This window comes from Mucilaginibacter sp. SG538B (assembly GCF_013376065.1).
Lineage (GTDB): Bacteria > Bacteroidota > Bacteroidia > Sphingobacteriales > Sphingobacteriaceae > Mucilaginibacter > Mucilaginibacter rubeus.
Window position 1 is genome coordinate 1 of sequence record NZ_JABMJI010000003.1, and the last position, 230,686, is coordinate 230,686.

Below are 230,686 nucleotides of genomic sequence, written 5' to 3' on the forward strand. Positions count from 1 at the left end.
AGTGGTGAGTAATTCGGTGAGTACGAATTGAAAACCATTCAAGATATCAAATAAGCGCAGAAAATTAAGGTTAAAACAAATCCCTAACTCTCCGCCAAGTATCTAAGCCCTGAAATAGCTGATTTCGGGGCTTTTTCTTATACTAGAATAGCCACTCTTACCTGAACAAAATGGTTGATGTGACCAAAGTAAGTGCATCCGTTTGGGTTTGAAAAGACAGCCAATGCATTTGGAAAGCTTCCTGTTTACCGCACCGCTATAATCACACGTTGATAGCTGGTAAGAGACGGTGTGCCGTTATCCGTTGCCTGAAAAACAATGTGAATTGTTTGGCCAGAAACAGCGTCTTTAGGTACCCTGATTTGTGTTTGCCTGGCTTCGGGGTTTAATATCGACACTTTTCCCTGATAAGTTCCTTGTTGAAATTGCACCAGCTAACAGAAACCAGATTTCCGTCAGGATCAGAAACGGCTCCGTACAGTCTGATCGTTTCGCCGGCTGTTGCCCTGACATTTAATGGACCTTCTATTTTGGCAACTGGCTCGTGATTTGCCAGTGCATATATTGGCGTTACCGACCATTTAATCCGGGCAGCAAAATCCCGCTGAGCGGCAGGAAAAAAGTCAGGGTACGTATTATTTCGATCTTTCGGCACAGCGAGTGAAGCTGCCATAGCCTGGGATGACGTATCACTATTCTGGAAGAAGGCGTTTTTACCTTTAGGATCAATAAATCCGGTGCCGCCCCAGCCTCCATAAGTACCTTTTTCTTATGCACGTAATCCATTGTCAAGCATGTTCATAAACGTTGGGTCGTCGCCCTCCCCTAACCATGAACCTTTTTCCTGAACAGGCATCCATACAATATAACCCATTTTCTTCAACTCGTCGTTAGTATGTCCGCTGAGACCAAAATAGTCCATGATGTCGCCTTTTACCATTTATTTTCCATCGCCCCATACTCTGTACAGGGCTCCCAATGGCCCCCTGTCTGATATATTTTCCTTCATCCAGGATGCTGTCATATAAACGGAATCCTGTGAAGCCGCATTTAGCTGAGCGCCATATCCATAGTTCGGTCCGCCTTTAAACTCACGGTATTCAAAAACCCCTCGCTGTAACAACGCCATTTTGAACGGTGATCTTGGTTTCGGAGCCATAACCAAAAACTGAACCGTTATTAGCGGTATAAGTATATGAATTTTTACTTTCAGTCTTAAAGTTTTGCCATACTTTATAGCTTTTGTCATAAGCGGTATCATTGGCATCTTTTTTTCAGGCAGATAGCCCAATAATAACAAACAGGAAGATAAAGCACGTTTTCATGCGGTTTGGTTTTTAAACCTATTCGGCAAAAAATATAAAAACGCTACAGCTAATAACAAATATTCTTGTTTATTTTGGGCGATATCATAATACAATACCATGAAAACTGAAACTATAGCGATACATGCCGGCAACCATGTTGATGAAGCAACAAGGGCCGTTATACAACCCATTATTATGTCAACCACTTTTGAGCGCGGTGAGGATGGCGGTTTTCCGGCAGGTTATATTTACAGTCGCTCATCGAACCCCAATCGTCACGCACTGGAGCATGTGCTGGCAAAGTTAGAGGGAGGTGTTGAAGCAGCTTGCTTTTCATCAGGTAATGCGGCCGGGATGTCGGTATTTCAATCATTGGAGCCGGGCACCCATATAATTGCGCCGGATGATATGTATCATGGCTTACGTAATCAGCTTAAAACCCTTTTTGCCGGGATCCTTACCTTCGATTTTATTGATGTAAACGATACCGGGGTTTTACAACAGCACATCAAGCCCGAAACAGGTTTGATCTGGATTGAAACACCTTCAAACCCCCTGCTTAAAATAACCGATATTAAAAAGGTGGTTGCTATTGCCAAAGCAAAGGGCATTAAAGTTTTGTGCGATAATACATTTGCCACCCCTATGTGCCAGCGACCACTTGAGCTGGGCGCGGATATGGTTATGCACTCAGTCACCAAATATTTTGGCGGACATAGCGACCTGATGGGCGGCGTGTTGATCACGGCCGAAAAGAATGATTGGTGGACAAAAATCCGCCAGGTGCAGGAAATGGGTGGCGCAATCCCCTCGCCTATGGATTGTTATTACCTGGTACGCAGTATTAAAACTTTACCATACCGTGTAAAAGGCCACGTACAAAATGCACAGTTATTAGCCGAATACCTTGAACAGCATCCCAATGTTGAACAGGTAATGTACCCCGGTTTGCCCTCGCACCCGCAGCATGAGATAGCTAAAGATCAGATGCTGGCTTTTGGTGGCATGTTATCTTTTACTATTAAGGGCGATGAGAACGACACGCATAACATCATCAATAAACTGAAACTATTTATCAAAGCTACCAGCCTTGGTGGTGTTGAAAGCCTAATAGAACACCGCGCTACTGTTGAAGGCCCGGATACCAAAACACCACGTAACCTGCTAAGGGTTTCAGTTGGGCTGGAACATATTGACGATTTGATTGCCGATATGAAGCAGGCCCTTGCTTAGGCCTTTTAAGGTGAAAGGATAAAGGTCAAAGGCGAAAGGTATAAGCTGTCATGTGAATTTAAAAATTCCGTATTCACAAAACCTTTAACCTTTCGCCTTTTGCCTTTCACCTCAAAATAAACCTTTCACCTTAAAAAGAAATAAAATTTGGTATATTACCTCACAATCCCTTATATTCGCAACATTATTTGGTAGTGATACCAACGTCGATCAATCCTCCGCACATAGTTCGGGTTTTGATTTATAAAGAAGCGGCGAGAGATCAGGCTCAATGACCCGCTGGCAACCCTTCAATGTTGAAGAAGGTGCCAATTCCTGTCCCGGCAAATAACACCGGGGAATATAAATTTATAACCATGAAAAGTTTAATTAAATTTACGCAACGCAACACTTTTTACACCGCAAACGGTAACATACAACATATTAGCTCCCCTATTAGCTGTATTTGTATGTGTTGCTGCTGTTGATGCTTAGCACGCTCCTATTTTCATTTTCTGAAAAGCGTGTTGTTAAACCGGTTGTTTTTGAACCGGCTTTCCAAATTCATCTAAACATTCAAAATCTAAATTAAACACATTAAAAAATTACAACTATGTCTGCCTTAAAATTCGAAACCTTACAATTACATGCCGGCCAGGAAGTTGACCCAACAACAGGTTCACGTGCTGTGCCCATTTATCAAACTACTTCATACGTATTTAACAGCGCCGAACATGGCGCCAACCTGTTTGCGCTGAAAGAGTTTGGTAACATCTATACCCGCATCATGAACCCTACTACCGATGTGTTTGAAAAACGCATCGCGGCGTTAGAGGGCGGTGTGGTTGCGCTGGCAACAGCCTCTGGCCAGGCATCCCAATTCCTTGCCCTTAATAATATTTTACAGGTTGGCGATAACTTTGTTACTTCACCTTTCCTGTACGGCGGCACCTATAACCAGTTTAAAGTAGCTTTCAAACGCCTGGGTATCGAAGTACGCTTTGCCAAAGATGATACAGCAGCCAATATCGAAGCGCTCATTGATGGCAAAACAAAAGCCATCTTTTTGGAAACAATAGGTAACCCGGGCTTTACCATTGCCGATTTTGAAAAGCTGAGCGAAGTTGCCAAAAGGCATGACCTTCCGCTAATTGTTGATAATACTTTTGGTGCCGGTGGTTACCTCTTCCGTCCTATTGAACATGGCGCTAATGTGGTTGTGGAGTCAACAACCAAATGGATTGGCGGGCATGGTACCAGTATTGGCGGTGTTATTATCGATGCAGGCAATTACAATTGGGGTAACGGCAAATTCCCGCAATTTACCGAACCATCTGAAGGTTACCACGGGTTGATATTTAACGATGTATTTGGCATTGGGGGCCCGTTTGGCAATATCCAGTTTATTATCCGTGCCCGTGTGGAAGGTTTGAGGGATTTCGGCCCCTCTCAGGCACCATTTAATTCATGGTTGAATATCCAGGGGTTGGAAACGCTTTCTCTGCGTGTACAACGTCACGTTGATAATGCCCTGCAACTGGCTAAATGGTTGGAGCAGCACCCACAGGTGGCAAGCGTAAATTACCCGGGACTGGAATCATCGCCATATCATGACTTAGCTAAAAAGTATTTAAAAAACGGTTTTGGGGGCGTACTATCGTTCGAAATTAAAGGGAGCAAAGAACAGGCCAGCCGCTTGATCAATAACCTTAAATTGGTGAGCCATTTAGCCAATGTTGGCGACGCAAAAACACTCATCATCCAGCCATCGGCAACCACGCATCAGCAATTATCTGATGAAGAGCAATTAGCTGCCGGTGTTACACCTGCATCATTGCGCGTGGCTGTTGGTATTGAACATATTGATGATATTAAAGCCGATTTTGAACAGGCTTTTGCAAAAATTAAGCAAGGTGAGGGTGAGTTAGTATAACAATGTATAGTTTTTTTAAGTGATATAGTAAACGTTACGTGTAGTTAAGTCTTAAGTTCTAAGTATTTAGTCTTAAGCCGGAAAATTGAAACTTCGACTTGAGACTTTAAACTAAAGACTTTCGACTTAACACAGCGTGACAAATAACAGAATGAACGCAGAGATATTTAAATACACTGATACTTTTGAATTTGAATCGGGCCGTACAATTGAAGGTTTAGAAATAGGTTTTCACACTTATGGCCGGTTAAATAAGGAAAAAAATAATGTTGTTTGGGTTTGCCATGCGCTTACTGCCAACAGCGATGTATTTGACTGGTGGAAAGGGCTTATTGGCGAGGGTTATTTTTTTAACCCGGAAGAGCATTTTATAGTTTGCGCCAATATTTTGGGTTCTCCTTACGGCACTACAAGTCCGTTGAGCATTAACCCGGTTACCGGCCAGCCATATTATCTTTCATATCCCCAGTTTACTACAAGGGATATGGTTAAAGCACACCAGTTGCTTGCCGGGCATTTAAACATTAATAATATCAGCGTATTAATTGGTGGTTCATTAGGCGGCCAGCAGGCTATGGAATGGGCTATCATTGAGCCGGAGCGGATTAAAAATCTTATCCTGATAGCAACCAACGCCAAGCACTCGCCATGGGGCATTGCTTTTAACGAGTCGCAACGTTTGGCTATCACAGCCGATCGTACTTTTTACGCTAACACACCTGATGGCGGCCAAAAGGGTTTAAAAGCAGCCCGCAGTATTGCCCTGCTGAGTTATCGTACTTATAAAACCTACGGTATTACCCAACAGGAAGAAGCAGACGATGTGCAGGACAATTTCCGTTCTTCATCGTACCAAAACTACCAGGGGCAAAAGCTGGTGAACCGCTTTAACGCTTATAGTTATTGGTACCTGACCAAAGTGATGGACTCACACAATGTGGGCCGGGGCCGTCACGGTGTAGATAAAGCGTTGAGCCTCATCAAGGCAAAAACATTAGTTATCGGCATCTCATCGGATGTGTTGTTCCCTATTGAAGAACAGCAATACCTGTTCAGGCATATCCCAAAAGCTGCCTTTGCCGAACTGGATTCGTTTTATGGGCACGACGGATTTTTAATTGAAACAGAAGCATTAACAAACATATTTACATCGTTTTTTAAAACCGATGTGAAAGGAAAAATTATAGAACTGCAACGTACAGCGTAATGAGTAAAAAGTTAAATATCGGCCTCTTCGGATTTGGTGTTGTTGGCCAGGGATTATATGATATCATCAAAACAAAGCATTTAAATATCGAGATAGTAAAATTTGCTATTAAGGATCCTAATAAAAAACGTTCTTTACCGGCACATTTATTTACTACCGATAAAGAAGAGCTGCTTAACAATCCCGAGATCAATACCATTGTTGAATTGATCAATGATACTGAAGCTGCTTTTGAAATTGTTTCAAGAGCTTTAAAATCTGGCAAAAACGTAGTATCTGCCAGTAAAAAAATGATCGCCCTGCATTTGGATGAACTGATCGAAATTCAGCACCAGTATGGAACTTCATTATTATATGAAGGCGCGGTTTGCGGCAGTATCCCGATCATCCGTAATCTTGAGGAATATTACGACAACGAGTTACTGCACTCCATAAGCGGTATTTTCAACGGTTCATCAAACTATATACTGTCAAAAGGATTTATTGAAGGGTTGGATTACGACAGTGCATTAAAACAAGCTCAGGACCTCGGCTTTGCCGAAACCGACCCAACAAGCGATGTTGGTGGTTTTGATGCGAAATACAAACTGGTTATTGCTGCTGCACACGCATATGGCGTAGTTGTACAGCCCGATGAAGTATTTAACCTCGGCATTCAGAACCTTGCAGCCGCAGATTTGCAATATGCCCGCGAAAAGAACCTCAAAATTAAACTGGTACCTGTAGCTAAAGAGCTTGACGACCGTAACGTTGCCCTGTTTGTACTGCCTAAATTTGTAAACGACAAAGAGTTTTTATACAACGTTGAGTACGAATATAATGGCGTAACCGTACAGGCCGCCTTTGCCGATCAGCAATTCTTTTTTGGCAAAGGTGCAGGTGGGCATCCTACCGGTTCGGCTGTACTGTCGGATATTGCCGCGTTGCGCTATAACTACCAGTATGAATACAAAAAAGCTAAAGAAAAAACAGACCTTAATTTTACCAATAACATTGAATTAACCATTTACCTGCGTTATGATGACGAGGAACTGGTTGAAGCGCTGAACTTTGAGCACATCAATGAGCGCTACTATTCAGGTAGTTATAAATTTGTGATAGGAAAAATCAATTTGCAAAATCTGATCGCTAATCAACATCGTATATCTGAGAGTAAGGCTTTCGTAGCCTTTGCCGATCAGCTTACGGGGGTCAGCTTAGCATCGGTAACTAAACAAACAGCTGAAGTTTTTTAATAGATTCTCCGGTTGTTAATAAAAAAAGGCTTCTCAAATTGGGAAGCCTTTTTACATTTAATTAATTTTCTACAGCTTATTTAGCCGGTTCCGTAGCTTCTTTGGCCGAGTTCAGGAACACGAACTGGTTATCAAACATATCTATTTTAATAACGCTGTCTTTATCAACTGTACCCGCCAGGATCTGTTTACTCAACTCGTTCAGTATCTTTTTCTGGATAACGCGTTTTAACGGACGTGCACCAAATTGAGGATCATAACCTAACTGGGCCAACCAATCTAAGGCTTCATCGGATGCTTCGATAGTTACACCCATTTCAGCAAGCGTTTGCTGTACCTGTTTAAACTGCAGCTTAACGATATCATGAATTTCATCGCGATTAAGCGGAGTAAACATGATGATCTCATCTATCCTGTTTAAAAACTCCGGACGGATAGTTGCCCTTAACAAATTGAACAGCTCGTTTTTGGTTTTTGCCACCAGTTCATCGCGGTTTTCGTCCTCCAGGTTTTGGAAGTTTTCCTGGATGATGTTTGAACCAATGTTGGAGGTCATGATGATGATAGTATTCTTAAAATTCACCACACGGCCTTTATTATCCGTTAAGCGGCCATCATCCAGCACCTGCAGCAGGATGTTAAATACATCGGGATGGGCTTTTTCAATTTCATCCAGTAAAACCACACTATAAGGCTTGCGACGAACGGCCTCCGTTAACTGTCCGCCTTCATCATACCCAACATAGCCCGGAGGCGCTCCTATCAGCCTTGAAACAGCATGGCGTTCCTGGTATTCACTCATATCTATCCTCACAAGTGCACCTTCGTCATTAAACAGGTATTCGGCCAGGGCTTTTGCCAGTTCGGTTTTACCCACACCGGTTGTACCTAAAAATATGAACGAACCTATTGGCCTGCGCTTATCCTGCAAACCTGCACGGCTGCGGCGGATAGCATCACTTATTGCCTCAATAGCTTCTTCCTGCCCGGCTACACGTTTGTGCAGTTCATCTTCAAGATTAAGCAGTTTTTCACGTTCGCTTTGGATCATCTTGCTTACCGGGATGCCTGTCCAGCGGCTTACTACACCGGCAATATCATCGGCGGTAACCTCTTCCTTCAGCATGCGGCTGTCGCTTTGGTTTTCAAGCAGGGCGGCTTTCAACTTTTCAACTTCGGCCTGGGCTTCAACTATAGTACCGTAGCGTAATTCGGCTACCTTACCATAATCGCCCGCACGTTCGGCCTGTTCGGCTTCCAGTTTATAATTTTCAATCAGCTCAACCTTAGTATTGATGCCATCAACAAGGTCTTTTTCGCCTTTCCATTTGGCACGTAATGAATCACGCTGTTGCGACAGGTTGGCTATTTCCTCACTTAGTTCGGCAACCTTACGGTCGTCTTTTTCACGTTTAATAGCTTCGCGCTCAATTTCAAGCTGCATGATGCGGCGTTCCAGTTCGTCAACCACTTCCGGTACCGAATCCATTTCCAGGCGAAGTTTTGATGCAGCCTCGTCCATCAGGTCGATAGCTTTATCCGGTAAAAACCTGTCGGAAATATAGCGTTGTGACATTTCGACAGAGGCGATGATCGCTTCGTCTTTGATCCTCACTTTGTGGTGGGTTTCATAACGTTCTTTCAGTCCACGTAAAATAGAGATGGCATCAGCAGCATCAGGTTCTTCTACCATTACTTTCTGGAAACGGCGTTCCAAAGCTTTATCTTTTTCAAGGTACTTTTGGTATTCGTTAAGGGTTGTAGCACCAATTGAACGAAGCTCACCACGGGCCAGGGCCGGTTTCAGGATATTGGCCGCATCCATAGCGCCTTCTCCCCCGCCTGCACCTACCAGCGTATGGATCTCATCTATAAAAAGGATGATTTCCCCGTCGCTTTGGGTAACCTCCTTTACAACTGCTTTCAACCGTTCTTCAAACTCTCCCTTATATTTCGCGCCTGCAATGAGTGCACCCATATCCAACGAGTATACCACTTTGGTTTTCAGGCTCTCAGGTACATCACCTTTGATGATCCTGAAAGCTATTCCTTCGGCAATGGCAGTTTTACCAACGCCGGGCTCGCCAACCAAAATCGGGTTGTTTTTGGTACGGCGTGACAGAATCTGGATAACCCGGCGAATTTCATCGTCGCGGCCAATAACCGGATCCAGCTTGCCCGAACCTGCATATTCGTTCAAATTGCGGGCATACTTGTTAAGGGCGTTATAGGTAGCTTCAGCGTTTTGATCAGTTACTTTGCTATCGCCGCGGAGTTCAACAATGGCTTTTTTTAGGTCTTTTTCATTAACACCCGAATCTTTCAGGATGCTGCTTACCGCACCACCGGCGGCTAAAATGCCTAACAGCACATGCTCAACAGATACAAATTCGTCTTTAAATTCTTTTAAATATCCCGACGCTTTTTGCAAAGCAGAATTTGCTTCGGACGAAAGGTATACGTTGCTGCCGCTTACCTTGGGGAACGATGCAATCTGCGCATCTAACGTATCATTTAACCTGTTCAGGTTAACATTTAATTTCTTTAATAAGTAGGTAATTACATTTTCATCAACCAGCAATAAGCCTTTAAGCAGATGCGCGGTCTCAATTGCTTGCTGTTGGTTACCAACAGCAATTTCAGATGCCTTTTGTACGGCTTCCTGAGCTTTTATGGTAAAGTTGTTAAAATTCATAGTACTCATTGTTGATCAATTTATCGGCCATAGTATCCATAGTGAAAAATTGTCATTTAAAATTAAATCGCAATGACACTTTGCCATAATTATTAGCAATTTAGGCATTACTATTAACAATAGCACGAGGCAATTTGTCGTTTAATACGTTAAAACAATGATAAAAGTATGCGTCAATGGAGATGTTTAAGGACGCAAAATAGATCAGATTAGCTTAACAACACCTCACTAACAGACAGGCCTTGGCTTGCCTGTTAGTGAAATACTGTGTAACGGATAAAAACAATTGCGAGTATGCAATTCTTGTTGTCTGTAAATGGAGGGCTATAATGTGATAAGGGTTTAGTAAGCCAGCCGCGGTTTAATTATCCAATTTATCAACTTTAACTAAATTGCAGGTCCAGGCAAGTCCTTTTCCGCCATTTCTTCCATCAACTACGCCACTTGTCTTCATCGTTTTTCTATCGCTGCTTAACGTATAATAATTGGCATACTGCCTTCCTTTGAGATCGTATGTAGCGTTGGGTCTCGCGTCTGTAATCGTTAATACATAAATACTGTCGGATAAGACTTTAAAAGTACCGCTGTGCGTAACGATCTGCACATTATTTTCTTTTGCAATATTATAAAAGCTGCCGTCTGACCTGAATACGACTTGAGATCCCGGATTGGTTGTATCCTTCCAGATGCCTACAAACGGTTTAATTTCTTTCTGATTAGCCCTTTCTACAGTTCTACAGGAAAAAGTTGTTAATACAGTAATAAGAATTGCGATAGATTTAAGAGATTTCAGTAACATGTGATTTTGGTTTTATGTGTAAATTAGATTTATTCCTTTTAAAAAACAATGAAGGTTCAACAAAATAGGCTTATAAGTCCTTTGACCGAATATTTAGTAAAAAGGGTTAACCATATACTGTCACATTTCTGTTACAATTTTTATAAATATTTTCATAATTTTGTTTAATCCATAAAATATAATTGAATACCCATTTCTTTTTTAACAGTCTCCCGGTAAAATACCGGTCGCAATACCGTTTGCATTATACTTACCAAAACCTGGTAGCCATAAGGGGGGCCAGTATAGTATTTTTATTGCTTAATGTAATTATCCGGATCCTTTATCTTGTATTCCCCATTAGCTTAACTAAAGCTCAAAACTTTCCCGAGTTTAATTTCAGCAACTGGGTTTTCATTATTATAACTCCTGTTTTCCTGATAGCCAGTAACCTTTTTATCGTTAGTTTCAAAAGCCATAAAAAAGCTACAACAGGCATGTCATTGCTTGTATTTTTGTTTGCGCTTTATATTATTGTTTGCGGCATGTATTCCAGCTTTATAGCCACCTCTAATCCGAGTAATGCCCTCACCTTATATCTTGTTGCATTAAGCTTGATCAGCGTGATAATTGTTTTTGAATACTATGAAACCGTATTGCTGCTTATTGCTATTGAGCTTTTTTTTACTTCCCTGCTATTTTACAGTGAAACGCCGGCTACGGATATGTTGTATAACCAGTTGATTTCAGCTATCTTACTTTCCGGCTTTTATTTTATCTCAAGGTACTTTTTTTCCTACAAGGCCAACTATTATTTTCAGGTGATCGAGATCCGCGAAAAAAATTCGGAAATTGAAAAAGCAAGCGAGTTTAAAAACCAGGTGTTGGGTATGGTTGCCCATGACCTGCGTAACCCGATAGCTGCTGTTGAATCAATTGCCATGATGATGGAACTTGATGAGGTAGATGAGGAGACACAAGACAACATCAATATGATGAAGGCATCCTGCGTAAAAGCGCGGAGTATTATTGATGACTTACTGGAGGCAGCCCGAAACGAGAACATCGCGATTATTGAAACTCAAAACATCGAGCTTAACCAATGGCTTAACAACATAGTGGGCGAATGGAAATTACAGCTGGGCAATAAAGTTAATGTGCTGTTCAGCAGTTCGATAAGTGTTGCCCATGCGCTCATAAACCATGAAAAATTTCATCGGGTTATTGATAACCTGATCAGTAACGCGGTGAAATTTTCAAAAGATCAGGATAATGTGGATGTGCGCCTGCTTAAACTAAATGATACGGTAGTTATTGAAGTTCAGGATTACGGCATGGGCATCCCTGCCAATATGCTGCCGGAAATTTTTAACCAATTTTCAAAAGCAGGCCGAGCCGGTTTACGCGGCGAAAAGTCGACCGGGCTTGGGTTGAGCATTGTACGCCAGATCATTGAAAAGCATAAAGGCACTATCAGCGTTACCAGCACCGAGGGACAGGGTTCAACGTTCAGGATCACCTTGCCGGCAGTTAATTCGTTTTAGGATATTAAACAAGTCTTTGTTTATCCAGGTAATCTTCTCACATGACCACTTAAAATGGGGGTCATACTGAGCCCGTCGAAGTATGGCGGACAGGGCCTCTGCGCACGAGTCTTCGAAGGGCTCAGACTGACAGTCCCTCTTTGTCATCTAACCTTCATAGTCCATGGATTTTAATCACTACCCATGATAACTTAAAAAATGGGTGTCATACTGAGCCCGTCGAAGTATGGCGGGCTGGGCTCTGCACACGAGTCTTCGACAAGCTCAGACTGATAGTCCCTCTTTGTCATCTAACCTTCATAGTCCATGGATTTTAATCACTCAGCATGACGGCGTAGATGCGTCATTTCACCTTCAAGCATTTATAATTTGCTATATTAAACAACCTCAATGGTCACGGTACCTCCTGCCTTAAGGGCCTCAAAAATCTTTGTATTGAGTTTAGCTGTAGCCATTGTACTATGCAGAACAGCATCAACGCCTTTATCTTCACCGGGGAGAAGGCAGCCGTCGGTGTCCTTGGCAAAATTCCCAACATGAATCTCAATCCCGGCGAAACCGGGTACATTCTCTAATAATGGCAGGTTTTCGTTGTGTTTGGGGCTGAAAAATTTGACTACATTATAAGTTCCTGTAGGAATGGCTGTTTGCGTTTTAATTTTTATTGATGCAATTTGAGCAAGTGTCATTTTGCTATTCAGCCCTCTGTCAACGTCCTCCAGTATAAAACATTCGAAGGCGCCATTTATTGATAGTTCGCCAATGGTTGATTGTTTGGTTTTGATTTTTCTTTCGAGTTTTAAGTTTAGGTTCATGATACCGGTTTTTAATTGCTAATATTAGTAATTAAAAATCTAATTATCAATAGATTATATTGATAAAAGTAAATTTATCTTTGAAGGTTATTCTTCCTTTAATTTATAAAACCTGTTATCGAAATTAACCAAAAATAATTCGGTGGTAGCTCGGGTGAGCGCGGTATAAAACCATCGCAAAAAATCCATATTGATCATCTCATCGGTTACATACCCCTGATCAACAAAAACTGCATCCCATTGTCCACCCTGTGCTTTATGGCAGGTAATTGCATAGGCAAATTTTATTTGCAAGGCATTGTAATAAGGATTAAGCTTCAGCTCATTGTGCATGGCCCTTTTATTAGGTAAATGTTCATAATCCTTCATTACTTCCTGGTAAAACCGTTTCTGATCATCCTGGCTTAACGCGGGCGAATCGGCATAAAGCGTATCAAGCAAAACCTTACAATCAAGGGTTGGATCTTCGGCATAGTCAATAAATTCCAGCTGCACATCGGCAAAACGAAAACCATACATCTCTTCGGTGCGGCGTACTTTTACTATACGGGCAATATCGCCGTTGGCAATAAACGCGGTACTATTTTCATCTTTATCCTGCAGCCAAAAGTAATTATTCTTTACTATCATGATCTGATCGCCGCCGGTAAGCTCCTCCTCCCGGTATAAAATGCGGTTTCGAATTTGCCCGTTGTACAAATTGGCATTTTTGTTTGAGCGGCAAATGATAAGTGTACGATCATAGCCGTATTTGCGATAGGCATATTCCAAACCTTCAGGCAATCGCTCGCCGGTCATCCTGAAAACATCTTTAAACCCCTTGGTCACAATTTTAGGGATCTCTATGATCTCCTCACGGATCAGATCGCGGATATTGGTGGCATTATATAAGATACCCGAATTCTTTTGCTGGCGCAAAACCTCGGTAAGCTCATAACTGAATATCGACAGGCCAAATTTATCGCCCATAAGCTGCACGTCGAGCGCAGGGCTATCGTCGGCTCCTACAGGCGGTAACTGTGCGGTATCACCTACCAGTATCAGCTTGCAGTTTTTATCATTATAAACATATCTTAGTAAATCAAATAATAACGACACGTGATTGCTGCCCATGGCCTCATCCGAGATCATGGAGGCCTCATCAACAATAAAAAGCGTATCGCTGGCCAGGTTATCGGCAAGGGCAAAACCATCATCGATCGTCAAGGCCGATTTTTTACGGTAAATGCGCTTATGAATTGTAAAAGCTTTTCGCCCGGAGTAATTGGTAATGACCTTGGCGGCACGTCCGGTTGGGGCAAGCAGCACGGCTTTATAGTTATAATGCTTCAGTGCCTTTACCAGCGCGCCCACGATAGTTGTTTTCCCGGTGCCGGCATAGCCTTTCAGAATAAAGCATTCGTCGCCTTCGGTACTTTTTAAAAAGGCATGCAGCTTGCTAAAAAGTTCCGTTTGCTGGCCTGTTGGCTCATGCGGGAATGACTGGCGGATATGATCGGGACTTGACACCCTGCAAAAATGATGATAAGTAATTTAATTCAGTAAGATTAGTTTTACATTTGACCCATGGAATTTGACGAAAACAAAGAGGAAGAAAAATACAGCGAAGACGATTATGTAGATATTTACTCCAAAAGGGCGATATTTTGGTTTTCGTTTTTTAACCTGATATTTGGCGGTGTACTGCTGGTTATCAATTTATACAATGCAGGTTACAGAAAGGCGGTTCCGGCGGTGCTGGCCTTTGTATTATTTTTTTCCTATCTCTCCTACTTTGTTATCATGCATTCGGGCGTTGACCTGCAACAGGTTGTTGACGCCATGAACGTAACGGCCAAAGGCGGCCAGCCAACACCAGCGCAGGTTACAGCAATGCTTTCGGTAGCAGGCCTTAACATAGGTTTTGGGCTGATTGGTGCTTTGATTCTAAGCCAGTTTTTTTTCAGGAGATATTTTCCGGATAATGATTATTATCCTAAGCCTGTAGGGTTGCCAATTTTGATCTTTATCATCCTGATGATATTAACCCGCATTTTATAACAGCATACCAATTTGGGCTGCGGTAATTACTGTATCTGCCAAAAAATATTACTTTTGTTAAAACCGGTATGAACGAACACAATTATACTTACCACGATGATAACTTTAGTTTAGATAAAACTGAGGATTATACTTTATTAATACAGGTTGAAGACAAATCGTTTTCGTACGCCATAAGTAATAATGGCAAGCTAATAGCCTGGGCCGAAAATTACCCATTTGATGAGCTAAGCGATCCGCAGGAATTGCTTGACCTGCTGTCGGCCAAATACGGGCAAATGATTATCGGTTTACCTGCTCATAGCTTTACACTGGTGCCTGCAGAATTGTTTAGCGGTGAGCGCCTGCCAAACCTGGCCCGTTTCCTGGATGTGAAAGCCGACAGCAAAGTTATAGCCCAGGTATTAGATAAGGAAAACATCATTGTGTACAATACCAGCGAAGCCATTGTGAGTACCGCGGAAGAATTTGGCATCCGTAATACCGTTTTTACATCAAAAGGCTGGTTAACCGCCATTGCCCAAAACAATCCCGGCAACGACTGCCTTTATCTCAATATTGAAAAAGAAAAGGTGGAGATAGCTCATTTTGCATCCGGCAAACTGCGTTTCTATAACTCATTTGATTTTAATGGCGATGATGAACTGGTTTACTTTACTGTGCTGGTTGCCAATGAACTTAACCTCGAAGCTAAATATACCAGCTTGTATGTAAGCGGTAACATTGATGCCGACAGTAAAGGACTAAGTCGCCTGGCCGAATTTTTCAAAGCGGCCGAAGTCAATAATTTACAGGTGTTACAATTACCCGCGGAGGTTGTAGCTCACAGGGTGTTATCAATAGCGGCTCTTTCATTATGCGCATTATCGGAGGCAGTTTAAAAGGCTTAAGGCTTAATCCGCCAAAAAATCTTCCTGTTCGTCCTACAACCGATTTGGCAAAAGAAGCTTTATTTAATATCCTGCTTAACCAAATAGAATTTGAAGGCATTAAAGTGCTTGACCTGTTTAGCGGCACCGGCAACATCTCGCTTGAATTTGCTTCACGCGGAGCTTCAGAAGTTATATCTGTCGACAGGAGTATTCATTGCGTTAATTATCTTAAAGATACCTCACGGCAGCATAAGCTTACGCAAATAAAAACTTACCGCGAAGATGTATTCAAATACCTGAATATTGAAACGGAACAATACGACCTGATATTTGCCGACCCGCCGTATGACCTGAACAGGATCCCCGATTTGCCAAAAGTTATTTTTGAAAAGAACCTGCTTAAACCTGATGGCCTCTTAATTGTTGAACACCAGTCCCTGCAAAATTTGAGCAATCATCCCTCTTTTGTTGAACAAAGAAAATACGGGCATTCGTCATTTTCGTTTTTCAGACCGGTTTAGATATCTGCCTTTAAAATAACTATCCCGCTTTCTTTAAAGCCCTTTAACCGCTCAGGATCTGCATCGGTAATGATCGCGTTGATGATATCTAAGCCTGCAAAATTAAGGTATGTTTCCTTGCTTATTTTGCTGATATCACACAGAATATAGGTAAATGCGCTGCTTGCAGCGAAAGCTGTTGTAATGGATGCTTCATGTTCACTATTGGCGAACAATCCTGCTTCCGAAATACCGTCAACACCCAAAAAAGCTTTGGTTGCCCTATACTTTTGAATATGCTCAATAGCTGTAGTTCCATGTACAGCCTGTCGCTCTTTATCTAGCTCCCCTCCTATTATATTAACACTCACAGCGCTATCCTGAAGCTCATATACTACAGGCAATGAATTTGTTATAACCTTTATCTTCTTGTTTTTAATGAACTGGCATAACCTGAAAACAGTACTTCCGCAATCCATAAAAATAATATCCCCGTCGCTGATTTGTGATGCGGCCCTGCGGCAAATGGCATCTTTAACAGCTGCGTTTTGAGCGCTTTTATTCACAAAGCTATGTGGCTTTTCGTGAGGATTAACTTTTGTTGCTCCTCCACGAGTACGGTAAAGCAATCCATCGGCTGCTAACTGGTTCAGGTCGCGGCGCGCTGTAATTTCCGAAATGTTCAGTTCGGCAGCCAATTGCTTTATATCAACCTCTCCGGTTTGACTGAGCTGCTCAATTATTTTTTGTTTTCTTTTTGGAAAGTTCATTTTATTAATCCTATTTTCGTTCAAAAATAATCATTATTAATCATAAACGATCAAAAAGAAATGAATCAAATCAAAATACTTAATACCGATATTTTATCAGATAACTGGTACGTCCTTAAAAAAGTAACTTACGAGGTTACGGAAAAAGACGGTAATACCACTGTGCAAAGCCGCGAAGCTTATGACCGTGGCAACGGCGCAACCATTTTGCTTTATAATAAAGCACAGTCATCTGTAATATTAACCAGGCAATTCAGGCTGCCAACCTATATCAACGGCAACCCCGACGGAATGCTGATTGAATGTTGTGCCGGCTTGCTTGATAAGGATAATCCGGAAGATTGCATCCGTAAGGAAACTGAGGAAGAAACCGGTTATAAAATAACGGATGTTAAAAAGATTTTCGAAGCTTATATGTCGCCGGGTTCTGTTACCGAAATCGTTTACTTTTTTGTTGCCGAATATGCCAAAGAAATGAAAGTTAGCGATGGCGGTGGGCTCGCCCACGAAAATGAAAATATTGAAGTTTTAGAGCTGCCATTCAGCGAAGCCCTTCAAATGGTAAAAACCGGCGAAATAAAAGATGGCAAAACAATTATGCTTTTACAGTATGCTCAATTAGCTTCGATGGTTTAGGTTGTTTTAGTGATCAAATGAATGGTTCAACTTGTCAGATATAAAGCTGCTCATTAAATAATGCCGATAAAAGGCAAAAAACAACCGTTCATTTAAGCAACCCAATCAACTATTCATTAATTTTACTGCATGAAGATAGCCCTTTTTCCAGGTTCATTTGATCCGCTTACTAAAGCTCATGTTGATATTGTGAAACGATCTGTTGAGCTTTTTGATAAGCTTTACATAGGTATCGGCGTGAACAGCAGCAAAAAGGGCTTGCTGAGTGTTGAACAGCGCGAACAAATGATCAGGGCAGTTTTCGCGCACGACGAACGGATCCATGTGATAGCCTATGAAGGCCTTACTGTCGATTTTTGCAAAAGCATAGGCGCCGCTTACATGATCAGGGGGATCCGTACCGTATCAGACTTTGAGTATGAAAAAGCGATCGCCCAGATGAACCATTCGCTGGCACCCGACATCGAAAGCATATTTATCGTAAGCAAACCAGGCTATTCATCCATCAGTTCAACCATTGTGCGCGAAATCATCCGCTATAATGGCGATGTAAGCCAGTTTATTCCGAAAGAGGCATTACCTTATTTGTAACCAGCTTTTCCTTGTGCAACACATCCATAATAGATGGAAAGGTGTTTTCAATTATCGGTTCAATATGGTGATGTTCAAACCAGCGCACATCGGTAATACCCTCTTCTTTTTGAGGTTTCAGCTTTTCTTTACCCTTACTTGTCATGGCAAACCAATGCGTTTTCTTAAGCACTACCTCGCCGCGGTTCACATATACGTGGTATGTTTTACAAATTTTCTCTCCCAGTTCGCTTACTTTTATACCGCACTCCTCCTCTACTTCGCGCACCGCCGCTTCTTTTACCTTTTCGTCTTTTTCTATTTTGCCTTTGGGCAGGTCCCATTTATCATTACGATAAATGAATAAATATTGCCCCTTAGTGTTCATAACCAGGCCCCCTGCCGCTTCAATAAGTGTAATATTCTTTTTAACGGCTTTAAGATACACCTTAGCGTTGGCTGTTTTTATGTAGAACAGTTTGTTAGGATTAGCGAGGATCCAGGTATATATAATTTTAAGGTCAAAGGTCTCTGCATCAAGCCTTTCAAAATTATCTGCATGCTTTGGTTCAGATTCTGTGAGCAGGATAACCTTTTCGTTAATATAAATTCTGTATTTTTGAGCCATGTTTACTAATAATGAGATCGAACAACAAGTAGCCGAATTCCTGCTGCAAATTAAAGCAATTAAATTACAACCCAATAATCCTTTTACATGGGCATCGGGCTGGAAATCTCCAATTTACTGCGATAACCGCGTTACACTTTCTCATCCAACTATCCGCACTTACATCAGGCAGCAATTAGTGGCAGCCATACAGGATAAATTCGGGGCGGTTGGCTGCATTGCAGGTGTGGCAACCGCAGGTATACCGCAAGGTGCATTAGTAGCCCAGGAATTAGGCCTTCCATTTATCTATGTACGTTCAAAACCTAAGGAGCATGGTACAGGCAGCATGATTGAAGGCGATGCCGCTACTACATCAGGCAAGCGGGTTGTAGTTATTGAAGATTTGCTTTCCACCGGTAAAAGCAGCCTGCAGGCCGTTGAAGCGTTGCGTGCCGCAGGTTATGACGTTGCGGGCCTGGCGGCGATATTTACTTATGGCTTTGATATTGCCGACGAAAACTTTAAACAGGCCAACTGCCCATACGTAACCCTGTCAAACTATAACGCGCTTGTTAAATACGCGGAAGAACATCAGTTTATTAACGAAAAGGATGTAAACCTGCTCAAACAGTGGCGCGAAAACCCATCAACCTGGGGCGAAATGGCTGCAAGTTAAGACCGTTGATTTTTTTGATTTCGATGATTTTTAGATTGTTCGTCAGCGTAATTTGTCTCAAATCTCAAATCTCAAATCTAATATCTCAAATCTATCCATGAATACATTCACTAGTACGGTAAGTATTAACAAGCCTTTAACGGAGGTTTACGATTTCCTGGCCGATTTCAATAATCACCGTCAGCTGATGCCTGATAATATCCAGGAATGGACATCCACCCGGGATGAAGCCCGTTTCAGTATCCAGAATATGGCCAAGCTTGCTTTGAAAATTGAGGAGCGTGTGCCCGGTCAGCTGATAAGGATCATACCGGCCGAGAAACCACCATTTAACCTGGAACTAAAATGGTCGTTATCTTTCAATAACGACCATACTGATATTTTATTCACCATTGGCGCAGAGCTTAGCATGATGATGAAAATGCTGGCATCAGGTCCGCTTCAAAAATTGGCCGACCATGAAACACAAAGCTTATTTAATATTTTAAACTAAGCTTAGGGCGTTGCCCTAAATCTTATAATTAATATATTTTTAATATACTTTGCGCTTTTGTGTATTGTTGATGGCTATTACCACATTGATGATAATTAAACCTATAATTAATGCTCCCATGACCATTGTTAAATAATTTAAATAAATTTTTATACTGTATGTTAGTCAAAGGCTGTACCATTATATTATAACCGGTTAGATATAGCGATTAAACGTATTAAATATACTTTTAGTTTATACTCCATTATCATTTCTGTGTAATTGTGTACCCATGGATTTAATTTTATGGGGAAAAATTGCTGCTCAAAAAATCCCCATCCATAATATCAGCACCATATATCGTTAAAATGAAGATTTTACCGTACTTTTGCGCCAAATTAGAGGTGCAGCATGATCACGGTATCCAATCTTTCTTTACGTTATGGTAAGCGTACTTTGTTTGAAGACGTAAACCTGAAATTTACACAGGGCAACTGTTATGGTATTATTGGCGCCAATGGCGCGGGTAAGTCCACATTCCTGAAAATTCTTTCGGGCGATGTTGACCCAACCAGCGGCTCGGTGAGCTTTACTCCCGGCGAACGTATGGCTGTTTTGAGCCAGAACCATTATGCTTTTGACGAATTCACAGTTCTTGAAACCGTAATGATGGGCCATAAGGAAATGTACGCCGTAATGAAGGAGAAAGACGCTATTTATCTTAAAGAAGATTTTAGCGATGCCGATGGCGAACGCGCGGGTGAACTGGAAAACCTTTTTGCCGAAATGGACGGCTGGAATGCCGAAAGCAATGCCGCTACCCTGCTCAGCAACCTCGGCATTAAAGAAGAATTTCACTATCAACTGGTTAAAGACCTTGATAACACTCAAAAAGTACGTGTTTTATTAGCCCAGGCACTTTTTGGCAAACCGGATATCCTGTTACTGGACGAGCCTACCAACGATTTGGACATCCACACCATTAGCTGGCTGGAAGACTTCCTTGCGTCATATGAAGCTATTGTACTGGTAGTATCTCACGACAGGCACTTCCTGGATACTGTATGTACCCACGTAGTAGATATTGATTTCGGTAAAATGACCATTTATACCGGTAACTATACCTTCTGGTACGAATCGAGCCAATTGGCCCTTAAACAACGTGCCGAACAAAATAAGAAAGCCGAAGATAAAGTTAAAGAGCTTCAGGAGTTTATCCGCAGGTTTAGTGCCAACGCGTCCAAATCAAAACAGGCAACCAGCCGTAAAAAAGCATTGGATAAAATCAACCTGGATGAAATTCAGCCATCAAACCGCAAATATCCGGGTATCATATTCAACAACTTAGGCCGTGAAGCCGGCGATCAGATCCTGACCGTTGAAAACCTGGGCAAAACCCTTAATGGTGAGGTACTGTTCAGCAACATCACTTTCACTGTAAACAAAGGCGATAAAATTTCCATCCTGTCGCAAAACAGTTTGGCAACTACCGCTTTCTATAATATTTTAACTGGGCGCGATAAAGATTTTACAGGCACCTTTAAATGGGGTGTAACCATTAACGCGGCTGATATCCCTAACGACAGCAGCGAGTACTTCGACGGTAAAAACGATAACCTGATTGACTGGCTGCGCGAATACTCACCAGGCGAAAAAGACGATCAGTTCATCCGCGGCTTCTTAGGCCGGATGCTGTTCTCGGGCGAAGAAGTTATGAAAAAATGCAGTGTGCTATCTGGCGGCGAAAAAATGCGTTGCATGTTTAGCCGTATGATGCTGCAGCAAGCCAACCTGCTGATGTTTGATGAACCAACCAACCACCTCGACCTGGAATCGATCACCGCGCTTAACAATGGCATGAAGGACTTCCGGGGTACAATCCTGTTTACCTCACGAGATCATGAACTGGTTGAAACTGTTGCAAACCGGATCATTGAGTTAACACCAGGTGGTTACATTGATAAACTCATGACCTATGATGAATACATCAACAGTCCTGTAGTGCAAAAACAGCAGGAAGATTTATACGCCGCTGTATAATAACCGGTAAGGAATATATGAGGCCTGGTAGTATAATACTACCGGGCCTTTATATTTTATAACTATAATAAGTTAAACCCGGTGGCCTGCGTTTCGAGCTGATTAATAGTAGATTCGTCGCTAAACAAGTAAAAATGATCTTTAGTATACGAATATTGAACATTTAAGCCGTTTTGGGCAATGAAATCTTTAACAACGCTTTCATACAGCAGCTTGTTAATTTTGAGTAATTTTCTTTTTTTCATGAGAGATAGATATTAAGTTTTACAATTTAAGCAGCTTTTGTTAAAATTCCAACAAAAAAATTAACATTTTGTTATGAAGTTGCTATAATTAACTTTTTTTTGGCCGAGCCGGGAATAAAATGAACACCAGGAAGATGAAAGCGGGTTATTACTCCAACCTTTAATTTTACAATAAGCAGATTAAAATAATTAATAACCATGAGTAATTCCGCCTGCTGAAAAAGAAAATAATTTGCATATTTGCAACCCAGCAAAAGCTGGCACATATGACTCCGTAGCTCAGCTGGTAGAGCAAATGACTCTTAATCATTGGGTCGAGAGTTCGAATCTCTCCGGGGTCACCCTACTGGACAAGTCCGATAATTCGGCACTTGTCCAGTTTTTTCTCTCTCCTAACTTACTGTCAATAAGCAAAATACATCCTACAAATTCATTGAGGCGATTAGTTCGATGTTGTGCTCCGTCAAAACGCAAATTTTCAGGATGGATCGAACTAATGATACGTCTTTTCATAGCTATATCACCTTCTTTATATTTGAGTATCAAATCTTTGGCGTTCAATAAACCTCTTTTAAGGTGATTCTCGACCAATCTTGAATTCTGTGCAATATCGGGAAGCTTGCTTTCCAGCGATGTGATGTCCTTCTCACATTTTAATTTGATTGCCTGGAAATCGCTCCCTGTAAATTCTCCCGAAATGAGTAGCTCCCTCGCACGATCTATCTTCTCGTTCAATACCTTTATTTGACCAATAATGCTCCTTTGGCTATCATCGCCATTATTTACGCTCAACCGATAGGCTTTACTGATACATTCAAAATAAAAGTCTTGATAGCTTTCTTTAATAGAAATCTTTGCAATATCCTTCTCAAAAAAATCATTAGCCAAATCCGCTCGAAATCTACACTTACAACCTGCGGTACAATGATAGTAGTAAAAATATGATCGACTGCCCTTTGATGCGCTCCCGGTGAGTTTTCGGTTACATAAAGGACAATCTATAAATCCCCTTAGTGGAAGCATTTCTAAAGAAACAATTTTAGTTCCTTTCAATTTCTTCTTTCCATCAAGAAAATCCTGTGCCTCATAAAATGTTGCCTCACTGATCAACGGCTCGTGTAACCCATCCACAAGATGTTCATCTTCATCTTTGTATTTTGGAATAAGGACTTTTCCAAAATAAAATGGGTTTCGAATATGTCTCCAAAAGTTTTTATAAGAGCATTTAAGGCCTTTATCCTTCGCCATTTCATAAACCTGCATAATGGTATATCGGCCCTTAGCAAGTTCTTCAAAAGCTCTTTTTATGGCGGTAGCATTAGGTTCGTATGGTGCGATGTATTTCTTGCCGGCCTCGTTTATTTTATTGATGTAGCCGTATGGCGCTGTCGCCATCCAACGTCCTTCTTTTTTTGCCCTGCGCATACCATGAAAAACATTCAACGAACGCCTGTCATTCTCAACTTCCGGTACGGCCAGATAAAACGCAAGCATCATCTTATTTTCAGGAATTGTTAGATCTAATGGTTGCTCTATCGCCTGTGGCTCGACGCCGCTCCGATTAAGCTGATTTATCATAAAATAAGCATCTCCTGTGTTTCTACTGAAACGATCCCATTTGGTAAATAAGATAAGATTAGCCATTCCTTTGTCCTTGCGTAAATCTGATAATAGTTTTGTCCAAACAGGCCTGTTAAATGTTTTGGCTGAAAAATCTTCGTAATAAACACCGTTGACCTGAATTGATTTGATTTCACAATACCGGCGCAACACTTCCTCCTGATTGCGTTGGGAATATCCCTTCTCTGCTTGTTCATCAGTACTTACCCGAACGTATAATATTGCCTTGTTCATCTTGTAATCTATTGTTGCTCAATTTATCAATTTGTTTAACCCTAAATCAGCCTAAAAAAGCCTCATTGGGCATTTTTTAGAAATTTTTGTTCTAAAATAGCCCCTGTTGAACGGGGCTATTTAAAGCTTATGCTTGTATAAAACCTTGTGCTAATATGTTTTTTAGCCATCCCTCGGCAAACACTGTGTGATCATTTTGCATCTGTTCGTCGCAATGTTCTACAACTCCGCAGTAGAACGTTATACTTACCTGATAAATTCCAAGGTTTGCTTGCTCAAAGGAATATGGAATAATTTGTACATGCTCGTAACCTGAACTGTCGCCTGTTCTTCCATCAATGAAGACAAAACAAACCTCGGGGTCTTGCATCAGATCACCGTTTTGCTTGTAATAATGACAAAGGCTAAAAAGCAAAGCTTCGCCGTCATAGGCTTCGCCAATCTTTTCAATTACTAAAGGCATAAATGGCTCGTTCTCAATTTTGAGATGCTGCTTGCCGTTAAGTTTCTCAATCAGCAAGCAAAACATTTCGGTACTTTCTTTATTTAAGGTTCTCATAATTATCTTTTTAAGTGATGTTGTTTTGGCCTGTATTCATTTAATAGTTCGCTCCCGTACTTGGTGCGTATCTCGTCCAAAGATTTGCCGCTGCTTTGGCTGACCTTGTATTCCGCCGTCCTGAAATACCAGGCCTGTTTTTTAGATGCAAAAAAGAAACCCGCACCTTTTAAAGTCGCCCTTACCAGGAAGGTATTTCCGGTTACCCAAATCCAGTATCCTACTAATTCAATGCTGATGCCGTCGAGGCGTATAATTTGCTCGATGGCTTTGCGGTAGGCTTCAGACGAAAGGATTTCGTTTTCTGTTTCTTCAGCGGAAAGCTTTTCACCTTTGATGGCCTTCGCACTTGCAAATACATATTCTTTATTGATTTCCTGCATGGTGGCGGTATCGCCTCCTAAATCCGGATGAAATTGCTTGGCCAGTTTCTTGTATTGCGCCTTAACCTCGTCAAGGGTTGCACAGTCATTAAACCATTTCATAGGCATTTAAAAACTCGTTGTATTCAAAATGGAATAAAGCAGGATTCGCAGTTGCTAAATCCTGCGCATAGCCCGGCCAAAATATTTGGTTGGTCAATTCGATGAATAATTCTATCATTGTTGCAGCTATTAAAGTGATTCCATCTAAGCAAGATGCCCTATGTATTATGGTACATAGGGCATCGCCCATTTATAGATTTATGCAGGAATTATGATCTCGGCTTCGATCTCTGCCAGTTTTTCCACGCATAGGCTATTCACGTACTGGCTCACGTGGTCAATGATATAGGCGTTTTTGGTTACGAACTCATTGCCGTTGTCATCACGTATAATCAGTTCACAGCGGTAAAACTTATTATTGCCTGTTACATCGCCATCCTCATTAGCTTGAATAGTAAAAGTTTCGAGGTTGTCGATAGTGCCTTTAAGCCTGTCCCGTTGCGCTATCTTCTTGCTTAGGTCACCGACCAGCTTAACGGTTGCATCAAGGTTGAAAAAGGGCTTCAGGCTAAATAGTTCTTTGAGCTCCCTTTTGGTCGGCTCACCCTGCGGGTGGTTTTGGTCCTCCGGTTTTATTTGTCCGGCTTCGGTTGTTCCTGCAACGTTAGCGGGTTGGTTATCCACTGTAGCGGGATCACCCGCCTTAACTTCGGTATTACCTGTTTGCGGTGCAGGTTCATTTTCCGAACCGGCATTTTTACCTTCATCGTTGTTTGTTTCATTTTTGGCCTCCTTGCCTGTGATATTCGGGCGGTTGTTGTTTTTAGCTGATTTATTGTTTTTTGCGCTTTGGTTTTCTATTACTGTAGTTTTCATGATCTCTAATTTTTTTATTTACTGATAATAATTTTATGTGACAGGTCAGCGGTGCTTGTCTTTTGGGGTGGTGCTCTGCTTTTTAAGTTTTTCATTTCCGGGTGCTTTTTTTCCATTTTTTAGGAGATGCTCGCATGCGCTCGCTCTCGCTTTTTATTAAGCACCTCACCTGTAAAAGCCGGTCACTAAGGCAAGCCTTTTGGAAAAAAAATACGCTCTCCAACACCCGCCGCGATAGCGGCATCCGATAAAAAAAATGAGAGGAAGATTTTTTTTCCAAAACCGTAGGCTCGGGCTTGCTGTGTGGGCGGCTTATCAGAAATTTGTTTAATAAAAGGTCGAGGAAGCGCTTTTTATGCGCCTAAATAAGCGAAGCCGAAAAGAAAGTACGGGCGGAGCATGTACCGGACGCGGGAAGCGGCTGAATGGAGAAGCGGAATGAAGCGGCTGCACCGCTGGCTTGTATCACTTTAAAAAGCAATAAAAAAGCCACCCGAAGACAGGAGACCCGTCAAAAGTCTTGAATTAAAATTGATATGACGTTATTTTTCAAGTAGTTATTTTGATTTGTGAAGCAAATCTTGACCTTTAACAAAGTAGACGATAACACTTTTATTTAGTTATTTTGATGCTGACCTTAGTTATGGACTTATTAGCCATAGAGTCGAAATTTCAATGAATTTAAAAGGATAAAAAATTGATAATGGATGTACAGCCTAAAACGAAGAGTGAGATGATATAATCGAAAACTGGTAATACCCGAGAAATAATGCTGTATTTCTAATTAATCGGAGTATAAGACCGGCGATTAGGTAAATCGAAATAAATATTATGTTCGTGACAAATTACTTAATAAACAAATAAATGCCTGAAAATTCCGACTCTAAATTAAGTAGCCGATTAATTGCTTTGATACCGGTTATAAGCTTAATGGTGCTTTTGAACGGTGCCGCAAAGCAATTTATGTACTATTATAATTTCAATTTAGATATTTTTTCTTTTTTAGAGATTACAGAACTTCTTCCTCAGACTATATTCGATTTATTTACCGCTACATTTTATCTATTATTCGGTTGGGTTGTTGCGGTTTACTATGCAAATAAAATTGCACACCTTAATAACTTTAAATTTCCGGAGCGAACTCTCTACACGTTACCCATCAAGAGTGATGAATTAAAACTGAAGATAATCAGTCAAAAACGAAAATTTAGAAATGCTTCCACTGTTTTATTAGCAATGATTATAGGCATTACTATACTTTCAATTATCATATTACACAAATTGTATAATGATGTTGAAAATCCTAATTCAGAATCAGCGCTCACGAAATTTCTTTATTTAAACATGTTTCATCTCTATTTGATTAGTTACATAACGGTCATCGTGGCAACTACATTTTTATATTTCCGAATAAATAAAGAGCGTACACTTCAAATATTGGTAACCTTTTCAATTTTCTTAATAACTTCAGGATTGTTCAACGGTATTTTCAAATATAACGCTGTCGTGCAAACAAACTCACATAGAACTTATTCTATTAAAATTGGTAACAATATCATAGCATCAGATAATGAGTACTACTATATTGGGAAATGTAAGAGCTTCGTTTTCTTTTATTGCACTAAAGACAATTTGGTAACGGCTTATTCAATGGCAACAATCGTAGAAATGTCGGTCGGCTCTGATTAATTTTTGATAGATATTTGCTTCGAAAAAAAGGCCGCCCTTTTCCGGGCGACCTTGAACAGACGGAAAGATAAGATTTTTATTTACTTCGTTTCAGCTCAATAACCTCTTTTCGTACATCGGTAGCTAAAACCTTGATCTGCTGCAACCCGTTGCGCAGGCGCGTACCGGCTGCCTTATTGCCTTTCTCATAAAACTTTACGGCGTCCTGTTCAATAGTGCTTACTAATTCTTTCAATTCCTGGAATTTTTTCATGGTCTTAAATTTTATTGGTTGAATAATAAATTGATTAAAAGTTAGAAGGGTTATCCCCTTTAAATTTTTACAGAACGGCTTTCGTCCAGTTCTTTTTCCTTGTCTTTGGCCTGGCTTTTACTTTCGGATTGCGTTTTCTCCGGCTGTTTGTAGAGTTCACGTTTTTCCCTGGTTCCCTTTTCAGAATAGAAATCAAGCGTTTTGTACTGCGGCGCGGCTTCAGCCATCAGGCTCACTTCCTTTCCTTCACGGTTGGTAGCAGTGACCGCCACGCGGTCGCCGTTTTTCATAGCTGACATTATCCCTTCCTTTTGTGCTGGATCGGAAAGTTCTTTTATCTTGAAGCCTTTCAGCGTTTTCTCCAGATCGAAACCAAATGCCGGATCGTTCATTTGTTTCAGTTTGAAGTTTCCCCAGTCATCTTTCTTTTGCTCAAAATCCAGCTTGATCCAGGCTTTGTAACCCTCGCCATTCCTTGGATTGATCAGATCGTCACGATGAACTGTACGTCCCTGTACCATATTCGCTGCCTGGGTCGCCGAATAACCGGCACCTTCTTTCACATAAAAGGTCTGCTTGATAGCAGGACTGAAATAAGCGCCGCGAAAATCGTCATGCACGAAATTTACCTTCCCGTTTTCTTTGCTGGCCAGCAACAGCCTGCTTTCCGGGCTTTCGCCAATACTTAATTCACTTGTTCCTTTATGCTTCTTAAAAAATTCAATGGCCTCATTCGGACTATCGAACGATTTAACCAGGGGTTTTTCCTTGTTATCCTTGTTTTCGGATAGTACCATATAGGACTGGTTTGGAGCAGATGGCGGCACCTTCCCGGCGGTGGCCTCGAATTTCCCAAAGCTGTAGATGTCGGAAACACCCGATTTGTGAAAATGCAAAGTCAGGTCGACCTGACCCCTGTCGCCGGGCAAGTGATCCTTAACGGTAAAATGCTGTGGCAGTTGCCGCATATTCTTCTCCAGTTCCTCTGCTGTTTTAGGGCTGAAGCCCAAGGCGGCAACCTCTTTTTTGAGATCTTGCAGATTGTTTAAATTCATTGCTTTATTATTTGATTGGTTATCGTTTATGATGCCCTTGTCAATTGCCAGGCTTAAAGTTGCGGCTGGGTTAGCTGTTCTGATATCAGCGAGAAAGTTATCGATCCGCTGATAGTATAATGGATGTTCATCATTACCAAAGCCCGGAACATGTCCCAGATCTTCTTTTTCATCTAAATAATCCAGTGCATCATCCAGTGTCGTAAAAATCTTGATATCGTTAGCGTGTAACTGAGCATCCATTGGCCGTGTTTCCAGCACAATGTATTGAGCGCCATTTGCTTTTGCAGTCTCGACTTTGGCTATGATTGTTTCGGCATGGTCTGTTTCAAGTAAGCCCATATCAAATTTTGTTTATCCTGAGCAATACTTGTTGGCCCCCATGCAGCTTGACTTTAACCTTTTTGACCTTTTTGCTGATCAGTGTTTTGGCGGCGTTGATGCCGGCGCTGGCGGCCTGAACGCCAAGCGATTGATCCATCGGCAGAAGATCCATGCTTTGAACCGCGTTGGCTGTACCCATGCCACCTGCTTCGGCGAGTTCTGCTTCGGGAGTGTCGATGCCGGGTAGTCCGTCCAGCGAATACACGGAAAACGAAACTGGGATGATAGACGTTCCGAGCCGTATATTTTTGATGTCAAGCAATAAGCGCTGGTTGGTAATGTTACACGAGCCGAAAAGCAATTGCCCCTTTGGTATTATTACATTTTTGATGATGATGCTATCCACGACCCGTAACCGTACCACACCGCCCTGTGCTACTTTTTGATTGCCTTCAATTACGGCCGGTATTGCTGCAAAAGTGCTGTCGGCTTTGGTTTGCGTTGGAGCATTCGGCGCAACATCCGTTTTTGGCGGCGATTGTATGGCTGCTATTTTATCAAGCATCGCATTTAACTGCTTCAACTCCGGATCCTCAGCATCTTTGCTATTAATAGCGGCAAGCATTTTTTCCAGCTTTTCAGTTTCCGGTGTAGGTTGATTGTAGTTTACCGGCGGAGGTAACGGTTTAGTTTCAGGCACCGGAGCATTAATTACATGCCCGATTTCCGATAGCTTTTGATTTATCTTAGCAGCACTGGCATCGGCCGAGCCTCCAAACGCCGGATGTTTTTCGAAGCTGTTTCCGTTGAGGCTGAATAATGGGTTATTCGCATTGCTTTTTATTTTTACAGAATCTTTCGCTGCCTGATCGTATAAACTCAACTTATCTTGTGGCTGGTCTTTTCCGAATTTTGCATCCGGCAGGTGGGTATTGATCCCTTGATTAGTATTGGCCAGGTCGTTAGGTTTACCTTTACCGCCGCCCAGCACTGTAAATATCAGCGCCGCGCAAAAAACGATGATTAGCGGCAGCACTAATAAGAATTTGCGCAGCCTTGCTTTCTGTTCTTCAGTTTGTTGTTTCATCTATTTTAATGTTTTAATGATTAATACCATGCGCGCAGCAGGAGCAATAAACTCGCGCCGCCGAATAGCAGGCAAATCGCGGCCAGCATCAGTATTTTGGACGCCCGGTTCCAATGCTGTGTTCGCCGGTTAAGGTTATCCGAGATTTGGCACTGGATACGGACGAGTTGCTGTTCAAACCGTATTTTAAGCCGATTTTGCCTTGCGTATTTTGGTTTTGATTTACGTAGCCTCATATCATTTGCTTTGAGGGATATCGTTGTTTTCCAGAATTTCCCATGCCTGGATTAAAAAGCCGTGCGGGTTCCTATCCGTCTCGGTTTTCAGGTCACTGACCTTACCGGTAGTGACGAGCCTCCGCGTTACGGTACTGGTAGCACGGATCAGTTTTTCGGTTGCGAAGCACGTAAAAGCCCAGGGATAAGCGTTCATATCGAGGCGGATGCTGTCGACCGTGATTTGCTGATTGATGTTCCCGGAAATCAGGTTGTTGAAATAGTTCGCTTCTTTCAGGTTGTCATATACCCGCTTTGCTGAATTGTCGGACAGGTATAAAGCCTTCCTGATTGAAGTATCAATCTGCCCGTCATCCGGTGCCAGCGTAAAGAAATCTTCGTGGAAAGTTTTGATGTGATCGCGCAGTTCTACCGGCAGATTGGTCTTCCGGTCGGATGTGAAAGCTGCCAGCACTTTTCCGTTATACAGGATATGTACTTTATTTTGCGCTTTGTCTGCGAAGTCATAGCTTTTGTAAATGCCGAAGCATAATACAACAGCGGTGACCAGCATCAAAACAATGTTAAACAGCCTTTGAAGCCTTGCAACCGTATCGATGTTTTTGAGTTGTTTAAACATAAATTTTACTTCTTTAGGATAAGAATTGTATTGGATCAGTTAACTTTTCCCGGATAGCCGGTCTTTTTGGTGATCGCTGCCTCCTGAGCCTGCGCTGTGATAGCCCCGCCAATAGTTCATGGGTGCAGTCAATATATTATATGCCCCTCTTCCTGCTCTTGAAGCCGCCTGCGGAGCAATGCTGGCAGCAGCGCCTGCGGTCGATGCGGCAATTTGGCCCGAAGTTGCAGCTACGCTTGTGCCGACGCTTGTAACGGTGCTGATTCCGCCCGCTGCCAAAGAGTTTACTCTTTGCAGCATCCCATTTTGGCCGTGCGCATGGACAATGAAATTGGCGACGGTAGGTACGGAGAAATAACCAAGGATACCGATCAGCAAAAACACGAGGTATGCCGTGTCGGTGCTCGAAAAGAAAGTATCGCCCTGGTTTTGTATCTGCGATATGTCCAGCTTCAGCATATTTTCCTGCACCTTGCCGATGATCGCTCCAAAAATATTGGCAATCGGCAGCCAGAGAAAAATATTGATATACCGGGCTAACCATTGATGCAGGCTATGCTGAAAACCATCGAATACGGACAGGCCGAATACTAAAGGCCCAAGTATGGCCAGTACCACCAGGAAAAATGTTCGGACAGTGTTAATGCAAAGTGAGGCTGCGGAATAAACGACTTCCAATACCTCGGACAGCCATTGTTTGATACTGTTGCGGAACGCATACGATTGTTTTGCTGCCCAAAATTTTATGTCATTGCCGATACCGTCGAACACACCCTCGCTATCACCGTTGGGATCATCCGGATGAGTGTATTTATACCACTTGTCCTGGTCGCCGTTACCATCAACACCTTCGTACATTTGGTATGCATCAGAACTTTTGACAGCCAGTTCCTTTTGCCTGATCAGCTGTGCTATTGCCGTGTTGCTGCTTTGCACCATGCTTGCAGTCGCCGAGACGACCGGTTGTAATACGCCATTCATTAAAGCGATCACCGCCGGAAAAAGCAGGATGGCCATTCCCAGAGCGAAAGGCCGCAATAAGGGATAAAAGTCGATGGCTTCGGCAGCTGCGATCTGCCGCCATATTCTCAATGCGATAAACCACAAGGCAGCAAAACCGGCAATACCACGTGCTGTTCCGATAAGCTGGCTGCAAAGCGGCAGCATCTGGCTATACACGTTATCCAATACCGGCTGCATGCCTTTCAGGTCGTCCGCGATCCCGTCTGCTTTTGAAAGGTGCGGAACCCCGACCAGGAAAAGCAGGGCCATCAGGCTAAAAATGATTTTTGATTTCATGCTAATAAAGATTTTTGAAAGTTTGTATTTCATCCGTTGCCTTTTGCCGCTGTACCGAAAGGACAGCTACCTGGCTGTTGAAATGCCGCAGGAATACCAATTTCTGCTGTGTGTCTGTATAGATATGGTCGATAGCGCCTAAGCGATCCGCATCGCTCATCCGCAATGCACCAGCTGTGACAATGTTGGCCAGGTTGGTCAGGTTATCTATACTCCCGCTTAACAGGTGCTGAAAAACGTTACTGATGTAGGAAAGTTCCTGCGGATTGAAATGTCCACCCTTGCTCGCTTGCTTCCACGCAGCCTTATATTCGGAAACGATACTGGCCTGGTCTGCAATGATGTCAGCAACCCGGCCGTATTTTTTAACCTGCGGGCTTACTGCCATCAAACTGTTTAGGAATACCGAATGCAGATTGAAGTTGCCTTCCGAAATGTTTTTAACCGCACCGTACCCTTGTGTAAGGATCGTATAGCCGGTTTGCATATCGGATAGTATCGCCTTGAACTGCGTTAGTTTTTCTATATCCAATATCAATTGCTGCGTATCCTGCGCTGTTGATGTTTGTGCTTCTGAATACTTAAAAGACATCGTGCAAAGGCCAAAGCAAAGCAATATTGCTATCCCCGCCTTGCGCAGAGCTGTTGTTAGGACTTTAATTAATTTCATAATACCTCCTTAGCGTTTGCGTATTTGACTTGTCCCGGTTTCTTTGGGCTGAAAGCAACCTGACGCGGTTAGTGAATGAGCAGGCAAAAACATATTTGTCATTGATTGCAGCACTGATTTCGTTTATCCGTTTGATGCGTTCGTCATCTGACATCTGCAATCCACCGGTCGTAAGCACGGTTTGCAGATCGTTAAGGTCAAGATGGCACTGCTCGACGAGGTTTTCACGGACACGGCTGATATAAGTTTGTTCAGTTTCGGTCAAGCCAGCCAGGTGATCAACTGCGTTAAACTGGTTGACAATGCTTTGCAGCCGGGCTTGTACCGCCGAAAGGTTAACTTCATTCCTGATCACGGGATTAACCGCCGAAAGAGAATTGTAAAAATCCTGGTGCAGGTTAAATTCAGCTCCCTTGAAATTCGCGATGGTATTCCATTCGCTTTTCAGCATGTCATAGCCCTGCCTTAGCGAGATTTCTTCTGCTTTTAAAGCTGCGATTTGCTGTTCCAGGTATTTGATCTGCGTTTTCTTCTGATGGAACCATTCATCCCAGCTCTGCGCTTTGACGCTTTTCAAATCGCAAACACAAAGCACGAAGCAGATCAAGAATAGTCTTACGTTAATCGATCCCATAATACTTTTTCAAGGTTGCTACTTCGTTTTCATCTTTTGCCCGATGAAGGCTCAGGATGGCATTTTGGTTATTGAACTGTTGCAAGTCGTTGTAATTGGCGTCCATGTGATCGGCCGTCCTATTGATGAGCTCCAGGCGCGCCGCGTCAGGCATTTGAGTTTTGCCGGAATGAATAACATCCAATATCTGATCGAGGTCGTTTACACTGACTTCAAGAATTCCTGAATAGACTTTGGTCATGTACGCAAGCTCATCACTTGTAAAATGCGTGTCCTCTTTCAGCAGGTTCCAACTGTGCGTATAGGCGTTGACCAACGCTACCTGTTTTTGAGTGAGTTCCCCGATTTTTGAATAATACGCTATGGCTGATTTGATATCCCACAATTCCTGGTAGTACTGGCTGAACAGGTCTTTTTGTTTTGATGACCAGTCGGATATTTCCGTTAGTTTCAGTTTGGACAATTGGTTTTCAAGCGCTTTCTGTGCATTTTGGAGCCAGATCGTCTTGTTCTGCATGCTTTGAATCTTCAGGTCAATGGCGCGGATCACCCGGCCGACCGTTGATGAAATCACGGATCCGACCACGGTTTGCGCATCGGCCCCTTTTGGGATCGCGACAAAGACGGTAATGGCCGATATCGGCAGGATCACCATGTATTTTTTTAAGGCGTTCATATCGCTATCTTTTGAATTTTGCATAAAAGGCCCCCTTACCCCCGTAAGGGGGCACAGTTGATTAATAAATTGATTGATTATTTCCGGACTTTCCGGTTCGGATTCAGGGGTTAAAGCTTCCTGTATTCGCTGTTTCCGTTTAGCAGGGTGCCTTTTTCCGGGTTAAAAAACAGCACTTTACCGGTTTGGATGACCTGCATCGTTTGTTTTTGGTCATCCCATTCGCCTGTCCAGTGTTTTACCTGGTGCTGAAGGCCCTGAAGTTTGCCTTCAGTTATTCGCCTGTAACCGGTATTGCGGGTTATCGCGTAAATACTTTCGGTATTTTTCGCCGGTTCGATAATGAGGGTATCGTTGGCTACGCTGTATTCGCTTTGCGCTTCATTGACATATTTGCCCGGAATAAAATCTTTAACCCTGGTGGTTTCACTCTGGCAAGCAGCTAATCCCAGGACTGCAATCGCCAATGGATAAATGAACTTTTTCATTGCTTCGATTTAATTTTTGATTCAACTAATGCCGCGATCCCTTTTTCCATGCTCCCGTACTGTCCGGCAAACTCCAGTACCTGTGCTTTTTCTGATGATTCCGTGGTGTAGGCGTAATATTCCTCGGGCGAAACCTCCGTCCGGTACACTTTCGAACTTTGCCCGCCAAGACTGATAAATACTTCCTTGTATTTGTAAGCAGGGTCATTGGCCTTGTTCATTGACAGGATGAGCGCTTTTTCCTTTTCGGTCAAACCCAATAGTTCCTGTACATCGTCGAACTTATTCTGATACTTGCTTTGATCTAACAGGATCTTGCAGTCACTGTTATTCACGATGGCCTGCTTAATGACCGGGCTGCTTAAGATATCCTCAACCTCTTGTGTTACCACGATGGCCTCACCAAAAAATTTACGGACAGTTTTAAAAAGATATTTAATGTATTCCGCCATGCCGTCTTTGGCAATCGCCTTCCACGCTTCCTCTATCAAAATCAGCTTACGAACATTTTTAGGAAGCTTCCGCATTTTGGAAATAAATACCTCCATGATGATGATCGTAACTATCGGGAACAAAATCTCGTGCGACTTGATATTGTCCAGTTCGAACACAATAAAGCGTTCATTCAGCAGGTCGAGGTTTTCTGTAGCGTTCAGCAGGTAATCGAATTCGCCTCCTTTGTAGTAAGGATTCAGCACGTAAAGCAGGTTCCCGATGTCAAAATCCTTTTCCTTGACTTTTCCGTTTTCCAGAACCACTAAATATTCGTTCATTAAAAAATCGTAGAATGAGTTGAAGCAAGGAAAAACAGCAGGGTCTTTCGCGAGATGCTGGTAGTAAAGTGTGACGGCATTGGAAATAGCCACATATTCAGACCTGGCAAAATGCTCGTTTTCCTTCTTCCAGAGTGCCAGCAACAAAGTTTTCAGGCTTTCCTTTTTTTCAATGTCCAGCACTTCGCCTTTAGCGATGTAAAATGGATTGAACTTGATCGGATTGTTTTCTTCGTAGGTGAAATAGTAACCGCCGACCAGATCACAAAGGCCTTTATAACTATGGCCAACATCCACCAAAACAATATGCGCACCCTGTTCATAGTAACTGTTGACCATGTGATTGGTAAAAAAGGATTTACCTGAACCGGATGGGCCTAATATCATCTTGTTGCGGTTAGTGATGTAGCCTTTCTGCATAGGTTCGTCGGAGATATCCGCCCGTACAGGCCTGCCTGATAACCTGTCACCGAGCCGAATGCCTGCGCCATTCCGTGAACTGCGGTAATTGCTTTCGAGGTTTAAGAAGCAGGTGGCCTGCTCCAAAAAAGTATCGAAGGTGTCATTCATCGGAAAGTCCGCAGCGTTGCCCGGCAAACCGGCCCACCAGATCTGTGGTGCGCCGTCCGTTTCCTGCTTACCAGCTGCATCCATCTGCGCCATAGCCGACCCGACTTTGTTCCTGATCTCCTGGATACTATCAGCATGGTTAGTCCAGGTCATTACATTGAAGTGAGCTTTGACAGGTAACCGCTGTTCGGCTATTGCTTCGTCTAAAAAATCACTGGTGGCGTCACGGGCTATAGCATTTTCCCGGCTGTAAGCCGATAGCGATTGTAGGCGTAGCCTTTTTTTTTCCAACGATTTGATCGTTTTTTGAGCATCGCCAATAAAAATGAACTGGTTGCAAATATGGTTACAGTCCAGCAACAGGCCCAGCGGGGATGCAAAACCGACACTGAATTTTGTGCGGTCGGTGCTGTACTTATCATAATTGACACGACTGCCGCAAAGTGAAGGCAAGTCCTCTACGTCGGAGAGTGTAAACAGCTGACAATGTTCGCTGCCGATACGGATTTCATCTTTAAGGTGCACGTCTTTGATCAACGGCCTTTCGTTTTCGGCCTGCAAAAAGCAATACTGCTCAATGATGCCGGCTTTTGATTTAGTTCCGGCCAGTTCGTCATTGATAAGCCTTTTCAATGATATCAAACCACTGTCCGATAAAATCCGTTCGAAAGCCCCGGCTTTTTCCGTAAAATCGCGATAAAGGTTTTCATTAAGTGCCTGCGCTGGAACTGGGGATTTCCGCATCAGGCCTGAATAACCACTGCTTGCTGCCTTTCGGTTCCCTGGCTGTTTGGTCAACATGACATAGCAGGTATGCTTCAGGTAAGGACGGCCTTCAAAATAATGTTCGCTGGCCGCTGCTAAAAAGTTTTGCTGATCGCTTAGACTACCGTGATAACCGGCACGAACAAAAACATCCTGTTTGTGAACGATGCAATGTTGTGGTAGCACCTTGATGGCCTTTATCCATGCGTGGTGTAATGCTTCGTATTCCTGGCCCGACATGGTAAAAATGTCCGGCAATTCCAGCTTAAAGGCAATTGTAACGTCGCCCTGGCGGGAAAGAATAGAATCATTTTCCACCTTGTACACCGGCAATATATCTTCAATGTTTACCATCACTTTTTCGTGTTAATTGGATAAATAATTTTCTTGAGCGGAATTTCACATACACCGGCAGGCTTCTTTTAGCATTTCGTTTAGCTAAACCGTATTGACCATATTTGTGGCTTAACCTGAATACTCCCGTTACCAAACCGGTGCCCGTGCCGGCTATCAGGATCAGGCAAACCCACATATTGACACCGCAGATATAAAGGATCGCGTAAAGAAGCAATAATGCAACCAGCCCTCCGGCTAAGTAACCGATATACTGGGCTTTGACACCTTTAAATTCGATTGCCTTGTTAATGCCTTTGTTAACCTGATAAACACTGCTCATAACCCAAAGAATGATTTAATTACAGTTGCAACTACAACCAGAAAGATGCAGGAGCCGAACCAGGCAGCCGCAACTTTGTTGGTATCCGGCTCACCTTCGTTCCATTTGCGGAACACTTTAATTGCACCGACAATGCCTAATACCGCACCGATGGCATACATCAGGTTGCATCCGGCATCAAAGTAACCTTTGACCATTGTGGTTGCCTGGGTGATACCCGCCGCGCCATCCTGTCCAAAACAGAAGTTGACTGTCAGTATTCCCATTAAAAACATCAGCGTTTTGGTGAATGCTATCCGCTTTTGCCCTGCCGGTACTGCACGGTAATCGTTGATGCCGTTTTTGAAATATTTATAGATCGCTTTGAAAACTGATTTCATGGTTAAGTCAATTAGGGGATTAATACCAAAGGTTAGTTAACTCTTCATCCGAGATCGGAAAAAGGGCATTTTCGCGGATAAATTCGTTGATCGCGGAAACATTAGGAGAACCGGCGATATCGGGATACTTCGTTTTCACCAAATCGAAAAGGGAATAAAAATCTTCTTTTGTCCCGTTTTCGTTTTCCAGGATATTGAAGATCGTTTTCAATTCCTCTAACACGTCGGGTATGATGCCGATTTGCCTTTCACGCTCCGCATCGTCTGTTGCGTCCCAAACCTTTGGCGCAAAGCCGAGTGTATGTGCCTCAACTTCGCTGATGCCGTCCGGCGGCCTGTTTGAGCCGATCAAATCCTCATCATCCAATTCCTCTTCCCAATCTTTTTGAAGGCGTTCAACCTTTTTTTCCTTTTTAAAACCCTTAGCTGTTAAACTCAGCAATCCCGCATACCAGGCAACTGTGAAAATGACGGCGGCAATCAAAAATTGCTGCCATGTGAAAAAATGTAGTATCATAAAACTTGCTTTTGTCCTGCCGCTTCATTGCGACAGGATTACAAAAGCAAAGGTTGGGAGATGTGAAATCCGCCTTGGACAAGTTGCCTAAAATTGATTTTAACCAATTGAAATCAAACTATTTAGCAATCAGTTATCTTGTCGGTTTCTTCTGGATTGCTGTTTTTCCGGGTTATATTCCTCATCCTCCTCAATTTTCTTATTGACCGATTCGCGCAGGTTGTCCAAAAAACGGGTACGGCTTAGACGTTTTCGCCTCTTGATTTCCACAAAACGACGAGCAGGAATGCCGATTGACACTCCGAAATGTTCTTCCAGCCATTTAAAAATATCGTTTACACCAGCCTGCCCATTATTAAGTTGGCCGCTGTCGAGTAATCCGTAACCCAATTCAACAAGATTTATACTTTCGCCTGTCCAGTTTAGTGGTTTGGACAGATAACTTCCGTGTTGTTTTACCTGAGCCGCTAACGTGCCAAATCTGATTTGTTCGAGTATAAATTCCTGTAAATGTTCATAGGCTTCAAATTTTGAAAAGAGATAGTCTCCGCAGGTTGAAAATTCGGGATCAGCCTCACCAAATTCAGGAACAAAAAAAGACGGCACCTCTGCGCCCCGTATGAAATAAAGCTTGTCAAGTTCAGTCATCCCTGTTCGATAATACTGATACATGTAAGCATTATGTTTGAAACACCGGTTGATTATTTCGAGTTCGCTTTCATAAAAAGCCAATTGCTTGTCCCACGTGCCCACCGGCCTACTCTGCTCGATATTGTATTGCTCCATAGCAAATATTTTAGCCGACAGGAACTTTGGCTTTATTTCTTTAAAAAAGTAAATTTCGGAGTTTTGGTCGTCGAACCGTTTCTGCTGCACCTGTTCCCGCAACATTCTTGACAGGCTTCTAATGAGTTGGAGGGAACTTGATAAACGCTTTTCTGGAGTGAATTGTTGACCTGCAATATGAGCAAGTCCATCCGTAAGCTGCGTCAATAGCTTTCTGATAGAATTTGATAGCATAAAACAAAGATTTAATCCAACCTGCCTTTGCCCGGTTCACAATCGGCAACAACTTCCACCTTTGGCAGGATATAAGTAGAGTTTTTCCAAATAATTCTATTTAATAAAAAAGCCCATCTTTAACCATTAACAATGGCCAAAGATGGGCAATCAAAGGAAGCCTTATAAGTGTAGTTTTTATCCTTTAACCTGAAAAGTGGAAAACCACCTACTCAATTTTCGAAGAGTTTATTGATCAATGTGTGTCTTTTTCGGACGCCAGTTTTCTCGTAAATTCTTTGTATATAGTTATTTACCGTATTTTCCGATAGATATAACTTTTCCGCTATCTGTTTATAAGAAAGACCGTCTGCAAGGGACCTGGCAACATCCTTTTCCCGCGTTGTAAGCTTGTATAATTGGCAGTTCGCATCAAATATTACAGATCGATTGTGCCGTTTTCGTCGATGTTCGGCTTTTGCGCGGCGAGCAGATCGGACAAAGAATAAGATTGTAATAATTACAAATCCTAAGTTTGTAAATAAAACTTCCGTAACCTGATCCATCTGTAACCATACAAATGCTCCCATGGCTACCCAAGGAAAGACAGCGCAATACACAGTAATCTCTTCAGTATAAAAGTGATGATCGCGGTGCTGCTGATAGTGTTGGCGTATGGCACGAAGAATTGCCCAAAGCAAGACAACAGCATAAATGAATGGGATGACTATTCCTAACCGAACATCCATTATAAAGTCGTCATTGATGGCATAGATCACTACGAAGAATATAAAGTATGGAGCGAGAAGAAACAATGGTACACCAATTTTGGCATGCCATTTTAGCTGCTGAAGATCAAATTCTTTGTAAAAGTAAAACGGGAAATACGATGCAGTTATAAAACCAGCGCCGTATGATATCATGTGTTGATATCGGATCGGCAAGGACAATTGCGCATCTGGAAACAATCCTCGTGTGATGTCATAAATAATTAGTAATAGCAAAAGTATAGAATAACGGACTCGATGTTTATCTTCCAAACGAAGAAGATACCGGATTGTCTGACCTGCCAATAGCATCGTTTCCAAAAGGACAAAAACGGCAGTGACAATATGCATTTGTGTTCCAAAGACCTGCATAGTGATTTATTCCATCGCTCCTAACGACGTGAAGGTTAATAAGAATCGTTAAAATGAGTACTTTCCACATTTTAAACCGTGCTGTTAGCAACGCTTCGAGCGCCCAACGATAGCAGGTTCAAGTTTTTTCTAACTTTTGACGTCGGATGGGAAATGGTGCCCTTTGATTCCAACAAATGGGCAAGTGTCAAAAAGATATTTAAATAAACCGATATGCCAGCTGAATTGCTTGACATGTTGATGGTTCATAATGATGCAAAATCTTTTAAAAAAGAGATTTGATAAGAAACTTACAAGGCTTGCGGTATCGCATTTTGTTGCAATAATCATATTGACTCGTTATAAGGGTTGGTTAAAAAATATAAATTCCTGATATAAATAATTATTATTATAATTTTCTATGAGAAGCTTTGAGGCTTTTCAAATTATCAAGTATTTATTATTGATTAAAACGAGAAAAAGTGTGAAATAATTACAGCAAATGACGGTGATTTACTTTTCCATGACTGAAAGAATAATATTGTGAGATGTAAGAGGAAGTTTTATAGTAATTACCGCTCAGACATCGGCGAGAAATACATTTTTATAGTGTTATTTCCAAGTCTTTAAGTCAAGTTCAAGCCCGAATATATAAGAAGCGATTATTTACTTGACTATTATACCTTTTAAGTCTTCCATCTTTGGTAAGAGCAAGCAAAATGCCTGAAACTTCTGGTGCTTTAAAGTCGTTACCAGCATCATTGAGATGTTTTACTATTTCGGCAATATTTTTTTCTGTATCAAAGAAATCGGTCAGCATAACTTGATCTAACACACGTTTGACACCTGGCCTTTTAAAAGATTGCTTTGAATATTCTTCCTTAGAAACTATAGGGGCAAGTTGTTCGGCAGTATTTTTTATGGGCTTGGATTTTAGCTCTACGAATGGTAAAAGAAATTCTACTATTCTTATCTGAACAGCCTCGGAGTTAAAACGATTTACAATCTCCGATAAATCCTGAATTTGTTTTATTAATCGCTCGATAGATTTATCCATTGCCCTTTCTAAGCATTTCTACTTTTTCCCTTTCACTTTCCAACAACCGCTCAAGTAAAGCTACTTTCTCATCATACAATGAAACTATCTTTTCAATCGGATTAAAGTTAGGATTGTAATTTATATAGTGTCCCTGCAATGTGGACGAATTATCATTGTTTGTGTAAGTATTTGCAATAATATTTATAGCACCGTTTTCATCCAAATTTTTGATTGCATCAACTGGAACTTTCAAAATTGCAGCAACCTGATTTAAGATATCATCCTCAATGACTTCCTTCTGCTCCAATAATGAAACCCTCTTTTGGCTCCAATCTTCACCCAGAGCATACGCAAGTGCTTCTTGCTTGAGGCCGAGCATTTCGCGGAAACGTTTGACATTACGCCCTTGGTGAATATTTTTTGATGAATCGGTATTCATGTTCATAGTTTAGATGTAGAGTGCGGTCAAAAGTAACAAAAAATCGTAAAAGCATATACTTAGTCTAAAATAGAAATAATACTTGGACTCTATTTTAAATAAATCATAAATTTTCGAAGGTGAGCGCTGTAAGGTCAATCAATATAAGCTTTGGTAAAAGTTTAAATATTATCCTTAAAAGCTCTAAATATTGGGTTTTATAATAAAACAACTAAATAATACAATACGTATTATTAGAAAAAACCTAAATGTCAGCCGTAGATAATTACCTTGAAGTACTTAAAGGGTTGGTACTTATGAAGAACGCCGTAAACACGATGGTGCCACAACTTGCAAAGCCCATAGGCTATGCTGTTTTCCTGCAAACTCATCATGAATTATCAGAAGTAGCAATTCTGCGCCTATTCAATTATCTACCTTCAAAATTTCCGCCCTCATCTTTTACTAAAGACGTGTTGGCTATGTATTGCGGATATGAAAATTATTTGGATTTCTGCGAAAAACGTGGCCAAGACAATATTTTAAAGGATGGCGACATTGATTTGCCATCACCCTTGATATAGTGTAATATCAATCTACGAACGTATGTAAAAAACTTCCGAATTGGTTGAAATGTAATTCTAAAAAATCCGGCTTTTAAGATTGAATAGAATTTTAGAGAATTGTTTAGATGTTTTTTGATTTTCAAATTTGTTTTGCCGTTTTGCGATAGTGGGTTTGCATTTGACATCGTATAAGTTAAAAATCTTAACAAACCAACATCAATCCGAATTATATAGCTATTAGCACGGCAAAGGAGATCAAGGTGTCAGGTCTATTTTCCAGGCTGCTATCTCCTTCAATTTTTTAAAGTCATAAATCTTGCGGATTTATAGAGATCGGTAAAGTTATCCTAAAGAGTTTAAGGTTGACAGCCAGAGAGGCCACGGCGAAAGTCGGGCCTTTTCTTTTAAATAATTGTTTTAATTATGGATTGCTTTCGAGAATTGAGGAAAAATCTGCTTAAAAATAAGTTATTCCTGCCTTAAGCATACTTTAGAATTGCGCAGAATAGGTTAGCATTTCTGCACAACTGAGATTTGTATCACCGGCCAATGAAGACCGGTTTAAATCAATGACATATGTATTACGGCGTTCATGCTCCATGGGACCACTCACCGAAATTTCTGCGTTTTCTTGAGATAAAGAATCCCATCATTCTGGTCAAACATTTCTTTGACGCCCGTACCGTGGAGGCCCATGAGCAAAGGTTGACAAATTGGCGTGACCATGTGGTAAACGACGGTTATTACAACGATCAACGATTTGGGCCAGGAGCACTTTACCATGATTACGAACTGAACATCCGGCTAATAGAATCTTTGTATTTATTGTTATTGGAGCATGAGCACACGGCGTATCGCAAAAAAGAGGTGACCATAGAAGATATCATTGAGGAAAAAGTGCAATGGAGTTGGTATCCCACAGCCTTAACGGAAAAGGAATTATTAAATCCTTATTTAGTAGTTACAAATGCTTTCGCAGATATAAAGCCGCAGGAATTCAGAGACCACTTTGTCGAATGGCTGGTCGCAGCGTTGTCTGCACAAGCGATCAATGAAGAATTAACAGCAAGTGAAATATTTACGGTTTATGATCATCTTAAAAAGCTCTATTCGGCAGCATGGGTGATCAGACAACGTGAGTATGATTACCCATTGTTAAAAAAAGGTCATTCAGCATATGAGGATTCAGGGCGGGACGAGGTTAAAAACGCTCTGAAAGTGACTTTGTCAACAAACAAAATCGAGCAGACCCCGGCTGAAAAATTTGCATTGAAGGAAATTACGAATGGAATATTAAAAATAGTGCCTTCAGTAAAAGCAATAATTCATATTAACAATATCAGCAACCCGGAAGCCTTTATGCTTTACCTCTTGGTAGATGGGACTAAGACGCCGATCAATAGAGCGCTCAATGAACTCATCGAAGATGGCCTTAAAAATTTGATATGCGTTATCACAGTAATCGAAAGCACCGAAATTTTAAAGGGAATCTCGGAAGATAATTCCGCCTTCCTTGCATATGTTTTAGCGAAAGGTGTTATTGTATATCAAGCAGAAGGGGTAATTTTTGAGGTGCCTAAGGTCACCGTTCCTTATGCTAAGGACCATATAGGGATGTCGTACCACCAACTAAAGTTGACTGAAGCAAGCATGTGCTTTGACCTGATCGATTATCGTATTGAGGAACAGAGAGCATTCGAGGCGGTAGTTCTGATTGCCCAGTCTTTGAGGGCCTCGCTTCAGGCTTTACTATTCTTTATGACCGGGTACAAAACTGCAACACCTGACATCGAAAGATTGTCCTGGTTGACGACGCTATTTACAAATGAGATCGAGAACAGATTTGAGCAGCTTGGCAATTTAGAAACCGACCTGCATACGCACTTAATGGGTGCACAGACAGATTATGACGATATACCCCCAACGTTGACTGTTGAGGAAGCGCTTCAATTGAAAATTGAACTGGTCCACCATCGAATGATCGTTAAAGCCCTGATGACAGGTTCGGACGAACCTTTTGCTCATGTAGCCGATAACTGATCAAATGAAAATCTTTTAAACTCCGTTTGATTCAAACTTCAAATAAGATGTTCTTAGACAAGCATGTACCATGGGATCACTATCCTAAAAATCTGAGCTTCGATGAGATCCGAAATCCTCATTGGGTGATTGAGCAGTTTTTTGATTGGGACTGGCCGCAAGGTCACCTTGAAGACCTAAAAACGTGGAGGCGTTTTGTTGTAGCCTACGAGAGTTATAACGACAAAAGACTGGGAGCCGGAAAATTGCTTTCAAGATATCATTCCATATTGAAACTGCTTGAAGCCTTATACATTTTACGCTTGATCAATAGTCAAGAACCTATTGAAGCCGTGTCGTTAACGCAGTTACAATCGGAAAGGGATAAATGGTATTGGATGCCAGACAACCTATCCGACGACGAACTGACTGATCCGTACCGTCTGCTAAAAAAGTTTTTTAAAACGACAAAGCCACAACGATGCAGGGATTACTTGTTGGAATGGATAGATTTTGCCCTCTCACCTCAGCCGATAGATTCTTTGTCCGCACAGGAAGTAATTGGGTTTTATAAAAATCTGAAAAAGCTTATTGCTGTTGCATGGCTCATCAGGCAGCGGGAAGGTGACAACCCGGTTTACAAGCCGCATGAAAAAACAGCAATTACTGATGAATTGATAGAAAATCCGTTAACGCATGTCAAGCTATCAACAGTAACAGAGCCTGATACACCAGCAGAAAGACTTGTCCTAAAGAATAGTGTCGCAGCAATATTGGATATTGCTCCCGCAATCAAGGCGATCATACATATTGGAACGGTTAAAAAGCCCCATACTATTATGCTGTACGTTATGGCTGATGAATTTTTATACGCTGTAAACGAAAGCTTAGACACTGCATTAACGAAAACCATCAAATCCCTCATACCTATTTTGCTAATTGCTGAAAGTAGCAGAATACTAAGAGAAAACAATGATCAGGCAAGAGGATTTTTAAGCTATTCCATAGGTAAGGGCAATATTTTATACGAAGCTTCCAATATTAGCCTTAAACATATTGGCCCGAAATTCCAGCCAGTCACCCTTGATGCATCGGCAACGGCCCAAAACAATTTAACGATTGCCCACGCCCATTTCCTTCAATCTGACTATGATATAGGGAAGCAAGACCTCCCCAAGGCGATGCGTTCTATGTCTTCGTCAATCATTATTTGCCTTGAAACTCTACTATTTATAAAAACTGGATATAAAACTAACCATCCGGATATTGAGCGACTGATTAAAATGACCATGCTTTTAACGGAAGAGATACAGATCCAATTTGAAATGTTACGGCAAAACCATCCTACTTTATACCCAGCTTTAATAACTAAGCAGGAGGCAGTTAACGAAATCGGGCAGGAATTAACAACACAAAATATAGTAGCATTCAGGGAGGAGTTGAATAAGCTTCGCGTTTACATAATTAACCTGATAAATAGCAATTGATCAATCACTTATAAGAAATTCCTTTTTATGAAAAACGAACAAATAAAATTAACGGACAGTCAAAGCCTTGAGGTGCAGCATATCGCTAAAGCACTCAACAACCAGTATCAAATAGAAAAGATAATTTGCTTTGGCGTTTTGAGCAGGAATAGCAGCGACAACACATGTTTCATTGATTCAAGTTCATTGTCGTCGAATACATACTACCTGTTAGTCATGACAAAAGATATTACCCGTATCGAGCATACAATGCAGGATTATATCAATAAACTATTTCCGGGTACATTCATTTTGCAACATGGCCAAGAGACGGTTATAAATGCTGTTTTTAAATACGATCTGTTTTTTTTAAAGACGTGCCTGAATGGCGTGCTTGTATTTACAAAAGACGGCTTTACGATGATACCGGAATTTGATACAGCAAAAGCGAACGAGGCCATCTCGAAAGATAGAGAGGCATTCAAGCATATCTTTAACCTTGCATCAGGCTTTATGGAAAGCGCTTGGACTTGCCTTGAAAATGACTTCGACAATAATGTAATTTTTTTGCTTCATCAGGCCGTTGAGCAAGGATGCAGGGCATTGATCAGGCTGTTTACAGGATACCGTTCTGATATCCATAATATAAGCCGATTGCTTGATTTCTGCAATTGTTTTTCACCGGAGCCATTAGCGTTATTCCGACGACGTTTCGCAAAAGAAAAGCATCTGTTTAGGGTATTGTCCACAAGCTACTCGGATGCCAGATATAAAGATAACTATCAGGTAGTTGACCATGAAGCTGATTTATTATGCACACAAGTGCAAGCCTTTCTTGATCTTATAGAAGAACTGGCAAAAAAAGAAACCGCACCGGGTACTGCTAAGGACGCAGCGAGTATATCGGCAGAGGCCGCGGAGTATTCTCCGGCCCTGCCGGTTTCGCTGTAGGGCTGTTCTAAGGTATATTATTAGAGCTTCAAAAAAAAGCTAACATAGACTAATGAAGGCAGCAATTGTAATTTCCAAATAGTTGAAATTGATCATAAAGAGACCGCACATGGGTACCGCTAAGGACGCAGCGAAAGTATCGGCAGAGGTCGTGAATTTTCCCGGCCCTGCCAGCTCCGCTGTAGATTTTCCTCCAGGTATAATGATACGGATTTAAAATTTATAAAGATGTACGACAGACCAATAGCGCCATGGGAGCATTTCCCAAAAACATTAACTATAAGCGAATTGCTCAATCCGTTAAAAATTATAAAGCAATATTTTAACACGGAACTACCAAGAAAGAAATTTGATATGATCGATCAATGGCGGGATTTTGTTCTTAAATATGATTATTACAACGATCCAAATCTCGGCCCCGAGCCATTACTTTCAGCTTACGATGAAAATTTGAGGTTTATGGAGGCAGCACACCTATTTCTATTAGACCAGAATGATCTTAATTATTTTCCAGGAAGAATTTCCGAGAAAGATTTGGATGTAGAACGGCGGAAATGGGAATATTATCCAATGACTCTTTCCGATGATGAAATTATTGATCCATACGTGACATTGGAAAGTTGTTTCAAAGAATTTCCTCCTCAACTTTACCGGGATCGTTTACATGAGTGGTTACATTTTGCTTTATCTACTCAAACCAATTATGATGTTGTACCACCGGACGAGGTTATATCTTTTCACAAGTGCATTAAACAGCTAATAGATGCAGGGTGGCTTTTAAAAAAAAGATTAAATAATCACTAAAGATTCAATTGCACATTTAATTAAAAATTTGGCAGTTTTGGCGGGCGGTGTAGTTTCTCAGGCTGCCTCGTCACTCGACCTAATAGTGTTAGAATAAGTGTGATTATAGCAAGAACTGATAGTATAACCGAGGACTGGTAAGTCAATGGTAGTGTTGCAGGATCGTCTAACGATCTTGCACGCTACATTGTGTCTTACAACGAAAACAAATTGAGCATTAGCTATTTTCTTATCTTCTATTTCGTTAACCATTGAACTCGAAATACCTCCTAAGTCGCGTCATCAAATAATCGTTGACGAGGTCAAAGTATAAGTCTTTCGCCATTGTTTCTGTGCTTGGGAGTACACCGGTAGTTTCTGTGATGGCATTTAGCAAGAGTTCACATTCAAGATTCTCTTGCATGTGTTGTAGTCCTTCCATCAGGTTATCGCCGGACGCACATAGACGTAGCGCCTCGAAGCTTGCATAGGGTGAAATATCAACTTCCATTTCCTTCATGAAAATTTCTGCGATCCTATTTACCATGTCACCAGGCTTATTATTTCCACTGACCATGAAAAGGCTGATGAATTCAATAAAACCGGCAAAGCTTTCCGGTGTTCCCTGCCAGTTCAACTTCCAAAATCCGGGTGACTCGATCCTGTCCATGAGTTCCTCGGGCACACCCGCGCGACGGCAAATACTTTGGATTGCATCCTGGAAATATTGCTTTATGCTATCATCATCGTAGTCCACGCGCGTTGCCATTAATACCGGAAGTGACCGTAACGAGCCAATAGCGGCAAGTGTAGAACAGAAAATTTGGATTTTTTCGATTGATGGGAAACTTTCTTCCCGCAGAATCTCCAATACCCGTTGTTCCGCTACCTCATGATGCGTGCCATTTAGAGCAAGCACAGCTGTAAACTTATAATAGTAATCGTCCAACAGGTCAAGTATGGGCGTAATGTCCATCGATTCGGGGATGCTAACTTTAGCCAGTATTTTTAGTATGACAATACGATCATCGCCGCCGGATGTGAGTTTCTCTAACAGTAACGCAACGATATACGGTTCCGGATCTTCAGGTATGATATCCAGTAAGATCATACCCGGGGAATAAAGTTCAAACGGTCGGCGTTTCTCGCCGAGCATTTCGCAAAGACCTCGTATGTACTTATGATAAGGCGATAGGTCTTCATTTTCCTTGAAATAGGTAAACTCTAAAAAATCCTCGCCCTCCAATAGCGCCCGGATCGCATCGTGCATCGTATATTCCATATTCTTGAATCAAAAGTAAAATGCTATATTTCCTTATTTAAATTCACTGGCCAGAAACACATAGTACTACGAATGATATTTTTTTACCGTTTAAAACAAATACTATGTTTGACAGTCTTTATAAGGTTAAAAAAAATAAATTTTTAATAATCATATTCCCAAAGCTAAATAATAGATAATACCAAAGAACTAAATCCACTTAAAAAAGAGGACTATAAATTTGCTTTACTTTTTATGAGTAAGGTAATCGGACTTATTTAAAGTTATGATATTAAACTCAAATCGGAATATAATATATTTAACAAACCCTACTACCAAATACTATTTACGGAATCCTTAAAAATTTTGCCATCGTTCCATTTGTATTGATGACGTTAGGGGCCTTTATTTTTTCCAAGAAGAAGTTTATTCAAACAATTACTAACTTTCAAAATAATAAGTTTTGCACTTATCCGATTCAGGCTGAGAATCACCTCGCCATTTAGCGTTAGGATTTGCTTCGGCCAGTGAACTCGCAAAATCACGTTCTTTTTCGGTGACAGTTATCAAAGAAAAGGTCTGCTTGTGATATCACAAGCAGACCTTTTCTTTGATAAGATATATTTGGGTTATTATCAAACCGTAGTGAAAAATTGCTGACTTACGATCTTGCCGTCCTTGACACCATATACGCAAAGTTCGGTTACTTTCCGCTGATGGTCTCCTGAGATGAAATCCATCGATAAAGTAATCGAAAAATAGTTATCGGTGCATAGAGGCGCTGAAGCTGCTACGGCATTCAGCTTTACGTTTTGCAGAAATGCATTTTCACGGTCGATAAGTGTGGCAAGCCCTTTAATAGGTGACAGTTCGGGGTACATAGGGTCAATGCTCCAGGCGTCCTCACTGTACAGTTCTTGGTAAGCTTGCACAAATTGTTGCTGATTAACCAGCTCAACCAACCTTTCGGCTATTGCTGTGATTGTTTTCATGGTTGTAATTTTAGTATGGATCAAAATTACAGACGGCGTAGCCTGCCGGTTTTGGAAAAATGCGACAAGTTAAAGAATGAACAAACCATGGCTCAAAAATATTGGCCGTTGGATATACCGGTTTTGTAGAAAAGAGACAATTCAGAAGGAAGAATACCTGAATACTTTTTGAATTCGTTAGTAAGGTGCGCGTGGTCGTAATAGCCCAGTTCAAATGCAATTTGTAAAAGACTTTCTTTTTCTGCCGATACTTCATTTTTGGTTTGGAGGTTTTGCAGGCGCTTGAGAACTTCCTGAAAACGGATGATCCGTAAAAAATCTTTTGGTGGGATGCCGACGTTCTTCTTAAAAATGCGCTCCAATGTCCGGTTGCTGACGCACATTTCGTCTGCCAGTTCTTCAATGGTTACCTGCCCACCCGATTCATACATTTTTTTTCGCAGATAGATAAAATCGTATTTACCGGCAACCTGCACTGACCGGTCAGTTGAGCGGTTATTCAACCATTGATTTAACCTGCTATCCAGATTTTCGGTTTGTTGCATTAAAGTACACAATTCTTCATCCAAAAACTCAATTGTCGAATCTACCGAGGCTTCCATCGTTTGGGAAAACAGTGCATAAAAGCCACCAGGCCGAAAACGTATTCCATTCAATGTGCATCCTGGTTCGCCTTTGAGTATGCCGTAGGCGGTCATCGTTCCTCCCAGATATAATTGTCCGGGATGTAAAGGAATTGCCTGATGTGTTCCCTGCAATGGGTAAAAATAAGCAGTGGTTTCTCTTGCGTTGCATATAATATCAGAACAGCCATCTGCATAAATGCGCATGCCGGACGGGTCTATGTCTGCCTCGGTTTTCAATGTCCAGAAGAAGGCGATGTGTTTTTGCCAGTCCGTATCAGGTGAAAATTCATATAAACCCATGCCCGAAAATTACGGATTATTTGCGTTTTTACATTTTAGGCATTTATTGTCATAGTGAAATGCCTTGCGTTGTTGATTCCTCGTCGTCTTTATTCTCCGGGCTTTCGATTTCTTTGTCGGGTTCTGATATTTGTTCGGCGGCTTTACGTTCCTTTAGGATACCAACCTCTGTATCGATCAAATTCCGCACATCTGATTTAATCATCAGATAGTTTTCCTGAATATCAAAAGCTGAAACTAATTTGATCACAGGCACAGGCTGATAGCTATCTTCTTCCGCTTTAATGGCAGCATGGTCGTTCCGTATTTCGCTGTGAAATACCTTCAGATCAACCTTTTCTTCAGGGTTATCCGCAATCATGCCTACAAACGTGCCCGATGATAAACCAGAGATCTTGGATGCTGGTACGGCATAATCAAGCTGTGTAGATTTGCTAACTGAAGTTTCGCTGCTGTTAATACTCACACTATCACGCTGCTGCATAATCTTGCCAATGCGTTCGGAAAGCTGTTTGGCAGTGTCGCCTGTAACTTGCCCGCTGATGATATTGCCTACAATATTCATGATCACTTCTGCCTGCTCTTTGCCGTAATCTTTTTTTAACTGGCTGTAATCCTGTATGCCCAAAGTAGTAGCAACTTTATTACTTCTCGCAGTTGCCAAAAGTCCATCGATGCCTGATCCGCCGCCAACATAAATTGTTGGAAACTCATCATAGATGTGACTGCTCTTTAACTTGCCTTTCTGATTAACCAATTTGATCATTCTGGAAATGTATAACGAAAGCACCGCACCATACACTTGCACCTTTTGCGGGTTGTTGCCCATGCAAACAATCTTCGGTTCTTCTGGATTATTGATGTCCAGGGTAAAATCGTTACCTGACAATACATAGTAAAGCTGCGGCGATGACAGACGTGCCAGGCTGATCTTCGCGCTTGCTACCTGTCCTTCTAATTGTTCTTTGGCTTTGTTCTGGTAAGCTGAAACAAACGGGTTGATTAATACCTTGATCTCTTCCTGTTCCATTAAGATGGGGAAAAGCTCTTCGTATTCAGCCTGCATCAATTCGATGACATGTGGCAACGTACAATATTTACCATCCTCATACTTGCGCAAATACCAGATAATGGCGGTTAAAAAGTTGATCGGACTCTCGACGAAGAAATCGCCCTGTTTGCGTATCCATTCGCGGTTTATGCCCAAAAGAATGGTACGCGATGCTTCGGTGGCGTCGGTAATATCGTCCATACTTTGTGGGTCGAGCGGATTGCAGCGGTGCGTTTTGGACAGGTCATCGAAATTGATCATATAGAACTTCGGCTTTACCTTGTAGTTGCGCCAGTATAACTTCAGTTTATTATAGGCCAGTTTGGTCAGGTCGTCAAATTTGAAGTCGTAAATAAACATCGAAAAGCCCTTTTTGATATGCTGATCGATGATGTGCCGGATTACAAAATAGGTTTTACCCGCGCCGGGTGTTCCCAACACCAGTAATCCTCTGAACGGGTTGATGAAGTTGATCCAGCTATTGCGAATCTTACCTTTCAGGTTGTATTTGGCAGGCAGGTTGACCGAAAATTCGTTTTCGAGCAGGCGTTCTTCCTGGGGAAAGGTTTCGTTTTCGTTATTGAAGATGTCTTTTTGCAGGTTCAGCTTGAGCAGCCGGGATAAGCGACCGCCGCCGGTTAAGATGAGCAGATAGCCCAGGCCAGTGATGCCCGTGTAGCTGATGGCGATAATTGCAGGTGCAGCATTAAGGTAGAAGCAAAGAGCGCTGATAAAATAAAGCAGCAGCCCAATGCTGATGTAAGCTGCAATAATATCCATTCTGATTTTTTCATCCTTTTTTCCTTTTGCTCCAATAAGGGAAACAATCAACAGTAATAATGCTGCCAATTTTGGCTTCAGTATGCCATTAAATAATCCCGTCTTGCTGATATTCAGCAATGTATTATTGATGATTTTGGCAGTCCAGTGCAATTGCTCAAATGATGCATAGCAGCATATATAGAAGTGAATGCTTAAAATAAATAGGCTTAATAGCCGGGTAAAATCAATGATCTTCCTTAATCCCTGTATATCTTCTCCTGTTTGCATAACAATTTATTGATGGTTTTATAGTCCAAATCCTTTGCGTCTTTTACCTTTCTTGCGGGTGATGAGCGGTGGCCCATCGCCTTTGTTCCTGTTGTCAAGCAATAAACTGAGCAAGTGATCAGGCGAAGTTTGCAGAAGGTCGGCAGCATCGTTGCGATGCTCTTTGTCCAGTAAACCGGCGGTTACTTTGTTTTTTTGCTCAGAAGAGCGTTGGAGTGACTGTCTGGTTGTTTGCCAATATTCCTTACGGGCTGCCATGCGTTGCTCCGGGTTGCCGTTTTTTTGTGCATTGGCGTAGCGGAAGGTATCCTTTAAATCGCGCTTGAATTTAAATTGACTATCAAAAAGCTGCTCGCCCGATGCTTTGAAGGCCGAGCGGTCAAACTGGCCGACCTTTTTAGAATGCTCCGCATTTTTGCCCCTTGATTTATTCATCGGGCTAAGCTTAATCTTATTGGTAATGTCTTTACGGCTGACGATCACTTGTATGTGCATCTGTTCGCCCGGTTTTACATCGCCTCGCTTTTGCAGCCCTTGTTTTACTTCGGGGTCTTTATGGCTGTAATAGCGGTGGTTCTCCAGTTTACCGAACCAAAGCAGGTCGTTGTTGCTTTCGATACCGGGACGGTCGAAATTTTTTGCATACTTATCCATAATTCCGATGGCGAAGATTTTAAACATTTCTTTAGCGCCATCCTCACCGTATTGTGATTTAAGCCAGGCAATTTCTTTTTGGCTTGGACTGATATTAATGAGAAAAAATTTGGCATCGTCCCGGCCTAACTTGGCAATGTTGTTATCCAGGTTGCTGCCTACCTTATGAGACGGAATAGCATTGCTCGTTCCGTTAAACCATTGTTCCGGCTTCAGATTGGCAAGCAGACGGTTCTCCTTGTCGAGATAATGAACCAGTTGTTTGCTGCCGCCTTTATTGTTCCCTGATTCGCTGTCGGTGATATTGATGTACATGGAAATGATTATAGATCTGAGACCTGTTTCCTGAAACTCTCGGCCAACTCATCTTTTTCGCGGTTCTTGAAGCTGCCGACTTCTTCCCGCATTTTTATGTAGCCGTTAAGGATAAAGAGGAATTTTGCTTTGAGCTTTTCTTTGCTATCCATGCGCCCAAATAGGGCTTGAAGCAGTTTGTCGGTTTCTTTCTGCTTTATGGCCTGCATCTCCTGGCCTGACAAAATAGATTTATTCGCACCTATTATCTGTTCGTTAAAGTATTTAACGATCTCGCGCTGGTTGTTTATCATCCGGTCAACTTCTTCTTTCAAGGGGATAAGCAGCCTATCTTCCTGTGTGCGGATGAACCGTATATAGGTGTCGTGGTTTTTTGCCAGCGCTGTTTTCAGCATTTCGTCACTGATGTCTGCCGGATCTTTTTTGGTCTTATAAAAGTATTCAACCATCTCGGCAAACAGTTGCATTTGGTTACGGTTCAGCCGTTCGCAAAGCTTTAACAGCTTGCCATGTATGGCTAATGGAAAACGGATCGATTTTTCGGATGCAGATTTTTTTCCTGCTTTTTGCTCATCAAGTATATTCATCAGTATATCGTTTTGTGGCCTTAATGATGTTTTGAAGCGGTAAAATATACCCGGAGTATATTTCAATCCCCCGGAGCGAAGCGTAGGGCAAGCAAAGTAGGGCTATGCCCAACTTCGGCTTGCTCCTTTTTTTTTGAAAAAAAGGACGCGTTTTTAACGGCTGTCCGGCCTTCGGCCCGGCAGCTCCAGCGGTTCAAAGGAGCGCAGCAACTGACGAATCCGCTGACGCGGCTCTGTGCGTATACGCTTAATCTTGGTAATATGTCCTTTGAATTTTCGGCCTTTTAACCCTGGTAATACTTCATTGTTTTTCATGACTATCTGAATTGATAGTCAAAGGTGCTAAGCGAGAATTTTATCTTTTGACAACTTGCCTAAAATAAAAAGTGAGCCTGATAAATGCTTTTAAGTGCTTTAATCAAAATCTGACTAAATTTTAGGCTACTGGTCTATGCCGTGATTTATAAGTCCGCAATATTGTATTCTGCAAACAAGATATGGAAACGATTATTAGAAAACGTAGTATAACGCCAGAAAAGGCCGTGGCCATTTTAAAAAAAGAAGGGCTGGACATTAGCACACCTGATTCGGAGTTGGTGATAGCCTTCCTATACTTTCTTGCAGAAATAGTAATTGAAGAAAACAATGAAAATGAAAGTAGCCGATTTATATGTAAGGGTGAGTACCGACGAACAGGCAGATAAAGGCTATTCCCAACGTAATCAGGATGAAACATTGCAGCGATATTGCCAACTTCAGGATATAACCGTTCGGCGGATTATTTATGAAGATTACTCCGCTAAAACTTTTAATCGCCCCGCATGGAAGACCATGCTTAGCGATTATAAGAAGAAAACGTCAGTAAGGGCAAATTATGTTCTTTTTACGAAATGGGATAGGTTTAGCCGGAACGCAGCAGATGCGTATCAGATGATCAATTTGCTAAGAAGTTATGGAATTGAGCCCCAAGCAATAGAACAGCCCTTGGATCTAACCATACCAGAAAATAAGATAATGCTGGCTTTTTATTTGGCTGCCCCGGAAGTCGAAAATGACCGCCGGGCGCTCAATGTGTTTCATGGTATGCGCAGGGCTAAAAAGGAAGGTCGGTGGATGGCAACAGCGCCAATTGGATACATTAATAAAAGCCACGAAGATGGGCGTAAGTATATCGCCGTAAATGAGCCAATTGCCGCCATAATGCGGCGGGCATTTGAACAAATTAGTACTGGAAAATATTCAATTGATCAGGTATGGAAAGAGGCGCGACTAAATGGGCTCACTTGTAATCGCAACAATTTTTGGAGTATGATACGTAACCCTGTGTATTGCGGGAAAATCATCGTACCATCATACAGGGACGAACCATCTGAAATTGTTGAGGCTCAGCATCAATCGATTATCACCGAGTCCTTATTTGAAAAAGCGCAAGAAGTGTTAGATGGCAGAAAACGACAAAAAACTCAAGTCGTAGTACCATCACGTATATCATTACGAGGGTTTCTTAGATGCCCGAAATGTAATAGAATGTTGACTGGTAGTGCATCTAAAGGATGCCGAAGTTATTATTATTATTACCATTGCTCATCTGCGTGTGGGATCCGTTTCAACGCTGATCATGTTAATAAAGCATTGCTGAACGAACTTAGTAAATATAAAGTTCGATCAGAATTTGAACCACTTTTCAAAAAGATCCTTCGCGAGGTTACGGCAAGTAATATCGATTTTCAATCAAATACGAGGCATCAAACGGAAAAGAAGATTGCAAATCAACAGCTTAAGTTTAGCCGCGCCAAAGAGTTGTTACTGGCTGGAGATTTGGATGCGGATGACTATCGTAGCATAAAGCAAGAAATAGATAGTGAAATTACCGCTTTGCGTAAAATCTTGATAGATAATGAAGATTCGGCAAAAGCTATTGACGAAAAAATTATAAAATTGGACAGGGGGCTATTTGATTTAGCGAAAATATTTCAGAAAGCAAATATCACTCAAAAGCGAGAATTGATTGATTTGCTATATCATGACAAGTTCAGCTATGACCTTAACGGCTTACATAAGATCCTACTAAGAAAAGAATTACAATTAGTTTTTACATCTTGATTAAATGCAAGGTGTAAAATTGATTCAATATTCTACAATTCATCATTTGGTTGACATCGCTAATATATTTAGAACTTAAAATAATTGCCTCCTAACCACTTACGATGTTAGTGACAGTCATTAGCACTATTACGTTTTAATAAGTATATTTAACAGTTAATATTATTGAAATTTGTACGGGAGTAACCACTAAAAATCGATTTAAAAACCGATATGGAGATAAGAGAAATTTTCGAAAATAAGATTAAAATTGAGCCGAAGGTAATGTCGATTGAGAGTCTTTTCAACAACTCGGAGCGTGTTGCCAAAACAAATTATAAGCCATCTTATCAGCGGAACTATGTATGGGATGATGAAAAGGCCACTTATTTTATCGAAAGTATCCTCCTTGGAACAGAAATACCGCCGTTGATTTATTTTAAAAATGCTGGTTACGTCGAAGTAATCGATGGAAGGCAACGGTATCAGACAATTTTGCGCTTTATAAAAAACGAATTTAAACTTCGCAAAAACGGACTTCAAAAATTAGACAATATCGACATAGCAAACAAAACATTTAAAGATCTTGAAAATCACCTTCAAGATGCATTTTGGGACACTAAGCTTCGATTGATTGAATTTAGCTTTCATAATCAAAATCAGGTGGATGAAGAAATGGAAGAAGTTGTGAAAAAAGAAATTTTCAAACGATATAATTCCGGTATAACTCCGCTAAAGCCTACTGAAATTGATAATGCTGTTTACTTTGAAGATGATTTAAATTCGTTTCTGAAGAACAAATTGCAATCTGACCAAATTTTATACCGTGACGTCACCAGTCTTCTACATTTTGAAAAATCAAACACAGAAATTATTCTAAAAAAAATAAGGCAGCTTTTGGTGCAGCATAAAATTCCAATCAAATATTATGCGGTAAAAAAAGACACCATTATATCTCGTTATTATGAATTTTTATTTTCGTCAATAGAAGATGGCGACATAAATTTAATTTTTAACAGCTTCGTTGAAAAAATCAATTTATTGACAAAAATCAGGAATTCTTTTTCAAATCAAACTGTAAACTACAATCGACTTATCACTGAATGTCTGTTTTGGGCGTTTTCGATCTTAGAAGAAGAAAAAGTTTCTTTGAAGCTCATTTCAAATAAAGTTATAGAAGAGTTGGTAAAATATATACAAGCTCACAAAGAAGACTTTACAATGGTTCGAAGCTCTTTCGCGAAGATATTAACCAACAGATATTCTGTCACAGCTGAGTTTTTCAGCGGTCACTTTGGTATTGACTTCACGTTGTATTTACAAAACAGTTTGGAGTTTAAACAAAGAACTAAGGAATTAACGCCCACAAACGAAGATCGAATGAGCTTTGATGAGTTAAGGCTAAATAAACCAGAACCTTCTTCAATAGCTATAATGGATATATGTCGTCAAATGGAGAGGCAAAGATTTTTAATTCGACCACCTTACCAAAGAAACGAAGTTATAAACAAAAAGAAATCATCCTCTATAATCGAAAGTATTTTATTAGGAATCAAGTTACCCCCAATTTTTGTTTATAAACGCGAGGACGGCATATCCGAAGTTTTAGATGGTCAGCAACGTCTTTTGAGTATTTTAGGATTTATTCAAAAACCTTATTTGGATGAAAATAACACGATGCGAAATTCTGACAAAGATGGATTTGCTCTAAATCTTAAAAACAGTATTTTATCTAACTTAAACAACAAAAAGTTCATACAATTAACACCTGACGATCAAGAAAAGATTAGAAATTTTGATCTTTGGTTTATTGAGATCAATTACAGGAACAATGTCAATTTCGAACCAATTGACCTATTTATTCGATTGAACAATAAGCCTTATCCCATTAAAGAAGATACGTTCGAAATGTGGAATAGCTACGTATCGAGAAATATTGTCGACTCTATAAAATCAATTCATAAAAATCATAACGATTGGTTCTACCTCCGTAAAAATAGTTCCCGGATGGAAGATGAAAACATTTATACAGCACTTGCGTATTTCCAATTTAACTGGAATCAGAAAAACCGTCCAGAAAATTATTTTCCTAAAGAATTAGACATATACAAAGTTTTAAACAAAATTGTATTGCGAGTCGTCTCGAAAAACGAAATTACAAAGGTTTTGGAAAGTGCTGATCTTAAAGATCGTTTTATAGAGTCTGCAAACGAACTGGAATTTAATTTCGTTCGCAAGTTGAAAAATCTTATATCTGATTACGAGAATGCTCCGATACCCGAGCTTAATGCAAATCTTGATAATATTTTTCTTGTAGAAAATGGCCGAAGAACCCAACAGGCATTCTATGCACTTTGGTATTTTTTATATGATATCCCTGCCAGCATAATTGAGACGGACAAACAAGCAATCCGAGAAGAACTCAGGAAATTATTTGCTGCCATGACAGAGACAGCGAGCAAAGCTGATTTTGACTCAAAAGTCAAACGATTCAAGAACAAATTTAAAGAAACAGGAACTCGAGAACTTGCAATTCGAGACGACCTGGCAACTTTAGGTGAAATATCGACCATAATTGCGGGAACAGCTTTACACGTCTCCTCTAAAACTAATGTGGCACATCGAATCACTATTCCATATCTCAAAAAAGGTGACTTTGAACATTTTCAGATAAAAAATAGCGAACTCATCAGTATTCCCTTGGACACCCTTGGAAAAGAAAGAGAATATATTGACTCTCGTCCTAAAATTCTCTTAAAAAGATTAACATTATTTAAAAGTCAATTAAAGGTTGCATTTGTTGATAACCGCATGGCATTTGGCGTTGATACATTCGCCATTCACATCAATAGGTACGGATTTTTACCGAAGTATGTCATGGCGATTTTAGGTAGTCGATATATTTTCAGTGAATATATAACAGCACGAATCGGTGGAACAGAAACTAAATTCATCAGCGTGGCCGATGTCAAAAATGTACCGATACCTGCAATTCCACTTTCCGATCAGTCGAACTTAGAGAAGATTGTGAATTACATCATCGATGACTTCATCGATGAACAAACATTGTTATTTTTCGAACGCCTTTTAGACGGAATGGTTTATGAATTATTTCTTCCGGAAGAACTGGCCGCAGCTGACGCATACTTTATGAAGTATATACAAGAGTTACCTAATATTGACTCCATTGACTTAAGTCAAAGAACCCAAATAATAGAAGATTCCTATCGACATCTTAGTGATCCCAAACATAAGATCAGCTCATCCATAATAAAAATGTTAAGCGTCTCTACAATTCAGCGTACCGAGGAATTTATATAATGGCCAAGAAAATTACTGGAATAAAGCTTAATAATTATCGAGCTTATTATGATAAATATGATATCGGTAAATTTGAAAATGGAGAAAACGTATTAATTTATGGAGAAAATGGCAGCGGCAAAAGTTCACTTTATAAATCATTGTTTAACTTCTTCACAAGTTCAAATAATCGGGCTTTTCCATTTGTAAAAAATCGGTACCGTACTTCAGAAGATGGTTGGATTGAATTGAGTTTTTCAGATTACGATCTTTCAACAAATAAATTGACAGAAAATACTGAAAACAATTTCATTTTCGGCAGTACAAATTCGACCAATAATCAGGCGTTTATCCAGAGTTCCTCGCTCGTTAAAGGCTTTTTGGACTATACCGATTTATTAAAAGTTTATTTTTATTCCGGTATTAATCCTAACTTATTTGATTTAATCGTTTTGAATTTATTAGGAGATCATATCCCTGTAGCAACGGGAGGAAATTTCCGATTTTCTGCGAAGTGGACTCAATTACAAAGCGATTTAACGAAAACTTATAGTAGAAGCGATAACGTACATAAACGTGCAAAAGCCGAGCTATCTGTTTATCAAACACATTTAAATAGTACTTTACTTTTAGTCTTTACCGAACTAAACAGATTATTGGTGAATTACTTCCCTGATTTAAACTTGGTTTTAGGCTACGATTTACAACCAATAATTTTTAATTATACAAAAAGAAAACATGATTGGTATACAACGGCTGACCTGCGTCTGCAAGTGTCAAAGGACGGAATCCCTATTCAAGGAGACTACAGTGATGGTTTAAACGAGGCACGGCTTTCCGCAATTTCTGTTTGTCTTTACCTTGCCTCTCTTTTAGTAAACCCAACCAATGTTGATGTAAGAATACTATATCTTGATGATGTATTTATTGGATTAGACGCCGGTAACCGGCTTCCTATTTTATCGATATTAAAAAACGAATTCAGTGGTTATCAAATTTTTATATCAACGTACGACAGACATTGGTTTGAATTATCGAAACGTTATTTCGAGTTAAATTCCCCAAATCAATGGAAATGTCTGGAAATGTATGTCGGACAACTAAATGTTGGAAATATTAAAACTACAAAACCTCTACTCGTTTCAGGTAAATCCAACTTTGAAAAATCTATTTATTATTTGCATCATCGGGTTAAACCTGATTATCCAGCGGCTGCGAATTATTTAAGAAAAGGACTTGAAGAGTTAATTCAAAAACACGTTCCAAAATACGAACTTGCTAATGTTGAAAATGTTCAATTTCCTGACCATAAATTAACAACGTTACTTTATCGTACTCGTAATTTTTTAAATAAAATTGGACTACCTACCACTTCAATAGATAACGTCCTGGCACTTCTCAATGTTCTAATTCATCCCTTGTCACATTACGAGATAAGTTCCCCTATATACAAAGCCGAACTTCAGTTAATAATAGATCATTACGAAACATTATTAGCCCAACTGATGACACTTGATTTGAATAATGATTTTAAATGCGTCTTAGAACCGGCGACGAAGGTAAGAATCACGTTTGTAGTTGATCAAGCGACCCAACACGTATTTCATTACGAGGTGGTGCTTAAGGAAACTGTAATTTTACTCCGCAATCCGGTAGCACATTCAATATTGTCAAAATCAGCATGCTACGTAAATAAATTGTATGGTTATAAAAATGGCAATATTTTACCAGGTGGTTTTTCTCCCAGGAAAGAACATCCAAATCATAGTTACACATCTTTAAAAGATGCTACAGATAAAATCTATGCATTTGTAACCGGCCAAGGAACCGTTTTTGTTCGAAGTGCTGATTTTACGTCAGATTTAGAATACTATGATATCGATACATGGAAGAAAATGGCACCTCGGTTGGTTTGGTAAGTTTTTCCTATAGAAGAATTATTGCATTTCAAAATAAGAAGGATGTGATTTAATATTTGCATATAAAAGTATCCGACATTGATCAAATGGATACCATCCCGCAATTAATCGATAAGTTACTCATATAAATCGGTGAATTTGTACCGCTGCGACTCTTTTGTTATATCAATATGAATAAAAGTTTATTTAATAAAATCACGATAGTAATTGCATTTGCTTTATGTAGCCTTATTAAAGTTCATGCACAATGCAATGAGCAAGACATTATAAACCTTAAAAAAATCGCAATTGTATTTGGGGAAAAATACTACAAATACTACGGTGAATTAAGAAATCCAGAGAATGACGCTAACGATATAAGTGATTCTTTGAGAAAAGTAGGTTTTAACGTCTATACTTACCTTAATACTGATCTTAAAACAATGTCAGCACAATTTGAGGATTGGAGTAGTAAGTTAAAAGATTATGACGTGGCGTTATTTTATTTTTCAGGTCATGGCGCAGAGGTTAACGGCACAAATTATCTGTTTCCTGTAGACGCCGATCCGAAAGCACCATCGCAATTATCGACAAAAACGTTGTCAGCTAATCAGATGCTTGCAACAATTGAAAGTTATTCTAACCTTAAATACAGTATTGTCATACTTGATGCATGCCGAAATAACCCTTTCACTAAGGGGTGGAGTCGAGACGTTTCGGAAAAAGGTCTTGCTTCTATGTCTGCCAAAGGTGCATTTATCGCTTTCGCTGCCTCCCCTGGAAACACGGCCTTCGACGGAGATCATCGTAATGGAACTTATACGGAAGCGATATTAAAATATATAACTGTTCCCAATCTAACTATCGATGAAATCTTCACTAAAGTAAATGCTCATGTAAAAAAATCCAGCGTAGGTGATCAGGCACCATTCAAAAACAGTTCGTTAGGCTCAGATTATTGCTTTAGCGTAACAAGAAAATATAAGCCGGCGAACAAGTTACCGGGTGAAAAGTTCCAACAGCCAAATTCATTGCTTTTATTATCTCGGAACGAAGGCAACTTATTTTCAGCAGATACACAAACAGGTTTAGTTTCCGTTAGAGAAGCCATAAGCTTAAATCTTATATCATCCATCCATTCTGGATTAAAACACCCCAATTTTATTGTAAGTGAAAACGATAATATTATCTACGCCGCAGATACCCTAAATCAGTGCATTAAAAATATCAATTTGGTAACAAAAAAAGTCGATTCAATAAAGTTGAATTGCTTCCCGAGGGCAATGTATTTTTCCCAAGACGGTAAAAAGCTATATGTAGGGGGGAATAACGAGATTAGTGGTTGCATAACTGAAATTGAAACCTCATCGGGAACGATAAGGAAGACCATTCCAACTCCATTTAAAATATCGTCTATGACCATATCGTCAGATGGCAGGCTACTATACATTACATCAAAATCCCCGTCCAAGATTCTTTGCAGTGTAGATTTAAAGTCTCAGAAAATCCAAAAGACTGTTAAAAGATTACAATTAGGAAGTCAAATAGCAATAAGTAGAGATAATAAACATTTATATCTATATGGTAATAATGAACAAGGTTTCGACATTATAAATTCTTCCGATTTTAGTCTAATTAAGACAATTCCAGAGTCTGCAACTTATTTAACTATTCCCAACGACGGTAAGAGTCTTTTTGTCTTGAACGAACGGAAACTAAGTAAAATCACAACAGAAACCAACGAAAAGCTTTACGATTATAATCTTGAGACTCGGCCTTCGGGGGTTGTTACAACCAACGACGGACACGGATTTGTTTGGTTACCGAAAGAACAATATTTTTACGAATTTAGAACGCTTGACTCAATTAAACTACAAAATGCAGCACCCGATCTTGAATCCAAATTCAAAAGATTTCGAGAAGCTCTAAAAACTGATAAATCAATAGATGAAAAGCGGATAAGCATGCTTAAGCGAAAAGATAGTTGTGACAAAAAATTAGCGTTAACTAATGCGCTTCACAAGCTTATCGTGCCAGTGATTCAAAAAATATTAACCGATTTGGACAATTCAAATTTTGAGTTCTTTGAAACAGCAGGACCGTTTTCTAATTGCTCAAGTAATCTTTCGGATTTTCATGATGGTATTAGGTCTAAGATTAATAACAAATTTGCGTTGTCTCCCAATTTCAGATTTCAAATTGTAAAAGACGAGATAATAATGACTATACTCGATGATGGGGTTGATAAAGAACCGGCTCGTAAAAGTCTTTCAATTTTCTCCTTTAATGAAAATTCTACGTTTACTTCTCCTCAAGACCCAGAACGAATAATTATCAGCGAAAATACTCAAGACATTGTACGAAAATTTGTCAAAGAATATTTTTATCAACGAATAGAAGAACTCAACAATGAACATCAAAGGCAATATTAATCTTATCTCCTTCTGGCTACTCACGACCACTTGTTTTGCACAGGATACTAAAAAAATATACTTCGTCGAGAAAATCGATTATAGTAAATTGAGTGCAAAATTACTTGATGTATCTAATTTACCGAAGATTGCGTCTGCGTCGGTTGAGGTTTATTTTCATGACAAAGAAGTAATAACAGATTCGCTGACATTACATGCTCAAGGTATTGTAACATGGAAAGACTCGGTAGCATTTATCTTAAACATACCAGAAAACTACCTATACCACAGTAAAAGAATTTCTATTATCCCTATTTATCATTTTAAAAAGGATGGTACAAAAGGAAATCTACCTTTTTACTCGATTGGCTTAGAAAAATCAGTTGATCCGTTATTGCTGAAAATAAAATCTAATCCTCCAGGAGCAATCGTGTACTTAATTCCCAAATTTTTTTGGGAAAGGGACAAACAATTATCAAACTTCAATCAAAATTCCTTATTTCCATATCGAGTTAGCGAAGGAAATACTAATGTGACTACATATGTTCAGGAATTCGTATATGTAGCAGTGTTTAGATACAAGAACAGATATTTAACATTGCAATGCAGTCCAAATCACCTTCACAAGAACGATTCGGTATTTATAGACTTCAATCTTAAATAAATGGATGATATACTACGTATAGATAATGTACTTAAATGGGGAAGACGAACGCTCACTCTAATTCCTGGCTTTTCTGTGATATTTACAAATCTTTGGCTACCTAAGGAAATCTCTCATTCACTTGTTGGTGGGATTTTGGAAGCAGTCGGGATTATGACATTAATAATTTTCGAAATCAACAAGAAAAAATCAAGATCAAATAAAACCAAATCTAACAAAAATAAGGCTATAGGATTTCTTGCTGCTTTTTTACTCGTTCTTTTTGGATATATCGGAATGTACGATAGTCAGGTCATTTACAGCAGTAAGTATGAAATTACAATATTATTCCCATTCTGGAATAACAATGAACTCGAATTTATGATCGCGAAATCTCAAGGTACAGAAAATGCAATCACAAATTATGGCCCGGAAGCGGTCCGAATGGCAATTCAAAGAGATGCAACTAAGATAAGCAATACGAAAATTATTTTTATGCTAACATATTTGTGCATCTTCGAAATGCTAATAATCGCTTTTAGCTACATAGGTATAGATCTCGAAAAAAGTGTAAAGAAATCCAGGTGATTTTTTTTTATACGTTAAATACGAAGGTAGTAGAACTTTAAAAGGATAAACTATTGAGAAGTTTCACGTGTAGCCTACATTAAAAATCCAAATCCCCCAGCAAACGCAAATCAGATGGGAAATAGTTCGAAATTTGTACAGTAGGGATCACTTTTCAGGCAAGTTGTCAATTTTATTGACAACTTTTTTTATGACTTCACAACCGATAAATAGGCCGTGTTTGGCATCGACAAATGTTTCTAATTAAAATGAGCCCTGGCTTTAATCAACCACCCGTTGAATTTGTATCAATATTTTCTTAGGTTTGAGAAAACTACAAACTACCTAAACTCAATTGATGCCTTTTATATTCCATTTTACATTTTATGACATTGCGTTTTTAGGTGCCGTATTTATCAGCCTAACGCTATCATTATTTTTATGGATAGCTCCAAAGGAGAACCAGTTTGCAAACCGCTGGCTGGCAATATTAATGGTCGTTGTTGCTTTATGGATCATCCGGCTTTTGGTAGCGGATATTGACCTGGCAAAGAATAATCCATTACTCAACCTAATGCCATTGCAGTTTTCAATGGCATTAGGCCCTTTAATTTATTTTTACATACGGCAAATAACCCGGTCCGAGTATATCTTCCGTCGCAAAGACTTTCTGCACTTCGTACCTTTGCTGTATGAATTAAGTATTCAGGAATTTGCTGCAATACAGAACATGAAGGCTGGCCAAACTATCTACCATACATTTAGTTTCGTAGTGCCGTTATTCGCATTCCTGTCATTTATGATTTATTTGTACCTGTGCCGGCTGCAGATTAATCACTATTACCGGAAAAAAGAGTTTAACGGGGGCGACCGATACCGGAATGAGTTACTTTGGTTAGATCGCTCTGTTAACAAACTGGCTGTGTTATGGTTATTATGGATACCATTTACAGCTGTTGACTATTTTCATTATCATTATGAATTAAGCGTACAGCATTACTATCCCCTGTATCTTCTTTTGATATCCATGATCATTTGGATCGCAGCCAGAATCCATTTAAAAACAGAAACTGTTATGACGGTTAATGTTGCCGTAAAACAATTATTACCGGCAGATCTGAAACAAAAAGGCTCATGGTTAAAAATGGAAGTTAAAGAGAAAGGATATTACCGTGACGCAGAATTAAGTCTGAGCTCGCTTGCTGAAAAGCTCGGTTTGCATACGCATGAATTATCCCGGATCATTAATACAGTCTTCAAAAAAAGCTTCAACGATTTTATTAATGAATATCGTGTCCGCGAGGTTGCGCTTAAAATGCAGGATTCCTCATATGACCATATCACTCTGCTCGGCCTCGCCTACGAATCGGGCTTTAATTCGCAAAGCAGTTTCCATCGTGTTTTTAAGCAATTTACCGGTAAAACCCCTCTGGAATATAAAAATCACCTTCAAAAAGTTATGCCAACTTATAACTTGGGAGGTTTTGCTCGAACTATGCCGCTAATATTGAACCACGTAAGCCCTTCGGGGTGGGCGCGTGAAACATTAACCGGCAGTCATATGATAAAAAATTATTTTAAAATAGCATTCCGCGGATTTCGGAGACATAAGCTATTTACACTGATAAACATTATTGGTTTATCCATCGGTATAAGTGCTTTCCTGGCCATTTACTTTATTGTACACTACGATTTTACGTTTGATAAATTTCACAAGGACAGCGACCGGATTTACCGCGTTGTTATGAACATGTCATTCCAGGGGCATAAAAATTATTCAAGTGGCCTATTTGGCCCGCTGGCTGGGGCAATTAAAAACGAGGCCACAGGAATAGAAGAAATTACGCCGGTGTATTCACTATGGCCTCGTTTTGTTTATATCGACAAAGATAAAAAGGCACAAAAGCGGTTTAAAGATCTGGACAGGATAACACTTGCCGACCAGCAATATTTTAAAATTTTTAATTATGTATGGCTTGCCGGCTCATCGCAACACGCGCTTGATGCGCCCGGCCAGGTGGTATTAACTTCCCAACAAGCCAGGCTTTACTTCCCATCATTATCCTATCACGACATGATTGGTAAAGTAATTACCTATGATACCCTTAAAACAACCGTTAGCGGGATAGTTGAGACGTTTACCCAAAATAGCGACTTTACCTTTCATGACTTTATTTCCTTTAGTACCGCAACAACTAATAAACAATTGGCTGATGACCTGCACATAAACAATTGGAGCAGGATCTCTGGGGCGGCGGAGATTTTTATAAAGCTGGCACCTGGAGTTTCTGCTACCGGGGTTGTAAAACAGATCAATACCATTTTTAAAAAAAATAATCTGCCGCCTACCAATCAAAAAATGCCTGCGCCAACTATAAACATGGCCTTGCAACCATTAGATGATATTCACTTCAATCCCGACTATAATATTTTTAATTTCTCATCGCCAGCCAGCAAAACAACACTTTACGGATTATTGGCCAGCGCTATTTTTTTGTTATTGCTGGCCAGTATCAATTATGTGAATTTAACTACCGCCCAGGCCGCCCAAAGGGCAAAAGAAATTGGGATCCGCAAAACTTTAGGTAGCAGCCGCATGCAATTAGTAATTCAGTTTTTAGGCGAAACCTTTTTTATAACATTCTTCGCGGTTTGCATATCAGTGTTGCTTGCGCCAATTATTTTAAAAATGTTTGCCGATGTTATATCCCCGGATATTCACGCGAATATCTTGCAACCAGATGTCGTACTCTTCCTGCTGATTTTAACCATTGTAATAACTATTTTGTCGGGTTTTTATCCCGCAACGGTGTTATCAGGTTACAAGCCGGCAATGGTACTAAAAAACCAGGTGCAGGGCAATAGTAATAAAACGCGAAACGCATGGCTCCGTAAGTCGCTTACGGTCTCGCAGTTTGTTATAGCCCAATTTTTTATAATGGCTACCATTTTGGTAAGCCAACAAATTTATTACGCCTTACATAAAAACCTCGGGTTTAAAAAGGATGCTATCCTCATTATTAATACACCCTGGCAAACCAGTAAGGCCAGCACCAACCAGGTATTGCTGAACGAATTCAGGTCGATGCCGCAGGTTGCCCTTGTGGGTTTAGGTAATGATCCACCTTCGGCTGATGCATTTAACAGGACGCGAATTACTTATGACGATGGAAAAAAGCAAATTACAACAGAAGAAATAATAGTTAAATCTGGCGATGAAAACTACATCAAAATATACCAGCTAAAATTGCTTGCCGGCAGAAACATAACCGAAGCAGACACCGGGAAAGCTATTATCATTAACAATACTTACGCTACATTATTAGGATTTAATAACCCGAATGATGCTATCGGAAAGCAATTGAATTGGTTTGATGGCCGAAATATTAGTATCATTGGCGTAGTTGCCGATTTTAATCAGCGGTCACTGCATTCTGCCATTTATCCATCAATCATAACATCAGGCAGTCCAATCCCCCGCCCAATGATGACGTTACATATTAGTTTGAAACCTGAAACCGCCGGAGGTAACGAGTGGAAAACCGCCATTACAAATATGGGAAAAGCCTGGAAGAAAGCTTATCCCGATGATGATTTTGATTGCCATTTTTACGACGAAACGATAGCCCGGTTTTACGACGATGAACAACATACTTCAACACTGCTCAACTGGGCAACAGGTATCTCTATACTAATCAGTTGCCTCGGGCTGTTAGGTCTTGCTGTTTACACCACCAACCAACGAACAAAAGAAATTGGCATACGCAAAGTATTTGGTGCCAGTGTTGCGCAAATAGTAATCCTCCTATCAACCGAACTGGTATCGCTTATTTTACTCGCTTTTATCGTCGTAACGCCGATTGCATGGTACGCAGTTAATAAATGGATGGAAGGCTTTGCCGACCATGTAGCTATCAGCTGGTGGGTATTTGTTATCAGCGGTGCTGGAATGCTGCTAATAGGATTATTTACCTTAAGTTTCCGAACCATTAGGGCTGGCATGGCGCCCCCGGTGAAGAGTTTGCGAAATGAATAACAGCATATCGCTGCTTTCATTTAACAAGTTGCAAAAAAACCATACATACTATCTGGCGAAGGTGCCCGAATATTATAAGTTCATATAGCTACTTTTGGCATAGGTTATAAGTCTAAATCCGCTATTAAACTTAGATCAGATAGGCAATAGTTCAAGATTTACACAAAACAGCCACTTAATAGTCAAGTAGTTAGCCTCACTAAATTTAGTGAGGCTTTTTTATCTCACACATTCCTCACTCAATTTGATGATTATAGCATAATGTGGAAAAGTTTTTGGCATTACGATAGTAGTGATATATCTTCAAATAGATCACTTATGCTGTTTTTAAGATTCGTTGTTCCATTCCTACAAACTCTTGATATTTTTCCGTTTCTGTCAATTACTTTTTAGATGTGTGTCGCTTTCCAAATGTGGCGGGATCAATTTATACATTACGGGGGTTACTATACGCGACAGTATAGTTGAACTGATCAGCCCGCCGATCAGTACAATAGCTAACGGTGCGATCAAAGGATTGGGGTTCAAGGCAATTGGAAGCAAACCGCAGATTGCCGTAATGGAAGTAAGCACAACGGGTAGAAATCGGGTTTCGCCTGCCATCGCTATTGCTTCATCAATGCTATGGCCTTCCTCACGCAGGTGGTTGGTAAAATCAACCAGTAGCAGCGAGTTTTTAACCTGTATCCCGGACAAACCTATAAAACCGATGATAGAAACCAGTGACATCGGGTTACCCGTGAAAAGCAGCAATACCACACCGCCCAATATACCCAGGGGTATGATCGATAGTACGATAATGATCCCTTTAAATGTCTTGAACTGCAACAGCAGCACACCAACGAAAAGAAACGTGCTCAGGATGATCACCGACAGAAAGTTACCGCCTAATGCATCGCCTTCCGATTCCGCTTCTCCGGATAACTTGTAATAATAGCCCGGCGGCATTTTTAATTTATTCAGTTCAGGAACAACCTCTTTCAGGATATCATTGGCCAAGACATGCTCTTTGGTTAAGGAAGTAACTTTTACAAAGCGCGATTTATTGAAATGGTTGATCGCCGTTGGCGACGTTTCAAATGATACAGTGGCGATCTGGTTAACCAATACCGGTGTGCCCTGGATATTATTTACGTACAGGTTTTTCAGGGCATCCAGGTTAGAGAACTTATTCCTGGGCAGGGTGATCACCACATTCCGCGAATCGCCCCTGTCGTCGATATAGTCACCCACGTTTAGTCCCGCCACAGCCATTCTTACCACTTTATCCACGTCACTGGTAAGCACACCTAAGGTACGGGCCTTCTCTTTGTCAATTTTTATTTTAACGTCTGACTTATAGGTATTCAATTCGTTGTTGATATAAAAAGTGCCCGGATTTTTTTTCAGGACCTCCTCCACTTTAAAGGAAAGCTTCCGTAAGGTGTCCTGGTCTTCACCAAATACCCTCACCACGATATTGGCTTCGATCGGAGTACCCTGCTCAAAATCTTTTACTTCGATCCGCGCATAAGGAAAGTCTTTAAATTTCTGCCTGAGTTGTTTGATCAGATCTGTTTTCGATCTTGGACTCGCCTCTTCGTCCAGTTGAACGAATATCTGGGCGAAGTCAGGCTTTACATCCTGCTGATGCACGTTATAATAGATCTGTGGATTGCCTTTGCCCACGTTAGATGTGTAATAAACGATCTCTTTGTGTTTCTTCAGTTCACTTTCTACCAGCCTGGTTACCCGGTCGCTTTCGGGAATGTCGGCTTGCAGGGGCAGTTTGATATTGATCAGGAACATCGGCTTTTCAGAGGTCGGGAAAAGCTTAAACCCGGTTTGTGTAAATAAGAAAAAAGCAAACCCGCTTAAGGCCAACGAGATCCCGATAGTAGTTTTGGGCCACTTTAAGGCAAGTGGCATTACCCGGGCATAAGACCTGGTGAGGAAACGTTGCAGGTGCTTTAAAAAGAAGTTACCCTCGCCATGGGTATGTGTCTTTAACATTCTGCTGCCCAGGAAGGGAACAAGCGTTAAGGCTACGATCATAGAAGCCAATACACTGGTCATCACGGCCATTGGCAGGCTGCGGATAAATTCACCCGCCATATCCGGCAAAAAGGCAAGCGGCAGGAAGGCAATAACCAATGTGGCCGTACAGCCTATAACCGCTATCCCGATCTGTTGCGTACCTTTCAGAATAGCATCCTTCCGGGAGTGGCCCTCGCGGAGCCAGCGCTCGATGTTCTCAACCACCACGATACTATCGTCTACCAGCAGCCCCAATGCCACCACAAGCCCTACGATACTAAGCTGATTTAAGGAATATCCCAATAAATTCATGGCAATGAGCCCCAGGGCCAAAGAAAGCGGGATAGAGATCATCACGATAAGCGATGCCCTAAATCCTAATGGCAGCAAGGTAATGATCACTAAAACGATGGCTAATCCAAAATCAAAACCCAGGTGGCCCAAGCGCTCGGAAACCATGTTAGCCTGGTCAAAGTTTTTAACAAGCCGGACATTCCCGGGCAGGCTTTTGCCGAATTCATCCAGTACCGGTAAAAACTCCTGCTGTACGCTGGCGATATTCACATTGTCTTTCATCCCCGCTGTAACCAGCACACAACGGTGCCCGTTCAGCCGGGTGATATGATCGGCAATGCCGTCTTTGTAACTCACATCGGCCACATCTTTCAGATATATGATCTTGCCATTGGCATTATAAATAACAGTATTGGCCACATCATCAACGGTCTTGAACTTGCCGCTGGTCTTTACGTTGAATATCTTGCTGTCCAGGTTGATGCTGCCGCCAGGGATATCGGCTGCCTCGCTTTGTAAACTGCCTATGACCACATTGAGCGGTATTTTTAACTGTGCCAGTTTATCCAGCTGCATGTCGATACGGATCTCTTGCTCGGGCATTCCAAAATACTTAACATCCTTCAGGTTGGTGATCTTCTCCAGGCGCGTTTTCAGAATATCCGCTTTATCCCTCAATAATTTCCCGGAAGCATTGTCAGAAACCAATGCCACCTGCAAGACTTTTACATCAGAGGATGAGATCTTTTCTGTTTTGATCATGTAAATATCCTTTGGAAGTTCACTGTTTTTCAAGGCATTGATCGCCGTAGATATTTCCTGGTACTTATTATCTACATCTACGCCATATTTAAATTTCGGCTGGATAACCGCAACACCGTCTTCCACAGTGGTCAGGATCTTTTCGATGTTTTCCAGTCCGTAAATTTTGTTCTCAATGGGTTTTACTACCTGCTCTTCCATATCTTTCGGACTGGTGCCCGGATAGATCACCGTGATCAGGTATTGCGGCGGATGGGTGGTCGGATCTTCCGACCGCGGCATGGTAAACAACGTTAACACGCCTACTACTGCGACAAGCAAAAATATGATCAGTGTGAACTGGTAGTTCTTAACTGCGAAATTTGTAATTTTCATAACTGTAGCCTTACTTGATGATTTTAATAATGGACTGTTCGTTGAGGTAGGCGCTGTTGGAAACTACGATCTGGTCTATACCTTCCAGTTTATCCTTGAGATAGACATTGTCGTTATCGAACTTCAGGATGGTAACCGGCACTCTTTTTACACGGGTCGCGCTAACAGTGGTAAACACAAAACCTTTATTGCCGTCAGCCTCCACCAGCGATCCATAGGGGATCACCATCACACTTTCATCCTGGTGAGTGGCTATCTCCGCCTTGCCAAACATGCCAACCGCAGGTTTGAGGCCATTTAAGTTCAGCTTAAGCTCTACCTGGAACGATCCAAGGGCCTGATCTGCAGCCTGCGACTTACGAAATACCACCGCCTCAAATTGCCTGCCTACGTATCCATCGAGCGCGACTTTGGCTGTCTGCCCCGGCTTAATGATGGCCCACTCGCGGTCAGTTACCCCAACTTTTAGCGAGTAACTGTTGTGCTGTTCGGTGGAATTAATGAGCAGCACCGGCATGCCTTCGGCGATAACCTCACCTTCATTAGCTATTTTCTTGCTTACGAAGCCATCGGATGCAGCGTATATTTTGGAATAGCGATCATTAAAGGCTACAGCTTCCCGGGCTTTTTGCGCAACGTCCAGTGCGGTTTTGGTGTTTTGCAATTGCTCCAGGGTATATACGCTGTCTTTGTAAAGATTGACGGCACGACTATAATCGCGCTGTGCCTTTTCCACACCCAGGCTGGATTGAGCCAGACCGGCTGAAATCTCGGTTGAATTGAGCGTAGCCAGTAATTGGCCTTTTTTAAAGAACTGCCCTTCCTGTACGAAGATCCGGCTGATCACACCACCTATTTTAAAAGCATATTTGGCTTCATCTTCGGTGCTCACCAGGCCGGTCGCACTAATGTGGTCGGGAACTCCTAATATGGAAACCGATGCTGTTTTAACGGGGATGATATCCGGTTCACCCATTGCGTTTTGTTCCTGATGTTTTTGTTTGCAGGAAGTCAGCAGGAATATGGCTACTATTATTATGCTGAGTAATTGAAGTTTTTTCATTGTTGTAGTGTTTTTATTATTGAATTGTAAAACTGGCATTAGCTCGTTCGATGGCTGTATAGGCTATCCAGGTGTCGTAAAGGGCAATGTTGGCATTGAGCTGCGCATCTATCCACTGATTTTGAGCATCCAGCAGTTCGATGTAAATGGCCATTCCTTGCTTATATAGCTTGACCATATCGTTGTAGTACGTCTGGCTGGTCTTCAACTGGGATTGTGCCGCCTCGTATTGTGCAATGGCGCTTTGCATGGCGGCCTGGCGTACTTTAAGCTCGGTAAGGAGTTGCTGCCGTACATAGTCGGTCTGTGATGCCAGGGCCTCGCGGTCTGCAATCGTTTGTTTTACCCGGTAACTATTTTTCCCGGAGGAAAACAGGTTCCATTCCAGGGAAACGCCTAACAAGTAATAGCGACTTTGGCTATTGAACTTCCAGTCGAACGCCTGCGATCCCAGGTCGATAAAGGTGCCCAGCTTGGGGATGATATAAGATTTGGCCAGCCCATTCAGGTTGCCGTTAATGTCTTTTGCTATCCGGAGTTTGGCTAATTCCTCCCGGCCAGTGATGTTGTTAGCCAAGCTTTGGCCAAGGGCCGGAAGCGTGGTAATATCATCTAAAAGGATGCTATCCGTTAGCGGCCGATTGATCAGGAAATTAAAATAATAACGGGCCGATTCCGCGGTTTTCTTTGCCCCGGTGAGTGAAGCGTTGATCCGGGAAACTTCATTTTGGCTTCTGAGCACAACAGTCCGGTTTACTTTGGCGTTGTCATATAGCCTTGTATTGATCCTTTGGCCTTCTTGCACCAGCCTGAGCGAGGACTCATAGATCCCGGTAGCATAAACGGCTTTGAGATAATTATAATAAGCCGTTTTGATCTCTTTGACCAGTTCGCGTTTATAAAGCTGGACTTCGGTTTTTTGCAGATCCACCTGCTGCGCCTTGATGTGCTTATTATAGATCAGTTCCGCATTCAAAATTGGAAGGGTAGTGCGAAACTTGGCGTCATAAAAATTATCCGGGTTGAGCAGAATGTGCTGGTTTTGTAACTGCGGAAAAGCATTGCTGCCGGTCAGTTTATTCAGCGTGGAATAAACCCCGTTAAACAGGTCGCCCGTCGGAAAATCTATCGTCCGTCCGCCGTCGGCTTTAGTATAAGTTGTTGAAAAGGTAACCTCGGGCCCGAACATGCTTTTTGCTTCCTTCAATGCATATACATTTTTTTCGAGTACAAAGTCTTGTTGCTTAATGCTCTGATTAGAGTTGAGCCCCTCGCGGATGTATTCATCCAGCCGGCTTTGAGCTTTTGCCGGGGTAGCGGCTATCAGGGCTCCCGCCACCAGGACAAAACCATATCGGATATGTGTTTTAGATTTCATTTTCAATCACTGTTATAATTTTAAACATTGTTCAATAAAGTGTCAAAAAAAAGCGTTAACTTTTTTCAAGGAGCGCGACAAAACACTCATAGCCGCTCTGCATCAGTTCCTCGTTCGTTCTGCCTATGAAACTTGTAGTACGGTCTTTGCAGAAGAGGGCACAAATGCCGTGCATTGCAGAAAGGATCATAAAGGTTAGATCTTCTGTATCCAAATCTTTGAATCTTCCCTTTTGCTGGCAGTCCTTAATTACAGAAGCCAGGCGGTCGATCGCTTCCTGTGCTATCTTAAAGCCACCATCATTTTCGGACATTTTTGCCGGTTCTTCCACCAGGAACATCAGGTTATAATAATCCTTGTTTTCTTGTGCAAATTGGATAAAGATGCGGCCCATTGCTTTCAGGCGCTCAAAAGGATCACCCACCTTGTCTAAAACCTTGAACTGGTTGAGCAGTAACCCGAACCCTTCCTTATGCAGTTCCTGGAAGATCTCACTTTTATCTTTAAAGTAAAAATAAATAGAGCCTGGGCTGTAGTTGATCTCGTTGGCGATACTACGCATGCTGGCTTGTTCATAGCCTTTTTCAAGGAATACTTTACGTGCTCCGTTTAAAATGCGTTTATGCATTTCCTGTTTCTCTTCCAATTTTCGTTCTGCTATGCCCATTTTTATTAATAATAAGATACAAATATAATAGTGCCGGCCGGGTGGCGAAATTTCGCACCACGATTCGGCGTTTAGTTTTTCATGCCGGGGCTAATTTGTCCCATAATATTTACAGCGGATTTTCGGCTCAATAATTTGAATCCAAATAGCATGAACCTATTCTTCCAACCTTGTACCACTCTCGGCTTCCGCCTGTTTTCCAGGGCCCTTACCAATTCTTCGGCGACATCTTCAACAGATGACATTACAAATTTTGGAAAATCACTGGTATGTCCACCTGCATGTGAATGAAAGTCTGAGGCTGCAGCACCGGGATTAAAACCCATCACAAAAATTCCTTTTTTCTTGAACTCATACCACAGTGATTCCGAGAAATTGGCGACAAAACCTTTGGTAGCTGCATAAACTGATCCGCCAGGAAGGGAAGAATGCGCAAGCAGGGAACTAATATTTACCAAAGCATCACCCTGCCTGGCATTTTGCAAAAACGCATAAGATAAGGTTACCAGGGCATTCATATTGAGCTGCATGGTTGCCAGTTGCTCATCCAATGGGATCTCAATAAACTTTCCGTAAATACCAGCACCTGCATTGTTGATCAGAACATCGTATTCCCCGGCTTTCAAATGATCCGTTACTTTTTGCAAGTCGTCTTTATCCGTCAGGTCTGCAACCAAAATGGTATGGCCGGTGCCATCCAGATCTTTTATTGCCTTATTTAATTTTTCCTCGCTGCGGGCTACCAGTGTTACCTGGTAATTTTGAGCAGCCAGGCGTCTGGCTGTTTCCAGCCCTATGCCACCGCTTGCGCCTGTGATCAATATTTTTTTCATGATTGTTTTGATTAATATTTTAAACACATCAAAATTATTGAACGCTGTTCAAATAAAAATATTAATTTTTTCATTTTACACGAAAATGATAAACACATTTAAAACGTTCAAGGCGTTAAATACGGCTGGTCTTGTAATTATCTGACAGCCGCGTCGGCAGCCACTAACAGAAAACCAGTTATTTTCCAGCGATGCAATTTCCTTTTCACATTTTACGCAAGTAGTCAATTCTATTGGCAACTTTTTTATGAAATTTTCATACGTCATATTGTCGTGATCAAGGCTTATTATATGGAACGATGTGCATGCAGAATGATTGGATTAGATATGCACTTTCACTTACCGGAAAGAGCTGATCAGGAAAAGAATGGATGCCGGTGATTATAACCTGAAGCAGATCGCAGCTAAATTTGACCTGACCGGATGAAAGCCACGTCAGTAAAATCCTAAGATGATTTTTTATAGACGTTAGAAAAGAAGTAACTATTTTTCGATCAATAACAGTTTTTTTAGATCAAAAGACTGATCTAAAAAATTTTATTTCAACCTAACCGCTTCGTGATGCGGCTTATCTAAGCAAAATTTGAGAGTACTTTTTGAACCTCTCTCCCCTACCTCCTTCCAAAACCGTACGCCCATCCGTCCGCTTCCATTACACATCAAACACAAAACCAAATCATAACGATCTTAATAAAAGCAAGTTGTAAATTTGGCTCGCCAATTGAGCCAAGTTAACTAATTGAAAACCTACATATTCCATATCAACCTTTACCACCTAACATTCCTGGGAACGGTTTTCCTTGGCCTGGCCGCGGCTTTGCTTTTATGGTTCGGCAAAAAACTAAATCAAACGGCAAACCGGTTTTTGGCAGTGGCGTTGATGGTTGTTGTTTTATACATAGCGCGCTTGCTTGCTGTAGATGTAGGGTTGGCGAGCTACATCCCCAATTGGGGCCGCTTGCCACTGCGGTTCTCGCTGGCCTTTGGACCGTTGGTTTATTTCTATGTACTTCAGACAACCCGGGCGGAATATAAATTCCGACTGAAGCATACGCTGCATTTTGTTCCTGTATTGTTTGAGCTTAGTATTCAGTTGTTTGAAACCAGCCAGAGTATTCAAACAGGAGTGGCAGCTTATCAAACTTCGGCTTTTCAACAATTTAACCTTGTATTGGAATTGCTGGCGTTCATCTCAGCCCTGAGCTACCTATATGCATCCCATCAACAAATAGAAAACTATTACCGTCTCCTTGAATTCAACAACGGCGACAGGTTCTGCTACCAAATGCGCTGGTTGCACAGCTTGCTGGCCGGTTTCTTCATTTTGTGTTGCTGCTGGTTGATGGTTGCGGGTATTGATTATACTTATTTCCACCAGGGTTTAGGCAACCAGGCTTATTATCCCTTGTATTTGGCTTTGGCTATCCTGGCCATCCGGTTCGCAGTTGTAGCTTTTTTACGGCCCGAGGCTGCTTTGGCCCCAGCGAGGATGCCTGTATTTAAACCAGCGCTACCGGCCGAATCGAAACAAAAAGGCACCTGGCTAAAGCAGGTGCTGAAAGCCAACCGCTATTACCAGGACCCGGAACTGAATTTACGCTCGCTGGCTGAAAAGCTCGACCTGCATCCTAATGATTTATCGCGCATCGTTAATACTGTACTCAAAAAAAGCTTTAACGATTTTATTAATGAGTACCGTGTTACCGAGGTTACCCGCAAAATGCAGGACCCAGCTTTTGATCACCTCACCCTGCTGGGCATCGCCTTCGAATCGGGCTTTAATTCAAAAACTACCTTCAACCGCACTTTTAAACAACTAACCGGCAAAAGTCCGGTCGAATATAAACTTGAATTGAAAAAAGAGCGACCAAATTATAATATGGAGCGCCAGCCCCGCTATGGCACGGTAATTTTAAACCAGCAAACGGCCCAAAACTGGTCGGTAAAAAAAACAAATCCCTACGCTATGTTTAAAAATTACTTCAAAATAGCCTGGCGCAACCTGATGCGCAATAAAAGCTATGCCACTATCAATGTTACCGGGCTGGCCATAGGCATCGCGGCCTGCTTGCTCATTTTTTTGGTTGTGCAGTACCAAACCGGTTTCGATAATTATCATACCAATAAAGACCGTATTTACCGCATCCTGAATGTAAGTAGCGGCCCCGATGGTGTGCATGCCGGTTCGGGCACGCCCCTGCCGATGGTTGAAGGCCTCAAGCTCGACTTTCCGCAAATAAAGCAGGCGGCCAACATCATGAAAAACGACGGCTCGCACTATACCATCGGCGATGTGCACAATACCGGTACCTTCAAAAAATTTAAGGAAGACCTGGCCTATTACGCCGACCCCGAATTTTTTAGGATCTTCGATTTTAAATGGCTTGCCGGCGATAAAAACACCGCCCTTGCCGAGCCTAAAACCGTGATCCTATCACGCGAAGAGGCCAACAAATTTTTCGGCGACTGGCACAATGCCATGGGCAAAACAATCCGCTATGAAAACCGCCGCGACCTGAAAGTGACCGCCATTATTGAAGATACCCCGGTAAATACCGATTTTCCGATGAAGCTGGCCATCTCCTGGATCACCCTCATTGAGAAAGGCGGCGACCTGAACGGCAATGTCCAGGATTGGGTAAGCACCTTCGGCGACCGGAATAGTTTTATCATTTTGCCCTCCGATATAAGCAAAAAACAGTTTAATACACAGCTTGCAGCTTTCGCAAAAAAGCATATTCCGCCACCTTACAATAAAAACCAGAGCTATCAATTACAGGCCCTCAAGGATATGCATTTCAATACCGAGGTAGGTGTGTACAGCGGTCACCCGTTTAGTAAGCAGCTCATCAGCGTGATTAGTTTGATTGGTTTGTTCCTGCTCATCATTGCCTGCGTTAACTTTATTAACCTGGCTACCGCGCAGGCCGTGAACCGATCAAAAGAAGTGGGCATCCGCAAAGTATTGGGCAGCAATCGATACCAGCTGGTACTGCAATTTATCAGCGAAACACTCATCATCACTTTATTTGCCGTTGTACTGGCCGCGGTAATTGCATGGATAACGCTTCCCATGCTCAATCGTCTGCTCGAGATCCAGTTGAGTGGTGGTTTTCTTGCTGATGGAATTGTGATCCTATTTTTAGTGGGCATGGTGATCGGGGTTACTCTCCTGGCCGGCTTCTATCCGGCGCTGGTATTATCGGGTTATAAGCCGATAGAGGCTTTGAGAAATAAGATCAACGCGGGCCGCGCCAGCGGCATCTCACTACGCCGGATATTGGTGGTGGCGCAGTTTTGCATAGCGCAGTTTTTAGTGATAGGAACGCTGGTATTGATTTACCAGATGAACTACTTCCGGAACAAAGAACTCGGGTTTAATAAGGATGCCGTGATTACGGTTCCATTCCCGGGCGATAGCATAAGCAAATCGAGAGTGGGCGCTTTGAAAGATGAGCTTTTGGGACAGCCGGGGATTAAGGATGTGAGCCTGAGTTTGTATGGGCCCTCGGATAACAGCGGCTGGTTCAGTGATTTTAAATTCAATAACGCAGCCAAACAAGTTGATTTTGCCGCCTGCCTCAAATGGGCCGATGCTGATTATTTCAGGCTTTATGATATCCGGTTTGTTGCCGGAGGTCCGTATAAAAAAACGGATACGATAGCGGGCTACGTGGTTAACGAAACCCTGATCCACAAACTCGGCATTACCGATCCGAAACAAGCCATAGGCAAATTCATTATGCTTTGGAATGATAAGAAACTGAACGCCCGCATTACCGGCGTGGTGAAGGATTATAATATAAGCTCGCTCCGCAGCGCTATCCCGCCGGTACTGATGGGAGCCTGGAAATCGCAATACGGCAAGCTCAATATCAAGATTCAGCCGCAAAATGTTAAACAAACCCTCGCCGGTATCGACAACCTTTGGAATAAAACCTTCCCGGAGGGCGTGTACGAATACCAGTTTCTCGATAAAACGATCGAAAACTTTTACCGTAATGAGGACGAGTTATCCACCCTTTATAAGTTATTCGCAGGCATAGCCATCTTTATTTCTTGTTTGGGATTGTATGGAATGGTATCCTTCATGGCCTTGCAACGCACCAAAGAGGTTGGTATCCGCAAAACTTTAGGGGCATCGGTAGGTAATATCGTTTACCTGTTTTCGAGGGAGTTTACGGTGCTTATTGTTATCGCCTTTGCCATATCGGCCCCCGTAGGTTATTACTTTATGCACAAATGGCTGCAGGACTATACTTACCGAATTACTATCGGCGCGGATATATTTATTTTGGCAATCCTGACTTCGGTGGCTATCGCCTGGATAAGTGTGGGTTATAAGGCCATAGTGGCCGCGCTGGCCAACCCGGTGAAGAGTTTGAGGAGTGAGTAGAAAGACCTAAGGCGCTTTTATTGGTACGACAACAAAAACAGATGATTGACTCAATCGGTCCTTTAACAACACTTAGGAACTATTGCTCCATTAAAGCCTATCGGGCAAAACAAGCGTTATCCTACTTAACCCTAAACTGGAAAATATCCGAAGTACTTAAATTATTTTGCTTATCGCGGGTTACAATCTTCCAGTAATATATGCCGGCAGGTTTAACTTGTATATTGCTTAATGAAGTACCCGAAATATGAGATTGCAACAACGATGGGGAAGCAGCATTGGTACCAAAGTATATATCGTAGTCCATGATATCGTTATCAGCATCTGAACCTGTCCATGATAGGCTAATGAGGCTATTCACAGCCTGTAATTGTCCACCATCAACTGGTTGGTAAGCAGTTGCCGGGAATGGCGCGTGACTTACTACGCCTGGCCCTGAGCTATAAAATTTCCAGGTATCGCTTTGCGCCGTACCGGATGTATTTTTTAGTTTCGATATAACCTGCCACGAGTAGGGTGTATTTACCGGCAACTCTACCGAAACCTGGTTTACAGCTACAGTTTGACTAAGTGCTGTACCCGTTTGGAGGTTTTTTATAGTTATCTCGTATTCGTCGGTATTGGTGGCCGCATTCCAGCTAAAAAATATGCTGCTTTGTGATCCTGATTGCCCATTACCGCTCACACACACCGAGTTTTGGGCCGGCAATATCAAAACGGGTTTCGATGGTGACTTTGTATCTGAACCGGCATCGCCTTTTTTTCCGCAGCTACAAAAAATAAAACCGGCAAATATCGTCAACAATACTAATCTCTTCATTTTTTAATTATCTTAAATACCTGTTTTGTACCATCCGTATCCAGCATTAAAGTATAGTTACCAGGAAGCTCAATTCCGCCCGTTTGTAATGTTACTGTGCTTGCAGGGTTACTTATCTGCTTACTAAGCACCAACAAGCCACTAACTGAATAAATATCAATAATTGCCTTTTTAACCTGTTTATCACCAATAAACACATTTATAGACCCGTTGAAAGGGTTTGGGTATGGTGCCGGTTGGGCAGTAATATCAATGATCTTCTCCACCACGCCCTGGCACAACTTATCCGTTGTTACGCTTAATTTATTTTTGCCCGCCGCTAATGGTAATACAATACTGCTATCCCTGGTGCTATGTAAAACCCCGTTCAACATTACGTGATACACTTCCCCCCCATTTAACGACAGACTGATGGTCTTGCTTGCCTCGTTTACGGTAGATAACAGGGCAAGGTCTGCCGGTTGCGATACTACTGCCGCATAACATTGTTGATAATTTTTATCTTCTTCTACTGTTATGCACACATTATAAGTCCCGGCTAAAAGCCCGCCAAAGTTGATGGTTTTAGTGAACGGAGCAGATTTATCCAAACCATTACCGGTTATGTGGGCGGTATATTTGTAGCTGTCATAAGTTGCATCGACTGTAATCTTTCCGTTGCCACTGCCTCTGCAGGTTAAACTTTGCGACGTTAGCAGGAAAGCATTTTGCGGCAGTATAAATTTAGATACGATAACTACAGGCAATGACACTTGGCTAAGCGAGTCGACACTTACTCGTACAGTGTATGATGCTGGCTCTTTAACTTCATAACTGGCATCTGTAGCACCGGCAATAGCCTGCCCATTTTTCATCCATTGATATTGATATCCATCTGTCGCCGCAGTGCGTAAATAAGTGCTGCCATACTGTTGGATTACGGTAGCATCAGCATCCACTTGCGGAACAATAAATAATTGCAATCCATCTGCGATACCGGAACCGTCTTTATTTTTAACAATAATTTGCCCACCGGTTGTGCCTGGGGCAATAATTGCGTTGATTAACGTTGGCGATACTACTTTAAATTTAGCTGCGGCCGTGGTTCCGAACGAAACATCCGTAACATTCTTAAAATTTATACCGGTAATGGCCACTGTTGTACCTACCTGCGCCCGCGGCGGTGTGAATGAGTAAATAACCGGCGCAGTTGAGGTAACAAAAGTGTTTGATTCGGCCGTATAAGTGCCCGATGATGTAACCGCACTTATGGCATAAATATAAGTGGTGTTGGGTTTAAGATTTTTCAGTACCGCATTGTAGGTTGCCATACCCGAACCACCGCTTACCGTACTCACATTAACAGTTTTACCATCGCCAACTTTCGGTGCCTCCCAATACCTGAACAGTATCGTGGCATCATTGCCATTATCATCAGCCGAACCTGCAATTGTAGCCCCAGTAGTACTGACGTCAGCCGCATCCTTAGTTGATAGTATAGGTATTGCAGTGTACGTTCTTACAAAACTTTGCGTACTTGCGGTATTGTCGCTCCCCGCAAGCATCATGGCGCCGTTAGGGGTCATGCTTACTGAGGCACCAAGGCTCGTAGGGTTAACTTCTCTTAAATAAAGTTTATTAACCACATTCCAGGTATCGCCAGTACGTTTGTAGCACCACATTGCTCCCTCGTAATAATCTGTTAAATAGCCACCCACCATCATTGTTGCACCGTCTGCAGACAGCATCAACGCCTCTCCGAACGCAGAATTATTAGCGCCGTCTTTGGGTATTATCATATTGCCCTGCTGTTTCCAGGTATTATTGCTGCGTGTAAATACCCACACTCCGCTGTTTTGTGAACCATCATACCACGATACGCTACCTATTGCCAGCACGTTACCGTCTGCGTTTAGCGAAAGCGCAACCCCTTGCGACTGCAAATGTTTGGCTCCGGTGCCAATTAGTTTGGCACCCTGCTGACTCCATACGCCGTTGGCATTCCTTGTGAATACCCAGGTAGCACCGGTATAGTTGTCATCATTGTAACCGCCCAGTGCTATGGTATTGCCATCGGCACTTATAGCTACTATAACACTTTGATCAATACCGCCTACGGCACCCTGGCAAACAAGTTTGGCACCCTGTGGGGTCCATACACCGCGATCACGTGTATAAACCCATGCCGCTCCGTTATTCATGTGGCTGGTAGATCCTAACACAAGGGTGTTGCCATCGGCACTCAGTGCTATATTGTACGGATAGGCGTCGTTTAAAGGATCAATTGCCTTAAAGTCGGCTTGTTTTGACCATATTTCACCATCACGTACATACACAGTTGCAACGCCGTCGTGTGTAAAAACAACGGTGTTGCCATCTGCACTTAGTGCGGTAAAAAATAAAAGACTTCCTGTTAATAAATTATCGGTTTGCTTTTCCCATGCATCTCCATTGCGTTTGTATATCCAAACACCACTTTGCCCGTGGTCAACATATGCAGCAAAAAGGGCGGTTTTACCGTCGGCGCTGATATTTACTTTAGTATTAGAGCGTCCGTAGCTGTCTGGCTCATCAAGATACAACCTTTGCTGTTGCAGGAAATTTGGCTGCGAGGTATTGATAACTTTAAAGCTACCACTTGCATTCACGCTCCCCGCGGGTGTGTTGATAGTAAGCCCTCCTTTAGTTGTACCGGGCATAACCATAGCAATCATTTGTTTGCCGGTTGCAGATATTACCAGGGCAGGCACACCGCCTACAATAACACTTTGGGGGCTTATAAGGTTATCGCCGCTTATTGTAATCAGTGTACCAATCGCCCCTTTCGCAGGAGTAAAAGACGTAACAACAGGCAATCCCGGTATAGTTGTGAATTTTTTTGTTATGCCATTTACCGTACCTTGAGTGCTTGATGCATTTATACGGTAGTAATAAGTTACGCCAGGTGCAAGGCCAGACAGTGCAACGCTGAAAGTCACCGCTCCCTGATCTGCAGCTACGCTGCTTTTGCCATCAGCCGGTATAATTTTAGCCCCGCTCATATCGGAAGATGTGCTGTATTCAAAATTAACGGCAGCTGCAATACCTTTACCATTCACGGTACCATTCAATGAGGCGCCATTAAGAACAATATTTGATGCGCTTAAAGTATTGGCTTCGGGCAATAAAATTGCCTTGTAAACAGCCACCGAACCAACTCCCCCATTATCAAAATGGTTGCCCGCCGCCGCAATGCTGCCATCAGCGCTAATTGATAAGGCATCACCATAATAAGTTGCATTACTTGCAGCTTGTGATACAGGGTTTCCCTGTTGGATATATTTATCGTCGGTACGCTTAAAAAATCTAAGCTCATCCTTGCCTGTATTTCCTGCATCAGCCGCAACAATTGTTGAAGCATCGGCGCTGGCACCTACCAGGCGGCCAAACATACGCACGTTATTAGCAGCTGCAGGCAACGCTATTCTGGTGTTTTGCGTCCAGTTAATAGTTGATGGGAACTCACGTTTAAAAGCCCATACAGCACCTTGTCCGCTGTTAAAATTTGGCGCGCCTACTATCACATATTTTCCATCAGCACTTACCGATATCGAACTGCCGAACTGCGAACCATCAGCAACGCCGTCTGGCACAAGTTCAAAGGGCGGGGATAACCATCCGCTATCGCCTAATTTAGTATAAACGCGCACCGTGCCTCTGCTGCTGCCATAAGTTGGTTGTCCAACAGCAATTACCTTCCCCTCAGCACTAATAGCCAAAGTATTACCCGGCTGAAAGCCGAACGGCAGCTGTAAATTTGTACCTGACCAAACATTGTTTGCACGGTTATACACCGTTATCATAGCATAATAATTATTCTGCGAAGATCCGCTTACTACAACGGTCGATCCATCGGCGCTTACTGCTACGAGGCTGCCCTGCGCCTGTTGCCGGGGTAATGCTGCAGTAACAATTTTTTGTCCTTGCTGTGTCCATATTTTGCTACTTCGGGTGTATATCCAGGCTGCGCCTGTCGCATTATTATCGCCTTCGCCACCTACTACTACCATATTACCATCGGCCGTTATAGCAACCGATGCTCCTTGCCTGGCCGCTCCTATTACATCAAGACCAGACAGCCGGGCTTCCATATTCCAGCTATCTCCATTTCGAGTATAAATATAAGCCGCGCCAGTATTGTTATTATCACTATGGGCTCCCACTATTAAGGTATTACCGTCGGCACTCAAGGCGGTTGCCCATCCAAATTGTGCAAGCCCTTTCACGTCTGCCTGTGTTATCCTTGTTTGCGGAGTAAATGAACCATACGCTGGTGCCAGCTCAAAATTGCTGGACGCTGTGGCATAACCATTAGCGGTGTTAAGCGCTATTGCGCCGGTTGACGCCCCGGGCATAACCATTGCTACAACTTCGGTATTAGTGTTTGACAACACTACAGTATTTATTCCTCCTATTACCACGCCCTGCGTATTAACCAGGTTATTACCATGTATAGCAACCAAAGTACCCGCCGGGCCACTTAGTGGGTTAAACGATGAAATGGCCGGCTTACCAACATTGGCGACAGTTGCTATATTTAGAGTATAAGAACTGCTGCCGGCCACATTAAAAGCAGTTACAACATAATCTGAAGCTGGAGTTATTTCTGTAGCAAAGCCGGTGATATTACCTGTAAGCTGATCAAATTTAAGGCCCGCAGGCAGCTGTTTATTTATAATGTAACCAGTAACTCGTATTTTCCGAACCAGGTAGTTCTGATATTCTACCAGGTAAATATTCCCTTTCGTGTCATAAGTGAGCGCATTAGGACTTCTGAACTGGGCTATGGTGCCTATTCCATCTGTGTTGCCGCCTGCCGTATAACCATCGGCGGGAGTACCGGCTACCCGGTTTATTATACCGGCAGGAGAAATAACGTTTATGATTTGATTGGCTGTATAATAAATATTGCCTGTAGCATCGGCGGCTACACTGGTTACATAATTATTTGAGGGAATACCCAACATTTCGGCGGTGGCAACGGTTGTCACAACGCCCTGCGGGGTTATTTTCCTTATCCTGTCATAATCACCCGCGATGATATTATCTTGTTTATCTACAGCTAAGCAATTGATACTATTAAACCTGGCCGTTATTGCATTTCCATCATTTGATCCGGCATCGCCAAAGCTACCTGCAAATGTTGTAACAACACCTTGTGGTGTTACTTTACGGATGGCCTTGATATCATAGTCTGCAACATATAAATTACCCTTGCTATCCACAGCGATTGAAAGAGGATAACCAAAAGATGCATCGGCACCAATACCATTAACCGGGCCATAAGGGCCACCACCCGCTATTGTTGTCACTACAGTGTCGGGGGTTATTTTACGCACACTCCTATCTGACATAACATACAGGTTACCGGCAGCATCAACTGTAATTGCGCGGGGATCAACGAAGCCCGCAGACCGGCCAACGCCATCTTTGTAAATATCATTACCTCCAGCAAACGTAGTCATAACACCGGCCGGCGTTATTTTGCGAATAACATGATTGGCTTCATCGGCCATAAATATATTACCTTTTGCATCTACGCATTGTGAACGTACAGCACCGAAGCTTGCGGTTGCAGCACTACCATCCTGGTAGCCCGGCCGGCCACTGCCACAAAGAGTGGTAACCTGTCCATAATATCCCTGAGGTATTGCGCCTCCGGTGTTTACAGGCACTAACGTTTGGATTGGAACTCCCAAAGTAAATATTTTAGCTCCGGCGGTGTAAGTGATTTTAGGGGCCTGGGCCTTAACCGCAGTTATTATGCACAACAAGCATAAAATTGCCAGTAAAAATTTCGACTTCATTAAATCAGTTACTGGCTTTAAAAAACTTTAGCGGATAATGAGTTACTGGGAGTAAAGGGGGGTATATATTTATTCATACATTACAGCGATAAGATTAGTAGCAGTAAATATAATATTTTTTAATGGGAAATTGAGTGCCGGGTTTTTGGCGACATTTTTCATAAAACACTTTGACACAAGTGTTAGTTGATTCGTTCTTACAAAACGATCCGGTACACTATTTCTAAAATTCAACCAGGATCTTATATCTTCAATCTATTAAAATTAAACTTTTGTTCCTGGCCTTCTTTGATTTCTTTAGCGTTAACTGATCGCTTTTTACTATCCGCTACCGTGTTTAATTTAATAGTCCCGTGATGAACTTTAATGGTTAATGATCTTACTTTGCTATTTGCGCCATCGTTGCACTACCCGACCGCGTAACCGTTCGACCAGAAATAAGTTCCGGTTTGGATGTTATTGCAAACTGCCATCAACTGCTGAATACTGGAATTTGCTGATGGCAGGAATAGCTGATTTCGGCAGACATCACTTCAAGCCGGTAATCTTTGTCCACTATAAACTCGTCCGGATGCACCTTCAATGCATTCTGATGACATTCAAGGCAGTTTGCTATTAGATTAAATCTATGGTATAACCTTCCGACTGAAGTTTTTGGATGACTTCAAAAGCCGTGGCCATGATATTGTTGTTTTTTTTATAAATCTCGGTATAGTTAATGCTTAGTCCCAGTTACCTGACAGCGTAACATCCATGTCTTTATTTTTGACATCCATCTCTAACGGAAAGATGATTTTATAACTATCCATATTCATTTTTTGCGAACTAATCAAACCTGTAGAGTCGGCCCACAACTGCACTATACATGTTTGTTTATATAGCGCTTGTTTGAGGCTCGAAGTTATACCCAGCGTAACGGGCAATGGCAGGCTTGACGGATACGAAGCAGATTTACCGATAACTCGCTGATTATCTGCGGCGTCAACTACCTTGACGTAAATATGCTGTAATTCGGAGTTTTTGTTTGTGTAGGCATTTATGGTAACCGTTTTTAATTTAAAGTTTTGGTTATCTTTTTGGCATGCAGTTATACTGACGATGATAATAGCCAACAGGGTTATATATTTCATTTGTTGTTTAATATTAAGTAATTAGATTATGCAGGTACAAGCCGGCGCGAACGCAGGTAAACCGCTGTACGATTTAGATAAGGGAATAAAGCAATAAGCAGTAAGGTTGCGACCAGCATCATTGACATCATTTCGTAATAATCCATAGCGAACCTGATTTGGATCTGCTGATTAACGGCGCCAACCAGCTGCTTGTTTGCGCCTTTACCGGCTTGCTTTAACGAGAGCCCCTTTGACAACAGTTCGGTCCCACGCGTGGCCAGCGCGTGCAATGCAAACCGGTCAACTTTTGTTAGATGGTCCTGAAATGCATTGTAATGCCGGCTTTTTTCGTAGAGCTCGCAAAAATTGATGATTGCAGCACTAACACAGAAGCCAACATACCCCATAGTTGAACATATCGAAGTTGCTGACGGGCCAATTGCAACAGGCACTGCAGAGATGGCATACACAATAGTGGGTACCATGATCATCCCCACGCCTATCCCCTGCATAAAAAGCGGAGCGTAAAAGTTGTTTTCATTTGCCTCTGTAGCAAACAAAAAGAACATAATGACGTGAAAAGCCAGCAATAATATAAAGCCCGGAAACCAGATAAACCTGATATTTTTTTTCTGCAGGATCATAGCACCGGAAATTATAATACCAATTATGAGGCCGCCCAGGTTGCAACTGTTTATATAACTTACGTGAATAGGATCAAGCTTAAGTACACCTGTAAAAAATGAATTGGTGATATTAACCGCAAACCGACATATATAAAGTATGAAGATTAGAAAGGCCGCGAACTTAAAATTGCGAAAGCGAAATATACCCAGATGCAGATATGGTCTTTTTAAACCTCTTTGGCGTACAATGTAAATCAATGTGCTAACTATCATAGCGGCAACGCTATAGTAAATGCGGGCATCATCCAACCAATAATATTCCTGCCCATAAATACTAATATACCCCAGCAAAGTGAGCATGATGCTCCAAAACACAAAACTCTGCCAGTCGAGTTTGTATAAGTGAAACCGGGCGTTTAACCTTACGTTATTCATACACAGCATGATAAGGCACAAGCATGGCAGGTAAGAGAACAATGCGCCCTTGTAAACCAGGTTAAAATTATAAGAGTCTATCAAATCGGCGGTAACCAAATTGGTAAAGGGCAGAATACATATCAGCATTCCGAAAAAAACCGAGAAGCTTATTTCGCGGGCTCTTTCGCTGTGCAGGCGGGTAAACATGAGGGATAAAGACAGGTTTACTGTACTGGAGAACAACATCCCCTGGAAAAAACGGATCGGGAATAATATATAAAGATCATTGGTTAAATAACATACCAGTGTTGTCAGCAACTCCAACATGGTAAAAATGATAAAATATTCTTTTGCTGCCAGGAAGTTAAAGAATCGCCGTTCAAGGCTGTAAAAGGCTATATACCCGGCATAAAACAAAGCTACTGCAAATTGTATATCTGCCGGTTCGCTGCCATAATAGCCTGCTGCCGCATTGATGTTTGCAAATGGCAGAAAAAAAAGCACCAGCGTGGGCAGGATAAGTGAAAACAGGATGATCTTAATAGCCCAGCCCGGAACCCAGCTTCTAAAAATTGGAATCCCCCTATCCATGGCGCTGCTGTTTTTTTGGAACGTAAACATTAACATTCATCCCCACTCTAAGCATGGCCAGCTGCTTTTTTTCAGCATCGACCCTGATACGTACCGGCACACGCTGAACAATTTTCACATAGTTACCGGTAGAGTTATCCGGAGGCAGCAACGAGAAGCTGGAACCGGTCGCGGGCGACAATGAAATGATAGTGCCCTTAAACTCCTGGTCCGGAAATGCGTCGGCAACAAATTTTACGGTATCACCTATATGCATGCCGGCAATTTGGGTTTCTTTATAATTGGCTATCACCCATTTGTCAGTTTCGTTATCAACAATATAGGCCAACACTTCGCCAGCATTAATCATTTGACCGACCTCTACCGTACGACGGCCCATTCTTCCATCATATGAAGCCCTGATAACGGTATATTCAACGTCAAGCATGTTGCGGTCAAGCAAAGCTTTTAAACGTGCAATTTCTGCCCTTAATACCGTCTTTTCTGCTATAATATCTTCTATTTTTGATTCTGCGGCTCCGTAGTTTTCCTCTGCCGACTGGAAATCGCTATTGTTTACATCCAGGGTAGCCTGAACATTTTCAAGCTGTTGTTTAGTAGCTGACTCCTCTTTATAAAGGCGCAAATAACGTTCAAAGTCAAGCCGCTGTTTCCAAACTTTTGCAGCGCTTGCTTTAATTTGAGCTTTAGCAGAACCGGCAGTTTTTTGCGTGGTGTGTATGTTACTTTTTAATACCTCTAACTGTGCCTCGGCTTTTTGTATAGCTGCCCGGGTCTGCGCAACTTGTAAAGTGTATTCCCGGTTGTCTATGATTAATAAGGTATCTCCCTTTTTTACCGGCTGGTTCTCTTCAAACTTTACAGCCACTATAAAACCTCCCGCACGCGATATAACAGGGTTTACGTACTCCTGTACCTGTGCGTCATTAGTTTGCTCATACTCATGATACTCCCAAAGTGTAAATACGGCCCAAATAGCCAGGGCTATAATGGTAAGGCCGGCTATCCAACCGGTTATCTTGGTAATAATTCGATCTGTTACTATATGCTTTTTTTTCATGTTAAAGTACGCCGGTGATGTTTTGAAGTAGATAATATTTGTTTTGAGCCACAATACGTGCGGTTGCCAGTTCAAAGCGTGTTTGCAGCACCTGCACATCGGCATCAAGCAAGTCGGTAATTAATGAAGTTTGATTGAAATAGGTATTTTTAATAATGCGGGCGTTTTCCTGTGCATGGGCCACATCAACCTCGGCCACACCAATTTGCACCAGCGATTCCTTATATCGTAAGTAAGCCTCTTTAACCTGTTGCCGTACTTTGTCCTCAATGTCTTTATGAGTGGTTTCTTCTTTATCAAGCTCCAGTTTAGCCGAGTTCACTTTATGCCTGTTTTGATAAAGTTGCGATAGCGGCATAGTAACCCTGATACCGGCAACACCAAGCGAGTACCAGGCAGGATTGTAGGGAAATAGGAATATTTGCGGGTTAGCATATGAAAAATCGCTGTAAAGCCCAACCTTTGGCTGATAGTTGGCTTTTACCTGGCTAAGATGCAGTTTACTAACCTGCGTTTGCTTTTCAGAAATATGGTACGCAAAGGAATGTTCCATTGCGTCGGCGAGGTATTTTTCATAAGGCAATTCTGGCACGTCAATTGAATCGAACTCTGTGGGTATGATCACACTTTCATCCGGTTCGCCCATAATGATGTTTAGTTTCTGCGTAGCGATAAGAATATCATTCTCAATTGTTACCAAAGCCATCTTACGCCTGGAAAGATCCAGTTCAACACGCAGCACATCGCTTTTTAAGACCACCCCATTTTTTTGAAGGGCTTTTATCTCCAACAATTGTTTTTCCTGATCGGCAATATCCTTAATGATCAGTTTCCTGAAGACCAGGGCCTTTTGAAGATCAAGATACAGCGCAGCCGTTTTATACCTGATGACAGAGATCGCTTCGTTATTATGGATAACCGCAATCTGGTACAATAGCTTATTCTCTTCAATTTTAAGGTTAAGCTTATTGCCATTATAAAGGTTCAGATAAAAATCGGCCCCTGCTTTGTATAAAGTGTGTATAATTTCGTGTTCCTGCGTGTGCGAAGAAAAAAGGCCATTTTCATAAATGGGCATATTGGTTGCCTTTTCAATGCTGCCAAGCAAACTTACTTCGGGCAACCGTTCCATTATTGCGTCCTTAATCTCCTCGTCAGCAATCAAATTGGCTTTTCTGGTAATCTCAACCTGCCTGCTGTTTTGTTCGGCTTTGCGCCAGGCCTCCGGCAATGTAAGAATGGCAGTGTTTTTAGACTGGCTATATGCGATATTGGCGGTTAACAAACCAGCAAATGCGATCAATATTTTACTGTAGTACATATTTGTGGCAAAAATATGCCTCTCATAATTGCTCGCTTTCGCCTAAGTTGCCAATATTTTCATCATTCCGGCCAATTTTTATTAACTTTGAACTGCGATGATATTCTAATGACGAAAATTGGATTAATAGCTTCTCTCCCCGAAATTGATAATAAACCGGATTCGGTTTTTGTGATGCATGAAAGATCAGAGAAATTAATCCCTTTTCATACCCATACCAAGGGCCAGTTAAGCTACGTTGAGGGCGGCTTGGCTTATATCACTACACAAAACAAAACCTATGTAGTGCCTGCAAGGCATTATTTCTGGATTCCGCAGGGCCTGATACATGAACTTCGGGTGGGTGTTTTCGCAACAGCTTTACGATCACTTTATTTTTATTCCACCAACGACGACGCGAATGAATTTTATGGCAAACTGGGTATTTATCCGGCTAGCGAGTTGCTGATCCAAATGATCAATTATACCGAGCGTTGGGACGAACTCCATATCGGCATTGGCGATCGTAATTTCGATTTCCTGGTAGCGCTGAAGAATATGCTACCCGACTTAAACAAAAGGTCGTTGCCTATTATGTTGCCCAAAACTGAACATGAGCTAATGCAAAAGATCATGAATTATTTAGAAAGCCATATAAGCGAAAAATTAGTTATAGCTGATGTAAGCGAACATTTTGCCATGAGCGAGCGGTCGTTATCGCGCCTGTTTCAGTCGCAATTACGTATTTCTTTTTTACAATATATTAAGAGCCTGCGTATGATAACGGCGATAGAGATGATTGTTAAAACACAAAAACCTATTGCTGATATTGCTTTTGAGGTGGGGTATGCCAGTGTTGCGTCATTTAGTGATACATTTTATGCTTTCACCTCATCACGTCCGTCTGACTTGCGGAGGCGTTGATCTGAAAAGTCAGCCGAACGGTCAAGCTTTCCCAGTACCGCTTACCCACACACGTACGCTTTGCACATCTATAGTAGAATATCCAATCTCTGCCCTGGCTGTGGCTCTTGCCAGCTTTTAAGTCCGCCTGTGAAAAAATAGATGTCATTAAACCCTTGTCTTCATTTATTCCCATACAAAGGTCTTGGGCGCTGACCCCATCCGCTAACAGAAAGTAAGTTTAATCAATTCAATGAAGATTTGAATTGAGCAGGCGATAGCTGCGTTTTGATCTTAAAAAGGCGGCTAAACGATTGCGGATGCCCGAATCCCAATCGATAAGCGACTTGGCTAATGCTCAATGTGGATGTGGCAAGTAATGCTTTAGATCTCTCGATCAGTTGCTCCTGGATGTGCTGTTGTGCGCTAAGCCCGGTGAGCGAGCGCAACATATCACTCAGGTAATTTGGTGTGTAGTTTAATCGATCCGCCAGGTGCTGAACGGTGGGCAGCCCTTTTTTTGTTGGCATTTCTTTTTGGAAGTAACTGTTGAGTGCCGCTTCGAACTGCTGAAGCAGGTCGCTGGTGGCGGCCTGTCTCGTAAGGAACTGACGTTTGTAAAAGCGTTTGGCGTACGTCAAAAGCAATTCTATCTGCGCAATGACCACCTCCTGGCTGAAATCGTCGATGCGGCTGTTCAACTCTTCTTCAATGATCTTAAAAATGGATGAAATGGTCTTTCTTTCCTGTTCAGAAAGGTGAAGCGCTTCGTTTGATGAATATGAAAAAAAACCATACTGCCTGATCTTGGCAGCTAAGGGAAAACCTTGCAAAAAATCCTGATGAAAGATCAACGAATAACCTTCATTTCCTTTATATACGGATGTGCTGCCAACCACCTGGTTAGGTGCGGTGAATACCATACTGCCTTCGTCAAAATCATAATAACCCTGCCCGTATCTAAACTTGCCGCCCAGCTTTTCAATAAAGGATATCTTGTACAACGAGGTCACGTAACTGACCGGTAAGCAGCTTAAATTGATCCGTTCGTCGCGTGTATCAAACAAGGTGATCAACGGATGCTTAGGCCCTGGGAGATCCAGCATACGGTGAACCTCTTTAATCGATTCTACTTTAGCGATTTTAGGCTTTTCTGTTTTCATAGCTAAAATTACTTAATATGACCGGCAACTGCCTCAGCCGCCGGTCATTTAAGTGCCAGGTAATTGCGATTAATCGAATTACCAGGGCAGTTTTCCTTCCGGGCCGGTAAATCCACCTGTCGGGCCATCTGTTTCGAGTGCGACGCGTACTGGCTCACGCGAACCCATTTCCAGGCTATCTGTTCCCTGGAAATTATTGAGCGCAGTAGCTGTATAACCCGGGCTGGTCGCGTTTACCTTGATCCCTTCTTTCTCCAGCTCTAAGGCAAAAGCCAGGGTTACCGCATTTAAAGCAGTTTTAGATGCAGCATAGACGATGCCGAAATGCTCACGTGCCCAGCATTCCGGATCGGAAATCCATGTAAGGGAGCCAAGGCCGCTGGATACGTTAACGATGCGCGCTGCTGCCGATTTTCGCAGTAAGGGCAACGCCTTCTGGGTTACAGCGATCACACCGAAAACGTTGGTTTCCCAAACGGTGCGTACTTCATCCAGCGATACGTTAACGGCGCGACCGGTGGCCATTAACTCCTCCGGGGTTTTGGGAGCCGTTCCTGCGTGAGAGACACCCGCGTTATTCACCAGTAGGTCCAGGCGTCCATATTCACCGGTTATTTTAGCTACCGCCGCATTGATACTTTCCTGCTGTGTGACATCCAGCTGTACTGCTTTTGCATTATCGCCAATCTCGGCAGCTGCCTTTTTGCCGTTCTCCAGGTTACGGGAACCCAAATAAACAATATAGCCGTTAGCGGCAAGCGCTTTAGCAATTTCATTCCCTACACCCTGATTAGCACCGGTTACCAGCGCGATCAGTTGATTATGATCTTGACTTTCCATTTGCTTAATTTTTTTAGTAGCACAAAGGTCTGTATCACAAGTTGTACCGTTTTAACCAAATCAAGGATATTCCTAACCAAATTATTCTATTATTTAAAAGGGCTACCCAGCCTACGATATTGCCTGGCCGCCATTAGTTGGCAGCCGGGCTCGTCAGTACAGTAGCATTCAAATATTTGGTCGATTCGGCAGGACGATGTCCTGCCAGCTTTGGGCGACGGTGATTTGTTTGAGAAGCAGTAAACAAAACAAGGTCGTGATTTTTTTCATGGCCTATTATAGTTAGACGTTTGTGAGGCTCTAAATATTATTAGAAATTTTTAGAGCTGATCTATAAAGCCATGTTTGCTCCACGGTAGGCCAGTTATCATTAACATCAGAATTAACGTTAATACTGTCCATCCCATGTGGATCAATCATTGCGAACTAAACAGAGCCCCGGTTAAAACAAACAGATTAAGTGATTATCCCACGAGGCAGGGTCGGCTATCCGCAATTAATAAAAGCATAAAAAAAGTTGTCAATGAATTGACAACTTGCCTAAAATAGTACTCAAACCCGTCTGCTATACAAACGTTTTTTTCAGATGACCTAACACGGTTTGCCGCTTTATTTTAATAAATAAGATAAATTTGAAATATCTAAACCGTCTTTAATCGAACCGCAGCTATATGTCAATATTAGTTAACTATTGAACCTACGGGAGTAATTTTATGAGATTCTTCCTCTCCTGCTCACCAACCTGCTTAAGCAACTTAATTTCTTCTGGGATAAGTTTATAATGGCGCTCAAAATTCTCTAAATAGCTTGCGAAATTCATTGGATGATAACTCAGTAAACGATTAGTTTCCTCCGCAAAACCAAGATTTTTCGGAATATAAATACCATCATTACCATTGTCGCCATTTTTTAATACAGATGTTATCATCGACAAGCGTTTGAACTTCTCTACAAGCCCTGCAGTTGTCAAGGTTCCTGGTGACTCGTTATAGGTTATGCGTAATTGCCTTGCAACCTTGCAGCTTTGATCAGGAAGCAAAATATTTAAACATAGATTGTCACCATCATAATTCCAGCAGCCATCCCGGCCATCAGGATTAAATTGCAGAGGTTTGCCGTTCACCGATACTTTTAACGGCGGCTGGGTACCAAATACCTTTATTTTAATTTTTTTCCGTTCGGCCATGTCTTGATAATTGCCCACAGTAGGCGCTATATTCACAATCAGCTCTTTGTCGTCGAGCTGTGATGCTATGTTAGTTTTGGCAAATTGGTTTTTATAATTTTTATTGTTTCCGTTATCCTCGTAAACCTGGAAATTACCGCTACCTCCCGGAAATATTCCCACCGTTAGGTTATTCGGATTTTTGTCCAGATTTTGAATTTGATTATTGTACATGGGTATTACCGAGCCGGCTTTTACATATACCGGGTATTCGTTAATCGAAAATGAACGTTCAAGTATTTGCCCTCCCTTTAGCAAAGTTCCTGTAGACCACTCATACCAATCATTTCCTTTCGGCAACCAAACTTTAACTGTGGCGAAGCCATCCTTAGATGGTGTTGTAATTGGCCTGATCAGCATATTATCGCCAAACATGTACTCTTCTTTATAGCTGTAAGCTTCCGGCTGTTTCGCATAATCATAATACATTGGCCGGCAAAGCCCGATGCCGGTTTCAAACGTTTTCCTTGACATTGCATAAATGTAGGGCACGAGCGCGTAACGCAGCCTGATGGCATCATGTTGTGCTGTAGCATACTCCGGAGCAAAATTCCATATCTCTTTTTTGATAGCTGCGTTTTTAGTAGAATGTGTTCGCATAATGGGGCTAAAGCAACCATATTGCAACCAACGTGTATAAAGTTCAGGCTCTACCCCTTTTTCGTTTCCCTTGAGGATGTGCCCGCCAATATCATGGCTCCAATAACAATATAAAACGTTCGATGCAGTGCTTGTAAAATAGGGTTCATAAGCCAGTGATTCCCACGACATGAAAGTATCTCCCGAAAATCCAATCTGGTAACGGTGGTTGCCCAATCCTCCCCATCGATGGTACAACAGCGGCCTGTTTTGGCTATGCATTGCCTTATCAGTAAAGAATGTATAATTAAGCCACCATGTATTACTTAGTTGGGGGATCTTATTATCGTTTGGCCATTGTTGCCAGTCCAGCCACCAAAAATTAACGCCGGCTTTTTCTATTGGTCTTAATACGATATCAAATAAGCCACGCATAAACACTTTGTTTGATGCTTCAAACGGGATAGCTTTCCTTTGGGAGGAATCGGTCTTTATATAGGCAGCAAAATCATTATAACGTTGTTCTGTTGGTTGGATACCATCTGCCGGATGGAGATTCAATGTGGTTTTTAAATGGTTGTCCTTTGCCCATTTCAAAAAGTTGCCTGGATCGGGGAAAAGGTTTTTGTTCCAGGTGTAACCTGTCCAGCCCCTGGTATGCCAATCCATATCTATCACCAAAACATCAGTAGGTACATCAAATCGTTTCAGGTTTTGCACCAGTTCCCGAAGCTCGTTATCCGAGTAACTCCAATACCTCGACCACCAGTAACCAAATACATAGCGTGGTAACATAGGCACGTGACCTGCAATTTTGCTAAAATCCAACAACGCGGATTTATAGTCATCACCATAGCCCAGAAAGTACCAATCCAATTTTGAGGCACCAGGAGCGGTTATCCAGGGCCAGTCAGAGTCATCTAATCTTAAGGATTGAGAATCGTCAAGAAAAAACCAGCCATCCCGTGAAAGGATACCATCTTCCAATTGGAGTTTTTGATTACTGTACAGGTTCATTTCACCGTCTTGCCCATCTAAGGTGCGGGAAGTTCCTTTTAAATTGAATTTTTGTTTTTGCCCCGGCTTCCACGATACCGTATCAGCATTCAAAAAACGGATCTTTAGGTTGGTGCTATCAAATACTCCTGAATTGATTTTGTAAGCAAGCTCAATCTTCTTGGTTTTTAGGTAAAACCATTCGTTTTCCGTACGCGTGCTGAATTCAGGAACAGGCAGTTTTCGGTTAACCACAACCAGCGAGGCCCTGTTATCATAACTTGCGGGCTGCCCCCATTGTAATCTTATTAGTTGATCTGTAAGAACGGTAAACCGCACGTTCCCGGATTGCACAACAGCTTTTGGGTCGGGCGTTAATTGATTATCATTTTGACCATATGAGTTACTTGCAAAAAAGATTAGGTAGCAGGCTAATAGTTTAAAAAATGTTATTGTTTTATGTTTGTAGGACATGAGCATATAAGTGAACTTTAAAACTGTGATCAGGAATAATCATAAGAGCTGAACGGGGGCGTATCCGACCAGATAATGTATTTATTTAGCTGACGAGCAGTTGTGAACGGGCATACAATAGCTTTCCGGTTTAAAGAATCCGGTTTTGTTTGATATTAAAAAACAAGGGTGACTTAAAATTGATAACAGGTATCCTGCCGTTTACTTTTCGCTTATCAACGGCCAGGCTAAAGCGATTGTCTTATTCAAAACAACCGCTTTAGTTAGCCGTCCTGGCTTTATCTTTACACAGCGTTATTTGAAAACCGAAGGTAAGAGCAAGTCAGCCGATATAAGGGTTTAGGTTACCATCCATAATTTTGTACCAGTGCCGGGTCGATATTAATCTCGGTCTGAGGTATTGGCATCAGGTAATGCCTGTCGGCAAAAACACGGGTTTGATCTACCACCGTTTTATAAAACACCGCAACACCTGCAGCTTCACTATTAGGATCTAAGCCGGTAGAGTTCAGTTCGCCAGGTGTAGGTCTCGCGTTCATGCCGTGCATATTGCCATTGTCTACAGTTTTAGCTATCAACCAGCGGCGAACATCCCAAAAACGCTGATTTTCAAAGGCAAACTCCACACGTCTTTCATTTTGGATCCTTTTCCGCATACCTTCTTTTGTATTATCAGAAGCGATGATGGGTAAGCCCGGCATAGATACCCGGCTGCGTACGGCGTTTACAGCGTTATATACATCGCTATTTGGCGCACCTAAATATTCATTCATAGCCTCAGCATAAATCAAATATATCTCGGCCAAACGGATAATCGGAAAGTTACGGTTTGCATCGCCGCCACCTTTTAAATTAACATTAGGATCGGCCCATTTACGCCAGTTGTAACCTGTTTCGCAGTTGGTACCAGGTTTAGGCCAGCCGTCGCAACCACCGCCGTTATTGCCAAACCAGGCAAATTTTAAAGGCCTCGCATTGTTGGTGTAATTCCAAACGTCGTACTGAAAAAATATAGTAGCGTAAAAACGGGGATCCCTGTTTTTATACATATTTGATATATTGGATACAGGCGTATTCCTTACACCGTCCCATAACTGGCCATTCCAAAAGCCCGTAGCTTGATAACCCGATTGAGGGTCTGTTATTGGCCTGCCATTATTCATTTCGTACGAATCAACTAATTCCTGGAATACACTCATTTTTCCGTTTCCGTTAACGGCATTGGCATCGCGGCCGTTAGGTAAATAATTACCTTCGAAATTTCTGTTGTTCCCCATAATATATGGCAATATGATCTCATCATAATTTCTGGTAAAAAACAACTGCGCATAGTTATCAACAGGGTTTGTTGGGTTGGGATTGGATAGTGAATAAGTATTCAGGTTTAGCACGGCTTTGGCTGCGTTGGCAGCCAGTAGCCATTTATTGTTATCATAGGCCTGAGGAAATAACTGCGTTCCATCGGCATTTTTAATACCGGCATACATAGTGTTTCCGTTAAATAACGGGCTGGCTGCATACAGTAAAGTACGGGCCTTTAATGCTAACGCGGCGCCCTTGGTTATCCGCCCATAATCTGCTGAGCCACTGGCATAATTTACCGGTAAAATTTCCGCAATGGCGTCACATTCTGAGGTGATAAATTTAACCACATCATCAACGGTATTTCTTGTTGTGGTGGTGGCCGCCGGATCTGTTGTGGCTAAAACTGTATTGATTAAAGGGACGGCGCCGTATCTTCGGAATAATTCAAAATATTGATTAGCGCGCAGAAACCTCGCTTCCGCCTTGTAAAGCGGAATGCGCGGCGTATAGTAATCACTCCTCGAAGCAGGAACGGGGGTTTTATCAATACTTGCCAGGAAGATATTTGCAGAACGGATATATTGGTAAGCCCTGCCCCAGATATCGAGTGAGTTATTGGTAGCGTTCCAGGCACCTGAATTAAACGGCAATTCGGGTACATTTTCCCAATGGTTTTTACATTCATCAGTACAGGCCCCTAAAACTGTTCCCCCTCCGTAAATGAACTGTATATCATTATTGTTTAGCGATGCGTATAAATGGTTCCAGGCACCTTCGGCATTTTGGATATTATTAAAAACAGCATCCTGCGTAACCAGCTCTGTTGGTACGACATTAAGATATTTTTTGCAGGAAACCACAGAAATGCAGGCAATTAAAAACAGGTATATGAGTTTGTTGCTTTTCATGTTTAATATTTTAAAATGTAAATCTTAAACCCGCGTTGATCACTTTTTGCTGCGGATAAGTTCCAGTACCATTGTTACCAATTTCCGGATCGAAATTGAAATCTTTTAGCTTGCTCCATGTTAACAGGTTAATGCCATTAACAAAAACGCGGGCGTTCTCTATTCCTATCCTTTTCATCCATGTTGTGGGTAAGGTATAGCCCAGTTCAACGGTTTTTAAGCGCAGGTAATTTGATGAATAGATCCAAAAGGTGGAAGCTTGCTGATTGTTCACGTTATCGGCCGATGAAATACGCGGGAACATATAATTGGCATCGGGATTTGAGGCTACCCAGTGGTTATCAACCACCTGTACCAGCGAACTGGCAAAGCGCGAAAAGGCATAAACCCCTGATCCCGACAGTAAAGTAGAGCCGCCTAAACCACCTTGAAACAGGACACTTATATCAAAATTGGCATAATGATAGCCCAGCGCGACACCAAACTGCGATTTGGGATTGGCTACCTTTCCGGGAAGAAAACCGGCATCTAAACTGTTGATCACATTGTCGCCATTTAGGTCTTTATACTTAATATCACCCGGTTTGGTAACACCAAGGCTGGCTTGCGAAGGGCTGTTATCAATATCCTGCTGGCTCTTAAACAATCCGAGGGCGGTGTAACCGTAAATTTGGTTGATACTCGTACCTTTTAAAGCCTGCCATTCGCGACCGGGATAATCGGGTTGGGCATAAAAAAGGATCTTGTTGGTGGCATAGGCATAATTAACTGTAATACTATATCCCTGTTTTTTGCCAAACTCGTGCCTGTGGCTTAGCGAAATCTCGTACCCCCGGTTATCTGTTATGCCCGCATTAACCGCCGGTATTTGCGGCAAGCCTATAAAAGAGGGGATCAACTGCGAGGTAGCCAGGATATTATTGCGGCGTTCTTTAAAAACATCCGCCGAAAGTGAGAACATCCCTTTCCATAAACTCAGGTCAAGGCCCAGGTTTATTTTCTTTGAGCGTTCCCAGGTTAATAAGGTATTGCCAGCCTGACCTTCCAGGTAACCGGTGTAGCTATTTCCATTGCTGTTAAACCCAAATCTATATGAGTCGCCGGTTACCCATGAACTTAAGTAGAGGAACCGGCTTGACCCTATTTTATCGTTACCAACAATACCGTATGATCCGCGCAATTTAATTTGATCGATAAAGCTAAGCGAGGGGTTATCTTTAATAAAATGCTCGTTTGATGCTATCCAACCTGCAGAAACAGCAGGAAAAAAACCAAACCTGTGCCCTTCGGCAAAGTTTTCAGATCCGTTATAGCCAAAATTAAATTCAACCAGGTAACGGTCATCATAAGCGTAAGCAGCGCGGCCTAAAACACCCTGGTATTTGTAGGGTAACCCTGCTCTCGCGTTTCCTACACCACCACCCACAGCATCAAAAAAGCTTGACTGGTTGTAAATAGCCATCGCTTTTACCGAATGCTTGCCAAAATCGCGGTCGTAGTTCATATAAGCTTCCAATACAGTGCGTCGTGATCCGTTGGCGTTCACCTGGTAATCAAGGGTACCGGTACCATTATTTACAATCACATAATGGCCATTAGCTGCCAGGTCGGTCTCAGTATCGGCAACTCCCTGGTTCAATAAATATTGGTAAGTGATATTGGATAACGGTCTGTTTACATTTCGGAAGTTATCATTATCAAATGATAACCGGACACGTGTACTCAAACCTTTTGTCAGCCAGCCCAGATCCCATTTAAAACCAGCGGTAGATTGCAGGGCGGTTTCAAAGTTTCGTTGATAACCTGACTGTGTCAGATCAACATACGGTGATTGATTAGTATTGGGCGCGGCACCCGGCGAACCATCCGGATTGGTTATTGGATAATACCATGCGGGTGTTTGTTTGATATCATTAAATATTTGTGAGGCATTTGCCCCGGGATAATTTCTATCATAAACAATAGCACCAAGATTCAGTTCCATCGACAGGTTTTTGGTAAGGTTCAGGTCAATATTCGACCGGAAGTTGTATTTATGGGTTATGGCCTGGATATCGTACTGGCTTACCGCGTCTTCGTAGTTATACAAACCGTTTTGCTGCAAATACGATAACGAGATAAAATATCTTGTTTTTTCGGTACCACCCGTAACGTTCAAATTGCCTTGCGAGAGGTATGAAAACGGCTTTAGCATTGTTTTTGTCCAGTTAACATTAGGGTACAGATATTGGTAGGCCGGATAGGTACGATCACGATACTTATTCAGTAAAGCATCGGTGTAAGCGTTGGTATCGGCAAACAGGCCATCGTTTATCAGACCTTCTTTATAAAGCTTGCGGCCAGTGTATGAATCAACATACTGCGGTAAGGAAGTTGGTGACTGCCAGCCGTTTTGCGCCGTTGCCGAGATACGCGATGTGCCGATCCTTCCGCGTTTGGTAGTAACCAGTACAACTCCGTTAGCGCCTTGGATACCATATATAGCGGTTGAAGCCGCATCTTTAAGGATGCTTACATTTTCTACCTCATTGGCGTCTATGCCACTAAAGTCCCTTTGGATACCATCAACCAAAACCAGGGGAGCCGAATTGTTAGTCGTACCGAAGCCCCTGATGTTCAGAGACGAACCATCGGCACCCGGCTCACCGCTGTTTTGGATGGTTAGCAAGCCTGGCAAGCGGCCGGCCAACGCATTACTTAAATTAGCAACAGGGCTTTGCTGCAGTTCTTTTGTACCTACAGATACTATTGAACCCGTTACGCGTTCTTTGCGCTGAGTTCCGTAACCTACCACAACAATTTCCTGCAAGCCTGTACCAGGAACAAGCGCAATAATCCCCAGGTCTTTCGCTGCTTTAACTTCTTTTGTGGTGTAACCTATGAAAGAGATGACCAGCGTACTGTTGTCAGGAATGTTTTTAAAGGCAAATTCGCCTTTCTCATTGGTGGTCATCCCCTGCCCTGTGCCCTTAATTTTTACCGAAGCACCAGGTAAAGGTCTGCCGGCCTCATCTACCACGGTTCCTTTAACCTCAATATTAGCTATGACCGCTTTATTTTCATTGAGATCCGGTTCAATGGTTTCACCATTGCCCTTAATGACAATGGTTTTTTCGGCAAAACTGTATGAAAGCGCCTGACCTTTTAATAAAATATCAAGTACCTCTTTAATATCGGCATCTTTAACATTGATAGATACTGATGGAGAATTTTGCAGCAACTTATTTTTATAAAAGAAAGTATAGCCGCTTTGCTTATTGATATCTTTTAATACTTTTTCGAGCGATACCCCGTTTTCGGACAGGGTGATTTTTTGGGCGAACACATCCGCTTTAACCTGTAAAGCAAAAGCGATGGTTAACAAAATAATTAGCTTCATCACTAAAAATGTTCTTCGACTTAAAAACAGAAATTCGCAGTTTTTCAAACTACGTAGATTAATTTTCATAGTTTCGTTAGGTTTTTGGTTTGATTAAAATTGAACTGTGCTGGTTTTCTATTAATCTCTGATCCAGAAACTACCGCGCAAGCGGAACCTGCCGGCAGTGTTGGAAGCACTTCCGGCATTTTTTATGGATGAGAATTTTTAAAGGGAGCTTTTAAGTATCTGTTTTCTTCATCTTAAATTGGGTTTTGAGGTTAATAATTGGTATTGGTTTTTATAGGATGATGCAGGGGCTATTGAGAAACGATAAGCTTTCGCCCGTTTTGTTTTACATTAATATCATCAAGTTTCAGGATTTTCAGCACCTCAGAAAAAGCCGCGTTCCGGGGGATCTCACCGTTGTAGGTATCATTACCCAACTGGCCCTGATATTCCACCTCAACATTATACCACCTGGAAATTTTGCGCATTACATCATGAATGTCTGCATTTTTAAATAAGATCACGCCCTTTTTCCAGGCCACAAACTCTTCTGCATCAACAGTTATTTTTGATAACCGGTCGTTTTTGAAAACAGCTTGTTCATTGGGTTTTATAATGATTTCAGGAAGAACCCCCGGAGTTTGATTTTTTCCATAAACTTTAACGCTCCCCTGCAGCAGGGTGGTTTTAACTGCGTTTTCGTCCTGGTAAGCGTTGATATTAAAATGAGTACCCAACACCTGCACCACCTGGCCGGCACCCGACACCTTAAATGGCCTGTTTCTATCATGGGCCACCTCAAAATACGCTTCGCCAGATAACTCAACCACTCTTTCCCTACTCGTGAAATTTATCGGAAACTTAATGGTACTACCGGCATTTAGCCAGACCTTCGTACCATCGGCCAGTGTAAGCTGGTATTTTCCACCTAAGGGCGTTGATAATATATTGTACGACTGTGACGAACGGGAGATTCCGGCAGTGGTTTTCTGATAGGTCAGGCTGCTATCGATATCGTTATTAACGGCAACATCATTAAGCGTAAACAAGTATCCTTTGCGCAAACCATCAAGGATAATTTGCTTTCCGTCCGCAAGCGTTAATATGGCCTTATTACTGCCCGGTTTAACAATATTTCCATCGGATGCAATTTCGTGAGGTTTAGTAGTTCTGTCGAAATGCTTATTGACAACAAATAATCCACCAAGAGCAAAAATAACAGCCGCTGCTGCCCACCATCGGATCCTGATAAGAGGTTTTATCTGGTTTTTAGATAGCCTGTTATGGAGATCTGTTTTCAGGCGTTTCTCAATTTCAGCTCTGTCACCAAAATCCGGGATCCAGGGCATATCCGATAAATCGAAGCTATCGCGATATTCTTCAAATAATTTTTGCTCTTCGGGCGTACAGTTACCTGACGTGCAACGCTCATATAATTCTTTAAATTCCTGGTACAACATGGCTATAACGGTTATTAGTAAAGACAACTTCCGCGGCAATAACTCACACACTTTTTTTATTTTTTTTAGATTTTTTGCAAACCATCCAAAATGACACCCAGCTATCCCTCAACAATAAAACTTTGTTATTACCTTGCATAGTTCAAGCTTAGCCCGGATTCTTTTAAATGAACTACACTCAACAATCAGATGAAGATTTATTTGCCGCGGTGAAACGTAATGATAAAAAGGCGTTTACCCTGCTTTATGATCGTTACTGGGAGTTGGTTTATAAAAAAGCTTTTTCTTATTTGCGTGATACCGACACCTGCATGGGCATTGTAAACGACATATTTGTTAATATTTGGGAAAAGCGGGATGCGCTCAAAATCATTACATTTAAAAACTACCTGACCTCATCCGCACGATACCGTGTATACAACGCTATAAAAGCAAGCAATACCTCGCCGGTAAAATATGTCGCAGATTACGAAAAGCTGGATGACTTAAGTGTTGTATACAATCGCGCCGAAACCAGTTTTGAAGTTAACGAACTAAGCACCGACCTGGATAAATTGCTCGATAAACTACCTCCGCGATGTAAAGAAATATTCCTTTTAAGCAGGGTAAATCAATTAAGTAACACCGAGATTGCCGAACGACTATCTATTTCAAAAAGAGCGGTTGAAAATCAGATCTCGCTGGCTGTTAAACACCTTAAGCCTCATTTTAAACACTATCCAACGGTTATACTTGTTGCAAAATTGATTCTTTTACATAACCAACTTGGGTTATAGGTAAAAATGGCAGCCTCCCGTTTACAATTGAACCGAAAAAAAGTAATCTGGAAAACTCCAGAGTATTTCCGTCTTTTTACTCTACTGAAATTATTTCATATGACTCATCTGCAAGTTCGAGTTCCGCTTGATTTGCCGGTCTTTGGATTTCAAACTGGCATCTATGTGATATTGTGGTCAGATCTTACGATATGCTCCCCAATAGAGCAATCAATCTGTAAACCATCTACAACAAGATTAACAGCACGTTAGAAAAAAAACAAGTAAAAACAAATTTCCGTGACTATCGTGGCAAGGCAGGAAAGGGTTTAAGGATTTACACCGCGCATCAATTTGTCTTGAACTCCGCCACATCCGAAGTCGAGGTATTATTATTACTATCGCGGGTAACGATTTTCCAGTAATAGGTAGTGCTGGGATTTACAGTTACATTGCTTATAGTGGGCGACTTGATGTGGCTTTTATAAAGCTGGGTTGATGCCGTTGTTCCAAAATATAAATCATAATCAACTATGTCATTATCGACAGAGCCACCCTGCCAACTCAATGTAATTCCGGCGGATGATGGCACAGTAATTATCCGCCCCATTGCAGGACTTAAATTATCGGCTGGAAAAGGTGCATAAGTTGTTATTCCATCTCCGGAATTATAAAATTTCCAGGTTTCGCTTTTGGCGGTACTACTGCTTTGGTTAGATTTGGAAACAACATACCATGAATAAGGCGTATTTCGGCTCACTGTCACATCTGCACTGTTACCCGCCGCAGCTGTAGCCAGCGTATCGCCTGTAAGCAAATTTTTAACAACAACTGTATAACTATCGGAATTACCACCATCGTTCCAGTGAAATTGAATCGTGCTGTTCAATTGCGAAACTACCGCACCTGATACACAAACCGCGTTCTGAGCCGGAAACACTAATATAGCACTCTTTGGTGCCGGTGGTGTGGGTGATACATCGTCTGTATGTTTTCCGGTGCAACCGGCTATTAATAAACTTAATACTATAAGTAAAAATGAATATCTCATTGTTTTAATACTTTAAATATAACTGAGGTAGAGCCAAGAGTAACCCTTAGCACATAGGTACCGATCATAAAATTTGGCACGTACACTTGCAATTTACCATTATTGTTTGCGGCTTGTTTATTATAAACTATTTTGCCAAATGAATCGCTAATAGTTATCCCAGCAGTTGATACCTTGCTCCCACCCAGGTCAATATTCAATACATCGATAAACGGTACAGGGTAAACGGTAATCACATCCATATTAATTACCTTTTGTATAACGCCCTGACAGGCCTTATCAGTCTGAATCTGCAGCTGATTGGCACCGTTATTCAAAGGCAGATTCACTTGGCTGGCATTTGTTTGATAAGTTTTTCCGTTAAGATTAATGTAATAGGCATTAGCCCCTGCCAAATCTATAGTTACTGTTCGTGAAGTTTGATTAACAACCGAATAAGCCGAAAGTAACTTTGGCTCGGTTACGTTTACCGAGTAACACCGTTGGAAAGTACTATTTCCGGATATACCAATACATATATTATACACGCCTGTATCAAGGCTATTAATAGTTAGGTTATCAGTAAAGGAAAGATTCTTTGTAAAGCCGCCTGGACCGGTGACTGTAACTGTGTAGTTTAATACATCCTGGGCTTTGATGCCAATAGAGCCATTCGCGCTGCCCCGACATGATGCACTGGTAACAGAAACCATAAAATTACTGTCTGGTAAGGCTACTTTCCCTTGCTGTATAACAACATTCAAAACGGAGGATTTTTGCATATTCAACGCTTTGCTGGTTTCTACAACTGTAACCAGGCCATTACCTGGCTTGCCCCAGTTAACAGTAGCCTGGTTAGATGATGACTTAATACTAACATTGTTGGTTGCCGTCCAGCTAAAAGAGTTTGTACTCACAGGAGTGGAATAAATTATATTAGCGGCATAATTTGCCACTGTATCCGGACCGCTTATCTCCGGAGCCGGCATATCTTCTACATCAACGGCTATTGTTCTGCTTTGTCCGTTGCTGCAGTTGTTATAAGGTGTAACTTGTAATGTATATTTGCCACCGTTTTTCCATGATACGATGACTTGGTTATTATGGTACTCTACAAACTGAGCACCTGAAATATTCCATTTGTAATAGGTGTTTGGTACTGCTGCAACCGTATAAGCTGTTTTTATCCCCGAAACAACAACTGTATCTCCGGCAATGTAACCTGCATTTACGGGCGGCAGGCTTATATTGTTCAATTTCATCAGCCAGCCGCTATATCCAGCAATGAACAGCTGTCCGTCATTTATCTGGAAGCTCGGGAAGCCATATCCATTTCCAGGTTGAAGTAGGAAAGCTGATTCCAGTTATGTCCGCCGTCGGTTGTTTTGAATACCGAACTTGGATTGTATGCATTACTGTTTGTAACTACATAACCAACCGAATCAGAAGCGAAATACATATTTGTAAAACCTGACGCATATTGCGGGCTTGGCGGCCAGGTAAGCGGGAACCATGTATTTCCGCCGTCTTCGGTTTTAAGCATCGGTGGCGACTGGCCCGATATGTACCCTGTTTTACTGCTGGTAAATTGTACCCTGTAAAAATCATTCGTTATACCGCTATTTACTTTTTTCCAGGTTTGCCCTGCATCATCCGACTTAAGGATTACACCACCCGTTCCCACTGCAACGATACGGGTACCTGCGTAAGTTGCATCATTAAGTGAATAGGTTAAATTTTGAAATGATTTGGCGCAGGCTTCTGCCAGGTTAGCCTGCTGATTGCTTACCTTGATTGCAAATATTTTTTGAATAGTTGAGGTTCCCATGGTAGCCTGTACCCGGATAGAATATGTATTTCTGATCGCAAAATTAAAGATTGAGGCAGATTGCAACGTTCCGTTTACTATCGTAAAACTACCGTTATCGGCACTACCGTTGCCTGCTACCAACTGGTATTGGTATCCGGAGCCATTAGTCACCCCGAAAGCTCCTATTGAGGTATTTACAGGTAACTTTTCGCTAATGACATTATTTGATAAGGTAAAAGCGGCATTGCTGTCGGCAAAAACAATCTCTTTATTAAGCCCCCCGGAAGGAACTACGGGCGTTTTCATCACTGTACCAGACGCCGTGCCGTTTAAATTATATATAAAGTCCGTTTCGCCGCTGTTATCATTACTTTTTATTGTTAGCAACGCGCCAACCTGTTCGGCCTTAAGTGGCGAATATAACAGGTTAAAACTTGTTTGCCCGCCCGGCGGTAAAGTTTGGGGCGGAGTGCCATTTACATAAAAGGACGCTCCCGAAACACTTATTTCGCTAAAAACAAGTGCATTGTTACCTGTATTGGTCAGATTTACCTGATTAGTCACCACGCTATCTGGTTTTGATGTAATAGCTGATGTAGCTCCATTAACCAGTTTTTGTTGTTTCATGCTAACCTGCAACTGTCCGGCCGGCTCATTATTCCAAAGCCCTACGGGATAATTTGAATTAATTGTAAAGTAAAGATGGCCGTTGCTATCAAACAAACCTTGAGGCTGAGTTGGCTGATTGATGGCCTGACTGGCTGTAGTGCCGTTGTAACTCCATAATGCGCCCTGACTGCTAAAAAATAATTTACCGTTTGATACTACGGGCGTAATATTGTAGTCTACCATAGCATTTGCAGCTTGAACAGTACCTGCGGCAGTTCCATCCGAAGTATATAGCTTGGCATTAGAGGTAGCAGCAAAGTATAATTTGTTATTAAAATTGACAAAGTTGCGCATATTATTGTACGCAAGCCCCTGCGGCCAATCGTATGACCCAACTATTTTTGTACCGGCTGGGGTGCAGTCACTCGTCCATAAAACATCAGTGCCGCTTGAACCTATACCGCTGGTGCGGATGGAGAAAAAAAAGTTGGATCCCACCGCGGTTATGTTGTCGATAGTACTGGCAGAATAACCGCCCGGGTTAAATGACTGAAGCAGAACAGGCTTACTGCTTGATGGCGACAACGCATAAAGATTCACGTTCTGAAAGTAGTAGTTTTCATCAGTAATGAAAACCAGATTATTGTTTATATTGGTCAGCATACCAAGAATCTGGTTATTATCGACAGGGATTTGTTTAGTACCGGCAGCCGTACCGTCTGATGCCCAAAGCCCGTTTTTGCTAAAATATAACTTATTACCCGCCACTACTAACTGTGAAATAATAGAATAGTCATTTACAGTTACCTGCACCGTACCATTTGATGTGCCATCAGTTTTCCAAAGCGAAAAGGTGATCCCATCGGATGTTCCTACAAAATAAAGAAGACCATTGTAAGTTGTAAACAGCCTGGGTTGGAAACCGTAGCCTGTAGGCGTAGGGCCTACATTTTTAACCATCATTGTGCCATTGACTGTACCGTCGCTTCTCCACAACTGTGTGCCATGAATACCATCATTGGCTGCGAAATAGGCGTTGCCTTTAAAAATGCCGATAGATGTTATGCCCGATCCGTTTGTGCCGGTGTAAATGTCTTTCACCATGACCGTGCCGGCTACTGTACCATCTGTTTTCCATAATTCCGGTCCGTGTATGCCATCATCACCAGCAAACAACATCCCGTTGCCGAATTGTACAAAAGCCGACACCGAATTGAAATTCTTTATAAAATTTTGCGAATGAGCTTCGGTAACCCCAATAAAACAGGCAATAAAAAACAAGCCTAATTTTTTTATCATAACAATAATTGTAATAAGCTACTTAGTTAACAAGGTTATAATCAAACATGGGTAAATCACCGGAAACATAACAGGAATGATGTAATGCGTAGGATTAATAGGCACAGTACCTTTGTTAAGAATTGTGATAAATATATGTTTAGTTATGCGTACTAAGTTAAGTCATATTTTCATAATGTACAAAGGAGAACTTTTAACAGAAAAAGATAACATTAAAGCATTCATCGGTATCCCGCATAAATCTATAACGGCATGTAAATGACCAAAAAACCAATCAGTATCAGTTGTTGGCAATACTTACAAATCTTGCGGGACACATTTGGCAGAATTAATACCTAACTAACAACTTGAGTTAATTAATAAAAAGTCAGTTAAAATATCTTACAGCTACAGCTTGGTTATTTTGCAAAAAAAAACCGCCCCATAACAGGGCGGCCTTCAAACCAAACTAACTACTTTATGAAAACAGTCTTTAATTATTTTACAGCTATTTCTCTTGTTTGAAATTTAGCTTCTTCTCTTTTTGCTACAGTAAGTTTCAAAATACCATCGGTATAATCTGCTTCAATTTTTGACTGATCGGCACTTTCAGGTAATGTGAATGACCTTACAAATGAATTGTAGCTATATTCACGTTTGCTGAATTTTTTACCTTCTTCAACATTTTCGGCTTTCTTTTCTGCAGCTACACTTAATACATTTTTGTCGAGATTGATTTTAAAATCTTCTTTCTTTAAGCCAGGTACAGCCAGTTCAACATGAAACTCATTTTCGGTTTCTGCGATGTTAACTGCAGGCACACGGGCAATCAGTTTATCACTTAAAAATGAATCATTGATCAGTGAATCAAATACATCACTAAAAAATGGGTTAGCTGAAGTGTTTTTAAGGCCGTTGTTAAATTTTACTAATGTCATTTTTATATCCTCCTAAAGTTTTGTTTTTTGTTAACTTCGTAACCTATTGATCAACTGCTGTACCAACAGCAAAACCGCCTATACTAAACGACAAAAAGTCACTATTAAATATTTTAGGCAGACAAAATGACCGAAAATGGCTGAAAAACTTACAGATTATAAATATAAAACCCTTATCCCTATCCGCTTTTCGGATATCGATTCATTTGGACACGTAAACAACGCAGTATATCTTACTTATTTTGAAATAGCCCGGATTGGTTATTGGAAGGAAATTATCAACTGGGACTGGAGCAATACCGGCATTATCCTGGGCCGGTCGGAGATCAACTATCTTAAGCCTATTACTGTTCAGGATAATATTGCCTGCTATGTACGTACCATCCGCATAGGCAACAGCAGTTTTGATATGATGCATGTATTGGTAAAAATAACCCCCAATGGCGAAGAAATTGTAACAACCGGCAAAACGGTTTGTATCAGCTACGATTACTCGGCCAATAAATCTGTTTCTATCCCATCACCTGAAAGGCACAGGATGATCAATTATGACGAACCGAGGTTAATTCTGAATACGAATTGATGTATTGATGTGCAAATTTCAAGTGTGCAGATGAAACGTGTATTGTACAAGATTTCAAATGTACAAATATGCATATGTAGCTTATCTACGCTTACATATCTAATTCAAGCATATGCACATTTGAAATCTGCATATTTACACATCTGAAATCTAAAATATCTTTCCCGGGTTCAAAATTCCTTTTGGATCAAACACGTGCTTTATTCCTTTCCACAACGCAAAATGCATTTCCGAATATTTTATCGGCATAAACTCTTTTTGCACCAGGCCAATTCCGTGCTCACCCGACAAGGTGCCGCCAAGCAATACGGTTAATTCAAATATCTCCTGGATACCGGATTTGAGCTTATTATTCCAATCTTCATCGCTCATGTTAGCTTTAATGATATTTACATGTAGGTTCCCATCGCCTGCATGGCCATAACAAACTGATTCAAAGCCGTATTTAGCACCCGTTTCTTTTATTCCTTTAATTAATTGTGGCAGTGCGGCACGCGGCACAACGGTATCTTCCTCTTTATAAACCGAGTTTGATTTCACCGATACGGCCATGGTACGCCTTAAACGCCAGAGTTCTTCTTTTTGAGCAGTCGAATCGGCAAACAACACGTCGCGGCAGTCAAACTCTTCAAGCACTGCATTTATTTTTTCACAATCGGTAAAAATCACGTCCTGGTTGGTACCATCTACTTCAATCAATAAAAACGCTTCAATACCATCCTGCAAATCAAAAGCAATATCATCATGCTCCTTAACCCACTCCACTCCTCTTCGTTCCATAAATTCCAGTGCAGACGGGATGATCCCTGCCCTGAATATAGCCGAAACAGCTGCGCAAGCCATTTCATTGGTTGGGAATGAGGCCAGCATCAAAGCATCTAAAGTTGGAGCAGGAATAAGCTTTACCACAATTTTGGTAACAATGCCAAGAGTGCCCTCCGAACCAATCATCAATTGGGTTAAATTATAACCCGATGCATATTTAAGGGTGTTTGCACCCGTCCATATGATCTCGCCCGATGTTAAAACAACCTGTAAGTTCAACACATACTCCCTGATGGTACCATATTTAACAACGCGCGGCCCGCCTGAACCATGGGATACGTTGCCTCCAATAAAGCAACTGCCTTTACTGGCCGGGTCAACAGGGTATAACAAGCCTTTTGCAGCCACTGCGTTCATGAACTCTTCGGTTATAACGCCGGGCTCGACAGTGGCCTGCAGGTTTTGTTCATCAATTTCAAGGATTTTATTAAAACGTTCCATGGCTATCAGCAAACCGCCATTAACCGGCAGGGCGCCACCGCTTAAACCAGTACCTGCTCCACGCGGTGTTACCGGAATCAGGTTTTCGTTACAGATTTTCAACAATGCAGCAACCTCTTCGGGACTTTGCGGGCGGGCTACTACTTCCGGATAATAAACAAGGTCTTCGGTTTCGTCATGGCTGTACTTTTCGAGGCTTTCATGGCCGGTTAAAACATTACCGGTGCCAACAATTGTGGTTATGGCCTCTAATAGTTGAGCCGATATCTTATTGAATTCCATGATCAGGATTTCTTGTAATTTATAATAACAGCCGAATGCGCTACCTTACCGCTTAAGGGCGGAGTAAGTTTTTTAATGGTAACCTCAATACTTTCAACAAACGGGTATTTCTTTTTTATACGATCGATAATTGCCTGTCCAACGGTTTCAATCAATTTACGTGGATGTTTCATCTCTTCGCATGTTATAATATACACACGTTCATAATCAACAGTTTTACTTAGATTATCTTCCAGCAAATCGCCTGGAGGCACAAAACCAACATTCACATCAACTAAAAAACGGCAACCTATTTTTTGTTCTTCGGGATAAAATCCATGGTACGCGAAAAACTCCGCGCCCTGCAAGGCTATATTGATCATGGCCAAAAATAAAAAAAAGCCCTCTCTAAATCTCATTCTCTATAGAAAGACTTTTCAAAATATTTTTATTTCAGCTGATTTCCAGCACCTCAAAAAATATTTTGCAATCAAAAACATGCTTTAAACCGTTTAAACCTGCTTTTTACCATAAAGTGGCTTCACACATCAAAAAACGGCCTTTTCGACTTGCTTTTACCGGCGATAAATGCTTTATATTTGCCCACCAACTATAATATTATGGCCAAAACAGATCTGTACGAAGCCCCCGATTATTATTTATTAGATGAGTTACTAACCGATGAGCATAAGTTGATCCGCTCATCAGTTCGTGATTGGGTAAAGAAGGAATTGAGCCCTATTATTGAAGAGTACGCTCAAAAAGCTGAATTCCCTTCACAGCTGTTAAAGGGGCTTGCCGAAATAGGAGCTTTTGGGCCTACCATACCGATAGAATATGGCGGAGCGGGCTTAGATTATACTGCTTACGGCATTATCATGCAGGAATTAGAGCGGGGCGATTCGGGCATCCGTTCAACAGCATCGGTTCAGGGGTCGCTGGTGATGTATCCTATTTATGCCTACGGCAGTGAAGAACAGCGTAAAAAATATCTGCCTAAGCTGGCGAGCGGCGAATTAATGGGTTGCTTTGGCCTTACAGAACCCGATCATGGCTCAAACCCTGGTGGCATGACCACCAACATTAAAGATGCCGGCGACCATTATATCCTTAACGGCGCTAAAATGTGGATCTCCAATTCGCCTTTTGCTGATATTGCAGTTGTTTGGGCTAAGGATGAAGCTGGTAAAATTCGCGGGCTGATAGTTGAGCGCGGCATGGAAGGTTTCACCACACCTACAACCCATAATAAATGGTCGTTAAGGGCATCGGCAACAGGTGAGCTTGTTTTTGATCATGTTAAAGTCCCCAAAGAGAACCTGCTGCCCAACGTAGCTGGTATAAAAGGCCCCTTGGGTTGTTTAAACCAGGCACGTTATGGCATTGCCTGGGGTGCATTAGGCGCCGCGATGGATTGTTACGACACAGCCCTCCGTTACACTAAAGAACGTGAGCAGTTTGGCCGGCCGATAGCCGGGTTTCAGCTTCAGCAAAAAAAACTGGCCGAAATGATAACTGAAATTACCAAAGGACAGTTGTTAGTTTGGCGCCTTGGGGTACTTAAAAACGAAAACAGGGCTACTCCTGCCCAAATATCAATGGCTAAGCGAAACAGCGTTGAAACGGCCATTACTATAGCCCGTGAAGCCCGGCAAATGCTCGGCGGTATGGGCATTACCGGCGAGTATCCTATTATGCGGCACATGATGAACCTTGAATCGGTAATAACTTATGAAGGTACGCATGATATCCACCTCCTTATTACCGGTATGGATGTAACCGGACTCGATGCTTTTAAGTAATGGATAATCAATATACCTTGACTTTTAGCAGCGCCGGTATTATTCATGCGCATAAATATTGCTCATTATAATTATGAGCGTTATATTTGTTGTGTAACCACTTAATGTTGTCAACCCCTGATAGCCCAGTTAGTTTAAACAAACTGCTGGTCAACCATTTAATTTGGCTGGCCCTGGCTTTTTTATTGGTATTTAATTCCTGCCAAAATAGCATCAATGATACGGGTGGTTACTCCAGGCAGTTTAAAACACTATTTGATACGGTAAACCTGTATAATGGCGAAAGGTCTCAACCACATAAGGGCATTCAGTACCTTGACTCAGCTTACCATACTATAAAAAACCCGTTTGTAAGCGACAGGTTCCGTTTTTATGCTTTCCATTTTCTTTACAATTTAAAAGGGCTGCATGACCCTAAAAAAGCCATGCTTTATGCTGATACGATGCGGGCTGTGGCTACCGAAAGTGTTACCCCGGATCAGCATATTAAATTAACTGCCGAAGCTGATTTCGCTACCGGGGACGCCTATTCAGCCCTGGTAAGGTATGATCAGGCTTACAGGTATTTTTACAAGGGTTACTCTATCGGCAAAAACGCCATTGACGATGCCATCCTGGCCGAATACACCTACCGGATGGGGATGATCATGTTTAAACAGGGACATTTTAGAGAAGCAGCCAATTATTTCAAGATCAGCCACAGGCAAAGCTATGCCTATACCGATGATTTTCGCGCCTTTTACCAGCGACAAGAGCTTTTGGATAATATTGGCGAGAGCTATAAAAACAGTGGCGATATTGACAGCTCAAGCTTTTATTTAAATAAAGCGCTTGTTTATATCAATGAAAATAGTTCCAGGTTTGCCGAAAGAGCAAAGCTGCTTGAAGTTGCAAGAGGTGTGGTATACGGCAACCAGGGCGATCTGGCTTTATTAACCCATAATTATAACCAGGCACACGAATTACTGAAAAAAAGTATCGCCATTAATTTAAAACAAGGTTATGACAACCGCGACGCCGAATTAACCGAAATAAAACTTGCCCGGCTATATTTAATAACCAATAAACCAAACGACCTTTTTGAACTGCTGAAAAGACTCCGCGCCCAGCTCGATACTATCAAAAATGATGACGCTGAAACCAACTGGAATGAGTTAATGAGTACTTATTACCTGCAAAAAAAAGATTACCAGAATAGCTTGTTGTATTTAAAAAACTATTCATCATTGAAAGATTCGGCAACAAAAAGGACTTCATCGTTAAAACGGACGGATATTAATCAACAACAGGCCAATTTTGATAAAGAAAATCAGATAGAAGACCTTAAAAGCCACAATAAACTGCAATTGATATACATTTACCTTGCTGTGCTTTTTTCAGTGATGGCAGTGATCATTATCTTCCTTGTTTTTCGTAACCTTAAAAGGTCAAAAAGAGATATCGTAGCTATAAAAACACTAAATGACCAAATTAAGCTGCAAAAAACGGAATTAGAAAACACACTTGAAGAAGTAAACCGGGGGAGCCGGGAAAAAGACCGAATTCTACGGGCTGTAGCACATGACCTCCGCAATCCGCTCGGAGGAATAGCATCGTTATCGGCCTCAATGGTTGATGATGCACGTGATGAAGAACAAACAGACCTGATCAACCTTATAAAAGAAACTTCCTATAATTCCCTCGAACTCATTAATGAAATTTTAGAGGCGGCAAATACTGCCAATATGACTTTTAATAAAGAATGGGTTGAAATTAACAGCCTCATTAATAAAAGTGTTGATCTGCTGCGGTTTAAGGCAGCCGAAAAAGACCAGGATATCATGCTTAGCTTATTGGATACACCTACTGAAATATTGATAAACAGGGAAAAAATATGGCGGGTTATCAGCAACCTTATCAGTAATGCCATAAAGTTTAGTCCCAAAGGTGCCGTTATTTATGTAATTGTAAACCAAAAACATCAAGGCGTTGAAATATGTGTTAAAGATTACGGTATAGGTATCCCTGATAAATTACAGCAACAGGTGTTTAATATGTTTACCGAAGCTAAACGGCCTGGCACCGACGGCGAAAAATCATTTGGCCTCGGGCTTTCCATCTGCCGTCAAATAGTTGAAAAACATAGCGGCAGGATCTGGCTAAAAAGTGAATCAAATAATGGTTCAAGTTTTTATGTCTATCTTCCGGCCCAGGCATCTTAATATATCAGTTATTCCAAACCAATTTACTTTGAACGGATGATAAATAGATAAAAAAATTGGTAAAACGGCCTGGTCATTTTTATTTTTTTTATAGATTACCCTTGTTTTACAACTAACTCTAAACCTCGCATAATTTAATATTGATGTTTATATACACAAGCTTCAGGCAAATATGGCTAACCGATAATATACAGGGTTGTTTGCTTTTTGTTTGCTTTTTGCTGATAACCACTTCATGCGGGCAACAGTCAAAGGGCTTTCTTTCGTCTTCAGCATATAATAAAGCCGTTGACACTGCAACTATAATGTATGATAATGGGCATCATAAAGCAGCAGTAAATTATCTTGATTCAGCTTTCCGTCATTCAAGCAACCTTAGCTTCAAACAAGTTTATAATTACTATTATTTTATCTACAATTATGCTTCGCATATAAAGGCCGATCGAAAAATGGCGTTGCTGTACGCCGACAGTATGCTCAATGTTTTCGATACGCCGGAGAAGAAGCTAAAATTTACCAGTGAATATGGACAGGCTCATCTTGCCAAAGGAGACGTGTTATTTGACGAACATCGTTACAACGAAGCTTACGGTTATTTTTACGAAGGGAAAGTAATTGCCAATAATAACCTTGATGAATGTACCATGGGTGATTATAGCTATCGCATGGGCATGATACTATATAAGCAGGAACATTACAGCCGGGCCGCAGAATATTTTAAGGAAAGCTTTGATGAAACCAGGTCATGCGAAGGGAACTTCAATTATTTTTATCGCAGGCAGGAATTATTGAATAATATAGGTTTAAGCTACAGTAAAATGTTGATGAATGATAGTGCCATGTATTTTTACAACAAGGCCCTTGATTACATTAATGATAACACTGCAAGGTTTAAAGACAGGCCTCAAATGGGGGAAGTATCCAAGGGCGTTGTATATGGCAATATGGCTGATATAAGTATCAGGCAAAAAGATTATAACAAGGCTAAAAGCCTGCTTAGAAAAAGTATAGCTATCAATCTGCGCAAAGGAAACGATAATAATGACGCTCAACACTCCGAATTAAAACTTGCATCTATATACGATCGGCAAAACTTAAATGACTCTTTATTAAACCTCCTCAATATTATCAGCCTCCAGTTTGATAGTGTTCAAAGTCGGGAAACCAAACAAAACTGGCACTTATTGATGTCAAATTATTTCGAGAAGCAGAATAATCATCAGCAGGCAATGACGCACTATAAGCAATACGATGAGCTTAAGGACATCATAGTAAATGAAAACAAAAAACTAAAAGAAGCCGACGTTGCAGAACAGGTTAAAAGCCTTGAAAAAGATAACGAGTTTAATAACCTTAAAAAAAACAATGAATTGCAGCATATTTATCTGAGAGTAACTGTTGTTTTTGCCCTGATGCTCATTATTATCATTTCCCTGGTATTTTTAAACTGGCAAAAATCAAAAAAGAACATTAAAACACTTGGAAGCCTTAATAACCAGATAAACCATCAAAACCACCACCTTGAAAGCGCCCTCCGTGATTTAAAACTCAATAACCAGGAAAAGGACCGGATTTTACGCACTGTTGCACATGATCTGCGCAACCCTATAGGCGGAATAGCCTCGCTTACCAGCGTAATGACAGAGGAAAATTACAGCGACGAACAAAAAGAGCTGCTAAATATTATCCGGGAAACTTCATTTAACTCCATTGAACTAATCAATGAAATTCTGGAAGCCACTGAATCCGCTTCGGCTATATTACATAAAGAAGCGGTTGAAGTTAATTCCTTATTGAGCAATAGTGTTGAGTTGATGCGTTTTAAGGCCGCTGAAAAGCAGCAGATTATCAATACTTTCCTGTTAAATTCACCACTCGAAATTTACATTAGCCGTGAAAAAATATGGCGGGTGATCAGCAATCTGATCAGTAATGCTATTAAATTCAGTCCGGAAGGATCGGCTATTTTGGTTATGGCCATTGATTTGGAAAACGAAATCCAGATTTCAGTAAAAGATCACGGTATAGGGATTCCCGAAAAGCTAAAAAACCAGGTGTTTAACATGTTTACAGATGCCAAACGGCCCGGAACTGCGGGCGAAAAATCATTTGGCCTTGGCCTTTCCATCTGTAAGCAAATTATTGAAGATCATAACGGCCGTATCTGGTTTGAGAGCGATACCGAAAATGGCACGTCTTTTAATTTCACGCTCCCTAAAAACTAACAGCTTATTTCAAAAATCCAGCATACCACCTGCCGGATGCTTTAACCGTGCGCTGCTGGGTTGCATGATCAACATGGATCAGCCCAAAACGCGGATGATAACCTTCGGCCCATTCAAAATTGTCGGTGAGGGTCCACACAAAATAGCCATTAACCTTACAGCCTTCATTTTTTGCCTTTAACACCTGTGCTATGTAATCCTTTAAATACTTTAATCTTTTGGGGTCATTTACTTCACCATCAGTAACCTCGTCGGGAAAAGCTGATCCATTTTCCGTAACGATAATCTTTTTAACATTAGGATATGCATCATATTTTTTGATCATATGGTAAATAGAAGGCGGGTAAACCTCCCAGCGCATAACTGTAAGATCAACGCCCCTCTTTTCGGCTTTGACCATACTTGCTTTGATATAGGGCGTAAAAAAAGAATATTTTACAATTTCGCGGGTGTAATTCTGTATGCCGATAAAATCAAAATCAAATCTCAGCTTATCCTCGTCGCCGGGGTAAAAATACTTTTTCAGGTCGTTAAGCGCAGGCAGGTCTTTTATTGGGTAACCCATGCCCAACAAAGGTTCAATATATAGCCGATTGATCAGCGCGTCGGCACGAACGGCGGCAGCTATATCCCTGGGTTTATCGGTATAAGGCTCTATTTGCGAACACGAAAATGTGGTACCTATTTGCGTTGTTGAGGACAGCAATCTTCGCAGGATCCTGCCACCTTCAGCAATACTCATGGTAACGTGATGTATGGCGGGTACAAAGTTTTTCATACCACTGCGTCCCGGCGCATGGATGCCAAAAAAATAGCCGGCTCCCGTAAAAACTACAGGCTCGTTCATTACCATCCAATGTTTTACCCTATCGCCAAAGTTTTGAGCACAGATAGTGATAAACTCACTAAACCAGGTTATTGCTTCACGATTTGTCCAGCCGCCTTTAACTTCAAGCACATGCGGAAGGTCCCAGTGATAAACAGTTAACCAGGGTTCAACACCTTGCTTAAGGCAGTAGTTAATTACCCGGTTATAATAATCAATGCCGGCCTGGTTAATTTTCCCGGTGCCTTCGGGCAAAATACGGGTCCAGGATATAGAAAAACGAAAATTGGGAATATTAAGTTCTTTTATGAGGTCGATATCACGCTCATACAAATTATAAAAATCGCAAGCGGTTTGTGCATGGTCGCCATTCAGGATCTTTCCTTTTTTTGTGGTAAAAACATCCCACACAGATAGTCCTTTTCCATCGGCATCATGAGATCCTTCTACCTGAAAAGCAGCAGTTGAAACGCCCCATTCAAAGTCGGCACCAAAAAGATCTTTGCTTAAATGTATTTCCTGGTCAGTAAGTTCCATTAATTTGAGCTACAAAAGCCCAAAAGTGCAATTATATTTATAAATGAAGAATTATAAGTGATAACTTAATGTATGAACGACGAACGCATACTTTTAAGCATAATCCACTGACGGAAATTGATCAGCAGTTTCGAAATATTGATAATGAATTTCATGCCCTTATGTTATTTAACTTTAAAAATAAAGGTAACAAGCAGATGTTTGCTGAATGTGACAACTATGTTATTTAATTGTTAACCAGCATTTTCATAAATATACAAAATTGCTTTAATACATTAGCCATTAATTTACAAACCCTATGAAAACACACTTTATAAAAATGTTTGGTTATAACCTGTTTGCCAATCAGCAGTTGATACAGACAATGGAAGCAAACGGTTCGCCGGAGGTAACGCTTAAACTGATGGGCCATCTGCTGGCCGCCGAACAGGCATGGCTCGAAAGATGCAAACTTATCCCTTCTTCTCTGCCTAACACATGGCCCGAAAATGTTACAATTGAGCAATGCAAAAAACAGGTACCGGAGCGTTATGAAGCATGGGTCACATTTTTAAACGAAATCGATGAGGAAGATCTGAATAACATAATTCCGTATCATAGCTTTACCGGCGACTATTTTGAAAACCAACTTGGCGATATTATTACGCAGGTTCTTAATCATGGTACACATACCAGGGCCCAAATTGGGCAACAGCTAAAGTTTTCGGGTACAAAAACTTTACCTGTTACAGACTATAGTTATTATTTAAGAGTGTTAAACAGCTAAACATTTAGCATATTTGCCAAGTTTTATCACGCATCAAAAACCATGAAAAAACATCTATTCGCAGCCGCGGGCGTTGCCCTGCTATTAGGTTGTACCGACACTAAAAAACAGGAAAAAGATCTTTTGAACCGGGTAATTGCCGTACATGATAAAGTAATGGCCAATGACGAGCAATTGATGAAAAATAAGATGCTACTGGACAGCCTTGTAAAAAACAATGCCCCAAATATCAATAAAGACACAGCAAAAGTGTATTTAAAACTGGTGGATGATGCCGATAATGCCATGAGCGACTGGATGCATAAATTTGATGCGGAAAATAAAGGCAAATCGCACCAGGAAATTATGGACTATCTTGAAGTTCAAAAGAAGCTTATCAGCAAAATAGATACGCAAATAAATGTAGCTGTTACCGGCTCAACTAAATATATAACTCAAATACCGGCAAAAAAATGAGGAAATTGTGGATAGGCATTGTGATATTAATACTTTTCAATGCCTGCAAATCAAATACTAAAACCGCCCTTCCCATATTGGGTTATAAAACTCCGGTAACTAAAACGGTTAATGGCAAAACAGTAACAGATACTGAGTACGCCACTATCTCACCCTTCAAGTTTGTAAACCAGTATGCTGATACCATCACTCAGAAAAACCTGGATGGAAAAATTTATGTAGCCGACTTTTTTTTCACCACCTGCCCTTCTATTTGCCCGGTGATGCACCGAAATATGCTCAATGTATACAAGGAGTTTAAGAATGATGATAACTTCAGGATCATTTCGCATACCATCGATCCCAAATATGATACCGTGCCTGTATTAAAACGCTATGCGGATAAATTAGGGATTGCGGGCAATACCTGGTGGTTGCTACATGGTGAAAAAGGCGATACTTATAAAATTGCCAAAAGCTACCTGCAAAGTGTATCCGAAAAAAATCCCAAAGGCGAATACATTCATGATGGCTTCTTTATTTTAATAGATAAACAGAAACGCCTTCGCGGTACTTACGAAGGAACAGATCCGGCAGAAGTAACCAAACTGATTGCCGATATCAAAACCCTGAAAGCCGAACCTGACCAAATTGCCGCCAAATGAAATTAAAGGTAATAGGCATTATAGCCATTTTGTTAGTTGTAGTTGGCGCATCATGCCAAAGCGATGATCAAATTGAGTTTAAACGCTATTACTCGGGCGGGAGCCTTGTTTACCAGCAGCATTGTCAAAATTGCCATGGCGATAAAGGACAAGGTTTATCGGCACTTATTCCTCCATTAACAGATTCAATTTATTTAAAAAATAATAAGAGAAAACTTGCCTGCTTTATCAAAAATGGCCTTAAGGGAAAAATAACCGTAGCAGGCCGCTCTTTTGACGACCAAATGCAGCCTGATGATATAGCCCCTCTTGAAATTGCTAAAGTTCTTACTTACGTTACCAATTCCTTTGGTAATAAAATGAGAACTGTTACATTGCAACAGGTTCAGGATGATTTGAAAAATTGTCAATAGTTTTTGTTCATAGATGATAGGTCATGGTTCATAGTTTATGATAAATACCCTAAGCTATGAACCATGAACTACAAGCTTTTGCTATGATCTATGAACCATCAACCATGAACTAAACTAATTTCCCTATCTTTACAACCGCAAAACGTTCTATCGCTGCCAGCTTGTTTGGCGGAGGAAAGTCCGGGCAACACAGAGCATCCTGCTTCCTAACGGGAAGGCGCCGGCAGCCGGCGACAGCAAAGTGCCACAGAGAAAATACCGCCCGCTTAGGTGGGTAAGGGTGAAAACGTGAGGTAAGAGCTCACGGCGTAACCGGGCGACCGGATATGACGGTAAACCTCAGGAGTTGAAAAACCAAATAGGTCCTGAAAGCGGAGTTGCTCGCTCCCGTATTAGCCCAAGGGCTAATCGTTAGGATGGGTAGGTTGTTTAAACCTGTTAGTGATAACAGGGCCAGATAAATGATAGAAGTTGCCCTTTAACAAGGCAAAACAGAACCCGGCTTATAGGTTTGCTGCTGTATAACCCCTTGCTGTAAAGCGAGGGGTTTCTTTATTTACACCAATTTATTTTTAATAAATTTTTACAACCCTGCAAACATTTATCCGCCTTAAACCTTTATAGCACATTAAAAGTGTTTGTTTTTCTATACAAACCCATATATTAGCAAACAACAATTACATATCGGTACATAATTACAAAACATGGCTAAAATTTTAATAATTGATGATGAACGGTCTATTCGTAACACGCTTCGCGAGATTTTAGAGTATGAAGATTACGAGGTTGAAGATGTAGATAACGGCGTTGACGGCCTTCAGTTAATTGAAAAAAAAGACTATGACCTGGTACTGTGCGACATTAAAATGAACCGCATGGATGGTATGGAGGTACTTACCGAAGGCCTCGCTATTAAGCCCGATCTACCTTTTATTATGATATCAGGCCACGGCACGGTTGAAACCGCTGTTGAGGCCAGCAAAAAAGGCGCGTTTGACTTTATTTCAAAACCACCTGACCTTAACCGCCTGCTTATTACCGTTCGTAACGCGCTTGATAGGGGAAGCCTTGTTGTTGAAGCTAAGGTACTTAAACGTAAAGTATCAAAAGTACGCCCCATTTTAGGCGAATCGCAGGCTATCCTCAAAATAAAAGAAACTATTGACCGGGTGGCCCCAACCGATGCCCGTGTATTGGTTACAGGCGCCAATGGTAGTGGAAAAGAGCTGGTTGCACGCTGGCTCCACGAAAAATCAAATCGTTCAGCCGCACCCATTATCGAGGTAAACTGTGCTGCAATCCCTTCAGAATTAATTGAGAGTGAGCTATTTGGCCACGAGAAAGGCTCATTTACATCCGCCATCAAACAACGTATTGGCAAGTTTGAATCGGCAAATGGAGGAACGTTATTTTTGGATGAGATAGGTGATATGAGCCAGTCGGCCCAGGCTAAAGTTTTGCGTGCCTTACAGGAAAATAAGATTACGCGCGTAGGTGGCGAAAAGGAAATTGACGTTGATGTACGTGTAGTAGCGGCAACCAACAAGGACCTGCTAAAAGAAATTGAAGCCGGTAATTTCCGTATGGACTTGTATCACCGCCTAAGTGTAATACTAATCCACGTACCACCGCTTATTGAACGCAAAGACGACATCCCGCTGTTAACTCAAAGCTTTTTGGATGAGATTTGCAATGAATATGGCATGCCGGTTAAAAAGATCTCTGATGCTGCACTTGAGGCCCTTAAAGCCCTGCCATGGACCGGTAATATCCGTGAACTCCGCAACATGGTTGAGCGCTTGATCATCCTAAGTGATAAAGTTATTACAGATAACGATGTTAGAGCGTTTGCAAACCCATCTGCACCGGCAGCAGTCGGCACTGGCAGCACAGCCGCTCCTGCCCCGCAAACAGATTTTGATCAGTTCAATAACTTCCAGGAATATAAGGACTTCGCCGAGCGTGAATACATCAAATTCAAGCTGGAGAAAAACAACTGGAATGTGTCAAAAACTGCTGATGATATCGATATTCAACGCAGTCACTTGTACAGTAAAATTGAAAAATTTGGCCTTAAACGCGGCGAATAAAATAAACTTTTGAAATTATTTTAAAAAGCATCGGCAAATATGATAGCCGGTGCTTTTTTTATGTTATTATTGTATCTCAATAACCTTTATTAACACCATGAAAACCTATTACTTAGCATCTTTTTTACTGTTCGCCCTATGCTCATGCGGTAACCAGCCAAAGGCAACTACAGAAACAACCGAACCGGCCGGTAAGCTTGACGGGACCTGGCATCTGATATCAAGTAAAAGCATTATGAAGGGCGATACTACAGTAACCACCCCTCCCAAAGACCAGGAAATGTTTAAGATGTTTAACGCCACTAACTTCGCCTTCTTTACGCATGACCTGGTACACGGCAAAACAGCCAAACCGGTTTATTCATCGGGCGCGGGCACTTATACCCTATCCGGCGATGATTATACCGAGCACCTGGCTTATTGCGATGCCCGCGATTGGGAAAACAGGGATTTCAAATTTAAGCTCACTATGAAAAATGACACCCTAACTCAAAAAGGAATTGAGAAGATAGACAGCCTTAAGGTTGATCATGAGATCATTGAAACTTATGTAAGAGTGAAATAAACCTTAAAACTTATATTTTAAAGCCCGGCGTGTTCCGGGCTTTTTATTTGCACTGTTTATTTGAACGAGCCGGACAACCTTTCCCCTTTACAATAACAATAAATCGTAACCTGCGCGGTAACCCATTCGTTAAAAACTAAATTATCCCAGTTTATAATAAGTTAAATTTTATTGGAAAGCCTTCACAAAAAGTTAACCGGTTGTTGTTTGTAAACGATGGAATTTATCGGAGAAGTCTTTTTATCTGCCCGGATTAATTTTACTTTACCCGCTAAAGACCACTCAAAGAATGAAGCTGTTAATTAACCATAAGATACTGTTAATGTTATCGTTATTTACTTTTTCATTTAATCGCTGCAGGCCGCAAAAAAGCTCAGAAGGCATTACAACTATTAAATCTATTCACACAATTTCAGCTACGAGTTCAAATATTCCGCTTAAAAACATGTTTGGCATAAACGCGTATGAATGGAATTTTTTGCAGGATCCCGCCAATCCGGAGCAAAAAGGAGCCATTTACGAAACCAACATGAACCTTATCAAGTCATTCAGTGCAGTAAGGCATTATTTAGGCTGGGCCCGGATGGAAAGCACTAAAGGCAGCTATACCTTCAACCCCACTCATAAAGACAACTGGAACTATGATCTCATTTATAGCCGTTGCAAACAGGAAGGCATATTGGTTTTGGCAGATATAAAAAATTGTCCGCCATGGTTGGTTAATACTTATCCTAACAATATGCGGGATCTTGAAAATGCGCCGCTTATTTATGGCTTAAGTAAGGCTGATCCGGCAAGCTATATTGACCAGGCGCACATGGCCTTTCAATTTGCCGCCAGGTATGGCTATAATACTAATATTAACAAGGCATTGATAAAAGTTGACACCAGCATGCGATGGGCAGATGACTCGCCTAACCAGGTAAAAGTGGGCATGGGCCTTATAACTTACGTAGAGTGTGATAATGAGCGCGATAAATGGTGGAAAGGATCGGCAACACAACAAACCGCTGAAGAATATGCAGCTAACATGTCGGCCTTTTATGATGGCAACAAGGGGAAGTTAGGAAAAAATGCCGGTGTAAAAAATGCTGATCCTAATATGAAAGTGGTAATGGGTGGATTAGCTACAGCCGACATAAATTTTGTAAAGAAAATGGTAGAGTGGTGCCGCATCAACCGTGGTTACAGGGCCAACGGCAGTATCAATCTGTGTTTTGATATTATTAACTACCACTATTACAACAATAACGGTAATATTTTAACACATCAGCCTGCCACGTTTGGCCTGCCGCCGGAATTGTCGATGGCGGGGCAAATTGCTGATTCGTTTGTTCAGTATGCAAATTCTTTTGTTAAACCAATCCCTGTTTGGGTAACCGAGTCTGGCTACGATATAAACAAGGGAAGCTATCAGAGAGCTTTAGATGTAGGGCAAAAGACATCGAAAAACACCCAGGCAGATTGGATTTTAAGAACTTCGCTTCTTTACATCAGGCATGGTATACAACGTGTATTTTATTACCAGCTTTTTGACGATGCTCCTAATGTTGCTGTTCAATATGCTACATCGGGTTTAGCCGAAAATGGCAAACGCAGGCCTGCTGCCGATTTTATATTGCAAACATCAAAATTAATGGGTAACTACACCTACACAAGTACCATTAATGCCGATCCACTGGTTGATAAATATCTATCGGGATCACAAAGCATGTACATATTAACCATCCCTGATTATCAGGCACGTACAAGTACATATACACTTAACCTTGGTACAGCTAAAGCAAATGTTTATACACTAAAAACAGGTGCCGGTAATGTTGTTAAAACAACCCTAAAAACAGCTAACGGGAAACTTACTGTTAAAGTAACCGAAACACCAGTCTTTGTACAGGGCACAAACTAAATAAATGCCGAAAGATTATCCTTTACCAGTTTGGCGTACATACCGCCAAACTGGTTTACGTGAACCAACAGCGGATAAAGGTTCCAAAGTTTAAGACGCTGTTGCCAGCCAGGCCGTAACGGAAATTCCTGGTTATAAGCCTCATAAAAAGCGCGGTCAAAACCACCGAAAAGCGTGGTCATCGCAATATCAAACTCACGATTGCCATAACTAACCGCCGGATCGATCAGGTAAGGTTTGCCACGGGTATCAATCAAGTAATTGCCTCCCCAAAGGTCTCCGTGCAACAATGCGGGTGGTTCTTCTGTAAATAAACCTGGGAGCTTTTTATAAAGCTGATCAAACTGGTGAATATCGGTCCGGGAGAGTTCCTTTTTGTCTACCGCCATTTCAACCATCGGCTGCAACCGCTGTTCAATAAAAAAATCGCTCCACGTAGCATACCAATTATTAGTTTGAATTAGCGAACCCATATAATTGTCAATATAAAAACCAAATCGGGTATTGGTTTTTTTATGCATTTGAGCAAGCTGCATTCCCAACTTAGAAGAAGCAGGCGCATTAGCAGAACCAACATTTATCCACTCTAAAACAAGGTAACTATCATTGCCTAACTCTCCCTGCAAAACAAACTCAGGAACTGCAATTGCATTAGTTTGGCGAATAGCCTTCAACCCCTGCTGCTCTTTCGCAAACATATTGGGGAACTTATACCTGTCATTTACTTTCAATAAATAACTGTGATCGTCGCATTGCAAATGGTAGACATCGTTTATATCACCACCGCTCACTGCATTAACATTAATGATTTTAATATTGAGTTTACTTTGAATATAACTTAATAAAATATCGGGGATGAAGTTTTTAAACATAGGCGATAATAAAATCATCAAATCTTACCAGGCTAAATTATTTGTTTTAGCACACAATTAAATTGCAATAATTATATTCGTGTAATATTTAAGTCCTTATCACAAAATTAAATGGAGAATCAAATTCCTGCAGCTGTTCAATTAACAGAAAACTGCGCACACTGCAACACGCAAGCAAAGCCCGAAGACACCTTTTGCACCCAATGTGGCTATCCGCTAAAGGGGACTGAAGCCGAACAAAACATATTTATTTCAGAACGGCAGGTTGAAGAAATAGACATGTTTACCTATAATAAAACGCTTAAACAGGCGGGTACAACATTATATTACCTGGCAGGAGTTTTTATTTTGAGCGGCCTGGTTTATTTTTTCATGCATAAAGATGAAGAAGATGTAGTAGCTGTAGTCATAACCGATTTAATAATGGCGGCTATGTTCTTGGTTTTGGGCGCTTACAGCAAAAAGAAACCCTTAGCCTGTCTCATATCAGGCTTGTCGCTGTATGTGATTGTCCAGTTGTTAAACGCCATAGTTGATCCTATATCTATTGCCAGGGGTATCATCATAAAAATAGTGATTATTGGCTATATGATCAAAGGCATTAAATCGGCAATGGAAATAGAAAAAATCAGGAAAGAAAAACATATAGCTTAGTCTTTTGCTGTCCGAACAACACCAAGCAACGGAAGCAGTACATTGCATACAATGTGGTGCATCAAACGCCGTCAACGTAAAGTTTTGCAGCAACTGCGGCTACCGGCAAGAGGATACGGCAATCGATGAGACCGCCCATAACTGGCAATTGCTTAAGCAAGCTGCTTTGTTTTATGGGGTTTACATCGTGGTATGTGCATTGTCGTCGTTTGTTGACTACTTTAAAACAGTTGGCTGGTTCCTGGTAGTTGAAATTATCGGTGCCGGAACCGCGGTATTGTTTTTTACCTATAACTGGAATGATTATAAAAAACAGCTCCGCTGGCCTTCATTTTCATGGCAAAAGTTAGCTGCTTATGGATCGATTGCAATGGCCAGCAACCTGCTGATCCATTACATTTCAAGTTGGATCAATATTATCATCTTCTCGCGAGACTATTACTATTACTCCATTTTTGCCGGCATGCCTGGCGCTGCCTATTTGATTATATTTTTCACTGCGATAACTCCGGCTTTGTTTGAAGAACTTGGCTTTCGGGGATATCTGCTGCAATCGTTGTTAAATATTGCCGATACCGGGCAGGCTGTTTTCATTTCAGCTTTCTTGTTTGGTATTATTCACCTCAACTTCGTTTCCTTGTTCTGGTTAATCCCATTCGCTTTATTTCTCGGCTATGTTAGGGTAAAAGAAAACACTATCTGGTATGGCGTATTCTTTCATTTTTGCTTTAATTTAACCGCTTGTTTATTTGAGTTACTATAGTGTTAAAGAAATAAAAAGCCAATTAAAAACTCAATACCAAATTATCATCCTAAAAAGCTATTTTTGCGGTTCAATGGAGCACATTCGTAATTTTTGTATCATAGCACACATCGACCACGGTAAGAGCACACTTGCCGATAGGTTATTAGAGTATACTAACACCATAACGCAGCGCGAATCGCAGGCACAATTGCTTGACGATATGGATCTGGAACGCGAACGCGGTATCACCATAAAAAGCCATGCCATACAAATGGACTATGTGCTTGATGGTCAAAAATATGTGCTCAACCTGATCGATACCCCCGGTCACGTGGATTTTTCATATGAAGTATCCCGTTCAATTGCTGCCTGTGAAGGCGCTTTACTGATAGTGGACGCTGCACAGGGTATCCAGGCACAAACCATTTCAAACCTCTATCTGGCTTTAGAGAACGACTTGGAAATTATTCCGATCCTGAATAAAATGGACCTTCCCGGCGCTATGCCCGAGGAAGTAAAAGACCAGATAGTTGACCTGATTGGTTGCAAACGCGAGGAGATCCTTGCCGCCTCGGGCAAAACAGGCATGGGTGTTCATGATATTTTACGCGCCATTGTTGAGCGTGTGCCCGCTCCGGTAGGTGATCCTAAAGCTCCGCTGCAGGCCCTGATCTTTGATTCGGTTTTTAACTCGTTCCGTGGTATTATAGCTTATTTTAAAGTTGTAAACGGTGAGATCCGAAAAGGCGACAAAGTAAAATTCGTAGCTACCGAGAAGCAATATCTTGCTGATGAAGTTGGCACACTTAAATTGCGCCCGTTAGCTAAAGACGTAATCAAAACCGGCGACGTAGGTTATATCATATCAGGTATAAAAGAAGCAAAAGAGGTTAAGGTTGGTGACACCATTACCCATGTTGACCGCCCTTGCGAAGAAGGTATACAAGGTTTTGAAGAGGTAAAACCAATGGTATTCGCAGGTATTTATCCTGTTGATACCGAAGATTATGAAGAACTTCGTGAGTCAATGGCTAAATTACAGCTCAATGATGCATCGTTGGTTTTTGAACCGGAATCATCAGCGGCTTTAGGCTTTGGTTTCCGTTGCGGTTTCTTGGGCATGCTGCATATGGAAATCATCCAGGAGCGCTTGGAGCGTGAGTTTAACATGACAGTGATCACTACCGTGCCCAACGTGTCATACCTGGCCCATACTACAAAAGGCGACTCGTTCACTGTAAATAACCCTTCAGATCTGCCGGATCCATCAAAAATTGATTTTGTGGAAGAGCCTTACATCAAGGCTACTATCATCACCAAATCGGAATTTGTTGGCCCGGTAATGTCGCTTTGTATTCAGAAACGCGGCACCATCACTAATCAATCATATCTTACATCGGAGCGTGTTGAGCTGATCTTCGAGATGCCAATGGGCGAAATTGTATTTGACTTTTACGACAAGTTAAAAACCATTTCAAAAGGATATGCTTCATTTGATTATCACCAGATAGGTTATCGCCAGTCAGATTTAGTTAAACTCGACATTCGCCTAAACAGCGAGCCGGTTGACGCCCTTTCATCGTTGATTTTCCGTGGCAACTCATACGACTTCGGCAAAAAGATCTGCGAGAAATTAAAAGAGCTTTTACCACGTCAACAGTTCGAGATCATTATCCAGGCGTCTATCGGCGCCAAGATCATTGCCCGCGAAACGGTGAAAGCCTTACGTAAAGACGTAACCGCCAAATGTTATGGTGGTGATATCTCTCGTAAACGTAAACTGTTGGAGAAACAGAAGCAAGGTAAAAAACGCATGCGCCAGGTTGGTAACGTAGAGATACCGCAGTCGGCGTTCATGGCAGTTTTGAAGTTGGATTAATCTCTTAATTCCTTTGAAGGGGAGCGAGAGTGAATAAATTAATATATTCTGTACAGGTTAGTTACATATCTTACAGCAACCGGATTTGTTAAACATATTCATTTAGGAGACTTTGTTTATGGCAAATGGATTGTGTACGATGCCGGCGTACCGAAATATTACATTGATGCTTTCAATAAAGACGCAGATTCAAATAAAATTATATTTGAAATGCTCTTGAACAATAAAACAGAAACTATTGAAAGTATCATTAACAAGATCAATCAAAATCACGGATTAAAACTATCCCTGGATAACAGGCCTTTTATAAAAGTACGAGTAAAATCAGAGCCGGCAAATTTAAGTTTGCCTCCGTTGCCTGATCACTTGGTTAAACACATTTAATAATGCAGCTTTTAGACGGAAAATACGTTTCAGAAAAACTTAAGGTTGAAATAGCTGAAGAAGCAGCTAAAATATTAGAAAAAACTGGCCGCAAACCACATTTGGTGGCAGTGCTGGTTGGCCACGATGGCGGTAGCGAAACTTACGTAGCCAGCAAAATGAAAAATTGCGAAAAAGTTGGCTTCAAATCATCGCTGGTACGTTATGAAGATGACGTTACCGAAGATGAATTATTGAAAAAGGTTGAAGAGCTCAATGCTGATGTTGATATAGATGGCATTATTGTACAGCTTCCTTTACCAAAACATATCGATCCTGAAAAAGTAACCGAGCGTATAGATCATCGTAAAGATGTTGATGGCTTTCACCCGGTTAATCTGGGCCGTATGCAGCGTAATTTACCATCGTTTATACCGGCAACTCCTTATGGCATTACCTTAATGCTTAAAGAATACGGCATTGAAACTGCCGGTAAACATTGCGTGGTTGTTGGCCGCAGTAATATCGTTGGCTCGCCAATGAGTATCCTCATGGCACGCAACACTACGCCGGGCAACTGTACGGTAACCATTTGCCACAGCCGTACACCCGATATCAAAAAATTCACCCTCGATGCAGACATACTGATCGTAGCTATCGGTAAAAAGAATTTCATTACGGCCGATATGGTTAAAGATGGTGTAGTAGTTGTTGATGTGGGTATGAACCGCGAAACCTCAACTACAACAAAATCGGGCTTTAAACTTTACGGCGATGTTGATTTTGAAAACGTAGCACCAAAATCATCATGGATTACCCCTGTACCGGGCGGCGTAGGCTTGATGACCATTGTCGGTTTGCTTAAAAACACATTGGCTTCGGCTAATAAAGAGGTTTATAAATAGTGAGTAGTTTATTGGGTTGATTAAGTGAATGGTTCCTTTTTTCCATTCACTTAATCAACCCCTCACTTAAATCCTCTCAACTTATCCCAAATAGAGGCTACGCCAACGTACACTCCATCCTCCCTTACTTCCACAGGATAAGTTTCAATAAAATCATTTTGCCCTTCGCCACCTTTTCCTGTTTCAAGATTATAAGTATAGCGATGATATGGACAAACTATCAGCTTCCTCACGCACAGGCCTTCGCTTAAATCAGCTCCGGCATGAGGACATTTAGCCGATACTGCATAAAGCTTACTTTCAAAATTTACGAGGCAAATATTCTTGCTGCCTGCCTTAGTCTTTTTAATAAATGGGTTACTGATATCCGAACTTAGTTCAATTCTATGCCACTTCATTTGACCAACTTATGAAATATATTCGAGCGAAGCTTGGAGATACTCGCTTCCTTGTAATAAACCAAAAACCTCATATGCGATACGCGATAATAATATTTTCACTGCCGTAGCATCCTTAAAATCATTCATATCAAAAAAATAAACGATCCACTCTGACTCGCCCACTTTTTCAAATCCCATCTTTTTTAAGATAAAAAGCTCCCGTTCGTTGTCTTCGTCATCATAATTCTCTTTATCATATCCATACATTTCCATTATCTCTTGCGAACTCATGAAAATATTTAGCATGTTTCCAGCACTCAATTCAAAATACATATATAGATCGCTTGGCTTATTTAGACAGAGCTTGAATTTCTTAAACTTCCCTTCGTATAAATTAAATAAAGCATCGTCAAGTACTTGAGTATCATTAAAATAATACCTTTTCGACTCACTTATTTTTATCTCACCTTCCTTTTCAGTTATTCTACGTCCGAAGCTGAACCTTACACGGTCATCCTCAGGAAATTTGTTAAACATGTCCCTCAATCTTTCAAGTTCTTGCTTTTTAAAATATAATGGATCCTTTAAATAATGCAAATGAGATAATTGCCTGTCAATTCGCCACAACTCCTCCTGTTGATAGTGAGCATACAGATAATCTTTTTCTAAAAGATAATTATTTATTGAAGATGTAAGAGCAAGTTTTTCACCTTCAAAATATTCGATAACTTGGTCAAGGTCAGATTTCATGAGTACAAGTTATGCACTGCAAATTTCAAAATCTAACATTACGCTAACATTTCTGAATCTTATTGAGCCAACCGATTTTAAAAATCAATTTTCAGATTCATCACATTTGGATTTTTAATTACCTCGTCCATGCTGGTAACAAGCGTAACTTCCCTCCTGTCGGCCGAGAGCATTGCCTTTGAATTATTGATCTTCTTTACAGGATGAGCAAATCTCAGGATCACCTTATAGGGCATGTCGATCAGCATCGCCTTTGCCATCATAAAAGTAGCCTGGGTTTTCTTTAAAAAAGCGTTAAACTTAGCTTTATCAATGATGCGGTAAAATTTATGAGGAGTTATATCATACGAGTAGTAGTCCTGCCCTCCTACCATTTGCCGCGCATCGAATGGCTTATTCGTTTTATCGGTGGTGGTGATAGCGCTTATCTGGGTATTAAGTGCAATTTTTGATACATTTTGCAAATAATATTGCAGGTCTGCTGCATTTTTGGCGGTATGATTAAGTGTTACTTTCATAACACTCTTTTTAAGGTTCATATTCACCGTTAGCTCACTGCTTTTGGCCATTTCAACTTCTTCAGTTTTTAGTTTCTGCTGCGCACTGTCGGGTATAGCACTATAAAAGTTAAGCGTAGTGTCCTTAACCAAACTAAATTGAGGCGTTTCCTTAACCGAATCAGACATCAAATTAACCAATACCGATACTGCCCTACTCATATCAAAGGCGTAGGCAACTTTACAGGTTCCGTCGCTTTTAAAATCGTAATGCTCTTCAATATCTACACATGAACTAAAACAAAGCACTGCCATTAAAAATAAAGGAAGGTAAAGCTTTTTCATCTCCGGATATAAATTAAGCGTTAACGATACAGTTATTGCATTTTACGAAAAGGGATTTAATTGGTTATCTTAAAATTAAAGTAATTATAACAATTATAAATGAAAATAAAAAAAGGCAAAAGGATAAAGGTGAAAGGCAAAAGGTATTTTAGCGTGTACTTTTATTTTTTTTATAATGTACTTTGATGATAAAGCCAAGACCTTTCACCTTTGGCCTTTTACCTTTCGCCTTATTAAGGTACTTCCATATTAGTGTAACCTTTTGGCTTTCACCTTTTAGCTTTCGCCTATATTTCAGTACCTTTGCACCCTCAAATAACTATGGCACACCAAATACCAGACGACGGCACGCTGCTTCCTTTAATGGAAGAGTTTTATACGATACAGGGGGAAGGGTACAATACGGGCAAAGCCGCATATTTTATTCGCCTTGGCGGCTGTGATGTAGGTTGCCATTGGTGTGATGTTAAAGAAAGTTGGGATGCCGAGTTGCATCCCCTTACCGCGGCTGATACAATTGTGAGCAACGCCGCCCTTCATCCTGCAAAAGCTGTTGTGGTTACCGGCGGCGAGCCGCTTATTTACAACCTTGATTATTTGACCCACAACCTGCACGAAAAGGGAATAAAAACATTTATTGAAACTTCAGGTGCGTATCCGCTTTCAGGCGATTGGGACTGGATTTGCCTTTCACCCAAAAAATTCAAAGCGCCTACGCCAAACGTGGCCGAATGTGCCCACGAGTTAAAAGTGATCGTTTTCAATAAATCCGATTTTGAATGGGCCGAATATCACGCCAAAATGGTATCGCCCGACTGTAAGCTTTACCTGCAGCCCGAATGGTCAAAATCCAAAGAAATGACCCCGCTGATTGTGGATTATGTAAAAGAAAACCCGCAGTGGGAAATTTCACTACAAACACATAAGTATCTGAATATTCCATAATCTTTGTAACTTACGGTATTAATTATCCTAAGTTACAAATGAAAATTGCAGTATTATTGGTGCTTGCATTGTGTTTACCTGCTTTGCTTGGCGCCCAGCAGCAAACCCGGTATTCGTCATCCAATAAAGAAGCTGTAAAATATTTTGCTACCGCTTATCAAAACCTTGATGAACATCTTTATGATGAGGCGATTCAAAACTCGCTTAAAGCTATTAGCGAAGATTCAAAGTTTATAGAAGCGCGGTTATTACTCGCCGACCTGTACCGAATGAAGCGCATGTACAAGCCAGCTGTTGAGCAATACGCTAAAGTAATTTCACTTAGTCCGGAATTTAACAGGGGGGTGTACCTCAAAGCCGCTGAAATGGAAATCCACGATGCAAGCTACGCACAGGCTCAGCAACATCTCGAAAAATACCTTACTTACCCTGATATCAGCCCTCAAAACAATACCTACGCAAAAAAACTGCTTGCCGATGCCAAATTCAGCATCCAGGCGATGACACATCCTGTGCCATTTAAACCTATAAATATCGGCCCTGAAATAAACACTGCCAATGACGAGTACCTCCCGGTTGCTACAGCCGACGAAGGCACGTTGATATTTACCCGAAAGATCAATAACAACGAAGATTTTTATAAAAGCGAAATGATAAATGGCAAGTGGAATACTGCCACTTATTTAAGCAACCAAATTAATACTGAAAAATATAACGAAGGTGCGCAATCCATATCGCAGGATGGTAAATACCTGTTTTTCACGGGATGCAATCGCCCCGACGGTTTAGGCCGTTGTGATATTTATATCGCTCAAAAACGGGGAAATGACTGGGGGAAACCTGTTGACCTGAACCCACCGGTAAATACGTCGGGCTGGGAATCTCAACCCTCGATAAATGCCGATGGCCGCACGCTTTATTTTGTAAGCAACCGTAAAGGCGGTTATGGCGGATATGACATTTGGAAAAGCACGCTGGGTGAAAAAGGCTGGGGCGAACCTGAAAACCTGGGCCCCAATATTAATACCCCCTACAATGAATTATCACCGTTTATTCACCCTGATGACAGTACACTTTATTTTAGCAGCGATGGCTGGCCGGGTTTAGGCAGCAAGGACCTGTTTGTTAGCCGCATGGATAAAGACGGTAAATGGCAAAAACCCGAAAACCTTGGATATCCTATCAATACCAGTGGTGATGAGGGCGGCTTATCATTAACTGCCGCCGGAGATTATGCTTTCTTTTCATCGGATAATTTAAAGGGTTTGGGCGGTTATGATATTTATAAGTTCGAGCTGCCTGTAAAGTTGCGGCCCCATTTAGTAACGTATGTTAAAGGTTTTGTTAAAGACGTAAAGACGAAAGCCCCCCTTGAAGCTGCTATTGAGATTATTGACCTGGAAAGTAATTTTCCGGTTTACCAGGATTACAGTGACGATGAACAGGGGGACTTTTTAGCCACACTAACGTCGGGCAAAAACTATGCGCTTAATATTTCAAAAAGCGGATATCTGTTTTATTCCGAAAACTTTTCGCTTAAAAATTATAAGATTAAAAGCCCGTTTAACATTGTGGCACTGTTATCACCCATTGAAATTGGCAATAAGGTAATCCTTAAAAATATTTTCTTCGATACCAATAAGTTTGACCTTGAAAAGGAATCAAAAGCCGAACTTGCCAAGCTCATTGAATTTTTAGGGGTAAACTCAACTACCCGTATTGAGATCTCAGGTCATACAGATAATACAGGTAATCACCAGGGTAACCAAACCTTATCTGAAAACAGGGCAAAGTCTGTTTATCAATATCTCGTGTCGAAAGGAATTGCCCCTACCCGCCTTGTTTACAAAGGATACGGTGAAACGCAACCGATAGCATCCAATACAACAGAGGAAGACAGGGCAAAGAACAGGCGTACGGAATTTATGATCATAACTAAATAAAATTAAAGCCAACAGCAGTAATCAGGGGAAAAGCAAAAAGCCTTTAGAATTGAATCTAAAGGCTTTCTTTATCAGAACTTTTCAGCAACTAATTCCCCAACTCCGACATGAATTTGATACGCATTAACTGCACCTCTTCACGGGTGTAATCATCACTGCCCAGTTCAGCTAAGGCTTCATCAATAGAGTCGGCTTCTGCAGTGCGGAAATAATCAAATACTTCTTCCTGCTTATCTTCGTCAATCACCTCATCAATATAGTAGTTCAGATTGAGCTTGGTTCCTGAGTTAACGATAGTTTCAACTTCTTTCAGGATCTCCTCATAAGTAAGACCTTTTGAAGCAGCAATATCATCAAGGTTTAAATGCCTGTCGATATTTTGGATAATGAACACTTTAAGCGCCGATTTATTGGCAGCACTCTTGATCACCATATCAATTGGCCGGTCAATATCGTTATCCTCTACATATTTCTGGATCAAATCCGTAAAAGGTTTACCAAATTTTAGCGCCTTGCCTGCACCAACACCCGAAATTTGCTTAAGCTCTTCGGTGTTGATCGGATAATGGGTGCACATCTCTTCTAACGAAGGATCCTGGAATATTACAAACGGTGGCAATCCTTTTTGTTTGGCCAGCTTTTTACGAAGCTCTTTAAGCATTTGCAGCAACTGGGTATCAAGTGCACCGCCGCTTTGTTTTGGTCCGTCGTCATCGTTGTCATCGTCAGCAGCCTCCATTACCTTATTCAAAACAAAACGGATACTGTGCGGATTCTCAATAAAGCCAATGCCACTTTTGGTGAGCCTTAAAAGCCCGTATTGATCAATGTCTTTTGAAATGTAATTGTTGAGTAACGCCTGCCTTAAAAGCGAGTTCCAAAGATTTTTACCTTGTTCTTTGCCCGAGCCGTAATAGTCAAGCTGATCGTGCTCATAATTTTTGATCTGAGCATTTTCCTCACCCATTAATATGCTGAGAATATGGTGGTCGTCAAACTTTTCGCCAATATGCTTAATCAAACTTAATGCCCTGTGCAGGTGCTCCTCCCCATCAAAATGTTCTTTATGGGTACAGCAATTATCGCACATGTTATTACAGCCTGCTTCATTAAAGTTTTCGCCAAAATAATGCAATAATTGTTTACGGCGACAAACCGACGACTCGCAATAATCGATAACTTCCTTAAGTATCTGAGTACCTATTTCACGTTCTGAAACAGGCTTGTCTTTCATAAATTTCTGAAGCTTATCAATGTCCTTCTCCGAATAAAAAGCCACGCAAACACCTTCTCCTCCGTCACGCCCGGCCCTTCCTGTTTCCTGGTAGTAACCTTCCATACTTTTAGGCACATCATGGTGTATAACGTAGCGAACATCGGGTTTATCAATACCCATACCGAATGCGATCGTAGCAACAATAACATCAACATCTTCCATCAGGAATTTGTCCTGCGTTTCTGCACGCACTTTAGGATCAAGCCCTGCATGATAGGGCAATGCCCTTACCCCGTTAAGGTTCAACGCCTCGGCTACTTCCTCAACCTTTTTGCGGCTAAGGCAATACACAATTCCCGATTTGCCCTGGTTTTGTTTTACAAATTTTACAATCTCTTTGATAACATTACGCTTGGCCCTAACTTCGTAAAACAGGTTACCCCGGTTAAATGACGATTTAAACACGGTTGCGTTATTCATTTGCAGGTTTTTTTGAATATCCTGCTGAACTTTTGGGGTAGCTGTAGCTGTTAGAGCAATTATGGGGATATTTTCGCCTATGTTACTGATCACCTGGCGTATTTTACGGTATTCGGGCCTGAAATCATGCCCCCACTCCGAAATGCAATGCGCTTCATCTACCGCCACGAATGAAACGTGGTTAAGGCGTAAGAAATCAATATTTTCCTGCTTGGTTAACGATTCGGGTGCCACGTATAATAACTTGGTTTTCCCCGCAAGTACATCTTCCTTAACCTTGCCTATCTCTGATTTTGTAAGTGATGAATTTAAAAAATGGGCTATACTATCTGATCCTCCAAACGCCCTGAGCTGATCTACCTGATTTTTCATCAGGGCTATCAATGGTGAAATTACGATTGCCGTGCCATCGCTCATCAAAGCTGGTAACTGATAACACATCGATTTGCCGCCACCGGTAGGCATAATAACGAATGTATCATTACCGGCCAGGATGTTGGTTATTATCGCTTCCTGTTCTCCCTTAAAATTATCAAACCCGAAAAAATTCTGGAGATTGTCAAATAGCGATTTCTTTGTTTCTATCATTATTTTAACAAATTCTTAAATTGTATTTAAAAGTTTAAAGTAACAAAATTTTCTAAATAAACGATGGATTTACTTTTAAATTTTGTGCAAAAATGATGATTAGATGAAAAACAATTTCATTCCTTGTTCATTTAAAGAACCAGACAAATTTGTGGTTATGCCCACCGTTAAATTATTTAGCTACACTTAATGGATAATTAACAAATTATTACACATTTTTACGGTCGATATACCAAATTAAAATTCTTTACTTGCTCATGAATAAAAACTATTATGCGATAATTATGGCTGGAGGGATTGGAAGCCGCTTTTGGCCGATAAGCCGTACATCGCACCCCAAACAGTTTATAGATATACTTGGTACCGGTAAAACCTTAATACAAAACACCTACGAACGCTTCCTGAAAGTTTGCCCCAAAGAAAATATTTACGTTGTTACTAACGAAAACTACACCAAACTTGTAAAACAACAATTGCCCGATATGGAGGATCAGCAGATCCTTACCGAACCGGTAATGCGTAATACAGCACCTTGTGTTGCCTATGGCTGTTTTAAAATTGAAAGCCTTAACCCCGATGCCGCTATTGTTGTAGCCCCTTCCGATCAGCAGATCCTGGATGAAGATGCTTTTGTTGCCGCTATCGAAAAATCATTGCAGACCGCTGCTTCAAATGATTACCTGATAACCCTGGGTATTAAACCATCAAGGCCCGATACCGGTTACGGATATATCCAATACACTGATAACGTTATCAATGATGAGTTTCATAAGGTAAAAACCTTTACCGAAAAACCAACTCTTGAAATAGCTAAAACCTTTATTCAAAGCGGCGACTTTTTATGGAATGCCGGCATCTTTGTTTGGTCGGCCAAAACTATTGTTAAGGCCTTTAATCAGTATCTGCCCGAAATGCATGAGATCTTTGCTGATGCAAAACCGGTTTATAACTCGGACGATGAAAAGTCTTATATACACAAGGCTTACCAGCAATGCGTTAATATCTCGATAGATTATGGCATTATGGAAAAAGCAGATAATGTGTATGTATTACCTTCGGATTTTGGGTGGAGCGATCTGGGTACCTGGGCATCAATATATGACCTTGCCGAAAAGGATTATGTAGGCAATGCCGTTATCCCCGCCGAAAAAGTGATCATGTATGATTCTTCAAACTGCATGGTAAACGTGCCGGGCGAAAAACTGGTAATATTGCAGGGCCTGCATGATTATATCGTGGTAGAATCAAACAACTCCCTGCTCATTTGCCCCCGCGACCAGGAACAAAACATCAAGCAGGTTGTGGCTGATGTAAAAAGTAAATTTGGAGCGAAGTATATTTAGCCCCCTCCGCCCCCTAAAGGGGGTACCTACTTACAATCACTCTTTAGCTGTAATGCTAAACAAGAAAAGCTTTGCCACGGCAAAGCTTTTCTTGTTTAAATACTTTTAAGTTTAATACGACAGATAAAAACCAGCCGTAAGTAAGCACCCCCTTTAGGGGGCGGGGGGGGTTCTCTGCCTCACTGCCTCATACAAAATCACCCCGGTTGATACCGATACATTCAACGATTCAATTTCGCCGAACATAGGAATCTTGGCCAGGTGGTCGGAGATCCGGATGATCTCGTTACGGATTCCGTCTTCTTCCGATCCCATAACGATGGCCGTAGGCACGGTATAATCCGGAGTGTAAATATTGTCCTGTGTTTTTTCGGTGCAACAAACCAGTTGCAAGCCCGATTCCTGGAGGAAGCGTACAGTTTGCATAAAATTATCATGCCGGCAAACAGGGATTTTGTATAATGCGCCGGCCGATGTTTTAATGGCATCAGGATTTATCTGCGCCGAACCTCTGGCTGGGATCACGATGGCATGCACACCGGCACATTCGGCAGTACGGGCAATGGCACCCATGTTCCTTACATCAGTAATGCTGTCTAAAACTAAAATTAATGGAGTTTCCCCCCTCTCAAATATTTCCGGAATAATGTTCTCTATCTTTTGATAAACAATAGGCGAAATCACAGCTATAACTCCCTGGTGATTTTTCTGGGTAATGCGGTTTAGTTTTTCAACCGGGACCTGCTGTGCAGTTATCTGATATTCGTTCATCAGTTCTTTAAGCTCCTGTATCAGGCCGCCGCCTATGCCTCGCTGTATAAATAACGCCTCAATCTCTTTACCCGAACGGATCGCTTCTACTACCGCCCTGATACCAAAAACCATTTGATTGCTTTCGCGTTGAGGCCTTGAATTAAATGCCATTTTATAATTTAAATTTTGGCAAAAGTAGCTATATTAATTGATTAAGCCGTTATTGAACTGATAACCCTTTTGGGTTTACCGAGGTTTGAGTGCAGATGCTATCAACACTTCAAAACTTTATTAACATTGGCTCAATTAGCTGAAAATCAACCAGCCCAAATTTCGTTAAAAAGTTATCAACATTGAGGTGTTTATTAAAAACCTTAAAATTATCACCCTGTGTATGATTATTTTAAAATGCCGATACACTATGTTAGGTGTTTCCTTTGCCTGTCGAAGCATTTTTTGTATATTTTTGTACCCTTATGAGTTTTGAGAATAACAACCAGTATAACAAGCCGAATACTTTTGAACGCCGCAGCCGGATCCCAAATCCTACGCCATTCATTGCAGGCGGAAAATTGCAGCCACAGGCTACGGATTTGGAGGAAGCCGTTTTAGGTGCCCTTATGCTGGAGAAAGACGCCCTTTCATCTGTTATAGATGTTTTAAAACCCGAAGTTTTTTATCAAACCAATCATCAAAAGATTTTTTCTGCAATAAAAATCTTGTTTGAAAAAACACAGCCTGTAGATATCCTTACCGTGACTGCCGAATTGCGCAGGCTGGGTGAGCTTGAAATGGTTGGCGGTGCCTACTATATCACTGAACTTACAAGCCGCGTTGCATCGGCCGCCAATATCGAATTCCATTCGCGCATTATCATTCAAAAATTTATCCAGCGCGAACTGATCCGCATTTCTACAGAGGTGATCAACAATGCATATGAGGATACCGCCGATGTATTCGACCTGCTGGATATGGCCGAAAAAAATCTATTTGAAATAGCTCAGAGCAATTTACGCCGAGATGCCCGTAATATGGACGATCTTGTTCATGAGGCCCTGCGCGATATTGAAGCCCTGAAGGATAAAAAGGATGGCTTAACAGGTGTTGCCTCTGGCTTTACCAACCTTGACCGGATGACGTCAGGTTGGCAAAAATCAGATCTGGTGATCATTGCGGCACGTCCGGCGATGGGAAAAACAGCTTTTGTATTAAGCTGTGCCCGTAATGCAGCCGTTGATTTTGACAAGCCAGTTGTGGTATTTTCGCTGGAGATGTCGTCTGTACAGTTAGTTAACCGTTTGATAGCCGGCGAAGCAGAAATTGAGCAGGAAAAAATCCGTAAAGGCACGCTTGAAGAATGGGAATGGCAGCAGGTACACTCTAAAATTGGCAGGCTTGAAAAAGCAACGTTCATCATTGATGATACACCTGCCCTAAACATCTTTGAGTTCAGGGCAAAATGTCGTCGTTTAAAATCGCAATATGATATCCAGCTTATCATTATCGACTACCTGCAGCTGATGCATGGCAAAGCTGAAGGCAAAGGTGGCGGGGGTAACCGTGAGCAAGAGATCAGCAGTATTTCACGTGCTTTAAAGTCGGTTGCCAAGGAGCTCAACGTACCGGTTATCGCACTTTCGCAGTTAAGCCGTGCGGTTGAAAGCCGGCCGGGCAACTCAAAAAGGCCAATGCTTTCAGACTTACGTGAATCGGGCGCTATTGAGCAGGACGCCGACATGGTATTGTTCCTTTATCGTCCCGAATATTACGGCCTGACCGAAGACGAGGACGGTAACCCTACCCAGGGTGTAGGCGAGGTAATCATAGCCAAGCACCGTAATGGTGAAACAGGTACTGTTCGACTTAAATTTGTGGGCAAATATGTTAAGTTCGCAAATCTTGAAGAAGGTATGGATGGCTTCCCTCCTCCGGCAGGTAACGCTTTCGCAGGCCTTGCCCCTTCACAGGATTTTGAAAAGCAGAGTAACTTCATTATACGTCCTTCAAGAATGGACGACATAGATGATGAGCCTCCGTTTTAGCCTCTCGGCTCCCCTAAAAGAGGAGTGTCAAAAGATATACAAACAAGAAAAGCTTTGCAATTGCAAAGCTTTTCTTGTTTGTAATAGTGAAAACAAACCCGCATATATATCATTTCAAAAGTTAGAGGTCGAGTTTATCCACTTAGGTTATAAAGTCACAAAACTGGCACAAGCTCCATCAAAGTTTGGAGGAGTAATCTACCCGGTACTCGCTGTCAAGTAAACTACCATTCTGTTGGCACCTGTTCATCTTTCAATTACTCTTTTTGCTTTGTTAGCTGATTGTTATAAACCCTGGTGTCCTGACAGTCTTTTAAACTTATCAACTGATCAATATTTTTAATACTACCAGTTGTGGTTATTTTATTCCCTGTAACTTTAATTCCGGATGTACTTGAAGCTTCAAAAAACTGATCGTCCTTTAAAGTTATTTTATTACAGATTACCTGGATTCCGGAATGAACCCGAGCTGTTGATTTCACTCTGTTTTCCGGTGACAAGGCTATAACCGGCCCTCCACATTTATAAAACGTATTGTTTTTAATACTAACATCTTTTACCGCTCCTGATTCATACCAGCTTGACGCATCGTCATTGATCATGATTGCGCTGTTGTGGGTCCGGTTAATGATATTGTTTTCAATTATTACTTTCCTGGGAGTGGTAACCAGGATACCCCTTGTCGGGATCTTTTCAATGGTATTGTGATGGATCCATACCTGTGGCGTGGCTGTAATGTTCTCCACCACATCGCCTGTTTGCATATCATTATGCATCGGGTTGCTAAAATTTAGCAAAAATTCCCTGTTATTCAGCTTCTCAACTTTCGACACCTTATTATTTTGATAGGTAAGCAGGTTCGCCGGGTGAACAAGACCAATACTGTCATTAACCGCAAAAGCATCAAATCCGTAAGTTTGATCATGCATGAACCTTACTTTGACCTGAGTTGCGGAAAGTTTTTCTGTTATTTTAAGAAAAGTGCCATGCACATTAATTGCATCGTCATTTGCTGCCGACAGGTATGAGCCTCCAATTTCAATTTTGCCACTACAACCCGAAAAATGCAGAATATCTGCCCAGGCAGCACACGTGCGACCATCTTTAGCCTTTACTACAACATGATTGAAACTTAGATTCTTGCTAAACTGGCTTACTATTCCCATGCCATGCATAAAGTAAATACGGATGTTGTTTAAATTGATATTGCTGCTTTTTTGTATGAAAAAACCGGCACAATCACGGGTGACATCACGATTTTGATAGGTTAAGCCTTTTTTAAAGCCCGGATTGTTCTTGAAAAATATTCTCAGGCTATGCTCTCCTGTGGCTTCATAGCGGAGCCCCACCTGAGGGATTTCCATTCTCGATAATTCATTGGTGGCATGGTCATGCACCTGCCAGTATGATCCGGGCTGATAACTCCAGCCTTCCCCAAGCCATGTTAATGTACTATCTTTAATACTGAATTTGTATTCGGTATTAACCGCGGCATCGGCATATTTTGATGTCGTTGTTACCACGCTGAACTCGGAAACCGTTGGACGCTGGTAATCAAAACTCAAATCGTTCAATTTAATATGATGACTGTTATTGATATACGTTTCGATCATTTTTCCGCGAAGGTTTACTGTTGCGCCGGCACCGTCAATATTGACAAACCTGCTACTATCAAGCATTAATGCAATTGCTTTTAATCCGTAAGGAACATCGTTGGTATTGGAAATCTGCAATTGGGCTTTGTAAGCGCCGTCCGGAAAAAAATCATACCACCCGGGGGCAAACCAGATCTTTACCGGCCTGTCTTTCGTTCCGTGGGCCATAATTGACAACGTTTCGAAAAACCCTCCCGGCGATAGTATTTCGACAACATCGCCCGGCGACAAAATAAGCCGGTTGATACCTTTAAATGTTTTCCATGGCTTTAAACTGGTTAACCCGGTGTTGCCATCATTGCCCTTAACAGGATCGATATAATAGGTTCGATTGCCCGGAGAAACACACCTTCCGGATGGAGCTAAATATTCAACAAGTTTATTTTGAGCTTTTAATACGTTGCATATCAGAAACGGACTTAAAAGTAACAGGCATTTTATTGTAAAATATCTCATGGTAAATATCAGGTTACTAATATATGGCGTAGATGGTATAACATTTACGCTTAACATCTATAATTTTGGCCATCCACAACCAGCATTGAAAAATTACCTTGTCTTTACTTCATAACTTATGGTTAAAACAGCGATCCCTCTTTTATATAATATCCCATACATTTAACATAAGCGAAAATCATTCATTAAAATATAGGTTAAATATTTACCCCTGCACCAAAAGGCACTGACAGTCAAACGTGATGTCCATCGGTGATTATATTATTTTTATCATTATCATTGTTCTTCAAAACCATTAGCAACAACGGTATCAATTTCAGATTGACACCAGCCGGAACACTGATGAAAATAACTATATGAACGTTTTATCAAGAAAGATACTGCTTGCTTTTTTAGCCTTTACCATAATTTTAGTTATCGCTGCCCTTTTTGTAAGAGACAAGATCACAGAAAGATTAGCCCATACGGCACAGATCTCGCACCTTATGGACCTTAATAATTCCAGGCCCCAGCAGGCGCTGCTTTTACTTCACCAGGCCGAGGATTTATTTCAATCCTCACTCGTAGATGCTGACGCTGCTAAGGCTCAGGCTTATCAGGCCAAACTTTCACTGGCTTTTGCTGAAATTGATACCCTGTTAAACATGCAGCATGACACTACCAAACTAAATGCCGAACAGCGTTCTCAACTTCATACATGGCACAACCAAAAGGTAAAACTATCTGCCGATCTTCTTTCTGCCCGGCACGACTTTGATTCCCTGCTCACAACCTATTCAGATTACAGCACAGCGACCGTTCAAAATAAACTTGCCGTTAAAAGTAGCCGTACGGTACAAAACAGCAGCGACACCTTAACCCAACCCGGCCAGGTAAAACGAAAAGGTTTTTTTGCAAGAATTAAAGAAGCCATAAAGAACAAAAACGCCTATGCAACCAATTCGGGAGGTGTTGTTATCAACCACCGGACCCGAATTTATGTCGACTCGGTTACGCAAAAACTCCGCAATAAAGATCAATCCAACTATCTCAATAAAATCAGGCAATTACAACAAAGCAACCACAAATTACAGGAAGCGCAAAGACAGCTCATTGCCCTCAATATGCGCATTACCCATAAAATGGAGCAGTTAATTAGCACCATTAAGGATATAAATTACAGCATGACCGATGCCTTTAAGGGCTTAGCCTTTAATAGTTACCTGGAAACAACACGTTTGCTAAACAGGCTTTACCTTGTTGCACTTTTGTTGCTTCTGGCTTTTGCAGTGTTGTTGATTGTGTTTGTTATTAAGCTGGGGCGATCTGAAGAGCTTTTGCTGAAGGAGAACGAACGAGCCGTAATGATAGCACGACAAAAAATGGACCTGCTGCTGCATATGAGCCATGAAATCCGTAATCCGCTCACATCAATAAATGGTTTTCTATACATTTTCAGCCGAACGGTACTCACTCCAAAACAATCAGAAATGTTGGGAACAGTGCGGGCATCATCCGATTTGCTACTGCAAACGCTCAACGATACCCTTGATGCCGCAAAAATGGAAAGCAGCGAACTCAAGATCCATCATGACCCATTCTGCCCGGATAAAACGTTAAAAGAAGTAATTGAAAGCATGGCATTTAGTGCTGATAAAAAACAATTGGAATTAAATTATCATTTTGAAGGCGATCCGGAAGCTGAAGTTTTGGGCGATAGTTTCAGGTTAAAGCAGATTATCGTAAACCTTGTTAGCAATGCTATCAAATATACCGATACAGGAAACGTAAAGATCAAAGCAGCGCTAAAATTATCCGACAGCAAAGGCGGACTAACAGTTGATATTAGCGATACAGGAGCCGGTATAAGCCAGGAACAACAGATTAACCTGTTTTCAAAATATTACCAAACCAATTCGGCAAAAGGAAATACCGGTACAGGTCTTGGTTTATACATTTGCAAACAATTGATTGAATTGCAAAAAGGTAATATCACCGTAAAAAGCGATGCGGGCAAAGGAAGTACTTTTAGTTTTGAAATCCCTTACGAAAAGTATAAAATAGATTAACTGCCGGCGTTTTACTTAAAATTGACGTATATACCCAGAATCTTAAAAACTCTTTATTCTCCAGCTAATTATAAGTTACACCAGTACGTCCATTTTAACGTTAACTGTCTGTTTTTTACTGTATACGGTGATGGCGTGGTATTATCGCCGTAAACAATAAACAGGTCGGACGCAGGCTTATAGCGCCATTGCAGGCGGGTATTAATGTTGATATTATCCACCTGCTCATTATATTGTATATAGGTGGTAAAATACAAGCTATTGGTGAAGGTAACATCAATTTTTGGCCCTACCAGCCAGAACGTATTATGGCCAAATGGCTGCGGCAACCTTAAATCATTGAAGGAGGTATTGATAGCAATATTTACATAAGGTTGAAAACGATAGCCTATTAAACTTGTAACGCTATTGCGTACGCCCTTATCATAATACCCACCGTGCGATGCTTCCAGCAAATAGGTAAACACATTTTGCGGCTTCGATACAAACTGCACATCAATAGTGTTCCAGTTATGCTCAGAGCCGGTAGGTAATAAACCTTTACCGATATTAGTTGGATCATAAGGCCTCAGAAGGCGCACATAATCATTTATACCGGACACCGACAGTGTTGCCCGGTTACGGAATGTGATCAAATATGACAGGATACTTTCATTATCAGTACGGTGAAACGACTCATCGAAGAAATAATTAGAGGTAAGCTGGATGCCATGGCTTAGGATATTACCTTGCTTAGGAAAAAAATTACGGAGTAACAGCGGGCTTAACTTCACATAACCAACACGGGGAACATAGCCCACTTCGGCATTGTAATTTTTACCGACGTACTCTTCCTGCATATAAAGCGTCCAGTATTTGCTCAGGTATTGGAAATGATCGGATACCACGTAATCATGTCCGCTTACGCCTGGCGTAAATGATTTAAGGGCCAGTACTTTGCCTGTCCAGATATTACTGCGCGAGGCAAGGTTAAACTCTGCGCCTATATTACGGTTATAGGCAGTTGATCCGGTATTGGTGCCGGGAATATTGGCAGTAGCGTCCTTATTTACAAATAGGAAAGCGATGTTTGAGCGATCAAGGATCCGTCTTTGCAGAGTAATGATGCCATAGTTTTCAGGAGCCTGCTGGGCGCTGCCCGAGCCGCCTGTTTGAATATCCATAGCGCCAATACGCCAGTCCTTATCTAATTTACCGGTCAATCTTGCTCCAAAATCAATCGGTACGTTGAGGCCTATCCGCCTTGAAAAAAAAGGGCGAATATCAGAATAACCAAAGTTGGCAAACAGGTCACCATTTTCTAAAAAAAACTGTCGTTTTTCAGGGAAGAAAAGTTCGTATCTGTTGAGGTTGATCACCTGTTGATCAACATCAACCTGCGAAAAATCGGGATTGACTGTTAAATCAAGGTTAAGGGCTGGTGTAACGGAGATCTTGGCGTCCCCTCCTATTTCATGTTTATATTCGGTTTTGATATTATGCTGATAATCTTTAGATAAACCCGTAAGCGCGTATGGGATTATAGATACGTTGCTGCTGGCTGTTGGGGGCGCTTCATCCCAAACAAGTGTGCCGGTATAAGCCAATGAAGCTGTAGGGAATTGCCGTGGGATGGGTGTCCAGCTTGATTTTTCGGCAGTCTTGAGATCATTACGGCTAAAGTTGATCCCCCATTCCTTTATACCTTTTTTATAACGGATACTCTTAAATGGAATAGATGCTTCCCAAACCCATTTATCAGGATAATTTTTTACTGCCGAATACCAGCGGTTATCCCAGCTCAGGTCAACCTTGCCGCCTTCATACATGCTGCCGTCCCACTGCCCTCCCGCCGCGTTGGCACCAAAACTAAAGCCATCGGTGCGGGCATCAAATGGGTCCATGAAAATCAGGAAGTTATCATTTTTTACAAAACTGAAATCACGTTTTAACGATTCAACCATGTAAGGCCCCGGTACCGAATTATAATTGATAGCTATGATGTACAGGTTTTTATCATCGTAGGTCATCCGCACCTCGGTTTTAACAGTAGCCTTGCTGGTATCCATCGGCAGCACCATGAAAAAATCTCCCGCCGAATCAGCTTGCATCCAGGCCTGCTCATTCATCACTCCGTCTATATTAATAGCCGAAGCAGCCCTGCGGATATGGTACTTATACCCCGCGTTCTTTTTTTGAGCCGATGCATAAAAGGAGGTTATACAGCATAAGATGATGAGCAAGAATGTTTTTGCCGAAAGGCGGCAATAGCGTTTTAAGGGCATTAAGATAAGGGTATATAAACTTATTGGTTCACGAATTTTAAAACTACATTTTTTTAGTAAAAGTAAATGCCTTGTATCATATAATTTACCGCTCGGTTTCTCCATGCAATTAGCTATACACCTACTAATCAGTAAAATATGCTCAACTCAGGTAAATTAAGTTTATTCTTATAATGAAACAGCCCGCTTAACCAATCGGTTAAGCGGGCTGTTGGTTACCCGTTATCATAGGTTTGAAACCCTGCGGGCTTTGAAAGGCAATGACAAAGCCAGAGAAGAAAGACTTACGAAGTTTGAAAAGTTCTTAAGTCTGGCTTCTACAACGTGCCATGGGTAAATTTTTATTTTGACAATGTTAATTAATACTCTCCAGCATCTTAATGTACAACTCAATGCCCTCCCTGATCTCATCTACATAAACAAACTCATCGGCAGTATGTGAACGTGCGGAATCGCCGGGGCCAACTTTTATGGAAGGGATATCCAGCAATGATTGATCTGATGTTGTTGGTGAGCCATAGGTGGTACGGCCAAGCGCTATACCAGCCTGAACTATGGGATGTTCTTTAGGGATAGATGATGGTTTTAACCTGATAGAACGCGGTTTCACATCGCTGGCAACATGCTCACGGATAATCTCCAGCACTTCCTCATTACGGTAAGCATCAGTTACACGCACGTCAACGGTATACACGCAGCTGGCAGGCACAACGTTGTGTTGTGAGCCGGCATTAATAATAGTCACCGACATTTTTATCGGCCCAAAAACTTCTGATTCTTTCGGAAATTTAAAAGTACGGAACCATTCAATATCTGTTAACGCTTTGTAGATAGCGTTCTCCCCTTCTTCGCGGGCGGCATGGCCGGCACGCCCATGAGCGGTACAATCCAACACCATTAAACCCCGTTCGGCAATTGCCAACTGCATCAGGGTTGGCTCACCTACTATACCAAAAGATAGTTGCCCCAAATCGGGAATAATCAGTTCCAGACCATTTACGCCTGAAATTTCTTCTTCAGCGGTAGTCGCCAGGCAGAAATTATATTTCAGGTTTCCCTTATCATGAAAATAAAGAAATACCGCTATAAGTGAAACAAGACAGCCTCCGGCATCATTACTACCAAGGCCATATAATTTACCATCTTCAATTTTGGCATCGTAAGGATCGCGTGTATAGCCCGAATTGGGTTTAACGGTATCATGATGTGAGTTAAGGAGGATAGTTTCTTTAGCCGGGTCGAAATGTTTATTCCAGGCCCAGATATTGTTAAGCTTACGATGAGTGGTTACCCCATGCGACTGCAGGAATTCGTTGATCAGATCGGCGGTGCGGTCTTCCTCTTTACTAAACGATGGAATGGATATTAGTTGTTGCAGTAATGTTACCGCCAGTTGAAATAAATTGCTTGTGTCAGTCATAAATTTAAGGGTTATCCCTTGTAATGAACGGGCAAAATTAACACTTTTTATTTATGTGGATGAAATACATTTCCTGAACATTAAGTCACTTTAATAGATTTACAAGTAACTTAATATTCACCTAACGCAAACATTACATATCATTTGTAATCTGCACATTTTCAAATCTGCTCATCTTCCATTTTTGAATGTTTGCGGGTATCATTCATGGTGATATATAAAACCAATGACAGCGCGATACAAACAGTTACATACCAATAAAACCATTGCGCATGATGTTCATTTTTGAACCACAGGGCAATATATTCGGCAGTGCCGCCAAAGAGGGATACGGCTATTGCATAAGGGAAACCTACGCCCAGGGCGCGCACATTGGCCGGAAAAAGTTCGGCCTTAACAACAGCATTGATCGAGGTATAGCCGCTTACAATGACCAGCGCGCAAAGGATCAGCGCGAATGCAACCCATACATCTTTAGTATGGCTTAGCAATGTCATGATAGGAATTGTACAAAGCGTACCTAATATGCCGAAACCAATTAGTAATGGTTTCCGGCCAACTTTATCCGACAGTAAACCAAATAAAGGTTGTATCACCATAAATACAGCTAATGTTAAGGTTGAGATGAGCGTAGCGGCGCTCTTACTGAAGCCGGACGTATTAACCAAAAACTTTTGCATATAGGTGGTAAAGGTGTAAAACGCCAGTGTACCGCCAATGGTTAATCCAATTACCGTAAAAACAGCTTTAGGGTGCTTTGCTAAAGCTTTTATAGTGCCATTCAGGGCATCAGTTTTTTTACTTTCTTTATCAAACGATGCCGATTCCTGTAAGCTTCGCCTTAAATACATAGTGGTGACAGCCAGTATTGCCCCGATTCCAAACGGAATGCGCCAACCCCAGTCATGCAATTGTTTTTCAGATAAAAACGCTCTTTGCAGCAAGACCAAAACACCCAATGCCAGTAATTGCCCCATAATGAGCGTTACATATTGAAAGCTTGAGTAAAAACCACGGTGCTTTTTTGTAGCCATTTCACTCAGGTAAGTGGCGCTGGTTCCATACTCCCCTCCTACGCTCAGGCCCTGGATAATGCGGGCCAACACCAGCAGTATAGGCGCAGCAACACCGATGGTTTTGTAGCCAGGTGTTATAGCAATGATCAATGAACCAACGCTCATAAGCAATACAGAAAATGTAAGCGCAGTTTTACGGCCGCGCTTATCCGCAAAGGTCCCCATTACCCAACCGCCTATAGGGCGCATTAAAAAGCCGATGGCAAAAATACCGGCTGTGTTTAAAAGCTGTACGGTTTGATTATCTGAAGGAAAAAAAGCATCTGAAAAATAAAGGGAAAAGGCAGTGTAAGCATACCAGTCATACCATTCAACCAAATTTCCCAGCGATCCGCCTATGATGGACTTGATGCGTCCGCCCGTGGTTTGGGGTATTGGTGATTTTATTTCATTCATAGGTTTGGCAGATATTGTTGGTTTCCGTAATATTAGGAATTTTAAAATAGAGGCGCAATACCAATATAATAACCGGCATATTTGCTTTAATAAAAACTTATTCACACAATAACGCTATCAACCATTCAGCCAAACCACAACCATGCTTTTCACCGAAGATTTTTTGCATTACATCTGGAAATTCAGGCTTTTTGAGCGCGAAAACCTTCAAACTGTAGATGGAGAGGAACTGGAAATCTTTTCGGCAGGGCTGCACAATTCAGATTCAGGTCCCGATTTTCATAATGCGAGGATCCGTATTGGCGAAACTGTTTGGGCAGGTAATGTAGAAGTACATCTTTCCGCGTCCGACTGGCAAAAGCATGGCCATACTAATGATGGCGCTTATGATAATGTGATATTACATGTGGTTTATCGTAACGATATGCAGTTGTTTTTACCAAACGGGCGCAAAGTTCCAACACTTGAACTGCAAAACCGTATTAGTGAAGAGCTTTATAACAAATATCATAAGCTGGTTTTCGGTAACCAGAGTTTTATACCCTGCGAAAACGGCATCGCTACAGTGGATGCCCTCACCATGCAAAACTGGCTTACCCGCGTGCTGGTTGAGCGGATGGAAAAACGATCGGCAAATGTGGCAGCGGCTCTGGCACTTAATAAAGGCGATTGGGAGGAAACTTTTTACCAGTTTTTAGCGGCAAACTTTGGTTTTAAAGTAAACGCCCTACCGTTTGAGCTGATGGCTAAATCGCTGCCTCAGCTTATCCTTGCCAAAAACAAAAACAGCCCGATGCAAATTGAAGCCTTGATATTTGGGCAGGCAGGCTTTTTAGAGGGTGAATTTAAAGATGATTATCCCCTCAAACTTCAAAAGGAGTATGAATATCTGCGTAAAAAATACAACCTTAAACCTATAGAAAGCCACCTGTGGAAGTTTATGCGGCTAAGGCCCCAAAACTTTCCAACCATCAGGCTGGCGCAATTTGCCGCGCTTATCGTACAGTCAAACCACCTGTTATCTAAAATATTAGAAATTAAAGAGGTAAAAGCGCTGCGTAGTTTATTTACAGAGATCAAAGTAAACGATTACTGGGAGGACCATTACCGGTTTGATGTACAATCCAAGCCGTCATCGAAAAATATGGGCGATGGTTCTGTTGATATTTTGCTGCTCAATGCAGTGGCCTTGTTCCTGTTTAGTTACGGCAAGCAGCATCAGCAGCAATATTATATTAGCCGTAGTCTTAAATTGTTAGAAAATTTACCGGCCGAAAAAAACAATATTATTGCTGATTTTGTTAACTTAGGAGTGAAAATTGAAACTGCGTTTGAATCACAGGCATTGCTTGAGTTAAAAAATAATTACTGCAATTATAAGAAATGCCTGCAATGCGGCGTTGGTAATAAGATACTAAAACTGGCCTGACACCATGCTACAGCGGATACTTACTTTTTTTGAACGGTACTCTTTTGGTGTATGCACCTACCTTGGCGAACGCTTTAATATCTCGATCTCCAAGATCAGGCTTTTCTTTATCTACTCCTCATTCCTGGCGGTAGGCTTCCCGCTTATATTTTATTTTTTTGCAGGTGTTGTATTGGATATCCGGAACTTCATTAAACGCAAGCATACCGGGGTTACTGATCTTTAACCGCTGATCATTTCTGATTACGTTGATTTCGCTTATTTTTATTGGGATATTTCACCGATTATTCCCTGCTTTCACCGATTTTGATTAATGGAAGCACATCTTATCATTAAACCAATTTGCCCGTTTTTACGGCATCCTGTAAGTTACGCACTTTAAATTTGGGGGTGTAGCAGTATTGGGCCAGTTGTTTAACCCATGTTGTATTATAGCCAAACATCAGTTTAATAACTTTTACCCGGGTTGAACCTTTGGGATAGCCATATTTATACCAACTGAATTTAGATGGATCTATATTGAACTGTTCGGTAAAATCGGCAAGAAAAAGGTCTATCTCAATGTCAAAAATATCCAGATCAAGATCGATACTGGTATCGAGGTTCAGGCTGCGCGGATCAACCTTATGGATCTTATACCTGTTGCAATAATCAACTATAAATTCTTTTAAGGGTGGCAGTATCTCTTCCATTTAAACGAATGTTAATTTGACCATTTAAGTTATGAGACGTAACTTTTGAAATAAGGTTGCATACAAATTTACTTTATTTTTAAATCGTTTAAATTGAACCTTATAGTTAATAAATGTTAAATATTTATTGCTGCTCAATGGCGCCTTATACTGCTAAAATCAACCTGATATATTATTATTGTACCAGGTAAACCAAATATTTCAAATGAACCTAAAAGTAATTGCCTTTGATGCCGACGACACCCTTTGGGTAAATGAACCTTACTTTCAAGCCACCGAAGAAAGGTTTTGCAGCCTGCTCGAAAATTTTTCGCCACAGCACACCATTTCCAAGGAGCTTTTCAAGGTTGAGGTCGATAACCTCCCGCTTTACGGCTACGGGATAAAAGGCTATATCCTCAGCATGATAGAGGCTGCGTTAAGCATTTCTGAAAAAAATATCAGTGTTGATGTAGTGGAAACCATATTACAATATGGTAAGGACATGCTCAACCAACCGATAGAGTTACTGAACGAGGTAGAACATGTTTTATCCTCATTAAAAGACCATTACAGGCTGGTGGTAGCTACCAAAGGTGATCTGCTTGACCAGGAGCGGAAACTCAAAAAATCGGGGCTGGCACATTACTTTCACCACATTGAGATTATGAGTGATAAAAAGGAGGATGATTATATCAAGCTGATCAAACACCTTGACATCAATCCCGATGAATTTATGATGATCGGCAATTCCTTAAAATCAGATGTAATGCCCGTGATCAACATTGGAGGGCATGCTGTTCACGTACCCTATCATACAACATGGGCACACGAACATGTTGAAACCGTTTTAACTCACGAAAACTTTAAACATGTGCATAAGATCAGTGAAGTATTGGAATTTGTGTTGGAGTCCGGAAGCCCGAAAGTCAGCAAGTCCGGAAGTTAGCCTCAGAGAGATAATCATTAAAGTATTTTCCATCTTTCAGACTTGCCGACGTCATGACATTCCGACTCTAAATATCTTTCTCCATTACAATTAGCTCAATATGCTGTTTGGCGTCACCAAAACGGCCATGTGCATGAAAAGGCTGAATTTCGCCGGTTGGTTTGTAGCCGCGGCGCTCATACCAGCTTATCAGTTCGGAGCGGGTGCTGATTACTGTCATAGTTAAAGTATCGCAGTTATGCTTACGCGCGTAAACTTCAGCTTCTTCTATCAGTGCGCGGCCCACACCTTTATTCTGCAATAATGGCGATACACTAAACATGCCAACATACAACTTTGGAGTTCTGACTTCAAGATAAACAGTACCTGTAATATTGCCATCCTCATCAGTATGCTTTAAAATGATGATATTTTCATCATTCATATACCCCGTCAGAGTTTGTTCATCAATGCGGGCACCACCAATTAAGTCGGCCTCAGTTGTCCAACCCCGTTTGGAGCTTTCACCACGGTAAGCGCTGTTTACTAAAACATTAAGTTCGGGTACGTCGGTAAGGGTAGCTTGGGTTATTACAGGCATATGATTAATTTAAGGATGCCAAAGGTAATGGTTGTACGTTCTAAATAAAAGGCCTCAAATTACCATTTTGAAGTTTGTACCTTAATTAATTCTGCTTAATTCATAAATCAGCAACCTTTCGGCGCTTCACAAAGCCTATCCCGATAATCATTAAAGGCAATAACAATAATACATCGGCCACATGGGCTAACAATAAGATCCTTAAAATCCGGCTTACCGGGAAAGCTACAGCTGCAAGACCTACCAGCAAACCAAGCCAAACAGGTACTGCTTTTTTACGGACAAGGTTTATAGCTAACACCAATAGACTTAACGGGAACAACGGGCCTGCCCAAAAAAGCAACAAACCCGAACTGACGGGATATTGCTGTAAAACACCGAGATAATTATGATGAGAAATTTTAAATATAGTTGATAGATATCCCAACATGCCAAACCCTATCCCACCCATACAGCATCCATAAATAGCTATCAACAAACCTATTGCTGAATAAAACGGCATGTTGTGCTTTAACAAGCCAAATAACCCATACAAAGCCGGGATCCAAAATACTGTTGACAGGCAGATCAGCGTTGCAGCAGTTACCCCGTATTGTCCATCTACCCAAAAAAATGTTGATATGCAAAACAGCAATGGTGCTGTAATAAGGCACAAGCCAGGCAATATTTGTTGCTGGAAATCGATTTCGGCTTTCATAATTTAAAAGATTTACCAGCTATGACCGTAACATGCTATCGTAGGTTACACTTATATCAAATGACATTAAAAAAGCCATAAGTTTTAAAACCAAGCTGTATATTTAGTAGTTAATAACACATCTGTTTATATTAAACCCCGCCATGGCTTTTATAGATTATTACAAAGTATTAGAGCTCGACAAAAATGCATCCGAAAAGGATATTAAAAATGCTTACCGTAAACTGGCCCGCAAATATCACCCCGATCTTAACCCTAATGACGAAGATGCCCACAAAAAATTCCAGCAGCTAAACGAAGCAAATGAAGTATTAAGTGACCCGGAAAAGCGAAAGAAGTACGACAAATATGGCGAAAACTGGCAGCATGGCGAAGCATACGAACAACAGGCGCGCCAACAGGCTGGTGCACAAGGAGGTTTTGGTGGCTATGGGGGCTTTAACGGAGCCGAAGGATTTGGTAGCGCCGAAGGGTTTGGAAGTGACGATTTTTCAGATTTCTTTCAATCGATGTTTGGCGGTGCAGGAGGCGCGCGTAGCGGCAGGCAGGCAAAATACCGCGGGCAGGACTATAACGCCTCGTTAAGTTTAAACCTTCGAGACGTTCTTGAAACACATAAGCAAACGTTGACTGTCAATGGCAAAAACATCCGGATAACTATACCCGCAGGTATTGAAAACGGGCAAACTATCAAAATAGCCGGGCATGGCGCCCCGGGTGTAAACGGCGGCCCCGCCGGAGATCTGTATATTCAGTTTAATGTTGCACCTGATGCAAATTTTAAGCGTGATGGTAATAATTTGTACACCACGTTGAAACTTGACCTGTACACTGCAGTTTTAGGTGGAGAAATAACTGCCGATACATTAAACGGCAAAGTTAAAGTGAAAGTAAAACCTGAAACTCAAAACGGCACTAAAGTAAAACTCAAAGGCAAAGGTATGCCCGTTTATAAAAAAGAGAATGAATTTGGCGATCTGTACCTGACCTATGATATCCAAACCCCTACCAACCTTACCGAAAAGCAGAAACAATTATTTGAAGAACTGGCAAAATCCTCAGCCTAAATTAAAAACATTATGAAAACAGCAGAATTAATAGCAGCAAACGATTTTTGTGTATATCATAATGTTGAATACACGTTCATCACATCTTTACATGAAGCAGGCCTGGTTGAGGTAACCATCATTAATGAAATCGTCTTCATTCCTCAAACTGAACTTCAAAAGCTGGAAAAACTGGTGAGCCTGTACGAATTGGATATTAACGTAGCCGGCATTGAAGCTATCTCCCACCTGCTTGACCGGGTTGAAAAATTACAGGAAGATATGCGGTATTTAAAAAACAGGTTGAGCTTATATGAATAAGAAAGCTTTTTTTTCAGGAATGCTTAAACCAAATATTTATTCATCATCCGCTCGCTTACAATATTGGCTTCATCGATAACAGGTTCTGGATATCCCATGGATTTGAGTATGGCGATTCCGTTAGTGTTTTTAAGCAGGCCCTGCTTCAGGATATAGTCAAATACCAGCATGCGCCCGTCTTTTGATTCTGAAAAGGAATATACAACAAAATCTTCGTCGAGCAGTTCGGCCAGTTCAAGGTCATGGGTTGATACAAAAACAAAATTTTGGTTAGCGGTAATGTACGAAAGCGCAGACTTAGCCGCCGCTATACGTTCGATGGTATTGGTACCCCTGAAAATCTCATCGATGATCACAAGGCTTTTTATATCCTCTTTCTGAGAACTGTTATCAATGATATCTAAAATAGCTAAGGCCTGTGCCTGAAAATAACTCTTGTGTTCATCAATGTTATCGCTGGTTTTGATGCTGGTTTGTATTTTGAGAAAAGGAGCCTTATAGGCCTTTGCACAACTTGTAAATATAGTTTGCGATAGCAGCGTATTTAATGCCAGCGCTTTAATAAATGTAGTTTTGCCAGACATGTTTGACCCTGTGATCAATGCGCCCCTGTCTGCATCAGTTGTATAAAGGGAGTTGGTTACACAGTTAGCTACTAATGGGTGAAATAGTTCGGTAATCTCTATTTTGCCATCAACACCCGTAAACGCGGGTTTTGAATAAAAAGGAATACCGTCACGTATTGATTGTATAGCTATCAGCGTATCGGCCCGGCCAATAAATTTATACACTTCTTTAATGTCCTCACGGTATTTACTTACTTGTTTTAATGATGATGTATAAGTATTGGGCTCAATCACAAAAAGCAGTTTAAATAAATGGAAGGCTGCGTAAGCAATATCACTTTTACCATTCACGAAGCCGCTTTCTATATTTACAAACTTAAGCGCTCGTTTTAAACCTCGTAGGCTGGTAAGGGAACGCTTTACCTCGGGTACCTGACCAAATTTCCCACTTTTAACTAACGCCACTGCAACTTTATACATTACCAGCAATTGCGGTAACGATTTGGTATACCCTGAAATAGCCTTGCGGTTGCTGAAGTAAATAACAATGTTGTACGCGAACAACAATAGCAAAAAGATAAAGCTAAAAATGTTAGGAATAACAATCAGCGATAATAACGCAGCCAGGATCAGAAAAGGTGAAACCTTTATATAAAAATTAATTACCGATGCAAATACCGGTTCATGTGCCCTGAGAAAAAGATCGGCTATAAAATAAGCATCGGGGTGGTTAAGTTTTGACAATTCCACTTCAAGCAACTCGCGGCCGGGTATATCCATGTTAAGATCCTCAATATCATTGTCGAGGTCATGCAAAACATCAAGCTCGGTTGTAGGGCAATGTAATAAATTAAACAAGTATTGTTTACCAGGCTTACTGTTTGTTCTGTCGATATAATTGAAAACACTTATCAGGTCAAGGTCGTCGGCTGTTTGAGCCGAAAGCTTGTTTTTACTATCTTCCGAATCCAGGTAAATCTTTATTAAGTCAAAGTTTCGGCGGGCGTTAACCGGTTTGCCCCACTTCTCCTGAATTTTTATCAGCTGCTTTTTTGCCCAGCGTAATTTATCATAATACGACTTAATATAAAGCACTCCAATTACGATAAAGACAACTATCGCAGAAAAAACAAAGTAATACATATCTAAAAATATAAAAATTTAATTAAACCAACTTATCTATCGCCAGTCATAATTATGTATTACAATTCAGGTATTAACTAAAATTTACGACCATGAAATTTATCCGATTTTCAATAATAGCTTTTGTGATGATGTTTTCATTTCAATTTGCAAAAGCTCAAAGCATAAGTATCAGCGCGCATTTTGGCCGTCCTTATCATAGGGTAGTTTACACAAGTGGATATTACGAAGCACCTGTTTACTATGGCAGGGACGTTTATTATGACCGTCCTGTTTATTATGGTCGTCCGCGCTATTACGCAGCAAGATATTATGATGCACCGGTGTACTATCAAAGACACTATCGTGTTCATCGTTATTGCAGGCACTGGTAAAAAGATAAAGCCTCCGGGTTGCCGGAGGCTTTCTTATAATATGTAACTATGCCAGTATAAAACGATCATATACATTAACCAATGCCATTTAGATGTACACAAAATTAGCCCCCGTTAAAAATGAGAGGTTTTAAGGGTTGTGTAAAAATACAGGCAGTTATTACTCAATATTACTTGGATCTATCCTTAAAAAAAGAATGTAATGCCCGTTGCGTAAATTCTGATAAAACCAGCTCACCACTTATAGCCGCACGTTGTTTAAGCAATTCATCCCAATCAGCAGTGCCTTCCCAGAGTACCTGTTTTAAGCCGGTAAGTGCCGCCGGGTTATATGAAGCTATTTTTTGAGTAAGCTCATATACAGCCGCATCAAGACTTGGAGTATCTTCATAAACCTCATTATACAAGCCGTTTTGCTTTGCCCATTGGGCAGTTTGAAAATCTGACGCCCTGATAGTGAGCTGGGAAAATGCCGATAACCCTATTTTACGGATCACAGCGGGGGCTATCACAAAGGGGCCAATACCTATAGTAAGCTCACTTAACTTTATTGATGCCGCCTCGCTGGCCAGGCTATAATCGGCAGCGGCGGCAAGGCCAACCCCACCTCCAACCGTTTTACCCTGTACCCTCGCAATTATTATTTTAGGGCATTTGCGGCAGGCACTAATCACGTTAGAAAACCCTTCAAAAAATAACGCGCCGGTTTCCCTATCCTTAATTTGCAACAGCTCGTCAAAGCTTGCCCCCGCGCAAAAAGTACGATCGCCCGTGCTTTTTAAAACAATGACTTTTGTTTCCGGATCATTACCGGCGCTGAATACCGCATCGGCAAGTTGTTTTAATAGCGCCGAGGGCAGGGAGTTTTGTGCCGGATGATAAAAACAAATGGTAGTTACACCATCAGGCTCATTTACAATGGATACATTTCCGTTTTCGGCAGGCATATTTTATTTTTTATATCGAATGGTTTTCCAACCAATATCAGAAGTATTTATGTCAACTGCAATTTTGAGCCTAAAAAACAGTCATTTACTTTTCAAGCAAGGGCAGCTCAAAATAAAAAGTAGCGCCTGCACCAAGCTCACTTTCTACCCCTATATCGCCGTTATGATTATTAATGATCTCAGCCGAGATATAAAGCCCCATACCAAGGCCGCTCGTCATAAATTTTTTATCTTCGACACGATAAAACCGCTCAAAAATATGCTCGATTTGTGCGGCCGACAATCCGATGCCAAAGTCCGTTACTGATACACGCACTTTTCCGTTTATATTCCGGGTTTCAATAATGATATTTTTATTCTCGGTTGAATATTTTACAGAGTTGTTAATGAAATTTACGAGTACCTGTTCCAGTCGCCCGGCATTTCCCTCTATAAAAAAATCATTTTCCGATTTATTGATAAAATTAAATTCGGGATAAAGGTGGATAGCATTTTCTAAAGTTGACGCTACCAGTTCACGAAGGTTTACTTTCGCCATGGCATATTCAAGGCCTCCCGCATGAATTTTGCTTACATCAAGCAAATCGTTAACCAAACGCTGAAGCTTATTTAAAGCAGTGCCGGCCTTTTCAATATATTGTTTTACTATTGAGGGTACTTCCTCTTTTTTATAAGCCGAAATAAGCTGCAAATAACCTTTTAAACTGGTTAAAGGTGTTTTAAGTTCATGGCTGGCCACACCAATAAACTCATCCTTCAAATCAAGCTGCTTTTTTTGTTCTTCGATATCCGTCGCGGTACCTACCCAAAAAAGAATTTCTCCGTTATCATCTCTTAGCGGCACTGCCCGGTTAAGGTGCCAGCGATAAGTATTATCCCAGCGGAGGTACCTGTTTTCCAGTTCAAAAATACTCCCGCTTTGCAAAGATTCGAGGTAAGCACTCATTGTTTTTTGCAGGTCATCGGGGTGTACGATCTGTTGCCAGCCCCAGCCTGCTGTTTCACCATATCGCCTGCCCGTATAATCAAACCAGCGCTGATTATAAAAATCAACTTCGCCACCGGGCAAATTCGTCCAGGTCATTTGAGTAATGTTATTAGCCAGCAACTTAAAATGTTCCCTGCTGATAAGCAAATCATTGGTACGCTCCCTCACAGTATCTTCCAGATCATTATTCAGCCTCTCGGCAATATTCTGGGCTTCTTCAAGCTGATCATTTTTAATTTTCAGCTCCCATTCGGTTTCCTTTTGAGCAGTCAAATCGGTCAGGATCAAACTCAACGCCGTTCCTTCATCAAGGTCAAGCGTGGTACATGATAATAAACACGGCGTTAGTTTACCATCCCGATTTGATAACAAAACCTCGCCCTTGCAATCGGCATTCCAGCCATCCCTGATTATCTGCTTATACTTCTCAACGGAAACTTCGGCTACAAAAATTTCAAAATTCAGGCCGATCACTTTTTCCAACGGTTCATCAACCATAGCCGCAAAGCTCGAATTGCTATATAATATAGTACCCTCACCATTCAACGTAACCGCTCCTTCGTTCATTTTTTCAATGAAAACGCGGTAGGTTTGATCGGCCGTTTTCAACGTATAAAGCTGGTGGCCTTCATCATCTTTAACTATAAAGGCATCAACCTGACCATTACGAATAGCAGAAATGGTGTCGGTAGCTTCTTCTAACTGATAACGAAGCTTATTGTTTTCCGCAAGCAACTGCTCATATGTAAGTTTGTCCGGCTCCATAATTAGCTTTCTGTAAGTATTCCCAGTCCTTTTAAAACTTTGTCTGTGTTTGACATATCTCCGATAAGCTTACGTTCGACGCCGGGAGATTTTTTAATAAGTAAAGGCAATGCTATGATCTGTTCTTCCTTGGCAATGAGCGGTTGCTGATAGACATCAATTATCTCGAGCTCGTAATTAGGCTTAAGGTACTGCTCACAAATAATTTTCAAGTTGGCTATTGCCCTGACAGAATTGGGCGATGCTCCAATTACAAATAAACGCAATCGGAAAAATTGACTTTCTCCCTGATCTAAAGGCAACTGGTTTTGCTCGGTCATCTAACTATTTACTTACTGGTATTATATTCAATCCAACCAAAACTTTTTCCTCGTTGCTCAAGTCGCCTATTATTTTGCGAATCGGTTCAGGTACTTTTCTTACCAGCGTGGGGATTGCAAATATTTGATCCCCTTCGGCCAGTTGAGGCTGCTGCAGCAAGTCAATTACTTCAATAACATACTGACCTTTCAAATGTTCTTCACAATATTTTTTTAGGTTGGTGAGCGCGGTAACTGATTTAGCAGTTTTGCCCGCTACATACAGCCTTAACTCATATTTTATAACTTCATCCAGTTCCATTATTTTTTACTTTTTGATTTACTTTTAAGCGTATCCGCATTTCCGCGGCGGATATCGGTTATCTCCTGGCGGTTTCTTTCTATAATATCCTGTTTCAACTCTTCTTCCAGGTATATTTTGTTCAATTCCTCCTCTGTCGATTCAAATTCGGCCTGCAAGCTTGCAATTTTTGATTCAAGCATCATACGCCGACGCAATATCTCTTTATCTTTACGGGATATTGCGAATTCCCTCAATGCGACGCCTGTTTTTTCTCTTAATTTTTGTGCTTCCCTGGCCGATCCTGTAAGCACTCCATCAGGGCCAAGATAAACATCAACCAGGCTTAACCCTTTATCGGTAATGGTAAACTCGCGTACCTGGTTTGAGTGGCTCATCCCACGCGATTTCATAATATATAACCCCCTGTTGCGTTCACCGTTCGATTCGATATCCCTTACAAGCAGCCAGGTATCAACTAATGATGAGACGCCTTCGTCGGTTTGTTCACTTACCACCGTATTTAAACTGAGGGCAGTAAACATAACCGTGATCTGTTCGTCCTGTAAAAAATCTATCAGCCTAATCAGCATCGATTTTACTTCACTTACCGAACCCACCGTAATCAGGTTTGTAATCGGGTCGAGGATCACCGCTGCGGGTTTAAATCTTTTAATAATCTTATAAATAGCAACGAGGTGCATTTCAAGACCGTAAAGCGTAGGACGCGAGGCATGAAATTCAAGCAAGCCATTGTCAATGTGTTTTTGCAGGTCGAGATTGATTGATTTCATATTGCGAAGGATCTGCTTAGGCGATTCCTCGAACGCAAAATAAAGGCACTTCTTTTTGTTATTGCAAACCTCATTGGCAAAGCAGGCCGCAATACTTGTTTTGCCGGTGCCGGCCGTGCCCGAAACCAGGATACTGCTGCCCTGAAAAAAACCCTTGCCTCCAAACATGCTGTCAAGGGAAGGTATCCCCGATGAAATTCGTTTTGATGAGACTTCTTTTTCCAGGCTTAAAGATGTGACCGGAAGTACAGAAATGCCATCTTCATCAATTAAAAAGGGATATTCGTTGGTACCATGCTGTGTGCCGCGATATTTTACCACGCGCAAACGACGGGTTGAGATCTGATTTATAACCCTGTGATCAAGCAGGATCACACAATCTGAAACGTATTCTTCAAGCCCCTGCCGGGTTAATGAAGAGCCGTCACCTTTTTCGCCGGTTATAATAGCAGTTACACCTTTTTCCTTTAAAAAAGCAAAAAGCCTTCTAAGCTCGGCCCTCAATATAGTTTGGTTTGATAAACCCGAAAAAAGATTTTCAAGAGTATCCAGTACTACTCTTTTTGCCCCGATGCTATCAATAGCAAAGCCTAAGCGGATAAACAAACCTTCCAGGTCATATTCGCCCGTCTCCTCAATCTCGCTTCGATCTATATGCACATGATCAAGTCTTAATTTCTTATCATCCTGGAGTTTAAGTAAATCAAACCCAAGCGATGCTACGTTCGAAGCCAGTTCATCTGCCTTTTCTTCAAAAGCCATAAAAACACCGGGCTCATTAAACTCGGTAGCTCCCCTTACAATAAACTCAAGCGACATAAGAGTTTTACCGCAACCCGCTTCACCACATATCAGTGTTGGTCTTCCATTAGGTAAACCACCGCCCGTTATTTCATCTAAACCGGTAATACCGGTAGGAGTTTTGGGCAATTGCTCAAACGTTATAAGCTGCTGTTTTTTATGCAATTTGGTCATAATAAATCCAATCTGTTTAAACTACCCGTATACCACAACCATCAAGTATACAGGATTTTGTTTTATTGGTATGGTAATAGTGATACTTATAAAATTGTTTTGGCATAATTGATTTTGTGAAGTAAAAAAATCAAAAAACTTGGTGAAATTACTGTCCCAGATAAATCTCCCCATTATACAAACCTTTGAAACCTCATATCACCAAATTCTCTAAAAACAGAAGTAAACATTTATACAGGTATACCGTTTAAAAAACAAGGCATACGCTTCTGTAACCCGTTTTTATCAATAATTGCAGTTATATTAATATAACTGCATACTCATTAATTGAAAATTATGATGTATGAATTGAGATTTTGATCTTAATTATTATAGCCTATATTTATAAATATTATTTATATAATGAATAACGACGCCGGCCTTCATCAACAATTAAGCGAAGATATTTTCCGTATGCTGATAAGGGAGTCTCCTACCCCGGTAGCATTATATATTGGAGAAACAATGGAGATCAGGATTGCCAATAAAGCCATGATAGATATATGGGGGAAGGGCGATGATGTTATTGGGCATAAATACTTTGACCTACTGCCCGAATTCGAAGAGCCGGGCTTTCATGCAATATTATCAAATGTATACGATAACGGTACGGCTTATGAATGGAAAGAGCAAAGGGTTGATGTTATGGTTGACGATAAACTTGAAGAATTTTACTTCAACTTTATTTTTAAACCATTACGGAACAATGATGGTGAAGTTTGGGGTGTGCTGAATACAGCTACAGATGTTACCGAACTGGTTAACACCCGCAAAAAGCTGGCTGAAACTGAACAGCGTGCTCAATTTGCCCTGCAAGCTGCCGAACTGGGTACCTGGGATTTAAACCCCAGATTAGAAACCGCAACATGGGATGACCGCTGTAAAGAGCTTTGCGGTTTTCGAAAAGATGATGAGATAAAGTATCATGATCTGTTGAAATTTGTCCACCCGGAAGATGAGCAACGCTTGCGAACAGCAGTAATGCAGGCTTATGATCCTGTAGGCAATGGTAATTATGATATAATCGTCCGCACTGTTGATGACACAGGACACTTGAAATACTGGATTCACCTGAAAGGTAAAGCGTATTTTAACGATAATCATGAGCCCATCCGCTTTGCAGGTACCGTACAGGATATAACCCGCGAAATATTAGATAAACAGGAACAACAAAAACTGATTGCGCTGATTGATAAAACAGCCGACGTGGTTGCAGTAGGCAGCATGGACGGTTCTGTAACCTATATCAATAAAACGGCATACACTATATTAGGTATCGGGAGTACAAAGGAGGCTTTAAAACCCGGCGTTGAATATTTTGCAGATCATGAAGCAGACAAAGTAATTAATGAGATAAACCCCGCTGTACAGCAGTACGGTAAGTGGGAAGGTGAAATGCACTACCGGCATTTTAAAACAGGAGAGAATATTCCGGTTTACGTTAACTGTTTCAGAATCGATGATCCGTTAAATGGCTTGCCTATTGGTATGGCATCCGTGGCCCGCGATCTGCGCCCCGAAAAAGCGGCAAGAAATGAGCAGTATAAATTATTGTCGCTTATTAACCATAGCTCAGATTTTGTAAGCCTATCCAACCTTGATGGTAATGTAACCTATGTAAATACCGCCGGGCGAAAAATGTTAGGTATAAAAGGTGCCAACGAGCACAGGAGGCACAACAGTGAATATTTGATGCCTGATGAGCTTGATAAGCTGAGGGACAAAGTAAATCCAATTTTAATGAAGCATGGTAAATGGAGCGGTGAAGTACTTTACCGTCATTTCCAAACCGGCGAAGCCATACCTGTGTACGGTACCACCATGCTGGTTTATGACGCTGTAACCGGCTTGCCACAAGGCCGGGCTTCAATTGCAAGGGATCTGCGAAGGGAAATTGCCGATAAAAAAGCCCTTACTGATAGTGAACGATTGCTTAAAAACATCACTAATGCATCGCCAACAGTACTTTGGATGGCCGATGCTGAAGGTAATATCACTTACGTAAATCAAACCTGGGTTGATTGGACCGGCATTAAATATGAGGATAATATGGGCGCAGGATGGATCAACGCGCTTTTAGAAGAAGACAGAACCAGGGCTGCTGAAAAGTTCTTAACCGATTTAAATGCCCGCCGGTTCTATGAAGTTGATTTTAGGATCACACGCAGGGATGGTGAAATAAGATGGTGTATAGCCACCGGCAATCCGCAATATAATGAGCAGGGGGAATTTACCGGGTACATAGGTGCCTGTACCGATGTTACCGATAAAACACTTGCCGAAAGCGAAGTGAAATTACGTAACAGGGAATTGAATAACCAGATCAGGCAGTTTGAGTTTGTTACTGGTTTTATGCCGGTGCAACTTTGGACGGCCCGCACGGATGGTCAGGTCGACTACTTTAATCAACGTGCTGTAGATTATTTTGGTGCCCAGGCAAATGAAATAGCAGCATCCTGGCTCAGTGCTATTCATCCCGATGATAGGGATGCTTGTGTTGAGGCTTGGAACTATGCAGTGAACACGGGTAATGTTTACCAATGTGAATTTAGATTAAAAGACAAAGATCAAAATTACAAGTGGCATTTGTCCAGGGCTTTACCTTTCATAATTGACGGAAAAATCATTAAATGGTTTGGTACTAATACAGACATTGATGAGCAAAAACAATTACAACGGCAAAAAGATGATTTTTTAGGTATCGCAAGTCACGAATTAAAAACGCCGGTTACGAGCATAAAAGCATATGCCCAGGTATTGGGTGCTATGCTTAGCAAAGAAGGCGAGCAAAAAAAAGCCGAAATGGTACTTAGGATGGATGCCCAGATTAACCGTCTTACCAACCTCATAGGCGATCTCCTTGATGTTACCAAGATTAACTCGGGGAGGCTACAGTTTAATAAAACATGGTTCGATTTTAATGAAACACTACAGGAAACTGTTGAAGACCTGCAGCACACTACCCAAAAACATAAACTTATCCAAAACTTTACCCCAACAGGCCGTATCTATTCAGACAAAGATCGTGTAAGCCAGGTTATTACCAACCTTATTACAAATGCTATCAAATATTCTCCGCATACCGATACCATCATCATCAGCACCCGCCGCGAAAACAATGAGGTGATTGTTTGTGTGCAGGATTTTGGCATCGGCATACCCGAAGACAAGAAGGACCGGGTGTTTGAGCAATTTTACCGGGTAAGCGGGAATAAGCAGCATACTTTCCCCGGTTTGGGGTTAGGATTATACATCTCTTCAGAAATTATTAAGCGAGAAGGCGGCAGAATGTGGGTAAACAGCATTGAAGGCAAAGGGTCTACTTTTTGCTTTGCATTACCTGTAGATGATATCAACAGTTAATGATCTGTTGGATAGTTTACAATCAGGTAAATTTATCACAGCTAATTTCAGAGGGTTTAACCAAGCCCTTACGCCTAAAATGGATACAAAGAACAAGAAAATCATGATTGCGGATGATGACCCCGGCATTGTAGATGCTGTGGAAATGCTGCTTGAATTTGAAGGCTATGAGGTAACGTCAACCGTAGATGGTACAACAGTACTTGATATGAAAGACGAACTCCCCGACTTGCTACTGTTAGATATCTGGATGAGCGGCGAAGACGGTCGCGATATCTGCAGGAAGCTAAAACAAGACGAGCTAACCAAAGATATACCTGTTATCATGATATCGGCAAGTCGCGATATACGTGATTCTGCAATGATGGCCGGTGCCGACGACTTTTTAGCCAAGCCTTTTGACATGGATGATTTACTAAAAAAAGTGGCCTATTTTGTTCAAAAACCTTAATAATAGACAACAAGCATCAATCAACTAAATAAACATTACCCCTCTTCGGAAAGAACCTTATGGCGGCCGTCTCACCCGGCCGCCGGTTTTTCCCGTTGCTTAAGTATCCCTTTAAAATTAATATAAAACTGACATGCTAAAATGCTATTACGCCTCTCCGGGATAAGTCCTCGCGATGGCCGTTTTATCCGGTCGCCGATTCATCCAGTTGTATTTTATGGCATGTAGTTAAACTGGTCATTTCACTGGTCAACCTAACTAAAATATAAAAACATTAACCCATATGATACGTTATTTATTAAAACAAAACAATAACGCCATGGGAGTTTTACAGCACGTACAACATCAGATCTCGGCACTGAACGATCTGATCAAGATAAATAACGACCGGATAGCCGGATATCACAAGGCTACCGAAGCAACAGATGAAACCGGATTGAATTTACTTTTTAATGAATATATTGATCAAAGCAAAAATTACGTTAGTGAAATACGCGATTACATTCATGTATTAGGAGGAGATCCAGCAGACGGTACTACCCTCGCGGGGAAATTTTATCACGCCTGGATGGATGTAAAATCGGTTTTTGTTAGTAAAGACAGCCGCTCGATACTTTCGGATTGCGAATATGGCGAAGATATAGCAAAAAAAGCTTATCGCGCCGCGCTTGACGATAAAGAGTTGATATGGGAAGATGAGCAGGTTGTAACCCTGCTTAATAACCATTTAGAAGGTTTAAAAAAAGCGCATGATACCATTAAATCGTTAAGAGATACGGTTAATGCCTGATCATAATTTTTGTTATATTGAGCAAATGAACAATTCAAATCAATCATTTTTTTCGGCATGCCGCATACCTGGTCAATACGCTAAGGTTGCCTGCACACAGGATAAGGTAATTTATACGCTTTCGCAATTAAAGCAGGCCACAGTTGCTGATATAGCGTTGAAGTTAAGGGAGTATGAACCAACGGTAAATACTTTCACACATGAGAAAAACACAATTGAAGTGCTTGACTATTTGTTTGCCCGCGGTTTGGTAAAGATCACCAAACAAAACGGCGAGTTAAACTACAACCTGGTTAAGGCTTAAGCAGGTTGTAGTTTAATGCATTTTATTACATACCTGGCGCAAGTGGTTTGGCCGAAACTACGCTGTCAACTACAAAAACGCTCACCCCTCTCCATGGCAGCGTGTGCAGGTATTCTTTATAGTGAAGTTCTAAAAATGAGCCTGCGTTGCTGCTCAGTTCTTTTGCTACTTTTTCGTCGGTTACCGAAAATATAAATTCATTTGAGCCAATTGTGCCCCCTGTAACCTGTGTGCGGAGCCCGCTTTGAATTAACCTGCCTTCATAAGTTTTAAATACGTAACCTTTCTTTACAAAATAGTTCATAGTACCGGCTTTGGTTCCCTCGCCAAAAACAAAATAATATCGATAGTAAAAAAAGCCTACTATAATCAGTAGTAATATAAGGGTGATAATAACCTTGGTTTTTGTTTTCATCGGAGATTTTATTTGCTAACTAAGCTACAAAAACTTAGCAGGTAAGCAAACATTTATATCATGACAATGGCCTGTTTAGTTTGCCGGCTTCTCTCCTTCTTTGATTTTCGTGAGGGTCACTTTTTTAAAAGACTCCACTAAGAAGGTAACCAAACCGCTTAGGCTAAAAGGTGGATCATTGGTAGTTAGCGTAAGTTTGTCCTTATTGTTTTCAAAATCGATATCCAGGTAATAATTAGGTGCATCTGTAACCTGGCTACCCTGTTTCCAATCGTACATCTTTTTTAGTTCGCTCCGTTTTAGCCAATAGTTGAGGCTATCAAGTTGCTGGTTAGTAAGCTTCCCGGCATAATCTCCCTTATAGGGATCTGCAAACTCGCCGCCTTTTAATCGATAAGTGCCATCTGCCCAAATATTGATTAGTAATTGAGGGCAATTGCCATAACAGGTTGAGGAGAGGAAACGAAGTTTTGAAAATTTGATCCCGTTATCGAAACTGGCCTTATAATTTTTAAACTGTAAGGGAGGGCGACCAGCTAATTTTATAGCATTATCATTAACAGCTTTGATAGTCAATTTTTTGCCATCAAAATAGTTGATGATAAACTTAGAAACATCAATATGCTGTTGTTTAAAATTATCTGCACTGGTAGTATATGTATCAATTATTTTAAGCGTATCATGCTCTATTTTGTATTTGTTTTCGTGTTTCTTATATCCATCCAAATTAAAATAAACCTTGCCGCTATTAAAATAAAGATAACCGAGGTCTTCGGTAATCCATTGTTCCGACTCAACAGTTGCATGCTGGCCCGATACTGTGCCACATAGGATAGTTAGCAATAAAACAAGCAGGGATACGCTTTTCATTTAAATTTAACTTACAAACTCAAATAATATTGGGTAAGGGATTCAAAATCGTCAAACTTATGATCATAGTCATCCGTATTACCAAAGCCGTAACTAACAAACACAAATGGTATACCGGCAAGGCGCGTTTGTTCAGCATCGCCATTAGTATCGCCTATGTAAACCGGGTTCTGCAAATTGTGTTTATTCATGAGCAGATGCATATTGTGGTTTTTAGGCATCTGGTTGGTGCCATAAGCCATACTATCTGTAATAACTTCATTAATGCCTGCCCATGTTAAAAACAACGGAATAATACCAACAGCACAGTTACTTAATACAAATAATTTGTATTTGCCTGCCAATTGTTCCAGGCCTTTAGTAACTCCTTTATACATAATACCACCGCTGGTTGGTAATATTTCGCGCCTTACCTGGTTTACCGCATTGTAGATCTCCATCCCCTTTTCCTCATCAAATTCGGGCAGCATTACCCGTGTAAGCTTTTTACCATCCATACCTATCACGTGCAGCAGTTCATCTCGTTTAATAGTCCTTTGAATATCAAGCTTTTGAAATATCAGGTTCCATGATTCGGCGTAGGTATCAACGGCATCCCAAAGGGTTCCGTCCATATCAAAAATGAGGCTATCGGGTTTCTGCATTAGCTAAAAGTATGTTTTTCGCTAAGATGAAAAATTAACGGCAATTAATGTTCATGTTTTCTTCATTATTAATCCTCACCTTAGCATTGTGATAAGGTTAACGCGGGTCGGCTTAGCAGGAGGCTGAGCCCGCAAAGAACCCCCGCCTCTCGGCGGGGGTTTCTTTTTATACAGGTGGCTTTAAAGTCGTAAGTCCTAAGTTCAAAGTCTTAAGTCGTCACGATAATGGTTTATAATCCTCCAAGTTAAGACCTGGGGCCTCAAGACTTCTGACTAAATACTTATCCCGTCCCCTACTTTATAAATTTCATGAAACTTGATTCCTTGCTTGTCAAAATGTTTTTTGTACGCGGCGTAACGCTGAAGTATGAAAAAACCTTTAGCAAACCCGTCGTGCACAGGCAAAATTTGCTTAGGATGCAGCTCATCGGCAAAGGCCGAAATTGTTGGTTCATTGGCAAATGGAGCCATCGAAACCATGATCAGCAACTCGATACCTTTAAAATTCAAAAGCTTCTCTTCCATCGAATCAACGGGGTGCAATACTTTGTTATTGATTAGGAAGCCCGTCATTTGAGGTAGCGGATTATCCATGATAAGTTCATGCCTCACCGGGAAAGCCTGGAGTTTAAATGGCCCGGCTTTATGAGTTCCCTCTTCAAGCAATGTATATTTAAAATTGATTTTCTCCAGCTCCTTTCCTACCTGCGAATTAGTGACAACCGCTGCGCCGCTTAACTCTACAATACTTTTTAAGATATCTATATCGAAATGATCGGGGTGGATATGGGTGATCACAATAGTTTTTACATCAACAAACAATTGTGGTGTAACCAAACCTTCGGCAAATGAAAACTTTCCGGGGTCAAACAAGAGCTGATAGCCGTCTAATTCAAAAAGCAGGCATGAATGAAGGTATTTTGATATTTTCATAAGCGCGTAGGTTTATTTCCTAAAGATACACAGGAAAGACTTATGAAGTTTTAAAAAGTTGATCCCGATTGAAAAGCGGATATCACGCTCGGTGTTTGGACTCCAGGAATTTAGGGAGCGAATTATAAAAGCGCAAAGCCTTACTAAGTTAAAACGTTGCAAGTCTGGCTTTACAACAACTCCGTTGCCAAATTGGCCAGTTCGCTCCTCTCCCCTTTTTGCAGGGTGATGTGAGCATAAAGCGGATGCCCTTTCGCTTTATCTATTAAATACGACAGTCCGTTACTTTCAGCATCGAGATATGGGGTATCTATCTGATAAATATCACCAGTAAATACAAATTTGCTGTTTTCACCGGCCCTGGATATGATAGTTTTCACTTCGTGCGGGGTTAGATTCTGCGCTTCGTCAACAATAAAGAAAATTTTACTAAGCGTGCGCCCGCGAATAAAAGCCAGTGGAGCTATCGAGATTTTATCATTATTGACTAACTCATCAATTTTGGCCTGCATTTTTTCGTCGTCAACGAACTGATCCTTTATAAATTTCAGGTTATCCCATATTGGGGCCATATAAGGATCAATCTTTGATTTAATATCGCCAGGCAAAAAGCCTATGTCTTTATTGCTTAAAGGAACAATAGGGCGGGTAACAAAGATTTGACGATAATATTTACGTTGCTCGAGCGCGCTGGCCAAAGCTAATAGCGTTTTACCCGTGCCGGCGTTTCCTTGTATAGTTACTAATTTTATATCCGGGTGCAATAACGCATGAATAGCAAAAGACTGCTCGATATTACGAGGGTGAATATTTAAAACAGGTTGCTCGGTAACTTTTTCAAGCTGCTTAGTTTGTGAATTGTAAAAACCTACAGTATCGCCTTTTTTTCCTTTTAATACATAAAAGTGATTGTTGGTGTACGAACCTATCTTTAAATTTTCGGCCGGTAAATTTTCATTTTTATTCAGGGTGGTGATCAGTTTTTCCGTCACCTTATCTACATCGGTTTTACCTGTATAAAGCTCCTCCAGGTTTTTGATCTTGCCCGTTTCATAATCTTCGGCATGCAGGTTAAGGGCTTTGGCTTTGAGGCGAAGGCAAATATCTTTTGATACCAACACTACCTTTTTGCCAGGATTTTCTTCCTGTAAGCCAAGGGCCGCGTTGAGGATACGGTGATCCGTTTTATCTGAACCAAAAATCTGCTCGGCATCCTGGCCGGTAGTTTTAGTATCCATTGCAACTTTAAAGCTGCCTTTAGTTTTACCGTTAAGCGGGATCCATTCGTTGATCAGTCCATTGTGCGACAGGTCATCCATCAACCGGATAAAGCTTCGGGCCTCAAAATTACGGGTATCATTACCGTTCTTTTTATTATCGAGCTCCTCCAATACCTGGATGGGTATGGCAACATCGTGCTCCTGAAAGTTTTGAAATGCGTTGTGATCATACAGGATCACAGAAGTATCTAAAACAAATATTTTCTTCTGGTTACGCTGACCGTCCTTCATATCCGCCTAAAATAACGATTTTAAGGCTTGAAGAAAAATTTCTCCTCAAACAAAAAACCTGCAAAAGCGAAAACGGGAGTCATCTCTTGCGATTTGAACTCCCGTTTCCAAACTGTTGTTTAACCGTAGTTGCCCAACAGCATCAAGTTTTGTGTATCTCTTACCGACATGATCTTCGTCCGTTGCTCTCACGAGCGGTCGACTATTTTCAATGTCACCGGTTTCTGTTGTTTCCCTCCGTAGAGTTCTTCTTCTTAATTCCGGTACCTCCTTTAATTGCTTTCTTTTTTCAAAAGACTTTCGCCTTCTTCATTTTTTCTTGCAACTCAGGGACTTCCCTTGATCTTTAGTTCCCCCGAAGGTTCACCCGATTCAATTTCTGTTTTCCTGAAAGGCTGTCAAAGTACGTCGTTCTTGATGATTTCAATATCGGGACATTACCGTGATTTGGCAAATATTTTTGATTGTTTTTATTAACAGGTTATTAACAATAAACCAACACTTATCAACATTAAATTCCAATCCTTCTCAAGTATAAATCAAGGTAATCAACTGAAATACAGGCTACATTATTAACATTGCCCTTTATTAACAAAATGCATGAAAAACCATTTGTATCGAAAAAGGAAAAACGCGTAAAATCATAAAAACGTTAAATTTTCTCTGTTAAATGCCGCCAATATCGCCTCGGAATATGACGCACATGAAGCCTGGTATTTTTGCGTGAAGCGATGTTTATGCTATTAAAATAATTCTTCCAAAGGTCTTGATAGACACCTTCATCCTCGCTATAAGCCGCAATTACATTAACCGGTTTACTTAACTCATCAAAATTCATTTCGATGAATTGCGTGTCATGAAGATCGTAGTACAGCCCATAATTTCTTTTAATATCATAGATCATCCATTTTTGATCGGTATAGCGGCTTTTAAAATGCTTAATCAACAATGGCAATACATTAAAATCAGGTTCGATGGCAGCATAAAAAGTACCATCATTTAGTTTTTGAAACCTAACAAAAGCTTCCATCCTGTGTTTTTCGCGCCGCACCATCTTTAAAATCTCCGATAGTCGCATCACATATCTATTCCCGTAATCTTCTTCAATATTTTGGTCGCTGTCAAAAACATGGCGGATAAAACCCAGCACATTGCAGTCTTCGCCGGCAATTTCGGCCATGTGACTAATGTAAAGGCGCTGCACCCCGGCAGCTGAAAGTTTTTTCCGCAATCCCTTTAATACCCGGCCGGCGCGCGCCTCGTCAGTAACAATAGGAATTACCTCTTCAAACAACGCACCGCTGCGCCACTCCCCTTTCAATAACTTTACAGGATAGAGTTTACGTTCGTAAATCTCGAACACGGCTGTAAGCAAGCCTTCAAACGATCCGTCATAAACCAGCGTGTTCATATTAAAACAGGTTAAGTTGGGTTTGTGTATTTTTAATGTACTTGCTTTGCGATTGGGCCATAATAAACTGTTTGATATTTTGGCCTGTTAAATCGCGCCGTTCAAATTCATTGCTTTTGCAGGTAATAAAGTACCGCGCGCGGTTAATGGCCACTCCTATTTTTTTTAGCTGTTCCCAGCCCAGCCCGGCAAATTTACGTGCAGCCACAATTTTTTGTGCCGATAACAAACCGATACCTGGCACCCGGAGGATCAGCTGCAAATCAGCCTTATTGATATCAATAGGAAAAGCCTGCATATTGCGGATTGCCCAGCTGAGTTTGGGATCAATATCCAGATCAAGTAACGGGTTTTGATTATTGACGATCTCGTTTACATGGAAACCATAAAAACGCATGAGCCAGTCGGCCTGATAAAGACGATTTTCGCGCACCAGTGGCACCGCAGTATTCAAAGCAGGCAGGCGTTGGTCGGCCAATACAGGTACATAACCCGAATAATACACCCGTTTTAAGTTAAAATTTCTATAGAAATAATTAGCCGATTGCAGCACCTGCTGATCGCTCTCAGGCGTGGCGCCAACAATTACCTGGGTACTTTGCCCTGCAGGTGCAAACATGGGGGCGTTTTTGAAAAGCTTTTTCTCTTCTGTGTTCCGGATGATCTCCCGGCTCAAAAAATGCATCGGGTCAATCATGTCCTGCCGGTTTTTATCAGGTGCAAGCAGTTTTAATCCAGCTTCTGTAGGCATTTCTAAATTCACACTGAGCCTGTCGGCATATAACCCGGCCTCCTGCATCAGCTCCGCACTTGTACCGGGAATGGATTTTAAGTGAATGTATCCGTTAAAGTTATGCTCAGTTCGGAGTTTTTTAGCTACGTGCACTAATCGCTCCATGGTATAATCAGCATTTTTAAAAATACCAGAGCTTAAAAACAAGCCTTCAATGTAATTGCGGCGATAAAAGTTAATGGTAAGGTCAACTACTTCCTGTACCGTGAACGCGGCCCGTTTGATATCATTATTCTTCCGCGACACACAATAAGCGCAATCAAAAATACAATGATTAGTAAGCAGGATCTTCAATAACGAAACACAACGCCCATCTTCCGTATAACTATGGCAAATTCCGTTACTGGCATTTCCCAAACCCTTGTCCTTATTTTTCCTGTCACTGCCGCTCGACGCACATGATACATCATACTTAGCCGCGTCGGCCAAAATATTAAGCTTTTCCGTTATCCTGCCTACATTCATACAGACCAAAAATACTAATATTTTTAGCAATAAATTCAAATTGCGGGATAAATAAATGGGAAAGCTATTCTTTTTTTACTGTATGCCTCAACAACTTGTTCCTTCACGGCATTGATACCGCTTTTAGCACTATTGTTCATATTTACTTCCAACACCGCGTGAGCATCTATAGCGAAAACTGGAACAGCCTGTACATTGTTGCGCAATTCAATGTTTTTTAAAAAAAGCGCCGTAGCGACATAGGTAAGCCAAATCAAGCGTTTTGGAGGCAATCAACGCAACAAACTTTAATGTATTTGCAACAAGCGCAAAGCACTTTCAATGAACTCATAGTGTGCGATGTTCGAACCAATTAGTACATTGACCGAATTCACTAAAAATTATTTTCAATTCAAATCAACAAAATAAACACTATAGAAATTCATGACCGATGTTTATACAGAGAGAGTCAATAATATCTATCGTTAATACAAAAAAAGCGCTCCGTATCTCACCCCGGAGCGCTATTCAATGTTCCTACAAACACTGTTCAACTAAACTCAGATCTCTACAATCTAAGATTCATACTGTTCAATAATGTATGCTATAAAAGCAAGTGTACAGAAAACAGGGGCAATAATCGCCCATATATCATAATATTTACAATTCAACAGAAAAATAAATTTGAAATTCAAACAAAAATCAACTCCGACTTATTTTTTCACAACAAATACTACTATTTCTTATATGAAACATGACAATATCAATCAACAGAATGGTATTTAATATAACATCATAAGCATAGTTTCGATGTAAGCTCATACGGAAACAAGCAGTTGCAGGCAACTCGAAAAAAGAAAACTAGGGAGTTATTTAGCAGTTAGCCTTGGGCGGCTGTTTGGGTGTTTTTATAGAGCGGGTGGTTTCAAACTCAAAACTGTACGCATCAGCTGATGCAAGCTTTGTTTCAAAAACCCTGAAATCAATGGATTGAAATGACTGGGCAATCAATACATCTGCAAAGGAGATGCCTACATAAGGTACATGTTCTTTTTGAGGTACGGGTATACCTTTTACCGGCGCTGCATGCAATACATTATCCGCATTAAAACGCGTTTCCGCATAAGTAGGGATACATTTTAAGTATAATTTCTTACTTGTAACCCGCATTTGTATGTAATTATATGCCTGCTCTCCAAACTGGATCTGCCCCCTTATATTCTCATAATGCTTCCAGTCATGAATGCCCGGAAGGTTTACAGGGATAGCTATTTCTTTCAGATCGTGAATATCATACAAGCCTTTTGATGCCTGCTCATTATAAAAATTCTCCGTCCGCCATGACAGATATTGATGCATAATCAGCGATCCGCCCGAACCATAGGTGTGCACGATCAACAATAATATGGCAACAAGTTTCTTCAAAGGCAGTATAGTTTGATATCTGTAAATATAGAAAACCTGCAACATTTATGCAACAATTCACAAAACTATTTATTAAATTATTACAGGTATTTTTAAACAAAAACACTCTTTTGTCTATTATTAAAATTTATATCTTCAGCTTTCCCGTATTGGTTAGCAAAATAAATGGCGCAACCGGATTCCATCCCGGCTTAACCCCCTGCTGATTAATAAAACCCGTAGAATAATTACCGAGCAGGATATCCGGTTTGCCATCTTTATTAAAATCGCCCACATCCATGCAGATCCATCGTCCTTCATGCTCAATCGGTAAATTATGCGGCATAAAATGCAGCGGACTGTCTTGCTCAAAATACGTAAAGCCTTCTGCAGGGTTATTTTTCAAATCTGAAAAAAAGGCGATCACCGCAATATCCTGCAAGCCATCTCCATTGAAATCAGTCGCTACTGCTTTTGTAGCACCGTTAACCGGGAAGAAATAAGCCTTTTTGTATTTAAAATCACCCTGATTCAGGAAAATGTAAACACCATGAAACGGTTTCAACACACGGGAATAATCGCTGTTATCACCACTTGTATACAGGATATCCAGCTTTCCGTCTCTATTGAAATCAACCAGCTGAAAACTGCTCGACCCGTAAAATGGCGGAAACCGCAACAAATTGCGTGTTGTAAAACCACCTTTGTGATCATTCAGAAACAACCAGATCCCTTCGTCGGCCTGGGCAAACAAGCAGGCTACATCCGGCCATCCGTCATGATCAAAATCTCCTGTTACTGCCTGCTCAGCTCCTGGTATTGAGCTAACAACATGCTTTTCAAATTTTTTATCGGGTAGCTGCTTGTATAAATACAAGCCTCCTGTGTTATGGCCAAACCCGCATATTACAAAATCATTCAATCCATCTTTGTCAAAATCGGCGGTTAATGATTGAACAGGTCGAGGCAAACCGTTTGTTATTTCTTCATCCTGCCAGGTCCCATTGTCATTGAATGTAATATCAGTCAAAAAGCCGTTGAACACATCAACTGCATCCATCGATCCGATAAAAGTAAACAAGCCATGTTCTTTGCCCGTTGCATCTTTTGCAAAACGGGCATCAACAGCAGGCGAGCTATACCGGTGCGCCGAAAGCTGAACCAGTTTATCAGACCATTGGTAGATACTGCTGCTGTTACGGTCGCTGGTATAAACCTTGCGCCCAATAGTATCAAAGACAATCATTGTGGTTGTGGCATCGAGGGGTTTGTAACCGCTGGGCTTTTCCAAACTAAAAACACCCCAATCTTTAACCGGCTTAACAGGTTGCTGTGCCGGCTTAAGTGCCTTCGGTGCCGATTTGCTATAATAATCTACTATTTTCAGCCACTCATCATATGACAAAGCCGATTTTGCTGATGGGTTGTTCACATACTGATCATCATCATAAACCTGTATCCCAAGCCGGGGCGCCATTACAGGCAATACATGTTTAACCCATGTTTCTTTATCAAGAAATTGCGCTTCCGGATACTCATGACAACTTTTGCAGTATTTTAATGATAGCGACTTACCATCGTTTTTTGCCAGGTCGCCCTCGGCTGCCGGCTCTCCGCAGCTAAACTGCATAAAGCATACTACAGCACCAATCAAAAATACACAAAACGATAACCGGCGTTTTCTCAGATCCATTTAAGCTTGCTTATACCTTACCACAATATTAAAATACAAGAAAGAGGCAGCAACAAGCACCACCTCTTTCTCGCTAAAAACAGAATGATTGAAATTAATATTTAGGATTTTGCTTTAAAATAGAAGTTCCACCTATTTTTTCAAGATCTATCTGAGCTTGCGGTATCGGATAAACCTCGTTTTTTCCAGTTGTAAAATGAGCACCTGTAACATCGGTAATCACTTTACCATCAAAAGCAAAGTATACTCCCAAAGCTGCTTGTGCTATCCCCCAGCGCGAAAGGTCAAAGAAACGATGTCCTTCCATGGCCAGTTCCAGCTTACGCTCAAAATAGATTGCTTTTAAAGCGACATCCTTACCTGTAAAAAAGCCCGCAGGATATTGACTTACTACATAGTTAGCCGCCGGGGTGGTGGTATAACCGCCCATAGGATTCGCCGCATCTTTATAAGTGTATACAAAACTGGCTGGGTTAGCCGCACGTGCACGCACCTTGTTTACATAACTTAAACCCAAATCACCTGTTCCTAATTGTGCTTTTGCTTCGGCAGCCATCAGCAGCACATCTGCAAAACGGATTACGTTAACCTGGTTTGCATTGCCCGGGGCCCATGAATGGCTGTCGGCATATGTGCCCTTGGTAGCCTGGTAATAAACGTTCTTTTTAGGCGAATACGGACCTGCCGAACTTTGTTCACGGATCCAGTTCATACCCGGATGGTTACCCCAATCAAGATAAGGGATACCACGACGACCAACAGTCCAATCCAAACGCGGATCAAGGTTACCGGCATCCAGTGTAAATGATTTATCTGATGCAATGTTCATATCATTTGCAACCGGATGTGAATTATAATCGTCAAGATATGGCAAACCGGCGGCGTTAGTCCTGAATGAGTTAGCAAGATCTAAAGTAGGCTGAAAAAATCCGCAGCAACCGAACGGGCTGTTGTACGGATAATTCAACATATCACCATTGTTGGCCTCACCAATGGTATTGGTACCATCATTTGCCGCTTGCTGGATAGCAAACACCGTTTCCTTGTTGTTTTTGGTAGCAGCGTTGAAGTTATCAAAATAATTATCAGTTAATCCGTACGCTACGCCCTGCGAGTTAGTACCCCCGCTGATCACCTCGGTAAATATCTTATCGGCATTGGTATAATCTTTTTGATACAGATACGTTTTCGCTAGGTACGCACCTGCTGCCCATTTATTTACACGTCCCTTTTGTGCTTGCGTGCCGGGTAAATTAGCATAAGCATATTTAAAATCATCAACTATTTTAGGCCAGATATCTTTGTCGTTAGGTTGTACATAGTTGGTTGTCGTTTCGTCAATATAGGGCACATTGGCAAACATCTTTTTCAAATCAAAATAGTAATGCGCGCGCAAAAAACGAGCCTGGGCTATAATATTGGTTTTATCGGCATCAGCAATCCCGCTTGCTCCCGCAGCTGCCTTTAACACGTTGTTGGCGCGGCTTATACCCTCGTAATCGGCCTTCCATTTACTGTTTAAAAATCCATTACTGGCATCAACAGTGAAAGTAGCAATGGAGTTAATAGCCGGCTGATCGATACCAGAACTGCCTTTATGCGCATCGCCTCCGGCAACGCTGCCGTAAATCCAGTTATCCGGCGATACCTCCCAGGCACTACCACCACCTAAACCGGCATTATTTCCGTTACCTCCCTGCCCGTCAAGTGCAGAATAAGCTCCTATCAGCAACCCGTCAACGCCGGCTTTTGTAGTAATTTGCGCTGAGCTAAGCGCCCCAATGGCTGGCTGATCGAGATACGCCTTTTTACATGAACCCTGTAAAATACCAGCGGCAATTAATGCTAATACTGATACACGTTGTATATTTTTCATAATGATTTCTCTATTTAAAATTTAGCCTGAACACCTAATAAATATGTACGATTTGGAGAATAGTTACCACGGTCAACACCAAAGTTTGTGCTGCTGTTGGTGTTGCTGGTGGTACCTCCGCCAACAATCTCCGGGTCAACTCCCGAGTATTTAGTTATGGTAATTAGATTTGCGCCTGATAAGTATACACGCAAGCTGCTCAAACCAATTGATTTGATGATTTTAGGAGCAAACTTGTAGCCTATTTGCATGTTTTTCAGTCTCAGGTATGAGCCGTTCTCAACATAAAAAGAGTTAGGAACCGTGTTGGTGCTAAATGAGCCATCAATTTCCTGGATAGGAGCCTTGGCATTGGTGTTTGACGGTGTCCAAGAATCATATAAAGCATTTTTGCTTTTTGCACCGGCAAAGTTGGCATAAAAATCTGTCCACCACCTCACGTCATTCCAGATCTTGTTGCCGTATGATCCGTACCAGAACATATTAAGATCGAAGTTTTTATAGCTAAAATCAAGGTTTAAGCCACCTGTGAATTTAGGATTAGGATTACCCAATAAGGTACGATCGTCGGCAGTAATTTTTCCGTCACCGTTTATATCTGCGTATTTGAAACGGCCAACTGCGGCATCGTTCTGATAAGTTCCGCCAGCAGCCGTATTTGCGGCGTCAATTTCAGCTTTCGAATCCCAGAAACCGTCAGTTTTATAACCAAAGAAACCGCCAACCGGGCCACCTACGCTGTTTCTAATAATCGAGCTGCCATTAAATCGGCCAGAGTTTTGCTCAAAGTAGGTTTGTCCGAGAGTTACTTGCTTAATAACGTTGTGATAAGTTGTAAACGTTAAGGCGGCATTCATTTTCAGATCGTGGGTTATATTGGTGTGGGTACCAATTGTAATATCCAAACCGGTATTATTCATTGCACCTACGTTGCTGTACGGTGCAGTTGCCGAACCGGCAGTACCAGGAAGTGCAGGATTAAATAACAGATCGGTGATGATCTTTTTATAATAATCGGCAGAGATGTCCAACTTTTGACCAAAGAATGAACCATCAAAACCAACGTTGAAGTTTTTATCTTTTTCCCATTTAGCATCAGGGTTACCTATACGGTTTTGAGCGAAACCGGCAACCGTACTTGTAGAGGTACCATTAATATCGTAGTAGGAGTTTGTTTTGTTACTGCCAAATGTAGTAAACGCATTTGCAGGGTCAACGTTGATCTGGTTACCCATAATACCATAACCACCCCTGATCTTCAAATCGTTAATCCATGATACACCTTTCAGAAAATCCTCCTGCGATATACGCCAGCCCGCACTAACGGCCGGGAACCATCCATACTGGAAAGACTTGAACCTGGAAGAACCGTCACGACGGATAGTAGCATTCAACAGATATTTGTCGGCAAAAGTGTAATCCAAACGGGCAAGCAGTGAAAATATCTTATCGCGTGTTAGTGTGCTGTAAGCAGTTGGTGTACCGGTACCTGTAGATATGGTGGTATAATCCTTATCAAATGTAAAGTAACCGGTATTGGTTGCGCCTAAGGTTTCGTACCTGTTTTTATAAGCTTCGGTACCTGCCAATACTTTGATATCATGTTTCCCAATTGTTTGGTGATAAGTTAAAGTATTTGTCCAGGTATAGTTATATCCGTTAAATGAGTTTTCCGAATATGAATTGGTCGAGTTGTTTTCAGAGTTCTCATATTCCGGGAAGGTAAAGCTATGATTATAGTCTGAATAATACTCACCACCAAACTGCGTACGTAAAGTGAAGTACCTCAGGAAATCCACCTCGGCAAATGCATTACCAAACAACCTGTTAAATGCACCGTAGTTATTTTTAGTACGATCCATAATGGCTACCGGGTTACGTGCATTACCTAAGTTGGCAGTATTTGAACCCGCGTAGTTGCCTTTGATGTCATAAACCGGAATAATAGGCTGCTCGCGGAATGACATGCCGATAGCCGAACCCTCATCATTTTCGTTGATCAGCGGGTTTTCAGTTAATGAATATGACAAGTTCTCACCTATCCTGATATGTTTGGTTACATTGTAGCTTGTATTAGCCCTTACGGTGTAACGCTTATCATAGGTATTTTTCAAGGTACCCCTTTGGTTAAAGTAATTCAATGAAAACAAATAAGTAGCGGCATCAGTGCTTCCGCTCATAGCCAGGTTATGGCTTTGAATCGGCGCCGATTTAAATATCTTGTGGTACCAATCAGTACCGCCCTTGTTTGCTCGTGTAATACGATAAAAACCCGACGCATCGCCTGACGTATAAAACGGGTTCACATTGTATTTAGCAGGATCAACAGCAGGATCACCATCATGTACTCCAGCCGGGCCTACGCCACCTGCACTGATATAATCAGGCAAAACATCACCATTAGCGCCGTAAAGGTTGCTGCTAAGGTCAACAGGAATATTTTTAAGTGCTGCGGTATTTTTTATAGCGAGGGCTCTTAATTGCATCATTTCGGTTGGGTTCAGCAAGTGGAACACATTACCGCCTTTCGGCACCTGCGTACCATAGTAAGCATCGTACGAAACGTTGGTTTTTCCGTTACCTTTTTTGGTGGTGATTACGATTACACCGTTTGACGCCCTTGCACCGTAAATAGATGCCGAACTTGCATCCTTAAGTACCTGCATGCTTGCCACGTCATTGGGGTTAATATCGCTTACGTTGGTTGTTGGTACACCGTCAACCACGTAAAGCGGCTGGTTATTGCCAAACGTGTTAGCACCACGGATTTTTACAGAAGGATTTTCACCCGGTTGCCCTGAAGCGATAACGGTAACACCGGCCGCCTGACCTTGCAGCTGGCTTTCAACCGATGAAACCGGCTGACGGGTCAGTGCAGCAACGTCGACAACGGCTACAGCACCCACCAGGTCTTTTTTACGTTGTGAGCCGTAACCTGTAACCACCACTTCATTAAGTGCATTGCTGCCCGCAGTAAGCGTTATCCTTAAATTAGGATCGGTCCCTACGGTAACTTCTGTTGTTTGATATCCAATATAAGATATCACTAATACATTGCCTGGTTTTAAGCTGAGTGTAAACTCGCCATTAACATCGGTCACCGCACCTGTCGTTGATCCTTTGAGCCTGATAGAAGCACCAACAACCGGCTGCTTGTCATCGCTGCCGATAACCTTTCCTTTGTACTTTGTTTGGGCCATAACTACTACCGAGGATATCAGGCAGCACAACAGTACAGCCAGAAACCTCCCTCTGAGAAGTAAATTTTTAAGCATGATTTTAATTTAATTTAGTTAATATATTTGATTAAGAACATAGCCCAAAAAGCTGAAATACAGCAACTTGGTGTCGGCAGTGGTAGAGGCAGCGCCTGGGATTTTTTTAGCTTTTGGCTTAAAGCAATGGTAGAGACATTGCTGCGAAATAAATACTTACTCCGGCAAATACAACGTTACAGGCTATCGTGTAGGACAAAGCCATATAACAACCAAAAAACAAATGCGATACTGATTATTGTGTAGGCAATAACAGTTTTAAATTTTAATCAAATGGAAATCATTGCTCCGTGACTGAATGTGAGATAAGCCTTGCGGCAGTAGCACGAAAAATGAAATTCATTCATCTAACACGTAAGGAAAAAATGCCTTCTATCATATGGTTGCCTCGGATTGAATGTGAGATAAGCCTTGCGGCCGTAATCCAAAAACTAACAATGATCAAAACATTTACTATCCTTTCAAAGTACTAAAAACTTAATTTTTACTGGTGATAAAATAGTATTAAATAAGGTTATTTATAGTGTTGGTTTATTTCTGTTTGATTAAATCTAAAATAGGCATAGTGTACAATTTGCACAAATCACTTTTTAGTTTTACGAATTAAATATTAAACAAAGCATAATATTATCAATAATGAAAGCAAACTATTGTTTTAAAAAAACATTTCGGCAAAACTGCCACTTTTATTAAAAATCGATTTTTACCTGTATTTTTTACATTAATCATATATCGGGATAATATGCGATAAAAAAAGAGTGTTTTTTATAAACCCAGCTGTTTGTTAAAAATAAAAACATAACATCAGCTGAATTTAATGTTAAAATAGCATTACATAGACCTGCAGATAAATTTCAAATTTTTCTGTTAGATATAAGATATGGCACTTTGCGCCCAGTCGGGGATTAAAAAAATAAAATGATATAAAAGAGTCTCCTATTTTGCTAAAAGATGACATGGCATCGTTTGTATTATTTACTTAAATCGGTAAAACATAGGAGGACACGATCCATTCAATGCACGATGCCACTTTCAAACCGGGCCATGACCGCTCAAACTGGCCATTTGGTTTCCTCGTGGAAGAATGATATTAAACTTGATATAGCAACTGCACAGTTTATTTTACAGACCCTACAATTCAAAATTCTGTCTTTTATCATCCAAAATCAACCTAATTACCCACTTTAGTATTATAAATGGCAGTTACTATAAATTGATTTACTGCGACGGCTGGTATCGTAATTGTGCTTGTTCTGCTCAATCTTGCTATATTAATGCCCAAAAACTTTCCGGTGATATCAAATACGGCCCCTCCGCACTCCCACGGTTTTATTCTTGCATCATGAACAAATACATTCCCAAACCCATCTTTTCGAATGCTTTTCCCCCCTATGAAGTGCTCGGCCGGATGATTGGTAATTTTTTGGGGTGGATATTTTAGGGCGACTTTTTTTATTAACTTTTCTCCCTTATGATTGATTGTCATTAAAATAGTATCGCCGGCGCGGAATTTTTGAAGGGCTTTAAACATATCCAGTTCGTCATTTACAGTTTTGTCATCAATTGCTAAAAGCTCATCGCCGGTTGTTAGTCCGGCAGCCTCAGCCGCGCTGTTGGGCTGAATAAAAGTAAATAATAACGCCTGTCCCTTTTGCCGGGCAACAGCTCCCAAATAGCCGTAGCTGGTTTTTTTTGGCAAGCTTACGCCAATGCTTCCCAAAACACTGCTACAATACTGAGAATCAGCGCGAACAGAAATCAAAAAACTGCCCAAATCGCTATTGTTAAGTGTATCTGCCAGCAACATTCGAAGTTTGATACCTTCCTTCCCTAACTTTGAAACGGGCAATAATATCGCAAGGTCATTAATTCTGTCTCGTCTGATAATATTTGCCTTAATAGTCTTGCCGCCCGATAATGTGATAAAAGGACCCTCGCCAATCATTGAACTTTTAGTCAAAACGATATCTGAATTTTTGAAGGCAGCTTTTACATTGATATTATCTAAAGAAAAAATAGTCCCTGCTATAGTCTGTTCCTTACCATCAATAACACTCTTAATATTTACACAAGTTGTTTTAAAACGCTTGTCCACACTTCTAAAATACTTATCTGGATTTTCAGCTACCGGAAAATTATTGGCCGGCCGATTTTTTGAAATTACATTTGTATCCAAAGGCAGGGAAGTATAATTCTCTAAATGGGTTAGTGCTGTATAATATTTACGATAGGTATCTACGGGGATTTCATAATTAATATCCTCCGACTGTTCGATGCCGCTATGGATTCCGATCAAACGGCCAGACAGATCAAACAGGGGGCCGCCTGAATCTCCCGGCTCCATCACGCAAGTTGATTCCATAAAACCATACCTGTTATTTAAATTGGTGATATGTCCAAACCTTACATCAGGTTTGCGTTGTTCCATGCTTTCCGGGTAAGCTATGCTAATACATGGCTGGTTGATTTTGACATCTGAATACCAGCCCATTTCGACAAACGGCCAATCCCCTTTTTGGATTATTTTGAGCATGGCAGCATCCGGCAGCATAAATGTTGGTGCAATGGCAATACGGCCCAAACCACGGGCCAGGCACATTTTCCCATCGGGAAATATTACCTGATAGGTTTTGCCGGGCATTACCACATGTGCTGCGCTTAAGATCTCTCCTCCTTTCGAGACTACAACACCGCTAAACTGCGCACTCATACGGCTATATTGCAAGGTATCATATTCCCAAATCAATACACTGGCAGCGTAACCTTTTTTTATTGCAGTTTTTATATTGTGCTGCAGTTGCGTAACCCCTGACTTTTGTATTCGTTTATCAACATTTTGCGCGTTAGTAACCTGCAGGTTCCATAAGCACTGCAGGAAAAAAAATAATAAAAACCGTTTTGTCATTATACATTATAATTGAACCTAGCGTTGTCCAAACGCTGCTGTTTAGGGTACCCGCCGATGTAAAAAGAGCCGGTATTAAAACCGGCTCTCCGGAAATTAAACTAAAACTGATGGAAAACGTCCTACCGGGACTGTCTTTATGATAGCCAGTGCTATCCTTATAATTTCTTAATTGTTAAAGATCTTTTTGAGCTGTATATCGATATCAGAGGAAGTGGGATTTATTAAAATCACATTCCCCTCAGCATCAAGCACAATTGCAAAGGGTACCGACTGGATACCCAAAGCATTCATCATCACTGATGCATCTTTGCCATCCTCATATTTATCTATTCCCTGTTGCCAGGGCATTGCTTCTTTAAGCATGGCGTTTTTCCAGGCTTTATTGTTTTGATCAATTGAAATACTAACTATCTCGAATCCTTTAGCGTGGTATTGTTTATATAACTCCTTAAGGTGCGGAATAGCCGCCCTGCACGGCATACACCACGAGGCCCAGAAGTCAACCAATACCACTTTACCTTTAACCGATGACAATTTGATGGATTTACCACCGGCAGTTTGTAACTCAAAAGCCGGCAATCGTTTTCCAACTATTAAATTTTGATTTGCTGTAACAGTATCCTGTTTTTTTAATGATGAAGCTTTTCCCTCCGCCTTCCATCCGGTGCTTAGGGCAAGCGCTACGGGTGTTACCAACAACAACCTTTTAAAGTTTATTTTCATTGGGCTGGATTATAAAACCTGTATTTCAATTATTTTTCTTTTTGGCGGGAAACACTTGTTATTATCACAAACCTGGTAGTAAAGCCCGCATCTGATTACCATGCCGCGTTTTAATGAAGCCGCGCTTATTTCCGTTTTAAATGTTGCTTTGTCCTCCCAAACAAACATGCCTTCGCCACCGGCAAATGGAACACCGGCCGATGCTTGCCACTCGCCGCTTGCAATACCGTTAGGCAACTCAATAATGGGCTGCGTTGCAATAAAAGGGCTGTCTTTAGGTACATAAGCGTAAATATGCCAGCCTTGCAAAATCTCAGCCTTAACAACTACCTGCTTTTTTCCGTTTGCTTCATCAATCAACATGGCGCTCACTGTCACCGGATCGGTACGGGTTGGTGTTGTTACCCCGTTTGCAATTTTAATGTCGCCGGTTGATGCGGGTGTTATTGCTGCCGTTTCTGTTTTGTAGGTATTCACCATAAACTTAAAACCTCCGGCTTCGGTGTAATAAAGGTTGGGTTTGTTTTTGGTTAACCAAATGCGCCATTCTTTGGCAGATGTGAATTTTTCAGTGGTATATCTTTCCAATACCCTTTGGGCCAGGGCAGGCTCCTCTCCTTTCTCAAGCATGCTGATGCATTTTTCAAGCAACTCGATTTTGCGGTTGGAGATCCCCAGCTTTTTTGCATCCTCATCTACCTGTAACGAGTAAGCATCAACCGGATAAAAATACTCGAGGTTATCCCGATAGTATTTATGATAGGCCTCTACGTTAGTACCAAAAGCATCATACATGCCGCTGCCGGTCCAGCTTTTAAGGTATTCATCAAAACTTTGTACATCATCGGATACCGGCATTTTTAAAAACGCCTCGTTACCTTTACCAATATCCTCGCCTTTGGCTTTACGGTCTTTAAGTTCCTGCTGCATTTTTAGCAGGCGGGCGTTACCTACTTTCCGGGCTATCAGCGTTTTTTGATATAACGCTTTATCGCTACGGTAAATCATTTCATTTACCCACTCACGATTTTCTATTTGCACCTTTTTCATGATGGGTGCCTGGTGATCAAACTTTTTGATGTAGCAAACCGTGTTCACAAATACATCTTTAGCTTCATCGGTCATATGATTTGGCGAAGCAGAAAAGCCCCACATAAAATAATTACCCTGCCTGCCCAATGCCACCGCTTCAGCATTTTTTAAGCAAACACCGCCGCTTATGGTTTCGGCATCCGGCGAATCGTTAAACCCCTCGCCATGTGCCACCATGCCGATAATGTATTTATCCTTAGCTGAAGGATCTTCTTTGATCACCTTCCACATGGGCAGTTCCTTTGGTGTTGTAGCACCCTGGAAACCGTTAAAAAAAGAACCCGGCGTAGGCCTGTTAACCATCGTTAACTTTACCTTTATCGGCGTATTAAATATATCATGACTGGTTTTAACGTTCAGCGCGTCATCCTCCAAACACTGACAATACCAATCAAACTTAAGGCCTATAGGCATACCCACATCGGGAGCCAGCTGATGCATCAAAATTATAGGCCTGTCAAAATTGGCAGGTAACTTTATCGGCCCTGCATCAGCAATTGTTACATCGGCCTTAGCAGACATCGAGGCATCGTAATCCCTCACGTCCACAACTTCAACTTTGTCAAAGCGCGTTTCTAAAAATGCCTTAAAATCGGCCATACGGGTTTTCCAGGCCTCATCTACCGCACCCGCGGCTGTGCTATAGTAAGTAATATGTTCGGGCTTAGGTTTTGCCGGATCATATCCTACATATAAAACATGGAGTGCTATTTTGCCCGCTCCGTGTTTTATGACGTTACCCAAAGTAACCGCGCTAAACGCAAAACAGAGCAGCAAGGGCAGGATAATCTTTTTCATATTTGCTTAATTAAAAAGTTCGGCAAGTTTATTATTGAGGTCTTCCCCGCGCAGATTTGTGCTAATAAGTTTGCCGTCGCGGTCTACCAGGAATGTAGCAGGTATAGCCGAAACGCCATAAAGACGGGCAACGCTGTTGTTGTTGCCATTCAAGTCGCTAACCTGCGGCCATGTCATACCCTCCTGTTGCAGTGCTTTCAGCCATTTGTCACGGCTGTTGTCAAGCGATACCGAAAGGATTTCGAACCCTTTATCCTTGTACATTTTATACTGACTTAACAGATTTGGGATTTCCTGACGACAAGGTGAACACCAACTTGCCCAAAAATCGACCAAAACGATTTTACCTTTATAATCGGCTAACGATAAGCGTTTGCCGGCAGGGTTGACCTGAGTAAAAACCGGCGCCGGGCCACCTATTTTTAAACGGTAATGTGCATCAATAAATTCTTTGATAGTTTTACCGTTATCAGTTGCCTGGATTGCCGGACTGAAAGTTTTGAACACCTGTTCGGCTATTGTAACCGTTTTTTCATTAGATGCAGTGCCGAACAGCGCTACCGGTGCAAAGAACGAATCGGGGTGAGTTTTGGCAAAATCGAGATTTTTGCGCTGAAAATCGGCAATCATTTTATAGTGATGGCGGGCAACCGAGTTGGTAAATGCGGTATCATTCACCAACTCGGGCGCTGCCGCAATTTCAGCATTAGAAATATGATCGATGTCCCATGGCATCGGTCCTACAGCTTTCACATAAGCCGAATATTCATCATATGTTTTGGATCCGCTCATCTGGGCGTTTACCAGGGAATCTTTAGAAACTATATTAAGCGTTTCATTAGAAAAATTAAAGTAGAGGATATCGCCGCCGTGGGTGGCAATTTCTCGGCCGGCGCCTTTATGATCAAGTGCAAGGCGTACAGAACTGTATGGGTTCATCCTACCTGTGAAATAAAACGCGCCGTTAACTAATGTGGTCGAATCTTCATGCCCCTTGCCGTCTGTCATAAAGCTTAAATAAACTTTCTGACCGTTGAGATTGCCAATCTGCCCATTAATAGCGAACTGGTTAGTTTGGCCGGCGGCGTTCAACGCAGCCATGCTTAAAATTAAGTTTAGTAGTTTTTTCATTTCTTTATATGTTATACATCGAGTCGACAGGTTATGTTATACTTTTCAAGGATGAAACGCTCTTGTTAATGTCATGACTGCGGCCAACAACACAAAAATCATTCATGCTGTTGGTTAATCTTTTATATGGTTTTGATTAGTTAGTTTTCTATCTGCTCACAATGTCAACCGGTTCGCCCGGTATGCCGGTTATTGTTTTGGTGATGTTACCTGTTTTAGAAACACTTACATCAAGCGTATAAACTGCGCCATCTGCTCCAACAGTAAGAGTGTTATCATCCAAACTGATCTTCATCATGGATACCTTTTTACCGCCAAAGTCTGCGTCGAGCTGTCTTATATCTTCATTAATTGGGTTATAGCGGTAAATTTTCCCTTTTGATGAAAAATAAAACACATTTAAGCTATTCACCACCCATTTGGTATTATCATCAATTAAGGCGCTGCCTTTGAATGTACGTTTGCCCAGCCCTTTAAATGTCCGGTCGTCGCCCATAGGGTAGCTAAAACTTAGTTCGGTTATGGTACCTGTCGGCGTTTTAAAGAAAGCATAGGAAGGGCCTCCTTCAGTAGGTTTCATGAACAACAAATTATCGTATCCCACATTTTTGGGATCAAAACCGGTACTTGCAGTATCAACTTTATAATTGATGCCTGAGTAAGTACCATCGGCACCAAAAGTGATAAAAGCTTTTCCTTTAAGATTGTAACCAATAAAAAATGAGCTGCCGTGGGTAAAATATTTAGACATGGTATAATCACCGCCTTGTTCGTTGGCAAATTTGCCGTAGTCGTCAGCAAAGGGCGCTGTTGAGGATACACCTACATATAGCTTACCATTGATAACCCCCGTTGGCACTGTCCCCATTTGTACGGGTCCTAAAAATGGCTCCAGGTAACCTGTATTGATAACAGCCGGCGGCGAAAAAAACTGGGATGCGAAATCTTTCCGCTTCAATAATGTACTGGCGTCAAGCACTACCCCGCTTTTATTAGGATCATTGCTCAGTACCCAATACTCCTCTTTGGTATTAGGCTGATAAGGCAACGGTTTTGAATAATACAACTCAACCGGGTTTATAGGCAGATCATCATTATTAAGCGATTTATAGATATTACCCAACACCGTTTTATCAGGTTTTACAAATGATAGTTTGGTAACCCCATTATCGTTACTCAACACCAAAGTACCTGCCGAAAACTGGGTTGTGCCTGTTATTTTGAAAGGGAATGTATAAAATAACCCGTTCCGTTTATCGGTAATGGTGAGTTTACAAGCACGGTCGCCGGGGCCTAAGTTATAAACCATTTTCAGAGGGTAGCCTTTGTAAACTGCTGCACGAAGTTCTTCCTGCACAGTGATGTACCATTCAAAATCAAGGTCCTTAAGCGGGTCGGCACCGGCAAGGGTAACCTTGGGGTTTATGGTGAGCGTATCGCCCAGCAAGGCTGCAAATGTGGCGTTATTAATGCCGGTAACTACCGGCTCTGAAGGTGGCGAGTATACATAATTGCCCAGGTCTTTTTTACATGAAGTATAAAATACCGTTATGAGCGCCAATAGAGCTATCGATTTAAATTTCATGACCTAAGTGTTTAATTGATAATAACCTGCTGACCATTTTCGTCAACAAAAAAGTACTTTGCTGCCTGTGTGTAATACTTGAGGTAAAACTTCTTACCGGGCGAAGAAGAATTATAGAAATCATAATCCTTACTGCCATCAGTCCTTTTGGTAAGCACATAACCTTTTTCCGGATATCGCGCTACCCAGGCAAAAGGATCATTAACAAAGGTTCGCACGTTATCTATATAATACAGCGTGCGCGGGATCTGGAGAAAAGCATTTGGTTTTGACATGTCAACCAGTTCGGTAGTGCCCGAAGAGATCAGGAACAACTGGTGTTTTATCCTGCTGTAAGAACCCAGATTACCCATCCAGTAAATCCACCAGGCCGGTTGTTCCAGCCGCGACGAGTAAAGGATCGACTTTTCCCGCAATGCCGCCGGGAGCGATGAGTTAAAATCCTGCCCACCCGAAACAAGAATGGTAAGCGTTACTGATTGATTTGCAAGTTCCGGATCACTGTTCTTGATGATCACGGGCACTTTTACCGTGCCCGAATCAGCAGGCATTGTGTACGATGGCTTAAGCGCTTCATAGTGCAATCCTGCTTTGGCGGTGGTAGCCGTGTCAACTACGGTTATTACAAACTTCCTTTCACTTTTTGTCCTTTGCCCCGAAATGATTATCGGTATCCAAATAGTGTCCTGTGCCAGGGTAGGATTATAGGCAAAGGAATAGGTTAATATCGAAGTATCCTGGTTGCCATCTTTATCCTTGTAATTCAGGTAAATGTTATCCCTGGAGCCATACGTAAGTAATTGGTCTTTTTTGCAGCTAAAAAGAGCCGCTACGACCACTAAAACATAAAATATATTTCTTTTCATTGTTATAAATGGTATGGGATCAATTATTGTAAGCTGTTTCGTCGTCGGGAACCGGGAACACGTAAATACTGTTTAATGCCGGATAAACCTGGCCGTTGGCCGCTACTATATCAAGGTTCAGCCGCTTATACATATAAAATATCTGGCTTTCGCCGTAAAACTCTTTACGGGCTTCTTTAACCAACTCATTCATAAAGGCTGATCTGCCTAAAGTATTCGGCAACAAGTCAATAATACCTCTATGGGTACGAACAGTATTTAAGTACTCAATGGCTTTTGTTGGATTGGTATCATAACTTGCCTCTGCGGCTATATAATATGCTTCCGTTAAACGGAAAGCCGGCGCCATTAGCGGATGCAGGTTTACCTGCGGCGAACTGTTAACTAAATATTTTACCAGGTAACTGCGGTTTGGGGTAACATCTGTAGCTGTAAAAAACCATTGCCTGTAGCGCCAGTCCTCTGCACCAACGGTGCTTTTTTCATAGATGTTATCTAACTGCAGCGGGGTTGGCTGATACTGCGCAACGTTGGCCGCACTGAACAAGGTAACGAGTGCATTGTTTTCATTAGCCTGGGGAGCGTACCAGCCAAATACCAACTCGTTGTAAAATACCCTGTCTTTTTGCTCAACGTTATTGTTAAAAGCGTCATCTTTTTGTGTCCAGGGGAATTTATTAGCAGTTATTACATCATTGGCATTGGAGAGTGCGTTCTGGTAGTCATTTTTATACAAGTAAACCCTTGCAAGTTCACCGCATACGGCATAATAGTTAATCCTGTGCCTGCGGTTTTGCAAAAACAGGGTATTACTTGTGGTTTCTGTTTGTTTGCGCCCTGTATAACCACCAGGGTAGGTTTTGTTAGGATATCCAACTATGTAGCCCGGAGAAAGAATAGGATCAGTAGTACTCAGCAGCGCACGTGCATTACGCAGATCAACTATAGCGTTGTTAATTACCTCACCTACTGATGAAAACGGTGTACTTTTAATACTTACAGTAGTTACATAAGGTATGCCTTTAGCATTTGGGTTAGATTTATATGAAGGCCCAAACATGCGTAAAAGATCAAAATGCAGGTACGCGCGCAGGGCAAGTGCCTCGCCTTTAATGATGGCATAGTTATTACCCGAAAATACGGCCTTTTGCTTATCTATTACCTGCAGTATCTCATTGCAGTTACCTATAGCATTGTACACCGACGACCAGATCTGGCTATTTTTATCCTTTAAAATGTTTTGGCTATACTGAAAAGAAGCGATCTTCTGAAAATCGGTATTGGAGAACGTATAGTTCTGCGCCATGATATCCAGGTTGCTGAACGTAAGGTTTCCTGCATACAGGTCTGCCTTTGTACACCTGGAATAAACACCATTTAAAGCCTCTTCAAAACCATCTTCGGTATTAAACAACTGCTCTTTATCTACATCAGATTCCGGCTGTACATCCAAAAACTTTTTACATGATGTAAACATCAGCAAGGGGATTATAAAAATTAAATATCTTTTCATGGTTATGTGTTAAAATGAACCCAATAATGAAAATGTTAAGCTGCGGGCGAAGGGATAATAGATACCCCGTTCTGCCTGAATAGTTGAAGCCCTGAAAATATCGTTTGCTGTGGCTGCCAGCCTCAGATTTTGAAGTCCCAAACGGCGAATAGCATTTGGCTTAAAATCATATGACAGGTAAAGTGACTGCAGTTCGATCAGGTTATCTTTTTGTATAAACCGTGATGATACATAGGTATCGGTGAGGTCAGTAATGTTTTTGAAAAACGTGTGGTCGCCCGGCTGTTTCCACCTTTGCTCCAGTACGCGGCTATCAACGTTAAAGCGAGGGTCGGCATTTTCAACCCTGTCAATAAGGGTTTGGTTAAAAGCCTGGCCACCAAAACGGTAATGAAAGCTAAAACTCAGCATAAACCTTTTGTATGATACTGTGCTGCCAAAAAAACCTTCGGCTTTTGGCGTAGTATTACCTACCTCCTGCACATCCTTAACATCCCACACATAGGTTAGGGTACCATCTTTTTTTACCAGGATCTCTTTACCGTTTTCAGGGTCGATACCCAATGATTTTACCGCATAAATGGTGTTCAGCGATTTACCTTCAACATACCGGGTTAGCGGGGTTGAAAAAGCGTTGTTATCCTTATTGGTCTGGAAGTTATCTATGTTATTGTTGAAGGCTTTAAGCGCATCAGATATGCTCACTATTTTGTTAACGTTATGAGCAAGGTTACCTGTCAGGTTAATGTTCCAGTTGGATGTATGGAAAACCTGGGCTACGAGGTAAAGCTCATAGCCTTTGTTTGACATGTCACCAAGGTTATCTTTGTAAGTTGTAAAACCTGTTGACGGCGCAAGATTGATATCAGTAATTAACCCTTTGGTAAGTTTGTAGTAGTATCTTGGTGAGATAACGATCCTGTCTTTAAACAAACCGATGTCCATACCTACATCAGATGTGCGGGTTTTTTGCCACTCGAGGTTGCTGTTACCATAGCCTAATATAGTAGCGCCAATACCTGTGGAATACCAGTGTTGTGTATCATACAGGTAGATTGAACGTGATTGATACGCCGGGAAGCTGATAGAACCAAGGGTAGCAATACTTCCCTTAAGACGCAACTGGCTTATTACATTTGATCCCCGGAAAAAGCTTTCCTTATGAATGTTCCAACCAATCCCAAGGGATCCGAAAGGAGCATAACGCCTGTCGGCCCCGAAAGCCGATGAACCATCAACCCTTACCGATGCATCTAACAGATATTTGTTTTGGAACGCGTAGTTACCCGAAAAGAAAGCGCCGGCCGTTCTTGACCTGGTTACATCGCCATAAGGGCCTGAGTTTTCTTTATAAATGCGGGCAAAACCTATATTGGTGAACCTGTCGTTTGAAAAACCCTGGGCCGAAAATGTTTTAACATCAGCCTTTGAGGCTAAAATATTGGCACCTAATACAAGGTTGAAATAATGATCGCCCAGTTGCTTGTTATAGCCGATGGTTACGTTACCGTCGAGGTTAAGGCTGGCATTGGTACCATAATCGTAGGTTCCTTTGTTATTCGCCTGATCGGCGGCAAAATTGTAAAAAACACTGCTTAACGGTGATACGTATTTATCAGATGTTGTGCCGGTTTTATTTACGCTCATTAATGCCCTTAAACGCAAACTTTTTGATAGTTTATAATCGACTGAAAACGACTCCAGGATCTCCGTATATGCCAATTTATCAAAGCTGCTCAGGCTGGCTTCATACAAGGGATTAAATACATTTTCGGTAATGTATTGATCTTTTCCCTCGCGAAAAGTATTTACACGCCAGTTGGCAAGTTCCTGCACCAATCTGCCTGTGCTGTCCCTTATCGGGAAATATGGGTTGGCATTTACATATGTCGAAAAATCGCCATAAGGAGAATTGGCCTGGTTAACCTGCGTAATGGTCAGATCATTTCTGATGATAAGTTTTGAGCTTGGGTTATAGGTAAAATTAACACCTCCGCTATATCGCGTATTGTCTGAACCTTTCATAACACCAGGCTGTGTCTGGTAACGCAGATCGATACCATACCGGAACGACTGATCGCCGCCCTGCGCGTATACTGAATGTTTTTGCTGATAAGCATTTCTCAACGGTTGCGATAACCAATAGGTATTAACGCCACTTGCAACATTTTTCAGGCGCGTGAACAACTGGGCGTCAAGCTTATCCTGTTGGGTATCACCACTTGTAGATGTTTGGGTATCATATAAACCAACCAATTGTTCATAAGCTACCTTTTGTTTTGCGTTAAGCACATGATAATCGGACAGATCCGGGCCATTAAAAGTAAGCTCATAATTATATAATAACTGCAACTTTCCGGCAACCGGGGCCTTAGTAGTGATCACCATTACACCATTGGCTGCCCTTGAGCCATAAACTGCGGTAGCAGCACCGTCTTTCAATAAGGTAACCGATTCTATCCGGTTAATATCCAGGTCAACTACTTTTTGAAGCGATACTTCAAAGCCATCAAGGATAAAGGCCGGCAGGTTATAATTGCTTGAAAGGTTATTGCGGTCAAGTATTTTATCATTGATGGAAGGGATAGCCGTGGCGCCCCTTACGTTTATCTTTGGCAGCTTGTTTGGATCCGAACCGATAAAGTTATTATCAAGTACTTTAAACGACGGATCAAACGAGGCTATACTTTTGATCACGTTTTGCGGGTTATTACGCTTCAAATCTGCACCGCTTACCGTGATGGCATTACCGGTATAATTATCTTTTTTAATAACCTGGTAACCGGTTACCACTATGTCTTTAATGTTATTAATATCAGGCAAAAGCCTCACTACAATCGATTGCCCTGCTACCACCTTAACTTCTGCGGATTTGTAGCCCATAAACGAGAATATTAATGTTTGCCCTGCATCCGCCTGTACATTAAACTCCCCTTTATCATTGGTTTGGCCTATTACTCCCCTGCCGCCTTTAATGGCAATGTTTACACCGGGCAAAGTGGTTTTACTCACCGAATCCAGAACACGGCCACTCACCGGAATTTTGCTCATCGGCGCAGCCAGTTCCGGCCGCGGTTCGGGTATTTTATTTTGGATTACGATGGTTTTAGATACAATGGTAAAACTCAGATCAAAATCTTTAAGACACGTGTTAAGCACATCAACAAGCGGCGCGTCATGAAAATTGGCATCAACTGTTTTGCCTTTTATATTTACTTTTTCGCTGTAAAAAAACAAATAGCCTGTTTGTTGTTTTATATCCTTAAAAACCGATTCGAGGCTTTTATTTTTACCGGATATGGTTACCGTTTGAGAATAACTTGCAGCCGATAAGTGCAACACGCCAACAAGCAACAGTATAGTGGTGAGTTTCAATACTAATAAGAATTTGCACTTTACCCCCCGCATTGCGCATACGGCGTTGTAAAGAAAAGTTAATTTCATATTTTTGAATAAGATTGGGTTAATAAAATGCAGCCCAGGGCTTCGACATCTTGTGCTGCCTGACCTATTTTAAACCGGAAGCGGTGAGAGGCTTCCGGTTAATTTTTGGTCTGTTAATATGAGATTGGTCTGAGATTTATCGTACTTGTTTATCCATTAAGTTTTGTTTTAGTGATTAGCATTTAGTTTTGTTAGTTGTTAGTATAAAGTTTAAGTTAAATATCATTTACCGTAGGACACCTTCACTGTTTTGCCCTCCACCGAAAATTTCATGTTGTTAAGCTCCAGGATCCTGAAAACGTCGGTCAGTTTACTGCTCCTTGAAATTTCACCAAAAAATTTCTCCGTTGGCATATCGCCTTCATAAACCACATCAATATCATACCAGCGGCTTACCTGGCGCATAACCTCGCGGATATCCTCATCTGCAAATGAGAATACGCCGTTTTTCCAGGCTACTTCTTTGTCAAGGTTCACTTGTTGTTTACTGATGGTACCGTTACCTGTACGGCTTATTACCGCCTGCTCACCGGGAACAATAAGTATTGAGTTTGTTGCCGATGTTACCTTTACCGAACCCTCCAACAGGGTGGTTTTAAGCAAAGCTTCATCGCCGTAAGCATTGACATTAAAATGCGTACCGAGCACCTCAATAGTTTGCAATGCCGATTTAACCCTGAATGGCATTGCTTTATTTTTTGTTACTTCAAAGTAGCCTTCGCCATTGAGCGTTACCTCACGTTCCGCTCCCTTAAACACGGTTGGATAAGTTATTGACGATGCTGCGTTAAGCCACACATTAGTGCCGTCGGGCAGGATGATCTTGTACTGCCCGCCGTTAGGTGTGGTAACCGTATTTTGAACGGCTTGATTCTGCCCGGTCGCTTCGGCCTGGTAAACGATCTGCCCATCGGCCGTTTTGGTGATTTTAACCCCGGCTTGTTTAGCTATTTGTCCGTTGGCAGCATCATCAAGCGATATGGTTGTGCCGTTGGCCAAAGTAAGCGTAGCCTTGTTGGTACCAGGTACTATGCCTTTGTAAGAGTTTGCGGCCAAATTATCGGCCTTATACCGGTTACGAACAAAAAAGTAAGCACCAACCGAAATAAACAACAGAATTGAGGCGGCCACGGCATATCTGGTCCAACCCGATCTTAAAGGCATGGTAACTGGCTTTTTTTCGTATTGCGCTATCCTTTCATCAACCTTTGCTTTAATGGCATCTTTCAGATACAGGTAGTCGGCCTCATTTTCATCGGTAATGAGGTCATCGTTCAAATCAAACAGGTTATAGTACGATTCCAGGAATTTAATTTCTTCCTGAGTAGCCTCGCCACGTTTGTATTTTGTTAGTATTTGTATAAAATATTGCTTGTTCGCCTCGTCCATTTACATCCTTTATATATACATGAGTCGGCAAAATGAAAATAGCCCATGTTAATTGAAAATATTTTTAATGTTTTATTTAAAAATAATGCAGGTTTAAAATCAAAATGATAAAATATCATCAACCAACCATCATAATTGATAAAAATAGGGCATCTTCATTAAAGAAAAAACGTTTTATCAACCTTGTTGATAAAAATAAAGCAATACATGAAGTAAGAAAAGTGATTTACGAAGTGTTGCAAGGGCCTTCCCCATTTGGTTACGAACAGTTTTGGGGGAGATTTCCAGTTGATCGGCAATTTGCTGGCTTGAGAGGCCTTCATAAAAGCGCAAATTGAATATGATACGTTGTTGAGCTGGTAAGGTATCAATAAGCTCATTAAAAGCTTTCAAAAATTCATCATGAAGCACATTAGCATCGGCGCGGCCAAGATGGCTTTCAATTTCATGGACTGTATCGGGTAAGGCCGCATAGCGCGATTCCTTTTCCATATATTTAAAAACGCCGTTGCGAGCGGCAACCAATAAATAAGCCGGCAGGTTTTCAATCGGCGACTTTGACGCACGCACCCATAACTGCACAAATACGTCCTGAGCAATATCCTGAGCGCGTTCAATATCGTTAACCCGTTTGTATGCTGCGTTATAAACCTGTTTCCAATATTTGGTATATAATACATCAAAGGCAGGTTTGCTACCTTCACTAATGAGTTTCAGAAGTTTGGCATCGTCGGCTGACAAGTCAAGAGGGGCCATGCGTTATTTTAATTTCCTATATTGATCAGGTTAATTACACAAACATCATGGTGTTTTAATGCTCATTGTATATGTGTCAAATCCAAATATAGAAATTATCTGGCAAAATAAAATCTTATAAACGGGTTTAACCCCGATGGCAGAGAATTATCAGCTTAGCATGGCAAGAAAACTCCGATTTCCGTTAGTATGATGGTCTCTTCCCTATTATTGTAATTTTCCATGAGCCAAACCATTACAATCAGGAAAGGGCAAACCAGCATCCTACTGCCCCTGCTATTGTTTTCCTCATTTTTTACAGTTGCAAAACGGCAAAATGGACCGTATTGGTTACACCGTTATACATTTGTGCATGAATGCCCCTACAGAATAAGTTTAAGGCTTAATGGCTTAACAGAATCCCAGTACAATATATCCTATAACATTTACTACATTTATACTTAAGTTATCAAAATCTATGGATCTTATTATCAAAGTACTCATCGGCCTGGTAGCCTTTATCCATTGTTATATATTATGGTTGGAAATGTTTGCCTGGACAACCCGTGGCCCCAAGGCATTCAACAAATCATTGCAGGAACTGGAAAACAGCAAAGTTTTAGCGGCTAACCAGGGTTTATACAACGGATTTTTAGCAGCAGGTCTGATTTGGACATTCTTTATCAGCAACGCACAATGGCATAACTATGTGGCCCTGTTTTTCCTGAGTTGTGTGGCCGTAGCTGGCATTTACGGGGCACTTACAGTAACCAAAAAGATCTTCTATATACAGGCCGTACCTGCATCACTGGTCATTTTATTGATCCTGATGAGGTAGGCGCATTTATCAACCCACGCGATCTTTTATGTGGGTCGAAATGGAAAAAACTATCAAGGGATTGGTCATGCTATAGCCGGTTACAACAAACAATTCACGGTTTCGATTGCTGCCTGGATAAAAACCAACAACGTGTCGAACTTACGACCAAGCGTGGCATCGCCCCCGAGGTTTGTGAACCGGCTGCTCAAAAGGTTATGGGAAGTAGCGAAGAAGCCCACATTAACAAATATTAGTACCGTTGATAGTATAAAGCTGTTTATAATACTCATTTGCCATCCGGTTACTGTCAAAGAGAGGGAATATATCCTGCATACTGCGCCTAATTATTTCAACCCATTTATCCGGATGATCGTAATACAGGGGAATGACTGTTTTTTGCAGCAAATTGTACAAGTTATGCGCATCGGTTTCATCCTGTTGAAATTTATGCTCACTAATTTCAGTATTAGGTATAACAAAACCGTTCACTCCATCCACAACAAATTCCGGAAACCAGCCATCAGGAATCGAAACATTAACACATCCGTTCATTGCCGCCGACATCCCGCTCGTACCTGAAGCTTCGTGGGTCAGCCGCGGCGTGTTGAGCCAGACGTCTGCCCCTTGTTTAAGTAATCGTGATAAACGCAATTCATAACCGACTAAAATCGCGCAGTTTGGGTAATCCTTACATAAGTTTACGATCTTATTAAAACTGGCTATCGCATCATAATCCATTGGATAAGGCTTTCCCGCCCATATCATTTGGATCGGCATTTTATTGTTAGTTAGCAGTTGGTGAAAAAAGTCCATATCATGCAATAGCAATTCCGGCCTTTTGTACCCGGCAAACCTTTTCGCAAAAACAATGGTGAGCACTTCAGGATCGAGGAGAACACCACATTGGTCCGCTACCTCGTCAAAAAGTGCACGTTTACCTGCCTTTTTCCTTTCCACCAGCTTTTGCATCTGATTAGTTTCCAATGCCGCATACATTTCCTTGTCTGCCCAATAAGAATAGCTCTGCGCATTTGTTATAGAAGTAAGTTCACAAATGCCGTTATTTCCATTCCATATTCCCTGTAGCGTGTTTAAATGCATTTTTGACACAGCATTGGCTTTGCCGGAGAACCTAAACGCAGTTAAGGTATGATCCATAACGTCGCCCTGACAACCCGCTATTTCCTTCACTTCATCTATTGGAATATCCCCCCAAAACCCCATTTTATTAAGCAGGAACAAATCAGACCGTTGGTTGCCGCCAGGCTCGGGTGTATGGTTAGTGAAAACCAGTCTTCTTTTTACTTCCTCAACGGACTTATATTTTTTATATAAATAAAATGCGATGGGTAAGGCATGCGATTCGTTCAGATGATAAATATCTGGTTGGAAATTGATTGCTTCTAATAAGCGTGCCCCGCCTTCACCCAACAATATCGCAGCAGCAGTCCCCGTTTCAGGATTACTGTCATAAAGCTTATGTGAAATGGTTTTAGCCAAATAATCATTCTCCGGCAGATCTGTTGTCAGGAAAAACAGAGGAGCCGTTTTAAAAATTTCAGGCTTCAGGTAAAACGCGGTAACCCAAACATCGTGGCCGGATACCTTAATAGTAAATTTAATGCCGGTATCAATGAGGAAGTGATATATTTTTTCCTGGAAGAGTACCTCCATGGTTTCATCACCCTTTCTTCCCTGGTTATAATAACCATATTTCCACAAGATTCCGATACCTATAACGTTCTGCCTGAGTTCATAGGCGCTCCTCATAAAAGAGCCTGCAAGATAGCCGAGGCCACCTGAGTAGGTTTTAAGGGGCTGATGGACGGCATATTCCATGCAAAGATAAGCGACCGGCATTTTGTATTCCGGGTTTATTGGGTAAGGATGCTGAAAGGAGAAGCTCATATGATTTAAAAAAAAGACCCGTAGCTATTTTAAAGCTGACGAGTATATTAGTATTATAGACTATTTTGATTTCTGTTTTTCACAAGTTGTGATGAATGTTTTTTCAAATGTTGGTGTTTATCTGCTAACCGGGAATGACACGGATCAGGGTATTATATGACAGTACGCACAAAACACTCAAATTCAAACGATGGATTAAGAGCCAAATTTGAAACCGGCCCGCAATTGACTTTAATAAGTGACCTCACTCCTACATACTTTAAAACAGAAAACCGCTTTTAATATTTCCGTTTACAAAATTCTTTCACAATGATACCCTTTCCGTGTAAGTACTTTCGTCATTCCCGTGTTTTCCAGTCTGAATATGAAAAAAGGACCAAATGCGGCTGCGAAGACCTTCGGGAGCTCATTTTGAGCCTATCGCGCATATTAATAAATGATTAAAACTTAATAATCATATGATCTGCGTCAAAAACGATTGTTTATTAATTGTTACTTTTGTATAGTTTTGAAAAAGTTCACGGCCATATTGCTTTTAACAACCTTCCTGTTCTCAACAACTGAACTCCACCAGTTGCTGAAATTGCCTGTGGTTTTTGAACACTTTGCCGAACACCGGAAGGAAAACAAGAGCATTTCATTCCTGCAATTTCTGGACATGCATTACATGCATGGCAGCCCGAGGGATAAAGACTACAGCGAGGATATGAAGCTGCCCTTCAAAACAGCAGATAATTGCACAGCGACGATATCACCCGTGCTGGTTCCTCAATTATTCCAGCCACTCGTCCCTCCCCTGGTATTCTCAACGAAAACGAAGTTACATGCCTTCGATCAGTCGTTTAACCACTCAACTTATTTATCCAGCATTTGGCAGCCGCCAAAATCCTAATTAGCAGTCATTTCTATGTTATTTACAGCGCTTAGCCTGGCTATTCCTGCTATGCGCTGCTTTTTGAATTGCTAATTTTCAAGATCTTATTTTATGTTAAATCATATTATCGCTTTTTCCGTGCGGAATAAGCTGATCATAGGGCTTTTTATTATCGCCCTTATTGGCTATGGCAGCTATCAGTTTACCAGGCTGCCCATTGATGCCGTACCCGACATTACCAACAACCAGGTACAGGTTATTACCATCGCCCCATCATTCGGAGCTACAGATATCGAACGTTTGGTCACCTACCCTATAGAGCAGGCGAACAGCAATATCTCGGGCTTAAAAGAGATCCGAAGTTTTTCCAGGTTTGGCCTGTCGCTGGTTACCATTGTTTTTGACGACGCTACAGATGTTTACTGGGCGAGACAGCAGGTTGCCGAACGTTTGCAAAAAGCGCAAAGCCAGATACCCGCCGGTATCGGCACACCCGAGTTGGGCCCGGTAAGCACCGGGCTGGGCGAAATTTACCAATACGTAGTGCGCCCCAAAAAGGGCTATGCCGGTAGGTATAACGAAACCGAGCTCCGTACGATACAGGACTGGATAGTTCGCCGCCAGTTACTCGGCGTCAAAGGTGTAGCCGAAGTGAGCAGCTTTGGCGGGAAGCTTAAACAGTATTCTATTGAAGTTGATCCTAATAAACTGCTTTCCCATAATATTACCATAACCGATGTTTTTAAGGCCCTGGAAAGTAACAACCAGAACACCGGCGGCGCTTATATTAAAAAAGGCCCGACGGTGGTATATATCCGTAGCCAGGGGCTGATCGGCAATATGGAAGATATCAATAATACGGTAATTAAAAATACTGCCGATGGCTCGCCGCTTTTTATTAAAGACGTGGCTGACGTTAAAATAGGCTATGCTACCCGGTATGGTGCGATGTGCTATAACGACGAAGGCGAAGTTGCGGGAGCGGTTGTCATGATGCTGAAAGGTGCCAACAGCAGCGAGGTGATTAAAAACGTAAAGGAACGTATAGCACAAATCCAGAAAACTATGCCAGAAGGCGTTGAGATTGAACCTTTCCTGGACCGTACCAAAATGGTGAACAACGCTATCGGTACTGTGGAGCGCAACCTGCTGGAGGGGGCACTCATCGTGGTATTTGTACTGGTATTATTTCTTGGCAATCTCAGGGCAGGTTTACTCGTTGCCTCTGTGATTCCGTTGTCAATGCTGTTTGCCATTATTATGATGAACCTTTTTGGCGTAAGCGGTAACCTGATGAGTCTTGGTGCGCTTGATTTCGGTTTAATTGTAGATGGCGCCGTAATTATTGTAGAAGCCGTAATGCATACCCTTAGCCATAGCAAACATTTTACATTAACTGACAAGATTGGGCAGAAAGAAATGGATCAGGAAGTGAACAGTTCTGCCAGCAAAATGATGAACAGCGCCGTTTTTGGCCAGATCATTATATTAGTAGTATACCTGCCGATCTTCACTTTGCAGGGAATCGAGGGTAAAATGTTTAAGCCTATGGCGCAAACCGTGGCGTTTGCGCTGTTGGGCGCTTTTATTTTATCACTCACTTACATCCCTATGATGAGCGCCGTCTTCCTGAGTAAGAAGATCAAGCACAAGCCCAATTTTTCGGATAGGTTAATGGCGAAGGTTGAAAGAATATATCAAAAAACATTAAGCGGGGTAATTGCATTTCCCAAAGCTGCATTATTAACTATTATCGGTCTGTTTATATTTTCAGCCTATATTTTAACCACACTGGGCGGTGAGTTTATACCTGCACTGGAAGAAGGTGATTTTGCGGTTGATACGCGGGTGCTAACCGGCAGTAGCCTGAATACTACTATTACCAATACCCAAAAGGCCGCCCACATCTTAAAAAGCCAATTCCCCGAAGTTGAAAAGGTGGTGACCAAAATAGGCAGCGGCGAAGTTCCGACCGATCCTATGCCGATGGATGCAAGCGATATGATGGTGATCCTAAAACCCAAGAACGAGTGGACATCGGCTAAAACCTTTAATGAATTGTCTGAAAAAATGGGTAAGGCCTTACAAGCGGTTCCGGGTGTTACCGCAGGCTTTCAGTACCCGGTTCAGATGCGTTTTAACGAACTGATGACCGGTGCGCGCCAGGACGTGGTTTGTAAAATATTCGGCGAAGACCTGGATACCCTCGCTGCTTATGCGAATAAACTGGGTAAGATCATCAATACGGTTGACGGCGCTAAAAACCTGTTTGTGGAAGCAGTTGCCGGCATGCCGCAGATCATCATTAATTATAACCGCAATGCCATAGCACAATACAACCTCAATATCGCCGATATTAACAAGGTGGTTAACACAGCACTCGCCGGACAGAGCACCGGAACCCTGTTTGAAGGTGAAAAGCGCTTTGAAATAGTGGTCAGGATAAGCAGCGAGCAAAAAGAAGACTTGAAGGATATTCAAAACTTGCTCATCCCGACACCGAGGGGTACACAGATCCCTTTATATCAATTGGCCGATGTACAAATAAAAGACGGCCCCAACCAGATACAGCGCGAGGATGCCAAACGCCGTATCGTAGTTGGCTTTAATGTGCGCGGCCGGGACGTACAAACAATCGTAAATGAGCTGCAGGCCAAGGTAGATAAACAAGTTAAATTCCCGGCCGGCTATTATGTAACCTATGGTGGTGCTTTTGAAAACCTGAATGCTGCCAAACAGCGCCTGATGATAGCCGTGCCGGTTTCGTTGCTGCTTATTTTCTTACTACTCTATTTTGCTTTCAACTCCATTAAGCAGGGATTATTGATTTACTCCGCCATTCCGTTGTCAGCTATCGGTGGCATCCTGTTCCTTGCTTTGCGCGGCATGCCTTTCAGCATCAGCGCCGGGGTGGGTTTTATCGCTCTGTTTGGCGTGGCCGTGCTAAACGGCATTGTATTGATATCGGAATTTAACCAGTTAAAAAAAGAAGGTATGACCAATTTGAAACATATTGTGTTATCAGGCACCAAGGTAAGGTTAAGACCGGTACTCATGACCGCATTTGTGGCTTCCCTGGGTTTCTTTCCCATGGCCATCAGTAACGGTGCCGGTGCCGAAGTACAAAGGCCCTTAGCTACGGTAGTAATAGGTGGCTTGCTGATCGCCACTTTCCTCACCTTGTTTGTATTGCCCGTTTTATATATCATGTTTGAAAAAGGCTTTAAAACAGTGCTATCGAAGAAAACGGCCACTGTGCTTTCCATCATTTTGCTGACTGTAATAAGCCAAACCTCGGGGGCGCAAACGCCCATCACCCTTAACGCCGCTATAGATACTGCTTTAAAAAACAACTTACAAGTTAAACATGAACAGTTAAAGTCGAAGTATCAGCAGATACTGATCGGCACATCAGCCAATATTTCGCAGGCTACGCTGTTTGGAGAGGTTGGGCAAATCAACAGCAGCTACAACGATACGAAATTCGGTATTTCCCAGTCTTTCAACTTTCCGACTGTCTATAGCAGGCAGAAAGAACTTTTGCAAGAAGACTGGAAAAACAGCATACTGAATATCGCGGTAAATGAGGTGCTGTTAAAAAAGCAGGTTAGCCAGGTTTTTAACACCCTGGTATATTTGGAAAACAAGCGAATGTTACTACAGCATGCCGATAGCTTGTATTTGAGCTTTTATAAAAAAGCCGAGTTGCGGCTGGCCAAAGGCGAAGCCAATATACTGGAGAAAACGAGTGCTGAAACATTATTGGGACAGGTGCAGATGCAGCTAAGCCAGTTAAAGGAAGATGTGGCCATCATACAACTGCAATTCCAGTTGTTGCTTAATTCTACAGAGCTCTTAACACCAGACAGATCCGACTATAAATTAGCCGTTATATTGGCCTCAGATACCTTGACCTTGAAAAACCACCCGGTAATAAAACTAATAGCTCAGCAGCAGCAAATTGCAGACGCTGCTATCCGCATGGAAAAGAGCAAACTTTTGCCTGATCTGGCCATAGGATATAACAATACCAGCATCAAGGGTATTGGTGCCGATAATAAGCTTTACAATGGCTCAAATCGGTTTAACTCAGTGCAATTGGGTATCGGCATACCTATTTTTGCCCGGGCGCAAAAGGCGCGGATCAACAGCGCGAGAGTAAACAAACAGATAGCCGAAAGTAGTTATGCTATGGAGCTTCAAAGCATGACAACGGCTTATCAATCTGCCGTTTTTCAATACCACAAGTACCTGCAAACGGTTCAGTATTTTGAAAACAAGCCGTTAAAAAATGCCGCTTTAATAACCGTTACCGCCAACCAGCAAATTGCCGCCGGAAACATCAACTACCTGGAATGGACACAACTGATTAACCAGGCCACTACTATTAAAAATGATTACCTGGATGCTGTTCGCAACCTTAACGAGGCCATCATTCAACTCAACTATTTTTCAAACAACTAAAAATATGATCATGAAATCCATTATATATCTATCAGTCATTATTATCCTGCTATCTGCCTGCGGCGAAAAAAAACCGGCAACAGATAATACAGATAAAGCAGAGAATACTAACATCGTAACCCTGACGGATGCGCAGCTAAAAAACGCATCGATACTTACAGGCAAGATTGAGCAAAGGGAAATATCATCTGTGTTAAAACTCAATGGAAAAATCGATGTTCCGCCGCAAAATATGGTTTCCATTAGTGTCCCCCTTGGTGGGTATTTAAAATCAACCAAGTTGTTGCCGGGCATGCATGTGAATAAAGGTGAAGCCATAGCGATGATAGAGGACCAGCAATATATTCAGTTACAACAGGATTATCTTACAGCGAAGGCGCGGATAGGGTACCTGGAAAATGAATATAACCGCCAAAAAGACCTTAACCAGAGCAAAGCGAGCAGTGACAAGGTTTTTCAGCAGGCCGAGGCCGAATACCGCAGCCAGCAAGTGTTAATTAGCTCATTAGCTGAGAAATTACAACTCATTGGTATCAACGTACGAACTATCAGCGCTTCAAAAATATCAAGGAGCGTAAATATATATTCCCCTATAACCGGCTTTGTATCTAAAGTAAATGTCAATATCGGCAAATACGTATCCCCAACGGAGGTGCTGTTCGAGTTGGTCAACCCAACAGATATCCACCTGGCGCTGAAAGTATATGAGAAAGATCTGGATAAATTATATGTCGGTCAAAAACTGGTGGCCTATACCAACAACCAACCCGCAAAAAAACACGAAGCCGAGATATTACTGATTGGCCGTGATCTTTCTGCCGACAGGAACGCAGACGTGCATTGCCATTTTGAAACCTACGATAAAACACTGGTTCCGGGTACGTATATGAATGCAGAAGTACAAGTAAAAAATACTAAGGCATATGCCATAGCTAACGAAGCCATTGTTCAGTTTGAAGGTAAACAGTATATCTATAAAGTTATCGGGAACCGACAGTTTGAGATGACCGAGGTTAATACAGGTGAAAGTGAAAACGGCTTTACAGAAATACTGTTGCCTACAAAGACTATGACCGCAAACGCTGTTTTTGTAACCAAAGGTGCGTATTCATTATTAATGATGATGAAGAATAAGGCGGAATAAAATTAAATAGCGTTTAAACTAAGGCCTGTCAAATATGAAAACTAATATCACGATGAAATTAGTCATCTCAGTAGTTGCCATCACTATATTATCATCATGCGAAAAAGCTAGTGTATATAATGGGAATGTTAATATTATGGTACAATACAACCAACAACCTGTGCCAGATATTCCTGTTTATTACTATGCCGGGATACCTGAAAAAGACAACTCAGGCAACATTAGATATCAAGGAATGCAGCTTTCCGCTATTGATGGAAGTGCAACTTTTAGCCAATTATCCCCCGGGCAATATCACTTTACTGCATCTGTTTTTTTGAAGCCTGCCCATAAAACGGTAGCAGCAGACACTGATGTCACAGTAAGAAAGCGTTACCGGGACGAAAGTAATTATCAGATACTACTCTCCCTTCGTTAAATTAAAGTCCGGAAATAGAAAATGCCTGTTGGCATTTTCTGTTTCACCGGGCCCCGTTGTCGTAATAGGATAAATTGCTAAGTAATGCAGGCCGGTTTTTGCAGTGTGGCTTTGGGGGACAGGGAATTACATTATGTCCCGATCTGCATATTTATTTGAATCAGGATCCGCAATAATTAGCTGGTTATCATGGTGATTAGATTAAGCATACGTGCAACTTCTGGCTTTCGAAAATTTCACCTTTCAAGCTTTCCACCGCCAATTTCTGATTTCGGGCATATCCTCACCATTAACATTGATGTATTGTTTGTGCTCAACCAATTTGTCCATTAGGTTTTGTTTGAGATATAAACCTTTACTGCCCAAATCCGGCAATCGATCGATTACGTCCATTACGAGATGAAACCTATCCATTTCGTTAAGCACGGTCATGTCAAAGGATGTCGTTATTGTGCCTTCTTCTTTGTAACCTCTTACATGAATATTGTTATTATTGGTCCTATTATAAGTAAGCCTGTGAATAAGCCATGGATAGCCATGAAAAGCGAAGATCACGGGTTTATTGACAGTAAAAAGTGCATCAAAATCATGGTCGTTCAAGCCATGTGGATGGCTGGATTGCCTTTCCAGCTTTAGCAAGTCGACAACGTTTACAACCCTTATCTTTAAATCAGGAAAATGTTCACGTAATATGGATACAGCAGCCAGCGTTTCTAATGTAGGCACATCACCGCAGCAGGCCATCACAATATCCGGCTCACAGTCCTGATCATTACTTGCCCAGTCCCATACCCCAATGCCTCTTGAACAATGAACCACAGCCTCATCCATACTTAACCATTGAGGAGAAGGGTGCTTCCCTGCTACCATAACATTTACATAATGTTTACTGCCCAGGCAATGAGCCATAACCGACATAAGGCAGTTAGAATCCGGTGGCAGGTAAACCCTCACAATTTCTGATTTTTTATTAATGACGTGATCAATGAATCCCGGGTCCTGATGGGTAAAACCGTTATGGTCCTGGCGCCAAACGGTTGAAGTAAGCAGGATATTCAGGGATGCTATCTTTCTCCGCCATGGTATCTCCCGCGTCATTTTCAACCATTTGGCGTGTTGGTTAAACATCGAATCGACGATATGTATAAATGCCTCATAACAATTGAATAGCCCGTGCCTGCCGGTTAGCAAATACCCTTCGAGCCAACCTTCGCACTGATGTTCGCTGAGCATCTCCATTACCCGCCCCTTTGGGGCAAGGTATTCATCATTTACATTAATATCAGCGTTCCACTGGCGGCTGGTAGTTTCAAAAATTGCCTCTAACTTATTTGAGACAGTCTCATCGGGACCGAAAACTCTGAAATTTTGATGATTAAGAGATATTACATCCCGTAAGAAACGACCGGTGACGTGCACATCACCTTCGCCTGTGATACCCGGATGATCAACATTAACTGCATATTTCTGAAAATCAGGAAGCACCAACTCTCTAAGCAAAAGCCCCCCATTTGTGTGCGCATTTGCTCCCATCCTTCGATTGCCTTTTGGTGCTATTTCCGCAATTTCCTTCTTTAAGCAACCGTTAGTATCGAATAACTCTCCGGGCCGGTAACTCTTCATCCAGCTTTCGAGCATTTGCAAATGACTCTCCGGGCTTGACTCAGAAACGGTAAGCGGTATTTGATGAGAGCGAAATGTGCCCTCTATCTGCTTTCCATCAACAACCTTTGGCCCGGTCCATCCTTTTGGTGAATTTAATATGATCATTGGCCATTTTGGTCGCTCCTGCCCTGGATGCTCTATGGCATTGTATTTTATTTGCTTTAGAAAGTGTACCGCTTGCTCTAAGGCCACAGCCATAGCCTGGTGCATAATTGCAGGGTCCGAACCTTCGACAAATAAAGGAAAGTACCCATAACCATGAAATAGCTGTTCGAGCTCGATGTGGGGAATGCGGGCCAAAACCGTTGGATTTGAAATCTTATAGCCGTTCAAATGCAAAATTGGTAATACAGCGCCATCGGTAATCGGGTTCAGGAACTTATTAGAATGCCAGGCAGTTGCCAGCGGACCGGTTTCGGCTTCTCCATCGCCTACAACACAAGCAGCAATGAGGTCCGGATTATCCAGCACAGCGCCAAATGCATGGCTTAACGAGTATCCAAGTTCGCCCCCTTCATGCATTGACCCCGGTGTTTGGGGCGAGGCATGACTGGATACACCACCTGGAAATGAGAACCGTTTAAACAAATTTTTCATCCCCGCGCGGTCCTGGCTAACTTCCGGATAAACTTCGCTGTAGGTCCCTTCCAGGTATGTACCTGCTGCTACTGCAGGTCCGCCGTGCCCGGGTCCTGAAATATAAAGCATATTTAAATCATATCTGTTAATGATCCGGTTAAGGTGCGTATAAATAAAATTCTGCCCGGGGGTGGTACCCCAGTGGCCTAACTGCATTTTCTTGAGATGTTCTATTTTTAACGGCTCTTCCAAAAGCGGATTATCGCAAAGATAAAGCTGGCCGACAGACAAATAATTAGCTGCGCGCCAATAAGCATCTAATTTTTCCAAACATTCACCGGTTAACGGCGCGTTATCGATTGATGTGATATCAGTTATCATTGTCATTTTAATTGCTTTAAATAATTTAAAATGCGGTTTATTTCATTCACGATCTGCGCCATCATCAGTTCCTCATCAGTTGGTATAATATAGACGTTTACCCCTGAATAATTTACAGATATATTCTTATTTTGGTTAAGATTCATTATTCAGGGATTTAACATTATCAACAAATATCGAATGACTGGGATCCTCAAAACATGACCGCCATCACTAATTCTGATGAGTAACAGCATTTAGTTAACTTTTGGATTTACCCGAAGAAAGACTGATGATATGCCTAACCTTAAAAGAAATAACCACTCTGAAAATACCTGCTCCCAAAAACGCCATTCCTGTCCATACGATCAGGTTAGCGATACCAAAAGCAGGATAAGCAAGAATGCCAACTGAAAAGAAAATGATAACCAGGCTATTAAACATGATCCTGCCCCAACTCCCGATACCGTAAGCACGCATATCAAGCGCGCTTCCTATCCCCATTATGCCTCTAACAAGCAACCAAAATCCAACAATAATCGGAAGCAACATCATGGTTATTGTTGGGTAGGTAAACAAATAACTACCTATAGCTAAATCAATCAACCCGCTTGCCAGCAGCCACCCCCAGCGCTCAATACGCCGGACACTTATCATTGCAAAAACAGTTTCAAAAAGGCCGGTCATCATCATTCCTACAGCAAACGTAATACTAAGTGAAAGATACGACTGCAGCGGCGATAAAATCACCCAAAGCCCAAGAACACCAAGCAGGATACCTGATAACAGCATCAATATCCAATATCTGGACGGGACAATTACCCTGTTATAAACTACAGCTTCCATAGTTTGAATTTTTTGCGGCGTTTGATCAAAGAAAAAGTTGCACCTGCACAATCAAAGTACAGGTGCAACGCGGTTGATCAGTCAATGTTAATTTTCTTTTTCTCTGCAACAGTAGGGGTTGTTTTACGAATATCAATAGTCAGCAACCCGTTCTTGTAATTTGCTTTAATGTGGTCATCATCCACATCTTCGGGTAAGTTGAAGCTTCGGGTAAAGGAATTGCTTGAAAATTCTTTGCGGGTGTAATTCTCTTTTTCCTCATTATGTTCCTCGCTGGTTTCGGCGCTGATAGTCAGCAAACCATTTTCAATTCCGATATTGAAATCATCTTTCTTGAAACCCGGGGCGGCAACTTCAAGTTCATAATTCTCTTTCTTATCACGGATGTTTACCGCCGGCAATAACTCCCGATTAAAGAAGGGATGATTAAAGAAATTGTCGTTGTTCCAGAAATCCTCCATCATTGAACGCAATGAGGGAATGTTGTTTGATTTTACTAATGTTGACATAGCGTTGTATATTTAAGTTTATGGATCAAAATTCGGAATGGATTATTCAACCGCACATGACCGTGCTCACAAAGAGCTATGATTGTGAGCATTAAATGCAAGCTGCATTAACCATTCATGTTTAAAGTCAAGCTCAGTCATGATCACGGTCATTTATAATGAGGACTGAGATGTGAATATTTGTTTAATCAAATCAGTTACTTAAAAATTCAATCCATTATCATGAAAACTATCCTCGCACTCACCGATTTTTCCGATAATTCATCAAACGCTGCAAATTTGGCTGTACTACTGGCAGGTAAATTGCATGCCAACGTACTTTTGTATCATAACTATGAAACCATAGCGGTAGCGTCCACTTTTTCAGGAGGTCCCTACGTAGACGAAGAGTTTTTTTTAGCCACTGCCGAAATAAAGAAAAAACTTGATCATCAATTAAACACACTGCAATACATTGCAGATGGGATTGATAAAACCGAACGAAAGCCAACACTTAAAGGCTTAAGCGGTGACGGTAACCTGAAAGATAATCTCAAACAAATACTTGATGAAAACCAAATTGTGTTTATAACGATGGGGGCCCCATTAGGTACCTCTATCGAACACTTGTTTTTCGGCAGCGAAACCAATAAAATAATTCAACATACACAACGCCCGGTGTTGGTTGTACCAGCCAGTACCAGTGTTACCGATATTAAAAAGGTAGTATTCGCTACTACCTTCGATGAAGCGGATATAGCGCCACTCCATTTCTTAATTGGCCTGGGAAAGATCTTTAAGTTCAGTATTGAAGTGGTACATGTAAACCAGCCAGTAAAAGATAAGAAACAGCAAATTGAAAAGGAAGGAGCTTTCCAAAAACATATTGCCAAATTCGGGTACGACGATATTTCGTTTAAGGACCTCGGAGGCCGCGAAGTTGCGGACCGGCTACACCGTCATTGCGCTGAAGAAAAACCTGATCTCCTCGCGGTAGTTCATCACCAACATTCTTTTTTCAGGCGCTATTTTGAACATAGCACTACCAAAGAAGCTCTTAGCGACCTAAAATTGCCGCTGTTCATTTTCCCGACTATTATTTAAACCCGGTTCAATTTATTAAAAGCGGTCCATTCAAAAATGGGTACAATCCATACTTTGAATGGACCATTAATATCAGTTACATGAAGCGGTTTATTCAACCGGAAATTTCATTTCGAAAAAGGCGCCATCTCTAAGGCTTGTATCCAAACAATTCGTCAGCAGTTGGATTGGCATAAATGATCTGTCCGGTTTTATCAATTATAATAATACCATCTATCACATGATGTATAACAGCTTTTAGGAAATTCAGATCATTCATATTGATAGCGATATTGATAATAAAACTATTAAATGCGTTCCAAAAGCCACTTTATAGGAGTGATCGGCTTTGCGGGCTTTAGCCCAAACGTTTTGATGCACTTTTCGGAAATTAAACTAACGGCTTCTTCTATATCATCAGTTATCAAATACAACTTCATATCACCAGGCCCTATTGTTCCATTAGCCTTCATGAGATCGATATGTTCAACAAGTTTGCAATAGTATTCTTTACCGAAAATAATCACCGGGAAGTCTTTTATCTTGTGTGTTTGGATCAGGGTTAGCGCTTCAAAATATTCGTCCATTGTACCGTATCCCCCGGGCATAACAACAAAGGCAAAAGAGTATTTGACCAATAACACCTTCCTTACAAAAAAATGTTTCATGTAAACCCATTTATCGAGGTATTGGTTAGGCTTCTGCTCTACAGGAAGCTGGATATTACAGGCAACAGACCGGCCGCCAACATCCTTAGCTCCCCTATTAGCCGCTTCCATAAGTCCAGGCCCTCCCCCTGTCATAATTGTAAAACCAAGCTTCGCAAATTCGGCAGCAGCTTTCCGGGTCAGTTCATAATAAGGATGGTCTTCCTTAAATCTGGCCGAACCAAATACCGTAATGCAGGGGCCAATAAAATGTAATGCACGGAATCCTTTTATAAATTCCCACATTGTTTCGAACGTAAAACGTAGCTCCTTAAATCGCGAATGGGGGCCCTCCAGGAATGCGATCTCAGATTTATTGCTCTCTTTAAACATCACTAATTATAATTGGCATAATATTACGCCTGCCCTTATATTTTGAGCAGTATTTACAGCATAAATTGCCGCATTTTTTGCCTGCGCCGAAAAATCTGTTGGAACTAAAATCGTTTTCATAATTTTTCAAAATCATAATAAAAACCGCTCACTTTGTTTTATTGACGGGTTTAAGGCCATAAAGCTGATTTTCGACCTTGCTGTCAAGGTTATATATATCTTCATATTTTACAATCTGGCCATCCACAATAGCAGTAGTGATATAAGTGATCCTGATTGGGACGGGCTTTTTAAGTTGAAAAACTTTAATTTCCCGATCCATCAGGGCCCGGTGCATGGATTTTATGTCTGTTTTATTTCCGGCTGTTGCTAATAACAATTTGGCAAGTTCTTCTCCCCGCTCAATTCTTATCGCACCGTTACTCGTCGCTCTTTTTTGCTTCCTGAATAAATTCTTATCAGATAAACCCAACAACTCTATACCTGCCTTATTGCCGGGCATGAAATATATATAATTGCCATTTTTTTGATTACCTGTTTTTTGTTTAGGAAACAGATTATACGGAATCATTTTGTCTCTCTGATTAGTTTTGGGATTTACAGCGCCTGTTCCGGTAGCAAAATCTGTAAGCGTACTTACCATTAAGGGTGTTGGTGTTGCAGCAGCCCCTATCACTATTTTGAAATTAAACGTTGTATCCGGCAGGACTAATTTTAATGTATAAGTTGGAATATTAATCTGGATATAAGTACTATCGTTTATTTCGGCCCACCGTAGCCGCTCCATATTCACAGCAATTTTTCTCACATCGGCTTCCGGCGTTTCATAGCAGTCTCCCTCATAAAGCCCTTTAATCAAATGTAACTGATGTTGAAATATTGCGTACTCTTTGTTTAAAGGTTGCACTTTTACTACTGCATCCATAAAGGCAGGTAATTTGAGCGCATTAGTTAATATTTCTTCGCTGTTAAAGCCGTTAATCGTTGCCCTATCAATTTTCGCTGGCGGATAATATGGGTTCAGTTTGCCGAAATGCAGGTTATTCATAAAAGCGAGCATAGCGTCGGTGAGGAATATCTCAAACCGGGCCTTTTGCTTGTTGCTTACTTTACCGGGTTGTTCGAGTATGGTGTGCAAGGTGGTATACTGCAGCTCTTTAGGATGATAATCTTCGTGCCTTAAACCAAATTGCAACACACAATCAATCAGGAGCATGGCAGCCCATGTTTTATTTTGATCTTTTTGTTCCACTGTCCATACCGGAGCAAAAGCCCGTTTTTCGTAAAACCGCTTAGCTGAAACAGGAAAATACAAGCCATTATTCAATGCCTTATCATTTAATTGCCCGGCGATCTGTGCTGTGATCGAAGTATCAGTTGTATTGCGAATAATGTTTTTTCCTGGTGCATAGCTTTTTGACAAGGCTCCTGCCGGCATAAAAAAAACGCACAAAACAAACAGCCAAATAAGGGTTTGTTTACTGGCGGCAAAGCTTATTTCAACTGTTTTCATAATATCGTTTTTATGACGTAAAAATGCAATGCCTGGTAGGTTAAATTAGTGACGACGGTCATTTATCCAACTGATCCTGAACACTCAAAACAGTTTCAACTTTGTAAACTCAATATGGAAAGACAAGCACCGGGATGCCTACTTGCACAGGAACGGAAATATCGCTCACCTCGGTTCTCAACTGCTCACAATGAAATCGGTGATGTACAACCGCCAGCAGATCGGCATGCATATTATGTATCATAACATCAACAGCCCGTGACATATCACGTTCTTTTGTATTACTAAAAAACAGCCTTTCATAACCGATTTTTTTACTTATCTCGTCGCTAAAGAGTGTTAGCGCATAATTTTGTTCTATATGGGGCAAACCCTTTGCCGAAATATGAGCGAGTAACAGATCTGCCTGGAAGGCCTGGGCCAAAGAAGCAAGATGTTTCAAAACATTTAACCGGCAATATCGTAAATCAGCGGTGTAAACCAAGCGCTCAAAACCACCATCAAACTTCACAGGAACAAGCATCACCGGGCAAGATATCCGGTTCAAAACCGCCTGCACCTTAACGTCCCGATTAAATGGTGCCGATTCTGGCAACCCTTTTATAACCATCCAAACGCAATTTTTATTGATGTAAGTAACCAATTGCGCTTCCGTATCACTTGATACTTCAAGTTCTTCAATTAGCGGCATATGCTCCCCTTCTTTTACAGGCAAATTGGCCGGTTGGCCCCGTAACGGACCGGGTATGCAACCATCTGCGGCAACGTGCCCCGCCAATTGCAATGCTTTAGAAAACGATGGCTGTTTTACCGGATATATCCGGGCCAAAACTAAATTCGCTCCAATGTGCTTTGCTATATTGAAGGCAAGATGCGTGGCATTTGTAGCGGACGCAGAACCATCATCAATTACCAGGATCGTTTTCATAGGCTGTGTTTTCAGGTTAACAATTGAAGTACAATAGCAAAATTAGGCATAGGCATATTTTATCCACTTGATGTAAATCAACGATTTACATGATTTTCCTCATACATTTTGCAGGCTTTATCCCCCACATTTATATCAAAAATGGTTATGAAAACAATAATCTCCCCTACTGATTTCTCTCCCAACGCGACACATGCGGCGCATTATGCCTTAAAACTGTCCCTTGGTTTAAAAGCCGATTTGGTATTATGTAATGCTTGCCTGTTGCCAATTGATATACCAAGCCCTTATACCATCACATGGCCTATTGAAGAATACGACATGCTAAGCAAGGAAAGTACCGATATGCTGGAATTGCTAAAAAGCCAGCTTGCAACCTGGTCAGAAACTCTGAAGGTCGATAACGGATTCACTCCACGCATATCCATTAGGAGTTCATTTGGAGATTTAGGTAACATGATAGAGGCCCTATCTTCCACAAATGATATTGTCATGTTGGTTGCCGGCACTCATGACAAAGACGGCTTAAATACGCTTTTACAAGGGAACATGGTAAAAAACATGATGAACAGCTTTGATTTCCCTTTATTGCTTGTTCCACAAACTGCAGAGTTTAATGACATAAAACGGATCGCGTTTGCCACCGATCTAACTTGTACAAAGGATGATGTAATTGCTCTTGAATCTTTAAACAAATTGATAGAACCACTTGATGCAGAACTAATCCTAACATCGGTAAACAACCACCCAGACCATACTGGCTTAAACGAACATTTTATAGAGCAACTACTTGATGCTATGGCCAATAAAGAGAAATGCTCTTTTTTGAGTAAAAAAATTATAAGAGCGGACAAAATCGAGACTGGGCTTTCAATACTTTGCGCAAACGAACGTATAGATATACTGGCAATGGTACATCACCATTTTAACTTTATAAAACAACTTTTTCATGGTAGCCATACCCTTGAAATGGCTAAAAATATTAATATTCCGTTGCTGATATTAAATTCGAAATAGAATTTAACATGCACATAACTGTATACGGGTATAATATCATCTTAAGCTATGATAGCGATTTGCAGACAGCTATTACTATGTACGTCGGACAAAGAGGTTATTTAATTTTTTTATAAAACCATCTCTTGGCAAGTTCAGCCGATAGAATATATGCAGTAACAGTTGCAAGCATCAACATATAGTATTTCCAGGATAGTGGTACGAAACCAAATATTGACGCCAATGGCGAATATGGAATCATTAACACCAATAGCAATATTGCGATGGTAGTTATCGATAGATATCTGCCGGGAAGGCTTTTAAAAAATGACAGTCGGGTACGTACAACTAAAACAATTAAAACTGCAGAAACCACCGACTCGGTGAACCACCCTGTTTGAAAAACTCTTTGATTAGCATGCAAAATAAAAATGAGCACGGCAAATGTCAAATAATCAAAAACGGAACTCAATAAGCCGAAAACGATCATAAATCGTTTAATAAAACCGAGGTTCCACCGTTGCGGCGTTTTAAGATTAATATCATCAACCCTGTCTGAAGATATGGTCATTTCAGGAAAATCGGTCAACAGGTTGGTAAGCAATATCTGCTTTGGCAACAAAGGCAAAAAGGGCAAAAATAACGATGCACCGGCCATACTAAACATATTACCAAAATTTGCACTGGTAGCCATAAAAATATACTTCATGGTATTTGTAAATGTTTTACGGCCTTCTATAATCCCGTCACATAATACATTTAGGTCCTGATCTAATAAAACGATATCAGCTGCCTCTTTTGCAACGTCAACCGCCGAATTTACTGATATACCCACGTCGGCCGTGTGCAGTGCCGGCGCGTCATTAATACCATCTCCCATAAAACCAACAACATTCCCTGCTTTTTTCAAAACACTTATGATACGTTCTTTCTGGCTGGGCTCAACCTCCGCAAAAATATGAGTCAGGGGCGCCTTATGACGCAATGCTGCACTACTCATATTACGTATTTCCTGACCGGTAAGGACCTGTGCGGATGAAAGCCCAAGTTGTTTAGCCAGGTTTCTGGCTACCGGTGCGTTATCCCCTGTAATAATCTTAAGTCTGACGCCGAGATGTTGCAGTTTTTTAATAGTTTCAGACATGCCGGCACGCGGCGGGTCAAACAATGTTATAAACCCAAGGAAAACCATATCATGCTCATTTTCCCTGGTGAAAATTTGATCAGGACCAACTTCCTTATATGACACTCCAAGCGTGCGCAATCCCGAATCACTTAAAAGCTGATATTGAGCTAAAATCGCTTCTTTATGGTCGCCTATATCCGCAAGAATACCTTCCGATATTTCAACCCGATTACAAATATCAAGAACCTGACGCACAGCACCTTTCGTGATGGCTATATTAGCTGCCGGGATTTTCACTTGTACTGTAAGCCGTTTACGCACAAAATCATATGGCACTTCTGTAATCGCCGAAAAATCCTTCGCTTCATTTCCCTCATAATGGGCAGAACAGATGGCTTTATCGATCGGGTTGACAAATCCTTGCTGGCAGCTGGCATTAAGCCAGGCATATTTAAAAACTTTATCGCTGGGTGCGCCTTTAAAATCAAGTGTCTCTTTTAAAGTTACTTTACCTTCTGTAATTGTCCCTGTCTTATCAGAACACAAGATATTCATGATGCCAAAGTTTTCAATAGCGCTCAGCCGTTTTACAATCACCTTTTGACTGGCCATCCTGCGGGCACCAACCGAAAGATTAACGCTAATGATGGCGGGCAACAATTGAGGTGTAAGCCCTACGGCCAACGCGAGTGAAAACAAAAACGAATCAAGCGCCGGCTTATGCAGCAACACATTAACGGCAAAGATCACCAACACTAACAAAAGCGTGATCTCCATTAACATATATCCAAATTTTCTTATCCCTTTTTCGAAATCAGTTTCAGGAATTCTTAATGACAGCTTATCTGATATTTTCCCAAATTCAGTTTGCTGGCCTGTTGTCACGATGAGTGCCTTTCCAATACCGCTTACCACGCTCGAACCCATAAAAAGGCAATTGTTGCGCCTGGCTAAGGGGGCGTCAACACTTTCAACTCCTGGATTTTTTTCTACCGGGTAAGATTCGCCGGTAAATGCCGCTTCATCAACAAACAAGGCCTCAGATTCTAAAACAAGGCCATCGGCAGGGATAATATCTCCCGCAGAAAGGCAAATCACATCTCCAGGTACAACGGCAGTTACCTCAAGCTCTGTTTTCCTGTTATCCCGTAGCACGGTGCAGTGTAGCTGAACCATCTTTAACAGTTCACTTACCGCACTTGCTGCACCTTTTTCTTGCCAGAAACCAAGAAGGCTGCTGATCAGGACAATGATCATAATGATTAATGTGTCGGCGGTATCTCCCAGGGCTGCGGAAAGCAAAGCAGCAGCTATAAGCAACAATGTTACCGGGCTTTTAAACTGAGAAAATAATATGATCAGGTTATTAAATTTATTAGCTTTTTTTAACGTATTGGCGCCATATTGATTAAGCCTTTTATTAGCTTCGGCAGTGCCAATACCTGTTGCCTGAGTTTCAAGGAGTTTAAATGCATCATTAATAGAAAGTTGCCAAAAATTACTCAGTTGATCATTAGTTTTGCTTTCCATCAGTTTGGGCTAAAAGAGGTTTAGAAAATTCTAAACAAATTGAGCTATTGCGAATTAAAAACTGAATGCTTCTGATCAGTCCGAAAAATGATTCAGGTCACTATTAATTATCAGAACATTTTAATAAACCTAAAATCTTCTGCCAATAATTATTTTAACAATGGCACGGTCCGAATTCGATGTAAATCCATAGCCAATTCCTCCGTTAAACTCCCATTTAGGGTCTACGTTGAGGTCCGTGGCTACAAACAACTGGTAATCTTGTTGTTTAATTGGGTCGTAGTGAAAAAATGGGCCGGTACTACCATAATATTCGAGGCCAAGAGCGACAGCTTTTGTTACATCGTAACTCCCTTTAACATTTGGTGAAAAGGTAAATCCACGGTTTTGATCGGGCCCCTTGAAACTCTTCTCGAGGGTAGGATTTAAGGATATATATAACTTGTTCCATTTTTTATCTACGATTGGCCTGATTTCCAGCGTGGAGGTATTTGCCGAGAACGCACTTTTCTGGAAGCCAAATTCTGTAGATATACTTACCCCGACGGGCCAATTCCAGCTTGAAGGAGCGGCAACCCTGGGCCTGATGTGAGAGCCGACGTAAGCCGTCCTGCCCGCATCTCCAATAGAGTTAAAGATATAAAAACCTGTTTCAAACCAGGTTGTCCAACCATGGGTGATCTCTATCGTTTCATGTACAACGTGGTTGGTAGGAAGTTCTCCGCCGGTTATAGTTTTACTGCCGTTTAATGTATAATTGCTATGCAATTCAAACATTGTTTTACCTTTTTCAACGGTTTCAGAACCGTAAACCTGAATCTCATAATTATCTTGCGCTTTAAGTTCCAGGGCGTAAAACACTAAGATCAGTAAACATAAATATTTCATCAATAGTCGGTTTTAACTTATATACAAATAGTATAGCGTTAAAACTATCGGGACAATCTGAAGTAAAATTGGAGTTAAAGCTTATGTATAAGAAACGTGACAAACAGGCTATGAAATTAAAAGGTTATGACAAACGCATGCTTTCCCTCGTCATAATGGTATTGGATGCCATACCCATAGTGCTGGCAAATATTTTTAACCAGTGTTAATCCCAGTCCGGCACCTTGTGAATCTTTGCTTTTGTGAAAACGTTCAAAAATTTGTTGCCCGTTCAGCGCATTTGCAATACCGGTATTTTTTATCGAAAGTTGGTATGGGTCAAGACCAATAAAAATTTCACCACCCGGCACATTATGGCGGATTGCATTACCAAACAAATTATTTAGTAAAATATCAATCAGGTATTTACTGGCCGATATCTGCTTCGGATGCAGCTTATACCGGATAGTAAGGTTCTTATTTTGCATAAGTTCCTGAAATTGGAGCACTTTCCTTTCAAGTATTACATCGAGTTCAATCGCCTCTTCTTCAACGATCAGCTTATTTTCCAGTTTAGCCAGCAGTAATAATGAGTGATTAAGTCGACTGGACTTGTTTACTGAGCTGTAAATATCTGCGATCTGCGCCAATTGCGCTGCAGTCAATGTTTCGTCCTGTATAAGGGTATCCAATTTGGTGGTTACAACAGCCAGGGGTGTCATCATTTCATGTGATGCATTCTCTGTAAATTGTTTCAGGCTAAGATAATCCTGAGTTACCCTTAAAGACATTTCCCGTATGGCTTCATTAAGTTCTATAAACTCGTCCACCTTACTTGGCTTACCTGTAAATTGATCAACGTCGGCGATATTGAACTGTTTGATCTCTTTTAGGGTGAGCTGAAAAGGCTTCCAAAGGCCATTTAGCAGATATTTATTGGTTATAAAGAGTACCGTCAATAAACCGGCAAGTAATGCAAGCGTGATAATAGAAATGAGTTCGATAAGGTTTTTTTGCCCAACCCTCGAAACAGTAATTGTAACCTTATAGTTGCTGTTCTTTAACTTTACGAGGTCTTCTACGGCCCTACCTGCTTCCCGTCGCTGCTCTGCCGGGTTTAAATAAATAGTGTCAAAGAAACGCTTCTGTAACAGTTGCCTGTAAGTTTTAACAAATACAGCGTGATCGCGGTCAAGGTCATATTGCTGCGGATTGCCATTGTTGCTCCTGATATACTCTTCAGCCTCTGTTAACTGTTGTTGAAGCGCCCGATCAAGTTGCTGTGTGCCAATGTAATTTATAGCGAAGTAGTAAATCACTGCTCCTATCACTAACACAGCCAGGGTAATATAAAAACTCGTCCTGGTATAATGCTCTGACAGCCTCATCAATCAGTGAATTTATAGCCGAGTCCGTATATAGATGTCAAATAATCTCTTCCTCCCGCATCCAGAATTTTCCGCCGGAGGTTTTTAATATGGGTATAAATAAAATCGAAACTATCATACATGTCCATCTCGTCGCCCCAAAGATGTTCTGCAATTGCATTTTTTGAAATTACTTTGCCTTTATTGGCAATAAAGTACAGTAACATTTCATATTCTTTTCTGGTTAATATTATCGTATTTTTATTAACCTCGACAGTGCGCCCCTGTATATCAATTGAAATTTCATTAAAAACCAGCTTGCTGCTGGTATTTAGCGCTTTCCTGCGATAAACAGCCATCAGCCTGGCTTTAAGCTCGGCTAAATGGAAAGGCTTGGTCAGGTAATCGTCTGCGCCTATGTTGAGCCCCTTCAATTTATCATCGAGCGAGTTGCGGGCAGAAATGATCAGAACAGCTTCGCTTTTTTGTTGTGTGCTTAAGTATTCAAGTACGCCAAACCCTTCCCCATCGGGTAAGCCAATGTCAAGCAAAACACAGTCATAATCATAATCAGATAGTTTTTGCAGTGCAGGAGTCAATGCATTGCAACTTTCACAAATGTTACCATCTACATTCAAATAACTCGTGATGTTTTCGCGTAAACCTTGCTCGTCTTCTATTACCAGTATTTTCAAAGCTTTTTAATCAAATTTAAAAATTGAAACTGAAGAGAACCTGAAGTATTACCAACACTACAGACTTACTTCAAAATCATCAGGTAATTTACAAACATTTTAAATGAGGAGTCAAAACTACTATGGCAATAATCCAACCTGATCGTCGGCCCCTTACCCGCCGGGTATACTCAGCTCCCTTGCGTTTTTGGCATTGGGCAAACACAATAGTTATCAGTGGTTCATTAATTACTGTTTTGATCAATTCAACTATTACCGACAGAAGAACTATAACAAACATAATTAAAACGCAACTGCAAACCCAGGGCGCCACCATAACCGACGATCAATCGGGCTCGGTTGCTCACGCGCTGGGGGATAGTGTTTGGAGCATACATACCTGGTTTGGTTATGTATTAGCGGGATTATTGCTGTTTAGGCTCATCCTTGAACTTTTTCAAGTAACCGATCAAAAATTCATCCGCCGGATAAAGGACCTCTATAGTCAGTTTCATTCCACAAGAAAAGAGCGTGAACTTGCCAAACATGAGCTCATCGTGAAAGCCGTTTATGCAGCATTCTATATCTTGCTTATTATAATGGCAGTAACGGGTTTATTTCTGGCATTTGAAAATCTGTTAGCGCCATTTAAGGCTATCAGGCATAGTGTTAAAGAAGTTCACGGCTTTTGCATGTATCTGATTATCGCGTTTATACTCGTGCATTTAGCTGGCGTATTTTTGGCTGAGCGGAAAGATGACAAAGGCATTGTCTCAGACATGATAAACGGTGGTAATAATAACTAAATATCATTTTCCGGTAATCAGCTTTGCCATAATAAACGCGGCCCCCGCAGCAAGAGCTCCAATAATTACTACTTTTAACGCGCCGCTTAACGCAGGCTGACCGGTCATTTTGCTTTTGAAATAGCCAAAAATGAACAAGCAAATTATTGTTACCCCGCATGAGTAATAAAGTGCCTCTTGCGCCTCATGAATAATAATATAGGGTGAAAGCGGGATGATGCCACCTACGATATAGGAAATACCAATAGTGATAGCACTTTGGGTGGCGCGGTTTGCATTAGGTTCCTCCAGGCCCAGTTCATAACGCATCATAAATTCAACCCACTGCGTCTTGTCTTTTGCCAGCTCATCTGCTATCTCGTCCTGCAGATGCTTTGAAAGTCCAAAATCTGCAAATACCTTCTTTACTTCTGCCTTCTCCTGTTCAGGCACACGCTCAACCTCATCATATTCCCGCTTCAACTCAGATTGATAATGGTCAACTTCCGTTCGACCGGCAA

General features: G+C 41.4%; 187 protein-coding genes, 1 tRNA gene, 1 other RNA gene and 1 riboswitch (1 of these 190 cut by a window edge). Of the genes, 69 read left to right on the forward strand and 120 right to left on the reverse strand.

Annotated elements, in window-relative coordinates; genetic code table 11:
• Positions 1 to 245: 245 nt before the first annotated feature.
• The 4 genes from FHW88_RS16155 to FHW88_RS16170 form a co-directional block, all read right to left on the reverse strand.
• Entirely contained in the window at positions 246 to 398 is a 153-nt protein-coding gene (locus tag FHW88_RS16155; protein ID WP_175489952.1) for a hypothetical protein, read from the reverse strand.
• Positions 386 to 673 (reverse strand): hypothetical protein, encoded by a 288-nt coding sequence (locus FHW88_RS16160; RefSeq protein ID WP_176626856.1) that lies wholly within the window; start codon positions 671 to 673, stop codon positions 386 to 388. The genes FHW88_RS16155 and FHW88_RS16160 overlap by 13 nt, the downstream gene beginning before the upstream one ends.
• A gap of 96 nt (positions 674 to 769) precedes the next feature.
• Positions 770 to 922 (reverse strand): hypothetical protein, encoded by a 153-nt coding sequence (locus FHW88_RS16165; RefSeq protein ID WP_175489953.1) that lies wholly within the window; start codon positions 920 to 922, stop codon positions 770 to 772.
• 18 nt (positions 923 to 940) lie between these two features.
• A complete protein-coding gene (locus FHW88_RS16170) occupies positions 941 to 1,249 on the reverse strand; it encodes a hypothetical protein (RefSeq protein WP_139159945.1) in 309 nt (102 codons plus the stop codon).
• Between the two features lie 175 nt (positions 1,250 to 1,424).
• On the opposite strand from FHW88_RS16170, the gene FHW88_RS16175 reads away from it, so the two are divergent.
• The 4 genes from FHW88_RS16175 to FHW88_RS16190 all read left to right on the forward strand — a co-directional run bounded on the left by FHW88_RS16175 (position 1,425) and on the right by FHW88_RS16190 (position 6,894).
• On the forward strand, positions 1,425 to 2,540 hold the full coding sequence (locus FHW88_RS16175; RefSeq protein WP_176626858.1) for a trans-sulfuration enzyme family protein: 1,116 nt from the start codon (positions 1,425 to 1,427) through the stop codon (positions 2,538 to 2,540).
• A gap of 238 nt (positions 2,541 to 2,778) precedes the next feature.
• Positions 2,779 to 2,889: riboswitch (SAM riboswitch) on the forward strand.
• A 243-nt stretch (positions 2,890 to 3,132) separates the two neighbouring features.
• Positions 3,133 to 4,452 (forward strand): O-acetylhomoserine aminocarboxypropyltransferase/cysteine synthase family protein, encoded by a 1,320-nt coding sequence (locus FHW88_RS16180; protein ID WP_176626860.1) that lies wholly within the window; start codon positions 3,133 to 3,135, stop codon positions 4,450 to 4,452.
• 151 nt (positions 4,453 to 4,603) lie between these two features.
• Positions 4,604 to 5,659: a homoserine O-acetyltransferase family protein gene (metX, locus tag FHW88_RS16185; RefSeq protein ID WP_176626862.1), complete on the forward strand. Its 1,056-nt coding sequence runs from the start codon at positions 4,604 to 4,606 to the stop codon at positions 5,657 to 5,659.
• Positions 5,659 to 6,894 (forward strand): homoserine dehydrogenase, encoded by a 1,236-nt coding sequence (locus FHW88_RS16190; RefSeq protein ID WP_176626864.1) that lies wholly within the window; start codon positions 5,659 to 5,661, stop codon positions 6,892 to 6,894. Before metX ends, FHW88_RS16190 begins: the two co-directional genes overlap by 1 nt.
• A 76-nt stretch (positions 6,895 to 6,970) precedes the next feature.
• Here FHW88_RS16190 and clpB read toward each other — a convergent pair whose 3' ends face one another.
• A complete protein-coding gene (clpB, locus tag FHW88_RS16195; protein ID WP_090525930.1) occupies positions 6,971 to 9,589 on the reverse strand; it encodes an ATP-dependent chaperone ClpB in 2,619 nt (872 codons plus the stop codon).
• Between the two features lie 361 nt (positions 9,590 to 9,950).
• Positions 9,951 to 10,388, reverse strand: a complete 438-nt coding sequence (locus FHW88_RS16200; protein ID WP_129570213.1) for a hypothetical protein — start codon at positions 10,386 to 10,388, stop codon at positions 9,951 to 9,953.
• 182 nt (positions 10,389 to 10,570) lie between these two features.
• Here FHW88_RS16200 and FHW88_RS16205 point away from each other — a divergent pair, with 182 nt between their 5' ends.
• A complete protein-coding gene (locus tag FHW88_RS16205) occupies positions 10,571 to 11,911 on the forward strand; it encodes a sensor histidine kinase (RefSeq protein ID WP_129570214.1) in 1,341 nt (446 codons plus the stop codon).
• 377 nt (positions 11,912 to 12,288) lie between these two features.
• Here FHW88_RS16205 and FHW88_RS16210 read toward each other — a convergent pair whose 3' ends face one another.
• Together FHW88_RS16210 and FHW88_RS16215 are read right to left on the reverse strand one after the other, a co-directional pair.
• A complete protein-coding gene (locus FHW88_RS16210; protein WP_090525933.1) occupies positions 12,289 to 12,726 on the reverse strand; it encodes a DUF5675 family protein in 438 nt (145 codons plus the stop codon).
• A gap of 87 nt (positions 12,727 to 12,813) precedes the next feature.
• A complete protein-coding gene (locus FHW88_RS16215) occupies positions 12,814 to 14,235 on the reverse strand; it encodes an ATP-dependent RecD-like DNA helicase (RefSeq protein ID WP_129570215.1) in 1,422 nt (473 codons plus the stop codon).
• Positions 14,236 to 14,292: 57 nt separating this feature from the next.
• On the opposite strand from FHW88_RS16215, the gene FHW88_RS16220 reads away from it, so the two are divergent.
• From FHW88_RS16220 to rsmD, 3 genes are all read left to right on the forward strand, one after another.
• Complete coding sequence (locus FHW88_RS16220; RefSeq protein WP_129570216.1) at positions 14,293 to 14,766, forward strand: hypothetical protein; 474 nt, start codon at positions 14,293 to 14,295, stop codon at positions 14,764 to 14,766.
• Between the two features lie 68 nt (positions 14,767 to 14,834).
• A complete protein-coding gene (locus tag FHW88_RS16225; protein ID WP_176626866.1) occupies positions 14,835 to 15,647 on the forward strand; it encodes a DUF3822 family protein in 813 nt (270 codons plus the stop codon).
• On the forward strand, positions 15,623 to 16,159 hold the full coding sequence (gene rsmD / locus FHW88_RS16230; protein WP_129570218.1) for a 16S rRNA (guanine(966)-N(2))-methyltransferase RsmD: 537 nt from the start codon (positions 15,623 to 15,625) through the stop codon (positions 16,157 to 16,159). Before FHW88_RS16225 ends, rsmD begins: the two co-directional genes overlap by 25 nt.
• Here rsmD and FHW88_RS16235 read toward each other — a convergent pair.
• On the reverse strand, positions 16,156 to 16,908 hold the full coding sequence (locus FHW88_RS16235; protein ID WP_129570219.1) for a DeoR/GlpR family DNA-binding transcription regulator: 753 nt from the start codon (positions 16,906 to 16,908) through the stop codon (positions 16,156 to 16,158). The two genes, rsmD and FHW88_RS16235, sit on opposite strands and share 4 nt — an antisense overlap.
• A gap of 60 nt (positions 16,909 to 16,968) precedes the next feature.
• Between FHW88_RS16235 and nudK the strand changes: the two genes are divergently transcribed.
• Complete coding sequence (gene nudK, locus FHW88_RS16240; RefSeq protein ID WP_176626868.1) at positions 16,969 to 17,544, forward strand: GDP-mannose pyrophosphatase NudK; 576 nt, start codon at positions 16,969 to 16,971, stop codon at positions 17,542 to 17,544.
• A gap of 129 nt (positions 17,545 to 17,673) precedes the next feature.
• Entirely contained in the window at positions 17,674 to 18,135 is a 462-nt protein-coding gene (gene coaD, locus FHW88_RS16245) for a pantetheine-phosphate adenylyltransferase (RefSeq protein WP_176626870.1), read from the forward strand.
• Here coaD and FHW88_RS16250 read toward each other — a convergent pair.
• Positions 18,104 to 18,742 (reverse strand): NUDIX hydrolase, encoded by a 639-nt coding sequence (locus FHW88_RS16250; protein ID WP_090525941.1) that lies wholly within the window; start codon positions 18,740 to 18,742, stop codon positions 18,104 to 18,106. The two genes, coaD and FHW88_RS16250, sit on opposite strands and share 32 nt — an antisense overlap.
• On the opposite strand from FHW88_RS16250, the gene pyrE reads away from it, so the two are divergent.
• The 3 genes from pyrE to FHW88_RS16265 all read left to right on the forward strand — a co-directional run bounded on the left by pyrE (position 18,741) and on the right by FHW88_RS16265 (position 21,912).
• Entirely contained in the window at positions 18,741 to 19,400 is a 660-nt protein-coding gene (gene pyrE, locus FHW88_RS16255) for an orotate phosphoribosyltransferase (RefSeq protein ID WP_176626878.1), read from the forward strand. The genes FHW88_RS16250 and pyrE overlap by 2 nt on opposite strands.
• Before the next feature lie 97 nt (positions 19,401 to 19,497).
• Positions 19,498 to 19,893 carry an SRPBCC family protein gene (locus tag FHW88_RS16260; RefSeq protein ID WP_176626880.1) on the forward strand — a complete coding sequence of 132 codons (396 nt, stop codon included), beginning with the start codon at positions 19,498 to 19,500 and terminating at the stop codon, positions 19,891 to 19,893.
• Positions 19,894 to 20,283: 390 nt separating this feature from the next.
• On the forward strand, positions 20,284 to 21,912 hold the full coding sequence (locus FHW88_RS16265; RefSeq protein WP_176626883.1) for an ABC-F family ATP-binding cassette domain-containing protein: 1,629 nt from the start codon (positions 20,284 to 20,286) through the stop codon (positions 21,910 to 21,912).
• Positions 21,913 to 21,974: 62 nt separating this feature from the next.
• Here the strand turns inward: FHW88_RS16265 and FHW88_RS16270 are convergent, their stop codons facing one another.
• Complete coding sequence (locus FHW88_RS16270) at positions 21,975 to 22,157, reverse strand: hypothetical protein (protein ID WP_090525945.1); 183 nt, start codon at positions 22,155 to 22,157, stop codon at positions 21,975 to 21,977.
• Positions 22,158 to 22,425: 268 nt separating this feature from the next.
• Here FHW88_RS16270 and FHW88_RS16275 point away from each other — a divergent pair.
• Positions 22,426 to 22,498 (forward strand) — tRNA-Lys (locus FHW88_RS16275).
• Here the strand turns inward: FHW88_RS16275 and FHW88_RS16280 are convergent.
• The 5 genes from FHW88_RS16280 to FHW88_RS16295 form a co-directional block, all read right to left on the reverse strand.
• A complete protein-coding gene (locus tag FHW88_RS16280) occupies positions 22,464 to 24,011 on the reverse strand; it encodes a recombinase family protein (RefSeq protein WP_176626885.1) in 1,548 nt (515 codons plus the stop codon). The two genes, FHW88_RS16275 and FHW88_RS16280, sit on opposite strands and share 35 nt — an antisense overlap.
• A 127-nt stretch (positions 24,012 to 24,138) precedes the next feature.
• Positions 24,139 to 24,570 carry a DUF6908 domain-containing protein gene (locus tag FHW88_RS16285; RefSeq protein WP_176626886.1) on the reverse strand — a complete coding sequence of 144 codons (432 nt, stop codon included), beginning with the start codon at positions 24,568 to 24,570 and terminating at the stop codon, positions 24,139 to 24,141.
• A 2-nt stretch (positions 24,571 to 24,572) separates the two neighbouring features.
• Positions 24,573 to 25,055 (reverse strand): J domain-containing protein, encoded by a 483-nt coding sequence (locus FHW88_RS16290; protein WP_176626888.1) that lies wholly within the window; start codon positions 25,053 to 25,055, stop codon positions 24,573 to 24,575.
• The gene (locus FHW88_RS30190) at positions 25,042 to 25,173 is read right to left on the reverse strand and encodes a hypothetical protein (protein ID WP_255485353.1); all 132 of its coding nucleotides are present in this window, start codon (positions 25,171 to 25,173) and stop codon (positions 25,042 to 25,044) included. Before FHW88_RS30190 ends, FHW88_RS16290 begins: the two co-directional genes overlap by 14 nt.
• 80 nt (positions 25,174 to 25,253) lie before the next feature.
• A complete protein-coding gene (locus tag FHW88_RS16295) occupies positions 25,254 to 25,871 on the reverse strand; it encodes a hypothetical protein (RefSeq protein WP_176626890.1) in 618 nt (205 codons plus the stop codon).
• Positions 25,872 to 26,735: 864 nt separating this feature from the next.
• Between FHW88_RS16295 and FHW88_RS16300 the strand changes: the two genes are divergently transcribed.
• A complete protein-coding gene (locus FHW88_RS16300; protein WP_176626891.1) occupies positions 26,736 to 27,560 on the forward strand; it encodes a hypothetical protein in 825 nt (274 codons plus the stop codon).
• 76 nt (positions 27,561 to 27,636) lie between these two features.
• Here FHW88_RS16300 and FHW88_RS16305 read toward each other — a convergent pair whose 3' ends face one another.
• The 18 genes from FHW88_RS16305 to FHW88_RS16390 all read right to left on the reverse strand — a co-directional run bounded on the left by FHW88_RS16305 (position 27,637) and on the right by FHW88_RS16390 (position 42,177).
• Complete coding sequence (locus tag FHW88_RS16305; protein WP_176626893.1) at positions 27,637 to 27,813, reverse strand: histone H1; 177 nt, start codon at positions 27,811 to 27,813, stop codon at positions 27,637 to 27,639.
• A gap of 59 nt (positions 27,814 to 27,872) precedes the next feature.
• On the reverse strand, positions 27,873 to 29,210 hold the full coding sequence (locus FHW88_RS16310; protein WP_176626895.1) for a hypothetical protein: 1,338 nt from the start codon (positions 29,208 to 29,210) through the stop codon (positions 27,873 to 27,875).
• Between the two features lies 1 nt (position 29,211).
• Positions 29,212 to 30,279, reverse strand: a complete 1,068-nt coding sequence (gene traM / locus FHW88_RS16315) for a conjugative transposon protein TraM (protein ID WP_176626897.1) — start codon at positions 30,277 to 30,279, stop codon at positions 29,212 to 29,214.
• A gap of 20 nt (positions 30,280 to 30,299) precedes the next feature.
• Entirely contained in the window at positions 30,300 to 30,515 is a 216-nt protein-coding gene (locus FHW88_RS16320) for a hypothetical protein (protein WP_176626899.1), read from the reverse strand.
• 1 nt (position 30,516) lies between these two features.
• Entirely contained in the window at positions 30,517 to 31,134 is a 618-nt protein-coding gene (gene traK / locus FHW88_RS16325) for a conjugative transposon protein TraK (protein WP_176626901.1), read from the reverse strand.
• A gap of 39 nt (positions 31,135 to 31,173) precedes the next feature.
• The gene (traJ, locus tag FHW88_RS16330; RefSeq protein WP_176626903.1) at positions 31,174 to 32,433 is read right to left on the reverse strand and encodes a conjugative transposon protein TraJ; all 1,260 of its coding nucleotides are present in this window, start codon (positions 32,431 to 32,433) and stop codon (positions 31,174 to 31,176) included.
• A gap of 1 nt (position 32,434) precedes the next feature.
• On the reverse strand, positions 32,435 to 33,025 hold the full coding sequence (locus FHW88_RS16335) for a TerB family tellurite resistance protein (protein WP_255485354.1): 591 nt from the start codon (positions 33,023 to 33,025) through the stop codon (positions 32,435 to 32,437).
• A 64-nt stretch (positions 33,026 to 33,089) separates the two neighbouring features.
• Positions 33,090 to 33,737 carry a hypothetical protein gene (locus FHW88_RS16340; RefSeq protein ID WP_176626907.1) on the reverse strand — a complete coding sequence of 216 codons (648 nt, stop codon included), beginning with the start codon at positions 33,735 to 33,737 and terminating at the stop codon, positions 33,090 to 33,092.
• Entirely contained in the window at positions 33,724 to 34,437 is a 714-nt protein-coding gene (locus tag FHW88_RS16345) for a conjugal transfer protein TraI (RefSeq protein ID WP_176626909.1), read from the reverse strand. Before FHW88_RS16345 ends, FHW88_RS16340 begins: the two co-directional genes overlap by 14 nt.
• Positions 34,438 to 34,523: 86 nt before the next feature.
• The gene (locus tag FHW88_RS16350) at positions 34,524 to 34,901 is read right to left on the reverse strand and encodes a hypothetical protein (protein WP_176626911.1); all 378 of its coding nucleotides are present in this window, start codon (positions 34,899 to 34,901) and stop codon (positions 34,524 to 34,526) included.
• Positions 34,898 to 37,363 (reverse strand): TraG family conjugative transposon ATPase, encoded by a 2,466-nt coding sequence (locus tag FHW88_RS16355; protein WP_176626913.1) that lies wholly within the window; start codon positions 37,361 to 37,363, stop codon positions 34,898 to 34,900. The genes FHW88_RS16350 and FHW88_RS16355 overlap by 4 nt, the downstream gene beginning before the upstream one ends.
• On the reverse strand, positions 37,350 to 37,685 hold the full coding sequence (locus FHW88_RS16360; RefSeq protein ID WP_176626915.1) for a DUF4133 domain-containing protein: 336 nt from the start codon (positions 37,683 to 37,685) through the stop codon (positions 37,350 to 37,352). Before FHW88_RS16360 ends, FHW88_RS16355 begins: the two co-directional genes overlap by 14 nt.
• The gene (locus FHW88_RS16365) at positions 37,682 to 37,960 is read right to left on the reverse strand and encodes a DUF4134 domain-containing protein (protein WP_176627765.1); all 279 of its coding nucleotides are present in this window, start codon (positions 37,958 to 37,960) and stop codon (positions 37,682 to 37,684) included. The genes FHW88_RS16360 and FHW88_RS16365 overlap by 4 nt, the downstream gene beginning before the upstream one ends.
• A 124-nt stretch (positions 37,961 to 38,084) precedes the next feature.
• Positions 38,085 to 38,582 (reverse strand): hypothetical protein, encoded by a 498-nt coding sequence (locus FHW88_RS16370; protein ID WP_176626917.1) that lies wholly within the window; start codon positions 38,580 to 38,582, stop codon positions 38,085 to 38,087.
• 129 nt (positions 38,583 to 38,711) lie between these two features.
• Positions 38,712 to 39,602, reverse strand: coding sequence for an RteC domain-containing protein (locus tag FHW88_RS16375; protein ID WP_176626919.1), 891 nt, complete (start codon positions 39,600 to 39,602; stop codon positions 38,712 to 38,714).
• Between the two features lie 212 nt (positions 39,603 to 39,814).
• On the reverse strand, positions 39,815 to 40,720 hold the full coding sequence (locus tag FHW88_RS16380) for a helix-turn-helix transcriptional regulator (protein ID WP_176626921.1): 906 nt from the start codon (positions 40,718 to 40,720) through the stop codon (positions 39,815 to 39,817).
• Positions 40,721 to 41,336: 616 nt separating this feature from the next.
• The gene (locus FHW88_RS16385) at positions 41,337 to 41,756 is read right to left on the reverse strand and encodes a hypothetical protein (RefSeq protein WP_176626923.1); all 420 of its coding nucleotides are present in this window, start codon (positions 41,754 to 41,756) and stop codon (positions 41,337 to 41,339) included.
• Positions 41,749 to 42,177, reverse strand: coding sequence for a helix-turn-helix transcriptional regulator (locus FHW88_RS16390; RefSeq protein ID WP_218117225.1), 429 nt, complete (start codon positions 42,175 to 42,177; stop codon positions 41,749 to 41,751). Before FHW88_RS16390 ends, FHW88_RS16385 begins: the two co-directional genes overlap by 8 nt.
• Before the next feature lie 248 nt (positions 42,178 to 42,425).
• Between FHW88_RS16390 and FHW88_RS16395 the strand changes: the two genes are divergently transcribed.
• The 5 genes from FHW88_RS16395 (at position 42,426) to FHW88_RS16415 (ending at position 47,962) form a co-directional block, all read left to right on the forward strand.
• Positions 42,426 to 42,740, forward strand: coding sequence for a hypothetical protein (locus FHW88_RS16395; RefSeq protein ID WP_176626926.1), 315 nt, complete (start codon positions 42,426 to 42,428; stop codon positions 42,738 to 42,740).
• A gap of 558 nt (positions 42,741 to 43,298) precedes the next feature.
• Positions 43,299 to 44,762: a hypothetical protein gene (locus tag FHW88_RS16400; protein WP_176626928.1), complete on the forward strand. Its 1,464-nt coding sequence runs from the start codon at positions 43,299 to 43,301 to the stop codon at positions 44,760 to 44,762.
• A gap of 47 nt (positions 44,763 to 44,809) precedes the next feature.
• Complete coding sequence (locus FHW88_RS16405; protein WP_176626930.1) at positions 44,810 to 46,228, forward strand: hypothetical protein; 1,419 nt, start codon at positions 44,810 to 44,812, stop codon at positions 46,226 to 46,228.
• A gap of 27 nt (positions 46,229 to 46,255) precedes the next feature.
• On the forward strand, positions 46,256 to 47,158 hold the full coding sequence (locus tag FHW88_RS16410; RefSeq protein WP_176626932.1) for a HEPN domain-containing protein: 903 nt from the start codon (positions 46,256 to 46,258) through the stop codon (positions 47,156 to 47,158).
• Positions 47,159 to 47,386: 228 nt separating this feature from the next.
• Positions 47,387 to 47,962, forward strand: coding sequence for a hypothetical protein (locus FHW88_RS16415; RefSeq protein WP_176626934.1), 576 nt, complete (start codon positions 47,387 to 47,389; stop codon positions 47,960 to 47,962).
• 244 nt (positions 47,963 to 48,206) lie between these two features.
• On the opposite strand, the gene FHW88_RS16420 is transcribed toward FHW88_RS16415, so the two are convergent.
• The 7 genes from FHW88_RS16420 to FHW88_RS16450 all read right to left on the reverse strand — a co-directional run bounded on the left by FHW88_RS16420 (position 48,207) and on the right by FHW88_RS16450 (position 55,092).
• The gene (locus FHW88_RS16420; RefSeq protein ID WP_176626936.1) at positions 48,207 to 49,223 is read right to left on the reverse strand and encodes a hypothetical protein; all 1,017 of its coding nucleotides are present in this window, start codon (positions 49,221 to 49,223) and stop codon (positions 48,207 to 48,209) included.
• A 614-nt stretch (positions 49,224 to 49,837) separates the two neighbouring features.
• A complete protein-coding gene (locus tag FHW88_RS16425) occupies positions 49,838 to 50,194 on the reverse strand; it encodes a SnoaL-like domain-containing protein (protein ID WP_176626938.1) in 357 nt (118 codons plus the stop codon).
• Between the two features lie 92 nt (positions 50,195 to 50,286).
• A complete protein-coding gene (locus FHW88_RS16430; protein WP_176626940.1) occupies positions 50,287 to 51,120 on the reverse strand; it encodes a helix-turn-helix transcriptional regulator in 834 nt (277 codons plus the stop codon).
• Positions 51,121 to 51,169: 49 nt separating this feature from the next.
• A complete protein-coding gene (gene mobC, locus FHW88_RS16435; protein ID WP_176626942.1) occupies positions 51,170 to 53,221 on the reverse strand; it encodes a conjugal transfer protein MobC in 2,052 nt (683 codons plus the stop codon).
• Positions 53,222 to 53,239: 18 nt separating this feature from the next.
• Entirely contained in the window at positions 53,240 to 54,190 is a 951-nt protein-coding gene (locus FHW88_RS16440) for a DUF5712 family protein (RefSeq protein ID WP_176626944.1), read from the reverse strand.
• Positions 54,191 to 54,198: 8 nt separating this feature from the next.
• Entirely contained in the window at positions 54,199 to 54,777 is a 579-nt protein-coding gene (locus tag FHW88_RS16445; RefSeq protein WP_176626946.1) for a BfmA/BtgA family mobilization protein, read from the reverse strand.
• A gap of 153 nt (positions 54,778 to 54,930) precedes the next feature.
• Positions 54,931 to 55,092: a hypothetical protein gene (locus FHW88_RS16450; protein WP_176626947.1), complete on the reverse strand. Its 162-nt coding sequence runs from the start codon at positions 55,090 to 55,092 to the stop codon at positions 54,931 to 54,933.
• A gap of 336 nt (positions 55,093 to 55,428) precedes the next feature.
• On the opposite strand from FHW88_RS16450, the gene FHW88_RS16455 reads away from it, so the two are divergent.
• The 7 genes from FHW88_RS16455 to FHW88_RS16485 all read left to right on the forward strand — a co-directional run bounded on the left by FHW88_RS16455 (position 55,429) and on the right by FHW88_RS16485 (position 69,714).
• Positions 55,429 to 56,880 carry a recombinase family protein gene (locus tag FHW88_RS16455; protein WP_176626949.1) on the forward strand — a complete coding sequence of 484 codons (1,452 nt, stop codon included), beginning with the start codon at positions 55,429 to 55,431 and terminating at the stop codon, positions 56,878 to 56,880.
• A gap of 213 nt (positions 56,881 to 57,093) precedes the next feature.
• A complete protein-coding gene (locus FHW88_RS16460) occupies positions 57,094 to 60,180 on the forward strand; it encodes a DUF262 domain-containing protein (RefSeq protein ID WP_176626950.1) in 3,087 nt (1,028 codons plus the stop codon).
• Entirely contained in the window at positions 60,180 to 62,078 is a 1,899-nt protein-coding gene (locus FHW88_RS16465) for an ATP-binding protein (RefSeq protein WP_176626952.1), read from the forward strand. The genes FHW88_RS16460 and FHW88_RS16465 overlap by 1 nt, the downstream gene beginning before the upstream one ends.
• A 170-nt stretch (positions 62,079 to 62,248) precedes the next feature.
• A complete protein-coding gene (locus FHW88_RS16470; protein WP_176626955.1) occupies positions 62,249 to 64,489 on the forward strand; it encodes a caspase family protein in 2,241 nt (746 codons plus the stop codon).
• The gene (locus tag FHW88_RS16475; protein ID WP_176626957.1) at positions 64,467 to 65,132 is read left to right on the forward strand and encodes a hypothetical protein; all 666 of its coding nucleotides are present in this window, start codon (positions 64,467 to 64,469) and stop codon (positions 65,130 to 65,132) included. Before FHW88_RS16470 ends, FHW88_RS16475 begins: the two co-directional genes overlap by 23 nt.
• Positions 65,133 to 65,699 carry a hypothetical protein gene (locus tag FHW88_RS16480; protein WP_176626959.1) on the forward strand — a complete coding sequence of 189 codons (567 nt, stop codon included), beginning with the start codon at positions 65,133 to 65,135 and terminating at the stop codon, positions 65,697 to 65,699. It abuts the gene before it with no gap.
• A gap of 337 nt (positions 65,700 to 66,036) precedes the next feature.
• Complete coding sequence (locus FHW88_RS16485) at positions 66,037 to 69,714, forward strand: ABC transporter permease (RefSeq protein WP_176626961.1); 3,678 nt, start codon at positions 66,037 to 66,039, stop codon at positions 69,712 to 69,714.
• 378 nt (positions 69,715 to 70,092) lie between these two features.
• Here the strand turns inward: FHW88_RS16485 and FHW88_RS16490 are convergent, their stop codons facing one another.
• From FHW88_RS16490 to FHW88_RS16510, 5 genes are all read right to left on the reverse strand, one after another.
• The gene (locus FHW88_RS16490; protein ID WP_176626964.1) at positions 70,093 to 73,161 is read right to left on the reverse strand and encodes an efflux RND transporter permease subunit; all 3,069 of its coding nucleotides are present in this window, start codon (positions 73,159 to 73,161) and stop codon (positions 70,093 to 70,095) included.
• Positions 73,162 to 73,171: 10 nt separating this feature from the next.
• The gene (locus FHW88_RS16495; protein ID WP_176626966.1) at positions 73,172 to 74,224 is read right to left on the reverse strand and encodes an efflux RND transporter periplasmic adaptor subunit; all 1,053 of its coding nucleotides are present in this window, start codon (positions 74,222 to 74,224) and stop codon (positions 73,172 to 73,174) included.
• Positions 74,225 to 74,240: 16 nt separating this feature from the next.
• Positions 74,241 to 75,602: a TolC family protein gene (locus tag FHW88_RS16500; protein ID WP_176626968.1), complete on the reverse strand. Its 1,362-nt coding sequence runs from the start codon at positions 75,600 to 75,602 to the stop codon at positions 74,241 to 74,243.
• Positions 75,603 to 75,657: 55 nt separating this feature from the next.
• Complete coding sequence (locus tag FHW88_RS16505; protein ID WP_176626970.1) at positions 75,658 to 76,269, reverse strand: TetR/AcrR family transcriptional regulator; 612 nt, start codon at positions 76,267 to 76,269, stop codon at positions 75,658 to 75,660.
• A 71-nt stretch (positions 76,270 to 76,340) separates the two neighbouring features.
• The gene (locus FHW88_RS16510) at positions 76,341 to 77,102 is read right to left on the reverse strand and encodes an SDR family NAD(P)-dependent oxidoreductase (RefSeq protein WP_176626972.1); all 762 of its coding nucleotides are present in this window, start codon (positions 77,100 to 77,102) and stop codon (positions 76,341 to 76,343) included.
• A 739-nt stretch (positions 77,103 to 77,841) separates the two neighbouring features.
• Between FHW88_RS16510 and FHW88_RS16515 the strand changes: the two genes are divergently transcribed.
• A complete protein-coding gene (locus FHW88_RS16515) occupies positions 77,842 to 81,498 on the forward strand; it encodes an ABC transporter permease (RefSeq protein ID WP_176626974.1) in 3,657 nt (1,218 codons plus the stop codon).
• A 121-nt stretch (positions 81,499 to 81,619) separates the two neighbouring features.
• On the opposite strand, the gene FHW88_RS16520 is transcribed toward FHW88_RS16515, so the two are convergent.
• The 6 genes from FHW88_RS16520 to FHW88_RS16545 form a co-directional block, all read right to left on the reverse strand.
• The gene (locus tag FHW88_RS16520) at positions 81,620 to 82,318 is read right to left on the reverse strand and encodes a hypothetical protein (RefSeq protein WP_176626976.1); all 699 of its coding nucleotides are present in this window, start codon (positions 82,316 to 82,318) and stop codon (positions 81,620 to 81,622) included.
• Positions 82,315 to 88,035 carry a T9SS type A sorting domain-containing protein gene (locus tag FHW88_RS16525; protein WP_176626978.1) on the reverse strand — a complete coding sequence of 1,907 codons (5,721 nt, stop codon included), beginning with the start codon at positions 88,033 to 88,035 and terminating at the stop codon, positions 82,315 to 82,317. The genes FHW88_RS16520 and FHW88_RS16525 overlap by 4 nt, the downstream gene beginning before the upstream one ends.
• An 830-nt stretch (positions 88,036 to 88,865) precedes the next feature.
• Complete coding sequence (locus FHW88_RS16530) at positions 88,866 to 89,273, reverse strand: hypothetical protein (protein ID WP_176626980.1); 408 nt, start codon at positions 89,271 to 89,273, stop codon at positions 88,866 to 88,868.
• 26 nt (positions 89,274 to 89,299) lie between these two features.
• Positions 89,300 to 90,889 (reverse strand): beta-carotene 15,15'-monooxygenase, encoded by a 1,590-nt coding sequence (locus FHW88_RS16535; protein ID WP_176626982.1) that lies wholly within the window; start codon positions 90,887 to 90,889, stop codon positions 89,300 to 89,302.
• A complete protein-coding gene (locus tag FHW88_RS16540) occupies positions 90,882 to 91,949 on the reverse strand; it encodes an HlyD family secretion protein (protein ID WP_090525957.1) in 1,068 nt (355 codons plus the stop codon). Before FHW88_RS16540 ends, FHW88_RS16535 begins: the two co-directional genes overlap by 8 nt.
• 1 nt (position 91,950) lies before the next feature.
• Complete coding sequence (locus FHW88_RS16545; RefSeq protein WP_176626984.1) at positions 91,951 to 93,270, reverse strand: TolC family protein; 1,320 nt, start codon at positions 93,268 to 93,270, stop codon at positions 91,951 to 91,953.
• A gap of 108 nt (positions 93,271 to 93,378) precedes the next feature.
• Between FHW88_RS16545 and FHW88_RS16550 the strand changes: the two genes are divergently transcribed.
• Positions 93,379 to 94,173: an AraC family transcriptional regulator gene (locus FHW88_RS16550; RefSeq protein ID WP_217633115.1), complete on the forward strand. Its 795-nt coding sequence runs from the start codon at positions 93,379 to 93,381 to the stop codon at positions 94,171 to 94,173.
• 224 nt (positions 94,174 to 94,397) lie between these two features.
• On the opposite strand, the gene FHW88_RS16555 is transcribed toward FHW88_RS16550, so the two are convergent.
• The 6 genes from FHW88_RS16555 to FHW88_RS16580 all read right to left on the reverse strand — a co-directional run bounded on the left by FHW88_RS16555 (position 94,398) and on the right by FHW88_RS16580 (position 106,469).
• Entirely contained in the window at positions 94,398 to 95,315 is a 918-nt protein-coding gene (locus FHW88_RS16555; protein ID WP_176626986.1) for a helix-turn-helix domain-containing protein, read from the reverse strand.
• Between the two features lie 78 nt (positions 95,316 to 95,393).
• Positions 95,394 to 96,155, reverse strand: coding sequence for an SDR family NAD(P)-dependent oxidoreductase (locus FHW88_RS16560; protein WP_090525960.1), 762 nt, complete (start codon positions 96,153 to 96,155; stop codon positions 95,394 to 95,396).
• 697 nt (positions 96,156 to 96,852) lie between these two features.
• Complete coding sequence (locus tag FHW88_RS16565) at positions 96,853 to 99,429, reverse strand: TIM-barrel domain-containing protein (protein WP_176626987.1); 2,577 nt, start codon at positions 99,427 to 99,429, stop codon at positions 96,853 to 96,855.
• A gap of 344 nt (positions 99,430 to 99,773) precedes the next feature.
• Positions 99,774 to 101,642 carry a RagB/SusD family nutrient uptake outer membrane protein gene (locus tag FHW88_RS16570; RefSeq protein ID WP_176626989.1) on the reverse strand — a complete coding sequence of 623 codons (1,869 nt, stop codon included), beginning with the start codon at positions 101,640 to 101,642 and terminating at the stop codon, positions 99,774 to 99,776.
• A 10-nt stretch (positions 101,643 to 101,652) separates the two neighbouring features.
• A complete protein-coding gene (locus FHW88_RS16575; RefSeq protein ID WP_176626991.1) occupies positions 101,653 to 105,021 on the reverse strand; it encodes a TonB-dependent receptor in 3,369 nt (1,122 codons plus the stop codon).
• Between the two features lie 299 nt (positions 105,022 to 105,320).
• Positions 105,321 to 106,469, reverse strand: a complete 1,149-nt coding sequence (locus FHW88_RS16580) for a FecR family protein (protein ID WP_176626993.1) — start codon at positions 106,467 to 106,469, stop codon at positions 105,321 to 105,323.
• 167 nt (positions 106,470 to 106,636) lie between these two features.
• Here FHW88_RS16580 and FHW88_RS16585 point away from each other — a divergent pair, with 167 nt between their 5' ends.
• Positions 106,637 to 107,245, forward strand: coding sequence for an RNA polymerase sigma factor (locus FHW88_RS16585; RefSeq protein WP_176626995.1), 609 nt, complete (start codon positions 106,637 to 106,639; stop codon positions 107,243 to 107,245).
• A gap of 328 nt (positions 107,246 to 107,573) precedes the next feature.
• On the opposite strand, the gene FHW88_RS16590 is transcribed toward FHW88_RS16585, so the two are convergent.
• The 4 genes from FHW88_RS16590 to FHW88_RS16605 form a co-directional block, all read right to left on the reverse strand.
• A complete protein-coding gene (locus tag FHW88_RS16590) occupies positions 107,574 to 108,275 on the reverse strand; it encodes a hypothetical protein (RefSeq protein WP_176626997.1) in 702 nt (233 codons plus the stop codon).
• Positions 108,272 to 109,516, reverse strand: coding sequence for a T9SS type A sorting domain-containing protein (locus tag FHW88_RS16595; RefSeq protein WP_176626999.1), 1,245 nt, complete (start codon positions 109,514 to 109,516; stop codon positions 108,272 to 108,274). The genes FHW88_RS16590 and FHW88_RS16595 overlap by 4 nt, the downstream gene beginning before the upstream one ends.
• 41 nt (positions 109,517 to 109,557) lie before the next feature.
• On the reverse strand, positions 109,558 to 111,972 hold the full coding sequence (locus FHW88_RS16600) for a YCF48-related protein (protein ID WP_176627001.1): 2,415 nt from the start codon (positions 111,970 to 111,972) through the stop codon (positions 109,558 to 109,560).
• A 476-nt stretch (positions 111,973 to 112,448) separates the two neighbouring features.
• Positions 112,449 to 112,889 carry an Hsp20/alpha crystallin family protein gene (locus FHW88_RS16605; RefSeq protein ID WP_090525968.1) on the reverse strand — a complete coding sequence of 147 codons (441 nt, stop codon included), beginning with the start codon at positions 112,887 to 112,889 and terminating at the stop codon, positions 112,449 to 112,451.
• A gap of 136 nt (positions 112,890 to 113,025) precedes the next feature.
• Between FHW88_RS16605 and FHW88_RS16610 the strand changes: the two genes are divergently transcribed.
• On the forward strand, positions 113,026 to 113,472 hold the full coding sequence (locus tag FHW88_RS16610) for an acyl-CoA thioesterase (RefSeq protein ID WP_090525969.1): 447 nt from the start codon (positions 113,026 to 113,028) through the stop codon (positions 113,470 to 113,472).
• 150 nt (positions 113,473 to 113,622) lie between these two features.
• On the opposite strand, the gene FHW88_RS16615 is transcribed toward FHW88_RS16610, so the two are convergent.
• Positions 113,623 to 115,020, reverse strand: a complete 1,398-nt coding sequence (locus FHW88_RS16615) for an FAD-binding oxidoreductase (protein ID WP_176627003.1) — start codon at positions 115,018 to 115,020, stop codon at positions 113,623 to 113,625.
• 2 nt (positions 115,021 to 115,022) lie between these two features.
• Positions 115,023 to 115,418, reverse strand: a complete 396-nt coding sequence (gene folB, locus FHW88_RS16620; RefSeq protein ID WP_255485356.1) for a dihydroneopterin aldolase — start codon at positions 115,416 to 115,418, stop codon at positions 115,023 to 115,025.
• A gap of 201 nt (positions 115,419 to 115,619) precedes the next feature.
• On the opposite strand from folB, the gene FHW88_RS16625 reads away from it, so the two are divergent.
• The 3 genes from FHW88_RS16625 to FHW88_RS16635 all read left to right on the forward strand — a co-directional run bounded on the left by FHW88_RS16625 (position 115,620) and on the right by FHW88_RS16635 (position 121,227).
• The gene (locus tag FHW88_RS16625) at positions 115,620 to 116,801 is read left to right on the forward strand and encodes an acyl-CoA dehydrogenase family protein (RefSeq protein WP_176627005.1); all 1,182 of its coding nucleotides are present in this window, start codon (positions 115,620 to 115,622) and stop codon (positions 116,799 to 116,801) included.
• Positions 116,802 to 116,905: 104 nt separating this feature from the next.
• Positions 116,906 to 119,002: a sensor histidine kinase gene (locus FHW88_RS16630; protein WP_176627007.1), complete on the forward strand. Its 2,097-nt coding sequence runs from the start codon at positions 116,906 to 116,908 to the stop codon at positions 119,000 to 119,002.
• Between the two features lie 143 nt (positions 119,003 to 119,145).
• The gene (locus FHW88_RS16635; RefSeq protein ID WP_176627009.1) at positions 119,146 to 121,227 is read left to right on the forward strand and encodes a sensor histidine kinase; all 2,082 of its coding nucleotides are present in this window, start codon (positions 119,146 to 119,148) and stop codon (positions 121,225 to 121,227) included.
• 4 nt (positions 121,228 to 121,231) lie between these two features.
• Here FHW88_RS16635 and FHW88_RS16640 read toward each other — a convergent pair whose 3' ends face one another.
• Positions 121,232 to 122,590, reverse strand: a complete 1,359-nt coding sequence (locus tag FHW88_RS16640; RefSeq protein ID WP_176627011.1) for a GH1 family beta-glucosidase — start codon at positions 122,588 to 122,590, stop codon at positions 121,232 to 121,234.
• A gap of 298 nt (positions 122,591 to 122,888) precedes the next feature.
• Between FHW88_RS16640 and FHW88_RS16645 the strand changes: the two genes are divergently transcribed.
• From FHW88_RS16645 to FHW88_RS16680, 8 genes are all read left to right on the forward strand, one after another.
• Entirely contained in the window at positions 122,889 to 123,356 is a 468-nt protein-coding gene (locus FHW88_RS16645; protein WP_176627013.1) for a DinB family protein, read from the forward strand.
• Positions 123,357 to 123,398: 42 nt separating this feature from the next.
• The gene (locus FHW88_RS16650) at positions 123,399 to 123,812 is read left to right on the forward strand and encodes a hypothetical protein (protein WP_176627015.1); all 414 of its coding nucleotides are present in this window, start codon (positions 123,399 to 123,401) and stop codon (positions 123,810 to 123,812) included.
• The gene (locus FHW88_RS16655; protein ID WP_176627017.1) at positions 123,809 to 124,456 is read left to right on the forward strand and encodes an SCO family protein; all 648 of its coding nucleotides are present in this window, start codon (positions 123,809 to 123,811) and stop codon (positions 124,454 to 124,456) included. Before FHW88_RS16650 ends, FHW88_RS16655 begins: the two co-directional genes overlap by 4 nt.
• On the forward strand, positions 124,453 to 124,869 hold the full coding sequence (locus FHW88_RS16660; RefSeq protein WP_090525979.1) for a c-type cytochrome: 417 nt from the start codon (positions 124,453 to 124,455) through the stop codon (positions 124,867 to 124,869). The genes FHW88_RS16655 and FHW88_RS16660 overlap by 4 nt, the downstream gene beginning before the upstream one ends.
• A gap of 134 nt (positions 124,870 to 125,003) precedes the next feature.
• Positions 125,004 to 125,391: RNase P RNA component class A (rnpB, locus tag FHW88_RS16665), an RNA gene on the forward strand.
• A gap of 182 nt (positions 125,392 to 125,573) precedes the next feature.
• Complete coding sequence (locus FHW88_RS16670) at positions 125,574 to 126,959, forward strand: sigma-54-dependent transcriptional regulator (RefSeq protein ID WP_090525980.1); 1,386 nt, start codon at positions 125,574 to 125,576, stop codon at positions 126,957 to 126,959.
• A 97-nt stretch (positions 126,960 to 127,056) separates the two neighbouring features.
• Complete coding sequence (locus tag FHW88_RS16675; protein ID WP_090525981.1) at positions 127,057 to 127,524, forward strand: hypothetical protein; 468 nt, start codon at positions 127,057 to 127,059, stop codon at positions 127,522 to 127,524.
• Between the two features lie 445 nt (positions 127,525 to 127,969).
• Entirely contained in the window at positions 127,970 to 129,430 is a 1,461-nt protein-coding gene (locus FHW88_RS16680) for a hypothetical protein (RefSeq protein WP_176627026.1), read from the forward strand.
• On the opposite strand, the gene FHW88_RS16685 is transcribed toward FHW88_RS16680, so the two are convergent.
• The gene (locus tag FHW88_RS16685) at positions 129,427 to 130,302 is read right to left on the reverse strand and encodes a fructosamine kinase family protein (protein ID WP_176627027.1); all 876 of its coding nucleotides are present in this window, start codon (positions 130,300 to 130,302) and stop codon (positions 129,427 to 129,429) included. The two genes, FHW88_RS16680 and FHW88_RS16685, sit on opposite strands and share 4 nt — an antisense overlap.
• Before the next feature lie 111 nt (positions 130,303 to 130,413).
• Here FHW88_RS16685 and FHW88_RS16690 point away from each other — a divergent pair, with 111 nt between their 5' ends.
• The 4 genes from FHW88_RS16690 to FHW88_RS16705 all read left to right on the forward strand — a co-directional run bounded on the left by FHW88_RS16690 (position 130,414) and on the right by FHW88_RS16705 (position 134,848).
• Entirely contained in the window at positions 130,414 to 130,956 is a 543-nt protein-coding gene (locus tag FHW88_RS16690) for a zinc ribbon domain-containing protein (protein WP_090525984.1), read from the forward strand.
• A gap of 148 nt (positions 130,957 to 131,104) precedes the next feature.
• Positions 131,105 to 131,719, forward strand: a complete 615-nt coding sequence (locus FHW88_RS16695) for a CPBP family intramembrane glutamic endopeptidase (RefSeq protein ID WP_176627030.1) — start codon at positions 131,105 to 131,107, stop codon at positions 131,717 to 131,719.
• 73 nt (positions 131,720 to 131,792) lie between these two features.
• On the forward strand, positions 131,793 to 133,580 hold the full coding sequence (lepA, locus tag FHW88_RS16700; protein ID WP_176627767.1) for a translation elongation factor 4: 1,788 nt from the start codon (positions 131,793 to 131,795) through the stop codon (positions 133,578 to 133,580).
• A gap of 386 nt (positions 133,581 to 133,966) precedes the next feature.
• Entirely contained in the window at positions 133,967 to 134,848 is an 882-nt protein-coding gene (locus tag FHW88_RS16705) for a bifunctional 5,10-methylenetetrahydrofolate dehydrogenase/5,10-methenyltetrahydrofolate cyclohydrolase (RefSeq protein ID WP_176627032.1), read from the forward strand.
• 62 nt (positions 134,849 to 134,910) lie between these two features.
• Here FHW88_RS16705 and FHW88_RS16710 read toward each other — a convergent pair whose 3' ends face one another.
• From FHW88_RS16710 to FHW88_RS16720, 3 genes are all read right to left on the reverse strand, one after another.
• Positions 134,911 to 135,246, reverse strand: coding sequence for a Rieske (2Fe-2S) protein (locus FHW88_RS16710; RefSeq protein WP_176627034.1), 336 nt, complete (start codon positions 135,244 to 135,246; stop codon positions 134,911 to 134,913).
• Between the two features lie 9 nt (positions 135,247 to 135,255).
• Positions 135,256 to 135,978 carry a hypothetical protein gene (locus FHW88_RS16715; protein WP_176627036.1) on the reverse strand — a complete coding sequence of 241 codons (723 nt, stop codon included), beginning with the start codon at positions 135,976 to 135,978 and terminating at the stop codon, positions 135,256 to 135,258.
• A 77-nt stretch (positions 135,979 to 136,055) separates the two neighbouring features.
• Positions 136,056 to 136,820: a hypothetical protein gene (locus FHW88_RS16720; protein WP_090525990.1), complete on the reverse strand. Its 765-nt coding sequence runs from the start codon at positions 136,818 to 136,820 to the stop codon at positions 136,056 to 136,058.
• Between the two features lie 321 nt (positions 136,821 to 137,141).
• Here FHW88_RS16720 and FHW88_RS16725 point away from each other — a divergent pair, with 321 nt between their 5' ends.
• Both FHW88_RS16725 and FHW88_RS16730 read left to right on the forward strand, forming a co-directional pair.
• Complete coding sequence (locus FHW88_RS16725) at positions 137,142 to 137,765, forward strand: 7-carboxy-7-deazaguanine synthase QueE (protein WP_090525991.1); 624 nt, start codon at positions 137,142 to 137,144, stop codon at positions 137,763 to 137,765.
• Positions 137,766 to 137,803: 38 nt separating this feature from the next.
• The gene (locus FHW88_RS16730; protein ID WP_176627037.1) at positions 137,804 to 139,708 is read left to right on the forward strand and encodes an OmpA family protein; all 1,905 of its coding nucleotides are present in this window, start codon (positions 137,804 to 137,806) and stop codon (positions 139,706 to 139,708) included.
• Between the two features lie 88 nt (positions 139,709 to 139,796).
• On the opposite strand, the gene recQ is transcribed toward FHW88_RS16730, so the two are convergent.
• Complete coding sequence (gene recQ, locus FHW88_RS16735) at positions 139,797 to 141,989, reverse strand: DNA helicase RecQ (RefSeq protein ID WP_112659158.1); 2,193 nt, start codon at positions 141,987 to 141,989, stop codon at positions 139,797 to 139,799.
• Between the two features lie 260 nt (positions 141,990 to 142,249).
• Here recQ and FHW88_RS16740 point away from each other — a divergent pair, with 260 nt between their 5' ends.
• Positions 142,250 to 143,335, forward strand: a complete 1,086-nt coding sequence (locus FHW88_RS16740; RefSeq protein WP_090525993.1) for a mannose-1-phosphate guanylyltransferase — start codon at positions 142,250 to 142,252, stop codon at positions 143,333 to 143,335.
• A gap of 153 nt (positions 143,336 to 143,488) precedes the next feature.
• Here FHW88_RS16740 and rlmB read toward each other — a convergent pair whose 3' ends face one another.
• Positions 143,489 to 144,259 carry a 23S rRNA (guanosine(2251)-2'-O)-methyltransferase RlmB gene (gene rlmB, locus FHW88_RS16745; protein WP_176627039.1) on the reverse strand — a complete coding sequence of 257 codons (771 nt, stop codon included), beginning with the start codon at positions 144,257 to 144,259 and terminating at the stop codon, positions 143,489 to 143,491.
• 305 nt (positions 144,260 to 144,564) lie between these two features.
• On the opposite strand from rlmB, the gene dnaB reads away from it, so the two are divergent.
• A complete protein-coding gene (gene dnaB / locus FHW88_RS16750) occupies positions 144,565 to 146,130 on the forward strand; it encodes a replicative DNA helicase (RefSeq protein ID WP_090525995.1) in 1,566 nt (521 codons plus the stop codon).
• 257 nt (positions 146,131 to 146,387) lie between these two features.
• On the opposite strand, the gene FHW88_RS16755 is transcribed toward dnaB, so the two are convergent.
• The gene (locus FHW88_RS16755) at positions 146,388 to 148,241 is read right to left on the reverse strand and encodes a right-handed parallel beta-helix repeat-containing protein (RefSeq protein WP_176627040.1); all 1,854 of its coding nucleotides are present in this window, start codon (positions 148,239 to 148,241) and stop codon (positions 146,388 to 146,390) included.
• A gap of 356 nt (positions 148,242 to 148,597) precedes the next feature.
• Here FHW88_RS16755 and FHW88_RS16760 point away from each other — a divergent pair, with 356 nt between their 5' ends.
• Positions 148,598 to 150,289 (forward strand): sensor histidine kinase, encoded by a 1,692-nt coding sequence (locus FHW88_RS16760; RefSeq protein ID WP_176627042.1) that lies wholly within the window; start codon positions 148,598 to 148,600, stop codon positions 150,287 to 150,289.
• Positions 150,290 to 150,357: 68 nt separating this feature from the next.
• On the opposite strand, the gene FHW88_RS16765 is transcribed toward FHW88_RS16760, so the two are convergent.
• From FHW88_RS16765 to FHW88_RS16775, 3 genes are all read right to left on the reverse strand, one after another.
• Positions 150,358 to 152,553 carry a carbohydrate binding family 9 domain-containing protein gene (locus FHW88_RS16765; RefSeq protein WP_176627044.1) on the reverse strand — a complete coding sequence of 732 codons (2,196 nt, stop codon included), beginning with the start codon at positions 152,551 to 152,553 and terminating at the stop codon, positions 150,358 to 150,360.
• 355 nt (positions 152,554 to 152,908) lie between these two features.
• Positions 152,909 to 153,973: a M20 family metallo-hydrolase gene (locus FHW88_RS16770; protein ID WP_176627046.1), complete on the reverse strand. Its 1,065-nt coding sequence runs from the start codon at positions 153,971 to 153,973 to the stop codon at positions 152,909 to 152,911.
• A 161-nt stretch (positions 153,974 to 154,134) separates the two neighbouring features.
• Positions 154,135 to 155,445, reverse strand: coding sequence for an MFS transporter (locus FHW88_RS16775; protein ID WP_176627048.1), 1,311 nt, complete (start codon positions 155,443 to 155,445; stop codon positions 154,135 to 154,137).
• Positions 155,446 to 155,587: 142 nt separating this feature from the next.
• Between FHW88_RS16775 and FHW88_RS16780 the strand changes: the two genes are divergently transcribed.
• Together FHW88_RS16780 and FHW88_RS16785 are read left to right on the forward strand one after the other, a co-directional pair.
• Positions 155,588 to 156,874 carry a DUF2851 family protein gene (locus FHW88_RS16780; RefSeq protein ID WP_176627050.1) on the forward strand — a complete coding sequence of 429 codons (1,287 nt, stop codon included), beginning with the start codon at positions 155,588 to 155,590 and terminating at the stop codon, positions 156,872 to 156,874.
• Positions 156,875 to 156,878: 4 nt separating this feature from the next.
• A complete protein-coding gene (locus FHW88_RS16785; protein WP_090526003.1) occupies positions 156,879 to 157,100 on the forward strand; it encodes a PspC domain-containing protein in 222 nt (73 codons plus the stop codon).
• 106 nt (positions 157,101 to 157,206) lie between these two features.
• Here FHW88_RS16785 and FHW88_RS16790 read toward each other — a convergent pair whose 3' ends face one another.
• Positions 157,207 to 157,566: a DUF1493 family protein gene (locus tag FHW88_RS16790; protein ID WP_176627052.1), complete on the reverse strand. Its 360-nt coding sequence runs from the start codon at positions 157,564 to 157,566 to the stop codon at positions 157,207 to 157,209.
• Positions 157,567 to 157,771: 205 nt separating this feature from the next.
• On the opposite strand from FHW88_RS16790, the gene FHW88_RS16795 reads away from it, so the two are divergent.
• Positions 157,772 to 158,494, forward strand: a complete 723-nt coding sequence (locus tag FHW88_RS16795; RefSeq protein ID WP_176627054.1) for an HAD family hydrolase — start codon at positions 157,772 to 157,774, stop codon at positions 158,492 to 158,494.
• Positions 158,495 to 158,561: 67 nt separating this feature from the next.
• Here the strand turns inward: FHW88_RS16795 and FHW88_RS16800 are convergent, their stop codons facing one another.
• Together FHW88_RS16800 and FHW88_RS16805 are read right to left on the reverse strand one after the other, a co-directional pair.
• Positions 158,562 to 159,074, reverse strand: coding sequence for a GNAT family N-acetyltransferase (locus FHW88_RS16800; RefSeq protein ID WP_176627056.1), 513 nt, complete (start codon positions 159,072 to 159,074; stop codon positions 158,562 to 158,564).
• Positions 159,075 to 159,174: 100 nt separating this feature from the next.
• Complete coding sequence (locus tag FHW88_RS16805; protein ID WP_176627058.1) at positions 159,175 to 159,771, reverse strand: hypothetical protein; 597 nt, start codon at positions 159,769 to 159,771, stop codon at positions 159,175 to 159,177.
• 143 nt (positions 159,772 to 159,914) lie between these two features.
• Between FHW88_RS16805 and FHW88_RS16810 the strand changes: the two genes are divergently transcribed.
• Together FHW88_RS16810 and FHW88_RS16815 are read left to right on the forward strand one after the other, a co-directional pair.
• The gene (locus FHW88_RS16810) at positions 159,915 to 160,838 is read left to right on the forward strand and encodes a DnaJ C-terminal domain-containing protein (RefSeq protein ID WP_090526008.1); all 924 of its coding nucleotides are present in this window, start codon (positions 159,915 to 159,917) and stop codon (positions 160,836 to 160,838) included.
• Between the two features lie 12 nt (positions 160,839 to 160,850).
• On the forward strand, positions 160,851 to 161,138 hold the full coding sequence (locus FHW88_RS16815) for a chaperone modulator CbpM (protein WP_090526009.1): 288 nt from the start codon (positions 160,851 to 160,853) through the stop codon (positions 161,136 to 161,138).
• A gap of 23 nt (positions 161,139 to 161,161) precedes the next feature.
• Here FHW88_RS16815 and FHW88_RS16820 read toward each other — a convergent pair whose 3' ends face one another.
• Positions 161,162 to 162,847, reverse strand: coding sequence for a MutS-related protein (locus tag FHW88_RS16820; RefSeq protein WP_176627060.1), 1,686 nt, complete (start codon positions 162,845 to 162,847; stop codon positions 161,162 to 161,164).
• Between the two features lie 92 nt (positions 162,848 to 162,939).
• Here FHW88_RS16820 and FHW88_RS16825 point away from each other — a divergent pair, with 92 nt between their 5' ends.
• Positions 162,940 to 163,221 (forward strand): hypothetical protein, encoded by a 282-nt coding sequence (locus FHW88_RS16825; protein ID WP_139159947.1) that lies wholly within the window; start codon positions 162,940 to 162,942, stop codon positions 163,219 to 163,221.
• Between the two features lie 170 nt (positions 163,222 to 163,391).
• Here the strand turns inward: FHW88_RS16825 and FHW88_RS16830 are convergent, their stop codons facing one another.
• The 5 genes from FHW88_RS16830 to kaiC form a co-directional block, all read right to left on the reverse strand.
• Complete coding sequence (locus tag FHW88_RS16830; RefSeq protein WP_176627062.1) at positions 163,392 to 164,168, reverse strand: enoyl-CoA hydratase/isomerase family protein; 777 nt, start codon at positions 164,166 to 164,168, stop codon at positions 163,392 to 163,394.
• Between the two features lie 85 nt (positions 164,169 to 164,253).
• A complete protein-coding gene (locus FHW88_RS16835) occupies positions 164,254 to 165,921 on the reverse strand; it encodes an ATP-binding protein (RefSeq protein WP_176627064.1) in 1,668 nt (555 codons plus the stop codon).
• 2 nt (positions 165,922 to 165,923) lie between these two features.
• Positions 165,924 to 166,241 (reverse strand): circadian clock KaiB family protein, encoded by a 318-nt coding sequence (locus FHW88_RS16840; RefSeq protein ID WP_090526013.1) that lies wholly within the window; start codon positions 166,239 to 166,241, stop codon positions 165,924 to 165,926.
• Between the two features lie 4 nt (positions 166,242 to 166,245).
• Positions 166,246 to 166,542, reverse strand: a complete 297-nt coding sequence (locus FHW88_RS16845) for a circadian clock KaiB family protein (RefSeq protein ID WP_090526014.1) — start codon at positions 166,540 to 166,542, stop codon at positions 166,246 to 166,248.
• A complete protein-coding gene (gene kaiC, locus FHW88_RS16850; RefSeq protein WP_176627066.1) occupies positions 166,542 to 168,290 on the reverse strand; it encodes a circadian clock protein KaiC in 1,749 nt (582 codons plus the stop codon). The genes FHW88_RS16845 and kaiC overlap by 1 nt, the downstream gene beginning before the upstream one ends.
• Before the next feature lie 402 nt (positions 168,291 to 168,692).
• Here kaiC and FHW88_RS16855 point away from each other — a divergent pair, with 402 nt between their 5' ends.
• From FHW88_RS16855 to FHW88_RS16870, 4 genes are all read left to right on the forward strand, one after another.
• Positions 168,693 to 171,692: a PAS domain S-box protein gene (locus tag FHW88_RS16855; protein WP_176627068.1), complete on the forward strand. Its 3,000-nt coding sequence runs from the start codon at positions 168,693 to 168,695 to the stop codon at positions 171,690 to 171,692.
• Positions 171,676 to 172,143 carry a PleD family two-component system response regulator gene (locus FHW88_RS16860; protein WP_308421683.1) on the forward strand — a complete coding sequence of 156 codons (468 nt, stop codon included), beginning with the start codon at positions 171,676 to 171,678 and terminating at the stop codon, positions 172,141 to 172,143. The genes FHW88_RS16855 and FHW88_RS16860 overlap by 17 nt, the downstream gene beginning before the upstream one ends.
• A 283-nt stretch (positions 172,144 to 172,426) precedes the next feature.
• Entirely contained in the window at positions 172,427 to 172,933 is a 507-nt protein-coding gene (locus FHW88_RS16865; protein WP_090526017.1) for a ferritin-like domain-containing protein, read from the forward strand.
• Positions 172,934 to 172,958: 25 nt separating this feature from the next.
• Positions 172,959 to 173,237, forward strand: a complete 279-nt coding sequence (locus FHW88_RS16870; protein WP_139159948.1) for a hypothetical protein — start codon at positions 172,959 to 172,961, stop codon at positions 173,235 to 173,237.
• A 25-nt stretch (positions 173,238 to 173,262) separates the two neighbouring features.
• Here the strand turns inward: FHW88_RS16870 and FHW88_RS16875 are convergent, their stop codons facing one another.
• The 22 genes from FHW88_RS16875 to FHW88_RS16980 form a co-directional block, all read right to left on the reverse strand.
• Entirely contained in the window at positions 173,263 to 173,652 is a 390-nt protein-coding gene (locus FHW88_RS16875; protein WP_090526019.1) for a hypothetical protein, read from the reverse strand.
• A 75-nt stretch (positions 173,653 to 173,727) separates the two neighbouring features.
• Positions 173,728 to 174,522, reverse strand: a complete 795-nt coding sequence (locus FHW88_RS16880; RefSeq protein ID WP_176627070.1) for a DUF6438 domain-containing protein — start codon at positions 174,520 to 174,522, stop codon at positions 173,728 to 173,730.
• 11 nt (positions 174,523 to 174,533) lie between these two features.
• Positions 174,534 to 175,166 (reverse strand): HAD family hydrolase, encoded by a 633-nt coding sequence (locus tag FHW88_RS16885; protein ID WP_176627072.1) that lies wholly within the window; start codon positions 175,164 to 175,166, stop codon positions 174,534 to 174,536.
• Between the two features lie 273 nt (positions 175,167 to 175,439).
• Positions 175,440 to 176,099 carry an MBL fold metallo-hydrolase gene (locus tag FHW88_RS16890; RefSeq protein WP_176627074.1) on the reverse strand — a complete coding sequence of 220 codons (660 nt, stop codon included), beginning with the start codon at positions 176,097 to 176,099 and terminating at the stop codon, positions 175,440 to 175,442.
• A gap of 170 nt (positions 176,100 to 176,269) precedes the next feature.
• The gene (locus tag FHW88_RS16895; RefSeq protein WP_176627076.1) at positions 176,270 to 177,610 is read right to left on the reverse strand and encodes a PhoH family protein; all 1,341 of its coding nucleotides are present in this window, start codon (positions 177,608 to 177,610) and stop codon (positions 176,270 to 176,272) included.
• 652 nt (positions 177,611 to 178,262) lie between these two features.
• Positions 178,263 to 179,021 carry a TIGR03915 family putative DNA repair protein gene (locus tag FHW88_RS16900; protein WP_176627078.1) on the reverse strand — a complete coding sequence of 253 codons (759 nt, stop codon included), beginning with the start codon at positions 179,019 to 179,021 and terminating at the stop codon, positions 178,263 to 178,265.
• A gap of 1 nt (position 179,022) precedes the next feature.
• Positions 179,023 to 180,279, reverse strand: a complete 1,257-nt coding sequence (locus tag FHW88_RS16905; RefSeq protein ID WP_176627080.1) for a putative DNA modification/repair radical SAM protein — start codon at positions 180,277 to 180,279, stop codon at positions 179,023 to 179,025.
• A gap of 35 nt (positions 180,280 to 180,314) precedes the next feature.
• Positions 180,315 to 180,485 carry a hypothetical protein gene (locus FHW88_RS16910; RefSeq protein ID WP_176627082.1) on the reverse strand — a complete coding sequence of 57 codons (171 nt, stop codon included), beginning with the start codon at positions 180,483 to 180,485 and terminating at the stop codon, positions 180,315 to 180,317.
• 646 nt (positions 180,486 to 181,131) lie between these two features.
• On the reverse strand, positions 181,132 to 181,683 hold the full coding sequence (locus tag FHW88_RS16915) for a hypothetical protein (RefSeq protein WP_176627084.1): 552 nt from the start codon (positions 181,681 to 181,683) through the stop codon (positions 181,132 to 181,134).
• Between the two features lie 127 nt (positions 181,684 to 181,810).
• The gene (locus FHW88_RS16920) at positions 181,811 to 183,355 is read right to left on the reverse strand and encodes an FG-GAP repeat domain-containing protein (protein ID WP_176627086.1); all 1,545 of its coding nucleotides are present in this window, start codon (positions 183,353 to 183,355) and stop codon (positions 181,811 to 181,813) included.
• 94 nt (positions 183,356 to 183,449) lie between these two features.
• The gene (locus FHW88_RS16925; protein ID WP_176627088.1) at positions 183,450 to 185,231 is read right to left on the reverse strand and encodes a RagB/SusD family nutrient uptake outer membrane protein; all 1,782 of its coding nucleotides are present in this window, start codon (positions 185,229 to 185,231) and stop codon (positions 183,450 to 183,452) included.
• A gap of 14 nt (positions 185,232 to 185,245) precedes the next feature.
• Positions 185,246 to 188,506: a SusC/RagA family TonB-linked outer membrane protein gene (locus tag FHW88_RS16930; protein WP_090526030.1), complete on the reverse strand. Its 3,261-nt coding sequence runs from the start codon at positions 188,504 to 188,506 to the stop codon at positions 185,246 to 185,248.
• Positions 188,507 to 189,677: 1,171 nt separating this feature from the next.
• Entirely contained in the window at positions 189,678 to 191,411 is a 1,734-nt protein-coding gene (locus FHW88_RS16935) for a trypsin-like peptidase domain-containing protein (RefSeq protein ID WP_176627090.1), read from the reverse strand.
• Between the two features lie 168 nt (positions 191,412 to 191,579).
• Positions 191,580 to 192,137 (reverse strand): TlpA family protein disulfide reductase, encoded by a 558-nt coding sequence (locus FHW88_RS16940; RefSeq protein ID WP_176627092.1) that lies wholly within the window; start codon positions 192,135 to 192,137, stop codon positions 191,580 to 191,582.
• Between the two features lie 9 nt (positions 192,138 to 192,146).
• Entirely contained in the window at positions 192,147 to 194,027 is a 1,881-nt protein-coding gene (locus FHW88_RS16945; RefSeq protein ID WP_176627094.1) for a protein-disulfide reductase DsbD domain-containing protein, read from the reverse strand.
• A 6-nt stretch (positions 194,028 to 194,033) separates the two neighbouring features.
• A complete protein-coding gene (locus FHW88_RS16950; RefSeq protein ID WP_176627096.1) occupies positions 194,034 to 195,158 on the reverse strand; it encodes a TlpA disulfide reductase family protein in 1,125 nt (374 codons plus the stop codon).
• Between the two features lie 148 nt (positions 195,159 to 195,306).
• A complete protein-coding gene (locus FHW88_RS16955) occupies positions 195,307 to 196,743 on the reverse strand; it encodes a PKD-like family lipoprotein (RefSeq protein ID WP_176627098.1) in 1,437 nt (478 codons plus the stop codon).
• A gap of 11 nt (positions 196,744 to 196,754) precedes the next feature.
• On the reverse strand, positions 196,755 to 197,609 hold the full coding sequence (locus FHW88_RS16960) for a DUF4843 domain-containing protein (protein WP_176627100.1): 855 nt from the start codon (positions 197,607 to 197,609) through the stop codon (positions 196,755 to 196,757).
• Between the two features lie 19 nt (positions 197,610 to 197,628).
• Entirely contained in the window at positions 197,629 to 199,122 is a 1,494-nt protein-coding gene (locus tag FHW88_RS16965) for a RagB/SusD family nutrient uptake outer membrane protein (RefSeq protein WP_176627102.1), read from the reverse strand.
• Between the two features lie 9 nt (positions 199,123 to 199,131).
• Positions 199,132 to 202,566, reverse strand: a complete 3,435-nt coding sequence (locus FHW88_RS16970; protein ID WP_176627104.1) for a SusC/RagA family TonB-linked outer membrane protein — start codon at positions 202,564 to 202,566, stop codon at positions 199,132 to 199,134.
• A 222-nt stretch (positions 202,567 to 202,788) separates the two neighbouring features.
• A complete protein-coding gene (locus FHW88_RS16975; protein ID WP_176627106.1) occupies positions 202,789 to 203,955 on the reverse strand; it encodes a FecR family protein in 1,167 nt (388 codons plus the stop codon).
• A gap of 177 nt (positions 203,956 to 204,132) precedes the next feature.
• Positions 204,133 to 204,711: an RNA polymerase sigma factor gene (locus tag FHW88_RS16980; protein ID WP_176627108.1), complete on the reverse strand. Its 579-nt coding sequence runs from the start codon at positions 204,709 to 204,711 to the stop codon at positions 204,133 to 204,135.
• 457 nt (positions 204,712 to 205,168) lie between these two features.
• Here FHW88_RS16980 and FHW88_RS16985 point away from each other — a divergent pair, with 457 nt between their 5' ends.
• The gene (locus FHW88_RS16985) at positions 205,169 to 205,528 is read left to right on the forward strand and encodes a DUF1304 domain-containing protein (protein WP_090526042.1); all 360 of its coding nucleotides are present in this window, start codon (positions 205,169 to 205,171) and stop codon (positions 205,526 to 205,528) included.
• A 222-nt stretch (positions 205,529 to 205,750) separates the two neighbouring features.
• Here FHW88_RS16985 and glgP read toward each other — a convergent pair whose 3' ends face one another.
• A complete protein-coding gene (glgP, locus tag FHW88_RS16990) occupies positions 205,751 to 207,418 on the reverse strand; it encodes an alpha-glucan family phosphorylase (RefSeq protein ID WP_090526043.1) in 1,668 nt (555 codons plus the stop codon).
• Between the two features lie 508 nt (positions 207,419 to 207,926).
• Here glgP and FHW88_RS16995 point away from each other — a divergent pair.
• The 4 genes from FHW88_RS16995 (at position 207,927) to FHW88_RS17010 (ending at position 214,318) form a co-directional block, all read left to right on the forward strand.
• Positions 207,927 to 208,310, forward strand: coding sequence for a hypothetical protein (locus FHW88_RS16995; protein ID WP_090526044.1), 384 nt, complete (start codon positions 207,927 to 207,929; stop codon positions 208,308 to 208,310).
• A gap of 93 nt (positions 208,311 to 208,403) precedes the next feature.
• Complete coding sequence (locus FHW88_RS17000) at positions 208,404 to 212,756, forward strand: CusA/CzcA family heavy metal efflux RND transporter (RefSeq protein WP_176627110.1); 4,353 nt, start codon at positions 208,404 to 208,406, stop codon at positions 212,754 to 212,756.
• Between the two features lie 10 nt (positions 212,757 to 212,766).
• The gene (locus FHW88_RS17005; RefSeq protein ID WP_090526253.1) at positions 212,767 to 213,900 is read left to right on the forward strand and encodes an efflux RND transporter periplasmic adaptor subunit; all 1,134 of its coding nucleotides are present in this window, start codon (positions 212,767 to 212,769) and stop codon (positions 213,898 to 213,900) included.
• A gap of 34 nt (positions 213,901 to 213,934) precedes the next feature.
• Complete coding sequence (locus FHW88_RS17010) at positions 213,935 to 214,318, forward strand: hypothetical protein (RefSeq protein ID WP_090526046.1); 384 nt, start codon at positions 213,935 to 213,937, stop codon at positions 214,316 to 214,318.
• Positions 214,319 to 214,561: 243 nt separating this feature from the next.
• Here FHW88_RS17010 and FHW88_RS17015 read toward each other — a convergent pair whose 3' ends face one another.
• The 3 genes from FHW88_RS17015 to FHW88_RS17025 all read right to left on the reverse strand — a co-directional run bounded on the left by FHW88_RS17015 (position 214,562) and on the right by FHW88_RS17025 (position 218,277).
• Positions 214,562 to 216,943, reverse strand: a complete 2,382-nt coding sequence (locus FHW88_RS17015) for a phosphoketolase (protein ID WP_218117227.1) — start codon at positions 216,941 to 216,943, stop codon at positions 214,562 to 214,564.
• 240 nt (positions 216,944 to 217,183) lie between these two features.
• Positions 217,184 to 217,768 carry an HdeD family acid-resistance protein gene (locus tag FHW88_RS17020; RefSeq protein WP_176627114.1) on the reverse strand — a complete coding sequence of 195 codons (585 nt, stop codon included), beginning with the start codon at positions 217,766 to 217,768 and terminating at the stop codon, positions 217,184 to 217,186.
• A gap of 77 nt (positions 217,769 to 217,845) precedes the next feature.
• The gene (locus tag FHW88_RS17025) at positions 217,846 to 218,277 is read right to left on the reverse strand and encodes an Hsp20/alpha crystallin family protein (RefSeq protein WP_176627116.1); all 432 of its coding nucleotides are present in this window, start codon (positions 218,275 to 218,277) and stop codon (positions 217,846 to 217,848) included.
• A 222-nt stretch (positions 218,278 to 218,499) separates the two neighbouring features.
• On the opposite strand from FHW88_RS17025, the gene FHW88_RS17030 reads away from it, so the two are divergent.
• A complete protein-coding gene (locus FHW88_RS17030; RefSeq protein WP_176627118.1) occupies positions 218,500 to 219,360 on the forward strand; it encodes a universal stress protein in 861 nt (286 codons plus the stop codon).
• Between the two features lie 130 nt (positions 219,361 to 219,490).
• On the opposite strand, the gene FHW88_RS17035 is transcribed toward FHW88_RS17030, so the two are convergent.
• The 5 genes from FHW88_RS17035 to FHW88_RS17055 all read right to left on the reverse strand — a co-directional run bounded on the left by FHW88_RS17035 (position 219,491) and on the right by FHW88_RS17055 (position 222,820).
• Positions 219,491 to 219,619: a PAS domain-containing protein gene (locus FHW88_RS17035; RefSeq protein WP_176627120.1), complete on the reverse strand. Its 129-nt coding sequence runs from the start codon at positions 219,617 to 219,619 to the stop codon at positions 219,491 to 219,493.
• A gap of 28 nt (positions 219,620 to 219,647) precedes the next feature.
• Positions 219,648 to 220,292, reverse strand: coding sequence for a TIGR00730 family Rossman fold protein (locus FHW88_RS17040; protein ID WP_255485358.1), 645 nt, complete (start codon positions 220,290 to 220,292; stop codon positions 219,648 to 219,650).
• 93 nt (positions 220,293 to 220,385) lie between these two features.
• Entirely contained in the window at positions 220,386 to 220,499 is a 114-nt protein-coding gene (locus FHW88_RS17045) for a universal stress protein (RefSeq protein ID WP_176627124.1), read from the reverse strand.
• A 28-nt stretch (positions 220,500 to 220,527) separates the two neighbouring features.
• Positions 220,528 to 221,892, reverse strand: coding sequence for a L,D-transpeptidase family protein (locus FHW88_RS17050; protein WP_176627126.1), 1,365 nt, complete (start codon positions 221,890 to 221,892; stop codon positions 220,528 to 220,530).
• Between the two features lie 109 nt (positions 221,893 to 222,001).
• Positions 222,002 to 222,820 carry a universal stress protein gene (locus FHW88_RS17055; RefSeq protein WP_176627129.1) on the reverse strand — a complete coding sequence of 273 codons (819 nt, stop codon included), beginning with the start codon at positions 222,818 to 222,820 and terminating at the stop codon, positions 222,002 to 222,004.
• 147 nt (positions 222,821 to 222,967) lie between these two features.
• On the opposite strand from FHW88_RS17055, the gene FHW88_RS17060 reads away from it, so the two are divergent.
• Positions 222,968 to 223,837 (forward strand): universal stress protein, encoded by an 870-nt coding sequence (locus FHW88_RS17060; RefSeq protein WP_176627131.1) that lies wholly within the window; start codon positions 222,968 to 222,970, stop codon positions 223,835 to 223,837.
• Positions 223,838 to 223,934: 97 nt separating this feature from the next.
• On the opposite strand, the gene mgtA is transcribed toward FHW88_RS17060, so the two are convergent.
• The 4 genes from mgtA to FHW88_RS17080 all read right to left on the reverse strand — a co-directional run bounded on the left by mgtA (position 223,935) and on the right by FHW88_RS17080 (position 229,401).
• The gene (mgtA, locus tag FHW88_RS17065) at positions 223,935 to 226,472 is read right to left on the reverse strand and encodes a magnesium-translocating P-type ATPase (protein WP_176627133.1); all 2,538 of its coding nucleotides are present in this window, start codon (positions 226,470 to 226,472) and stop codon (positions 223,935 to 223,937) included.
• Positions 226,473 to 226,601: 129 nt separating this feature from the next.
• Entirely contained in the window at positions 226,602 to 227,360 is a 759-nt protein-coding gene (locus FHW88_RS17070) for a hypothetical protein (protein WP_176627135.1), read from the reverse strand.
• A gap of 116 nt (positions 227,361 to 227,476) precedes the next feature.
• Positions 227,477 to 228,727, reverse strand: a complete 1,251-nt coding sequence (locus tag FHW88_RS17075) for a sensor histidine kinase (protein WP_176627137.1) — start codon at positions 228,725 to 228,727, stop codon at positions 227,477 to 227,479.
• Positions 228,727 to 229,401, reverse strand: coding sequence for a response regulator transcription factor (locus FHW88_RS17080; RefSeq protein WP_091164237.1), 675 nt, complete (start codon positions 229,399 to 229,401; stop codon positions 228,727 to 228,729). Before FHW88_RS17080 ends, FHW88_RS17075 begins: the two co-directional genes overlap by 1 nt.
• Positions 229,402 to 229,523: 122 nt before the next feature.
• Here FHW88_RS17080 and FHW88_RS17085 point away from each other — a divergent pair, with 122 nt between their 5' ends.
• Positions 229,524 to 230,186, forward strand: coding sequence for a cytochrome b/b6 domain-containing protein (locus tag FHW88_RS17085; RefSeq protein ID WP_176627139.1), 663 nt, complete (start codon positions 229,524 to 229,526; stop codon positions 230,184 to 230,186).
• 3 nt (positions 230,187 to 230,189) lie between these two features.
• Here the strand turns inward: FHW88_RS17085 and FHW88_RS17090 are convergent, their stop codons facing one another.
• Positions 230,190 to 230,686, reverse strand: the 3' portion of a protein-coding gene (locus tag FHW88_RS17090) for a VIT1/CCC1 transporter family protein (protein WP_176627141.1). The gene runs 193 nt beyond the window's last position; only the last 497 of its 690 coding nucleotides appear in the window; its start codon lies off the right edge, out of view — the gene reads right to left on this strand; the stop codon is at positions 230,190 to 230,192.

Excerpts from the sequence above, each read along its gene's own strand:
- FHW88_RS16615 (WP_176627003.1), bottom strand. The coding sequence starts at position 115,020 with ATGGAATTCAATAAGATATCGGCTCAACTATTAGAGGCCATAACCACA.
- FHW88_RS16865 (WP_090526017.1), top strand. The coding sequence starts at position 172,427 with ATGATACGTTATTTATTAAAACAAAACAATAACGCCATGGGAGTTTTA.
- FHW88_RS16840 (WP_090526013.1), bottom strand. The coding sequence starts at position 166,241 with ATGACCGAGCAAAACCAGTTGCCTTTAGATCAGGGAGAAAGTCAATTT.
- FHW88_RS16565 (WP_176626987.1), bottom strand. The coding sequence starts at position 99,429 with ATGTCCTACAAACATAAAACAATAACATTTTTTAAACTATTAGCCTGC.
- FHW88_RS16645 (WP_176627013.1), top strand. The coding sequence starts at position 122,889 with ATGAAAACACACTTTATAAAAATGTTTGGTTATAACCTGTTTGCCAAT.
- FHW88_RS16790 (WP_176627052.1), bottom strand. The coding sequence starts at position 157,566 with ATGGAAGAGATACTGCCACCCTTAAAAGAATTTATAGTTGATTATTGC.
- FHW88_RS16940 (WP_176627092.1), bottom strand. The coding sequence starts at position 192,137 with ATGAAAATAAACTTTAAAAGGTTGTTGTTGGTAACACCCGTAGCGCTT.
- FHW88_RS16770 (WP_176627046.1), bottom strand. The coding sequence starts at position 153,973 with ATGACTGACACAAGCAATTTATTTCAACTGGCGGTAACATTACTGCAA.
- FHW88_RS16775 (WP_176627048.1), bottom strand. The coding sequence starts at position 155,445 with ATGAATGAAATAAAATCACCAATACCCCAAACCACGGGCGGACGCATC.
- FHW88_RS16970 (WP_176627104.1), bottom strand. The coding sequence starts at position 202,566 with ATGAAATTAACTTTTCTTTACAACGCCGTATGCGCAATGCGGGGGGTA.
- FHW88_RS16685 (WP_176627027.1), bottom strand. The coding sequence starts at position 130,302 with ATGTTTAAAAACTTCATCCCCGATATTTTATTAAGTTATATTCAAAGT.
- FHW88_RS17045 (WP_176627124.1), bottom strand. The coding sequence starts at position 220,499 with ATGAAAACGATTTTAGTTCCAACAGATTTTTCGGCGCAGGCAAAAAAT.
- FHW88_RS16595 (WP_176626999.1), bottom strand. The coding sequence starts at position 109,516 with ATGAAATTGAACAATATAAGCCTGCCGCCCGTAAATGCAGGTTACATT.
- FHW88_RS16385 (WP_176626923.1), bottom strand. The coding sequence starts at position 41,756 with ATGGATAAATCTATCGAGCGATTAATAAAACAAATTCAGGATTTATCG.
- FHW88_RS16830 (WP_176627062.1), bottom strand. The coding sequence starts at position 164,168 with ATGCCTGCCGAAAACGGAAATGTATCCATTGTAAATGAGCCTGATGGT.
- FHW88_RS16410 (WP_176626932.1), top strand. The coding sequence starts at position 46,256 with ATGAAAAACGAACAAATAAAATTAACGGACAGTCAAAGCCTTGAGGTG.
- clpB (WP_090525930.1), bottom strand. The coding sequence starts at position 9,589 with ATGAATTTTAACAACTTTACCATAAAAGCTCAGGAAGCCGTACAAAAG.
- FHW88_RS16540 (WP_090525957.1), bottom strand. The coding sequence starts at position 91,949 with ATGAAAAAAAAGCATATAGTAACAGATCGAATTATTACCAAGATAACC.
- FHW88_RS16705 (WP_176627032.1), top strand. The coding sequence starts at position 133,967 with ATGCAGCTTTTAGACGGAAAATACGTTTCAGAAAAACTTAAGGTTGAA.
- FHW88_RS16305 (WP_176626893.1), bottom strand. The coding sequence starts at position 27,813 with ATGAAAAAATTCCAGGAATTGAAAGAATTAGTAAGCACTATTGAACAG.
- FHW88_RS16475 (WP_176626957.1), top strand. The coding sequence starts at position 64,467 with ATGAACATCAAAGGCAATATTAATCTTATCTCCTTCTGGCTACTCACG.
- FHW88_RS16690 (WP_090525984.1), top strand. The coding sequence starts at position 130,414 with ATGGAGAATCAAATTCCTGCAGCTGTTCAATTAACAGAAAACTGCGCA.
- FHW88_RS17030 (WP_176627118.1), top strand. The coding sequence starts at position 218,500 with ATGAAAACTATCCTCGCACTCACCGATTTTTCCGATAATTCATCAAAC.
- FHW88_RS16345 (WP_176626909.1), bottom strand. The coding sequence starts at position 34,437 with ATGCAAAATTCAAAAGATAGCGATATGAACGCCTTAAAAAAATACATG.
- FHW88_RS16535 (WP_176626982.1), bottom strand. The coding sequence starts at position 90,889 with ATGGATAGGGGGATTCCAATTTTTAGAAGCTGGGTTCCGGGCTGGGCT.
- FHW88_RS16655 (WP_176627017.1), top strand. The coding sequence starts at position 123,809 with ATGAGGAAATTGTGGATAGGCATTGTGATATTAATACTTTTCAATGCC.
- FHW88_RS16530 (WP_176626980.1), bottom strand. The coding sequence starts at position 89,273 with ATGAAATATATAACCCTGTTGGCTATTATCATCGTCAGTATAACTGCA.
- FHW88_RS16825 (WP_139159947.1), top strand. The coding sequence starts at position 162,940 with ATGAAATTTATCCGATTTTCAATAATAGCTTTTGTGATGATGTTTTCA.
- FHW88_RS16420 (WP_176626936.1), bottom strand. The coding sequence starts at position 49,223 with ATGGAATATACGATGCACGATGCGATCCGGGCGCTATTGGAGGGCGAG.
- FHW88_RS16570 (WP_176626989.1), bottom strand. The coding sequence starts at position 101,642 with ATGAAAAGCAACAAACTCATATACCTGTTTTTAATTGCCTGCATTTCT.
- FHW88_RS16455 (WP_176626949.1), top strand. The coding sequence starts at position 55,429 with ATGAAAGTAGCCGATTTATATGTAAGGGTGAGTACCGACGAACAGGCA.
- FHW88_RS16180 (WP_176626860.1), top strand. The coding sequence starts at position 3,133 with ATGTCTGCCTTAAAATTCGAAACCTTACAATTACATGCCGGCCAGGAA.
- FHW88_RS16985 (WP_090526042.1), top strand. The coding sequence starts at position 205,169 with ATGGATCTTATTATCAAAGTACTCATCGGCCTGGTAGCCTTTATCCAT.
- FHW88_RS16760 (WP_176627042.1), top strand. The coding sequence starts at position 148,598 with ATGAACGTTTTATCAAGAAAGATACTGCTTGCTTTTTTAGCCTTTACC.
- FHW88_RS16425 (WP_176626938.1), bottom strand. The coding sequence starts at position 50,194 with ATGAAAACAATCACAGCAATAGCCGAAAGGTTGGTTGAGCTGGTTAAT.
- FHW88_RS16490 (WP_176626964.1), bottom strand. The coding sequence starts at position 73,161 with ATGAAAATTACAAATTTCGCAGTTAAGAACTACCAGTTCACACTGATC.
- FHW88_RS16250 (WP_090525941.1), bottom strand. The coding sequence starts at position 18,742 with ATGGCTCAAAAATACAGAATTTATATTAACGAAAAGGTTATCCTGCTC.
- FHW88_RS16575 (WP_176626991.1), bottom strand. The coding sequence starts at position 105,021 with ATGAAGCTAATTATTTTGTTAACCATCGCTTTTGCTTTACAGGTTAAA.
- FHW88_RS16845 (WP_090526014.1), bottom strand. The coding sequence starts at position 166,542 with ATGGAACTGGATGAAGTTATAAAATATGAGTTAAGGCTGTATGTAGCG.
- FHW88_RS16165 (WP_175489953.1), bottom strand. The coding sequence starts at position 922 with ATGGACTATTTTGGTCTCAGCGGACATACTAACGACGAGTTGAAGAAA.
- FHW88_RS17060 (WP_176627131.1), top strand. The coding sequence starts at position 222,968 with ATGAAAACAATAATCTCCCCTACTGATTTCTCTCCCAACGCGACACAT.
- FHW88_RS16285 (WP_176626886.1), bottom strand. The coding sequence starts at position 24,570 with ATGAGAACCTTAAATAAAGAAAGTACCGAAATGTTTTGCTTGCTGATT.
- FHW88_RS17020 (WP_176627114.1), bottom strand. The coding sequence starts at position 217,768 with ATGGAAGCTGTAGTTTATAACAGGGTAATTGTCCCGTCCAGATATTGG.
- FHW88_RS16430 (WP_176626940.1), bottom strand. The coding sequence starts at position 51,120 with ATGGGTTTATATGAATTTTCACCTGATACGGACTGGCAAAAACACATC.
- FHW88_RS16935 (WP_176627090.1), bottom strand. The coding sequence starts at position 191,411 with ATGACAAAACGGTTTTTATTATTTTTTTTCCTGCAGTGCTTATGGAAC.
- FHW88_RS16625 (WP_176627005.1), top strand. The coding sequence starts at position 115,620 with ATGGCCAAAACAGATCTGTACGAAGCCCCCGATTATTATTTATTAGAT.
- pyrE (WP_176626878.1), top strand. The coding sequence starts at position 18,741 with ATGTTTACTAATAATGAGATCGAACAACAAGTAGCCGAATTCCTGCTG.
- FHW88_RS17025 (WP_176627116.1), bottom strand. The coding sequence starts at position 218,277 with ATGTCAACATTAGTAAAATCAAACAACATTCCCTCATTGCGTTCAATG.
- FHW88_RS17055 (WP_176627129.1), bottom strand. The coding sequence starts at position 222,820 with ATGAAAACGATCCTGGTAATTGATGATGGTTCTGCGTCCGCTACAAAT.
- FHW88_RS16920 (WP_176627086.1), bottom strand. The coding sequence starts at position 183,355 with ATGGATCTGAGAAAACGCCGGTTATCGTTTTGTGTATTTTTGATTGGT.
- FHW88_RS16955 (WP_176627098.1), bottom strand. The coding sequence starts at position 196,743 with ATGAAATTTAAATCGATAGCTCTATTGGCGCTCATAACGGTATTTTAT.
- FHW88_RS16725 (WP_090525991.1), top strand. The coding sequence starts at position 137,142 with ATGGCACACCAAATACCAGACGACGGCACGCTGCTTCCTTTAATGGAA.
- FHW88_RS16785 (WP_090526003.1), top strand. The coding sequence starts at position 156,879 with ATGCTACAGCGGATACTTACTTTTTTTGAACGGTACTCTTTTGGTGTA.
- FHW88_RS16580 (WP_176626993.1), bottom strand. The coding sequence starts at position 106,469 with ATGTTGTACCAGGAATTTAAAGAATTATATGAGCGTTGCACGTCAGGT.
- FHW88_RS16720 (WP_090525990.1), bottom strand. The coding sequence starts at position 136,820 with ATGAAAAAGCTTTACCTTCCTTTATTTTTAATGGCAGTGCTTTGTTTT.
- FHW88_RS16885 (WP_176627072.1), bottom strand. The coding sequence starts at position 175,166 with ATGCAGAAACCCGATAGCCTCATTTTTGATATGGACGGAACCCTTTGG.
- FHW88_RS16950 (WP_176627096.1), bottom strand. The coding sequence starts at position 195,158 with ATGAAAAAACTACTAAACTTAATTTTAAGCATGGCTGCGTTGAACGCC.
- folB (WP_255485356.1), bottom strand. The coding sequence starts at position 115,418 with ATGAGATTTAGAGAGGGCTTTTTTTTATTTTTGGCCATGATCAATATA.
- kaiC (WP_176627066.1), bottom strand. The coding sequence starts at position 168,290 with ATGACCAAATTGCATAAAAAACAGCAGCTTATAACGTTTGAGCAATTG.
- FHW88_RS30190 (WP_255485353.1), bottom strand. The coding sequence starts at position 25,173 with ATGATAGAATTATTCATCGAATTGACCAACCAAATATTTTGGCCGGGC.
- FHW88_RS16160 (WP_176626856.1), bottom strand. The coding sequence starts at position 673 with ATGGCAGCTTCACTCGCTGTGCCGAAAGATCGAAATAATACGTACCCT.
- FHW88_RS16605 (WP_090525968.1), bottom strand. The coding sequence starts at position 112,889 with ATGACATTAGTAAAATTTAACAACGGCCTTAAAAACACTTCAGCTAAC.
- FHW88_RS16235 (WP_129570219.1), bottom strand. The coding sequence starts at position 16,908 with ATGAACTTTCCAAAAAGAAAACAAAAAATAATTGAGCAGCTCAGTCAA.
- FHW88_RS16765 (WP_176627044.1), bottom strand. The coding sequence starts at position 152,553 with ATGCCCTTAAAACGCTATTGCCGCCTTTCGGCAAAAACATTCTTGCTC.
- metX (WP_176626862.1), top strand. The coding sequence starts at position 4,604 with ATGAACGCAGAGATATTTAAATACACTGATACTTTTGAATTTGAATCG.
- FHW88_RS16710 (WP_176627034.1), bottom strand. The coding sequence starts at position 135,246 with ATGAAGTGGCATAGAATTGAACTAAGTTCGGATATCAGTAACCCATTT.
- FHW88_RS16815 (WP_090526009.1), top strand. The coding sequence starts at position 160,851 with ATGAAAACAGCAGAATTAATAGCAGCAAACGATTTTTGTGTATATCAT.
- FHW88_RS16890 (WP_176627074.1), bottom strand. The coding sequence starts at position 176,099 with ATGAAAATATCAAAATACCTTCATTCATGCCTGCTTTTTGAATTAGAC.
- FHW88_RS16485 (WP_176626961.1), top strand. The coding sequence starts at position 66,037 with ATGCCTTTTATATTCCATTTTACATTTTATGACATTGCGTTTTTAGGT.
- FHW88_RS16670 (WP_090525980.1), top strand. The coding sequence starts at position 125,574 with ATGGCTAAAATTTTAATAATTGATGATGAACGGTCTATTCGTAACACG.
- FHW88_RS16170 (WP_139159945.1), bottom strand. The coding sequence starts at position 1,249 with ATGACAAAAGCTATAAAGTATGGCAAAACTTTAAGACTGAAAGTAAAA.
- FHW88_RS16560 (WP_090525960.1), bottom strand. The coding sequence starts at position 96,155 with ATGGAAAGTCAAGATCATAATCAACTGATCGCGCTGGTAACCGGTGCT.
- FHW88_RS16505 (WP_176626970.1), bottom strand. The coding sequence starts at position 76,269 with ATGGGCATAGCAGAACGAAAATTGGAAGAGAAACAGGAAATGCATAAA.
- FHW88_RS16500 (WP_176626968.1), bottom strand. The coding sequence starts at position 75,602 with ATGAAATCTAAAACACATATCCGATATGGTTTTGTCCTGGTGGCGGGA.
- FHW88_RS16805 (WP_176627058.1), bottom strand. The coding sequence starts at position 159,771 with ATGAAAGCCGAAATCGATTTCCAGCAACAAATATTGCCTGGCTTGTGC.
- FHW88_RS16675 (WP_090525981.1), top strand. The coding sequence starts at position 127,057 with ATGAAAACCTATTACTTAGCATCTTTTTTACTGTTCGCCCTATGCTCA.
- coaD (WP_176626870.1), top strand. The coding sequence starts at position 17,674 with ATGAAGATAGCCCTTTTTCCAGGTTCATTTGATCCGCTTACTAAAGCT.
- FHW88_RS16900 (WP_176627078.1), bottom strand. The coding sequence starts at position 179,021 with ATGAACACGCTGGTTTATGACGGATCGTTTGAAGGCTTGCTTACAGCC.
- FHW88_RS16610 (WP_090525969.1), top strand. The coding sequence starts at position 113,026 with ATGGCTGAAAAACTTACAGATTATAAATATAAAACCCTTATCCCTATC.
- FHW88_RS16640 (WP_176627011.1), bottom strand. The coding sequence starts at position 122,590 with ATGGAACTTACTGACCAGGAAATACATTTAAGCAAAGATCTTTTTGGT.
- rsmD (WP_129570218.1), top strand. The coding sequence starts at position 15,623 with ATGCGCATTATCGGAGGCAGTTTAAAAGGCTTAAGGCTTAATCCGCCA.
- FHW88_RS16810 (WP_090526008.1), top strand. The coding sequence starts at position 159,915 with ATGGCTTTTATAGATTATTACAAAGTATTAGAGCTCGACAAAAATGCA.
- FHW88_RS16905 (WP_176627080.1), bottom strand. The coding sequence starts at position 180,279 with ATGAATGTAGGCAGGATAACGGAAAAGCTTAATATTTTGGCCGACGCG.
- FHW88_RS16470 (WP_176626955.1), top strand. The coding sequence starts at position 62,249 with ATGAATAAAAGTTTATTTAATAAAATCACGATAGTAATTGCATTTGCT.
- FHW88_RS16860 (WP_308421683.1), top strand. The coding sequence starts at position 171,676 with ATGATATCAACAGTTAATGATCTGTTGGATAGTTTACAATCAGGTAAA.
- FHW88_RS16555 (WP_176626986.1), bottom strand. The coding sequence starts at position 95,315 with ATGAAAACAGAAAAGCCTAAAATCGCTAAAGTAGAATCGATTAAAGAG.
- FHW88_RS16550 (WP_217633115.1), top strand. The coding sequence starts at position 93,379 with ATGACGAAAATTGGATTAATAGCTTCTCTCCCCGAAATTGATAATAAA.
- FHW88_RS16660 (WP_090525979.1), top strand. The coding sequence starts at position 124,453 with ATGAAATTAAAGGTAATAGGCATTATAGCCATTTTGTTAGTTGTAGTT.
- glgP (WP_090526043.1), bottom strand. The coding sequence starts at position 207,418 with ATGAGCTTCTCCTTTCAGCATCCTTACCCAATAAACCCGGAATACAAA.
- FHW88_RS17005 (WP_090526253.1), top strand. The coding sequence starts at position 212,767 with ATGAAATCCATTATATATCTATCAGTCATTATTATCCTGCTATCTGCC.
- FHW88_RS16740 (WP_090525993.1), top strand. The coding sequence starts at position 142,250 with ATGAATAAAAACTATTATGCGATAATTATGGCTGGAGGGATTGGAAGC.
- FHW88_RS16510 (WP_176626972.1), bottom strand. The coding sequence starts at position 77,102 with ATGAAAAAAATATTGATCACAGGCGCAAGCGGTGGCATAGGGCTGGAA.
- FHW88_RS16320 (WP_176626899.1), bottom strand. The coding sequence starts at position 30,515 with ATGAGGCTACGTAAATCAAAACCAAAATACGCAAGGCAAAATCGGCTT.
- FHW88_RS16650 (WP_176627015.1), top strand. The coding sequence starts at position 123,399 with ATGAAAAAACATCTATTCGCAGCCGCGGGCGTTGCCCTGCTATTAGGT.
- FHW88_RS16835 (WP_176627064.1), bottom strand. The coding sequence starts at position 165,921 with ATGGAGCCGGACAAACTTACATATGAGCAGTTGCTTGCGGAAAACAAT.
- FHW88_RS16975 (WP_176627106.1), bottom strand. The coding sequence starts at position 203,955 with ATGGACGAGGCGAACAAGCAATATTTTATACAAATACTAACAAAATAC.
- FHW88_RS16795 (WP_176627054.1), top strand. The coding sequence starts at position 157,772 with ATGAACCTAAAAGTAATTGCCTTTGATGCCGACGACACCCTTTGGGTA.
- FHW88_RS16175 (WP_176626858.1), top strand. The coding sequence starts at position 1,425 with ATGAAAACTGAAACTATAGCGATACATGCCGGCAACCATGTTGATGAA.
- nudK (WP_176626868.1), top strand. The coding sequence starts at position 16,969 with ATGAATCAAATCAAAATACTTAATACCGATATTTTATCAGATAACTGG.
- FHW88_RS17000 (WP_176627110.1), top strand. The coding sequence starts at position 208,404 with ATGTTAAATCATATTATCGCTTTTTCCGTGCGGAATAAGCTGATCATA.
- FHW88_RS16965 (WP_176627102.1), bottom strand. The coding sequence starts at position 199,122 with ATGAAAAGATATTTAATTTTTATAATCCCCTTGCTGATGTTTACATCA.
- FHW88_RS17010 (WP_090526046.1), top strand. The coding sequence starts at position 213,935 with ATGAAAACTAATATCACGATGAAATTAGTCATCTCAGTAGTTGCCATC.
- FHW88_RS17075 (WP_176627137.1), bottom strand. The coding sequence starts at position 228,727 with ATGAGGCTGTCAGAGCATTATACCAGGACGAGTTTTTATATTACCCTG.
- FHW88_RS16270 (WP_090525945.1), bottom strand. The coding sequence starts at position 22,157 with ATGAAAAAAAGAAAATTACTCAAAATTAACAAGCTGCTGTATGAAAGC.
- FHW88_RS16495 (WP_176626966.1), bottom strand. The coding sequence starts at position 74,224 with ATGAAAAAACTTCAATTACTCAGCATAATAATAGTAGCCATATTCCTG.
- FHW88_RS16980 (WP_176627108.1), bottom strand. The coding sequence starts at position 204,711 with ATGGCCCCTCTTGACTTGTCAGCCGACGATGCCAAACTTCTGAAACTC.
- FHW88_RS16295 (WP_176626890.1), bottom strand. The coding sequence starts at position 25,871 with ATGAAAACTACAGTAATAGAAAACCAAAGCGCAAAAAACAATAAATCA.
- FHW88_RS16350 (WP_176626911.1), bottom strand. The coding sequence starts at position 34,901 with ATGAAAAAGTTCATTTATCCATTGGCGATTGCAGTCCTGGGATTAGCT.
- rlmB (WP_176627039.1), bottom strand. The coding sequence starts at position 144,259 with ATGGCATTTAATTCAAGGCCTCAACGCGAAAGCAATCAAATGGTTTTT.
- FHW88_RS16635 (WP_176627009.1), top strand. The coding sequence starts at position 119,146 with ATGTTTATATACACAAGCTTCAGGCAAATATGGCTAACCGATAATATA.
- FHW88_RS16280 (WP_176626885.1), bottom strand. The coding sequence starts at position 24,011 with ATGAACAAGGCAATATTATACGTTCGGGTAAGTACTGATGAACAAGCA.
- FHW88_RS16370 (WP_176626917.1), bottom strand. The coding sequence starts at position 38,582 with ATGATACTACATTTTTTCACATGGCAGCAATTTTTGATTGCCGCCGTC.
- FHW88_RS16200 (WP_129570213.1), bottom strand. The coding sequence starts at position 10,388 with ATGTTACTGAAATCTCTTAAATCTATCGCAATTCTTATTACTGTATTA.
- FHW88_RS16210 (WP_090525933.1), bottom strand. The coding sequence starts at position 12,726 with ATGAACCTAAACTTAAAACTCGAAAGAAAAATCAAAACCAAACAATCA.
- FHW88_RS16895 (WP_176627076.1), bottom strand. The coding sequence starts at position 177,610 with ATGAAGGACGGTCAGCGTAACCAGAAGAAAATATTTGTTTTAGATACT.
- FHW88_RS16715 (WP_176627036.1), bottom strand. The coding sequence starts at position 135,978 with ATGAAATCTGACCTTGACCAAGTTATCGAATATTTTGAAGGTGAAAAA.
- dnaB (WP_090525995.1), top strand. The coding sequence starts at position 144,565 with ATGAGTTTTGAGAATAACAACCAGTATAACAAGCCGAATACTTTTGAA.
- FHW88_RS16355 (WP_176626913.1), bottom strand. The coding sequence starts at position 37,363 with ATGGTAAACATTGAAGATATATTGCCGGTGTACAAGGTGGAAAATGAT.
- FHW88_RS16300 (WP_176626891.1), top strand. The coding sequence starts at position 26,736 with ATGCCTGAAAATTCCGACTCTAAATTAAGTAGCCGATTAATTGCTTTG.
- FHW88_RS16945 (WP_176627094.1), bottom strand. The coding sequence starts at position 194,027 with ATGAAAAAGATTATCCTGCCCTTGCTGCTCTGTTTTGCGTTTAGCGCG.
- FHW88_RS16460 (WP_176626950.1), top strand. The coding sequence starts at position 57,094 with ATGGAGATAAGAGAAATTTTCGAAAATAAGATTAAAATTGAGCCGAAG.
- FHW88_RS16480 (WP_176626959.1), top strand. The coding sequence starts at position 65,133 with ATGGATGATATACTACGTATAGATAATGTACTTAAATGGGGAAGACGA.
- FHW88_RS16450 (WP_176626947.1), bottom strand. The coding sequence starts at position 55,092 with ATGAAAAACAATGAAGTATTACCAGGGTTAAAAGGCCGAAAATTCAAA.
- FHW88_RS16465 (WP_176626952.1), top strand. The coding sequence starts at position 60,180 with ATGGCCAAGAAAATTACTGGAATAAAGCTTAATAATTATCGAGCTTAT.
- FHW88_RS16335 (WP_255485354.1), bottom strand. The coding sequence starts at position 33,025 with ATGTCTTTTAAGTATTCAGAAGCACAAACATCAACAGCGCAGGATACG.
- mgtA (WP_176627133.1), bottom strand. The coding sequence starts at position 226,472 with ATGGAAAGCAAAACTAATGATCAACTGAGTAATTTTTGGCAACTTTCT.
- FHW88_RS16960 (WP_176627100.1), bottom strand. The coding sequence starts at position 197,609 with ATGAAAAGAAATATATTTTATGTTTTAGTGGTCGTAGCGGCTCTTTTT.
- FHW88_RS16310 (WP_176626895.1), bottom strand. The coding sequence starts at position 29,210 with ATGGGCTTACTTGAAACAGACCATGCCGAAACAATCATAGCCAAAGTC.
- FHW88_RS16875 (WP_090526019.1), bottom strand. The coding sequence starts at position 173,652 with ATGAAAACAAAAACCAAGGTTATTATCACCCTTATATTACTACTGATT.
- FHW88_RS16590 (WP_176626997.1), bottom strand. The coding sequence starts at position 108,275 with ATGAGATATTCATTTTTACTTATAGTATTAAGTTTATTAATAGCCGGT.
- FHW88_RS16400 (WP_176626928.1), top strand. The coding sequence starts at position 43,299 with ATGTATTACGGCGTTCATGCTCCATGGGACCACTCACCGAAATTTCTG.
- lepA (WP_176627767.1), top strand. The coding sequence starts at position 131,793 with ATGGAGCACATTCGTAATTTTTGTATCATAGCACACATCGACCACGGT.
- FHW88_RS16445 (WP_176626946.1), bottom strand. The coding sequence starts at position 54,777 with ATGAATATACTTGATGAGCAAAAAGCAGGAAAAAAATCTGCATCCGAA.
- FHW88_RS16265 (WP_176626883.1), top strand. The coding sequence starts at position 20,284 with ATGATCACGGTATCCAATCTTTCTTTACGTTATGGTAAGCGTACTTTG.
- FHW88_RS17015 (WP_218117227.1), bottom strand. The coding sequence starts at position 216,943 with ATGATAACTGATATCACATCAATCGATAACGCGCCGTTAACCGGTGAA.
- FHW88_RS16290 (WP_176626888.1), bottom strand. The coding sequence starts at position 25,055 with ATGAAATGGTTTAATGACTGTGCAACCCTTGACGAGGTTAAGGCGCAA.
- FHW88_RS16780 (WP_176627050.1), top strand. The coding sequence starts at position 155,588 with ATGCTTTTCACCGAAGATTTTTTGCATTACATCTGGAAATTCAGGCTT.
- FHW88_RS16585 (WP_176626995.1), top strand. The coding sequence starts at position 106,637 with ATGAACTACACTCAACAATCAGATGAAGATTTATTTGCCGCGGTGAAA.
- FHW88_RS16395 (WP_176626926.1), top strand. The coding sequence starts at position 42,426 with ATGTCAGCCGTAGATAATTACCTTGAAGTACTTAAAGGGTTGGTACTT.
- FHW88_RS16855 (WP_176627068.1), top strand. The coding sequence starts at position 168,693 with ATGAATAACGACGCCGGCCTTCATCAACAATTAAGCGAAGATATTTTC.
- FHW88_RS16225 (WP_176626866.1), top strand. The coding sequence starts at position 14,835 with ATGAACGAACACAATTATACTTACCACGATGATAACTTTAGTTTAGAT.
- FHW88_RS16600 (WP_176627001.1), bottom strand. The coding sequence starts at position 111,972 with ATGATAAAAAAATTAGGCTTGTTTTTTATTGCCTGTTTTATTGGGGTT.
- FHW88_RS17040 (WP_255485358.1), bottom strand. The coding sequence starts at position 220,292 with ATGTGGGAATTTATAAAAGGATTCCGTGCATTACATTTTATTGGCCCC.
- FHW88_RS16220 (WP_129570216.1), top strand. The coding sequence starts at position 14,293 with ATGGAATTTGACGAAAACAAAGAGGAAGAAAAATACAGCGAAGACGAT.
- traJ (WP_176626903.1), bottom strand. The coding sequence starts at position 32,433 with ATGAAATCAAAAATCATTTTTAGCCTGATGGCCCTGCTTTTCCTGGTC.
- FHW88_RS16520 (WP_176626976.1), bottom strand. The coding sequence starts at position 82,318 with ATGAAGAGATTAGTATTGTTGACGATATTTGCCGGTTTTATTTTTTGT.
- mobC (WP_176626942.1), bottom strand. The coding sequence starts at position 53,221 with ATGCAAACAGGAGAAGATATACAGGGATTAAGGAAGATCATTGATTTT.
- FHW88_RS16730 (WP_176627037.1), top strand. The coding sequence starts at position 137,804 with ATGAAAATTGCAGTATTATTGGTGCTTGCATTGTGTTTACCTGCTTTG.
- FHW88_RS16440 (WP_176626944.1), bottom strand. The coding sequence starts at position 54,190 with ATGTACATCAATATCACCGACAGCGAATCAGGGAACAATAAAGGCGGC.
- FHW88_RS16755 (WP_176627040.1), bottom strand. The coding sequence starts at position 148,241 with ATGAGATATTTTACAATAAAATGCCTGTTACTTTTAAGTCCGTTTCTG.
- FHW88_RS17070 (WP_176627135.1), bottom strand. The coding sequence starts at position 227,360 with ATGAAATATTTATGTTTACTGATCTTAGTGTTTTACGCCCTGGAACTT.
- FHW88_RS16340 (WP_176626907.1), bottom strand. The coding sequence starts at position 33,737 with ATGGGATCGATTAACGTAAGACTATTCTTGATCTGCTTCGTGCTTTGT.
- FHW88_RS17050 (WP_176627126.1), bottom strand. The coding sequence starts at position 221,892 with ATGAAAACAGTTGAAATAAGCTTTGCCGCCAGTAAACAAACCCTTATT.
- FHW88_RS16260 (WP_176626880.1), top strand. The coding sequence starts at position 19,498 with ATGAATACATTCACTAGTACGGTAAGTATTAACAAGCCTTTAACGGAG.
- traM (WP_176626897.1), bottom strand. The coding sequence starts at position 30,279 with ATGAAACAACAAACTGAAGAACAGAAAGCAAGGCTGCGCAAATTCTTA.
- FHW88_RS17035 (WP_176627120.1), bottom strand. The coding sequence starts at position 219,619 with ATGAATGATCTGAATTTCCTAAAAGCTGTTATACATCATGTGATAGAT.
- FHW88_RS16925 (WP_176627088.1), bottom strand. The coding sequence starts at position 185,231 with ATGAAAAATATACAACGTGTATCAGTATTAGCATTAATTGCCGCTGGT.
- FHW88_RS17085 (WP_176627139.1), top strand. The coding sequence starts at position 229,524 with ATGGCAATAATCCAACCTGATCGTCGGCCCCTTACCCGCCGGGTATAC.
- FHW88_RS16390 (WP_218117225.1), bottom strand. The coding sequence starts at position 42,177 with ATGAATACCGATTCATCAAAAAATATTCACCAAGGGCGTAATGTCAAA.
- FHW88_RS16820 (WP_176627060.1), bottom strand. The coding sequence starts at position 162,847 with ATGTATTACTTTGTTTTTTCTGCGATAGTTGTCTTTATCGTAATTGGA.
- FHW88_RS16380 (WP_176626921.1), bottom strand. The coding sequence starts at position 40,720 with ATGCAGGTCTTTGGAACACAAATGCATATTGTCACTGCCGTTTTTGTC.
- FHW88_RS16880 (WP_176627070.1), bottom strand. The coding sequence starts at position 174,522 with ATGAAAAGCGTATCCCTGCTTGTTTTATTGCTAACTATCCTATGTGGC.
- FHW88_RS16375 (WP_176626919.1), bottom strand. The coding sequence starts at position 39,602 with ATGCTATCAAATTCTATCAGAAAGCTATTGACGCAGCTTACGGATGGA.
- traK (WP_176626901.1), bottom strand. The coding sequence starts at position 31,134 with ATGTTTAAACAACTCAAAAACATCGATACGGTTGCAAGGCTTCAAAGG.
- FHW88_RS16870 (WP_139159948.1), top strand. The coding sequence starts at position 172,959 with ATGAACAATTCAAATCAATCATTTTTTTCGGCATGCCGCATACCTGGT.
- FHW88_RS16360 (WP_176626915.1), bottom strand. The coding sequence starts at position 37,685 with ATGAGCAGTGTTTATCAGGTTAACAAAGGCATTAACAAGGCAATCGAA.
- FHW88_RS16800 (WP_176627056.1), bottom strand. The coding sequence starts at position 159,074 with ATGCCTGTAATAACCCAAGCTACCCTTACCGACGTACCCGAACTTAAT.
- FHW88_RS16405 (WP_176626930.1), top strand. The coding sequence starts at position 44,810 with ATGTTCTTAGACAAGCATGTACCATGGGATCACTATCCTAAAAATCTG.
- FHW88_RS16630 (WP_176627007.1), top strand. The coding sequence starts at position 116,906 with ATGTTGTCAACCCCTGATAGCCCAGTTAGTTTAAACAAACTGCTGGTC.
- FHW88_RS16365 (WP_176627765.1), bottom strand. The coding sequence starts at position 37,960 with ATGTTTTTAATGGGAATACTGACAGTCAACTTCTGTTTTGGACAGGAT.
- FHW88_RS16930 (WP_090526030.1), bottom strand. The coding sequence starts at position 188,506 with ATGCTTAAAAATTTACTTCTCAGAGGGAGGTTTCTGGCTGTACTGTTG.
- FHW88_RS16545 (WP_176626984.1), bottom strand. The coding sequence starts at position 93,270 with ATGTACTACAGTAAAATATTGATCGCATTTGCTGGTTTGTTAACCGCC.
- FHW88_RS16415 (WP_176626934.1), top strand. The coding sequence starts at position 47,387 with ATGTACGACAGACCAATAGCGCCATGGGAGCATTTCCCAAAAACATTA.
- FHW88_RS16190 (WP_176626864.1), top strand. The coding sequence starts at position 5,659 with ATGAGTAAAAAGTTAAATATCGGCCTCTTCGGATTTGGTGTTGTTGGC.
- FHW88_RS16680 (WP_176627026.1), top strand. The coding sequence starts at position 127,970 with ATGTTTGGCATAAACGCGTATGAATGGAATTTTTTGCAGGATCCCGCC.